Here is a 230,686-nt window from a genome sequence, read left to right on the forward strand (position 1 = left end):
CTTTGCACAGTCAGCAACTTTGAATAGAACAAGCAATCCATTTTTGTTATACTGGATGCGTTATATTCCAAAAAATCCCACAAACCTCCCTGCGACTCATTACGCCCCCTCTTATTCAAAAGGTACAGGACGGTCAAGCGGATTGTTTTGCTCCATATGTAGTCAGAATAGCGTTGTAACAATGAATATTCTGTGAAGGGGAAATGAACAATGACAGGATTATTTCAACGCATCGACACGGTTTTTGTCCCAACTCGCAATATCGAACAAGCGCTGGAGTGGTATATGAATATTTTAGGCGGAACTCCCGGATGGAAAAGTGAAAAGGGAGAATACCAGTGCGTAAAGTTTCAGGATACATCCATTACGTTGTTTCTCACAAGTGAAGCGAAGTATTTTGAACCTAGACGTTCCGCCTTCAACTTTTACGTGTCGAACGCAGAGGAAGCTTACGAATATTTGCTCTCCCACGGAGTCAAAGTGGAGGAAGTCAAGGAGTATGGAGCCAAATATTTTGCCTTCTACGATCTCGATGGGAACTGTTTGGAAGTATGTGAGTATTAAAAGGGAGCTAAATCAAAAAACCCCTCTTGTCATAGAGGGGTTTTTTGATTGCCCTGACTCACTGATACGGACAGTCTTCGATGGGGCGTTACCTGCCCTGGGTTTGCTTCGTTCGGTAAAACTCGTTGAACAGCTTCATCAAAGCACGCTTTTCGATCCGGGAGACATACGACCGTGAAATGCCCAACTCACGTGCAATCTCCCGCTGCGTTTTTTCCTTGTCCTGATCCAATCCAAACCTGCCGATGATGACTTCTTTTTCGCGTTCGTCGAGGATATGAATGTGCTGGTAGATCTTGCTGGACTCCAGCTTGAGCTGCACCGCATCCACAACCTCGTCTGTCTCTGTGCCGAGGACGTCGATGAGGGTGATTTCATTCCCCTCTTTATCCGTTCCGATCGGGTCGTGCAAGGAAACGTCTTTTTTTGTTTTTTTCAGGCTTCGCAGATGCATGAGAATTTCATTTTCAATGCAACGCGCTGCATAGGTTGCCAGCTTTGTCCCCTTATCCACCTGATAACTCTCAATCGCCTTGATCAAGCCGATCGTACCGATGGAAATCAGGTCTTCGCTGTCTTCTCCCGTGTTTTCGAATTTTTTCACAATGTGGGCGACGAGCCGCAGGTTATGCTCAATCAGTTTGTTGCGAGCGTACGGATCGCCTTTTGCCATGAGGCGGAGGTACTTCTCTTCTTCCGTCTCAGGAAGCGGCTGGGGAAACGCGTTGTTTTTCACATACGCCACAAACAGTAACAGTTCCTTAAAGACAAGAGAAAGTGCCATCAGAATGCTGGACAAAGCTGCCACCTCCACGTCTGGATGCTTACTCCTATGCTTATGTGGGCGGTAGCCTACGTGTGCATGTACAGTGAACAAAATGCAGGGTGGAGTGGAATTTGCGGGACCATTCTGTTTCCGGAGTGAACAGGTTATTTGGGCATTTTTCCCTTTTGTTGTCCTACCCCCCTTCTGCTACGTTTGATGCGGAAGGAGGTGATGACAATGACCAAGCGTCTGTACTTCCTCGTAAGTCTTCAGGATGCTCTGCGGATCAGTGAGGAACTGTCGCAGCTCGGGATGACGCGTTACATCCTGCAGCCCCATGATTCACAGATTGCGTTTGTGTTTGAGTCGGTATCCGACATGACACAGACGGTCCTGAGACGTTTCTTCGGTACAGATGGCGTGTCACAACAGGAAGACTAACCCAAACGGCTGGTGTTCCCCGATGCAGGGGGCACCGGCTCCTATATCGATATACCCGAAAATGTTGAAAGGCGTGACAGTCTTCTTCGACGTGGTGCGAGTACCGTTTGCTGTTGTACAAATCGAATTGGATTCTATATAATGGAAGAGTTTACACTTTAGGAGGTTTTCTACTGTTATGAAACATCTTGAAACGGAAAGATTACACGTAAGGCCGATCCAACTAGAAGATGCCCCCGCCTTGTTCGGCTTCTGGTCTGATCCGAATGTTGCTCGCCACATGAACATCGATACGTTTACCGAACTGTCGCAAGCAGAAGAGATGATTTCCCTGCTGCAAAAGCTCAGCCAGGAACAACAGGCATGCCGTATGACGATTTGTCTGAAAGCGACTGGAGAGATCATCGGATCGTGCGGTTTCAACTATCTGGATTTTGAAAACGGAAGAGCGGAGATCGGCTACGACCTGGGCCATCCTTACTGGGGCAACGGCTACACCCCGGAAGCATTGAGCGCTTTGCTCACGTACGGCTTCCACGAATTGGGACTCGATCGCATCGAGGCCAAAGTAGTGCCGGAAAACATCAATTCTATACGCGTCTTGCACAAGCTGCGTTTTGTAGAGGAAGGAATGCTGCACGAATACGACCAAGACAAGGGCAAATCGATTGAACTGGCGATGTATACGCTCTCGCGAAGCAAGTGGGACTCGTAGCACAAAAATTCAAGACTGAACAAAAAAACTCGACATACAGTGGTATCGTCGAGTTTTTTCTTTGCCAGGAAATATGGAAAGGAGCATCTTGTATGAAAAACCCCCCGAACCATCCGGCAGACTCCAGAGATGTACCTGAGCCAATCAGGGGCGATGGAACCGGTTGGTGGGATCTAGGTCCGCGCAATATCACGCGCGACCGCGAGAATCCCGACTTGCTCGTCCCTCCTGCAACCGATGCCGGCACGCTGCCCAACCTCAGGTTTTCCTTCTCCGATACGTACATGCAGCTCAACCACGGCGGCTGGTCGCGCGAAGTCACGCAGCGCCAGCTTCCGATCGCCACAACGATGGCTGGCGTCAATATGGCGCTCGCTCCCGGCGGCGTTCGCGAGCTGCACTGGCATCAGCAAGCCGAATGGTCGATCATGCTGGTAGGGCGAGCCCGCATCACCGCAGTGGATCAAAACGGCAGAAACTTTATTGCCGATGTCGGCGTGGGCGACTTGTGGTACTTTCCCCCTGGCATTCCGCACTCGATCCAAGGCCTTGATGAAGGCTGCGAGTTTTTGCTCGTCTTCGATGACGGGAAATTCTCCGACTTAAACACGCTATCGATCTCGGACTGGTTTGCACATACGCCACGAGAGGTGCTTTCCGCCAACTTCGGGGTCCCCGAGAGCGCCTTTGCCTACATCCCGGATCATCAGCGCTACATTTTTCAAGCAGAGGTGCCTAGACCGCTGGAAGAGGATCGTGTAGCCGACCCTTACGGCGAGGTACCGCTTAGCTACACCCATCGTCTGCTCGCGCAAAAGCCGCAGCGAACGCCGGGCGGCACGGTGCGGATCGCTGATTCGCGCAATTTTCCCATCGCCAAAAATATCGCGGCCGCACTGGTGGAAATCAAGCCGGGGGCGATGCGAGAGTTGCATTGGCACCCGAACAACGACGAATGGCAATACTACCTTACAGGCAAGGGACGGATGACTGTCTTCGCCGGAAACGGCATTGCCCGAACCTTTGACTACAGTGCAGGCGACGTCGGCTATGTTCCGTTCGCGTTTGGACATTACATTCAAAATACAGGCGACAAAAGCCTCTGGTTCCTCGAAATGTTTAAAAGCGATCGCTTTGAGGACGTCTCGCTCAACCAGTGGATGGCGCTCACCCCAGAAGATCTGGTCGCCGAAAACCTCGATGTGGGAGCGGAATTGATCGACGCACTGCGCAAGGAAAAATGGCCGGTCGTCAAATATCCCGGATTTTAATTCTCCGCTTCAAGGTTCACCCAACGCAAGTCCTCTGCGGATACTTGCAAATGAACGGCGCGAAAACAATCGCGCAGCTCCGCTACATTTTGCGGGCCAATGACGGCGCAAGTGGGAAACGGCTGGTTGAGCACGTAAGCCAGCGCAACGTGATTCGCTGTATACGAACCGCCGACCCGCTCTGCGACCGCCTTGGCCCGACGGTAGCGCTCCCAGTTCGCCTCACTGTAATAGACGCGTACCATGTCGGGATTGGTTCTGACCACGGGTGAGTAGCGCCCGGTAAAAAAGCCGCTCGCCTGGGAAGCCCAGGAGAAAAGTGGCATCTGCGTGTGTCTGTGCCAGCGCTCGTACTCCGAATCGATATAGACGGTTCCCGGCCAGCGCGGTTCATTTGCTTTTGCCAAACTGAACGATGGGCTGTTTATCGCCAAGCGATGGTATCCTTTTTGGTCGGCGTACCGGTTGGCGGCGTCGATCCTCTCGTACGACCAGTTGGAGACGCCGGCCCTGATGATGCGCCCTGCTTCGATATGGGCTTGCAGCATGTCCATCAAATCGGCGACTGGCATGTCGGGATTGTCACGATGCAGCACGTACAGATCGATAGTCTCCACCTGCAGTCTTTCCATGCTCTCCAGCATGTCCTGCGTGATCGCCTCCGGGTTCACCCGGTTGACGGAAGGATCGTGGGTGCCGTCCTCACGCACAAGGTGATGACCGCCCTTGTCCATGATGACGATGTTGTCCCGGTTGTTACGCGCCTGCATCCACTTCCCGATGATGCGCTCGCTGCAGCCCTGGTTGTACAGATGGGCGGTATCCAGCGTATTGCCCCCCAGCTCGACAAACACATCCAGCATCTCGAAAGCTGCTGCCTCGTCACGAGACAGTCCCGATGTCCCCAAAACCAGTTTCGAGCATGAACGGTGCAAACCGTCTATCGTGATCTGCTTCACTTCCATTCCCTCCTTTTTTTCGTCCCCTGCCGATGCGGGAAAAAAAGAACCCCCCATCAAAATGAGAGGGGATAAGCTCGATTGGCTATCTGATTATTTATCCAGCGTGATTGTTATCTGCCGGCTTTTTGAAAATTTGTTGCTTCAGCTTTTTGAAGACCGACGTTTGCGACAGGATGGTCAACAGAATGACGATGGTCAGAATCAAGCTGATCGGGTGGGCAAACAAACTGCCCAAAAAGCCGAGGATGCTTCCTTCTTCCGATATAATTGCCCGGCGCAGGTTGCTGTCCATCTGCGGTCCGAGAATAATCCCCAGCACCATCGGCCCCGTCGGAAACTTGTACAATTTCATTAAATAACCAATGACCCCAAACGCAATCATCCAGTAGACGTCCACGACGCTGTTATTGATTCCGTACGCACCGATGACCGTAAAGAAAATGATGATCGGCATCAGGATGTGTTTGGGAATCAGGATGACCTTGGCGAAGAAGGAAACCGCGGATACGCCCCAAATGACGATAAACAGCAGGGAAGCGGCAGCCGCTCCGAGGATGATCCAGAAAATATCAGGCGATTCCAGCATCAGCATCGGACCCGGCTTGAGGCCGTGAATCGTCATCGCACCGATCAGTACGGCGGTGACGGCATCTCCGGGAATTCCCAGGGTGAGCATCGGGATCATTGCGCCGCCATTGGTCGACATGATCGCAACTTCTGGCGCGACGAGTCCTTCATAGGCGCCTTTACCGAACGGACGGGTCGGATTTTTCACTGTCTTTTTGGCATGGTCATACGCGATCAAAGAGGAGATTTCTCCTCCTGCACCCGGCAGAATTCCTACTACAACACCGATAATCGCGGTACGAATCGTCAGCGGCAAAAATTTGATCAGGTAGATCAGCGGAGGAAGCAATTTTCCGATCACAACATTCACTTTGGTTTTGCCCAGATTGTGCAATTGGATCAGCACTTCGGACAGGCCGAACAAACCGAGCATGCAGGCGATGTAGTTAATCCCGCTCTTCAACTCCAGGTTGCCAAACGTGAATCGCTCAACGCCTGTCAGCGCATCCATGCCGACCATTCCCAGCGTCACGCCGACACCGGCTACGAAAATCGCTTTTGGCATAGACCCCTCGCTCAATCCTCCGACGAGCAACAAGCCTAAAAACATGATCAGGAAATAGTCGCGGGCGGCGAAGCCCAGGGCCAGCTCGCCCAAATACGGAGCCGCCAGACCGAGAAACACAAGCCCGATCACTCCCCCGATCGCTGCGTAAATCGTCGAGATGCCGATCGCGATCCCCGCTTCCCCTCTTTTGGTCAGGGGGTAGCCGTCAAAGGTAGCAGCCAGCGATGAGGCAGAGCCGGGAATATTGACCAGAATCGCGGAGCGCGCTCCACCGTAAACACCGCCGAAATAGACGGCAATCATCGTGACGATCGCGGCAACCGTATCCCAGGTGTACGTCAAGGATACGAGCAAGGTAACCGCCATCGTCACGGACAAGCCGGGCAAAAGTCCCTTCAGTACGCCAAACAGGGTACCGAGGGCGATCAGGATGAACAGTTCAATATCCAAAAAAGGCACAAGAATCTGATCTAGCATCTTATCCTCTCCTTACGAAGGAAACACAACATGGAAGACGTGGACGAAGATATAGTAGAACCCTACTGATAAAATCGCGGAAATGATAAAACTTCTGATAATCCTTTGCCTGTTGAGCAAAAGCATGGCTCCAAAGAGAAACACAAAGGACAGAAACATAAAGTTGAAGTAATTCATCAGCACAGCGAAGAGGATGACAATGCCTGTAAACACGAGCAGGCGAATGTTGACCTGCTTTTGCGTAATATCCTCTTTTTCGTACAAATCTTCCATCTCTTCATCTGTTTCCTCAGCCTGCTTGTGCTTCTTGATCGCCGCTTCTGTTGCGGGAGAGGAAGACTCGCTCCCTCTCTTCGCAATCAAAATCGCGCAGATCAACATGATTACTCCCACCAGGGCCGGGAAAAAAGAAGCGGATGAAGGGTCAAACACACTCTGCTCGTCAATGTTGTAGGCCATTACGATAATGGCAACGCTTACCAGTATGAGGAGTGAGGAAATCAATCTACCCGCTACCATGTCATCACCCTAGTTCTTTTTTTCAATATTCAAATCTGCCGGGCTTACTTTTGCCGCTCCGGCATCTTGCAGCAGCCATGCGGTCGTCGATTGCCAATCTTTCCAGTATTGCACTGCTTCCTCACCGGAAAGTCCAACCGAAACAGCTCCGGAATGTTTCAAGAAGTCCTGAAAGTCAGGGTCTTGCTGGGCCAGTGCGAACTTCTCGACCAAGTATTGCTTGATTTCGTCAGGCGTGTCATTTTTCACCCAGATGCCGTAGAACGGTCCCCACGGGAGGAATTTTTCCATTTCCGGCAGCAGTTCTGTAACAGCCGGAACGTCTTGCAGGTCTTCGATGCGCTCGTCATTGATGACGCTGAGGACGCGTACTTTACCCGCTCTCGCATTTTCGATAGCAGCAGGGAGAGCCAAAACCGAAGCATCCAGATGTCCGCCGAGCAAAGCCGTCAGGGCAGGACCATCACCGTCAAACGGAACCATGTTGTACTCGGTCTTCGTCACGGTACCCAGCATCGTCGTCACCGTAAACGGCAGTCCACCAGGTCCGGTCGATCCCATTTTCACCTTGCCGGGGTTGGCCTCAGCGTCTTTCAGCAAATCTTCCAATGTTTGATAGGGGGAATCTCCAGGGACGACCACTGTAGCGATTCCTCTGGCCAGAATGTTGACCGGGTAAAAATCCTGGAATCCGAGGTCGGAAATGCCCAACACTCCGTAAAGGGCCGGGTTTTCTGCGGCGAACAGCAGCGTGTAGCCGTCCGCTTTCTTGTCGTTGACGTACTGGACGGCGATGGCACCGGTCGCACCTGGTTTATTCGTCAGAACGAGAGACTGATCCAGGTGTTTTTCAGCCAACGGGCCGATTTTGCGGGACATCGTGTCCAATCCTCCGCCTGCTCCCCACTGGATGACACCGGTAATGGTACTGGTCGGATAATTGGCTCCTTGCGCTCCTCCTTGGGCATTTCCCGATGAGCCGCTCTGCGAGCCGCACCCGGCCAACAACAGCATGCTGAAAGCGATTACAGAAACGAGTGACTGTCGAAGCATGATCATTTCCCCCTGCTCTCTATTTTTTATAAATTTTAAAATTTTTAATGAAATGAATTATATACGAAAGTTCTCATTCTTTCACTTCTAATATCTTTTTTATCGATAGAGTTTCATTGACTAGCAGAAACGGCAGCCCGCAGTCCGAGCAAATAGCTGTCTACGCCAAAGCCGCAAATTTGCCCTTTGGCGATTTCCGCGAAGACCGATTGGTGTCGGAACGACTCCCTGGCGTGGATGTTGGACATGTGTACTTCGATAATCGGAACGGTGAGGATCGCGAGTGCATCGCGCAGCCCGTAGCTGTAATGGGTCCAGGCCCCGGCGTTGATGATCACGCCATCAACGCCGTCCAAAAATGCCTGGTGGATGCGCTCGCACATCTCGCCCTCATGGTTGGTCTGGAAGCACTCGACTTCTACCCCCAGCTCGCTCGCCAATGCGTGCAGGCGCTCGTTGATCTGCTCCAGGGTAACGGTGCCGTATTGCTGTGGGTCGCGTTTTCCGAACATATTGTGGTTAATACCGTGCAGCATCAAAAACTTTTTCATCGCTACCAACTCCTAGGCCAAATTCTTTTCTCTCGTTTTGCGTTGTACACCTGTCTGGTTATCGACGTATGTTGCAAAATACTCCTTCGCCGATTGCAGGCAGCGGCGGGCGTGCTCGGCAAAACCGAGTTCCCGGGAGCGCTCGGTGTGCGGCAGTTCAATCGAGCAGGGGATCGACGGCATGCGATTGACGATTGCGGCAATATCGATCCCGCCTTCGCCGACATACAGGCGCGCCTCGCGCAAGATCCGCGTCATTTCCTCGCGGGAATCCGGAATTTTCCCCGGAGCGTCGCAGAGATGCAGGAAGCGGAACCACTCGCGCGGGACTGCATCCAGATCCTCTACCTTGTCGCCTGAGCGGTGGAAATGGTGAATGTCGATCATCAGACCGGCATTGTCGCGCTGGACAGCGTTCAACACGTCGAGCACGCCGGCGAGTGTGGAGACGCTTGCGATCGGTACGAATTCCAGCTCTACGGTGAGCCCGAGCGGTTTCGCCAAATCGCACAATTCGGCGAAGCGCTCGATGGCGAAGGAACGATCGTCCGTCCAGATGCTGCTCAACACATGGCGTCCGCCCAGCTCGGCTGCTGCCTCCATCGCCGGAAGGTATTGCTTCGGATCGACACCGTCGTAAATTCTCGCCAGCTCGATGTCGAGCAGCCCGAGCCCCGTATCGGACAGCGCCTTTTTCGTCTTTTTCATCAGCTCGGGATTGTCTGACAGCGAGTAGTTCGGTTCGCCAGGAAGCCCCATGTAAATTGGACGCAAGCTGACGAAATCATATCCGGCGCGCGCTGCGATCTCAATCATCTCATCCGGCGGGCAGCCCAACACGGTCAGATAGGCGAGCGAAAATTGTCTGGTCACTCGTTGTTCCCTCCATTCATGTGGTCAAGCGTTCAGATATCGGTTACGCCTCCAGCGCCGGGTCGTAAAACTCACCGAACAGCTCTTCATCAGATGGTTTGTCTTCGGGAATCGGACGGGAGACCCAGGTGGTGTTCATGTAATGTTTCAGGTGCACGTTCTCCGATACGATATTTCCGCCCCACGTTCCGCAGCCCAAACTGGACGTCATCGGCATTCCGTTGTTGAATGCGCCCGCGTTTGCCTTGGATTGCGGCTGGCGAACCATGATCCGGCTGACCGGTGCAGCCAGGGCCAGACGATGGATGTGATCGTCGTCGAAGGAGTAGATGCCGCAGGAGTGGCCTTTTCCGCCGACTTCGTAAATGGCGCGCATCATGTCCAGGGCATTTTCAAATTCTCCCTCGTATTTGTACACTGCCAGCAGCGTGGTCAGCTTCTCGCCGGAGAATGGATGCTCTTTGCCGATGCCATCGCCTTTGACGATGATAAACTTGCGGTCTTCGGGAATGGAGAACCCGGCAATCTCCGCCAGCTTTTGCGGCGCGAGGGCTACGGTCGTAGGCAGGCGGCGTCCATTCTCATCCCACATTACTGCGCGCAGTTTCGCTTTTTCTTCTTCGTTGGCCAGGTAGCCGCCAACCTTTTGCAGCTGGTCCAGCATCTCGTCGTAAATTTTGTCGCTGATGATCAGATTGCCGTCCGCCGAGCAGCCAGAGCCGAAGTCGGAAGTTTTGCTGAGCATCGTGTTGCGAGCTGCGTCCGCAGTGTCTGCCGTCTCATCGATAATCATCGTGGCGTTGCCCGCGCCAACACCATAAGCTGGCGTTCCCGAGCTGTACGCGCTCTTCACCATGTCCTTGCCGCCGGTAGCGAGAGCCAGGTCCGCTCTCTCCATCAACGCCTTGGTCATCGGAATGTTGACATTGGTCAGGCACTGCAAAATGTCTGCCGGCGCGCCTTCCCGCTCCAGCGCCTCGCGCATCAGGCGGACGGTTTCAAAGGAAGTCTTCTTCGAGCGCGGATGCGGCGAGAAGATGACGACATCGCGCGCCTTGATCGCGTAGATCGCTGTGCCTGCCGGCGTCAGGTCCGGGTTGGTGGTCGGAACGATCGAAGCGATGATACCCGCCGGTTTGGCGTATTTGACGATCCCTTTTTCCGGAATTTCCTCGATGATACCCACGCTCTTCTGGCGCAGTGCATCCCGCAGGACACCGCGAATCTTGAAGCGTTTGTTCATGCGGCTGACCGGATCGCCCAGTCCGCTCTCTTCGATCCCCATGTTGACCAGACGGGCAAACGTCTTTTTATTGGCTACAGCCCACGCTACTGCCTGGCACAAGCGATCGACCCGCTCCTGGTCGTACGTTTCGATAATCGCCAGCGCTTTTCTCGCCCGCTCAAAAGCGAGATCAAGCTCTTGTTTTTGCTCCTCTGTCAATTCAGTGGCTCTCACTTTAACCTCTCCCATGTGTGCAAACCTCCCTGGCTTCTGCCTCTATTTATGCGTCTACCGCTACGTGATGGACATGTTTGTCCGGAGAATAAATGTCCATGATGTTCCAGTGACCCGCGGTAGGAGTCGGAATATTCTGCATTTGGACGTCGATAACAAACGGTTTGTTGGCTTTGATTGCCGTCTCCAGCACTTCTTTGAACGCTGCTGCCGACTCGATCTTCACGCCGTCGATGCCATAGGCGCGGGCGATTGCTGCGTAATCGGGCGAGTATGGCTGTCCGTCGCGTTTGAACAGCGTGCCCAGGGTCGTGCCAAAATGCGCTTTCTGCAATCCGGCAATCGTCCCGAACGCGTAGTTGTTCATAATCACCCAGATGACCGGGATGTTTTCCTCTGCTGCTGTCGCCAGCACTGCCGGATTTTGCCCGAAGCCTCCGTCTCCGACGAGGGACAGCACGACGCGGTTTGGCTGTGCCAGCTTGGCACCGAGTGCAGCCGGAGCGCCGAAACCCATCGTCGCCAATCCTCCCGGCGTCAGCACACTACCCGGCTCATAGATCGGGAACTGCTGGCCTACACCGTTTTTGTTCCAGCCCACATCCGTCGTGATGATCGCATCGCGCGGCAGGACTTCCCGCACCTCTTGCAAGATCCGCTGCGGAGTCATCGGGAAGGCGTCAGACTGGATGTGCTCCTGGTTCAGCTTTTGGAATTCAGCGCGGTTGGCGGCAATCTGCTGTTTTTGCTCTTCGTTTTGTCTGCCCTCGGGCAACAGTACCTTCGCCACGCGGTTGAGCACCTTCAAAGCCTGCTTCAAATCAGCGACCGCCCCGATTTCCACCGGATAGTTTCTGCCGATTTCACTCGGATCGATGTCGATGTGAATGAGCTTCGTCTTCGGAATGTCAAAGGTGTACTGCTTTTCCCACGAGCTGGCATCGGCCTCGGCAAAACGAGTCCCGAGCGCCAGGATCAAATCGGCATTGCGGGTTGTGTCATTGATAAATTTCGTACCCCAAAATCCGGTCATGCCCAGCGTGAACGGATGATCGTCCGGCAGTGCCCCTTTGCCCATCAGGCTGTGGGCGACCGGAATGCTCAGATGGTCGACCAGCTCCCGCAGTTCATCCGCAGCATCCGCGATCAGAATTCCTCCTCCGACGTACAGGACCGGCTGCTTGGCTGCGATCAACTTTTCCACGATCCGCACAGCGGTATCCTGGTCCAGCGATGGCTTGTGCAATTGTTTCGTATGGTGCTTGACGCTGGCAAACAGCTCTACATCGATCTCCATCGAGAAAATGTCCATCGGCACGGAGACGAGTACCGGACCCGGGCGCCCCGTTTCCGCCAACTGAAATGCCTTTTCCAAAATTTGCGGGAAGAGATCCGGGCGATCGACCCGCCATGCGCGTTTCACAAACGGACGGTAGATCTCGTACTGCGAGGCATCTGCGTGCAGGTTGACTTCCTGATGCGGATGCTTCCCGTAGTAGTGGCTCGGCACGTCGCCGGCGATGACGACCATCGGGATCGAGTCGAGCGCTGCATTCGCTACCCCTGTCGCTGCATTCGTAAGTCCCGGACCGAGATGGCTGAGTACGACGGCAGTCTGCTTTTTCGCTCGCGCATACCCGTCGGCGATATGGGCTGCAATCTGCTCGTGACGCGTATTGACGAATTTGATGCTGCTGTTCTCCAGTGCGGTCAGGACCGCGATGTTGGTATGTCCGCACAGACCAAAGAGGTGCTCGACTCCCCGGTCCTCCAGATACTTGACCAACTGGTGAGAGATCAGTTCTTTTTTCATAAGCAAGGCTACCTCCTAAAATCAAGAATGATTTTTCCATAATCGCCAGAAAAAGCGCTTTCATATGCCTGTTTGAATGAGGAGAGCGGCATGATCTTGGAGATGACGGGCTCGACGGCAAAATGCTCGTTGCGCAAATATTCAATCGTTTTCAAAAAGTCGTCGGGAAACGAATAAATGATCGATCCGTAGAGGGTAAGCTCGCTGCGTACCACATGCGCTACCGGAAACGTCGCTTCCTGGGTAATCCCGACCAGCACCATCGATCCTCCCGGTGTGACCAGTTGTATCCCGCTTTCGATCGACGATTTGGTACCGGCAGCTTCGATGACCACATCGAATGTCTCTCCTTGCAGCTCTTCAGGCAATACGGTGCGAACCTTGTGCCCCATTTGCCGGACCACTTCCAGCTTTGCCGGGTTGATGTCCACGGCCGTCACATCAGCGCCGAGGAAGCTCGCCAGCAGGACTGCCAGCTTGCCTTCGTTGCCGCAGCCGATGATCGCGACCGAAGTGCCTTTGCCCAGCTTTACTTTCTGGAAGGCGTGTACGATGACGGCGAGCGGTTCGATCAGGACCGCTTTTTCATCCGGCAAATCGTCCGGAATCGGCAGTACGAACCGGGACGAAACGACGATCTCTTCGGAAAAGCCTCCGTCCGTATTGATGCCCATCGATTTCTTGTGCAGGCAGATGTTCGTTTTGCCCATCCGGCACTTTACACACGTTCCGCAAAACGAATTGGGCAAGACGACGACTCGCGTGCCAGGCGGATACAAGGCTTCTGTTCCCGCCTCGACGATCACCCCCACGACTTCATGTCCCGGCCGAACCGGATAGGTCGCGTACTGGACAGCTCCTTTGAAAACGCTCAGGTCTGTGCCGCATATCCCGCCGTAAACCAGTTCAATTTTGACCTCGTCGCCGCAAGGGCTGGGCAGGGATGCGCATTCGCGCAATTCGATCTCAAACGGTTTTTTCAATAAAAGTTCCAACACTTGCTCCACTCACCACCTGGTTTCTCTGTATCTGGTGTTATCCGCTCCCTGGTATGAAGCCTCTCTTACTCTCTATCCGCAGGATCGAGATGGCGCAGTGCCGGACCGGAGTAGCGAACCAAGTCATCCCGGTTCGGGCATGGACCTTTGATCAATACCTGGTTTTGCAATTCTTCAAATGCGTGGGCGACGATTCCCATCCCCCGGGACAGGGCGAAAACTCCTTTCGCTGCTTCGGCTGGAATCGCCAGCTCGCACTGGATCGCAGCCGCAACTCCATCGATGTTCATCGTCAGCTTGCGTTTTTTCCGTTCGGCCAACTGGCTTCGGAATTCTTCCGCCATCCGCAGGTACGTGCCGGAAATTTCGCCTTCTTCGACGAGCGCTTCGGCGAGAGCGTACAGCCTTTTGATCCGGGGATCGTCATCGTGAAGCTGGTGACCGATACCGGCGAGTTTTTCGCCGCTTTGCTGCAACAGGTCGAGCTGCTGTGCCACCACTTCGGATAGCGACTTGTTCGGATCGGCTGCAAGCAGGGTATTTGTCTGATAGAACAGCTTCATCGCCTTCTCTGCCGCACCGCCGTGAATGTCGCCCAGGACATTGATCCCTGTTGCGACGCATGAATTAAAGGAAATCCCGCAGGTAGCCGCCATTCTCGCTGCAGCAATCGACGGAGCTCGCGGACCGTGATCCGCACCTGCTACTAAAACGCTTTCAAGCAATCGCGCTTTTTTGTCGCTCAATACCTCTCCGCACAAGAGCAGGTACAACATCTGGCTGTAGGACAGCGTCCCGATCAGCTCTTCGATGGGATAGCCGCGAATGATAATTTCATTTTTTTGAATGCCGCTAATTTGCGTATCCCACCAGACTGCTCCGTTGGAATAGGCGTCCAGAGCACTTCTGCCCATCGTGTTCCCCACCTCTCTTCACTTCTTTGTACTTCTTGCTCACAGTATAGCGGGGTTTTATGTATTAATAAAATGAATAAAACTCATGGTTTCCATGAGTTTTAAGAATTCCTAATTATGTGCTTTTTCTGCCTAGTTCGATAAATCGCTTGAAATTGCTGACGGCGGGCGACATGTAGCGATCGGATCGCCACACCATTTGAATCTGTCTTCGGCAGCGCGGCTTTGACACTGAAAGAAGCGAGATTTTTTCCAGATCAAGTCCGGGAATATAAGGGATCAGCGCCACCCCGAAATTCGCTCCTACGAAGCCTGCAATCGTTGCGTCTCCCACCCCTTCAAACGAAACATTCGGCGTAAATCCCGCTTCCTGGCAGAGGTTTACGATCACTTCCCGAATCCCGCTCTCCTGTTTGTAGAGGACAAACGGCTCGTCGGCGATCTCGCGCAGCTCCACTTCCTTGCGTTCGGCCAGGCGATGCTTTTTGGGCACGATCAGAAACAGCTCTTCGTCGATTGCCGGCACCATCTCGATATACTTTTGCCTCATCTGCTCGTTCGGGGTACAAAAGCCAAGGTCGATCTCGCCCACTTCCAGCAGATTCATAATTTTGCGGGTGGAGTCTTGTGTCAGTTGAAACTGGATACCGGGGTACTGCTCGCGAAATTCACCGATCAAATCGGGCACAAAGCTGGAGCCGAGCGTATGGATGAAGGCGAGCGAGATGCTGCCGTGATACGGATCGTCCAGGTCGCTGATCTCCTGCTTGGCCATGGTGATTTCCTGAAGGGCCCGGTTCACATGCGGCAGGAGAATCTCGCCGTACCGGTTCAGCTTCACCCCGCGTACTTTGCGGTCGAACAAGGGCACCCCCAGTTCTTCCTCGAGCTTGGCAATCGAGCGGCTGAGCGCCGATTGGGTAAGTGCCAGCTCATCTGCTGCCTTCGTAAAGTTTTGATGCTTGGCTAATGCCTGAAAATACTCAAGCTGCTGCCACTCCATGATGATCCCCCCAACCATTGCTTTTGCGAATAAGGCGAATTGTGGACCTCTTAGCCTACAGTCTACCATCGTCTGCTAGGAGCTGAACAGGCAGTTGCAGCGAACAAAGACAGAACGTGAATCTCCAGCACTCCAATAGGAATTGACACACGCTGCTTGCGCACATCATAATAGACCCAGGAACGCATGTAGCGACTGCCGACATGACAATGTGGATAGAAAGAGAGTTTGCCAATGACAGATCATACGGATATTCCGATTCGCGAAAAAAATATCGCCTTTATCGGCTTTATGGGCGCAGGCAAAACGACGATCGGACAGCTTGTGGCCAAGAAGCTGTATCGCGACTTCATCGATATTGACCAGGAAATTGAAAGACAGCACAATATGCCGGTACCCCAGATTTTTCAGGAAATGGGCGAACCCGCTTTTCGAAAAATGGAGCGGGAGCTGATCGTCTCGCTTTGTACCAACACCCGTCTGAAAATCATTTCGCTAGGCGGCGGCGCGTACTTGCAGGAAGAGGTACGCAAGGTGTGCCTGTCCCACTGCATCGTGTTTTTCCTCGACTTGTCGTGGGAGTCGTGGAAGGAGCGGATTCCGCTCATCATCGACAGCCGTCCTGTCCTGCAAAACAAATCGCTCGCTGAAATCGAAGAGCTGTTTATGAGCCGCAAAAGCGCGTACTCGATCAATCACTCGCAAGTTTCCACGAGCCAATCGGACCCGGATACGGTAGCCGAACAGATCGTCGAATCGATCAAGCTGGCCTGGGAGCTGTATTGACCAAATTCCCGGCAAACAAGAAAAAAGACTCCCTTACCCTGGCGAATCGTGGTGCGTTCCACCTTTCGCAAGGGACATGAGGGAGTCTTTTTTGTCAGCAGCACACGCTCAGCCCGCATCGGGAGAGCATGATTCGCGCACGACCAGCTCCGGCTGCAAAATAATGCGCTTGGGCGGCTCATCCAGCCCCTTGATCCGCTGGTGCAAAAGATCGGCGGCATGCGCTCCGACCAGTTGTGGCGTCGCTGCAATCGTGGTCAGGCTCGGATTGTAAATTGCCGCTTCTTTGATGTTGTCAAAGCCGACGATGGCAAGGTCCTTGCCGGGTACCAGCCCTGCTTCCTTCAACCCGTGCATCACGCCGAACGAAACGACGTCATTGTAGCAAAAAGCCGCTGTCGGCGGATTCGGGCTGGTAAGGATTTTGCGCAGCGCCTCTACCCCTCCCTGCGTCGTAGCCGGCCCCTCGACCCACAGCGACGTGTCGAAGGCAATCCCCGCTTCCTGGTGGGCAAGCTGATACCCGCGGTTCCGGTCCTTCCAGGCGGTCGAGTCGGCAGGTCCGCCGAGAAAGGCAATGCGCGTATGACCCAGCCCAATCAGATGCTCCACTGCCATCTTCCCGCCTGACACGTTGTCGATTCCGACGTAATCGCAATGCGCCCCCGGTATATCCTTCGCCACCAGGACGACGGGAATGTCCCATTTGCGAAGCCCTTCGATCACTTTCGGCGTGCTTTTGGACACCGGACTGAGGATGACTCCGCCCACCCTGTACTCCAGCATCGTCGACAGCAAGGCATCCTGCTTGTCCATCAGATCAAACGTCGTGCCGAGAATGACCGAATAGCCGTCCTTGTCCAGTGATTGATGCACACCTACGAGCAATTCGGAGAAAAACGGGTTATCCAGCTCGGTAATCAGCAGCCCTACGGTCGAGGAGTGCTGCGAACGCAAATTGGCCGCTACCCGATCATACACATAGCCCAGCTCCCGCATCGACTCCAGCACCTTCTTGCGCGTCGCCTCGGAAATACTGGTGCTGCCGCGCACGATCAGCGAAGCTGTAGCCCGAGACACGCCAGCGTGCTCGGCTACTTGCTGAAGCGTGACGCGACGCGGTTTTTGTCGTTTCACGATTGGATTCACCTGCTTGCCATTTAATGTAAGTATGCGTATCCACTGTTATTCTACCATTCCTATTGGCGCGCGGATAGGAATGGTTTTGCTGTTTGCTATACCGTAAATTGCCCGACCAGTCGTTTCAGTCGCTGGGAGACTTGGGTCATTGTGGAGATGGAATCGACCATTTGCTCCATGACTACATTTGCGTCTTGTGCCACTTCACGCGACTGCTTCGCGCTCTCGGAAGCTGTCGTCGCCACATGCATGACCGTATCGACGGACTGGAGAATTTCCTCTGCTCCTGCCGACATCTGCACAGTAGCTGCCGATACTTCGTGAACCTGCGAGGTGACCTTGTCGATGGCGACATGGATGTGCTGGAACGCTTCACGCGCCTCTTCTGCTGCTTGCAGGCCGACCTGCACATTTTTCGTTTCCGCCAGCATGAACGAAGAGACTCTGGTCGTCTCCTGCTGCAGCTGCTGGATCATCTTGGTGATCTGTTCGGCTGCCGATCTCGTCTCGTCGGACAGCTTGCGGATTTCCTCTGCCACGACAGCAAAGCCGCGACCGTGCTCAGACGCCCTGGCCGCTTCAATCCCCGCGTTGAGCGAGAGCAGGTTCGTCTGTGCGGCAATGTCGCTGATCACCTTGATGACGCTTCCAATCGTCTGGGCGCTCTGATTCAGATGGAGGATCAGTTCCGATGCTTTCAGCACGTTGTTGGACACGCCTTCAATGCTGGTCATCGATTGTTCTACGATTTCTTTTCCTTTTTCCGCGGTTTCGCGTGAAAGGTTGGCAGTAGCCGTCGCTTCCTGGGCGCTCGCAGAAATTTGCTGAATGCCGGATACCATCTGTGTCAGGCTGGCCGACGCAGCGGAAATACTCTCCACCTGCGATTCCGAACCGACAGCGATCTGTTGCACGCTGGAAGCAATGTTGCTGCTTGCCACACTCGTCTGTTCGGCTTGCCGGAACAGCATGCTCGCCGTCTCCGCTACCGTCTGCGCGTCGTGCAACACTTCCTTCATAATTCCCTGTATCGTCTCCAGCATCCGATTGCATGCCGTCGCCAACTGCCCTACTTCGTCACGCGAATTGATCTCCAGGCGCTGGGTCAAATCTCCCCCGGCGTTGGCAATGTCGTTGAGCCGCTTTTGCACCTCCTGGATCGGCAGCGCGATCATTTTTCTCAGGAAGAAACCAAACATCAGGGAGAGGAGAATTCCTACTGCGATCAGCACAATCGTAAAGAGCTGCGACTGGTCGAAGCGGACAGATGCGTTGTGATACAGCTCCTTCGACTGCCCGTCCTGCAGTTCTACGAGTGCAGCAATTCTCTCCTCAATCGCTGTTTTTTGCGAGGCAGCGCTGCCGTTCAGCTTGAACATCAGTCCCTGCTCATCGCCGTTTTTCACCAGAGCCAGCGCTTCGTTCATACTTGACTGATACGCTTGCAGCAAAGTGTCAAGCGCATCGACGAGACTGCGCTCCTCAGGTGTTAGCGATGTTTGCCCGTATGCGTTCAGACTGTCTTGTGCGTTCTGCAAATTGCCGAGGACGCTCTCTTCCAGCTTCGCGTAATCTTGCCGAAGTGTCGCGGCGTTGACGAGCAGCACAGCGTTCTCCGAGATCGCCTTGTTGACCTGCATCAGTTGGATAACTGGCAAGAACCGCTGCTGGTACATCGCTTCCAGGTCTTTGTTCACCCCTACCAGTGTCTGGTTTCCCAAAAAGCCAATCAAGGCCATGACCAAACAAATGACGGTAAAAATAAGGACAAGTTTTTTCGAGATCGTGATGTGGGAAAACCATTTCATGGATATCACCTCTTTTTTTAAAGTAGTTTCAAAATTCTACCTCTTTCGATGATTGTACACGAAAAACCTATCCAGCAGGATAGGAATTTTCGCGATTTTCCATGAATTTTGTTTTCACGTCAACCACTCGAGCGGCACCAAAACGATCGATGGGAACAAAATCAGAAGAATCAGGATGATCAGCTCGACCAGCAAAAACGGCCAAATCCCCTTCAAAATATCTTCCATCCCGATTTTGCCCACCCCGCAGGCGACATTGAGTACGGTTCCGACCGGTGGAGTCAGCAGCCCGATGCACGTATTCAGTACGAACAATACCCCAAAGTAAACCGGATCAATCCCGGCCATTTTAATAATCGGCATCAATACCGGCGTAAGAATCAAAATCGTCGGTGTCGAATCCATCGCCATCCCCACGAGCAGGATCATGGCGTTAATGGCCAAAAGCAGCAACAGCGGGTTATCGATGAGCGGAGCGAGCAGCGTCCCCATCGCTGCCGGAACATTCGCCACGGTAATCAGCCAGGCCGTTACCATCGCCGCCGCGACGAGAAACATGACGACACTCGTCGTCTTGGCCGCTGCGACCAGGACGTGGTACAGGTCTTTCCACTTCAACTCGCGGTAGATCACCAGTCCGACAAACAACGCGTAGAAAGCGGCCACGACTGCAGCTTCTGTCGGGGTAAAAATTCCTCCGCGCAGCCCGGCCACAATAATGACTGGCAGCATCAGCGCCCAGATTGCCTGGCGCCCTGCCTGAAAGACCTCTTTCCACGATTTGCGCGGATACACCTCGACATCACTGTTTCGCATGACCAGCCACCAGGTGATCATCAGGCCAACCCCGATCATCAGCCCGGGCACGATCCCCGCCATAAACAGCTTCGTGATCGATACGCCGCTCGACACGCCAAAAATGATAAACGGAATGCTGGGCGGAATCAGCGGTGCGATAATGCCGCCCGATGCGATCAGCCCGGTAGAGCGGTTGCGGTCGTACCCTGCCTTGATCATCATCGGGATCAGGATCGCCCCCAATGCCGCCGTATCGGCTACAGCAGAGCCGGACAGCCCTGCAAACAGGACGCTGGCGACGATCGCGACATACCCCAGCCCTCCGCGAATATGCCCGAAGATCGACATTGCAAAACGGATGATGCGAGAGGAAATACCGCCTGCATTCATCAGCTCCCCCGCCAGGATAAAAAACGGTACCGCCATCATCGGGAAGCTGTTTGCTCCGTTAACGAGATTTTGTGCGATGATCTGGCTGTCAAAAATACCGAGATAGAGCATCAAAGCCACGCCGCTCACCAGCAGGGCCAACGCAATCGGGACTCCCAGCGCCATCACACCGACCAACGAACCGACAAAAACAGCTAATGACATGTATCCTTACCCCCAGCAGCAGACTGTTTTTGATGCGCCGCCGATGCATCCTGCCCGGCAGGTGGCGATTCTTCCTGTGATTTCTCCACCCCTGTAATCGGTGCCGTCTCGTTTCGAAAGAGCACGCGGTACAGATTGACGAGGATGATGAAGCCCATCGCGATACTCGTGACCATGCCGATCCCGTACACGTATGACATGGGCATCCCTGTCGCCGGAGCAAGGGCACTGGTGCTGACCAGAGTTGTCCGCCAGCTTCCGTCGAAGACAAGCCAGAGCACGTACAAGACGAGCAGATTGCTGATGATGTAGACCACTCTTCTGAGCGGAAGAGACAGTTTTTTTACAAACATGTCCACACCCAGGTGCTGGTTGTCCTTCAATGCCCCGATAGCCCCGAGGAATGTCAGCCATACGAACAGGAAGCGAGACATTTCCTCTGACCAGGTGATCCCGGAGTCAAACGCGTAGCGCAGCAACACATTTCCAAATACCAAAATGGCCATGCCCGCCAGGCATACCGCCATCAAGACGTCAGTTGCCTTGGACAACAGTGTAAAAACCCTTCCCATCGTTGCTCCCTCCTTGCGAAGAAAAAAGGGAGGAGTCAAACTGAATCCTCCCTGCGTTCCACTCACGTCCGCATTACTTGTTTGCTTCTATCAACTGATTGACCAGATCTTCTCCCAACTGGGCGGCGTATTTCTGATAGACCGGCTGCACTTTTTCGACGAAGCGCTGTTTTTCCTCGGCGCTGAATTCCGTCACGACCATGCCATTGTTTCGCAAGTATTCCAGTGCTTCAGCGGTCTCTTCCTGGTTGAGCTGGCGCTGGTAGTCCTTCGCCTCTTCCGCCGCCTTTGTCACCATCGCCTGTTCCTCGGCAGTCAGCGAATCCCAGAACTTCTTGCTGATCAGAAACGGACTGGCGTTGTAGATGTGGCCTGTTTTCGCATAGTATTTTTGCACTTCGTAAAACTTCGACGAAGTGACGTTGCCGGCCGGATTTTCCTGACCGTCTACCACGCCTTGCTCCAATGCGGTAAACAGCTCGGTAAAGGCCATTGGCGTCGGAATCGCGCCGAGCTCTTTCCACAGGTCGAGATGCAGCTCATTTTCCAGCGTCCGTACTTTCAGGCCTTGAATATCTTCAACGGTCTTTACTTCCCGTTTGTTGTTGGTCAAATCGCGGAAGCCGTTTTCCCAGTAGTTGATACCGATGACGCCCACTTCCGGGAGATCCCCCAGCAGCTCCTGGCCGATCGGACCGTCCAAAATTTCGTACGCAGTCTGTTCATCCTTGAACAGGAAGGGCAGGTCGAGAACGCTGAAACGCTGGGCATCGACAGCGATCGGACCGCTCGACATGGTTGAGCCCTGAATCGTGCCTACCTTCAGCGCGTCAAACACTGCACGATCGCCGCCAAGCTGTCCGTCGGGATAGACTTCCACCTTGATTGCCCCGCCAGACTCCTGTTCGAGAATTTCCCCGAACTTGACCAGCCCTTTCGTCAGTGAGCGGTCCGGGGCTGTCGCTACAGCCAGCTTCATCACCTTGGGCTCACTGTTCCCCCCCTGTGTCCCGGCTTCCCCTGAGCTGACTGTCCCAGGCGACTGCGAGGAACATCCGGCAACTGCGAGCATACCAGCCAAAATCGCGTACATGACAACCTTTTTCATACATTTCCCACCTCATCTTCTTTTTCTTTTGTCTCTCTGTTTTCTTCCCCTCGGCTTGCGTCCAGACATGGTTCCAGGCAACTCCCCTTTCCGTGACGACCCTTGGATTTCTTTTCAAGTAAGATGACACCCTCGCGCATCGATACATGTCGCTACGACACATACGTCAAAAGCGTCATCGGTGCTGGTGAACCGCTTTGAAATCGAGCACAATTTTTCCATAATCTCCTGATAAAGCGTTTTCAATCGCTTGTTCATAGGAGGTCAACGGGGTAATCATGGAGACAATCGCATCAGCGCGAAATGACGGGTTGCGCAAATAGGCAATCGCTTGCTCGTAATCGGAAGGAAAGTTGTAAATGATCGTTCCGTACAGCGACAATTCATTTCGCACCATGTGGGCTACCGGCAAAATCGCTTCCTTGGCCAGACCGATGACGACCATTTCACCGCCCGGACGGACCAGTTCGATGCCTTGCTCCACGGAACTCTTCGTACCGCCTGCTTCTACGACGACGTCGAACGTCTCTCCTTCGATCTCCGCTGGCAGAACCGCGCGGACGTTGGCGCCCATCTTTTTGACCAGCTCCAGTTTTTTCGGGTTGATGTCGGTCGCAGTCACGTCTGCTCCTAGATGATCGGCCAAAGCCGCGGCAAGCATCCCTTCGTTTCCGCAGCCCACGATGCAGACCGATGTCTGCTCGTTGATCGCAACTTTTTTAAATGCATGGACGACTACCGCAAACGGTTCGATCAGTACCGCTTTTTCATTTGGCAGGTCATCCGGTATCGCCAGAACGTAGCGCGATGAAATGAGAAATTCCTGTGAAAACCCGCCATCGACATTGACCCCGAGCGATTTTTTGTCCACGCACAGATTCGTGTCGCCGTTACGGCAGTAGCTACATTCACCGCAATACGTATTCGGCATCACGACGACCCGCGTCCCGACCGGAAACAAAGCCTCGCTGCCTGCTTCGATGACGGTTCCGACCAGCTCGTGTCCCGGGCGCAACGGGTATTTGGCGTGCAGAAGTTTGCCTTGGTACACACCGAGATCAGAGCCGCATATCCCGCCGTAAATGACCCTCACTTTCACTTCATCGCCCACAGGCGACCCGGTCGCTTGCACTTCTCGCAAATCCATTTGATACGGTTTCGTTAAAAATAGCTCCAACACCTAATCCCACCACCATGTTGTCTTTTGATTAGATCGATCTAATAAAAGGGGTTATTTCCTTACGTTCAATCTTTTTTTTCGAGCTGGCAATCGTTTTTGCGCACTCCAAAGATTGACAATGTTTAGAACGATCTAATAAAATGATGAAATTATTCACTCTATTTTTTCTTTTCAGAGTAGAATTACTAGATCGATCTAATGGCATTATAGTAATTCCCTGAAAGCGTTGTCAACGAAATTTTCCGAAAACTGCCTACAATTTTTTTCAACTGGAAAGGAAGTCATCTATGCGTGTCCTACTCTATACTGTCGTCATCTTCTTGTACATGGTGTCGCAATTCGTACCGAACCTGTATCTCAGTTATGCAATCGGCGTATGCGCCGTCGTCGCAGTAGCGGTATCCGCCAAATACGCCAGCGGCTTGCACCGGATTTCCGGGTTTGTCTTTCTCACTCTCGGGATCGCACTGTTTCTTGCGAACGGCCTTCCCTGGCACACGTTTTTTCTGCATTTTCAGTCCATGCTCGGGCTGCTCTCGCTGTTTCTTGTACTGCCCTTTATCCATTCACTCGTCCGCATCGGCCGTTACGACCAGTCCCTCAGTCAGTTGCTGCAGGATCGAGTGACGCGTTTGCAGAGTCTGTACAAGCGCAGCTTTCTCGTCTGCCACTTTCTCGGCGTGTTTTTGAATATCGCGACGCTGCCTCTGCTTACGAAGTCGTTGCAGCCGTCGCTACAGATGCTGTCCAAACCGGAGGCGGACAAGTTCCTCGGCAAAAATTTGCTTCGCGCCTATGCGCTGTGCCTGATGTGGAGCCCGATGGAAGTGCTGGTGAGCGCGAGCATCGACATTACCGGTGCAGCCTACATTCTGATTGCGCCGGTCGTGATCATAGTGGTGGTGCTTTCCGTGCTCCTCGACTTCGCGATCTCCCGCTTTCACTACCAGGCGATCCCGGTCACGATGGACATGCCGGGCGAAATCAACATTCGGCACGTCTACAAAAAAGTGGCGCGGATGCTCGGAATGCTGGCTTTGTTCGTCGTGCTCGTCAGTCTCGTGCAATATACGCTGGACAGCGGTTTCCTGTTTTCTGTCGTCCTGCTGCTCGTTCCTTTTTCTCTGGTCTGGGCCGTCTCTCTGGGAAAGACGAAGAGCTACCTGACTGTCGCCATTCCGCAATGGATCGAGCGGAGCAAAGGATTGGCCAATTACTTTTTCATGTTTTTGTCCGCAGGGATGTTTGTGGAGATTCTCTCGCTAAGCGGACTGCTGTCGTTTCTCGAACCCGTCTTTTTGACGGCCTCGGAGACACCGCTCGTCCTCTATCTGTTGATTGGCTTCTATTTTCTCAGTACATCACTCGTCGGCTTTCATCCGATGGTGTCGCTTACGTTCATGGCTGAGTTTTTGCTGCCTGTTCTGCCTCATGTAGCTGCGCTGCCGCTCGCTGTTGTACTCATCGTCTGCGGGCTGGCCTCGGTCATGTACAGTCCGTTCAATCTGTCTGTCTCGATTTTGGCCAATGAGCTGCGGATCAACCCGTATCGGATCGCCGGATGGAATGTCGGCTATGCGGTTCTGTGCATGCTCATCGGCATCGGTGCTGCCTGCACGCTCGATTTGCTTTTTTGGTAAGCCAAGCAAAAAACTCCTTCCCGGCTGATCCCGCTTTTCCGGAAAGGAGTTTTTCTATCGTCCATCTCATGGAAGTTACTTTTCGCTCGCCACCGCTTGCCCCTTCGCTTGTGCTTTCCTGTCCGCTACGAAGACGCCTGTGAATGCTAATCTAATAATTGACCACCTAGTGGTACATTGCTCATAAAAAAGTTGACCACCTGAGCACCTCTTTCCTGTATCTTGAAGTTGTCGGACCACAAGATATAGGAGGAAAGGAAATGCTTCAGATGGCTAATTACGAGTTTATCAGGAAACAACACATTCTGCTAGGAAAGTCGATTCGCCAAATTTCTCGAGAGACCGGCTATTCCCGTCAAGTGATACGAAAGGCTTTGAAATCCTCTGAGATTCCTGTGTATCAGCTTTCAAAACCGAAGCCAAAGCCAGTCATTGATTCTGTCAAGCCCATCATCTTGGAGTGGCTGCATCAAGATGAACAAGCTCCCCCGAAGCAGCGTCATACTGCCAAACGCATTTACCAGAGACTCGTTGACGAACATGGATTCACCGGCGGTTAATCTACTGTACGACGCTACGTCAGAGAGTTGCGGGTTTCTCCCCCTAAAGCATTTGTCCCTCTCGATTTCCCGCCAGGGCGCTTTGCTCAATTTGACTGGGGTGAGGTTACGGTTCATTTACAAGGGAAACAAGTAAAGGTTCAAGTCTTTTGTATGCGTTGCACATACAGCAGAAAGATTTTTATCAAAACATTTGCTCATCAGAAGCAAGAGGCTCTTCTCCAAGGTCATGTAGATGCTTTTGAATTTTTCGGTGCTGTTCCCCAAGTCATCACATACGACAACCTGACAACAGCCGTTAAGAAGGTATTGGAGGGTAAAAATCGCGAGGAACAAGAGCGATTTACTCAGCTACGTGCCCACTACCTGTTTGAAAGCTATTTCTGTGATCCCGGAAAAGGGCATCAAAAAGGCCAGGTGGAAAACCTCGTACAGTTTGCTCAGAGGCAATTTTTTACCCCTGTACCCAGTGTTTCTTCTCTGGAGGAGCTCAATCAAATCCTCCTCGAAAAATGTATCTCTTACGAGAATACAACCGTTCCAAGGTCTTCACTAACGGTTGGAGAAGCATTTGCTCAAGAGTTGCCTATCATGCTTCCATTGCCTCCACGGCCATTGGATTGTTTCCGTGTTGTACCCGTGAAAAGCAATACGCTATCCATGATCCACATTGAGAAAAATGCCTATTCCGTCCCCGTTTCCTATGCATCGACCCAGCTTACTTGCCGAGTGTTTGCTGAAAAAGTTGAGGTGTATCACGGAAAAAGCCTGATTGCGACGCATGAGCGGTGTTTGGAAAAGGGAAAGGAGATTTTGCAATACGATCATTATCTGGATTTACTTCTTATTCGTCCAGGAGCAGTTCTTTATGCTAGACCATTGCATCAGGCAGGATTACCCGCCATTTACCAAAAGTTCTTGGACAAGTGCCGCAACCGACCAGGAGGGATGAAGGAGTTCGTTCGACTCTTGCTTTTGCACCGTGAATTCGATACTTCTCTTGTCGAAGAAGCACTGGAGGAGGCCTGCCAAAAAGGGATGTTCCAATATGATGCCGTAAGGCAATTATTGTTTCAGCGAACATTGCCGGAACACCGTCTACCCCAACTCTCGTTGGTGGAGGATAGCTCTGTTCCACGTATTCAGGTAAAGGCCCCAGATCTTAGCCAGTACAATCGTTTGTTACAGAAAAGGAGTGTGGTTCATTGAGTACGAGTTTCTTGCTTGAAACCTATGCGAAACGCCTTCGCTTACCTGCGATTAAACGTGTCTATAAGGAAATTGCCCATGATGCTGCTGAACGGCAAATTCCCTACGAGGAGTTCCTCTTAGCCCTACTAGAGCAAGAAGTTCAGCAAAGGGATGCTAACCAAATCGCCAGTCGCATCAAGCATGCCAAATTCCCTTCTATGAAAACGATCGATCAATTTGAATTCTCAGCCATTCCGTCTCTCAACAAGCCCAAATTGCTTCAACTGGCTCGCTGTGAGTACATCGAAAAGACAGAGAACATCATGTTTATCGGAAACTCTGGCACTGGCAAAACTCATCTCTCCATTGCACTCGGGAAGGAAGCTTGCCATCATGGCTATTCCGTCCAGTTTTGGACTGCCGCTAAAATATGCAATGAGCTTATGGAAGCTCAGTCCCAAAAGCGAATTCTCCAGCTAGAGAGGCAATGGTTGAAAACAGATTTGATTATTTTGGATGAAGTCGGGTTTGTCCCTCTCAGTCGGACCGGGGCGGAGTTATTATTCCAATTTTGTGCGGCCCGCTATGAGAAAGGAAGCATGATCATTACCAGTAATCTGGAATTTACGGAATGGACACAGATTTTCAAAGATGAGCAAATGACGTCAGCCCTGGTTGATCGGCTTACCCATCGTGCCCACATCTTTGCAATGAATGGGGACAGTTATCGCTTTAAACAGAGCATTCAAAGATCGTGATCATGAAAAAGTTACCCACCCGACGGGTGGATTGATTTTTGCCATGGTGGTCAATTTTTTGATGAGCACTGTGGTCAACATTTTGGTTGACATTCACAGACGCCGCTTAGCACCAGGACCATCCCGGCTATTGACATAAGATTTACTTCAACTTAAACGTTTTTGCAATTTGTAATGCAATCTTTTCGTCATGAAAATGTGCTGTATTAAAGTACATATCATAGGCTTTTCCATTCTTCGGATCAACAAAGTAGTAATGGTACTGTTCTTCCTGGGTTTCTTTTTCGGAAGCGGCAGGTGAAGTAAGGGTTAGTTTTGTACTATACGTTTCCATTTCAAAACCTTCTAATTTCGTTAACCCAGTGTCCTCGGCGTGATTCGGTATTAATTGCGAAATCGGTTCGGATGGGTAGTAAGAAAGAACATCTACCCCCCCTATTCGTACATCCTTTTGTTTAAATGACAAGGTTTTTTCGTTGGTTTTCTCTACCTTCCAGTCATCTGGGACACTGATTGAATATGCAGATGTTTCAATAGTCATTGGTTTAAATTCAATACCCGATACGTCGGCTTCAACACTATTCTCTGGTTGTTCAGATGGCTTTGTTTGAACAACAGTAGGCTCTTCTTTTGTATCATAAGTTTCAAAACTCCCACTTGAGCATGCGCACCTGTGACTACCGCAATTAACGCGAGAGATATAACCATTGATTTTTTCATATGAAACTCCCTTTAGTCTAGTACTATCAATAGGCAAATGCTTCTATTTCTTTTTCGGATTTATCTGAGTTGTCATAGTAATAATGGCAAATTTCCAAGAAGTCGTAATACATAATGACGAAACTAATTTTTTACTTAACATGATTATTCCCCACTTTCCTACATTTCCCTTTTTTGGACAACAAAATATTACATCATTTTACATTCATTCCCAACATTACCATTATGACGATTTTTTGAACTAGTTGAGTTTAAATCTTGAAATTAAAAACCTCTCAGTTTTTAAACTAAGAGGTTCAATTGACTGCTACCTAATATTGATTTTCTAATTGGACAATCTCAGGATTCCATTCTCTTCCACAACCACTATTGGACCTCATCCTGCTTAATTGTTTTTCCGTGGCTCCATCTTAAAAAAATTATCCAAAATGGGGAGTTATCCATTTCTAAGTAATTCCGCTCTGCCCGTTTTCCCCTTTTGCACGGTACCCAATGTTTTCCAGGAGATGGTTGTATGAGTCCACTTGCCTGATGTCGTGAATAGCGACCAGAATGTCGATAATCGGTTTCGCACATAGGAGGGGAGGAGCCCCGTGCTGCCATGAACAGCCACCACTTCATCGCCCATGATTTAACGCAGTATATGTACCTCTTCCCAGTATTTGTCCCCACGACTCATCATGGGAAACAACTTCTATCTTTCTCATCCCGACACTCCCTAGCCATCCGTTTACTTGTCAACTACCGCAGCTTTGTTCGCTTTTCTGCCCGCTACGAAGACGCCGCACAATACCAGCATCATGCCGGCAAGCAGATTCCAGGTGATGGCCTCATCCAACAGCGTATACCCCCAAATAATTGCCGTTACCGGCAGCAAGTACGTAACCAGAGTCGCGAATTCAGGCGATCCTTTTTGCACCAGGTAGTAAAACAAAATATAGGCCACACCGGAGCCAAATACACCCAGACCGACAAGCGCGCCCAGATTGTGCCACGCTGCTACTTGCGCCCAGTCCGCATCAGCCCACAGCAGCGAAGCGATCCCGGTTGCAAGCGTAGTCGTCAGCAAGGTTCCGAACGTCGTCTGGTACAAGGTCAAACCGGACAGCCGTCTGGACAACTGCGTACCGATCCCGTAACAGAGCGTCGCAGTCAGCATACAGAACAAGCCTACAAGATCGACGGAGACAAAAGATTCTGGATTCACATCGACGAGCACGAGTATGCCGACAAAGGCGATGGCGATGCCGAGCCATTGTACGAAGTTGGAAGCCGCCTTGAAAAAGAGGATGCCTACCACCATCGTCCACAAAGGCGTCGTCGCATTCAGCACCGAAGCCATGCTGCTGGTCAGCTTCGTCTCGCTGAGCCCGATGAGCGTCCACGGTACCGCCGTGTTGACCAGTCCGACGACGATCATCAGCGGCCAGGGGATGCTCTTCCAACCAAACTTCTGACGCGTCACCAGCATGATCAGCACGATCGTTGCCAGGCCAAATCCGGAGCGAAGAAACGAGATCGGCAGCGGTTCAAAATCAGGCAGCAAAATCTTAATGAAAAAAAACGACCCACCCCACATCAGGCTGAGCAACAACAAGGCAAGAAACAGTGGACGCTGCACGAAAATCCCTTCCTTCTTCGTTTGTACGGCTTGTATGGAACTGCATCTGTGGAACACAGATCCCGGGCCAGCCTTGTCACAGGAGAGCGAGTGGTTACCGGACTCATACCAACACAGGCAGTCGTTTTATCATACGAACATATGGATCACCGCTGACCAGCAAAGTGCCGTCCGGTTTGTACCCCATCGCTACGTAGAGCTTGCGGGCCTTGGCATTCTCCTCGGCCACCAGCAGGGCGGCCCGGCTGTATCCCCGCTTCTCTCCTGCCTGCTCAAATGCACGCAACAGGCTGGTGCCGATTCCCTGTCCTCGGCAATCATACCGTACGGCAAGCGAGTCGAGGTAAAATTCATCGTCACGCGCTTCCTTTACGATCACAGGCACCTGGCCCGTTCTGCGAACCCACTGTTCCACAAACGGCTGATCCAGCTTCTCTGTCTGGCTGCCGTGATAAAACAGGGCAAATCCGACAGCTATTTCTTGTTTTACTGCGACAACAGCATTTTCGAAGCTAAGCCGGTTTCCTTTTTTTGCAAAGGCTTCGCTAATGAGAGAAATGGCTTCATCTGCTTCTGCTGCTCCTGTAAGGCTATATGCAATGCCGCTTCCGATCGCGTCAAAGATGAGCGGAGCAACATGGACGGCATCGGTTGCTGCAGCTTGGCGAATCATCGGTTACGTCCTCCTTGCTGTACATACAATAGTTGTATTGTGCCACAGGTTTCTGTTATTTTCCATCATTCCAGCGTATTCAGGGTCTTCTGATTTTTACATGATAGCATACTTTTTTCGACCAAGCAGAATTTTCATTCCCTGTCGCCTACTTCCCAGCTTTTCAGTAGAGCAGCAGCATTTCCTCTTCTGCATGGCAAGGGGCAAACGGAATTCCGTCCGGGTCAAGGGCTCCCCACACACAAAAAAGCGCACATCTCCCTGTGCAGAGTGTGCGCTTATGGATTGGTAAAAAGGAGTACTCCTGTTATCCGATCATTTTATCGATAGTCAAGAGACGGTTGTAGCGCAAGTCGAGGAACTCGTCTCTTCGACGTACGAGCGGGCGCATCGGTTCGTCCTGGTTGATCAGGATGACTTCGACCTCTTCACCGGAGTTCAAGCGTGCCTTGGCACCGACGTACATCAGGGCGATGTAGCGGACGAACCTCGACACGACCTCCACGTTCAACGCCCCCTCGCACGCCTCTTTCCACAAATACTGGGCTGCTTCAAACGGCGATGTCCTGTCCTTGTACACCCGGTCAGAGCAAATCGCGTCAAACATATCAGCGATGCTCAGCACCTGGCACTCAATCGGAATCTCGTCCCCTTTTCGTCCCTCCGGATAGCCCGTTCCGTCCAGCCGTTCATGGTGCAGCAAGGCACAAAGGGCGAGCTCTTCCGTAGCCCCTTCCATCGCTTGCACCAATTCATAGCCATAGCGCGTATGCATCCGCATGATCTCGAATTCCTCTTCGGTCAGTTTCGCTGGCTTGAGCAAAATTTCCCTGGGCACCTTCGTTTTGCCGATGTCATGCAAAAATCCGGCCATGCCCATAAACTGGATGCGTTCTTCGCTCCAGTTCATCAGGCTGGCAATCAGGGAGGAGAGGATTCCGACATTGATCGAGTGACGATAGGTGTAGCTGTCTGCTCCCTCCAGCATGTACAGCGAGCGGAACAACCCTTTTTGCTTCATGGCTTGTCCGGATATGTCGGAAAAAATGGCGGAAAATTCATCTACAGACGGCGGCGTTTGCTCGAGAGTGCCGACGAGGTCAAAGATCGCCCGGGTCCTGTCCAATGCTTCGACGTAGGCTGCCACCGACTCGCGATCGTACGCCGCTTCCATCAGTTGCTTGGAGATAGGTTCCGCGATCTGTTCGTCAGTGACCTCATCCTCAATTTCTACTTCCCAGATCCCCAGACCGGTCAATGTATGTACATGGCTATCCATCAGTTCTGTCCCTTTTGTGAGAAGGAGGATCCCCTGCTGCGTGTACAAATCTACTGCCAGGGTACGCCCGACCAACTTACTGTTTACAGGTGCAAACGACATAGATTATCAACCTTTCAGCTCAATCCAAATTTTTAAGCCGCAACTTTATTCAGAAAAAAAAGATTATACAGTTAAATTATAAAAATGATTTTGTTAAGTTACAATCTATTCTTTGACATTTTTAAACATTTCTCTACACCAGGGACCAACTCCGACCGTGAAACATAAGATATGGAGCGAAATCTGTTGCGTTTTGCAAGGAGGGAAATCTCCACATGACGGCCTTGTACATCGTGCCAAAAGCCTGGAAGCAGATTGAGCAGGCAGTACGAAAAAATCCCTCACTGGAAACGGGTGGGGTACTGATGGGCTATTCCATCGGCGAAGAGCAATGGGTAGTCGCCTATGCGAGCGGACCGGGACCGCAGGCGATCCAGCATCCGACCTCGATCATGTTTGACGACGAACATCTGCGAAAACTCGTGCAAAGAATGAGCCGCACCCGGAGCTGGAAATACATCGGGGACTGGCACAGCCACACGATGCGTCGCCTCACACCCAGCAAAGGAGACAAGCGGACCATCTGGGAAAAAGCGTCGCAATCGATGTACATGTCTCCCTCTCCCTTGATGCTGATCGTCGGACTTGGCAAGCAGAGCCAACTGCGAGCCCGCGGGTTTATCCTCGGGGAGACGCTGCGCGAAGTGACTAATTTGGCTCTGTACGAACCGCAAACACTGCGACCAGGCAGCTCCATCCGTCTGTAGCCTTGCTTGCGCCAAGCAGTTTCTCTCGCTTGAAAAAAGCAGCCACGCCTGTATGCGGCAATGGCTGCTTTCCACATTAATTGATCATCTGGGCGTGCTTGAGCAGTTTCTCCAAGAGTGTCACCACTTCAGAACGGGTCATATGATCTTTCGGTTTCAACTGATTCTCTTCTTTACCAGCAAGAATTCCAGTATCAATCATCAACGCCACAGCTTCTTGCGCCCAGGCTGAAACCTCGGCCGCGTCGTTGTAGGCCACCAGCACAGACTGGATCTCGGCTTCACGAATCGAAGCCTCCGGACGGATCAGTCTGTATGCCCGAGCGATCATGGCAATTCCCTCTTCCCGCGTAATCAATTGACTGCCGCGGAACGTGGAATCATTATACCCGTTGACGATGCGATATTGACTGGCAATCGAGATCGGAGAATAATCCCACGAAGACGGAACTGTATCCTGGAAAGGATTGTCTGGCGGGTTCGGAGACATCAATCCCAAGCCATACGCGACAATAGTGGCAAACTGCGAACGGTCTATCGGTTGGTTGGGGGACCACGTGTTGTCGCCTGTTCCTGCCAAATTCAGTCGGGAAGCAATGTTGTGGACCATCGACTCCGACCAGTGATTATGGACATCCCCAAACTGCTTCGGATTCCAGATCACGGAATACGTACCGTGACCACGCAAATCGTGAATTTCGGCAAAGTAACGGTTTCCGATTTGGGTTATCACCGTAGGAACATGGAAGACCGTTCCATCGGGATTTACAAGAACACCGGTCGTAATGCGGTTCGGGTCGATGCCATCGGGCAAAGCGATGTACTTCGGCGCATAGCCATTCAGCTTATCGGGTCTTACGGAAATACCCTCATTGGTAAAGGTCATGTCGAGCAATACCGGATGTACCAGCAACTCGTATCCATTCCAGCTCGCCTGTTGATACGCCAGATTTGCCACATCGTAACGTGCCAAAGCAATATCAATGCGGACTTCGATCTCAGCAAGCTCTGCTGGAACCAAGCTCGCGGAAATTTGCTCCAAATCTACCTGGCTGCTTGGAACCGGGTAAATAGCCAGCAAATTGCTAATATCCAGCGTAGATTCGGTCTCAGCCAATTGTTTCACATCTTCCGCTGTCATGCCTGCCACGTTCAGGTCACCTTTGCTGGAAATATGAATCTTGAGTTGCTGACCATCTTCCTGAGACAGAATATCAGACAGCTTGTCCCTGTTTACCTCAGCGTGGGTAATGGTTCTTCCCCCCTCTGTCTCTTCTTTGCCCGTAGCAAAGGAAGCATTGCGATCGTTTGCCCCCGTCTCGACTTTCAAATCGTTGGGCTTGATAGGAGAAGGATTGGACCACATATCCTGTCCATTGTCATCATCGTCGTCGTCATCACGAGACGAAGGCTTGTCCAATCCTCTGTATGCTTTTCTCAACGCGGAAAGGGCATCGTCTACGTCTTCTTGAGTGGCATTTCGGTCTTTCAACACCGCCTGGGCTTTTTCCAGAGCATCCTCCAGTTTTCTCCAGCTCGCCCGCGTGTACTCGGATTCGTCCAGATCCTTGTCGAGAATGTCTGCTATTTCTTCCTCCAGCTTGGATTGGTCTACTTCCTTATCGGAGCCGATTTTGTCCAAGCCTTTATAAGCCTTTTCCAAAGCTGCTAGTGCAGTGTCTACTTCGCTCTGCGTTGCCTCTGGATCGTTCAGCACTTCTTCTGCTTTTTTCAACGCTTCTTGCAAGTTCTTCCAGCTCTGTGGAGTATAGTCGGACGACTCCAGGTTTTCCTCCTCGATGTCCGTTACCTTGGCTTGCAAGGCGGTTTTGTCCACTGGCGCTGGTTCCGTCGGTCCTGTCGTTACCGGTGTCAATCGGGCACGTGCGTTTTGCAAGTCAGAAAGTGCGGCGTTCACCTCGGCTTGTGTCGCTGCCGGGTCATCTAGCACCTGATTCGCCGTATTCAACGCCGTTTGCAGTGCTTGCCAGCTCTCTGCCGTGTAGTCTGCCGATTGCAGGTTCTCGTCGTTGGTTTCCGTCACCTTCGCCCGCAATGCAGTTTTGTCCACGGCTGGCGGCGTCGTTACACGGGTCAGCTCGTCACGCGCCTTTTCCAGGGCGGTCAGTGCTTGATCGACCTGCGCTTGTGTCGCTGCCGGGTCATCCAATACCTGATTCGCCGTGTTCAACGCCGTTTGCAGCGCTTGCCAGCTCTCTGCCGTGTAATCTGCCGGTTGCAGGTTCTCGCTCTGAATATCATGTAGTTTCGTTTGCAGTGCTGTTTTGTCGACAATAACGAGTGCCTTTGTTTTTGTAGCCGTTTGATTGTCTTTTGTAGCTGTCACTTCAATCGTATACGATCCTTTTGCCAGATCAACGTATGGAATAAACTCCCAGCTTCCATCTGGTTGAACAGCAACAGGGTCACCTGTCCCCGGTATCGGATTACCCGTTGCATCTTTAATGACGATCGAGACAGTTGATCCCGGAATGGCTGTTCCTTTGATCGGTGGTTTGCTCGTATTCACGATTTCACTGACCGGCTCGGTTACGTTCAGGGCATTAGAAAATTCATCTGCTGCAATCTGGTCAAACAGATCGACAGGAACGGCATTAGTCCCTCTCAAATTTCCGTTACCGTCGTAGGTTACCTTTACTTCTTTCCCCGTTACTTCGGTTCCGGTTGGCAATGTGAGGATGAGTTTTTTCCCGTCATTAGCGTCTTTCTCAAATGTTACATCACCAGTTGGTACCGCAGTGCCGTCGAGTGTGATCGCAAAGCCCGTTTTATCGGTAAATGCGATCTCTTTATAAAGGTCAGAATGATGCGATTGCCATCGGTGATGGATTGCTCCAGCAAAGCACCTTGCACGATTGGAGTCGGAGCCGCAAAGGTGAAGTAGCTTCCGTTTGCAAACACATCGCTATTCAACGTAACTTTGCCATTATTCAATTCATAAAAAGCAAGATTCGAATCAAATTGGTTGCTGTCGCTCACTACCAGATAACGAGGCCATTGCGCTGCCCCGTCCGCTTTTTCTACCTGGAGCGTGACGGTAGTATCGTCCCAATTTGTTTTCTCGACCTTGTAGATACGTTCCATTCGTTTCAAGCTGTCATCAGTCGGATGCGAAATCGCTGTGTTGTACGCAACACTGTTATTATCGTCACCGAACAAAAAGAAGGAAAAATCATTGGCGATGTCGTTGCGGTTGTCCTCATTGGACGCAGCAATTGCACTGCCGAGAGCAACCGTTACCAGCGAGCCGTGCTCCTCGGATCGAGATTGCTTTTGTTCCAAGGCGCTGACGCTATCCTTCCCGATCCCTGTGATGCGATTCCCGTATCCGGTATTGGCTGAGCTGTTCCACATCGTCCTTCCATTGCTGGCTACGTAATCTACCGATGTTCCGTCCCCGGCCCGCAGTGTCATCCCGTATTTCAGCGCCAGGTAGCTGTTTACGCGAGCCCGCTCATCGTCATTGAGCGTTCTGTTGTACAAGATGACTTCTGAAATCGAGCCGTTGAAACGTGCGAAATGGCCCGCTCCGATATAGTAGGTGGATAGACCGTTAAAAGACCACTGGGTTGTATTGTTGGGATCTCGGTGCAACTGATGTCCGTCAAGAGAAATTGCCCATTCCTCCGAAGAGCTTCTGATGTTTAACAGACGACTTTTTTTCAAGTCATACTCATTCGGATCAATCGTAACGTCCCGATTCGTTGTAGAAAAGAATGATGTCTGAATCTTTTTACCGGTGCCATCGCCATATTTCGCTGCCTGGTAATAGCTACCGAATTCCCACGGAAAGCCGGTATAATTGTCACTGATTTGGACAGAAAAAATTTCCCTCGCCGTATCTCCTTGACCAAAACGCGGTGTCGAAAAATAACCGATGTTGCTGGCGATCGATACCCCAGGATTAAAATTGATGATGGAAGGCTGATACGGTTGATAGTTACTGTCAGTGGAGTCCCATACCCGATTTTCTTGTGCCAAATCTTGCAGCTTCGGTACTTTGCCATTGGCGTCCTTTACCGCACTGCCATACACATCCACCCAAGTAGACAAGCCTTTGGTTACCCCACCCGGAGCCAGCGGTGGAGCGACGAAAGTAAAGAAGCTTCCAGTCGCAAACGCTCCGCTATCCAGCGTAACCTTGCCGTTGTTCATCGGGTAGAACTCGACAGAGGAACTGAATTGCTCGTCACGGGCGACAACCAAATATTGTGGCCATTTATCTGTCTCATCAGGCTTCTCGACTTGCAAGGTGACAACCGTATCTTGCCAATTCGTCTTCTCGACCTTGAAGATACGCTCCATCCGTTTCAAGTCGCCGTATGTAGGATGTTCGACTCGTTCGGTATACTTCGTGCTACCAGCATTGTCACCAAACGTAAAGAATGATAGATCTGGCTCAATCGTACCGCCATTCGCCATATTCGAGACTGCTACATTCGTTCCCAGCGCTATGGTTACAATAGAATCCGGATCTGCGGATCTCGATTGTTTCTGCTGCAAACCGCTGGCATCGTCACGTCCGATACCGGTAATCCGATTGCTGTAGCCAGAATTGCTGAACGCTTTCCACATCGTTGTGGAACCGTCACTGGCGACGTAATCGGTTGGATTACCGTTTTCGTCCATCAATGTAATCCCGTATTTCAACGAAAGGTAGCTTTGAATCCTGGTCCACTCGTCATCGCGAAGCTGTCTGTTTTCATCGAATACGATCAATTCGGCTATTGAACCGTTAAGCCAGAACTGATTGTTATTAATGGCACCCAATCGCAATTCATCCTTGATGTTCGTAATACTGCTCTGTCCACTCCTGCTGCCTGCATCGCCTCCTTTCAGGCCCCTTGTTCTGTAACGGGTGTTTTGACAAGTGGAAGAGCATGTAACGAGACTGTTACACGCGGTCTTCTGTTTGCTGTTGGTCAGTTGTTCGCCAGCTCCATTCCATGGCTGTTCACGAATCTATGTACGATCGTTGGCTCACTCGTTTTGTATTATTTTGCAAATTATAGGTCAAATAACAGTTTACGTTTCTCACCTATACAAACCCTATACATACCTAGTCAAAAACCCCCTCCCGGCAAACGGAAGGGGGCGTGTATGATTCCCTGCGAGTCTTACCCTGTCAGTGCAGCCAGTTCTGCCACGGCACTCTCAAACACTTCAATCGCCTTGTTCGTGACCCAGGAAGGCTGGTTTTCTACAACTACGCATATGGCGTAACGCGGGTCCTCATACGGCGCATAGCCGGCGAACCAAAGGTGATTCCCCGGGTCCTGGGCTGTTCCTTTCTGCGCTGTCCCGCTTTTTCCGGCGACTTCCCACACACTTCCGTCCAGCGTCTTTCCCGTCCCTTCAGTCACTACCTTGCGCATCATCTTGCGCAGCTTGTTCGCTGTCACATAATCGATGCCAGTCTGATCGAGCGTCTGTGTGGAAAAGCGGTGAAACGGCTGCCCGTTGCGATACGAAATCTGTTCGACAAGCCGTACCTGACTGGGCTGTCCGTTGCGTAAAATCGTCACAATCAGGTTGGCCGCCTGCAATGGTGTGACGCGCACGTCGCGCTGTCCGATCGCCGTCTGGATCAAAATGCCTTCATCGCGGCGGGATGCTTCCTTGGCAAAAATCGCTCCCTGTTCCTCACCGTCGATCTGTCGAAATTCCTTGCGGTGAAACAGATCGGGAGTCAGATGGCCGACGCGCGTGGACAGTCCCAGGCGCTGCGCATACGCTTCCAGCGTTTCTCCCCCTATGCGTTTGGCTATTTCCGCGAAGGCGATATTGCACGAGTGGGCAAATGCCTCCTCCATCGTCACGCTGCCATGCCCGTCCTTCTTCCAGCAGGAAAAATGGTATTTGCCGTACTCTCCGGTGCAGGTAAAACGATCCGTGGGCAAGACAAGTCCTTCTCCCAGCGCCGCTGCAGCCACCACAATTTTGAACACGGAACCCGGGGGAAGCTGCTTGACCGCCCGATTTTGCCAGCTTCCCGCGTGAATGTCCACTTTCGTCTGGTCGTACTCCGGTCGGCTGACCATCGCCCGGATGTCGCCGCTTTTTGCATCCAGCACGACGATCGAGCCTTCTTTCATCCCGGCCTGTTCGGCTACCTGTTCCATTTTCCGCTGAATCTGCGCATCCAGCGTCGTCCGCAGCGAGAGCGGATAGTAGCCGTTTTCCTGTTTCGTATGGCGGATGTCGAGCCCGCGCAGCGGCCGTCCCTGCCCGTCGACGTAATAGGAGAGCACAGAAGGCTCGACACCTTGCAGAAAACGATCAAAGCTGCGCTCCAGACCGGAGGCGCCGATCGTGCTTTCGCTGTTCATTTTGCCGCTCGCATATTCCTCCGGGTAGAGCGATTCGACGAGCGCCGGATTTTGGTGGATGTAGCCGATCACGTGCTTGGCCACCTCGTCGTTGCGGTAGCGCTCTGTCACCGGCAGGGCGACAATTCCCGGAATCGCCAACTGATTGACCTGCTGCATCTGTTCTTCTGTAAGCACCACCAGTTTGTTGCGCTCGTCCCGCAGCAGGATCGGACCTTTTGCGTTTGTCATCGCCTCGTTCAGTTGCGCCGGCGTCTTGCCGACGATGCTTCCCAGTTTGGCGAGGCCGTCCGTCCCCTCCAGACTGCCTTTTGCCAACGGAAATAAAATCAGCGCAGGATGCTCGATACCGGTAAAGGAGTAGCCGTTGCGATCCAGGATATCGCCGCGTCCGCTGTGCAGCGTAATGCTTTGCTGCCGCTGCTTGACCGCGCCTTTGACCAGATCGATCCCGCGGCGGGAAAAGCGATGAGGAGCACCGAGCTGAATCCACCACAAGCGAACCAACAGACCCAGCCAGAGCAAAGACATGAAGAGCAGGACGAGAAATTGGCGTCGTTTGATGCGCCGTTCGATTTGCATACGTCAATCCCTCCCTGGCTTTTCCACCAGTATTGCCGGATTTGCATGCATAAAAACGATCAACTGCGCAAAAAAACACGCCTTATGCAAGGCGTGTCGGTTCACGATCTGTAGAGAGCGATTGTATTTTGCGCTTTTCCATCAGGATGTTGCCGATCTTCGTCGATAGCAGATCGAGCGCTACCCGGTTGTAGCCGCCTTCGGGAATGATCACATCCGCATACCGCTTCGTCGGCTCGATAAATTGCAGATGCATCGGACGCACCACGTGCAAATACTGGTTGACGACAGAGTCGAGCGAACGACCGCGCTCCTCGATGTCGCGGACGATCCGCCGCAAAATCCGCACGTCGGCATCGGTGTCGACAAACACCTTGATGTCCATCAGATTGCGGATTCGCTCGTCTTCTAGGATCAGCAATCCTTCCATTATGATGACGTCGGTCGGCTTTACGTGCACCGTCTCCGGGCGACGATTGTGCACCTTGAAATCGTAGATCGGCTTCTCAATCGCCCGGCCTTCAATCAACTCCTGCAAATGAAACAGCAGCAGGTCATTGTCAAAGGCAAACGGATGGTCGTAGTTGGTGAGAGCCCGCTCCTCTACGCTGAGATGACTCTGATCCTTATAATAGGAATCCTGCTCAATCATCGTTACACTGTCATGCTGAAATTGGCGGAATAGCTCTCTGGCGACCGTCGATTTGCCTGAACCGCTGCCTCCTGCTACTCCGATCACGACGGGGTTCCCCATCTGGCATATTTCCCCTTCCATGTTGTACTCGTACTATGTGTACTATCCTTGTTTGATACTGATAGCCAAGCCGTCTCCGACCGGCAAAAACGACGTCTCCAGATCAGCGCGCTCCTGCAGCTCCTGATTGTAGACGCGCAGCTTGTCCACGAGCGGCCGCAGCCGTTTTCCCGCTTCGTCCGGCGCGGCGACAAGACCGCGGAACAGCACGTTGTCGCTGATCACGAGTCCCCCCGGACGAACCAGCGGCAAATACAGGTCGAGAAACGTCCGATACTGTCCTTTGGCGGCGTCGATAAACAGACAGTCGAACTGCCCCTGTTCATCCGGCAGCCCTGTCGTGGCATCCCGCAACAGCACGTCCACTCGATCGGCACAGCCTGCCTCCCGGAGGTTTTCCCGGGCTCTCGCCAGCCGCTGCTCGTCGATGTCCATCGTCACGATCCTGGCCTGGGGAGCCGCTTCCGCCATCCAGATCGTCGAATACCCGATAGCCGTGCCGATCTCCAGAATGGACGTCGGTCTGTGCAGCATCAAAAGCGTGCGAATCACCTGTGCGGAGGCCAATTGCACGATAGGAATACCCTCTTCTTCCGCCTCCTGCTCCAGACGCTGCAGCAGAGCCGAGCGCGGCGGAACGAGATCGGCGATATACGCGTCAATCAGAGGATTGGTAATCATGCATTATCCTCCTCCATTTTGCCTGCTCTTCGCGTCATTGGCGTTGTGCTCCTGCAATGTCCGCGAGAAATAATGTTCCTGTGTCCCGTCTTTTTTGGTCACGTAGAAAAAGTAGTCGTGTACTTCCGGGTTGATCACGGCTGCCAGCGATTCCCGGCCGGGATTGGCGATCGGGCCCGGAGGCAGTCCGGGGTTGGCATACGTATTGTACGGACTGTCGACTTTCAGATCGTCGTAGGTAAGCCGCTCTTTTTGTTTGCCCAGCAAGAACTGCACCGTGGCGTCCGCCTGCAGCGGCCAGTTTTCGCGGATGCGGTTGTAGTAGACTCCGGCGACCTTGGCCCGCTCTTTGTCTACCGCCACCTCGCGCTCCACGATGGAAGCGAGCGTCACCGCCTGATCCATCGTCAGGTTGTGCTGCTTGAGCTGCTCGTTCCACTCCTCTTGCCATTCCTTTTGGAACTGGGCCAGCATTCTTTCGATGATTTCCCGCTCGCTGGCTCCCTCTTTCACCTCGTACGTCTCCGGGAAAAGGTAGCCTTCCAGCCTGTTACTGCGCTGCTCATCCTGCGGAATCTCGGCGACAAACGGGAACTCCGGGAAGCTGCCGTGATTGACCTCGTGCAAGAACGCGTCCTTGTCGACGATTCCTTCGCTGGCGAGATGCTCCGCGATCTGCTCCACGTTCCAGCCTTCCGGGATCGTAAAGCGCGTCGCACGTACGACGACATTCCCTTCCACCATGTTTTGGATGATCTCGTCATGGCTCATCCCCGGCGTGAATGCGTACTCCCCGGCCTTTAGTTGAGGGGCTACCCCTTTATAGCGTACATAGTAGCTGAACAATTCTCCATTTCGTACCAGTCCGGCCTCTTCCAGCAGTTGGCCGATCTGCCGCACGGAGGTACCTGTTGGAATGAGGACGTTTTTGCTTTCTCCCTGTGCCTCTACAGGCTGCAACTGGTCGTATATGTAGTAGCCTGTCCCCCCTGCAGCGAGCACCACGAGCAAGACAAAAAGCAACAACAAGCGAAGCAGACGGCCTCCCCTTCTGCGCCGCTCCCTTGTCTCCATGAAATTGCGTCTTTCGGGTTTCCCTATCAAGGCAAAAATCCTCCTAGCTTCTCCACAATCTATCTTTCGTAATCACTTCATTATACAAGAGGCTTTTCGTACTGTCACCGTACGGACATGATGACGAAAAAAGGAATAATGAACCGGTCGCACAGAGTCAACCCCAGGAGTCAGACTGCCATTTTTCCCCCTGGGGTTACCATTCCCTATATTTGCTTTTTCAACTGCTGTTTTCTCTGCCAGATTCGATGCAGGCGCAAAATCACTGCGAGAAAGATCGCGTAAATGCCGATCGCCAAGAGGATGTTGCGCGGCTCGGTCATCAGGTTGTCCCCTACCACCGCGAACAAAAGCATCGCCGGGATCTTCCCCAGGGCCGAAGCGATCGCATACGTAGCGAACGAAACGCGGTGCAGCGCAGCGTACATGTTGACGATAATGGAAGGCACGATTGGGACAAGCCGGACGAATGCGATCGCGACGAACGCATTTCGCTCAAACATCGCGCCCAGTCTGCCAATTCGCTCATAGCGCGCAAGCACCCGCATCCCCCATTCCTGATAGCCGTAGCGGACGACCAAAAACATCAGGATGGAAGCGGCAGTAGAGCCGATCCAGGTGATCAGCCCTCCGACAATCGGACCGTAGGCTGCTCCGATCACCCCTCCGACAATCGGATAAGGGATGACGGGAAAAAAAGCCATTACCGTCGCCATGACCGTAATCAGGACGAGGTTGTCCGACTCCTGAAACCATTCCAGAATCGTTTCGCCGTACAGGTAGATGACAAGAGCAATACCGGCGTAAAACACAGCCAACCCTATTTTTTTACCCATTCGTTCTCTCCCGGTCCGTAATACTCCTATCTTACCATATAAGCGAAGACTGATTTACGAGAAAATGTAGCAATTTTGCCGAACGTGCAGATGCCCAGAAAAGAGGGCTATCCGCAGTCTTTCGACGTGTGGGATAGCCCCTCATTCATCAGATTTCGTCTTTCTCCAGATCAGTAATCAGCGTCTCAAAGGTAGCTTCGACCTGCTCCCACTCGTCGTCGTCTTCGATCGGGATCAGCATGTCCGTGCCGTCGTAACGCAGGAAGTGAACCTCGTACTCTTCTTCCTCTTCCTGGTCTACCGGTACCAGCACCAGATAGCTGCGGTCTTCGATGTCAAAAATGTACATGATGCGGAAGTCGCGCGGTTCGTCTGTCCCTTCTTCTGTCAGGGCGATGACGTCGCCTACCTCAAACTCTTCGTTCATTTCTTCACTCATCGTAGTCACCTCGATTTTGCGTCCAAGTATCCCTGCAGGATCAATGTGGCCGCCATTTTGTCAATTACGGTTTTGCGCTTTTTACGGCTTACATCTGCCGAGATCAGCATTTTCTCGGCAGCCATCGTCGTCAGTCTTTCATCCCACATGTGAACAGGCAAAGAGGTACGCTCCTGCAAGAACGTGGCAAAAGCCTGGCACAGCTCCGCGCGCGGACCAATCGTCCCGTTCATGTTTTTGGGCAGTCCGACGACGATCTCGGCCACCTGATACTGGGCGATCCATTCGTTCAATCGAGCCAAATCCTTTTCCTTGGACTCCCGCCGGATCGTCTCCAGACCTTGAGCCGTCCAGCCCATCTCATCACTCACGGCGACGCCAATCGTCTTGTCGCCGACATCCAATCCCAAAATTCTCGCCATCTTTTAGGCTTCCTTGTCGCGTGACAAGTATACTGTCACCAACTCTTCTATGATTTTGTCCCGTTCCAGTTTGCCAATCAGGCTGCGTGCGTTGTTGTGCCGTGGAATGAACGCCGGATCGCCAGAAAGCAAGTACCCTACGATCTGGGTGGTTGGGTTGTATCCTTTCTCCTGCAGAGCCTTGTACACCTCTTGCAGCGTCTCTCGTACATCTGCTGCACTGGCTTCTTGCGGCACTGTGAACTTCATCGTATTATCCAACGAACTCACAATCAACACCTCGATTTCCTACAGACTTCTCTATAGCAAAAGTCCTTCTCTTCCACACTATTCGACTTCAGACAACCCTACTCCTTGCAGTACCGCAAAATTCTTTCGAAAATGGCACTATTTGACTGCAACCTGGCTTTTGACCAGATCGGCTACTGCGTCGAGCGCATCCTGCAGCTTGGACGGATCTTTCCCGCCAGCCTGTGCCATATCAGGTCTTCCGCCTCCTCCACCGCCGCAGCGAGTGGCCACTTCCTTGATGATTTTTCCGGCGTGGATGCCTTTGTCCATTAGGTCTTTCGTCACGCCAGCGACCAGGTTGACCTTGTCACCCTCGGCTGCACCGAGCACAATCACGGCAGAACCGAGCTTGTTTTTCAACTCGTCTACCATGCCGCGAAGGTTGTCCATGTCGGCAGCGGAGACGCGCGCAGCCAGCACCTGAATGCCATCTACCTGCTTCATCTGGTCGACGAGAGCCGCTGCTTCGATGTTGCCCAGCTTGGCGCGCAGCGATTCGTTTTCACGCTGGACCTCTTTCAGTTGCTGCTGCAGGCCTTCGACGCGTGCAGGCACTTCCGCCAGTACCGGAGCTTTCAGCCCGTTGGCGACTTCTTTCAGCAAGGCAAACTGCTGGTTGAGGAACTGGTACGCACCGCGACCTGTGACAGCCTCGATCCGGCGTGTACCTGCCCCGATGCCGCTTTCGCTGACGATCTTGAACAGGCCGATCTCCGCCGTATTGACCACGTGGCAGCCGCCGCACAGCTCCAGGCTGTAATCGCCTACCTGCACGACGCGGACGACGTCTCCGTACTTTTCGCCAAACAGCGCCATCGCGCCCATCTCTTTGGCTTCGGCCAGTGACTTGTTGAAAATGTCGACAGCCAGATTCGCCCATACTTTTTCGTTGACGATCGCTTCGATCCGCTCCAGCTCTTCTGGTGAAATCGAGCTGATGTGCGTAAAGTCAAAACGCAGCCGCTCGGGTGCAACCAGCGAACCTGCCTGGTTGACGTGAGAGCCCAGCACGTCTTTTAGCGCCTGGTGCAGCAGGTGCGTCGCCGTATGGTTTTTCGTAATCGCCAGTCGCGCATCGCGGTTGACTTCGGCGCGAATCTCGTCTCCTTTGCGCAGCGTCCCTGCTTCCACGACAACCGTATGCACATTTTGCCCTTTTGGACCTTTTTGCACATCGGTTACGCGCGCCTTCACCAGATCAGAGGTCAAGTACCCCTCGTCGTTGATCTGACCTCCGCTCTCAGCGTAGAACGGCGTGCGATCGAGGATCACCTGCACAGTTTGTCCCTCTTCTGCCGCCTCTGTCAGCTCGTTGTTCCAAATGATCGCTTCCACTTTTCCGCTTGCTACCAATTCAGTATAACCAACAAATTGGCTTGTAACCGTCAAATCGGAGAGCGGACCTCCCTGGGTCTGCATGCTGTCTACGTCCTGACGGGCTGCACGGGCACGCTCGCGCTGTTCTTCCATCGCTTGTTCAAATCCCTCGCGATCGATGCTCAGCCCTTGCTCGGCGGCAAAATCCTCGGTCAGGTCAACCGGGAAACCGTACGTGTCGTACATCTTAAATACGTCTTTGCCGCTGATTTGTTTCTCTCCATTTGCTTTTGCCGTTTTGACCATCTCTGCCAAAATCGCCAGGCCGTCGTTTAACGTCTCGTGGAAACGCTCCTCTTCGGCGCGAATGACCTTCTCGATGAAGCTGCGTTTCTCCACCACTTCCGGATAAAACTCGCCCATCATCTCGCCCACGGTCTCGGTCAGGCTGTACAGGAACGGCTTCTCTACGCCCAGCTTTTTGCCCATTCGCACTGCGCGACGCAGCAGGCGGCGAATCACGTAGCCGCGGCCTTCGTTGGACGGCAGCGCACCGTCGCCAATCGCAAACACGACTGTGCGGGCATGGTCGGCGATCACTTTCAGTGCGACATCCGTCTCGGCGTCTGCCTTGTACTTCACGCCGGAGATAGCACATGTTCTTTCAATCAGCGGGAACAGCAAGTCTGTTTCGAAGTTGTTGTCCACTTCTTGCAGTACCGAAGCCATGCGCTCCAGACCCATTCCGGTATCGATGTTTTTCTTTGGCAGCGGCGTGTACGTGCCGTCCGGGTTGTGGTTGAACTGGGAGAATACGAGGTTCCACACTTCCAGGTAGCGCTCGTTTTCCCCGCCTGGATACAGCTCGGGATCGTTCGGGTCGTTGCCGAAGCTCTCGCCGCGATCGTAGAAAATCTCGGTATTCGGGCCGCTCGGACCTTCGCCGATGTCCCAGAAGTTGCCTTCCAGACGAATGATTCGCTCTTCCGGAACGCCAATCTTTTTATGCCAGATTTCAAACGCTTCCTCATCTTCGGGATGGATCGTTACGGAGAGACGCTCCGGATCGAAGCCGATCCATTTCGGGCTGGTCAAAAACTCCCATGCCCAGGTAATCGCTTCTTCCTTGAAGTAATCGCCAATGGAGAAGTTCCCCAGCATTTCAAAGAAAGTATGGTGGCGGGCCGTACGTCCGACGTTTTCAATATCGTTGGTACGGATCGACTTTTGCGAGTTGGTGATGCGCGGGTTGTCCGGGATGATGCGGCCGTCAAAATACTTTTTCAGCGTGGCTACGCCGCTGTTGATCCACAACAGCGATGGGTCGTCCACCGGTACGAGCGAAGCGCTCGGTTCAATCCGATGCCCTTTTTCCACAAAAAAATCGAGAAACATCTTGCGAATCTGATTTCCTGTCAGCTTTTTCATGCATATCTCCTCCTGAAAAAAATAAAAAAGCCCTCATCCCCTCAGGGACGAGAACTGTTTTCTCGCGGTACCACCCTGCTTACAGACCTGCTCCACAAAAAGGAGCGCTCGCTGTCGCTTTACTGGCATGTAACGGTGCCAAACCGCCGATTTTTGCCCGGTCTCGGGAGTAGCCTTCTGCCGCACTTCTTCTGGCCGCCCTCTCAACCGTGGAGCGCCCTCTCTGTAAAAAGGTCTGCGACGTACTCGTTCCCTCATTGATCGACTTGCTGTTTTATGACCGTATTATAAATTTTTTCCGCGTGCACTGTCAACTTTCATGGAGGATCAAAGCGATGCGGCTGATCACGACTTTGCAGATCGCCAAAATCGGTACCGCGACAATCATTCCGACGATGCCGCCGATCGCCTCTCCGGCCAGCAGTGCCATGATAATCAGGATCGGGTGCAGGTGAAGCGATCGGCCGACAATGTTGGGGGAAAGGATGTTTCCCTCCACGATCTGAATGATCAGGTTGAGCACAATCACCATCACCAGCATTTTCGTCGACAAGGTCAAGGCGACGACGACAGCAGGAGCCGCTCCGATCAACGGCCCGATGTACGGAATGATATTGGTCAGACAGACAAAAGCAGCGAGCACAAACGGATACGGCATGTCGATCAGCCAGTACCCCAAATAGGCAAACAATCCGACGATGAGAGCGACGGTCATTTGCCCGTGTATGTAATTTCCCAGCGATTCATTCACGTCCCGCATTACGGCCAGGACTTGCTTGCGGTACACAGCGGGAACGAGCATCATTCCGGTGCGATGCAGCCCTTTCATATCTTTGAGCAGGTAAAACGCGATGAACGGGACGACGGCGTAGGCGAGCAGCTTGCCGAGTGTATTGCGGGCGTTGTTGACCAGCTCCGTGACGGAGTGAGACATGCGCTCCTGCGACTGGATAATCACACGGTCGACACCAAGCGAAATGCTCTCCGGCAAAAAATACTTGTGCGCCTCCCATTCGCTCATCCACTTGTAGTACCACTCCTGCAAGCGCGGGAGGTCATCCGCCAGCTCCGTCCATTGCGCGGTGAAAATCGGGATCGCGTTGATCACAGCAATCGTCATCAGCAGGACGAACGAGGCGTAGATGAGCAGTACCGCCATCATCCGCGGCACGCGCCTGCGTTCGAGAATCTGCACGATTGGATGGAGGATATAGGCGATCACCAGCCCGACTAGCACGGGTACGAACACTTCTCCCAGCAGGTGGAGCAGTTGGGAAACCACCGGACGAAGCAGCCAGAGCAAATTGCCGATGACAAGCAGCACGATCAGCCAGATCGCCATCGCGAACAGTCGGCTGCGTCGAAGTTCATCCACCTCGCCACCCCCCTCCCTCGTTGGCCTGTTACTCCCTTAGCCTTTCACACAGCCGGGAAAAACATGTACCAGCAACGTCGCGCTGCGCTATTGCTTTTTAAGTCCCTGCATGTGTCAGTGATGCGCTGCTTGGGCACGGCTGCGCACCCGGATGATGATCTCGGGAATCAGCAGGAGCAGCGCGAGCGAGCTGTACACGCCAATGGTATAGCTCGTCACATACGTGAAGCCGAACCCCTGATGAAACAGTGCGGCGATCAGGTGAATCACCATGTTCGTAAAACAAAAGGCGTAGCTGCGGATCATCCAGTTCTGGTGCTGGACAATCCGCCCCTTTTTGATGGAGAGGATCGCCATAATCGTCATAAACGGCCAGATCATATTGATCGCATTAAAGACCATGCTGCTCGCCTTTCCGCCGGTGGCGTATGGCGCCATATACCCGGAAGTCAGTACGACCACCAGAACGGAGACGATATATACGTATCCGTTTGCGCGGTGCAGTGCGCGGCTTTTTTGCAGGACACGCCCGGACAGATTGAGCAGCCCCGCCAGCAGCGCGACGCAGGCAAAGCCGACGTGTATGTACATGACATTCAGCCAGGTCGAAAGGTTCAGTTCGCGCTTCAGACCGGTTTTATGGCGCAAAAATGCTTCCGCCTCCGGATCGATGATATAGTTGAATACCAAGGCGTACAGGACAAATCCGATGCTCACAAAAGCCAGAAATCCGTATGCGCTATATCGTTTTGCCATGTGCTCTACCACCCCGCAGTTTCGATTTGCCAGTCCGCTATCGGGCATTAAAACCCTGCTTCCGGCACTACAGGGATGATAGCAGGCGAATCTCTCAAACGATGCAAACAAACTGTCACAAAACAATAAACAAACGATCACAGAACGCGCAGCGTCCCGTGAACGCTCGGAAAACATGGTACACTAAGAGGCAAAGGTGGGATTGCCGATGCATGCAAGACATACGATTCTCGTTGTAGACGACGATCCGAGCATCGTCGAACTGTTGCGGGACTTTCTGGAGAATGAGCAGTTTCACGTAATCACCGCCTGTGACGCAGCGCAGGCGTGGTCAGTCTTCCAGCAAACGCCCGTTCACTGTATCGTCCTCGATGTGATGATGCCGGGACAAAACGGGTTTGAGCTATGCCGCTCCATCCGGGCAAAAAGCAATGTGCCGATCCTCTTCCTGAGCGCCCGCAGCGAGGATGTGGACAAGATACGCGGGCTGACTTTGGGCGGCGACGATTACATCGTCAAAACCGCCTCTCCGGGAGAGATTGTCGCCCGAGTAAAAGCCGTCCTGCGGCGTACGACAAACCAGCAGCAGGCGGGAGGCATCATCCTCGATTACGGGCGTATTCAGATCAACTTGTCCACGCGGGACGTGATCGTCGATGGCAAGCAGGTCTTGCTCACACCGAAAGAATTCGAGCTGCTGTGCTTGTTTGCGGAACATCCGAAGCACGTGTTTTCCTATGAACAACTGTTGGACAAATTCTGGGAGGGCGTTGGCGACAAGCATACGATCCGCGTCCATCTCAGCCGTCTGCGGGAAAAAATCGAATCCGATCCGAATCAGCCTCAGCACCTCGTCAACGTCTGGGGAATCGGCTATCGCTTCGAGGGAGGATGACTTGAGAACAATGCGCATCCGCACGTTTACCGTCCTGTGCCTGCTCTTTATCCTTCTTTTGCCGTGGCTATTTTTTGTCACCGCCCACTATCTGGAGACCGACACGGTTCGCTTTGCAACGAATCGGACGTACGACGCGGATGTCCAGCGGCAAATGAACGAGGTGATGCACCTGCTTGAAGCCAATACGGACAAATGGACGGACCCTGCTTGGCAAAAGGAATTGCATTTGCTTGTCCGGCAGGCGCGGATGGAGGTCGTGCTGCTCTCTGCCAGCGGAGCCGAACTGTACCGCTCCCACGCGAAGCACGATCGTGCCCTGTCGGCAGTCGAACGGTACTCAATCATAGCGGACGGACACTTGCTCGGCAAGGTAGTCATGTACCTGCCAAGGTCGAATACGCTGCAAATGATTGCGGCGTCTGCAGGGCTCGTCCTCGCTTTTCTGATCGTCGGTGCGGCAATGCGCAGACTGCTGTTGCAGCCGCTTGAGAAAATGAGCGCGGCAGCCAGACAAATTGCCCACGGGGATTGGGATGTGCAGCTCCCCTCTTCGGGCATAACGGAAATTGCAGAAGTGGGCGACGGATTTGACGTGATGGTCAAGGGACTTGAGACTTCCCGGCGCAAACAGGCGGAGCTCGAAGAAGAGCGCCGTTTCGTGATCGCCGCTGTCGCACACGATTTGCGTACACCGCTGTTCGCCTTGCGCGGCTATTTGGACGGTCTGGAACAAGGCATAGCCCAATCGCCGGATAAAATGCGCAAATACGTGGCGGTTTGCAAGGAAAAGTCGGCGCAATTGGACCGGCTGGTTGAGGACCTGTTTACATTTGCAAAGATGGATTACGTAGAAGCAAAACCGCATTACAACACAGTCGATCTCGCCCACGTCCTGGAGCAGGCGCTAGACAGCCTGCGTCCGCAAGCAGCGCAAAAACAGATCGCGCTCTCGTCTCACTTGGCCGAAGGTTGCCTCATTCGCGGCGACAGGCATTTGTTGGTTCGGGCGATCGACAACCTTCTGGACAACGCCGTCCGTTTCACCCCGGTCGGTGGTGAAATTGCCGTTCACTGTACAACCGAGGACCAGTACGTACAGTTTGCGATACGGGACACGGGACCGGGCTTTTCGTCCGAAGAGCTGCAGCGCGTGTTCGAACCGCTCTACCGTGCCGAGGAATCGCGAAACCGCTCTACGGGAGGCAGCGGGTTGGGCTTGACCATTTCCCAAAGAATCGTACGCCTGCACGGAGGCAATCTGACTGCCAGCAATCACCCCTCAGGCGGAGCGCTGCTGACCGGCTTTATTCCGGCCAGTCGAGAAAAATGCTGATTTTCCTGGCGTTTCGCAACAGTCAAAATCACTATTGACAGAAAAGCAAGCCTCGAAGTAGTATAGTGATACAAGAACATATCTCCAAAGGGGAGTAGCTTTTTAGCAACATAGTCGTCATTACGGGAGAAATCCCCGGCTGTGTTGGCAACATGTTCTTCTCATGTTGTAAGCAAGACCTTTGCCTGACAGGTAAAGGTCTTTTCTGTGTTTATCAAACGACGACCTTTGCCTGTCCAGGGAAAGGTCGTTTTCTTTTTCCCTCTTTACACAAACTATGGGAGGTTGAAGAAAACGGCCCGATGGTTCTTCAATATCCGCGAGACAAAAAGGAGGAAAAAAGAAACATGGATCTTCTGATGACACCTGAGTTTTGGTCCGCACTTCTAGCCATTATTGTCATCGACTTGGTTTTGGCGGGGGACAATGCGATTGTCATCGGGATGGCAGCGCGCAACCTTCCGAAGCACCAGCAAAAAAAGGCAATTATTTGGGGAACAGCCGGAGCGATTATCATTCGTGCATTGGCTACACTCGCTGTCGTCTGGCTGCTGCAAATCCCGGGCTTGCTCGGTATTGGCGGTCTGATCCTGATCTGGATCTCGATCAAGCTCTTGACCTCCGATTCCGGCCATGACAACATCAAGGCCAGCGGTTCGCTCGCATCGGCGATCTGGACCATCGTCGTTGCCGATACCGTCATGGGTCTGGACAACGTGATCGCAGTCGCAGGTGCTGCACACGGTCATTTTGTACTGGTCGTTATCGGTCTGTTGATCAGTATTCCGATCATGGTTTGGGGAAGCACCCTGATTCTGAAATTCATGGAGCGCTACCCGATCGTCATTACTATCGGGGCTGCGATCCTGGCGTACACCGCCGGTAAGATGGTCACCCAGGAACCACTGCTCGCTTCTGTCTTTGGCGTTTACCCGTGGATCAAATGGGTATTCATCGTCGCAGTCGTCGTCGGCGTCATCTTGATCGGCCGCTTCAAAAACCAAAAGCAAAAAGAAAAACAGCCAGCCGAACAATCCTAATACGCAAGAAAATGCCCAGGGTGGAGTCCACACCTTGGGCATTTTCTTGTAAACGGCATATAAGATGGAGGTCCGCTACTGCACGATCTGCACTTTAACGCACGGCTGCACGAATCATCTTGCGGCTTGCTTTTGCCATGCGCATCACGTCTTTCATGGAAATCGGCATCCGGTTCAGATTGAACGAAAAGCCGCGCTTCTTGCGGCGCGGGGCCATCAGGTAGCCGATGACCGCGAGCACTCCGCTCGTAACGAGGACGCGAAACAGGCTTCGGGTTAACAAACCAGCCACCTCCGATGATTTTTGCGTTTGCCTACATGTTGAGCTGGGCGGGCTGAGCGCTTTGTTCCTCGATAAACAGGTCGTTGAGCGAGTGAAGGGAACCATCTTCCTCAACCTGGTACACCGAGGCAATCTGTTCGTTATTCACGCTCATCTCGATAAAACAATTCCAGCAATAGTACTGATTGGTTCCAATTTTTCCGATATCTTTCGAGCTACAGTTCGGGCAAATGACACGCATCACTTAAAATCCTCCCTCATTCACGCTAGGGTACGAACCGTATCCGGCACGATCAGGTTTTCTTCTCCGACAATGACAGATGCAGGCACGTTCATTCGCTTGCGTCCTTCCGTAACGTCAGCAAGCCAACCATTGGAAAGCTCGTACCCGACTAGTTTCTCCCAGTCAGCAGAAAAGTAAACATCTTCCACCACGCCCAGGATTTCTCCAGAAGCGGTTATTACCGCCTTGCCTTTTAATTTTGACTTTCCCGTGACAATGCCGACTGGTTCGGTACCGGCGAGATGTTGGAAGGATGTGATCGCGTCTTTACCCGATACGGTCAGGCATGCATCGCCTACCGCATGAATCCGTTCGGAAGGAATGTACGTGCCAGGATGAAACCACCCCGGTTCGCTCAGCAATACTCCGCGTACATGCCAAGTGGAGTCGCATAGAATGTCGTGGACAGTGCCAAGCGTCTCCCCTGTCTCAAGACACATGACTGGCAAACCGACTACATCCAATGCCTTGCGCATGTGGGATTTCCCCCTTCCGCTTCCTTAGTATCGGGCGAAAGGAGCAGCCCCATTCGGCGCAAATGGTTCCAACTACGATTGCTGCTTCAGCCGCTCTTCCAGGAAGCTGTAGCGCACTCCTTCTTCATCTGTCAGCACGGCTGTGCGAAACGCTTCCGGTTCACCGCACATGATCAGAAACGACTTGCTTCGGGTAATTCCGGTGTAGACGAGTTTTCGCCGCAGCATCCGGTAGTAGCTTTTGACAAACGGCATGATCACGATGGGAAATTCGCTCCCTTGGGATTTGTGCACAGAACAGCAGTAGGCAAGCGTCAGTTGATGATACATGGAACGCTTGTACACCACTTCCCGGCCTTCAAAGGACACAACCATCATCTCTTCATTTTCAGCATTTTCATTCGGGAAAAAGATCGCGACAATTTCCCCCATGTCACCATTGAACACCTGCTCTTCTGCATTGTTCACCAGTTGCAACACCTTGTCCCCTGTACGAAATGACGTCTCTGCGAACGTCACTTCCCGTTTCCCCGGTGTTTTCGGATTAAACAACTCCTGCAATTCTTCATTCAAACGGTTGACACCGGCAATTCCTTTGTACATGGGAGCCAGCACTTGTATATCTTTTGCTGTATACCCTTTCTTTACGGCTCCTGCGCAAATTTGTTTCACCGCTTCCGGGACATCTTGTGGCAAACTTGTGAAAAATCGCCGATCCGGGGTCGTATGCAGCAAATCCTCCGGGATATTGCCCTTGCGTACATCGTGGGCGAGGCGGATGATCGTCGATTCCTCGGCTTGCCGGTATATTTCGTTCAGCTCGACCAGCGGCAGCAGGCCGGAGTGGATCATGTCCTGCAATACGTTGCCTGGTCCCACAGAGGGTAGCTGGTCCGGGTCGCCTACCATGATGATCTGCATGTCGTCGGGCACAGCGCGAAACAACTGATTGGCCAGCCAGATGTCCACCATCGACATCTCGTCGACGATCAGCAGACGGCCGCGGATGGGATGCTCAGAGTCGTGGTCAAAACTCTCCCCTTTGTAGCCGAGCAGCCGATGGATCGTCATCGCCGGCAAACCTGTCGTCTCCGTCATTCGTTTGGCAGCCCGTCCGGTCGGCGCTGTGAGCAGGATCGGAAACGGATTGTCCTCGCCGTACTTTTTCAAGTCGAGCGACAGACCGTGCAACTGCGCGAAGACGCGGCAAATTCCCCGAATCACCGTCGTCTTTCCCGTTCCCGGGCCGCCCGTCAAGAGCATCAGGCCGGATGTGATCGCTTTTTCAATCGCATCCCGCTGCGTCTGGGCATAGGTAATCCCGAGCTCGTCCTCCACTTCCCCGACCGCGCGGTAAAACTCCGAGCTGGGGAATGTCGGCAGCTCGTCGCGCTTGGCAAAATGCAACAGCCGATTGGCCAGGCCCAGTTCGGCAAAAAATAAGGACGGCAGGTAGACGCGCTCGTCTTCCCACACCACTTTACTGGCAACGAACATCGCTTCCACAGCCAGCCTGATCTCTTCTGCGGAAAACACGTGGCCGCCGCACTCGTCCAAGAGACGCTTCGTCTTTTCGCACAGCTCGTCCGCCGGCAGGTAGACGTGGCCCTCGGCGTAGGAGGCCTCTTTGAGCAAAAACAGTGCCGCTGCCTTCACTCGCTCCTCCGAAGAGGCGGCAATTCCCGTAGCGCGGGCAATATCATCCGCACGTTTGAAGCCGATGCCCTGGATGTCTTCAATCAGGCGGTACGGCTCCTCGGTCAGCACCGTCATCGTCTCCAGCTTGTAGGTTTGGAAAATCTGCAATGCCATATGCACGCCAATCCCGAAGTCGTACATGAAGACCATCGCGCTCTCCAGGGTGCGATGCTCCATCACGGAGTCGTAGATCAGCTTCGCACGCGCCTCGGAGATACCGGGGATTTCGGCCAGCCGCTCCGGTTGTCCGGCGATGATCGCCAGGGCGTCTACTCCGAGATGTTCGACGATGCGCTTTGCCATTTTCTTGCCGATTCCCTGGAACAGTCCGCTCGCCAGGTACCGTTCCACACCGGAGATCGTTTTCGGCGTCTCCCGTTCATAGCGATGGGCTGCGTACTGCTGCCCGAAGCGAGGATGTGTCTTCCACTCCCCGTAAAATGTATACAATTCATCTGGATGAGGGCGTGGAAAATTGCCCACCACGACGATTTCCGATTCCTTGGTGTTTTCCGTTGTCTCTTCTATTTTAAGACGGATAACGCCGTACCACGTTTCTTCATTATAGAAAATTTCCTGCACAAGAAATCCGCGTACATATGTCTCGGCAAACAAGGAGATCGCCTGCTGCTCCTCCATGTGACCGCCTCCTTACACGCTCATTGAGGTTCCTTTGCAGGAAAAAAATCCACTTTGCGACAAAGTGGATTTCCTCATGGTTTACATTCGATTGTAAATCGTTTTCCCGCTTCTGACAAGCCGACTACCGCTTGAGACGCTGGACTATTTTCGCGATTTTCTCTGCTGCTTCTGTCGCCTCTTCGACCGTATTCGTGATGCCGAAGCTGAAGCGAATCGCCGAGCTCGTCCGTTCCTCGGGCAGCTTCATTGCTTTGAGCACATGCGAGATTTCCAGGGAGCCGGACGTACAGGCCGATCCGCTGGAAGCCGCGATCTGCGCCAGATCAAGGTTCATCAGCATCGTCTCCGTGTCGATTCCGAGGAAGCTGACGTTCAAAATATGCGGCATGACCATGTCTGGATGACCGTTTACCGCAAACGAAAGCCCGTCCCGTCGCCATGTGGACAAGAGCGCATCCTTGATCTGCCGATACTTCTCGGCTCGCTCCTCGCGCTCGCTGACCGCGATTTTGACCGCTTCGGCAAAGCCGACGATCCCGGCGAGGTTTTCCGTACCCGCGCGGCGTTTTCGCTCCTGGTTGCCGCCGTGCAAAAGCGGTGTAAATGCGATGTTTCGTCCCAGATACAGGGCGCCGACGCCTTTGGGGCCGTTGATTTTGTGCGCGGAGACCGAGAGCAGGTCTACCGGCAGTTCACTGATCCGCAGTGGCAGCACACCGAACGCCTGCACCGCATCCGTATGGAAGAGGATGCCCCGCTCCTGCAGAAAGCGCCCGATCTCTACGACTGGCTGGATCGTCCCGACTTCGTTGTTTCCGTACATGATCGAGACGAGGATCGTATCCGTTCGTATCGCCTCCGCCAAGTCTGCAAGGCTGACCATTCCCGTCTCGTCCACAGGCAGGTAGGTCACCTCAAAGCCCATCTGCTGCAGATGCTCACAGGCGTGCAGGACGGCGTGATGCTCGACTTGCGACGTGATGACATGGCGCCCTTTTTCTTGCGCTGCCATCGCCGCACCGATGATCGCCATATTGTCGGCCTCGGTACCGCCGCTCGTAAAAATGAGCGACTTCGGCTCGACCTCAAGCAGCCCGGCAATCTCCTCCCGTGCCTTTTCTACAGCCTGACGCGCTTTTCGCCCGAACGCGTGGACGCTGGACGGATTTCCGAACACCTGGGTAAAATACGGCACCATCGCCTCTACGACGCGAGGATGGACCGGCGTGGTAGCAGCGTGGTCGTAGTACGTAATATGAGACAATGCAGTCACCTTCTGCTTTGAAATTAGATGTAGAACATGTAATTGTCTGTACGGCCGTCATCCTGATACGTAATCAGATCGTGCAGCGATGTCGTATCGAGAACAGACGAAATGCTGTCGCGAATGCGCAGCCACAGGTAGCGCTTTGCTGCGTCTTCCTCCTCGGCAAATTCCACCGGGCTGATCGGTCCCTCCAGGACGCGGATGACGTCTCCGGCCGAGATTTCGTCGGGCTGCTTGGCCAACACGTAGCCCCCGTATGCCCCGCGAATGCTTTTTACCAGACCGGCATTGCGCAGTGGAGCGATCAGCTGCTCCAGGTAATGCTCGGACAAGTCATGCCGCTGCGCAATGCTGCGAAGCGAAGTAGGTCCTTCGCCAAAACGGTGAGCCAACTCCATCATAATCGTAAGTCCGTATCTTCCTTTGGTTGAGATCTTCACGTGCAACAACTCTCCTTCTCTATCGTTCTCCATGAAGCTTTCGCCCCTACACATGACTTGTCTATACAGGGATACACTAAATCGAGGGGGTGAGAGCAAGATGTCCATTAACAAAAGCGGGGACAGAGGCCGCAAGAACCGACTGGCTGAACCGTGGAACGAATACCCTGCAGGAACGATCGCTCACAAGGCGCGAACCGGAGCAAGCGAACAGAGCAAGCAGCCGAATGAAAACGGTGATCTGCCCAACAAACCAGGCGGAGATGTCCGTACTTGACGATTCACTCCCCCCATCGCGCGGGGGAGTTTTTTCATGGCTTGTCTTTCCAACGGGCAAATGCTTCAATTCAAGAAAAGTATATAGGAATTGCCTAGATATATCAAAGAGAATCCCGCCGCTTGTTACCCCAAAGGCGAATTTTCGCATTTTCAGGGAAGATATCGGGATAATTCTAACATACATTCAGCGGGGGTGAAAATTGCAAAAAAGGTTTTTTGCCCAATTGCCGTGAGTAATTGTACAATACAAGGGAAACCGGAAAGCCAGAAAATCACGAAAACAAGGTGGAGCTATGGACTTATTCGATTTTACCCCTGAGGAGCCAAAGAAGCATCAGCCACTGGCCGAACGGATGCGCCCGAGGAACCTCGATGAATTTTTTGGGCAAAAACATCTGCTCGGCGAGGGCAAGGTACTGCGCCGCGCGATTGAGACAGACAGGCTGACTTCCATGATCCTGCAAGGTCCTCCATCCAGCGGAAAAACCAGTCTGGCCACGATCATCAGCCAGATGACGAATGCCCATTTTGTCCGTCTGAATGCCGTCTCTCTCGGCATGGCCGACTTGCGCAATGCGGTGGAGACAGCAAGAGAAGACTACAAGCTGTACCAGAAACGGACGATTTTGTTTATCGACGAAATTCACGCCTTGAAAAGCAATGTGCAAATGTCGCTGTTGCCCGCAGTTGAAGACGGTACGATCACACTGATCGGCGCCACGACGGAAAGTGTGATGCACGACATCATTCCGCCCCTCGTGTCCCGGTGCCGAGTCTATACGTTGACTCCGTTATCCGATGAGGAAGTCAAGGAAATCATTGCGACTGCCTTGACCGACCCGCAACGAGGACTCGGTGAAGAGGATCTCAGCATCGATGAAGACGCCATGCGCTATCTGGTCGATGTCAGCAACGGCGATATTCGCAATGCGTTAAGCGCCCTGGAAACAGCGTACTACTCCTTGTGGGATACGAAGACGATCACCCTGGAAAAGGTCAAGGAAGCGTACCAGCTGCGCCTGAACAATACGTCGACAACTGATTTTTACAACCTGACTTCCGCCTTGATCAAATCGATGCGCGGCGGTCAGACGGATGCAGCGATCTATTGGCTGGCCCGGCTTTTGTACGTCGGCGTAGACCCGCTCTACATCGCCAGACGCATCGTCGTCCACGCTGTCGAGGACGTCGGCATGGCGAACCCGCATGCCTTGCAAGTAGCGGTAGCAGCGAAGGAAGCGGTCCAGTTTATCGGGATGCCGGAAGCACGGCTTCCCTTGGCGGAGGCGGTCATCTACATCTGCGAGTCTCCGAAGTCAAACAGCGCCTACAAGGCGATCAACAAGGCAATGGATCTGGTCCGCAACACCAAGGCGTACGATGTCCCGGCAGACATCCGGGACGGCTCCAAGTCGTACGTAAACCCGATCGACCATCCGAACAGCCGGATCGCGTATTTGCCGCCGGAAGTAAACGGATCGAGCTTCTACAAGCCGCAAAACTCCGGCGTCGAGGCAAAAATTTACGCGCGGTATTTCGGCGAGAAGGGAACGCAGTGACACTGTGCCTGCTCCCCTCCCCTTCTCGGCCGCGCTCCGCGAATATGATGAGAACCTCTTCCCATGTCTGCCTGGCGGGAAGAGGTTCTTCGTTTGTCGGGTTGTGCTGTTTACCCTTTTGCCGGCTGCCAGTCGATCAAGTCGCGCACCACGACGCTGGCAAGAATCAGACCGGCAACCGACGGTACGAACGCGTTGCTCGCCGGGGGCTGCCGCACTTTGCTGATCGGGGAGTTGGGATCGCTGACGATCTGGCTGCGTACATCGGTGCGGATTTCGACCGGAGTCTCGCGGGAGTAGACCACTTTTACTCCTTTGTGGATACCCCGCTTGCGCAGTTCGCGGCGAATCACCTTGGCGATCGGGTCGTAGCTCGTCTGGGAAATATCCGCTACCTCAAAACGGGTCGGGTCCATTTTGTTGGCGGCTCCCATGCTGGAGATGATCGGGATATTGCGCCGCTTTGCCTCTTCGATAATGTGCAGCTTGGCGGTCATAATGTCCATCGCGTCCACGATGTAATCCAGCTCATGGGCAAACAGCTCGTCGGCCGTCTCCGCGCTGTAAAACATGTTCAGCGTAACAACCTCGCACTCCGGATTGATCGTGGCAACCCGCTCTTTCATCAGTTCGGCTTTCTTTTGGCCGATCGTATTCAGCGTAGCGTGAATTTGCCGGTTGCAGTTGGTGATGTCAACGACGTCCTTGTCCACCAGCACCAGCTTGCCTACCCCGGTACGCGCCAAAGCCTCGACAGTAAAGGAACCGACACCGCCGATACCGAGGACGGCGACGCGGCTGTTTTTCATTTTTTCCAAACCTTCAGGACCGAAGGCCAATTCACAACGGGAAAATTGATGAAGCATTGTTTTCACCTTTCGCAAACAAATTTATTCTCAATCGGAAAAGTAGGATTCACATCAAAAAAGGAGCCCCATCATGCCGTGTACTCCTCCGTTTTGAACCTGCTCCTCGCAGGTGGGTGTTTTGCCAAGCCGCGTCAGACGTCCACTCGACGGAGGCATGTCTTTGCAGCCTTGGACAGCAAACTCCCCGATCAAATCTTGTGGCTCAAAACGATAAGATTTCACGCACATTGCAGGGCTTAGTACAAGTATTACCAATGTATCAAAGGGTCATGCCGGATTGCAAGCCGCTTACGCCTGGACCTATTCTTCTTCCTTGGCGATGGTGGCGATGTTCAGCTCGGCAAGCTGTTTTGGCGCGACCACATCCGGTGCGTTTACCATCAGGTCGCTCGCGCTCGCCGTTTTCGGGAAGGCGATGACCTCACGCAGGTTGGTGCGGCCAGCCAGCAGCATGATCAGACGGTCGAGTCCGAGAGCGATCCCGCCGTGTGGAGGTGTTCCGTACTCGAATGCATCCATCAGGAAGCCGAATTGCTCGCGCGCCTCTTCCGGCGTAAAGCCGAGTGCCTGGAACATTTTCTCCTGGACATCGCGCTTGTAAATCCGCATCGAACCGCCGCCCAGCTCGTAGCCGTTGAGCACCATGTCGTAGGCTTGCGCACGGATTTTCCCCGGATCGGTATCGAACAGGTGCAGGTCCTCGTCTTTCGGACGGGTGAACGGATGGTGCAGCGCAACGTAGCGCTTTTGGTCCTCGTCCCACTCGACCAGCGGGAAGTCAACTACCCAGAGGAAGGCGAACTTGCTGTGATCGATCAGGCCGAGCTCGGCACCCAGCTTGCTGCGCAGTGCGCCCAGGGCGTCTGCGACCACTTTCGGCTTGTCCGCAACGAACAGGAGCAGGTCCCCTTCTTCGGCGTTCAAACGCTTCTTCAGCTCGGCGATCTCTTCTTCCTTGAAGAATTTGACGATTGGCCCTTTCAGCTCTCCGTCCTTGATGCCGATCCAGGCAAGACCTTTAGCCCCGTAGCGGGAAGCGAATTTCGCCAGGTCGTCCGCCTCTTTGCGGGAGTAGTGACCGCAGCCTTTGGCGTTGATCGCTTTTACCTGTCCACCGCTCGACGCTACGCTGGCGAACACTTTGAAGTCGCTGCCCGCAACGACATCAGATACATCGACCAGCTCCATGCCAAAGCGGATGTCCGGCTTGTCGGAGCCATAGCGTCCCATCGCTTCCGCATAGGTGAGGCGAGGGAACGGAGTCGGCACGTCGACGCCGATCGTTTGCTTGAAGACATGTGCGACCATTTTTTCCATCATTGGCAAAATCTCTTCCATGGACAGGAAGGATGTCTCGATGTCGACCTGGGTGAATTCCGGCTGACGGTCAGCGCGCAGGTCTTCGTCGCGGAAGCAGCGGACGATCTGGTAGTAGCGCTCCAGACCGGATACCATCAGCAACTGCTTGAACAGCTGCGGCGATTGCGGCAGCGCATAAAATTCGCCCGGATGAACGCGGGACGGCACCAGGTAGTCGCGGGCACCTTCCGGCGTACTTTTGGTCAGCATCGGCGTCTCCACTTCCACGAAGCCGTTTTCGTCGAGGAAGTCGCGGAACGCTTTTGCCGCCTTGCTGCGCAGGATCAGCGAACGCTGCATCTCCGGACGGCGCAGGTCGAGGTAGCGGTACTTCAGGCGAACCTGCTCATCCACATCGATCTCGTCTTCGATGGCAAACGGCGGTGTTTTCGCTTCGTTGACGATCTGAATGTCCGCGATGTGGACTTCGATTTCGCCAGTCGGGATTTTCGGGTTGACGGCTTCCGGGGCGCGTTTGACCACAGTGCCCTTGACTGCCAGCACATACTCGCTGCGAACCTTGTCCGCGATCTCCCATGCCGCCTTGTCAAATTCCGGGTTGAAGACGATTTGCACGATTCCGGTACGGTCGCGGAAATCGATAAAGATGACGCCTCCCAGGTCGCGGCGCTTTTGCACCCATCCGTTCAGGACTACTTCTTGCCCTACGTGTTCATTCGTTACTTCTCCGCAATGTACGGAACGATATTGCCATGCCATGATGGTTCCCTCCACTTGGTTAGCCTTATCCTCGTTTGGCGACGAGCGCTGCCACGAGTTCGGATTGTTTTACTTCTTCCTGTTCACCTGTCGCCATTTCTTTTACGACGACGGTTCCATTCGCCAGTTCGGCTTCGCCGATGATCGCCGTGAAGCGCGCCTCCAGCCTGTCTGCCTGCTTCAACTGCGCCTTCATTTTCCGGTCGAGGTAGTCGATCTCGGCGGATACCCCGGCCTGGCGAAGCTGATCGGCCAGGACGAACGCTGTCCGCTTCGCCTCTGGCGTCTGCACGACGAGGTAGCAGTCGATGCCTGTCTCGGTCGGCAGTTGAATCCCTTTCTTTTCCAAGGCGAGCAGCAACCGCTCGATACTGAGCGCAAAGCCGATCCCCGGCATGTCGTCGCCGCCCAGCTCCGCGACCAGTCCGTTGTAGCGGCCGCCGCCACAAAGCGTCTCGACGGCCCCGATCTCCGCCATCTTGATCTCAAACGCGGTCTGGGTGTAGTAGTCAAGCCCGCGAACGAGGCGCGGATTGACGTAATACGGAATCTCCAGCGCGTCGAGGTAGCCTTTCACAGCCTCGAAGTGTGCCGCCGTCTCCTCGCTCAAGTAATCGAGGATCGAAGGAGCGTCCTTCGTCAGCGTCCGGCATTTTTCATTTTTGCAGTCGAGTACGCGCAGCGGATTGCGGTCGATGCGGGACTGGCAATCCTCGCACAGCTCCGAGCGCACCGCGTTCAGGTGAGCGAGCAATACTTCCCGGTGTCTTGCCCGGTCTTCCAGCGTGCCCACGCTGTTCAATTCCACGCTCAACCCGGTAAGTCCCAGCTCCTGGTACAAACGGATCGCCAGGCCGATGACTTCCGCGTCGATTGCCGGGTCACTGCTGCCGATCGCCTCTACGCCAAACTGGACGAACTGGCGGTAGCGGCCCGCCTGCGGACGCTCGTGGCGAAACATCGGCCCCAGGTAATACAGCTTGGTCGGCTGGTTGGGCGAGCCGTACATTTTGTTTTCCACATAGGAGCGGACGGCTCCGGCTGTCCCCTCCGGGCGAAGCGTCAGCGCATCGGTGCTGCGCGGATTGGCTACGCTGTACATCTCTTTTTCCACGATGTCTGTCGTCTCCCCGACACCGCGCTGGAACAGCTCTGTGCTCTCAAACAGCGGCGTGCGGATTTCCTGGTAGTTGAAGCGTCGGCACAGGTCGCGAGCCTTGGACTCCACGTACTGCCACAGCTCCACCGTACCAGGCAAAATATCCTGTGTACCGCGGGGAATCTGAATTTTTTTCATGGTATAAAACCTCCATTATTCTCCCCATCATGCCTGGGGAAGCAAATGAGTAAAAGAAAAAGCCTCTCGCCTCCTGACCTGCGCAATTGCCGCATGTCAGGGACGAAAGACTTGGTTATCTTCCGTGGTGCCACCCTGCTTGAATGGATGCGTACCGATCCATTCCGCTCATTTCTGCCAGTAACGCTGGCACGCGCCTGTCAGCTACTAGGGTTCGCCGAAGCTGCCCGGTTCACTGCGGTCCTCGGGGGCGTCTTTCGCCAGGTCGTCATACAAAAGCGCTCTCAGCCACGGCGCCTTCTCTCTTGGGTATCGGTTCCCGGTTACTTTTTCCCGTCATCAGATCACGTTCGTATATCAAAAAGCTTACTGTGAATCATAGCAAAACTAGCCGCATGCAGTCAACAGGCGCTGTCGAAAAACTTTTTTGATCAACGAAATGCCGTCCCATCCCGTCATGTACCGGCAGGAGTGGCTCCGGAGTAAATCTGGTCGAGGTCGCGAATCTTGTTTTCCACGAGCGTCCGATACGTCTCGTTGTACGTCTTCGGGTCTTTTGGATTGGGCCAGCGCGTGAGCTTGCCGCTCCCCGGCGCCATCAGCTTGGAGACCGCTCCGCAGCCCATGCCAAGAATCGTCTGCACTTCTTCCATGATCATAATGTTGTAAATGCTCTCCTGGCCTGGCTTGGAGTAGCCGACGTTTTCCAGATTGCCGAGGATGTTTTTTTGCCGGTACAAATAGTAGGGATGGTAGCCGTGTTCCGCCGTCCATTGCGAGGCGGTCTGCATCATCCGGTTGATCTCCTCGCGGCTGGCTACGCGGTAGCGCTCCTTGTTTTGCGTCATCTCCGAAGCGCGCTTGAACGACAATGTATGGACTGTCAAAGAGGCAGGTTTCAGCTTTTCCACTTCGCGCAGGCTGTGCTCCAATTCCGCCAGACCTTCGTTGGGCAGCCCGATAATCAAGTCCATGTTGATATTGGTCAAGCCCATCTCCATCGCCAGGTGGTACTTCTCGATCGTTTCCTCGACTGTGTGGTGCCGCCCGATCGCCTGCAGCGTCTCCTGTGTAAACGACTGCGGGTTAATGCTGATCCGGTCCACTTCCCACCGCTTCATTACATCCAGCTTTTCCCGGGTAATCGTGTCCGGCCTGCCCGCCTCTACCGTAAGCTCGCGAACCTTGTCCATATGCGGAAACGAGCGGTGCATCGTCTGAAACAGTTGCTCCATGTCGTCCGCAGTAATGCTAGTCGGTGTGCCGCCGCCAAAGTAAATCGAGGTAATCCGCTGGTCGCGCTGGCGCAGCCATTCACCCAGCCGCTCCATCTCGTAGTGCAGCCCCTCCAGGAAAGGATTTACGGAAGAAGTATGGCTGCGAATGGCATATGCAGGAAACGTACAGTAGGCACACTTCGTCGGACAAAAGGGGATGCCAATGTAAATAGAAAGCTCGCGGTCCGCCTGATAGAAATCGGGAACTACTTGCAACTGCCGGTCCACAATCTCCTGCAAGAGCTTGAGCTTGTATGGGCGCAGGATCACATCTGCCTGCAGACGGCGATGTGCTTCCTCCCTGTCCATTCCAGACGAAAGGAGCTGATGCAGCAATTTGGTCGGGCGAATCCCGGTCAAGATACCCCATCCCTGCTCAATTCCCGTATATTCTTCAAGGACCAGCAGCAGCGCGTAGCTGATCGCCTGCTTGGCCGTTTTGCGCATCGCTTTTTCCTCGCGGCTGACGTAGGAGCGCGTGACGTGATGCGCCAATCGCTTGTGTCCGTCGAACAGCACGCCAGAGGCTTCGACTCCGTTGTCGCGGGTGCTCAGTCTAAGGGATAGTTTGACTCCCGGCTCGTCGCTCCAGGCGCTGACAAACTTCAGCTCGGGGTCTTCGTAAAACAAGGCGAGAATCAAGGAAATTTCCCGCTCGAATGTGTGTCCTTCACACGTAATCTGGATCATTTGGGTTCACCTGCTTTTCATCTGCCTCCCATCATAGCCGACCCAAAAAGTCCGGTCAACCGTGGGATTGGCGAACCCAAACTGGGAGTTTTCGGCTACGGCTGTCGGCTTCGCGGCGATGCCTGCACATCCCGGACGACGATTGAAAAATCGCCGGACAGCTCTGCATCCTGGCGTTGCGCCTCCTTTTCCAGGAAATCGCGAAAATCGGCTGGCACCAGACTGTTGCTTGCTCGTTGCGAAAAGGTCTGCTTGTTTGACTGTCGCATTTTGTTTCCTCCTGGCTGCTCATGGCCTCGTTTTTTTCAGTCTGGCCATCTGCGGGAGAAAATAAACAGATTTGAGGAAGAAGTTTGTCAAATCATGCAGGAAAATGCAGGGGGAAAAGCGAATGAATCTACTTTACCAAAATTTACACACCAACCTACAAATGATTCGGAAAGGATGTCTATTGTGTTTCTTCGCCGTACAATCCTGAAGACGCTCCTGACTGTCGTATGCGCCGTTACCATCCCTGTCTCCGCTGCTTGGGCCGCCGGTTCTGTTCAGGTAACAGTGGACAACCTCAATGTCCGTACTGGTCCCAGCCTTCAAGACACGGTTATCACCACCTTGCCGAAGCAAACCGTCCTTCCCGTCGTCAACACGCAGAATGACTGGGTGCAGGTAACATTGCCGGACGGGCGTAGCGGCTGGGTCGCCAACTGGCTCGTCACCTCCGTGAACACACCTGCTGCCACGACCTCTGCTTCTCTGGTAGAGAGCACCACAAGCAATCTGAATGTGCGCACGGGTCCAGGACAAAACCATGACGCCATCTCCCAGATTCACCCCGGAACGCGCTACACTGTCTTGCAAAAGCAAGGAGACTGGTACCAGATCCAGTTGTCCGCCCAAACGAAAGGCTGGGTCGCCGGATGGTACGTCAAGGAACATACAGCGGCTGCCAATCAACCTGCCAATCCGCCCGCTGCTTCGGTCGTCACGCCTCCGCCGGCCACGACTCCTCCACCGGCAAAAGATCCGGTGACACCACCAGTGCAACAGCCGGGAACAGCTCAAGGTTCCAGCTTGACACTGGAATCAGCTCCTTATATTTACCCTGTGCCGGATGCGAGCACACCGGCGATCGGGCAGCTTCATCCGGGCCAGACGATCACAGTCTTGGCCAGACATGGCAGTTGGGTCCAGTTTCCATACAACGGGATTAACGCCTGGATTCCTGCCGAAGAGCCGAACGCGAACCCGCCTGCGGGTATTCCGGGAGAAGCACAGCCTGGACAAGCACAGCCTGCGCAGCCGGCTGCAAACGCACCGCTGACTGCAACCGTAGATACAGACGGACTCAACCTGCGCAGTGAAGGAAATACATCGAGCGCCGTTCTCGGAACACTCGCCCTTGGCACAGTGCTGACTGTGCAGGAGCGCCAAGGCGACTGGTACAAGGTACAGACGCCGGACGGCAAGGTTGGCTGGGTCGCCGGATGGCTGGTGAAGGTCAACTATCCTACTCCTGCCGGACCGCACGTGATCATTATCGCTCCCGACACCAACATTCGAACAGGTCCGGGCACGGAGCACGAGATCGCCAAACGTGTACAGACGGGAGAAAAATATGAGATCGTCAGTACAGAAGGCGAATGGTTCCAGATTCGCTTCCTCGACGGCACGACCGGATATGTCGCCGGATGGCTCGTCTCAACCGTCGGTGTACCTGCCGTCATCAAGAGCAATGCACTGGCAGGCAAAGTGATCGTCCTCGACCCGGGTCACGGAGGAAATGACAACGGCGCGACCGGCTCCAGCTTTGCCACCCTGGAAAAAACGATCAACCTGCAAGTGGCGCTGATGCTGCGCAACCAACTGGAGTCCGCCGGTGCGAAGGTCATTATGACGCGTGCGGACGACAGCAGACTGACGCTGCAGCAGCGTGTCGACATCGCCGTTCAGAACAAGGCCGATATTTTTGTCAGCATCCATCACAATACGCATCCGAACTCCGAGACAAACGGAACGATCGTCTTCTACTACAGCAATGGCAACTCCAGCAAGCTGGCGTCGCTGGTGCAAAACGAGATCGTCAAGACGGCCAACTACAAGGATCTCAATGCCCGCTTCGGCAACTACTTCGTCCTGCGGGAAAATCCGATTCCATCCATCCTGGTGGAAATTGGCTTCCTCTCCAACTACAACGAGGAAATCCGCTTGCGCTCCGAAAAACAGCAGCAGCTCGCCGCTGAAGGCATTTACAAAGGAATCGTGCAGTATTTCTCCACCCAAAACGGCCAGGGCGGATAAAGGACAAAAGTAAACAGCCTCCCCATCAGGAGGCTGTTTTTTCGTTATGCTTGCGATTCGACTATCAGCGTGACGGGTCCGTCGTTTACCAACCGGACGTCCATCATCGCTCCAAACCGTCCTGTCTCCACCTGCAAACCCTTTTCCCGCAGCTTTGCATTGAACAGCTCGTACAGCGGTTCTGCCTGCTCCGGACGCGCCGCCGCCATGAAATTGGGGCGTCTGCCCTTTCGACAGTCGCCGTACAGCGTAAACTGCGAGACAGACAAAATCTGTCCGCCCGTCTCCAGCACCGAGTGGTTCATCTTCCCTTCCCCGTCTTCAAAAATGCGCAGATGGGCAATTTTGTCTGAGACAAACTCGACGTCCTTTTCGCCATCCTCATGCGTAATCCCTACCAAGAGCAGCAAGCCGTGGCCGATCTCCCCGACGACCTCTCCCGCTACGGTCACACTCGCTTCGCTTACCCGTTGTACGACCACTCTCACTGTATCCATTTCCTTTCCGTTTGCAGATTTTCGCAAAAAGCACCTGATCGCAGTAAGATCAGGTGCTTAATATCCGGCGAACCGAGTAAATATCTTTAATGCGCTTGATGCGCTCTACCACCTTGAGCAAATGATCCAGATTGCTGATCGAGATTGTCATATGGATCGTGGCGACGCGGTTTTTGTCCGCTTTGCCACTCACCGCGGAAATGTTTGTCTTCGTTTCTGCGACCACTTGCAGAACGTCGTTCAACAGACCGCTCCGGTCATTCCCGGTAATTTCAATATCGACATTGTAATTGTGCTTGTGGTCCGCATCCCACTCTACGTCGATCAGACGCTCCGCGTACTCCTCGGTAGATATGTTGGGACAGTCGGCGCGATGCACGGAAACTCCCCGACCTCTGGTGATAAATCCGATAATCTGGTCTCCCGGTACGGGATTGCAACATCGGGATATGCGCACCAGCAGATTGTCTACCCCGCGCACCTTGACCCCGGACTCGCTCTTGCTCGCATGCGGTGTCGGGGGCGCTTTGTACTCGGTAATCGCCGGAGCTTGTTCTTCGCGCTCCCGCTTGATTTTGTCCACCAGTCTGGTCACGATCTGCGATGCCGTAATGCCACCGTACCCGACTGCGGCGAACATGTCTTCGGCACCCTGGAAGTTGAAGCGCGCAGCAGCCTCCTTCAGGTTGGCTTCGGTCATCGCTTCCTTGACGTCAAAGCCGCGAGCCTTGACTTCGCTTTCGACCATTTGCTGCCCTTTGGCGACGTTTTCTTCGCGCTTCTCCTTCTTGAACCACTGCTTGATCTTGTTGCGCGCGTGAGCCGATTTGGCGATTTTGAGCCAATCCTGGCTCGGTCCGTAGGAATGCTTGGAAGTCAATATTTCCACGATGTCGCCCGTCTTCATCGCGTAGTCGAGGGGCACGATCTTGCCGTTTACCTTGGCACCGATCGTCCTGTTTCCGACTGCGGAGTGAATCCGGTAGGAGAAGTCGAGCGGCACCGAGCCCTTCGGCAGCTCCACGACATCCCCTTTTGGCGTAAAGACGAAGACCGTATCGGAAAAGAGGTCTTGCTTCAGGCTCTCCATAAACTCCTGAGCGCTCGGAGCCTCTGCTGACCCGCCTTCGATCATCTCGCGCAGATTCCCCAGCTTTTCCGCGAAGGAACCCTGGACGACGTTCTTCCCTTCTTTGTACGCCCAGTGAGCGGCAATCCCGATCTCCGCTGTCTGGTGCATCTCCCAGGTGCGAATCTGTACTTCCAGCGGCTCCCCCTTCGGTCCGATCACAGTGGTGTGCAGCGATTGATACATGTTCGTCTTGGGCATCGCGATATAGTCCTTGAAGCGTCCCGGCATCGGCTTCCACAAGGTGTGGACAATCCCGAGGACGGCATAGCAGTCGCGGATGTCATTAACGATGATCCGCAGCGCGAGCAGGTCGTAAATCTCGTTGAACTGCTTGTTCTGCTTCGTCATCTTTTTGTAGATGCTGTAAATATGCTTGGGACGGCCGGAAATCTCCGCCTCGATCTTCAATTCGCCGAGCTTTTCCCGGATGGTGGCAGACGCTTCGTTGAGGTAGGCTTCCCGCTCTACCCGCTTTTTCTGCATCAGGTTGACAATCCGGTAATACTGCTGCGGATTGAGATAGCGCAGGGCGGTGTCCTCCAGCTCCCATTTGACCGAGGCGATCCCGAGTCGATGAGCCAGCGGGGCAAAAATCTCCAGCGTCTCGTCGGAAATCTCACGCTGCTTCTCCTCCGACATGTGGCGCAGGGTGCGCATGTTGTGCAGCCTGTCTGCCAGCTTGATCATAATGACGCGGATGTCCTGTGCCATGGCGATCAGCATTTTGCGGTGATTTTCCGCCAACTGCTCTTCCTTGGACTTGTATTTGATTTTCTCCAGCTTGGTCACGCCGTCTACGAGCAAAGCCACATCCGGGCCAAACTGCTCACGCAGATCGTCCAGTGTGACAGGCGTGTCTTCGACTACATCGTGCAAAAAACCAGCCGCTATCGTTACCGCATCCATATGCAGATTGGCGAGAATTCCTGCCACAGCGATCGGATGCATAATATAGGGAACGCCGGATTTGCGTATTTGACCCTCGTGAGCTTTCTTTGCCAGCTCGTAGGCGCGCGTAATCATGTCCAGATCGGATTGCGATAAATAGGTGCCCGCCTTTTTTACTACTTCATCTATACCCGTAATCATAGGTCCCTTCCCTTATCCTCTCATAAAACGATTGAAGTTTTGCCAAAGAAACCTTAGTCGTGCGTAAGGGTGGAAAAAGATAATCATCTCTATTTCATCCTATTATCTTGTAAGTCGTTCGGGTTGTAAAGGTGAATTCATGTGCAAGTTGTGAGCAGACTGTGGAAAAACAGAAAAAACGGGCCAAGGCCCGCTTTCTGTGCTGAGTTAGTATTGGACGAGAGATTTTATTGGAAAGTCTCCCATCTTTTTGCGTCCGTCCAAATAGCTGAGTTCGATCAGGAAAGCAGCGCCTACTACTTTACCACCCAATTGTTCGACCAGTTTGATCGTAGACTCGATCGTTCCCCCGGTAGCCAGCAGGTCGTCGGCAATCAGGACGCGCTGGCCTGGGGTAATCGCGTCGACATGGACAGCCAAGGCGTCTTTTCCGTACTCCAGATCGTATTCAGCCTTGATCGACTCATACGGCAGTTTGCCAGACTTGCGGATCGGCACAAAGCCTATGTTCATCTCATAGGCAAGCGGCGCACCCACGACGAAGCCGCGCGCTTCCGGACCGGCGATCACCTCTGCCTGTACTTCCCGGGCAAAGACAGCGAGTTCTTCGATTGCTGCCCGGTATACCTTGCCCTCTTTCAGCAAGGTTGTAATGTCCTTGAAGCGGATGCCCGGTTGCGGGTAATCGGGAATTACTCGAATGTACGGTTTGAAATCCATTTGTTCATTCCTCCTAGGTGACGGGTTGCGCCACTTGATGAAATACCTGTATCAGTCCATCCGAAGAAGAAAGGAGCAGCTCTGTCGCCAATTCGGCTTCTTCCTTCCAGGCTGTGTAAAGCGATGAATGTTCCAACGGCTTTTTGGACGGCGAATGGTGCAAGCGGTAGTGATCCGGCTCATCGATCACGAATTCCAGCTCCGTGAAGACGGCGAGCATCCCGTCGAGGACGGCTCGATTCCACTTCAGCTTTCTCGCCAGCGCATCCAGATGCTGCTTTTGTACCTGTGTGACCTGGATAAAAAATTGGTATAACTGCTTAAATTGCTCACGCCCCGGACAGGCGATGCGCTCCATGCCCAGATCCGGTTCTCCGAACAGGCAGTAGATTCGTTCTGCCTGCTGCAACAGCGGATACATGCGCTGCAAATCGTCTCGCCGCTTGGGCAAATCAAACAGGATGACATTGCGGCACGAGGATGCCTGCTCTCCCGATTCTACCCCAGCCGGTCCAATCTGATACAGTCTGCTGCGCAATCCGTCCGTCGTCTCGGCAGCAAGCAAGGCATAGCTTTCCGGGGTAAAGAGCAGGGTCAGGACATCCATCTCCTGCGCGAGCGATTTCCACTTGTCCACCTTGTCCCGGCAGCCCCGCCAGTCAAACAACTGCTGATGCTGAATGGACAAGTCGCGGATGATCAGTTGCGGCTTGCGGCTGCCATTCCATTCATTGACCGACAGCTCGCCCAGCACGTGATACTTTGCCTTTGGGGTAACGTGGCGGGTGATGTGCGCCCATTGAAAGCCGATCGCATCCACGGTGGCGCCTTCGTGGGCGAGCGAACATTTGAGATGGTTCTCCTCGCGTCCGATGACTCGCATCCCGGTCGCCTCCACCTCGCGCAGCATGACCAGCGGAGTCGGATTGCCCATCCCGTACGGTGCCAGCTGCTCCATCTGCTCGACAGCGTCCATCGTAACCTCGCTCAGCTCCATGGCAACATCGACTTTGGTCAGCGGAATAAAATCATCAGGGCCAAGCCACTCTGCCGCCAGCTCGTTCAGCCGTTTCCTGAGAGCATCCAGATTGTCCACCGGCAGGGTCATGCCGGCAGCCATCGTATGTCCCCCGTAATGCGGAAGCAGCTCCTTGCACGCCGTCAGCGCCTCGTACATGTCAAAGCCGGCGATGCTGCGCGCCGAGCCCTTTGCCGTTCCTTTTGCCGGATCGATGCCGAGTACGATCGTCGGGCGGTAAAACATCTCGACCAAACGGGATGCGACGATGCCTACGACGCCTACATTCCAGCCCTCTTTGGCGAGGACCAGCACCTGGTTCGTCTCAAGCGGGTATTGGTTCTGCACCATTTCGACCGCTTCCTGGGTAATCTGCTGGACCAGCTCCTGCCGTTCCTTGTTCAGATCGTCCAGCGTCTGGGCCAACTCGTCAGCCTCGTTTGAATCATCTGTCGTCAGCAGCTTCACTGCCGCTTCAGCCGTCTCCAGCCGTCCGACTGCATTCAGACGCGGCCCGAGAGCGAAACCGACATGGCCGGCAGTCAGTTGGCTGTCAGCCAGACCGCAAACCCGGATGAGCGATTGCAGTCCCGTGTTTTGTGTCTGGTTGAGGCGTGCCAGCCCTATTTTTGCCAAAATGCGGTTCTCGTCTACGAGCGGCACCAGATCCGCAATCGTACCCAGTGATGCGAGGTCGGCCAAGTGTAACGGCGCCTCTCCCAACAAGGCGTGCCCCAGCTTAAAGGCAACGCCGACACCCGCGAGCATATCGAATGGATAGGTGCAGCCAGGTTTTTTCGGATTGATTACGGCGTATGCGTCCGGAATGACCGCAGGAGGCTCATGGTGGTCGGTGACGATGACATCCAGACCAAGCTCGTTGGCGTAAGCGACTTGTTCCACCGCACTGATCCCGGTGTCGACCGTGACCACAAGTTTGTAGCCGCTTTGATGCAAATGGGCCAACGCCTCTTTATGTAAACCGTACCCTTCCGTAAAGCGGTTGGGAATGTAGTAGTCGAACACAGCACCCAGTTGGCGCAACAGGTGAACCATCAATGATGTGGAGCTCACCCCGTCTGCGTCGTAATCTCCGTATATACAAATCGGTTCCTTGCGTTCAATCGCCTGCCGGATGCGGTGCACACTTTTCTCCATCCCGTCCAAGAGAAACGGATCGTAAAACTGTTCGGGGCCGGGCTGAAGAAAATTGTGCGCCTTTTCTGGCGTATCGATTCCGCGGATCACGAGCAGCTTGGAGACGAGGGGCGTCAGCCCGGTCTTCGCGGCGATTTCTGCTGCCCGTTGTTCGTCGCAGGCTGCGAGTTGCCAGCGTGTCTTTGCATTCAGCATGGTCGTTCCTCCAATCCCCAATCATTATAGAGGATGAAATGCAACACTGACAATAGCGCGTGCGATCGCATCGGCGATATTGCCGCAAAAGCGTGCGAAAACCGCGGGAATCCCCGCGGTTCGCAACAACTATTCTTCTTTTGGAGCAGGAGCAAAACGCTTTTTGTTCAGCTCTCTCTTTTTCAGTACAAGCCAAATCTGCGCTGCGATAAAAATAGACGAGTAGCCACCGCTCACCAGACCGAAGATCAGGGCCAGGGAGAAGTTGCGAATGCCTTCGCTTCCGAAAATGACAATCGCGACAGCAGTTACCAGCACAGTCAGCATCGTAAAGATGGAACGGCGCATCGTTTGCCACAAGCTGAGGTTTACGAGATGCTCCAGATCCTCCATCGTTTTCGACTTCATCGTGCGCATGTTTTCCCGGATCCGGTCAAAGATGACGATCGTATCATTCAGCGAATAGCCAACAATCGTCAAAATCGCCGCGATGAACGTCAGATCGACTTCCAGACGGAATACGGAAAACAGCGCGACAGGGATAAACACGTCATGCAACAGGGCAATCGCACACGCAATCCCGACCATCAGTTGGAAGCGGAACGCTACGTAGATGGCAATCCCGCCAGCGGCGACGAGAATCGCGATCCCCGCCTTGCGCGCCAGCTCCTGGGCAATAATCGGGTCAACCGTGGATTCCTGTCGGGTCACCTGGTCCCCGTACTTTTCAATCAGCGCTTGCTGGATTTCATTCAGTTTTTCCGGAGAGATCGTCTGGTCAAAGCGCGTAAACGCCTGGTGCGTACCGTACGGCGTAACCGCTGTGAAATGCGTGTCCGGCAGTTTTTCCTGAATGACCGACTCTACGTCAGCCGGAGAAAATTCTTTGCCGATATACAGGTCGAGACGCGTACCTGCCTTGAAGTCTACGCCCAGATTCAAGCCCATGATAAACATGGACAGCAAGCCCAGAACGAGAATGACGGTCGATGCAATGAAAAACTTGTTGCGATTTTTGGCGATGTTAAATCTCTGTGCGTATTCATTTGCTCTAGAGCTCACTGATTTCACTCTCCTTTACCCCGTACCAAAACGGCTTCTTGAACAGGTTGGTGCGAATCAGCAAGCCAAGCAGGAAACGCGACAGGAACACGTTCGTACCGATACTGACAATCGTCGTCAGCACGGAAATGATGGCGAAACCTTGAATCGAGCTTGTCCCGAAATAAAACAGCACGGCTGCCGCGATCAACGCTGTAATCTGGGCATCGAGAATCGTAACAAGCGATCGCTTCTCACCCGCACGGAAAGCAGAGAGGATCGTCTTTCCTGAACGCAATTCCTCCTGGATGCGTTCATAGGTGATAATGTTGGCGTCAACTGCCATCCCGACCCCCAAAATAAATCCGGCGATCCCCGGCAAGGTCAGCGTGGCATCCATCCAGTCCAAAAATACCAGACTCACATATACGAAAATAGCCAGCGTGATATTCGCTACCAAACCAGGCAAGCGGTATACGAACAGCATGAACAGGAAAATCAGCGCGCCGCCCACATAGCCTGCGTACAGCGTGTTTTGCAACGACATCGAGCCAAGGGTAGCCCCGACGGATGTCACTTGCTTTTCTACCAGTCTGGCCGGCATTGCACCAGAGTTCAACAGGTCAGCCAATTCCTTCGCCGTTTCCTGCGTATAATCACCGGTAATCGTCGCTTTTCCGTTCGTGATGACCGCTTGAACCGTAGGATTGGTTTGCATTGTTTCGTCTAAGTATATCCCCATTGGCTTGCCCAGATTGTTACGGGTCACTTCTTCCACCAGTTTCGGATTGGAGAACTCCACCGTCACCAGCGGACGCTGCAAATCGTCGTAGCCTACCCCGGCACCACCTGGAGCCAGATCGCTACCGCTCATCAGGATGTTGCCCTCTACATCGCGAAACGTAAGTACAGCGGGTTTTCCTATCAATTCCCGCAGTTTGGTCTGATCCGCGTCCTGGGAGGCGATCCGCACCCGAATCCGGTCGGGAACTTCAATATTGACCTCCGGCTCTGACACGCCGCCGATATTCACCCGACGTTCCACCATCTCGGCAGTGGCGGTCAGCAGTTTCGTATCTACCTGCTGCCCTTCCTGGATCGGCTCGACGACGTACAAAATCTCGAAGCCGCCCTTCAAATCTAATCCAAGTGTAATCTTGTTCGCGACCTGCCCGGTTGTCGTAGCCATCAGCCCTACAAAAATGCCCACCACAATCAGGAACAGGACAAGTCTGCTCCATTTCACCATGTAGTTAATTCCCCTCTTTCCTAATCGGTCACGCGTTGACCGCGAAAACCAATATGCCCATTATAGCGAAGTGTGAAAAAAAGTGTCAATTCATGGAGGAAAGACGAACCATGGTAACCATCCCCTTGTCTATCTGCATCCATCTCTATACGGGACAGGGAGCAAAAAGTTTCATCAAGAATTTTTGTACATTTGCAGCATCAAGTAGTTCATGTATTTGTTGGGCTTCAACGAGAGGACGTCGTTGACCATCTGGTGCAGCGGAGGCTTTTCCTTGTACGCCTGACAGACACATTCCCAGATGTCTTCGGCCGTTACGTTGTCATAACCGAGCAGGGCGAATTCCTCTGCCTTGCTTTGGCACAGCGCGGCAATTTCCTCAAACCATTGCTGTTTGCTTGTCTGATCCACCTTCGTTACCCCCTCAAAGTAGTCATGCCGGCATAAGCACGTCCATATGGTGTAATAAGCACACTATTCATTATAAAGGAGCCTTCCATGAGACAGTCATTCTTTTACGGAACGGTCATCCTCATCCTCGCGGGCGGCGTGACCAAATTGTTCGGATTTGCCCACCGCATCGTGCTCTCACGCATCATCGGAGCGGAAGGCATGGGCTTGTATCAGATGGTTGTACCGCTTTTGTATTTTTTGATAACAGTAACCACGTTTGGCTTGCCCGTTGCGATTGCCAAACAGGTGGCAGAGACGGAGGCCTCCAAAGATTCCCGGCAGTCGCGCCGTTTTCTTTTGATCGCCTTGTCAGTTGCCTGCGGCATCAGTCTCGTTGTATGTAGTTCCCTGTATCTGTTTTCGGACTGGCTGGCCGGGCTGCTGTTTGCGGACCAGCGCGCCCATGTGGTGATGCTCGCCGCCATTCCCGTCATCCCGATCGCCAGCATCTCGCTCGTGCTGCGCGGATACTTTCAGGGCAAGCAAAACATGATTCCGACCGCTGTCTCCCAGCTTGTGGAGCAGGTAGCGCGGATGACTGTCGTCGTCATTATGACAGTGACGTTTTTGCCGGCAGGAATCGAATACGCCACGGCTGGAGCAGTCGGAAGCATCATTTTTGGCGAATTGGCTGGATTGTTTTACGTCCTCTGGCAGTACCGCCGAGGCGGCCGTACTACTGCCAGCCGCTTGCTGTCGAGCAAGATCAGCCAAAGCATCAAAGCAAGCGCTGCACATATCCGCCAGTTGTTCAAGGTCGCAGTGCCTGTCACCATGAGCCGGATGATTGGCTCCATCGCCTACGTACTGGAGCCGATGATCGTTCCTTTTGCCCTGGTGCTCGCCGGCTTTGCCACGTCTGAGGCGACGGGCTTGTACGGGCAGTTTGCGGGCATGGCGGTTCCGCTGCTGTTGTTTCCCTCGTTTCTAACCAATTCCTTGTCAGTCTCGCTCGTTCCTGCTGTCGCCGAGGCTGCCTATCAAAAAAATGCTCCGCTCGTGCATCGCCGCATTTACCAAGCCATGCGGATTACACTGGTGATCGGAGCACCTTGCACAGTTCTGCTGACGATTTTTGCCGAGCCCTTTTGCGCACTCCTGTACGGAGAACAACACCACACCGTCGGCATTTTGCTGCGCGAGCTCGCTCCCTTCTCGTTCTTCCTGTTTTTTCAGGCACCACTCGCCGCTGCTCTGCAAGGTCTTGATCTCGCACAGGTCGTTTTGCGCAACACGTTAGTAGGCGCTGTCGTCAAAACAGCAGCCATGTTTCTGTTTACGTCCCGACCGGAATTCGGCATACACGGCACAGTCATTGCGATGAACATCGGGATTACCCTGGTCACCTTGCTGCACTTTGCCAGCCTGATCAAACATATCGGCTTTTCCATCAACATCTGGGAGTTCGCCAAAATTGGCGCAGCCATGCTCTCCATGGGCTACGCCGGCTGGTACATCGCCACCTACTGGCTGGACAGCTACAGCATGGTCGGCATGCTTGTCATCAGCTCGGGAGCGAGTTCGGCACTGTACATGATCCTGCTCGTCGCCTTCCGCATACTGGGCAAGCAGGATGTCAAGCGAATCCCCTGGGTAGGCGAGCAGCTTGCTGTCTTCTTCCCGCGCCGCTGAAGACTACTTCTGCGGCCTGTTGTCTTTTTTGTCCAAATACATGATTCCGCGGTCGTCGATGCTGCAAAAGGAGACATCCTTGATTTCCTTGATCCCGTACTTGCGAATTTCGCGTTTGAGCCACAGCTCATTCTGTCCGATTTTGCGCAACGCCTCATCGCGCACCTTGCCGTCGAGAATGAGCGGAATGGGCAGTCCCTTGTACGTCACCGCAGAAATTGGCGGCTCCGGTTTGATATTCATGTCTCCCCTCGTGACCGGCTCCTTGTCCTTCTTCAAGAACACGCTCATCTTCCCCGTCGGCTCGAGAATCGCAAATTCTACATCGGAGACGTTTTTTACGTTTTTCTGGCGCAAATGGACGAGCAGGTCGTCCAGGCTCAGGCGATTGCGCTTCAACGCGTGTTCCCGGATCTCCCCGTTTTCGATGACGAGATCGGCAGACCCGTCGACCAGGTCGCGGATTTTTTTGCTTTTCAACGAAATGTATGCCATGCCGACTTCCAACAAACCGATGAGAAACATCGGGATGTAAAACTGGATCGCCGGTTTTCCTACTTCCTCGATGGACAGGACGGCCATTTCTGCGAGCATGATCGAGATGACGACATCAAAAACAGAGAGTTTTCCCAACTCCCGCTTGCCCATCAATCGCAAAAGCACGAGAAGAAAGAAGTAAGACAAAAGGGTGCGCAGCAAAATCGAAGTAAGGTCTTCCATGTCATCGTCCCTCGCCTTTCATTCTTGCTTCTAGTCTTGTGCGAGAACAAGGCGAGTATAAGCGGCAATTACAGCCACTTGCGCTTGCGGAAGATGTGCAGCATCGAAAAGGTCATGCCCAGCATGATCCCGAGAGCGATCACCAGCATGTACGGTTCCGCCTCTTCACCGAGCCAACTGAATGTGTTCATCCCGAAAAGTCCGGTTATGAACGTAAGCGGCAAAATGATCGTCGAAATGATCGTAAGTACGCGCATCGTCTCGGTCGTCTTGGCCATGATAATCGTGTAGTACGTGTCCAGTGCGCCGTTTACGAGGTCGCGGAACGTCTCCGTAGAGTCGGAAATTCGCTCCAGGTGGTCGGTCAAATCGATGTAGAAAGGCACGTTTTCCTCGGAAATATCAAACGAATACCGGCCGTTGACATTGGCGAAAATTCGCTTTTGCGGCAAAATCACGCGACGGATCAAAATAATGGTCCGTTTCAACGCCAGGAACTCCTCGGTAATCTCTTCCGTCTGATGCTCGTAGATTTCGTCCTCCAACTCGTCAATCCGCACGCTGATCCGGTCGATGATCGGGAAGTACTCATCGGTGATGCCGTCAACAATCGCGTAGAGCAAGTAATCCGGTCCGCGATTCAAATACGAATTGTTGCGGTGACATACGGAAGCGATCCGGCCGATGGTGTTCATCGGGGACTTGTGGATCGTCACGATGTAGTTGGGGCCGAGAAACACGTTCAGTTCCACAGTCGTGATCTCATTGTCGCTTTCCTCGTTGTAACGCAAGGCGTGAAAGACGAAGAAGTAGTAGTCGTCGTACTTGTCGACTTTGGCCCGCGGGCTTACGTGCAGGCAGTCCTCGATCGCCAGGGGGTGGAAATCAAAAATTTCCGCGATAAAGGGAAGCTCTTGGTTTCCCACGTCATACAGGTCAATCCAGAGCAGGTCTTCCGGCGATTTGAGCCACTCATCCTTCTTGGCCAGATCGACATCGTGAAACACCTTTTGCTCCGAGTGATTGTAAAAGTAGGTTTTGATCAATGTTTCCTCACTCCCCTCCAATTCCTCATTCATCATACGAAAATTCCTGCCGATGTTCAACGCGAAGATGAATACGATGACCAAGCCTCTCATATAGATGGTACAAACTTGACCAGTGAGGGGGTTATCTTGTGCGGAGTGCTTCTTCCTCTGTGCTGACAGGTCTTTTGTACACGCTTGGCCTCGTCTTGACAGGAGCGCTGCTTGCATCTTTGCTGCTTCACTTTACCAGCATGCGGGAAAGTTCCCTTCCCTACTTCACGTACATCATCAACATCATTGGCCTGCTTGCAGGCGGTTTTATTACCGGACGGCGATCCGGTGAACGCGGTTGGTACTATGGCGGGATGACGGGACTCGCTTACTTCCTGTTCATCCTTCTGGTCGGATTCCTCGGCTTTGATGCACCATTGCGCTGGGATACGTTGCTGTTCTTGCTGGCTGCCTTCGTGATCGCGGGAATCGGCGGCATTTTGGGCGTCAACTCATCCCATTCCGGCCACAAGCCACGGGGAATCAAACCGCGTCGCTAAAAACAAAGGCTTCGCCGATTCGCTTGGCAGAAGCCTTTGTTTTTTGGGCACAAAAAAAGCAGACGGAACCATCCATCTGCTTTTTGCTTTATTTTCCTTCTTCTTCACTCTTGCTTGGCGCTGGTTCGTTGCCGTTGGAAGCAGTAACGCTGTTGATCGCACCGCGGTCAAAGGTGACGTGGACGTTGTGAGCGATGCGCAAGGTAACTGTATCATCGGTCAGCTCCTGAATCGTTCCGTGAAGCCCGCCAATGGTCACGATTTTATCTCCCTTTTTCAACGCAGCCAGCATGGCATTCCGTTGCTTTGCCTTCTTTTGTTGCGGACGAATCAGCAAGAAGTAGAAAATCGCAAACATGATGATAATCGGTAAAAATTGACCAAAACCTTCCATATGTATCCCCCTCGGTTAAAATGATCTATCTTCACCCAATCCATATTGAGCGAAAAACTGGTCGCGGAAATCTTGCAAGCGATCTTCTGCGATAGCCTGTCGCACCTGTTTCATCAGATTGAGCAAGAAGTGCAGGTTGTGGTACGTGGTCAGGCGGATGCCAAACGTCTCTTCCGCCTTCACCAGATGGCGGATATAGGCGCGCGTGTAGTTTTTGCAGGTGTAGCAGTCGCAGTTGGGATCGAGCGGCGTAAAGTCGCGGGCGTATTTTGCATTGCGGATCACCAGTCGTCCCTGGCTGGTCATGCATGTGCCATTGCGGGCAATGCGCGTCGGGAGTACACAGTCGAACATGTCAATCCCGCGAATCGCTCCGTCCAGCAGCGCATCGGGAGAACCGACACCCATCAGGTAACGGGGCTTGTCTGCCGGCAAAAGCGGAACGGTATTCTCCAGCACTTCGTACATCAGGGAGAATGGTTCGCCTACGCTCAATCCCCCGATCGCGTATCCGGGGAAATCCATGGAGACGAGGTCGCGGGCACTGATGGCACGCAAGTCGTGGTACATGCCACCCTGAACGATCCCGAACAGAGCCTGCTCGTCCGGTCGCGCATGCGCTTTCAAACACCGCTCTGCCCAGCGCGTGGTTCGCTCCATCGATTGCTTCACGTAATCGTACTCCGCAGGATACGGGGCACATTCATCGAACGCCATAAAAATATCGGCACCCAGGGCGTTTTGAATCTGTGTCGCCTCTTCTGGACCGATAAAAAGCTGTTCTCCGTTCAAATGCGAGCGGAAGGAAACCCCTTCCTCCGTTATTTTCCGCAAATTGCTCAAGCTGAACACCTGAAAACCGCCAGAATCGGTCAAGATCGCACGGTCCCAGTTCATAAACCCATGCAGTCCGCCAGCTTCGCGTACGATGTCGTGTCCCGGACGCAAAAACAGGTGGTACGTATTGCTGAGGATGATCCCCGCATCCATTGCCTTCAGTTCCTCGGGGCTCATCGTCTTTACGGTTGCCTGCGTGCCGACCGGCATGAAAACAGGTGTGTCGATCGTCCCATGTGGCGTATGCAGTTTGCCAAGGCGTGCACCCGTTTGTTTGCAAGTTTTGATTAATTCGTAGCGGACAGCCAAGTATTTTGCACTCCTCAAGCTATGTATGTAAGTCTTATCTATTATAAGAAAATCTCACAGTGAAGTAAACCCATTGGCACATCAAAGCATAAGTATTTTCTAATATATGAAACACAGCCGAATCCTTTTACAAAATCAACATGGCATCACCGAAGCTGAAAAACCGGTACTCTTCCTCTACCGCGCTTTTGTATGCGCGCATGATTGCATCCCGTCCCGCCAAGGCGCTGACCAGCATCATCAAGGTCGATTTGGGGAGGTGAAAGTTGGTGAGCAGCCCGTCGATAATCGAGAATGTGTAGCCCGGGTAAATGAAAATGTCCGTCCACCCGTTTGTCGCAACCAGTTTGCCGCCATGGGCGCTGCCGACTGTTTCCAGCGTCCGGCATGAGGTCGTTCCGACGGCGAGTACCCTACGTCCCTCTGCCTTGGCGCGATTGACCAGTTCAGCCGTTCGCTCGGGGATCTCGTAATACTCGGCATGCATGACATGCTCCTCTACCGTGTCTGCAGAGACAGGGCGAAACGTCCCCAAGCCCACGTGAAGCGTAATGTAGGCGAGATGCACGCCTTTTTCCTCTATCTGCTTCAGATAGGACTCGGTAAAATGCAGCCCGGCAGTCGGTGCTGCTGCGGAGCCAGTCTCCCGCGCATAGACCGTCTGGTAGCGCTCCTTGTCCTCCAGTTGTGCATGAATGTACGGAGGGAGCGGCATCGAACCCAGCCGATCGAGAATTTCGTAAAAAATGCCGTCGTAGGAGAACCGGACGATCCTGCCTCCCATCTCGGTCGCGTCCTCGCAGATGCAGCGCAGCATGCCGCCGCCAAACACGAGCTCTGTTCCCGGTTTTACCCGTTTTCCGGGCTTCATCAGTGTCTCCCAGCGATCGTCGCCAAGCGACTTGAGCAAAAGCACCTCGATCTTTGCACCGGTTTCCGCTTTTTCCCCGATCAACCTGGCCGGCATCACCCGGCTGTCATTGAGCACAAGCACATCGCCCGGCATGAGGTGATTGATCAGATCGGTAAAGCGCTGATGGGAAAAGTTACCCGTCTGCTTGTCTAAGACAAGCAGACGGGAAGAAGTCCGTTCTTGCAGCGGATGCTGTGCGATCAAATGTTCAGGAAGCTCAAAATCAAATTGTTGCACGTCCACGTTTTGTTGCTCCTTTGTTTCCAGTTGGCGTGACCGTAAACCTATCTCTCGATTTGCACGCCCTGATAGTAGTGTTGCAGAATCTGCTTGTAGTCATACCCACTTTCTGCCATCGCTCTGGCGCCGAATTGAGAGACGCCCAGACCGTGACCGTATCCGGTTCCCCGGAACACGAACGAGTTGCCCACCTTTGCGACTTCAAATTTCGTGCTGGGCAGCGTCGCTCCATTGCGCAAAAAGACGGAGCGATGCGCATCCGGCGAAGAGACGGTGATCGTCTCTCCGTTTGCCTGCATCTCCATTACCCGGCCTGATGGACCGCGTTTGGTCACGGTCAGCGTCTGGACCGTGCCGGCGATCCGCGGCGCATTGTAGCGATCCTGGTTCGCATTGATCATGGCCGTAATTTCCTCTGCGGTATACGGACCTCTCGACCAGGAGTAGGCGTTGTCCTCCGCGACTTCAGCTAGGATCGTCACATTCGTGCCCGCTGACAGCGTCGTCAGTACCTGGTGGAAAAAGGTTCCCGGCCCTGTCCGCACATTGCTGTTGTCCGTCACGATCGTAGCTTGCCGCTGTCCATTGCTGGCAGAACCGTTCTGCGTGACCAGGTCGCTGCGCACATAGCCCGATCTTCCATCGGCCAGCGCGACCTGGTACCACAGAAGCGCGGTCGCCTGCGGTCCGTCATCCTGACTCACTACGGGGCGAAGATAAGGAACCGGGTTGCCCCAGACTTCGGTACCATCTGCTGTCATGCCGCCCGCGTTGGAATAGTACAGCGATTCGACCAGCTTTCCTTCGTACGTAATCACTTCCCCTGCTGTCTGATCGACAGCGAGGCGAACGTCGTCCGATTCTCTTCCGTACCCGAAATACACCTGTTCGACTGCCGTGTCGGACAAGTCGGCAATTCCGTACTTGTCGTTGAAGCTGACCGCCCGTGTGCGAGACAGCACGGCTTGCGTCTTCAACGCTTCCAGCGGCCAGCCTGTTGCCATTTCGGAACCTACCACACCGTACAGATACTCCTCCAGCGGCAGTTCGTTTACGAGCGTCAAAAAGCCGTTGTAGGAAGAAAGCTCCATCTTGCCTCGATAGATGCGCCCCTCGCGTTCGGCGACACCGATCAGACCGCCTTCTTGTGCGCTCGGCTCGACGATGAGCTTCGCTTGCGGAGAGAAGGCGTACTTCACGATCGTCTCACCCGGCGCTCCGTTTACGTCTTGCTTCAGGACGACATACGCATCGCCGTCAGGCTCGGAAAAGGAATGGCGCGGATATTGCGAAGACAAACGCTGTTTCAACGCCGCCACACTCTCCCGACTCGGCTCGTCTCCCAGCCACAGCGCGTACTCGAGCTTGTCTCGCTCCAGGACGGCAACCGGATACGCGGAGACGTCGGCGCCTGCGAACGCTTCAGCCTCGCTTGCTGCTGCCTGTAGCGAAGCGAATCTGCCGGCCTCCAGCCTGTACGGACCTTTTACTACCGGCGCCCGGCCTGTTGCCGTCGCCAGCGTATTTGCTTGATTGGCTGCCGCGTCGTAGCTGTTGTAGCTGCCGCTTACAACCTGGTACACGGTCTGGCCACCCAGCTTTGTTACCTGGATGGTATTTTCGTATTTTTTCTGCGCCAGCTCCTGTGCCACCTGCTGGGCGAGATTCCAATCCGGCGTCTGCGCCACGACCAAATGGTACTCGTCCACGCGAAAACGCGCTGTCGCCTCTTGAGAGTCAGGCAAGTCCTGGTGTGTATTTCCTGCCTGCAATGTCACGTCCATCCCTTGTTCCGATGTGAGTGTAACGGAAGGCACTACACCACGATACCCCACTCCCGCATCGACAAACAAAGCCACCCGAATATCCTTGCTGCTCGCCTGGGCAGGCGTATGTCCACCGAAAAACGCTGTTGTAAGCAGGGCCCCGGAAAGGACTTTGACTATCCATTTTTTCATGTTCCCCTTCGTCCTTTCTGCAACCTTGGATTCGTCGAATTTTGGCATTTCGTCATTTCGTAATCGTTGTTTTTCGACAAAAACTCGGTATTTCCTGCCATTTCGCTTTGGAAATTTGGCTAAAAAGACCAATGTAGCCCCCTTGCCGCATGAAAGTTTCCATCACATGAGACAAAGGGGCTATACCCACGGTTGAGACTATTTGAACAGCCGGAACAAATACATGGCAAGCGACAGTACGATACTGATCACGATGCAGGTCACGATGGGGAAGTAAAAACGCATGTTTTCCTTCTCCACGACAATGTCTCCGGGCAGGCGGCCCAGCGGCAGGAACCTGCCGCCCAATTGCCACAGCAGACCCGCGAGGATCAGGACCGCTCCTCCAATAATCAAAAGTTTGGCTACTGGATTCATGTTTTCATCTCCCGACCAAAGTGTTGATACGCGCTCGGTGTCAGCACGCGTCCGCGCGGTGTGCGCTGCATAAAACCGATCTGCATCAGGTACGGCTCGCACACGTCTTCAATCGTCTGTGATTCTTCGCCAATCGTGGCGGCAATCGTATCGAGCCCGACCGGACCGCCATCAAAGCGCTCCATGATCGCCAGCAACAGCTTGTGGTCGATCTGGTCGAGCCCGCAAGCGTCCACCTGGAGTCTCTCCAGCGCTTCTTTGGCAATATCCCCCGTAATGACTCCTTCGCCAGTCACCTGGGCAAAATCGCGGACCCGCTTGAGCAAGCGGTTGGCGACACGCGGGGTTCCCCGGGAGCGCTTGGCGATCTCCTCGGAGCCGTCCTCGCGAATCTCCACCTGCAAAATGTCGGCCGCCCGCGACACGATAAAGGTCAACTCCGGCACGGTGTAGAACTCCAGCCGGTTGACGACCCCGAAGCGGTCACGCAGCGGCGCAGACAGCATCCCGGCACGCGTCGTCGCCCCAACAAGGGTAAACGGCGGCAAATCGAGCCGGACACTTCGCGCACTCGGGCCTTTGCCGATGATGATGTCGAGCGCGAAATCTTCCATGGCCGGATAGAGCACTTCCTCGACACTGCGGTTTAGCCTATGTATCTCGTCGATAAACAGGACGTCGCCTTCCTGCAGATTGGTGAGAATCGCCGCCAGATCACCCGGCCGCTCGATCGCCGGTCCCGAAGTCGTCCGGATGTTGACGCCCATTTCGTTGGCGATGATCTGCGACAAGGTTGTTTTGCCCAATCCAGGCGGTCCGTACAACAGCACATGATCGAGCGACTCTTTGCGCATCTTTGCCGCTTCGATAAAGATTTTCAAATTCTCCTTGACCTGCTGCTGGCCGATGTACTCCTGCAGGTAGCGGGGACGCAGGCTCAGTTCTGCCGCATCCTCTTCCCAGTTCATCTGCGTCGTAATAATCCGCTGATCCAACGTATGTTACCCCCTCACAAGCAGAGCGAGTCCTTGCTTGATGAGCGTCTCTACGCTCTCGCCGCTCTTCGCCTTTTCGGACAGCGCGCCCCTGATCCGTTGCAGTTCACTGTCGGAGTAGCCGAGTGAAGTCAACGCTTCGAGCGCTTCGTTTAAGGCAGACGTGCTCTGTTGGCCTGCAGCGAGTTCTCCGTCCGCTACCGCCAAAATGGCTGACGGGGTATACCCGACCAGTTTGTCTTTTAAGTCGAGAATCATCCGCTGTGCCGTCTTTTTTCCGATCCCCGGAAATTTCGTCAAGTAGTTGACGTTTTCTTGCTGCACCGCCATCACAATTTGCTCGGGCTCGGCTCCCGCCAGGATTGCCAGCGCGCCCTTTGGCCCGATGCCATTTACGTCGAGCAGCTTGCGGAAGAGATCGCGCTCGTCGCGGCTGGCGAAGCCGTAGAGCAAGATCGCATCCTCGCGTACGTGCTGGTGTGTATGCAGTCGCACTTTATTCCCTTCGAAGCGGACAAACTGGTAGGGATTCGGGCAAAACAGGCGATAGCCAAGTCCTCCTGTCTCCACCACCACGTATTCCGAATCGAGGTAGCACAATGTTCCTTCTACAAAGTCAATCATCGGGGAGCCCCTTCCGAAATGGAAATATAAGCGCGGAATTGCGCGTGTGTAATCGCGATCGCCAGCGCGTCAGCCACGTCGTCGGGCTTCGGTCTGTCCTTGAGCCGCAACAGCATCCGGGTCATCTCCTGGATCTGCTTTTTCTCCGCGCCGCCGTAGCCTGTGACCGCTTGCTTGACCTGCATCGGCGTGTATTCGTAGACCGGCACCCCGGCCAGCTCGGAAGTGAGCAGAATCACACCGCGGGCCTGGCCGACCGTGAACGCTGTCGTCACGTTTTTGCTAAAAAACAGCTTTTCTACCGCCATCTCGTCAGGGCGGTATGTTTCCAGCAAACTTTGCATCGCTTCAAAAATTTGCTTGAGTCGCAGCGGTACCGGCAATCCGGCCTCCGTCTGAATGCTGCCGTACTGTACGGGACGAAGCTGACTCCCTTGTTTATCGACAACCCCGAAACCGACGATGGCGATCCCGGGGTCGATTCCCATAATGCGCATAGTCCACTCTCCACCGTACAAGATTCTTCCTCTACTGTAACACAAAGCGGCGAAAAAGCGAACGTGCATTTCCATCCTCCATGCGAAAAAACCCGCTTCTGGTACGAAGCGGGCTCATACGGCGTCACCTAGTGTTTGTTCATGCCTAGCTGATCCGACACATCATGCTGCATGTGGGCGTAATCATCCACCTGCTGCTGCATGTTCTCCTCGATCAAATTGATTCGACGATAGTCCAGCTTGTTGTGTCCCTGGTTCAGTTCTACGTACAAACGCTGGTGAAACATCGGGTCCCTGTAGCTTCCTCTCGACATTCGAAAGATACCTCCCCATGATTGCCGTATGCAAACAGTATGGCACATCGGAGCTGCCTCTACCGTGCCAAAAACTGCTGCTCATCCGCCACCAGCCCCGTGCCCATACTAGAAAAGTGAGGTGTATCGGGATGCCCGTACGAATCGTTCGCATTGTTGTGATGTTGCTTATACACGTACTAATCGCATCCTTGCCGTTCTTCGAAGCGCAGGCGCTGCAATTCGGAAAGCAGCAGGCGATGACCGTTTCTGTCTTTGTCTCCGCAAGCTCGACGTATGCCACCAGCAAAACATTCGACATCTCCCCTGAGCTGATCCGTCATTGGAAACAGGCCCGTTTCGCTGCGGCAACGGTCGATCCAAGCTGGATTCGCGCAATGGTCAGCGTAATGGGAAAAACGTATGCCTACGACCACGACCGACGGCTTTTTACAACAGACGGCCAACAGCTTCTGCTCCCGAAGCAAGCCAGATCCCACCTCGAAAGCTGTGTCCAAACAGTCGAACAGCTTCACTACGGCAGCTTGACTCCCTGGAGCGAAGTCAAACATTCGTTTCGGCGGATGGATTACGCCACGGTAGTCGACCTGGAGACAGGCCAGCGCTTTCGTGTGCAGCGCAGAGCCGGGAGCAGGCACGCCGATGTGCAGCCTTTGACGAAGCAGGACACGAACATTATGAAAGAAATCTATCAGGGCAAGTGGAGCTGGAGACGAAGGGCGATTCGCGTAGAGCTGGACGGCTATTCGTTCGCTGCTTCGATGCACGGCATGCCGCACGGGGCAGGGGCAATCAAAGGAAACGCATTCCCCGGTCATTTTTGCATTCATTTTTTTGGCAGCTCCACACATCGCCGTCTCGACCCTGACCCCAGCCACAGCATGATGATCCAAAAAGCCGCCGGACTCTTGCCGCAAGCATTGACAGCGGCTGCGCCAAAGGAAATCGTCGAGTATTTTCTTACTTCGCTCAACGAACACGATACCCATACGCTGGAGATGTTGACATCGGGTGAAGCCTTGTCGGAAACGATCCGGTCGATCGAAACCGTCAGGCGACCGCTGCAGGTCAGGCTTTTGGAGCCATCAGGCGAGCTGTTGGTCGAAGCGGATGTCCAGTTCGAATATTTCACCCGGCACGGAAAAAACAAGGCGGATACGTGGACGTTTGTCTTGCAGCGCTTTTCCCCCTGGGAACGCTGGCGGATTGTCCGGATTGACACCTAAGGCAAGCAATACGGGGCCAAAGCAGGAAGGCAACCTTCGTTCCCGCTTTAGCCCCGCAGCTTTTCCCAATGGTACAGCTTACTCTTCTTCGCTCAGCTGGTATTCCCCGTATGTAGACAAGACACTGTGATACTCCGCCAGGTCGTGGATGCGAATCCCCCGTTTCAAATTCTCCACTTCCTCTTTGGACAGGCTGGCTTCCATTTTTTCCGTATTGATCCGGTAAAAAGTCTGGATCACTTCCTGCTCTTGCGGCAATCCGTGAAACAAGGTCAGGATGCCGTCCTCGGACAGTCCAAAATGCCCGTTTTCCTTGCATTCCGGGGAGAGGTCGTGTTCGCGCTTGAGCAAAATCAGCTTGGACAAATCACCCGAGACGATTTCCCATCCCTTGTACGCCGCCATCGTGTCAGCGAGCAGATGGACTGGCACTGGCTTGTGCTCCTCGTCCCTGACTCCGCACAAATAGCTACGGGTCAGCACGAGCGTGAACGATTTGCCGATCCCTTGGTCGCTATTGCTGGAGGCCAGCTTGCTGACAGGCAGCGGCTGCACCATGAGCGCGATGCCGATTGCCAGTCCGGCTACGAAAGCGGCTCCCCAGTAACCGTATCCTTTCCATTTTTCTCTCATGTACGATGAACCCCTTTATACTAGGCTTTTTTCACTATTTTCGCCATTTTAGAAGAATCACATACCCGAGAAACTCTCAAGATTCCCATATTTACGACAAATGGACAAGGAAAATCTACCAATCCCCACACCCCGGTGGTAAACTGGAGGAGAATGACATTATCGTTTTTTTGGGGGTATTGTAAACATGAAAAAACCGAGTAAAAAAATGCTGGCAACTTTCCTGCTCAGCACGTCGCTGGTTGTCAGCGCCCTGTCTTTCCCTCTCACTCCTGTTAGCGCAGCAGATGGCTCCACGCTGAAACTGCGTCTGCTGCAAACGACGGATCTGCACACGAACATCGTCAACTACGACTACTACCAGGACAAAGAGACTGACGAGTTTGGTCTGGTAAAAACGGCTACCTTGATCAAGCAGGCCCGCGAAGAAGTCGCCAACAGCGTCCTGATCGACAACGGCGACTTGATCCAAGGAAATCCGCTGGGTGACTACGTGGCAAAAATCGATCCGCTCGAAGAAGGCGAAACCCACCCTGTTTACAAAGCAATGAATCTGTTGGACTACGATGCCGGAAATATCGGAAACCACGAGTTCAACTTCGGGCTGGAGCATCTGGAAAAAAGCCTCGCTGGCGCTAATTTCCCATACGTGAACGCCAACGTATACATCGATGACCAGGACGACAATCCCGACAATGACGTGAACATGTTCGATCCATATCTCATCCTCGATCGCACCTTTACCGACGAGAATGGCAACCAGGTAGAGCTGAAAGTCGGCGTCATCGGTTTTGTCCCCCCACGCATCATGCAATGGGACAAAGCTCACCTGGAAGGCAAAGTAATCGCCAAAGACATCGTCGAGAGCGCGAAAAAATACGTTCCGGAAATGAAAGAAAAAGGCGCGGACATCATTATCGCCGTTCCTCACTCCGGCATCGGTTCGACTGATCCGGAGGCCGACACGGAAAACGCCACGTACCAATTGAGCAAGGTTGAAGGCATCGACGCCATCCTCTTTGGCCACTCCCACGGCGTATTCCCGGGCCCTGGCTACGAAAACATCGAAGGCGTAGACAGCGAAAAAGGAACGATCAATGGCGTACCTGCCGTCATGCCTGGATTCTGGGGCAATCACCTCGGCGTGATCGACCTGACGCTGAAACAGGAGAACGGCAAATGGGTAGTCGCTGATTCTGTTGTAGAAAATCGTCCAATCTTCGATGCAGCTAGCAAAGTCGCGCTGGTCGACCCGGACCAGGCATTGGTCGAAGCGGTGAAAGAAGACCACGATCATACAGTTGAGTGGGTTCGTTCCGCTGTCGGTACCACCACTGCTCCGATCCACAGCTACTTTGCACTGGTACAAGACGATCCGTCCATCCAGATCGTGACCAATGCACAAAAATGGTACATCGAAAAAATGATCCAAGGTACCGAGTACGAAGGCATTCCTGTCCTTTCTGCCGGCGCTCCTTTCAAAGCGGGCGGCCGCAACGGAGCAAGCTACTACACCAACATTCCTGCTGGCACACTGGCAATCAAAAACGTCTCCGACCTGTACGTCTATCCGAATACGGTACAAGCAGTTCAGCTGACTGGCGCAGAAGTAAAAGAGTGGCTGGAGCGCGCGGCAGGACAGTTCAACCAGGTAGACGTGACGAAGAAGGAAGAACAGCCGATCATCAACGATGCGTTCCCTTCCTACAACTACGATGTCATTGACGGCGTGACGTACGAAATTGACCTGACACAACCATCCAAATACTCGACATCCGGCGAACTGGTCAATCCAGAGGCTAACCGGATCAAAAACCTGGCGTTCAACGGCGAGCCGATCAACCTGGAAGACAAATTCATCGTCGTCACCAACAACTACCGAGCTTCCGGCGGCGGCAGCTTCCCAGGTCTGGACGGTTCCAAAACAATCATCGAATCTCCGGACGAAAATCGCCAGGTGATCATCAACTACATCCTGAGCGAAGAAACGATCAACCCGTCTGCTGACCAAAACTGGACATTCGCACCGATCGAAGCAGATGTAAACCTGACGTTCACCAGCTCCGCAGATGCAAAGGCGTACCTGGATCAAATGCCGCACCTGAAACTCATCTCCGAGTCTGAAGACGGCTTTGCCAAATACTCCATCGACCTGTCCAAATCCGCTTCCGAGTAATCGTAAAAAAGAAGCTGACGTCCCGTGCTGTCAGCTTCTTTTTCTTTACCCTACAAAGTAGTAGTGGCCCCACTGCGAATATTGAAAGATTTTTTCGGCCGCTTGGAGAAATTCACTCCGTTTTGGATACAGCCTCGCTTCCATTTGCACGAGCTGATGGACTCCGCGCAAGTGATAGCCTGGTCTGTTTCCATAAAGGCCGGTAATTTCGCGCAGGACATTGTCGGGATAACGCAGCATCTGGTGGATCGTCCATACTTGCGTGTCGTTCAGCGGATTGACCTTGTTGTACGCTTCGATCGCTTCAACGAACGACTCCAGGCGGTATTCCTGCATCAACAGCATCCGCGACATCAACTGAACCACATCAAACAACTGCAAGTCATGGCCGACGGTATCGAGGTCGATCAAGTAGCAATTGCCGCGGGCGGTGAGTAAAAAGTTGTGGCTGGCGACATCGCGGTGGGCGAGCGTCCCTCTTTCCATCGCCGTGTACATTTCCGCAGTCAGCGGAAGTTTGTAGGCCTGCTGCAAAAGGTGCTGCCCATCGCGAATGATCAACCCCTCCATCTGCTGGATGAGTGATTCGAGCCGGTTTTGGGGTCCATTGCGTTCGATCGCCCAGGTGATTCGTTCGAACTGCTCCAGCCTGCTCTCCCATTTGTCCAGCAGTGCCGGAATTCCCTCGTACGCATACGTATACGGCACCGGGAAGCCCTGGGCTGCGAGGTGAAAATGGGCCAGTGTCTCCGCCGATTTTTTGACATCATACAAGACGCCATTGTCTGCTTCTTTTCCGTCAATCATCTTCATAATCGTGTAGTAGCGGTCTTCAAAAGGAAATACTTTGGCACCCTCCGCATCAGACACATACTGGACCGTATGGAGGAAGCCCTTTTGTCGCAAGGCTTGGGAAAGCTCTGTCACCCATTTCGCTTTTTCCACGTTTTTGTAGCCCTTGAGAATCCAGTAGCCCCGGTCTGTTTTGAGCAGGAATACATTCCGCTTCGGTTTCACCGCGTAAATATGGCAGCGAAACGCCTTTTCCAAAGAAGGTATGAGAGTTTTGTTCATACCCCACCTGTTTAGTACGCAGAGGATTCATCATGCCCTGCTCCCCAATCCGGCATCAAGCCCTGGCTCGGCTCTGATGCTGGGGCTGGGTTGGTCGCGTCGGGCGAGTAGTTCACGTGGGAAAAACGTCTCCTCTTGGACCTTCTGCCTCGGCGGCTCGGGCGTCCGATGCTGGAATCACATGAAGAAGACGACGACTCCACGCATTCCTCCTCGATTCTTTCAGGCCTTGCTGGATACGGCGGAACGGGTGGATGCGAATTATAGTAATACGGCATCACTGGCATCGGAACCCCTCCCCTGCCGCATGGCGGGCATGGTGCAGGGATGTACGACGGCATCATCGGCGGCATCGGAGCGATTGGCGGCATCGGATGTACAGGTCTGTGGTACGGCTGGAAGTGCGTATACGGCATTACCTGCGGTCCAGGTGGCAGATTGCCCGGAAGCGGGAACGGACGGTTCGGACCCGTCTGCTGCGGGCTTACTTGCGGGAACGGACGGTTCGGACCCGTCTGCTGCGGGCTTACTTGCGGGAACGGACGGTTCGGACCTGTTTGCTGCGGGCTTACTTGCGGGAACGGCTGGTTCGGACCCGTCTGCTGCGGGCTTACTTGCGGGAACGGCTGGTTCGGACCTGTTTGCTGCGGGCTTACTTGCGGGAACGGCTGGTTCGGACCTGTTTGCTGCGGGCTTACCCATGGGAACGGCTGGTTCGGACCTGTTTGCTGCGGACTTACCCATGGAAACGGCTCATTCGGACCCGTCTGCTGCGGACTTACCCGTGGAAACGGCTCATTCGGACCTGTTTGCTGCGGGCTTACTTGCGTGTGCGGCAGATTTGGCTGTGACTGGTACGGGCTTATTTCATTGGGCGGCATGGTCGGTTTCAGTGGTCGACGCCTCGGTACCGTCTGCGACTGATACGGACTCACCTGATTCGGCTGCACCTGTTTGGGTGGCATCGGCGGCTGATACTGATACGGTCTTACCTGCGGTTGGGGCGGCTGTGTGGGTGGCAGATTCGGCACTCGGGGGATATTGGGCTGCGCCTGGTAGGGCGACACGTACGGCGGTTGTACATTTGGACGAACGGGACCTGGTGCGAACGGACGGGGCGGCTGCATAATCGCCGGCGGTGTATAGAAAAAGGGAGCTACCGTCGGCTCAACTGGACGCAGAGGTTGTTTGGCTGGTTCCCTGAACCGATCTGGCGAGATCTCCTCTACTTTGACTCTTTCTTCCTCTGCCGCCTCGATCTCCACCCGATCCTCTTTTTCTGGCTCTACAGGCGCCAGCTCTTCGCTCTCCACCTCTACCCTGCTTTCTTCCTGTTCGGGTTCCTGCTCGGGTTCCAGCGGGCGGCGTTCAATCTCACTCGGAACCTCCGGCTCTTCTACCCGTGGAATCGGCCTTTCCTTTTCTTTGGGCACCTCGCTCGACTGCTGCAAAGAACGCTGCTGGCCTCTTTGTTGCGGACGAACGGGGACCCCTTTTGCCGGAATCTTGATCCTGGCCCCGGGATAAATCGTGTCGGGAGTTTTGATTTGGCTGTTCAAACGTAGCAATTCCTTGAAATCGACGCCATATTTCTTGGCGATCTTCCACATGGTGTCGCCTTTTTGTACGACATGAATTCTCACTGTTTCTCCTCCCTTGCGAAAACTCCCTACCATGGTATGCACCCATGGGCGTTTTGCTCCTGTTGTTCTGCCAACAATTGGAGAGGAGGGAAACGGGACGAAAAAACAGGAAAAAACCAGCAATCAGAGGCTGGTTTTTTCAATATAAAACGGATATGTCCCGAGCTGTCTGACCTGGCAGCCGATTGCTTCAATCTCGGCAAAAGCGCCTGGCAAAAGGACGTCATCCATTTTTTGTTCAATGTCGATGACAAAATAGTAGCTGCCCAGCCCTTTTTTCGTCGGGCGGGACTCAATTCGCGACAGGTTGATCTTGCGCCAGGCAAACGCCGCCAGCACCTGATAGAGCGCTCCCGGAAAATCTTCCGGCAACGTAACCAAAATCGTCGTCTTCTCCCGTTTCGACGCTGGCATTTCCAGAGGCTCATGGCCTACGAGCACAAAGCGCGTGTAGTTGTTGGAAAAGTCCTGAATGCGCTCCTTGGCGAATTCGAGCGGGTAAATCTCTACATTGAGACGCGTCCCGATCGCTGCCCACGGCTCATCCGGATGCTCGCTGACGGTCTGCGCCGCCAGTGCCGTGCTGTTCGTGTACTCGATCGCTGCTTGCGGCAGATGCTCCCGCAAAAAATTGTGGCTTTGTGCAATGGCCTGCGGGTGGGACAATACGCGCGTAATCGCTGACAAGGGCAACGGCTGCTCCCGTTTTGCCACCAGCAGATTTTGCGTGATGGGCAGAGCCAGCTCCGCCAAAATCGGCAAATCCACTTCATGGATGAGCCAGTCCAGCGTCATGTTGACAGTGCCTTCGATCGAGTTCTCCATCGGTACGACACCGTAATGCACGTCTCCCCTGGCCACCGCGTTCAAGATGTCGATAATCGTCGGGTACGGCATGAGCTCGATTTCTCTTCCGTCCATCAGCGTCCGCGCTGCCTCTTCTGTAAATGTCCCCCGGGGTCCAAGGTAAGCAAGTTTCTTCTCCATGGCGGTTCTCCTATTTTGCTCTCTATTTCTGGATTTCGATTTGTACGCCATGGACGTCCGGTTGTAGTGCCATCGTGCGGTACGAAATGCCGTGCCCGGTCATCACTTTGTCGACAAAGCCCTCCACCTGCTTGCGTCCTTCTTCGGAGGCGACAAAGCAAAGGATCGTCGGGCCCGCTCCACTCAGAGCGGCTCCCACGGCTCCGTGCTGCATCGCTTCGTCGAGAATTTCCCGAAGACCAGGTACAAGCTCCGCACGGTATGGCTGATGCAGCCGATCGCCCATCGCCTTACCCAGCAAATCCAGCCTGCCTTGTGCCAATGCTGCCACGAGCAAGCTGCTATGTCCAACATTATATATGACATCTTGCTTGCTGTACACGTGCGGCAAAACATTTCGCGCCTTTTCTGTCGAGAGGGCAAACTCCGGGATGACGACGAGAGCTTGCAAATCTTTCGGAGGTTCCAGCCGGATGTAGGGAACGGACTCTCCTTGTTTTTCTGGTGCCATCGCCACGACAATGCCGCCGAACAAAGAGGCGCCGACATTGTCCGGATGTCCTTCGTATTCTGTCGCCATGTCAAACAGTTGCTGGCGCGCAAACGGCTCGCCGGCGAGTTGGTTTGCCGCAACCAAAGCTCCGACAATGGCAGCTGCGCTGCTGCCGAGGCCCCGCGTCAACGGAGCCTCGCTGGAGGCGCGGATAAACAGCTCCGGTACAGGAAGGGAAGCCCTGCGAAACAAATCTGCCGCGATCTGATAGATCAGGTTGCTCTTGTCCGCAGGAACCCCCTGCAATTCCTGTCCTTCCAATACGATGACAGTCTCTTCGCTGCGTCTCATCTCCACAACCGAATACAACCGCAGTGCCATGCCGAGCGCGTCGAATCCCGGTCCGAGATTGGCGGTACTGGCCGGAACGATCACACGTACGAGCGGCTCACTCATGGCGACACTTCTTCTCCTGTATTGCGTACCAGCTCCATAACTGCCTCACGCGTTGCCGGAACGGAGCGCGGCTCTTCTCCGATCAGCTTCAATGCGATGTTGGGATCTTTCAAACCGTTTCCAGTCAGGACGCAAGCCACTTTTGCTCCCTCCGGCAGTTTGCCAGCCTCTTTCAGCTTGATTACGCCGGCAAGGGAAGCGGCAGAAGCCGGCTCACAAAACACGCCTTCGCTTTTCGCCAGCAGTTGATAGGCGCGCAAAATTTCATCGTCCGTGACGCTGTCGACCAGCCCGTATGATTCGCTGATCGCGTTCAGCGCCCCGTCTTTGCTCGCCGGATTTCCGATGCGGATCGCTGTCGCTACCGTCTCCGGGTTTGGCACGGGCTTGCCGTGGACGAGCGGTGCGGCACCTGCTGCCTGGAAGCCGAACATGCGCGGCAGACGACCTGCCTTGCCCGCTGCGTGAAACTCCTTGAAGCCTTTCCAGTAGGCAGTGATATTGCCTGCATTTCCGACCGGGATCGCGAGGATGTCGGGAGCGTCGCCGAGTGCGTCGACAATTTCAAATGCTGCTGTTTTTTGCCCTTCGATCCGGTACGGATTGACCGAGTTGACCAGCGTAATCGGCTCTTTCGCGGTAATTTCCCGCACGATGTTGAGCGCTTCGTCGAAGTTGCCGTCGATTGCGATCACTTCTGCACCGTAGGCGATCGCCTGCGCCAGCTTGCCAAGCGCGATGTTGCCGCTCGGGATCAGCACGATGCAGCGCAGTCCGCAGCGTGCCGCGTATGCAGCAGCGGCGGCGGATGTATTGCCCGTCGAGGCGCACATGATCGTCGTGCTGCCCTCTTCTACCGCTTTGGCTACTGCCATCACCATGCCGCGGTCTTTAAACGAACCGGTAGGGTTGAGCCCTTCGTACTTGACGTACAGTTCCACGCCCAACTGCTTGGACAGATTGGCGGCATGAATCAGCGGGGTACTGCCTTCATGCAGGCTGACGAGCGGGGTTTTCTCTGTCACCGGGAGATATTCGCGGTAACGGGCAAGGATGCCGGTTTGTCGATCTGAACTCATAGTCTGTCTCCACCTTCCACACGGTAACAACTTTTTACTTCCGAGATGATGTCCATTTGCTCCAGATACGCGATCACATCGTCCATATCGCGTTTTGAAGAGGAATGCGTCACCATGATCAGTTCTGCCTGTTCCCCGTTATTGTACGGCTGTTGGATCACCTGTTCCAGCGAAATGTTCTTGTCGGCCAACAGGTGCGTGATTTGCGCCAGCACGCCGCGCTTGTCTGCGACGACGATGCGCAGGAAGTACTTGGACAGCTTCTGGCTGTCGTCCTTGAGGATCTTTTCCTTGTACGGCGCTACTGTTCCGCGGCCATTGACGCCGAGCTTCATGTTTTTCACCACGGTCACGAGGTCGGAGACGACAGCGGTAGCCGTCGGCATTTCCCCTGCACCAGGCCCGTAGAACATCGTCTCGCCGACCGCTTCCCCGTAGACGTAGACTGCATTGAAGACGCCGTTTACTGACGCGAGCGGGTGCGACTTGGGAATCATCGTCGGCTGTACGCTGACCTCGATCGCTTCGCCGTCGCGGCGGGCCAGGCCCATCAGCTTGACATCGTAGCCGAGCTGCTTGCCGTAGGCGATGTCTTCTTTGGAGACGGAACTGATGCCTTTGACATCCACATCCTCGAGCTTGAGCGGGGAGTGGAAGCCAAGCGTCGCCAGGATTGCCATTTTGCGGGCAGCGTCAAAGCCTTCGACGTCAGATGTCGGATCGGCTTCTGCGTATCCGAGCTCCTGCGCTTCTTTCAGCACCTCGGCGTAATCGGCACCCTCCTGGCTCATTTTGCTCAAAATGTAGTTGGTCGTTCCGTTAACGATCCCCATCATCTTGGTGATGCGGTCCGACGAGAAGCCCTCTACCAATGCGCGCAAAATCGGGATGCCCCCGGCCACGCTCGCTTCGTAAAAGACGTCACAGCCGTTCTCCTGGGCTTTGTTGAGAATCTCGGCGCCGTGCAGGGCCATCAGGTCTTTGTTGGCGGTGACGACGTGCTTGCCTGCCTCGAGTGCGCGCAGGATGTATTCTTTGGCGGGGGAAATGCCGCCGATCACTTCGACGATGACATCAATATCCGGATCATCCAACAATTCTGACGGATCTGTCGTCAAGCTGGACGACATTGAAGACAGTGCGCGTCCCTTCTCCGCATTTTGCACGAGAATTTTTTTCACTTCGATGCCAAGTCCTGTCTGCTTTTGCAAGTCTTCCTGGTGAGCCTGGATGATGCGCACAACCCCTGTTCCTACCGTACCGAACCCCATCAAACCTACTTTTACAACCTGCTTTTCCATCTCTCCATACCCTCCTATTGAATCTATCCTCTACCTACAATCATCGCCTTGCGTACACCTGGCACCAGTTGCAGTCCATCCACAAATTCCGTAGTGGATACGCGCAGATGTGCCATATCAACCGACATCGAAACAGTAGCAATCCCTTGCAGCGGAATCGTCTGGTTAATCGACAGCACGTTGCCGCCTTGATCGGCCACGTACGTAAGCACCTTGGACAAATAACCGGAGACGTGTTCCAGCGAAAAGGTAATCGTCATAATCTTTTCGCTCATCATCGCATTGAAGGGAAAAATGCCATCCTTGTACTTGTAATACGCACTCCGGCTCAGACCGACGCGCTCGACTGCATCATTGACGGTCTCCACTTCCCCGGACTCGAGCAGTTTTTTGGCTTCGATCGTCTTCGCGATAGACTCTGGTAAAATGTCAGATCGAATCAGGTAAAATTTTTCTTCCCGTTTCATCTGTTATGTCCTCCTGAGAAAAACAGATGTTTCTTCATAGAGGACATTATAACGGATCGCTCCCCCCCTGGCAATCCTTGCACGGTATTTTTTTCGTGGAATTTTACTCAGTTCATTCCTGCTTACATGTGTACACCATGCTTCGTACACACTAGTAGCGAGCATCGCGACAGGAGGTGAGCAAGCATGGCAGGTCGTGGAAAAGCGGACAAATCAGAGCGCCGCAACAACCATCCAGCCGCCAAACCGTCGTCGCTGGACCAGTTTGGCGAAGCCCGCAACGAAGGCAGGATGTCCCAGTCTCCGCACATTGTCGAAAACCCCAGCGGAAACGGCTGAGCCCAGACACCTGCGCTGGCATCCGAATAGCGCAGATCGGCGGCAAAGATCGTCACATGTTGGAGTGCATACAAGAACCCGGGCAACACACACCCGGGTTTTCCACGTTCATTTGTGAAATTAGTATACCAGCGAAAAAAGGCCGTTAATATGGGCAAGATAACGAATATTGCTCGCTTCTTTCATCAAGGTCGCCGGTGTGCCCTTGAGCTTGATCTGGCTGCTGCCGATGGTCCCGATCGCATCTTTGCGTCCCAGGCTGCCGAGCGTACCGGAGAACACAGGGCTGAAGGCATCCATTTTGTATCCTTTGAAGTACGCGTGCAGATTGTAGCCGACAGTCTCTCCCATCTGCCAAGCCAATTGCGCGGTCGGCGGATACGGGCGTCCTTCTGGTCCCATTACGACGGCACTGTCGCCGGCGAGGAAGACGTCAGGATGCGACGTGGACTGGAGGAATTCCGTTACAGTCGCACGTCCGCGGTTGACTTCCAGACCGCTGTTGGCGACGACGGCATTTCCTTGCACGCCGCCCGTCCAGACCATCGTTTTGGTTTCGATGCTCGTTCCATCCTTGAGCAGCACCGTCGACTCTTTCATCTCTGTCACGGGCACTCCAGTCAGGAACTGGACGCCGCGAGCTTCGAGGCTCGTTTTCGCCCGCTCGACGAGGTCAGGGGCAAATCCGCCGAGAATGGACGGACCTGCCTCTACGCAGTACAGACCAACTTCGGCAAAATCGACGCCGTACTTTTTGCAAAGTTCCGGCAGCATGTCGGCAAATTCGCCCACCAGCTCGATTCCGGTCAAGCCGCCTCCGCCGATGACAAAGGTTGCGTCCGCTTTGTTTCGGCTTTCGCTGTAAGCGGCAATCCGTTCTTCCACATGGGCGCGAATCCGGTTTGCGTCGTGGACCGACTTCAACGTAAAGCTGTATTCCTGCAATCCAGGGATGCCAAAAAAGGCTGTCTCGCTGCCCAGCGCTACGACCAGTGCATCGTATTTCAGTTGTTCGCCGCTGGCCAGGGTGACGCGTTTGGAATCGAGACCGATCGTCTCCACCGTGTCGATGACCAGGTTAATGCCTTTGCCGCGCAGCAGCTTTTCCAGCGGCAGTGCGACATTTCTTTCATCCAGATTGCCTGCGGCCAAACGGTGCAGTTCCGTAATAATCTGGTGCGTCGGAAAACGGTTTACCACGGTAATTTCCGCTTCTTCCACCGTCATGTGCTTGCGTGCGGTCAATGCGCTGAGCAATCCGCCATAGCCGCCACCCAAAATAATGATTTGCTTCGCCATCGCTCCATCCTCCGTCCGTCTCTTCGTTCGTTATCGATGATCTACTTCAGTCGCTGGCGCTCGGCCATTACCTCTAAAAAGGCTTGTGTGAAGCGCAATGTTTTTTGCACCTGCGGATCTTTCAGCATTTTCAACATGGCAAACAAGCCTACCGTAGACGTCTCGTCCTGTGAGCGCTCATTCGCTTCAATCGCGGCCTGGGCGATGCCTTTTGCCTTGTCCTGGAGCGGCTTGACGAACTCTTCCATGCCGCCTTTCAGATCGGACATCAGTACAGGATCGTTGGCGACCGTCTGCACCAGATCGTACGCCTTGGTCAGCACGGTGGTCATTTCCGCCAGCTTCGGCAAGTTTTCCACGAGAACATTCAAAGACTGCTGCACTTCCGGCTTCATCAGTTGATCCAGCACGTCTTGCTGCACCGGTGCTTGCGTTGCTGTCGCTGCCGCTTCATTTGCAGCTTGTTGCGTGTTTGGTTGTGACATGGGATACGTCCTCCTTTGCGTGGGATAGAGGCCTTGGTTTCTCGATGCCTGCTCTAGCAGCATAAGCCGACTCTCCCTGGGAGAACCGATGCGCTTAATTTGTGCCTTTTTTCACAAAGTCCGATAAAAAAAGAAACAGGATCGATGAAGAACTCTACCTCTATACTATATACCTTGCCCCGGTGAAATTTCAAAGAAAAAAAACCGTCCCTGTTCAGACGGTTTCTAGCAAAACATTGTAATAGTCCTGGACAAGCTGGTAGTGCTTGTCGCTAATGTCCGTAAACTGCAATTCCATAACGGCCTGCGAGCCTTCAAAGCTCTTCTCTACGACCTGGGCCATTCCAACCACTTCCTGGTTGTTCGACGGAATGACAAAGGACAAGTGGATAAAGTCTTTCTTGGCGATATACCCTTCCGTGCCAATCACCAAGCGGGTAGGCGATAACTTCAGCAACACGCCTTCCCCTTTTTCTTCGATCGGCCGCGCTCCCATTACTTTGTAGGGAATCCGAATCTCCGTGTCCGGGACAAGCAAATCGTTGACCGGCGATGCAGAGACAGACTCCTGCTTGATCGAAGTCGGGATCAATCCAAGCAGGCGGACTGGCCACATCGTCTGTTCCTGGATCACTAAACATTCCACAATCACTGTGCTTTTTTCTATTTTCCACCGTATGCGCACAGTAGAGCCAAGAACTTCCTGCTTTATTTTATCCTTTACCTCACAGGAGACGACGATATAACCAGCTTTTGCATGTTCCACCAGGATCGGAACCGATTGCTTCACCTGCGAAGATAGCATCATCTGCAGGGAAGCGCCACGCTGCAATTGCTTTTCGGCAAGAAACGGTTGTAGTGATGCAGCTTCTGTCATTGTTTTTGTCACTCCACAAAATCAAACTCAAGTTTTCCGATACGCACCGTATCGCCATCCTTCGCCCCGTGCTGGCGCAATGCATCGTCCACGCCCATGCTGCGCATCATTTTGGCAAAGCGCTGGGCAGCATCGTAACTGTTCAAATTGGTCATGCGTACGAGCTTCTCGATTTTTTCGCCACTGACGACGAATACTTCATTCTCACGCGTAACCTGGAACGCGTCCGGTTCTTTTTCCGCGCGGAAGACGACTCTTTCCTCCACCTCGGCGACTTCTTCCACAGCGAGCCGCTCCGGAATAGTCGCGAGCAGATCACCGATGGCATACATCAATTCCTGCACGCCTTTTTTGGTCGCCGCAGAAATCTCGTAAATCTGTACATCGGGCAGCTTCTCGCGGAAACGTCGCAAATTTTCCTGTGCTTCCGGCATGTCCATCTTGTTGGCGACGACGATCTGCGGACGTTCCTCCAGCTTCAGGTTGTAGAGTACAAGTTCCCGGTTGATTTGCATGTAATCCTCATATGGATCGCGCCCGTCTACGGCAGCCATGTCAATCACGTGGACGATCAGCCGCGTCCGCTCGACATGGCGCAAAAACTGGTGGCCCAGTCCGACTCCTTCATGCGCGCCCTCGATCAGTCCGGGCAGATCAGCCATGACAAAGCTCTGCTCTCCCAGATCGACGACGCCCAGGTTGGGAGCCAGAGTGGTGAAGTGATACTCGGCAATTTTCGGTTTGGCTGCCGTCACGCTGGAAAGCAACGTCGACTTGCCGACGCTGGGATAGCCGACCAGCCCTACATCTGCGATCAGCTTCAGTTCCATCGTGATGTAGCGCTCCTGTCCCGGCTCCCCGTTTTCCGAGATGTGAGGGGCAGGATTGGACGGATTGGCAAATCGCATGTTCCCTCTGCCGCCGCGTCCTCCCTTGGCGATCACTGCGCGCTGCCCATGCTCCACCAGATCGGCGATTACTTCCTTCGTGTCGTCGTCGATCACGGTCGTACCCGGTGGCACACGCACGACCAAATCCTCTGCTCCCGCTCCGTGCTGGGCCTTATTGCGTCCATGCTCGCCGCGCTGTGCCTTGAAATGGCGCTGGTAGCGAAAATCGACGAGCGTTCGCAGCCCTTCATCGACGACAAACACGACGTCGCCGCCTCGGCCTCCGTCACCCCCGGCGGGTCCGCCCAGCGGCACGTATTTCTCACGGCGAAAAGAAACGGCCCCGTTCCCTCCGTCGCCGCCCTTTACGTAAATTTTTACCTGATCGACAAACATGGTGTCACCTCTTTCATTCCGCGAATGGAATTACCAGTTCCAGTACCCATTCTTCCTCTGTATGTATCCATTCAGTGACCTCCACCGCGCTGCATTTCCCTTTTTGCACGATCTCCTCCAGCTTTTCCATGCCGTCCGCCGAGATCTTTCCGGCCAGGTCAAAGCGGAAATGAACACCGTTTTCCCCCGCCGACAAGCTGACCTGCATGCTCGCTTGTTCATACCCGTCCTGGGAAACGTGCTCGTTAGCTGTGCACAAAATCTCCGCAATCAATTGAAACAGGACTTGCTCGTCCAACGCAATGCGGGACAGGTCCACATGTTCACAAACCTCTACTTCTAACAGCATTTCCTTGTTCAGCGCATTAAATGTCAAAAAAAAGACGGACAACAGCGAGTTGTTGAGCCGAGCAATCATGCTTTCCTGCATGGCCATTTCGGCAATCCGCCTCAGGTGCGCCTCTGACTGTTCCGTACGGTTCAAGTGCAGGTAGCCGAGTAGAATCTGAACATGGTTTAGCCAGTCATGTCGCTGCCTGTTGAGCACTTGCAGCAATTCTTCTGTCTGGTGTGTAATCAGTTTCCACTCACCGCCCATTCGATCCACCCATGTCACTAGAATTTCCCTTCATGCGCCCATTGTACCACAAAAAGGGGCTGGTATAAAAAGAAAACCCAGCGACAAGGCTGGGTAATTTCTTTCGCACATATGTTACGCTTGAGAAGCAACCGGCTCGATCACAACTTGCTTGCGATCACGGCCCAGACGCTTGAAGCGGACAACACCGTCTGCTGTCGCAAACAGCGTATCGTCGCCACCCTTCATCACGTTGAGGCCTGGGTAAATCTTCGTACCGCGTTGACGAACGAGGATATTACCTGCTTTCACGAATTGACCATCTCCGCGTTTTACGCCAAGGCGCTTGGAAATGGAATCGCGTCCGTTCTTCGTGGAACCTACCCCTTTTTTGGAAGCGAAGAACTGCAGGTCTACAGGAAAACGAAAGTTCATGTCAGACACCTCCTTGCCATTTTGTATCGTGAATGGAAACAAAACGTCCGTTTGTTTCAGCAACCATAAACAAAGAGACTACCATGCTTTCAGCCAAAAGCTGCTGCTTCTCGCTGGCATTTCTGTCAGCAAGAGGACGGAGCTTCCAGTTGAAAAAACCGCCTTCTTTTTCGGCAAACCGAACATCTGGATTGGTACCGAGCAACAGATCGACGGAATTGATCAAGCCGAGACTGATGGCGGAAACCGCGGCACAGACGACATCGGAGCCGTGCTTTCCGGCATTGGCATGTCCCGAAATGGTAATTTCTTCGATCTCGGTTTGCTCGTTACGCTTTACGATGATCGTGATCATCTGCACTACCCGACATTACGCGTTGATTTTTTCAATCACGACTTTAGTGAACGGTTGGCGATGACCTTGTTTGCGACGGTAGTTTTTCTTGGCTTTGTATTTGTACACGATAATTTTTTGCCCTTTACCGTGTTTTTCTACTTTGCCAGTTACGGTAGCGCCAGCCACTGTAGGAGCGCCTGCCGTTACTTTGCCGTCTTTGCTCACGAGCAGAACCTTGTCAAACGTAACAGCTTCTCCTTCGTTGCCAGCCAGCTTTTCGATGAAGAGAACGGAACCCTCTTCAACTTTGTACTGTTTACCACCGGTTTCAATAATAGCGTACACTGTGTGCACCTCCTATACTCAGACTCGCCTGCACAGGTGCGCCGCAAAACGACGTCTTGCCGACCTGGTTCGAGCGGTTACAGTATGTGCAAGACATATCTGTATAACAAACAATAGATTACCATAAAGGCCTGTATCAGTCAAGACTTCTGTGACTGGCGAATGGCTGACAATCGCTCTGCCTCTTCCCTGCGCCCGGCGTACACAATGCGGTACTCCTCTGCCGAAAGACTCGGGTTGTGCACAGCGTGGAGCGCAATCGGGAACGGTCCGGGGGTGCTGCCCAGCCCGCCGGAAAACTGCCGATGCATGTGCGTCGGCAGCTCGACCACAGCGGCCTCAGCATCCTGGGTCCGAGCCATGCCCTCCAGCTCGTCGCACAGCATGCGAACCAGATACTCGACAGACCTGATGCGCCCGCTTCCCCTGCACATCTCGCAGGGGCGGGAAATTCGCTCTGCCAGGCTGGGGCGGACCCTCTTGCGCGTCATTTCGACCAGGCCGAGTGCAGTCATGCCCAGCACTGTCGACGGGACGGGGTCACGGGCGAGCTCCCGCTTGAACATCGTCAGCAGCCGCTCCTTGTTTTCAGCCTGTTTCATATCGATAAAATCGATCAGGATGATGCCGCCAATATCGCGCAAGCGCAACTGTGCTGCAATCACCGTCGCTGCTTCCAGATTGGTCGCGGCGACGGCCTGCTCGCGCTGCTGTCCTCCCTTGCCGGTAAATGCACCCGTATTGACGTCGATGACGGTCATCGCTTCGGTTCGATCGATGACGATAGATCCGCCGCCAGGCAGCGGTACTTGACGCTGCAATGCCTGATGGAGCTGGACATCGACTCCCAGCCAGGCGCGCAAGCTCTCTCTCCCCTGATAACGGCGCAGAAGCTCTAGCTGCCCGGGCTCCAACCGAGCGATCACCGCTTTCAGTTGCTGATAGATGGCCGCATCCTCCACCAGCACCTCCTCCACATCGTGCGCCAGGAAATCCAGCAGGGAGCGCTCGATCCACTCTGCTTCCCGGCTAATCCGCCCGAGCCTGCCGCTTGCCGATGCCGTCTGTGCGATCTGCTGCCAGCATTGGCGCAAATAGGACAGCTCGTCCGCCACCCGCTCCACCGATGCTTCCGCCGCCTCCGTGCGCACGATCAGCCCCTCCTCTGCCGACATTAGAGAGGCAAGCTCCTCCTGCATGCGCGCACGTATTGCGGCATCGCGGATTTTTCGCGAAAGCGAGAGCCCTCCACCGTGCGGCAAATAGACCAGATACCGCCCCTGGATGCTGATTTGCGCGGTAACTTTCGGCGCTTTATGGTCCGTCGCTTCCTTGTCGATCTGGACGAGCAGTTTTTGTCCCTCGTGGACGCGCTCGCGAATCGACTGCTTCTCCTGGCTGGCATGTGCGGGCAGCGGTGCGTCATCCACGTACATGTACGCGTTTTGTCCCTGCCCGAGATCGAGAAAGGCAGACTGGATCGCAGGCAGCACATCCGTCACCCGCGCCTGGTAAATCTCCCCTGCCCTTGCCTCTGTCTCTTCCTGTCCGCTGCGCCATTCCAACAGATGCCCCCGCTCGAGCAGTCCGATCCACAAGTCTTCGCCGCTGCCGCCAATCGCAATCTGCCTCATCTTCCATCACTCCCTGTCGTATCCCGTACACGCCTCTCCAGGCACATGCCCGGATGTACAGGTGTAATCTATCACAGCGAGCGACACATTTCCAGCGCCACCGGCTTTGCTGCGTGCAGGATGTGGACTGCTCTGTGTGAATGCGGACCAAAACGCCGGAGGCCCTGTCAGCCCTGTGCAAAAAAACCGGGGCTGCCCTGTGCGGACACCCCCGGCCTGATGCTATTCGATGACGCTGGCAATGAAACTCTCCAGCGGCGCAGTATCCGTAATCTTCTTGTTGCACTCCAAACCGTCCATGCAAAGGTAATTGCCAACCGCTTTATAGTAATCGGGCGAAGAATTCGCCGGCTTCTTCTTGGAGATCGCCGTAAACATCACGAGTTCCTCGAAGCGATTGCAAACAAAGCAGTGGCCTTTTTTCGTGACTGACGAAAACTTGCCTTCGACACCGACAAATTGGTCGTTGCGCGGGTAGACGATAAACAACTTGCCGGTTGCAACATCGATCCAGCTCAAGTAGCTGATTTGCCGGAAGTCGATCTGGGTCAGATCCGGAACCTTCAGCTTTTTGTTCTTTGGAAACAGCTTCTGGATCTGCTTCTCCGTAATTTTCGGAAACTCCAGCCGATATGCTGCCAGCTCCTTCATGTACTGCTGGATCTCTTCAGTCGTTTCCAGAGCGGCGATCTTCCCCAACATTTGCTTGTATTCGTCTGAAATGTCCGGAAACATCTGGACAATATTTGCTTGCGCTCCGAGCCTGACTGATTCCAGTACCTTTTTGTCAGCAACTGTTCGCAGCGCATTTTGCAGCGTGTTCGCTTCTCTTTTGATCGCGTTGTATTGATGATTGTAGATAAATGGTTTGCACATGTGTGGTTCAGCCCCTTATTTATGATTCATAAAAACAAGGTGCAAAGCCACGTGTTAGAAGCGGTCGCTGCTTAATCGGGCGATGATTCGTCTTCGTTACCGCCCATGCAAAGTATCGCCTCTAAAACAGGCTTTGCATGGGACTGTGCCAATCTGGCAATCGCGAATTGCCACCTGTACCACCCCTCTCGTACAATCAATAAATCAGATTATACGGAAATCTGGCGAACTGTCAAATCGCCCGTGCGAAGAACTAGACGAGCTGCCCCACTTCGGTGTCGTGCATTTGCTCAAATAACAGCGCGTGCAAGAGCTTCTCCTCAGGCAACAGCCCCGTCCCCTGGACGTAGACAAGATGCGAGGCACCTCGGCGCAGCTTGCGCGAGACCTGGATCACCGTCTCTTCGGGTTGGACGGATATGGCTTGTACTTCGCCCTCCTCCGGCTGACGCACGTATTTCTCCATCAGAAACCGGAAAAATTGGTAGGGAAAGCGCACGAAGCCTTGTATGTTGACTACGAGCAAATACATGGCGATGAGCAGCAAACTGATCTGGGCTTCGAAAATCGAGATGCCCAGCATCGTCCCTGCCATCACGGTGCTTGCCCCCATGGACAGGAGGACAGCCCTGCGGTACGGCATGCACTTGCACAGTATGGCCTGTACGATCCTGCCCCCGTCCAGCGGCCAGATCGGCAGCAGATTAAATCCGGCGATGATGGCGTTGCTGACGAGAAAAAACCTCGCCCATTCCTCTGTCCAAATTCCTGTCGACCAGCACAGAAAGGAGAGTCCCATCATCACCACGTTTACAAAAGGGCCGGCGAGCGAGACGACGATTTCATCCAATGGGTCTGTCGCGTATGCCTCCTCCATCGTCGCCACACCGCCAAACGGCAGAAGCTGTACCTCTGAAACTGTCCATCCGAGTTCTTTGGCGATAGCCACATGTCCCATCTCATGGATCAGGACAAGTACAAACAGCGTCAGCACTTCCAGGAAATGGCCTGTCAGTACGGCAAGTCCGATCACAACCCAAAACAGGATGTGAATCCGAAAGCGAAAGCCAAACCATTTCCCCTTATTCAAAATCAATCACATCCAATGGATTGACAAACTGCTCTTGTTCCCGCACACCGAGATACAGATGACGGGACGTCTCGTTGGCTGCCTTTGCCGTTCCAATCGTATGACCTGCTTGCAGCACTTCGTCCTTGGTCACATTGATACCGTCCAGATTGCCAAACCAGATTTCCCGTCCCTTGGTAAGGCGAACTACTACGGTCATGCCGTACCCCGGTTTTTCCCCGACAAAGGTGACCCATCCCGTCTCGCCGATCGTGACCTGTTCCGCACGTCCCATCGCCAGCACAACCTTGCCGTTTGATGGTTCGTACATCTTCACGACCTTCCAGCTTGCGGGCAGCTTCCAGTTGTTCTCCTCGCCCTTCGTATTGACCGGGACTGCTGTCCCAGGGGCGGAAGGCAGCAGCGTCGGCAGGGAACCAAAGCGGGCTTCATACCAATCGGCGACACCGGAAAAATTAAAATCGCGCGTCATCACCTCGCGCGCCGAATGCTTCCAGCCAGCAGGAATCAACGAGGTTTGAAAGACGACGTAGGCGATTCCGATCAAAAGGATGGAGGCGAGCACTTGCAACCCCCATTTTTCATGGGAAGGGGAAGGCGTGCCGGGCTGATTCTCGCGCCCGGGGAGAGAAAACAGTTCTTCGTCGGTGTGGATCGGGTCCTTCCAGTCATCCACAAAAGGAGCATAGCTGTCGCGCGATTGCTGCAGGCGAATCCGTTCCATGCGCTCCCTGCGTCTCTCTTTTACGCGCTCCACTTCACGAAACATCGTCAATCCCCTCCGTAGACAAGCATTTCTACATCCTATGACCTTTCGCCCGGCAATATGACCGGGGGAGCAGCGCCAAAGGCCAGCGGAGAGCATAGGGAAGTGAACGCAAAAAAGACAGCCTCCCGAAAGAGACTGTCTTTGGATTTGCCGGAGATTTTTACAGTTTGATTACGTTTGCAGCTTGTGGTCCACGGCTTCCTTGAACGATTTCGAACTCAACTTTTTGGCCTTCGTCCAGAGATTTGAAACCTTCTGATTGGATCGCGCTGTAGTGTACGAATACGTCGTCTCCACCCTCAACTTGGATGAAACCGTATCCTTTTTCTGCGTTAAACCATTTTACGATACCTTGTTGCATGAAACAAAACCTCCCTAAACATTGCGCCTCACAAGGCGAAAAAGTGTTGCGTTAACCGTTTTTTACAACAGAAGCCGTTTGCGGTAAGGAAAAAGCCGTACAGTGCTGAGATTTGACAATGGTGACGTCTCTCAACAGTACGACTCCATAACCAATCCATCAAATCACTACAACTAGTAAAAATGGTTAACTTAGGATGAGTGTATCATATCGGTTTGCGTTTGTCACGCATTTAGTCAAAGCGCAGCTTGTCCTTGCGCATCCCGATATTGAGCACGACACCGATCAGCAAAAAGTTGGTGACAAGCGAACTTCCTCCGTAGCTGATGAAGGGAAGCGGTATCCCGGTAATGGGCATCAACTGGATCGTCATTCCGATATTTTCAAAAACCTGGAACGTCAGCATGCCCACGACACCTGCTACGACGTAGGAGCCAAATGGGTCTTTGGCCTCCATCGCGATCTTGATCATGCGGTAAATGAGGAAAAAGAACAGAATCATCATCAGGCCCGCGCCCACAAATCCGAGCTTTTCGGCGATGACCGTAAAGATGAAGTCGCTCTCCCCGACCGGTACCCAGCCGAAGCTGGCTTGCGACGGCGTGTCGATCCCTTTCCCGAAAAGCTGTCCGGAGCCAATCGCGATCAGCGACTGCTTCAACTGAAAACCTCTGCCCATCGCTTCCAGGTCAGGGTTGAGCCAAAAGACAATCCGGTCCCACTGGTATGGTTTGATGATCTTGAAGAACACATCCTGTTTGAAGTGGTACAAAACAGCCAAGCTACCGATCAGGCTGGCGCCCATACTGCCGAGGTACACGACGTGAAGCAGCCGGATGCCCCCTACGATCAGCATCGTAGCCAGGATTCCCGTGTACACAAGCGCTGTCCCCAGGTCAGGCTGAATCAGGATCAGCAGCAACGGTACAGCGATCAACAAGCATACCGGGAGCAGCTTGTAAAAGTAGTAAAACCGGTCCGGGTCATCCGCCCTCTTTGCCATGTACCGGGCGACCGTCAAAATCGTAAACAGCTTCATCGGCTCGGACGGCTGGAATAATACCGGACCCAAATTGTACCAGCTATGCGCGTTGTTGATCGGTGCGGTCTGCAATACGCCGATCAGCAGGATCAGACCAAATACATACATAATATAGGCCGTGTTGTAAAACAGCCGATAGTCAAACAGCAGGGTCATGCCAAGCACCACGAAGCCGATGATGTACCAGAGCACCTGCTGCTGTGCCTTGTCCACACCGGCAGCCGACCCGGCGATACCGATGTAGCTGTATACACCGAGCCCAGCCAAAATCAGAAGCACGGACCAGTCAAGGGTCTTGAGGTATCGTTTTTCCAGGTCCATAGTTCTCCTCCTCGGAAATCCGCTTCCGCCGCCTGCCCGGAAGACGGCCCGCATCCAGTCTAGGAAGCAGGAAAGAACAGGAGAGTTCCTGTTCTTTCCCTACTTCGTGTCATCCTCTATTTTAAACCAAAAAACTTTCGCATTTTCGCCAATACGCCCGCTTTTTCCTCCATCGGCAAGAGCGGGACGGCTTCTCCCAAAAGGCGCCGTGCGATATTTCGATACGCCAGTGAAGCACGGGACTCGTGATTCATTACGGCAGGCTCACCCTGGTTCGCAGAGCGAATCACATGTTCATCATCGGGTACTACGCCCAGCAAGTCAATGGCTAGCAGATCCAGAATATCCTCGACATCCAGCATATCCCCGTTTTTCACCATATGGGGGCGTACGCGGTTGATGACCAGCTTTGGCATGCCGACCTTTTCCCGCTCCAACAGACCAATGATCCGGTCGGCGTCGCGTACGGCAGCCTTCTCCGGGGTCGTGACGACGAGCGCCTGGTCTGCTCCTGCCACGGCATTGCGGAAGCCTTGCTCGATTCCCGCCGGGCAGTCGATGATGACAAAGTCGTATTCCTGCTTCAACTGCGTGACAATCTCGTACATCTGTTCAGGCGTTACCGCAGATTTGTCCTTGGTCTGTGCGGCTGGCAACAGTGCCAGGTTTTCAAAGCGCTTGTCTTTGATCAGCGCCTGCTGCAAGCGGCAGCTTCCCTCGGCCACATCCACCAGATCGTAAATAATCCGGTTCTCCAGCCCCATGACCACATCCAGATTGCGCAGGCCGATATCCGTATCTACCATGCACACTTTCTGTTCAAGCAATGCCAACGCTGTGCCCAAATTGGCGGAGGTGGTCGTCTTGCCCACGCCGCCTTTTCCTGAAGTTACGACTAATCCGATCCCCACGTCCGTTCCTCCTCTTTCCTCAACCCTCATGCTTCTTTCTCACCCAGTTCGGGACGTATCCGCGACAGGTAGTTCATTTTTGCCACGAGCATTGTCTCATTTTCCAAATAGGCAAATTCTGTTCCCTCGGCGTTTTTCGCCCATTCCTCACCAGGCTTGCTCACGATATGTGCAATCCGCAGTTGAGTCGGATTCATTACGGCTGCAGCGATAATCACTTCCGTATTTCCTGAAATGCCTGCGTGTGCGTATCCGCGCAGATGGCCCAGTACGTAAATATTCCCGGTGCAGCGAATCGTACCTCCCGGATTCACGTCTCCCAGGAGCATGATGTCGCCGTCGCACTCCAGCACCTGACCGGAGCGGACCGTGCGCACCTGCACGGAAAAATGAGACTTTAGGCGCTCTGCGAATGCTTCCTCTCTGGTGATCACATCGGACTCGATCGTATGGATCACCAGATTCCCTTTTTGCCGGATGATTTGGGTCAGCGCTTCCTGCTGCTCAGGGGTACAGTATCGTTTACCTAGTTTTACAGATACCCGAATCAAAGGCCCCGACAAGATTTGTTGGTGGCTAAACTCTATTTTTTCACGCAAATCGGTCAGCAGATCGTCGAAGGAACAGGTATCATCCATGAAGAAGACAAGCCCGTCTTTCGTCCCTTTGATTGTGACCTTGCTTTTCACAGTCGTCACCTGTTTCACCTCGACCGATACCATTCGCCATAAATCAAGTATTTTCCTGCTCGGCGTGAAAAATTTGCCGAACAGGACTGTTTCGCAGGACTTTGTTGCCGCTTACCGAGTCTCTGTCGCTGGTGGAACACTGGTCAGTACACCAGGGTTCAGCTCGTGGTACGCTTCCAGCAGACGGCGGGCGATCGGCCCCGTCGCGGTGTTACTGGAAGTACCGTCGCGCAAGCTGTTTGGAGCGACGACGACGAACACCAACTGCGGGTTCTCGTAAGGCGCGTAGCCTACGAGCATGGCGTTTTCCGCTTTGCTGCCCGTTTGCGCAGTACCGGTTTTGGCCGCAACCTTGAACGGCAGGTTGGCGAAGTCGCGCGATGCCGTACCTCCCGGTTGGGTCACGCGGTACATCCCCTCTTGAATGACTTTGATATGCTTCGGATCGATGGTAACGCGGTTGAGCACCTGCGGCTCGATCACGGTCAGCGTCTGTCCCGGCTCCTGCGGATTCGTCGTGCCGCGACGAATTTCCTTCACCAGGTGAGGACGGACCCGGTAGCCGCCATTGGCAATCGTCGAGACGTATTGCCCGATCTGGATCGGGGTGAACAAGTCGTATTGGCCGATCATCGCATCGGCGAGGTTCCCGTAATACAGATACGGGTTTTCCCAGCCGCTGCTTTCCCCCGGAAGGTCAATTCCTGTCTTGACTCCCAGACCGAACTGGGCATTGTAGTAGTCCAGGACGGAAAACTGCTTCTGCCAGCCGCCCGGTTTTCGGGCGAGGCGAATCGCCATCTCGTACATGTACGTGTTATTGGAGACCTGCAGCGACCGGCGCGCGTCGACGGTACCGTGGCCGCCCGCTCTCCAGTTGCGCTTGTAGGAGGACCCGACGTACAGCCCGCCGCTGTCGTAGATCGTCTCGTTGGGTGTCGTCAACCCTTCTTGCAGCGCGATCATCACAGATAGCGGCTTGTAGGTAGAGGCCGGCGGATAGGCAGAGTAAATGAAGCGGTTCGACTCATTGGGCAAAATGAGTGTCGAGTAATTTTCGTTAAACTTCTCGCGATTGTAGTACAGGTTGAGGTCGTAGTCCGGGTAGCTGGCCATAGCCAGAATTTCTCCGGTGTTGGGATTCATCACCAGCACATGGGCGTCTCTGAATTCCGGAGGTGTGGACGGCAGTTTTTTGTACGTCTCCACCTCTTCTCTGAGGATCGCCTCGACCCGGCTCTGGAAGCGCCAGTCCATGGACAACACGAGGTCGTTGCCGGGCTGTGCTGACTGTTTCATGCGCCGCTCCACGGTCTCGGAGTTTTTGTTGACCTGGACTTCCATCACGCCGTCTTTTCCCCGCAAATAGCGCTCGTAGTAGCTCTCCAGACCGGTGACGCCGACGCGGTCGATAGCGTTGTAGCCCTGGGCGAGGTACTCGGTCAGGTTTTCCGGACGGATGGAGTTGATGTAGCCGAGAAAATGCGTACCGAAAGCGCCGTCGTCATCTCTGATAATTTGCCGGACGGGCTCGAGCTCCACGCTGATGCCGGGAAGCTCTGTTCGTCTTTCCTCGATCTGAAACATCTCTTCCGGAGAAATGTTCTCCTTCACACGTCGCGGCATGTAGCTGGGCAGGTGAGGCGATCTCATCTCCTGCAGCAAGGACAGCTTGTGCCACAGTTGAAGACGCAGCTCATCGGTAAGCGGCAAGGAAATATCCATATCGAGCAGCGAAGCATAGCGCAACAGGTCCATATCCGATTTGCCGGTCAATTCGGAGATTGCCGGGAAACGACGAAGCTGTGCCTTGACTTCCTTGACCAGGTCGGCCCGGTCTTCCTCATCCAGCTTCAGTTCCAGCTCGATTCCTGATTGCAGCGCCTGTTTGTACAGTTCCCACGAGGAGACATCGGCAAATTGGGCCGCATCAGAATCGACTGCCAGCTTGTTGATCACTTCTGCCCGCTGCTCTTCCTGGAACGGGGAGCGAACAGTCAGACCAGCGTCGTAAGCCGTTTTTACCAACTGTGTGTCGGTCATCCCGTCAATTTCCTGCTGATCGGGCAGCACTTGCAGCTTTGCCGTAATCCGGGCGATCAGCTCTTTTGTCTCTTCCGAATTGAATGCTACGGGCAGCGTGGAATTGAGCTCAATCGTCTTTTTCAGCAATTCCTTGTCTGTACCGATCCTTTTGTTGTCGGGAGTGAGGATTTGCGCAAGCCGTTCTGCCACTTTTTCCTCGTCGATGTCCTGCCCCTGCTCTTCTGCGTACTGCACGGAGTAGACGGGCGTGTTGGAGACGAGTACGACGCCGTTTTTGTCGAGAATCCTGCCTCTTGGCGCAGAGATCGGCAGCTCTTTGATGCTGAATTTCTCCAGTTCGTGCTTGTACTGCTCCCCCTCTACCAGCTGTACAAAGGCGAGACGCAAAATAATAGCGGCAAAAAAGAGAAAGACGATCACAAACAAAATATTGAGTCGAAGCGGTATGTGCGATTTTCGCTCTTCCTTTTCCTCCATCGGGTTTCCCTCCTTCCCTGGTTTTGGCCTCCTCCGCTATTCCATTGAGGGCACTTCTCTTTTTGCTTCAATCTTCCTGCACATATTGCGAAATGGCACGTAGGCGACAATCGCGACCACAGCATTCAAACCGACGGTCGGCAGGATTTGCTGAATCACGATCCAGCGCACGTCCTCCGGTGCCGCGGTGAAGAGCCGAAACAGGCTGTACAGCAGCCATTCATGGCCAAACAGAACGAGCAGGCTGGTGACAAAAATCATCCCGAAACCGCGCTGGAACAACAGCACGATCAAACCGGAAAAGTAAGCTGCCATCGCCATCGTCACCATGTAGATGCCAATGACGTCCCCAAACAGGACGTCCTGCAAAAAACCGAACACGAGTCCGTAATACAGACCTTCACGCCTGCCGAGCAGCATCGCGATCAACACGATGGCCACAAGTGCAAAGCGGGGTACTGCCAGCCAGGACAGACCCCATGTTGTTGGTGAAATCACTTGGACGACTGTCCCTTCGAGGGTGAACAGAAACAAAACAGCAGCCGTCAGCCAGACTCGGGTCATTGCTGTCCACCCCCGTCGCCAGCAGGAGCTTCATTGCCCGTAGCCGGGGTAGACGGCGCGTTTGGCACTGTGTTTCCATTCGGCTGGTTTCCGCCTTGTCCTTGCGGGATCAGTTCGCCATCCGGAGAGATCGTATACATCCGCTCGACGACCATGACCTCATTGAGCTGGGTAAAATCTGCGCTCGGTTGAATGTAGGCTGTCTGGGTCAGACCATAGTCGTCCGGCTCTACCCGCACGATGTAGCCGATCGGCAAATTCCGCGGAATGACGCCGCCCAGACCGGAGGTGATCACCTGTTGATTCACTTCGATTTTCTTTTCCCAGGGAATTTTGCGCATGACCAGCAAACGCTCCTGCGGGTCGTATTCCTCGATCACACCGTTGACGTTGTCATAGGTGGCCACGCCGTTTACTTCGGTCTGGGTTTGCACGACAGCAGAAATGTGGTTGAGGCGTTCGTAACTGGTCAACAGCTCGACGCTCGCCGAAAAATTGGCAACGCTCTGCACACGGCCGATCATGCCCTTGTCTGTAATGACCGCCATGTCTTTTTTGATTCCGTGCGTGATGCCCTTGTCAATGATGATCACGTTGTTCCAAGTATCCGGGCTTCGCGCTACCACCTCTGCAAAGCGCAGCTGGTAGTTTTTCAAATTCTCTGTAGCTTGCAACGCCTGACGCAGACGCTCGTTTTCCACCCGCAAATCATGCAGCTCCGCGGTCAACCGGGCGTACTGATCGAGACTGGACTTCAACGCCCTGTTCTCTTCATAGACGATGTAGGCCTCTTCGATATCCTGAAAAAAGCCGGAAACAGCTTGGGCAGGGCGATAAAAGAAGCCCTGCACCCAGCTGAACGTATCCTTGAAGAACATCTCCGGCCAGGTCAGCCGATCCCGGTCACGCGCGGTGTAGCCCACGACAGAGATTAGCAGGACCAAGCCAACAAGTATAATGATAAGCCGCTTGTTCCCGAAAAACGACATGCCCAGACCTCCGTTTATTTACCCCGTTTTTGCCGGGAAGAGGTAATGCCGTGCTTCGAGCGGAACAGGTGTATGTTTTCCAAAGCACGTCCTGTACCGATAGCGACGCAGTCAAGCGCATTTTCTGCTACATGCACGGGCATTCCCGTTTCCGTACTCAACAGACGGTCCATGTTTCGCAACAGCGCTCCGCCACCTGTCAGGACGATTCCCCGATCCATAATGTCAGCCGCCAGCTCCGGCGGGCTTTTTTCCAGTGTCACCTTCACTGCCTCGACAATCGCCAAGACGGTTTCTGCCAGTGCTTCAGCAATTTCCGTGCTGCTCACTGTCAAGGTTTTGGGAAGCCCGGTCACCAGATCGCGGCCGCGAATTTCCACAGTTTCTACCTCTTCCGGTGCGATAGCCGAGCCGATCTCCATTTTGAGCGTCTCTGCAGTCCGTTCCCCGATCATCAGATTGTATTTGCGTTTGATGTACTGGATGATCGCTTCGTCCATCTCATCACCGGCGACGCGGATCGAACGCGAGGTGACGATCCCGCCCAATGAGATGATCGCTACTTCTGTCGTCCCACCGCCGATGTCGACAACCATGCTGCCCGTCGGCTCCCAGACCGGAAGATCCGCTCCGATTGCCGCCGCGAACGGCTCCTCGATCGTAAATGCCTCTTTGGCGCCAGCCTGCTTGGTCGCATCCTCGACGGCGCGCTTTTCTACCGCCGTAATCCCGGATGGCACGCAGACCATGACGTTGGGGCGACGCGTAAACAAGCCCTGGTTTTTTTGCGCCTGGTTGATAAAGTAGCGCATCATCGTCGCGGTTGTGTCAAAGTCGGCAATCACACCGTCTTTCATCGGACGAACGGCAACAATATTTCCCGGTGTACGGCCAATCATGCTTTTCGCAGCATTCCCGACTGCCTCAATCGAGTTGTTGTTCGTGCGAATCGCTACGACAGAGGGCTCGCGCACGACAATGCCCTTTCCTTTCACATAGACAAGTGTATTGGCAGTGCCCAGGTCGATGCCCAGGTCACGAGTAAATCCACCAAACATAAAAAAACTCCTCTCGGTATTTTCCAGTAATAGTCAATGATGTCCTACATATACCCTTGCTCTTTCAAACTGATGTATTTGCCATCCCCGATGATCACGTGATCCAAAAGCGTGATCCCGACCAGTTCGCCGGCATCTCGAAGCATGTGCGTCACGGCGATATCTTCGCGGCTTGGTGTCGGATCGCCGCTCGGATGGTTATGTAAGCAAATGACAGATGCACTGCTTCTGCGAATTGCTTCTTTGAAAACTTCGCGAGGATGAACAATCGAGGAGTCCAGACTTCCCACAAAAATCGTCTGCTTGCCAATCACATGGTTTTTCGTATTGAGAAACAGACAAACAAAATGCTCCTGTGTCAGATGGGACAACTCAGGAATCATAAAATCAGCCACATCGCGGGGCAGACGGATCACAGCCGGATTTTTGCGCGAAGCAAGCCGCAAACGGCGCCCCAACTCAAAAGCAGCGTGCAACTCGATCGCCTTGACCTGGCCGATCCCCTTTATATCTGTCAACTCGGAATGGGCAGCCTGCGCCACTCCATGCAAATCTCCAAATGTAGCAAGCAAACGCTGCGCAAGCTGATACGCCGTCTCTTGTTCCCTGCCTGTACGCAAAAGGATGGCGAGCAGCTCAGCGTCAGACAGATGGGCAGCTCCCTCACGCAACAGTCTTTCTCGAGGACGATCATAGTAAGGGACGTTTTTCGGCACGATTTTGTTACTGGTATTTGCTGACATATTTTCCCCTCCAGCCAAAATTCCATTGCAATGCGGAACGGCTGGGCAGGAGAAGAGTTTTCATGGGGCGATAGCCGTTGCCTGCGGGGTGATCCCACGCACCAGAAACCTACAACTACAATACCTTTATGCCAAAACGCGCCAGCATGCTGGCAGTCAGGCCGAGCGGCAGCCCGACGACGGTGAAATAATCGCCTGTGATGCCCTCTACAAGGGTTGCTCCGATTCCCTGGATGGCATAGGAGCCTGCCTTGTCCATCGGCTCTCCTGTGGCCACATACGACTTGATCTCGGTATCAGACAACCGGCGGATGCGCACGTCAGTCCGGCTGTGAGCCACTTCCTTTTGCCCTGTCTGCGCGTCCACGAGCGCCACTCCGCTGTAGACCGTATGCTCGCGCCCTTGCAGCGCGGACAGCATGCGGCAGGCATCGGCTTCATCCAGCGGCTTGCCCAGCACCTGTCCGTCGAGGACGACGATCGTATCCGAACCAAGCACAATCCCCTCGCTCGACCGGGAGGCGATCGCCTGAGCCTTGCGCAGCGCCAATTCTTCGACGATCTGCGCAGGCGCAAGACCTGCTTTTGTCGTTTCGTCTACATCGCTGCTCTGAATGGAAAAGCTCAGCCCCAGCGTCCCCAGCAATTCCTTGCGCCTGGGGGATGAAGAAGCGAGTATCAGTTTTTTGTGGGTGCTTGTCGTCATATGTCCCTACCTACTTCATTCGTCGATGTATCCAAAGCGATGAGGCATGTTTTGCATGTACCTTTAGCATGTAGTTTTGCCTGAAGAGGCAAATTGTACTTGGCAAATTTCGAAATCTGCCGCAGATCGCAAACATGCGTTTGCTTTCGCTTTGAAGCGTATTTCTATCTCTCCCATTTGCGTTCAGCTCCCTTTCCAATGAAGGGACTCTCTTTAACCATCAATAAGTGTAGCAAATGGGAGAAGGGGATACAATCCCTAGTTGCTATTGCTAGTAACTGTATAAAAAGAAAAGGCCTCCTGCAAGAAAACCTGAGGAAGCCTTGTGGCACGTACGAAGCACGCTGGTTGATCTACGCATGTTTCCCCAGCTGCTGGACCCATTTTGCATACTGTTCCAAATAGCCGAGCACTCCTGCCTGAACCTGCCATGCGTACGATTCGGCGCTCTGCCTGTTGCCGGCTGACGATTCCGCCATTTTTTCCCTGGCGGCTACGGCCTGGTTGATGCCGTTGACCATCCCTTGTACATATGTCTCCCAGGCAGCAGGCACCTGCATCAACCTGCTTTCCTCCAAAAACTGGCGATGCAGTTCCTTGATTTCGCTGGCCTGCTCCGGCGTGAAAGCTGCCTGGTTGGCGCTGACGACCATTCCGGATTGGCTGGAGAGGAGGTTTGCCAACTGCAAGCCGGTCGAGAAAAACTGCGCGAGATCAGGCTCCTCTGTCGCACCCTCCGCTTTTCCGACCGTGACCTGGCCGTGGTAGGAAGGAAACTGAAACTCTTTGACGTAGACATCGATTCCCTTGTTCTTGATGTTGCTGGCAAAGCCGAGGACAGCGTCGCGGTTTGGCGCTGCCGCCGCAAACATGTACTGGCGTTCCCCGTCGCTGTACAAAAGATGCGGCAAACCAAGCTGAGTGAGCGGCTCGGTCGCGGCCTGGGCGGAGGCGTCCGGTTGGAAGACACCCGCCTGGGCGACGAACATTGTAACCGCGTCGAGCTGCAAAGGTACTGCAACGGGATTGGCTCCTGCGGCAAGCGACTGCGTCGATCCATCCTCTGTCTGTGGAGCAGAATCCCCTCCCTGCTTCTCCCCGCTCAGTGAAGCGGTAGGCGCAGTCAACGTCTCAACCGTGCTGTTGAGCACGGAACGGTACGACGAAGTAAACTGCTCCTCGGAAAAGACGCTCAGAACCATGAAGCCGAATACAAGCCCGATCGCAATCGCCCCGACAGTGCTCAGCAACGTGCGGACGACAGGTCCCCTGGGAAACGAGCGAACATAGTCGGAAAAGGCAGCAACACCCTGATGTGATTTGCTCAGCTCCTCGCGCTCCTCATTCTGCCCTTCGAATTCGAGCGGATGCTGCTGCGGTGCGGGGGCGGCTGGCGGCATTTGTTCCTGCTGATTGCGCAATTGCTGCATGCGGTCCCATGCATCCTCGCGCTTCGGCATATTTTCGATCTCCGCCAGGGTCGGACCCTGAATGCGGACGCGTGGTTTCCCCGTGGAATTCTCCTGTGCTGGCTGTTCCAGCTGCTGTTTTTCCGGTTGCTTTTCCGCCTGATCAAAAAAACGTCCGTTCATTTTTAGTGTCACATTATTGCGCTTTTCTCCGTTCACGACTTTGCCCTCCCTGTTACAGGCTATTTGTACAGCATACGCCAGCCGTGGACAGGTTATGACTGGGGGAATGATCCGTCCAGTCCGGCGAGCAGCCAGAATAACAGCAAACCTGCCGTCAGAAAAGGCGCAAAAGGAAGCGCGACACCCGGTCTAGCCCGTTTTTGCACGAGCAGCCAAATCGCGCCGAGCAAGGCGCAAAGCGACGCCAGCATGATGACTGCGGCAAACGGACGCAGCCCGAGGGCAAAGCAGAGCAAAGCCAGAAGTTTGACATCGCCCATCCCGATCGCTGCGGGCCAGAGCAGGGAGGCCAGCCCAAGCGCCAGCAGCACAAGCAAGGCGACCGCCAAGAAAGTCAGCAGGTACCAACTGCCTCCCGCGAGCAAATGGAGCAGCGATATGGCGAAAAAACCGAGCAAAATGGCACGATTCGGGATGCGTCTGTCACGCAGGTCCGTCCACGTGCAATACAGGCAGCAGCTGAGAATGACGAGCTGGATGAGCACGCGCCTTTCCCCCTCCTTGTACAAAAGTCGGGTCTATCGTATCGCTCGTCCGTCGTACAAAAAAAGCCGCCTGACCCATTCGGGCAGACAGCGTATCATTGCCAGTATGCGATTACGAAGAAGGGTTCCAGGTCAGCAGCACACCCGCCTGAACCAGACCTCCACCGAAGCCGTACAAGAGAAGCGTGTCCCCTGCCTTCACCTTCCCTTCGCGCACTCCTTGCTCCCATGCCAGCGGGATCGTCGCTGCCGAGGTGTTTCCGAAGTGAACCATGCTGTACAGCGTCTGTTCCAGCGGAAACCCGCTTTTCTCGCAAATCGACTCGATCATGCGCAGATTGGCGCTGTGCGGGATAAACCAGTCGACTTGCTCCAGCGAGCAGTCCGCGCGGCGCAGTACCTCCTGCATTCCCTGGGGAACGGTGGTCACTGCCCATTTGTACACTTCCCGACCATTTTGCACGATGCAGCCATTTCCAGCAAGTGCCTGGCCGTTCATCTGACCGGACAAACCGGAGCGGTACAAGTGAATACCTCCGTCTCCCTTTGCCGTCGTGTAGGCGGCGTGAAAGCTCGGATGCTCGGCGTCTCTTTCCACCAGCACTGCTCCTGCCCCGTCGCCGAACAGGATGCACGTGCTGCGGTCAGTGTAATCGGTCACTTTGGACAATGTCTCCGCTCCGACGACCAGCACTTTTTCATGCAAGCCGGAGCTGATCAAGCCGTTTGCCACGTGCAGGGCATAGACAAAGCCTGCACAGGTGGCTCCCAGATCGAGTGCTCCTGCCTGGGTGATGCCAAAATGGGACTGGATCTGGCTTGCGACGCTGGGGAACGGGTAGTCCGGCGTCGACGTTGCGACGAGCACCATGTCTACATCGTCGAGCTTTTTGTCGTAGACTCTCGCCAGGTTTTCCACCGCCGCGATAGCGAGATGGCTGGTAAACTGATCGGCAGCCGCAATCCGTCTTTCTTTGATTCCGGTCCGCTGTACGATCCATTCATCTGACGTGTCGACCATCTTTTCCAGGTCGGCGTTGTCCAGTATGTTTTGCGGCACATAGGTGCCGATTGCAGTAACACGTGCTGCTGATGTTGGCTTTGTTGAAAATGCCGTCATCGATTCTCACCTCACTGTCGGTTTCTTTTATTATAGCACTAGATATTAGTACCTGGTACTAAAATATTTATCAAAAATCCCCTCCCGTGTTCGGATTTGCTTCATCCGCTTCCGGGAGGGGGGAACCTGTTGCTATTTCACCAATTTTTCCGCCAGCCAGTAGGCCGATTTCCAGATGTCGCCGGCCCCCATCGTCAAGACGAGGTCACCCGGCTGCATTTCTTGGTAGAGCCGCTCCTGCACTTCTTCCTTGGTGGGAATATACTGTGCTTTCGGATGGCTGTTGCTGCGGATTTTTTGCACCAGCACTTCAGAGGAAACGCCCTCAATCCGCGCCTCGCCTGCCGGAGAGTAGATGTCCGTAATAATCACTTCATCGGCCTCGGCAAATGCCCGGCTGAACTCATCCATCAGGAAATACGTCCGGGTGTAGCGCTGCGGCTGGAAGACCGCGATCACTCTGCGACCGGATGCGCGTGCGCCTTTGAGCGTCGCCATGATCTCCGTCGGGTGATGGGCGTAGTCGTCAACGACGAGAATGTCGCGTCCCTCGCCGATAATCTGAAAACGTCGCTTCGCTCCCCGAAACGTCGTCAACGCCTGGGCAATGCTTGCAAAAGACAGTCCGGTGTCGAGACATACAATAATCGCGGCGAGCGCGTTGGCGACATTGTGCTTGCCGGGGACGTTCAGCGACAGCTCTCCCAACAGTTGATCGCGATAGTAGATCAAACTGTGCGATTTCCGGTCGCCGCACTCGATGGAGAGTGCCTTGTAGTCCGCCTGCTGCACATAAGGCTCGTGGATGGCGTACGTCACCACGTTTTCCTTGACGGTCGCCATCACTTCCCGCACATGGGTGTCGTCGATGCACACGATCGCCTTTCCGCCCGGCTTCAAATGGCTGAGGAACTGAACGTACGCCTGCTTCAGATTGTTGAAGTCCCCTCCAAAATGCTCCAAATGGTCCGGCTCTATACTTGTCACGATCTCGTAAACGGGTCTGTATTCCAAAAAGGAACCGTCGCTTTCATCCGCCTCCGCGACAACGTAGTCGCTGGTTCCCGCCTTGGCATTGGTCCCCGCGTTCATCAGTTCACCGCCGATGATAAACGTAGGATCGACACCGCATTCTTCCAGCACATGTGCAATCATCGAAGTCGTCGTTGTTTTGCCATGGGCACCGGCTACGGCTACGCCTGTACGCTCGTTCAAAATGCGGGCGAGCATCTGGGAACGGTGCAAAACAGGGAGTCCTTTTGCCTGTGCTGCCACGACCTCCGGGTTGTCTTTGGGAATACTGGTGGAGAATACAATCATGTCTGCGCCCTCGATGTGAGCCGCAGAGTGGCCTATGTGTACGATCGCTCCTCGTGCTTCCAGCTTTTTCGCCAATTCGTTGAGAGCGACATCGGAGCCGGTGACCTTGTAGCCAAGATCGAGCAATACTCGAGCAATCGCACTCATACCATATCCGCCGATGCCCACAAAGTGGACGTGTTGGGCCTGATCCACCCTATTCACCTGCCTCTTCTACTGTAGTGGGAAAGAATGCGCGAACTTGGGCGATGAAGTAGAGCGAACCGCAGACAACCAAGCAGTCATCTGCCTTCGCTTGTTGGTTCGTTTTCATCCATTCTCGAAGAAATGCGCGCCAGTCGGCAACGGAACGAACCCTGTCCTCGTCCCAACCGGCTGCGCGAAACGCTTCGTACAAGGTCGTCGCATCCGCCGCTCGGGGAAATGCAAAGGTAGCCATATTCAGGGACTGGACATGACGTGAAAGCGGCAGCAGTTTTTCCGCCATTTCTTTCAACGGCTTGTCGGACAGACCGGAAAACAGTATGTGAAGTCTGCCTTCTTTCGGCAACACATTGTCCAGACTGCTGACAAGCGCTTCCATCCCTTCCTGGTTATGTGCCCCGTCCAGAATCACGAGCGGCCACGGGGACACTACTTCCAGACGACCCGGCCAGCGCGTTTGTTGCAAGCCTCGGGAAATTTCTTCTTCCTCCAGCAAATAGGAATAGTAGTTGCGCAGCAGGTCAATCGTCATCAATGCGACGGCTGCATTCTCGGTCTGATGCTTGCCGTTCATCGTCAGTCGGTAGCTGCTGGGGTGTCGGCGATGGATACTGCGGTACTCCATTACCTGTTCGCCCAGCCGCTCCTCTACCTGCCGGACGTCAAACTGATCGCCGAGCTGATAGAGAGTACTGCGCGTCTGTGCCGCACGTTCCGCAAACAGCGCAAGCAGTTCGGGCCTTTTCTCCCCCGTCACTACAGGAACGCCTGGCTTGATAATCCCTGCCTTCTCGCGGGCGATATCCTCCAGGCTCTCTCCCAGTACCTGGGTATGGTCCATGCCGATATTCGTGATGACCGAGATGAGCGGCAGGACGACATTCGTAGAATCAAGCCGTCCCCCAAGCCCTGTTTCCCAGACCACTACAGCAGGTCGAGCCACCTTGGCGTAATAGAGAATGGCGATCAAGGTCACCACCTCAAACTCTGTGGGCGAACCGTAGTCTGTCTCCTGCTCGCATCTGTCCACCAGCGGCTTTATGTCGTTGATCAAGGCAAGCAGGTCAGTTTCCGGGATCATCTGGCCGTTGTAGCGAATCCGCTCGCGGAAATCGACCAGATAAGGCGATGTAAAGGTCCCCACGCTGTATCCCGCTTCAATCAGCATCTGGGTCAAAAACGCGCAGGTGGAACCTTTCCCGTTTGTCCCGGCGACATGGATAAACGGAATTCGCCGTTCGGGGTGATCCAGCTCTTCCAGAATCCAGTTCATGCGCTCCAGTCCTGGTTTTTGTCCAAACCTGAGCAAGCTGTGAATCCAGTCAAGTCCTTGGTTGTATTCTACAAATTCTCCTCCACTCATACCGCAATGCTCCATTCTCAAAATATGCAATGATACTGAAAATCATGCGCCCTTCAGCTCAGCCAGTCGTGCGATTACTTTGTCCCGTTTGTCCATGTAATCCGCCATCTTGGCTTTTTCTTCTTCCACTACCTTTTCCGGCGCCTTCGCCATAAAGCCAGGGTTGTTCAGCTTTTTCTCGATGCGCTCTACTTCCTTGTGCAAGGTAGCCAGCTCTTTTTCCAGCCGCGCCAGCTCTTGCTCCACATCGATCAGTCCGGCGAGCGGCAAGTACAGCTCGGCTCCGGTGATGACTGCCGACATCGCCTTGTCTGGTCTGGGCAGCTCGAGGCTGATCTCCAAGCGCTCCGGATTGCAGAAACGCGCGATGTACTCTTCTCCGCGAACCAAACGATCGCGTGCTGTGGCATCGCCCGGCTTGATCAACAGCTCGATTTTTTTGGACATCGGCACATTGACTTCCGCGCGGATGTTGCGGACGCTGCGGATGACTTCCATCAACAGGCTCATCTCTTCCTCGGCTTCGGTGAACTTCCACTCTTCCTTGACTGTCGGCCAGGCAGCTACCGTGATGCTCTCGCCCTCGTGCGGAATCGCTTGCCAGATCTCCTCGGTGATGTACGGCATGAACGGATGCAGCAGGCGCAGCGTCTGATCCAGTACCGTCACGAGGACCGACTGGGTCGTCTTTTTCGCTGCTTCGTCGCTGCCGTACAGCGGCAACTTGGCCATTTCGATGTACCAGTCGCAAAGGTCATCCCAGATGAAGTTGTACAGGATACGCCCTACTTCGCCGTACTCAAACGCCTCAGACAGACGCGTGACATCCGCGATCGTCGCCTGCAAGCGGGAGAGAATCCACTTGTCTGGCGTGGACAGCTCACCGGAAAGGTCGATGTCCTCGTAACGGAACCCGACCAGGTTCATCAAGGCAAAGCGGGAAGCGTTCCAGATTTTGTTGGCAAAGTTGCGGTTGGCCTCTACCTTTTCCCAGTAGAAGCGCAGGTCGTTCCCCGGCGAGTTGCCCGTCGCCAGTGTAAAACGCAGCGCGTCGGCGCCGTATTTCTCGATGACTTCCATCGGGTCTACCCCGTTGCCCAGCGACTTGGACATCTTGCGTCCCTGGGAATCGCGGATGATCCCGTGGATCAATACGTTTTCAAACGGACTTTTACCCGTAAACTCCAAGCCGTTAAACATCATGCGCGCGACCCAGAAGAAAATGATGTCGTATCCGGTAACGAGCACATTCGTCGGATAGAAATACTTGACGTCTTCCGTCTCTTCCGGCCAGCCCAGCGTCGCGAACGGCCAAAGTCCCGACGAGAACCACGTGTCGAGCACGTCGTTGTCCTGTTGCAGGTTGTGGCTGTGGCACGAAGAGCACTCGCTCACATCCGTACGGGATACGATCGTCTCGCCGCAATCCTGGCAATACCAGGCGGGAATCCGATGACCCCACCACAACTGGCGGGAAATGCACCAGTCGCGAATGTTTTCCAGCCAGCGCAAGTAGTTGTTTTTGAAGCGCTCAGGCACAAATTTGACGCTCTCTTCACTGGCGGCATTGGCCAAGGCCTGGTCGGCCAGCGGCTGCATGTTGACGAACCACTGTGTGGACAGGTACGGCTCGACGACAGCGTCGCTGCGCTCGCTGTGACCTACCTGGTGAATATGCTCCTCGATTTTGAACATGACGCCCTGCTCGCTCAAATCCTTGATAATCTGCTTGCGGCAGGCGAAACGGTCGAGTCCCTTGTACGGTCCCGCCTGGTCGTTCATCGTACCGGTCTCGTCCATGACGACGATTTGCGGCAGGTTGTGGCGCAAGCCCAGCTCGAAGTCATTGGGATCGTGCGCCGGAGTGATTTTTACCGCGCCGGAGCCAAACTCGGGGTCGACGTAATCGTCTGCAACGATCGGGATTTCCCGGTCCACGATCGGCACGATCACTGTCTTGCCGACGAGGTGCTTGTAGCGCTCATCCTCGGGATGTACCGCTACGGCCGTATCGCCCAGCATCGTCTCGGGACGGGTAGTCGCGACTTCGATGTAGCCGGTTCCGTCTTTGAGCGGATAGCGCATGTGGTGCAAAGCGCCTTTGACTTCCTTGTAGATGACCTCGATGTCGGAGAGAGCTGTGCGCGCTGCCGGGTCCCAGTTGATGATCCGGTTGGCGCGGTATATCAGTCCTTTTTCGTACAAGCGGACAAACACGTCGCGCACTGCCTGTGAAAAGCCTTCGTCCATCGTAAAGCGCTCACGCGAGTAGTCCAGCGCAAGGCCGAGCTTTTCCCACTGTTCACGGATGTGTCCGGCGTAGATGTGCTTCCACTCCCACACTTTTTCGATGAACTTCTCTCGGCCCAGATCGTAGCGGGTCACGCCTTCTTCCCGCAGCGTCGCCTCGACACGGGACTGTGTGGCGATCCCGGCGTGGTCCATCCCCGGCAAAAACAGGGTGCTGTAGCCTTGCATCCGCTTCGTCCGGGTGATGATGTCCTGCAAAGTCGTGTCCAGGGCGTGGCCCAGGTGCAGTTTTCCGGTTACGTTGGGAGGGGGAATCACGATGGTGAACGGCTTTTTGTTCGGATCGCGTTCTGCCTTGAAAAACCCCTTTTCCATCCAGTACGGATACCATTTGCTCTCTGCTGCTTTGGGATCGTAGTTTTTCGGCAGCAATTGGTCAATATCGGTCGTCGGTTGGCTCGACATAATTCTTCCTCCTTCAAGGTAGGTAAAAATAAAAAAACCCTTCATCCAAAGGACGAAAGGATCATTTCGCGGTACCACCTTTGTTAACACACGTCATGCCTTATCAAGACATCTGGCAACGTGTGTCCACTCTGGCGCGGTAACGGCCGCAAACCGCTTCCGGCTAATCACGAATGGTTCACCGGAACAACTCCCGGGCGACCTTCCGCCAGTCCACACAATGGAGAATCTCGCAGCAATTGATTCTCCTCTCTGCTAAGGCTTCCTGGCGTACTCTTCCCGTTCATCGTTGATTTTGATATGTAACTGACAGTCATACAGTATTATATACAACAATACCTTTTTGCGTCAAACCCGCCTTACTCCGCCTTTACCACGTTGATTCCCAATGCCTGCGTGAAGCCGAGAACCTCCAAAATGTCGAGAATCTCTTCGCGCACATTGACAATCTCCACTTGTTTTCCCTGCGCCAAGAGCTTCTTGGTCGTGAAAAACAAACCCCCGATCCCCGACGAATCAACAAAGGAAACATCCTGGAAATCTACCGTAACGGCATCATTACGCTCCCCGTATTGTTTCAAAAGCTCACCCGCGTGCTCGCCAACTGCCATGTCCAGTTCCCCGCGAAGAAGCAGCCGGGCCTGTCCATTCTTCTCTGTAGCGTGGTAATCCATATATTCAAACTCCTCTCGGTATCGTTTCATGCGCAGCAATACTTAGTTGTCCCTTTCCCTGAAATCTCCAAGGATAAACCTGCCATTAGCAGGAAAAGAACGATTCTATTGCACCGGAACGATACATTCCAATATCAGCTTGGTACCCGCCGGCGAACTTCCCAGATACAGGCGATCGCAATACTGAAGCATGACGTGGAAGCCTGCACCGAGCGACTGCTGCGTCGAATATCCCGGCAAGAGCGTGGCCCGTGGCAAATCCTCAAGCAGTATGCCCTGGCCGCTGTCGTGAATGACCGCCCTGCACATTTTCTGGTCGTCCGTGACATACAGCATGACAGAACCGCCGTTGCCATGCTTGATCGTGTTTGACGCTGCTTCGTTGACGGCCACCAGGTACTGGAACAGCCGCTTCTCCGCCATTTGCACCGGCGCCAATGCCGCACGCAGCGCCTTGCGCAGCCGGGCCAAATCCTCCGGGGCGCGCAGTTCCATCGTCAGCCGCACCTTGCCTTCGCGCAGCAGCACGTACAATTCCTCGTCGTTTAGCAGAAGCAGCTTGTTTTTCGTGACAAGACCGAACAGATCGCGGTACATCTCCCATTCGCGCCGCTTTCGCTTGCGCTCCTCGGCAATCACGGCTGTCACGTCGATCAGCGCGATGCCGCAAGTCTGGTCTGGCAATGGAGATACGAACAGGTCGTATATGTTTGCACCGTGTGCAGAAACCACTTGCTCGCGAATGCGAGCGCCAGAGATCTCCGCCTCCTGCAGCAGGCGCTCCATTTCCCGCTCGACGTCCGGACTGACGCGATTGGTTCCCAGCGGTCGGACTTTTTGCTGGTCATACAGATAGAGAAACACCGTGTCGATCTGGCGCAAAAGAGACAGCTTTTGCAGCTCCTTTTTGATCAGGCGGATCCGTTCATCATCGCGATTCTTCCAATCTGTCAAAAGATCGGAGAGATCGAGCTCGCTTTTCATCAGCCAGGTGTGAAACTCCTCCAGCAACAGCCTGTCCAGCACTTCTTCCCGTCGCAGTACCTTTTCGATGTCCATGACGTAGAAAGGATCATCTGCGAAGAGGCGCATCCCGCTGCCGATAATCCGGAAATCGTCGGACAGCTCGACTTCGAACCGCTCATTGAGCGGCACGCTCTTGCTGTACAGACCGATTGCCGTGCGGCTCACAGAGACAAGCTCCGCGTCGCAGCTTTCCTTGCTCTTCAGAAGGTTTACGCGTACACGGCGAGGCGGTATCACCTTTCGCGCATTATCGCCTGCGTCCAGCGCATCCAGACAAAGGTCACAAGCGGGATTGTTTGGACACTGTTCACATAGTATCACGGCCCTCCTCCTTTCCTGCATCACCGATCATGCGCGTCTTGCTGACCGCGGACATGCTTTTTCTTTTTTTCCACTTGCTGTCTGTCCATCGCAAACTGTAAACAGTTTGGCTTCAACAGCATCATATACCATGATGCGCATCGTTACAATTCATTGAGGTGTTTCGCTTCTATTTACCATCTGCAAACAGGGCATGGGGATGATGGCGCTCGCACTTGCCTAAGCTGATCCGCATATGCTGGAACGAGGTGATCTAGCAATGAACTTTCGCTGGAAGTTTCATCCCACGTTTTTGCGGATCAAATTTGCCTGCAAACAGATTTTATTTCCATTGATTGTGTTTCAGTTTATTCGCACGGTGATCTTCCCTACCTCGTTTGATGTCGTGCTGCTGGGGATCCTCGCCCTGCTCTACGTAGCCATTGTGCTCGACTGGCTGTAAGCACGGACAAAAAAAAAAATACGCCTCAGCGGTGAGACGTAATCGCTAAAATGCCTTCCGCAGCCAGCGTTGCAGCCGGATCAAGCGGTCCATGTTTTTTTCCAGACGCCTGACTGACTGCAGTTCCGTCCACGCTCGGCGATTGACGTAGTACGCATCGATATCGCGCATCACTTTTTCCGGATAAGTAAGAAAGGCAGCCAGCAATTCAATTTCGTCCGGACGAAGCGGAAAAATCGAGGCGTATTTGTGAAATAGTTGGGAAGCTCCCCCTGGATCGCCGGCCAGCTGAAAGTAGGTGCGGTAAAACAGCGTCAGGTCGCGAACCGGGGTGTCAAAAACAGCCCTGTCAAAATTAATCAGCCGCGCTGACCCGGTGTAATCAGGAACGATATGAGCCGGATGCGGGTATCCGTGGATCAGGGAGAGACGAAAATACGCATGAGTCTCGTGGCGCTCCTTCCAGTCAACGAGCAAATCGATGGCCTGTCTCGCCACCTCTGAGACAAATTCCTGGTTGGCCAAAAACACCTGGTCGAACGGGGAAGGATACTGCCTTGCTTTGGCTACCTCTACAGCCTTCTCCAGATTTTGCAGCCAGTACCGCCAGCGGTTCAGCAGTGTGTCAATCAACCGCTCTACCTGCCGCGGATCGTCATAGCGGTAATTTTGGGTCAGATGGTGCAGCTCGGCCAGCCTCTCCAGGGTGGGCGGAGCCCATGCCAGCGGCTGCTGTTGCAACTGCTCAGCGCCCGGATGCCATTGTGTCAAATAATACGTGTTCCGCTCGCTTTGAATAAACGGATCGTCGTATTTCGTATACACAAAGGGCACTGCCCCTCTCCAGCCGCGCTCCTGCAACTGCCGCAGCACCTCGCTGATCTGTTCCAGACGCTGCGCCGATGCAGCAGTGCGCTTGCAGACAAATGCGCCATAAGGAGTCGTCGCCTTGAATACATTGGGGTCCTTCAGGGTGTCAATCCTTTGCGCATACATGTCGTACTCCTCAAACAAGGAATAAATTTCCTCATAGCGGCTCACTTCACTCACCCCCTGACCCGTTCGGCGCGATCTGCAATATGGCGCAGCAACAGGTCGATCATCTGCTGGCTGTCCAAAGCCCGCTCAATCTCAGTCGTCGGTACCCGTTCGCCCTGCACGGCTTTCTCGACGAAGGCGGAAATGCTGCGCCAGATTTCACGAGGACGGGCCATCATCGCCAGCAGCAGTGTGTAATCCCCGTAGCTGAGCGGCTTTTCTTCCCCATATCCGTCGAGAAAGGAATCGATCTGCCCGAGCTCGCCATGGGTCAGATACAATTCTCGCAGGTAGCCGGCAACATCGCGCAGCTGGACAGACAACGCCGGTCGAAAAAAGCCGGTCAGATACAGTTTTTCATTCACCGTACCCCAGTTGTCGCGGGTCAAATACCTGTGGGAGACACTGATCGTATCGGGGTTGATGCCGGGATGGGAGAGCATCGTCGCCGATCTTTCCATTCGCTGCAGCAACGGTCCCATCAGCTCGCCCACCCACCTCCGGCGACCCGACTCGCGCCCGATGCCTTTCCAGTACGACTCCGCCATCGCCCGAGCGCGATTCCATTCCGCTTCAGCCTTCAGCCTTTCCTGTTGCAAATACTCCGCTCCCGAGAGCAATGAGCTTTCCTGCTGCACCGCATGCATCATTCCGATCACCCGCCCGCATTGAAAGGCCAGTTCCTCACCCGGACGGCAAGCCTCGATATGCCGCAGATGATCGGTCATCGTTACGCCCCGTTTGCCAACGATCACGAACGGTTTGGCATCCCGTGTGCGAATAAACCGCTCCAGGCCGCGAAATCCTTGACGCGCCAACCGTTCGCGCCAGGCAAACGACCAGCGCATCACATCGACGCGCGGCCAAATGCGGAGCTCCTTGGGACCCCGGTTGGTTTCCAGCAAAACGAAATCGTCCAGGGGCGTAGCCCGAATCACCCGCACCCGGTACTGTCGGCAAACTTCGCTCAGGTCAATCTTGTCCACAGGTCCCACTCCTCACTGTGGAATGTACAAGATTTGTCCGGCTACAAGCTGGTCGGATGAGCTCATGCGGTTTACTTCCAGCAGTTTGGACACAGGCAGGGAATAGCGTTGGGAAATTTGCTCCAGCGTCTCATCGCGTTGGATGATGCACAGCTTCAACTGGCTCGAGCGCTCTTCGCGGTTGCGCACGAATGAAGTGAGATTTTGCACCGCTTCCAGGGTCGGCGCACTCAGTGTCTCGAGCGCTCCTTTGCGCGACGAGCTGGAAGAGGACTGTTCATTGATTTCCTCTGCCTCCTGCCTGGCTCTGCTCGCCTGCGAAAAGATCGAGGTGATGCTGATGCCCCCGCCTTCTTCGCGCATCGGCTTGCCGGAGATCGCCACCCTGACCTCAGTTTGTTCTGCTTCCTCCTGTACCAGCTCTTGCACCTCTGCAGCAGCTTCCACCGCTTCCTCGCCATACTCCTCGGACGGACTGGCGCTGGTTTCCTGGCTAACATCCTGCTGCGGGCTGGCACTCGCCTCCACGCTTTCTACTGTTTGCGAATCGCTCGCTGGCGCATGCGCCGGAACAGATTCTTGCTGTGCCGATTCCGGCTGTTCGGCGGAATCCCTCACAGAAGCAGAAGTGTAGCCAACTGCTGGCGGCTCCATGTCATGGATCGCTACGACCGGTTCATCCGCAGCCGGTCCTGGATACTGTTCCTCTAGCCATGTGTCCTGTTGTGCGTGATCGGTTGTCTGCTCCTGATAAGCTGGATTCCTCGAACCCGCTTTCTGCGTTTCCTTGGGACCGACATCCCCGTAGGTTTGCCCGTACAGCGCACTTGCCGGAAGTGCAGGCTGGTCGAACAAATCTCCGGCCACCTGCTGAGCCTCCCCCGTTTGCGGATACTCGCTTGCCGTGGCATGTGTCACCCGTGGCTCAGGCTGGCTGTCATTCGACTCTTCAGCCGCTTCGCTGGCAATGTTCGCAGCCGTAAAGCCGAACGGTTGGGAATCCTCTTCGCGGACCAGCTCGTCTGTAGTGCTATCCGAAGTCTGTGCTTCCAGCGACGCCTCCTGACTGTCCCCTTCATCGCCGCTGTCAGCATCAAACGAAAATTCCCGCGATCCTGTTTCTTGCTCTTGTTCGTTCACGCTCACATCCCCGTACGTTTGTCCGTACGTCGCACTTGCAGGGAGGGCTGCCGGGTTCAGCCAGCCGGTAGATTGCCTCGCCTCTGCCGTCTCGTGTCGCTCCTGGATTTCCATCTCCTGTTCCAGCCTCGTCAGCTTCTGTTCGATCTCTTCCAGCGAAGACGGCTCTGCGCTCTCCTCCGCAGCTTCGGCGGCGACATGGGAAAACTCCCAGCTTTCATATGCCGTCTGCTCTTCAGCGAGCGGCACTTGCGCTGATTCCGCTGTTTGCTGTTGTTCGGACTCGGCCAGGTCGGCAAACTGGATGCCTCCCAGTTTCAACTCCGCCTCGATCAGCATTTGATGAGGGGATTCGAGCTTGTAGTCAAAGCTGTCGACGACTGCGTAGATGTCGCTCACATCGGCGATGCGCTCAACCGGGATGGTAATGTTGAGCGGAATCCGATGGCCGATCTGCTCCTCCCAGCCATGCGCTGCGTCCCGCTGAAACGGGGCAAATGACATCGCCTCAACCAGAGACTCCGTTCCACCGCTGTTTCCTTCCGCGGTATCCCTGATTGGTTCGTATTTCCCGTACAACTGCAGGCAGCCCGTAATGGAGATGTAGGACTGATTCTCCAACACTTCCACGTCGGGAACCAGCTCCAGCTCTTGCAGTTCGCCGATTCCCGCTTTATCGGATGAGAGGAAAATGGTCTCCTTGATCGTAAAGGTAAGTAGTCCATCCTGTAACGCCATGTATGCTCCTCCTTTCAGGTGCAGGACATTTCCCTATACGATATGAGCGGGACAAGCGTTTTAGCACCGGAAAAAGAAGAAAGGTCGCGACGTGATTTTCGGATAGCCAAAAAAGAGCTGTCAAGCTGGCGCACTGCCAACTCAACAGCTCTTTATGTCGATTGAAACCTATCAGGTAAGCAAAGCTACTTTTTCGGCTGACTCATGCACGGATGCTAGAAACGCAGAGGCGGCCTTTTTCCCCTGGTCGATGCAATCGGGGACTCCTACCCCGCGGTACGAGGCTCCTGCCAGCCAAATCCCCGGCAGCTCCCGCTGAACCGCTTTCTCTACGTCCAGTACCCACTGCTGGTGACCGACGACATAGGGAATGGCATTTTGCAGCCGCGTTACGCGAGCAAACTCCGGCTCCTGGTGAATAGCCATGATTTTGCGCAAATCGTGCAGCGCCCGCTCGACGATCTCTTCATCTGTCCATTGGAGAAACTCCTGTTCGGTAGCGCGACCGATGAAGCAGCGCAGCACCGCCTTGCCCGGCGGGACCATATGCGGCCATTTGCGATGCACCCACGTACATGCAGTAATAGTCGCTCCGGCGTTTCGCGGAACGATGAAGCCCGTCCCTTCCAGCCCCAGCTCGACTGCTTCCTCGGGAAAGCCCATGGCAATGGTGGCGACCATATGCGGCTTCGCCTGCGGCAGAGCAGGCAGCTCGACGTAGGGGCGCAACAGCGTTTCCGTAACGGAGTGAGGCGTTGTAAACAGGATGGCGTCCGTCTCCAGTACCCGTCCGTCCTTCATCACCAGCCGGTATCTGCCCGTTTCGCTGCGAGCGACTTCAGCCAGTCTGGTGCCCTTCCAGATCGATTCGGCGGGCAGACGCGCCTCCATTCCCTCGATCAGCGATTCCAAGCCGTTTTTCAGGCTGAGGAAAATGCCTTTGGGCTGTTCCTTGCTGCCCGTTTTCGGGCGAGAGTGCTTCATCGCCTGTATCAAGCTGCGATGCTGTTTCTCCCACTCCGCAAACTGAGGAAAGCTGGCGAGCAGACTCAGATTGTCCATATCGCCCGAATACACACCAGACAAAAGCGGCTGGATCAAGTTGTCCACGACCTCGTCGCCCAGCCGTCTGCGGAAAAACTGACCGACAGACCTGTCACCCTCTACTTTCGACGCCGGAAGGACGAGGTCGGCGGCTGCCCGCAGCTTGCCCGGCCACGATATCAGCTCAGTGGTCAAAAACGGCTTCAGCCTCGTGGGGACCCCGTACACAGCGCCCTGGGGAATCGGCATCAGCCGATCCCGATGCCAGATGTACGACTGGCCCGTGCTGTTGCGCACGAGCTGATCGCCAAGACGGAGGTCCTTCGCCAGTTGGGCCGCGCTCGGCTTGCGCTCCAGGAAGGAATCGGGACCAAGCTCGATGACGTAGCCGTCGTGTCGCCAGGTCCTGATTTTGCCTCCGAGACGCTCCTGTTCCTCGATCAGTTGAAACTGGACCGGCAACCCTTTCGCTTCCATCTCCCGGTGCAGGTAAAAGGCGGCACTCAAGCCCGTGATGCCGCCTCCTACGATGGTCAAATGACAGGTTTTTGTGTTCATCCGAATCAGACTCCTAGTTTGCCAGCTTTTTTCCGATTGCATCAGCCAAACAGGAGATAAACGCCGGTCTGGCATTTGGCATCGGTGGGCGGTAGTAGCCAACTCCAAGCTCTTCGGTCACAGCCTTGCATTCGATGTCGTTGTCGTAGAGAACTTCCAGATGCTCGGCGACGAAGCCGACAGGACAATAGACAAACGCGGTATACCCATCCTTTTCGTGAAGCTCTCTGGTCAAATCCTGAACGTCTGGACCGAGCCACGGCTCTGGCGTATTTCCGGCGCTCTGCCAGCCGACAGCATAATGAGGGATCGAGGCCCACTCAGCAAGCAGCTTGGCTGTTTCCTCCAACTGGTTCGGATACGGATCGCCGTGCTGGAGGATTTTTTCCGGCAGGCTGTGCGCGGAAAAAATGACGACAGGTTTTTTCGCGTGCTCCTCTGTCATCGAAGCAAACGTCTCGCGGATCGCATCCGTCCAGTACTGCAAAAACCCAGGCTCCAGGTACCAACTGTCGATGCTGTGAATCACCGGGCCGCCGATTTTTTCGGCATGCTCCTTCGCACGTCCATTGTACTCTTTCACGCTGTAGCTCGAGTAATGGGGAGCGAGCACCAGGCTGTACGCTTCGGTGATGCCATCCTGCTTCATTGTCTCCACAGTATCCTCGATGAACGGGGCGATATGCTTGAGTCCCAGGTACCCGACGAATTCGCGATCCGGGTAGCGCTTGTTCATTTCCGCTTCCAGAGCGCGCACCTGCTCATCCGTAATTTCGGCAAAATGATTCAGACCGTCCACCGCCTGGTAACGCGCGATCAGGTCGTCGAGCTGCACTTGCGGAGGCTTGCGTCCGTGGCGAATATGCGTATAGTACGGCTCAATCTCCTCAAATCGCCGCGGCGTTCCGTATGCCATCAGCAGCAATCCCGTTTTTTTCTTCGTCATTTTGGTCACCTCGCCTACTTATTTCCGTTGGTAGCTGTGAATCAAGCGGGTCAATTTTTGCAGGGTCTCGACCGATGCATCCGGGAAAACGCCATGGCCCAGATTGAAGATATAGCCTGGTGTTCGCGTACCTTCCTCGAGTATTTCAAGCGCTTTGGACTCCAGCTTTTCCCACGGAGCCAACAGCAGCGTCGGGTCCAGATTTCCTTGCAGCGCCTTGGTCACACCCAGCTGACGGGCAGCAGTAATCGACGTGCGCCAGTCCAAACCGACGACGTCTACTGGTAAGCGGTTCCATTCCAGCAACAGATGCCCTGCACCTACGCCGAAGTAAATGGTCGGAACGTCAGTCACCCGCAGTTCGGAAAAAATCCGCGTCATCACCGGTGCAATAAACGTCCGGTAGTCTTCGTCGTTCAATGCCCCTACCCAGGAGTCAAATACTTGCACAGCCTGGGCTCCGGCGCGGATTTGCGCTTTCAGGTAGGTGATCGTCATGTCGCCCAACTTGTCCATGAGCGCCTGCCACGCTTCCGGCTCGGTGTACATAAAGGCCTTCGTCTTGTGATAGTGCTTGGACGGGCCGCCTTCGATCAAATAGCTGGCCAGTGTAAACGGCGCGCCCGCAAACCCGATCAGCGGCACGGACAACTGCTGGCGCAAAATTTTGATCGACTCCAGCACGTACGGCACGTGCGTATCCGGGTCCAGATCCTGCAAGCGCTGCACATCGGCGAGCGATTCGATCGGGTTGGCAATCACCGGTCCAATGCCCGATTCGATATTTACATCGACCCCGATCGGCTTTAACGGCGTCATGATGTCAGCGAACAAAATCGCTGCATCCACGCCCAGCTGCTCAACAGGCAGGCGCGTCACTTCCGCACAAACTTCCGGTATATAATTCATTTCGAAAAAGCTGTACTTCGCCCGGATCGCCCGATATTCCGGCTGGTAGCGTCCAGCCTGACGCATGTACCACACTGGCACGTGTTCGGTCGCTTCCTTGCGACAAGCCTTTAAAAACGTGTCATTAAACGGTTTTGCGGCCATGAATAAACCTCACTTTTTATACGAATATCTTATCTAATCCTTATCATACCATTGCGAAATCGCCAAAGGCGCTCTCTTTTGTGTCAAAATCTTTTCGTTTCTTTTGTTTCCCAGTCCATTCCATTATTCTTGCCAATCCTTGCTTACTGAATCCAAATATCCCCGGTTACTGTCTCCACACTAAGGGCGGGCGCCGTATCCGTTTCCATGACCTGCGGCCAGTCGACGCGCACATCACCCGTATCGGAGAGCAGCCGCAGCCTGGCTGACGTCGGCTGGGCGATGACGGACAGCTCGACATCTCCGGTGTTGGTCGCGATCGAGACATCATGTACAAACTCCGGCATCCGACGGACCTCCACATCGCCGGTGCTGCTCTTCGCACGCAATGCCGCCCTCAGATTTTCCAGGATAATGTCACCCGTCTGCGTCGCCAGCTCTACCTCTTCGCCGGTAAACCCGCCGACGAGAATATCGCCGGTACTTGAGCGGATGTCTCCGCGCTTGGCGGAAAGGGCGCCGGTCTGTATATCTCCGGTCGACGTCTGGATGTGCACACTGTCGTATCCGGTCTCCGTAGCAGGCAGGAAAATTTCCAGCTGGAGATATCGATTGTCGGTCCACAGCATCTCCATCTCGCGCAGTTCCCTGACCTCGACGTGCAGCGTGCCATCCGGCGTCACTTCGCTGTTCAGCTGCAAATCGTCCTTGCGTGCCTGCACAACCCTTCCTGACAGGCGTATGCTCGTCTGATCGGACTGGCTGGGGGAAAGAATGACATCCGCCGTACTGGTCGATACCTGCAGCGCCTTTACGCTTTCCGCAATCGTGTGCTGCTCATTTACGGGGAGCAGGGAAACGGCAAACGGATCGCGCTGCACAAACAGCCAGAGCATGCCCCCCAGCCCGACGACAAACAGCAGCAAGCAAAATTGAAAGGAGCGCTTCAGCCCTTTGTTCATGTTATCTCCCCCTGATTAGCTGCAAGTTGAACTGCAGATAGCGCAAAAATTGCCGGTACAGCCAGATCGTGAATTTTACAAGCGCGATCGCGAACATTCCTCCTATTCCGAACGAGACCATGCTTGCGAACAGGAAGAACAGCTTCTGGTCTGAACTCTCCACGAACGGAGCCGGCACAAAGAAAATGCCGATCGGCGCAGCCAGCAGCACAAGCGCCACAGCATAAAGCGAAGCCAGTACGCCGAGGAGCGAGACAAACGGACCGAGTACAAAGACCAAGTTGACAATTCCCAGGCTAATCGTAGCCAGTATCGCTCTCCATATATTGCGGACAGAAGTATCCGACTGAGCTTGCTGAATCCGATACCCGGCCAAAATTTTTCGTGCGACCTCCTGCGGACTGCCTAGCGACGCGGCAATCTCTTCCTCGCTCTTGCCCTGCTGCGTCCCCCGTAAAAAAAGCTCTGTATGATCTGCAATAATGTCCAGTCGTTCCTTGTCCGGCAATTCGTCCAGCAGCCTGCCCAATTCGTCAGTGAACTCGCGCCTCGTCATGTGCGAAACCCTCCTTCCGAACCCAATCTTCCCGATTTTGAATCGATGCTCTTTTGCATCGTGTACGCCAAAAGAAGCAGACCGTCTAAAATCGTACCAGTTTATTCCTAGCTGTGACAAGGCGTATATGAAAAAAAGACAGGCAAATGATGACTCTTTGCCTGTCTTTTCCTGACTTTTTCTTATTTCACTTCGACAATCCGGCCCTCTACTTGCGGATTGACTACACCTCGTTCGATCAACGCCGCTTCTACGACGCTGTACATGGACAAGCCTGTGTTGAAGAACGGCTTTTTCAGCATTTCATAGCCGTCGCCACCAGCCGCCAGGAAGTCGATCGTAGCCAGCTTGTACGTTTTTTCGAGATCCAGATCGGCATCGCCCACTTTGACTTCGACGACGCGCTCGCCTGCCGGCTTGCTCGGATCGAAAGTAAAGCTCATACCGCTGATTTGCGGGAAGCGTCCAGCGCCGTTCTCCACGTCGCTTACGCCGTTTTCCAGAGCAGCTTTCAACTCTGCACCGGTCACTTCCACGATCGCCAATGTGTTGTTTTCAAATGGAAGCAACGAGTACAGGTCTTTCTTGGTAATGTCGCCTGCGGGGAGCTGAGCGCGAATACCGCCGCCATTTGCCAGCGCGACATCTGCTTCGTAGCCGGCAATGCTTTGCGTACGCTCCAGCATGATGTCGGCGATCAGGTTGCCGACGTTGGTTTCACGCGTACGCACGAGGGTGCGGTCGCCATCCAGCGCTACTTCGGATTTGGCGATGACCACATCCATAACGCTGTCGATATTTTTTTCGATCTCTTGCACCATTTTCTCGATTTCCGGATCAGCCTGTACGGTCTCGTCGAATTCCTTCAGTCCGCTGGTAAAGGCGACCAGTTCATCATCGAGGTAGTACAGGTCAGCGCGCCCCACAGATTTACCGTATTCCCAGTCCTGTACAATGTAAGTTCCATTTACCAGTTCCGGTTCGCGCAGCGCAGTGTGGGAGTGGCCGCCGACGATCAGGTCGATGCCCTCTACATTTTCGGCAATTTGCTTGTCCACGTCGTATCCGACATGAGAGAGAAGGATGACGTGATCAACTTCTTTTTTCAGTTCGGGAACGGTTTCTTTCAGCACCTCAATCGGGTTTTTGAAGGTAAGTCCTTTGACGTTGTCAGGGTGCGTCAAAACAGGAGTGTCTTCCGCCACGACACTGACGATACCGAATGTCTTTCCGCCGATCTCAGTCTTGAAGGTAGGCGCCAGCAAGTGCGTGCCGTCCTCTTTATACACGTTGGCGGCAAGCACTGGATACTCCAATGCGTCGCGCAGCTTCAGCAACTGCTCGGATCCGAAGTCAAACTCGTGGTTACCCGCTGCCATCACATCGAAATCCAAGGCGTTCAACACAGGGATGATAGATTCACCCTTGAATTGGTTGACAAAAATCGTTCCCTGGAAAGTATCCCCTGCATCCAACAACAGGAAGTTTTCACTTTCAGCACGCCACTCATTGAAAATTGTGGCCATTTTGGCGTAGCCAAACTCTTTTTGTCCCGCATCTTCTTTGATGTGTCCATGCACGTCGTTTGCATGCGCGATGGTAACCTGCGTCGTTACCGCATCACCGAGCGCCTGGAAGAATTCCCCGCGCGTCACTTGCGCCTTTTCCTCCAGATTCAGCTCGTAGCCCAGCTTGCTCGCAATGGCAGCCAGTGCAGCAGAGGAAACAGCCTGGGACGGATTGGCAGCGTCAGCGTCTGTAATGGCTCCTTGCGCTTTCGCCCAGTTGAGATAAGGAGCGGACCAGTGCGAACCGGCAGGAGCCGTCTCCAGTGTAGCCTCATTCAGTTTGGCAAAGACTACTGTGGCTTCAGCCAGCGTAATGGTGCGGTCCAGGGCGAGGTCGCCATTTTGTCCCGCGGAGATGATCGATTTTTTCGCCATCCAGTCTGCGTGTTGTACCGGGTGAAGCGGTGCGGCAAATGCAGATGTGGCCATCAACGACGCAAAGACAACCGAAGCAAGTGCCGTCATGGAAAAGCGGCGCACTTTTTTCATGCTTTGTTTCCCCTTTCTATGTATCTATTTATTAGAACACGTGACCATTATAGCAAAAAGGAGGTAACTTTTGTCTCATAGAATCTGCAATATTCGCCAAAGTGCGCACAGCGATTGCGCTATTCCCGGGAAAAACGCCCGATAAAACGGCTGATCGCCTGTGCCATAAGCTCCGTTGCTTCCAGCATCCCCATATGGCCTGTGCCCTCCAGCAATACCTGTTCGACGTGTTCGCCGTCTGCTCGAAATGTTTTCGCCGCCGGGATGATCTGATCGGCATCCCCTGCGATGAGCAAGATCGGCAAATGCGCCTCTTGCAGCACCTGCTCGCGGTTTTTGCGATCGCGCATGCCGCGCAAGGTCTGGACGGCTGCCTGCGGGTTCGTGGCGAGACCGATTCTCTTGGCCAACTCTACTTCTTCGGTCATTTTTGCGAGATTGTCGGGTGCAAACAGCTTGGGAACCAGCGCACGGATAAACGGTTCCATGCCGCCTGAGAGAATACTCTCTATGGATTTGTCCCGGTTGGCGCGCGCCTCTTCCCCGTCCGGCAGCGGCGTAGAGTGAATCAGGCCAAAGCTGGCCAGCCTGTCCGCATGCTGCTCGGCAAAAGCGAGTGTGACATAGCCGCCGAGCGAGTGACCGAACAAGTGAACAGCATGCAGTTCCAACGCCTCGAAAAACAGAAAAAGGTCCTCGGCGAGCACTTCCATCGTATGCGCTTCATCGTTGCCGCTACTGTCGCCATGTCCGCGCAGATCCGGAGCAATGATGCGAAATTGCGGCAGGAGTGAGCCAAGCCTGTCCCAATACGAGGAACTGCCGCAAAAACCGTGGAGCAGCACGATCGTCTGCTCTCCGCTGCCTACCTCCCTGTAGGCTGTCGTCGTTCCGTTTTTCAGATTGATCTGTCGCATGTTTTCTCTTCCTCCTTTCAGTCTGTTTTCATCTTGCCCGATCGCTTCCGCACGTAACCTCCTAGTCGGTCTGATCTAGTTCCGCCTGTGCGAGCGGGATGTATATCTCGTAGCTGTTTTCCTGTCGTGCCGCTTCGTGATGGGAGGGGATGTAGCGTGCGTCGTAGCGCTCCATCCGCAGCGTGTTCCAATCGACCTGGATACGCTGCTCCTCCAGCCATTGAAACAGCCTTGTATACGTGTGCTGTACCTCGGACATGGGGCCTGTGTGGGTAAACTGCGCGTACGTTCGCGCGGGAATCGTCAGTGCGACCATCTTTTCCGGAATCGTTTCGAACCGTTCTACTTCGACCGCAATGTACTCCGTATGCATCTTGTAGGTACGGTTTTCGTCGCTAATGTCGTAGCGAACATCGGCATCGACTACCAAGGGAATTTCTTTCTGGCGTGTGAGAAAATGCGCCCACTGCTTCGGCATCTCCTCCAGCAGCATCGGGAATGTCCCGGAAAAGCTGATTCCGATGAAATGCTTTTGCGGCACTCGTACAATATTGCCTTCCATCCTCGATCACCCTCCTGATTTTGCAGCTTGACTTTCCTGTACATTTCCTGAAAAACAGGAAAAAACCTCCTGGATTCAGGAGGTTTTTTCACGAATTTTGCTTTCTTACAGTTTTTGCATCGCCTTGTAGCTGGCTTCAATCGTCCGTTCAATATCTTCTTCGCTGTGTGCGATCGAGACGAACATCCCTTCAAACTGCGAAGGCGGCAGCATGATGCCGTCATCCAGCAGGTGGCTGAAGTAGGCGGAGAATTGCTCCAGATTGGCGGTTTTCGCCGTCTCGTAGTTGATGACCGGAGTATCGGTAAAGAACAGGCAAACCATCGAGCCAACCCGGTTTACAGTATGCGGAATCCCGAGCTTGCGGGCGTTCTCCGCCAATCCTTCGCCAAGACGTGCAGACAGCTTTTCCAAGCGCTCGTATGTGCCCGGCTTGCTCAACTCTTGCAGCGTCGTCAGCCCTGCCGCCATCGCAAGCGGGTTGCCGGAGAGCGTACCTGCCTGGTAGATCGGGCCTGCCGGTGCGATCTGCTGCATAATCTCGCGCTTGCCGCCGTATGCGCCAACAGGCAGCCCGCCGCCGATGACTTTCCCCATCGTCGTCAGGTCAGGCGTGATTCCGTACAGCTCCTGCGCACCGCCCAGCGCGACGCGGAAACCAGTCATTACTTCATCGAAAATGAGCAGTGTGCCGTATTGCTGCGTGATCTCGCGCAGCCCTTGCAAAAATCCGGGGAGCGGCGGCACGACGCCCATATTGCCGCCGATCGGCTCGACGATGACCGCTGCCAGGTCTTCTCCGTATTTTTCAAACGCCAGCTTGACGCTTTCCAGATCGTTGTACGGTACTGTGATCGTGTTGTGCGCCGTCCCTTCTGGAACTCCCGGGCTGTCAGGCAAACCCAGCGTGGCGACGCCTGATCCGGCTTTGATCAAAAGCGAATCGGCGTGACCGTGGTAGCAGCCTTCGAACTTCATAATCTTGTTGCGTTTGGTATAGCCGCGCGCCAGGCGCAGTGCGCTCATCGTCGCTTCCGTACCGGAGTTGACCATGCGCACGACTTCCACCGAAGGCACCAGTTCACAGACCAGCTTGGCCATCTCCGTCTCGCGCTCTGTAGGCGCACCGAAACTGGTGCCCAGTGCCGCGACTTCCGTGATCGCAGCCAGTACGCGAGGATGGGCGTGGCCGAGGATCAACGGGCCCCACGAACCGATGTAGTCAATGTAGCTGTTGCCATCGACATCGTAGACGCGACTGCCCTCGCCCCGCTCGATGTAGACCGGATTTCCTCCGACGCTTTTGAATGCTCGTACCGGACTATTCACACCGCCCGGGATGTACTGCTGCGCTTCTGCAAAAAACTGACTCGATTTGTCCCGTTTCATCGTTTTCTCAAGCCTCCAGCCATTTTGCCACGTCTTTGGCATGATAGGTAATGATCAGATCGGCGCCGGCGCGTTTGAATCCGACCAGCGTCTCCATGACGATGTTCTTTTCATCGATCCAGCCGTTGGCTGCAGCCGCCTTGACCATGGAGTACTCTCCGCTGACATTGTAGGCGACGATAGGCTGATGGAAGTTCTCGCGCAGGCGCAGCACCATGTCCATAAAGGCCATGCCGGGCTTGACGATCAGAAAATCTGCTCCTTCCTTGACGTCGGATGCCGCTTCGCGCATGCCGTCGCGCGCGTTTGCCGGGTCCATTTGATAGCCTTTGCGGTCACCCGATTGCGGCGTCGATTGGGCGGCTTCGCGGAACGGGCCGTAGAAGGAAGAAGCGTATTTGACTGCATAGGACATAATCGGAATGTGTTCGAAGCCGGCTTCGTCCAACCCTGCGCGAATCTCCTGGACAAACCCGTCCATCATATTGGAGGGAGCGATGATGTCCGCACCTGCTCTCGCTTGCGAAACTGCCGTGTCCACGAGCAGTTTCAGCGACTCGTCATTGACGACTTCGCCGTCTCGCAGGACGCCGCAATGACCGTGATCGGTGTACTCGCACAGGCAGGTGTCGGCGATGACGATCAGCTCCGGATGCGCCGCCTTGATTTGACGGATCGCCTGCTGGGTAATGGCGTTATCGTTGTAGGCTTCCGAACCGCAAGCGTCCTTGTGCTCCGGCACGCCAAACAGGATGACAGACTGGATGCCACAAGCAACGACTTCTTTCATCTCTTCCGCGAGCGTATCGAGCGAGAAGTGATATACGCCTGGCATAGATGGAATCTCGTTCTTTACATTGCTGCCTTCCACGACAAACAGCGGATAGATCAAATCCTCCATACGCACATGATGTTCCCGAACCAGGTTGCGCATTGTCGCACTGCTGCGCAAACGGCGGTGGCGGTCAAAGGTTTTTGCCATCTTTCATTCCTCCCCAATAATTGGTCAAAGCATCCAGCAAGCCGTCCGTCGTGTATTCGCTGGCAACCACATGAACAGGCAAGCCGAGTTTTTCTGCAGTCCTGGCCGTAACCGGACCGATGCAGGCAAAGGTCACGCATTCCTTCCAGCCTGCGTCAGCAACCGGCGTCAGCGCCTCGACGAAGTGAGCCACGGTAGACGAGCTGGTGAACAGAATCGCGTCGATTTCCCCGCGTCTCAGCCGCTCAGCAGCCAATGGCGCCTGTTCGGCGTCGATGACCGTGTGGTAGACATCGACTTCGGTCACCTCCAGCCCCCGCTCTCGCAGTTGTTCCGGAAGATGCTTGCGGGCGATGTCGGCGCGCGGCAAAAGCACGCGCTGTCCGGGGCGCAGATGGTCCTGCAAGCTGTCGAACAGCCCCTCTGCCACATAGTCAGACGGGATGACCTCGACCTCGAGACCGAGCGTCTGCAGCTCTGCCGCTGTCTTCGGGCCGACCGCTGCCAGGCGCCCTGTGAACGCTTCCCGACCAAACCCCAACTGACGAATACGCTCCCAAAAAAAGCGGACGCCATTCACACTGGTGAAAATCACCCAGTCAAAGTCAGGCAGAGCGCGGATCGCCCGGTCCAGGTGACGTGTATCCTGCACCGGCACCATTTTAATCAGCGGGAAGGCGAACGCCTCTCCCCCCAGCGCCTCGATCTTTTCGATCATCTCCCGAGCCTGGCTGCGGGAGCGTGTGACCATCAGGCGCTTGCCCGTCAACGGCCCGGATACCGATGCACCCGCTTGTGCCGAACTCATTTTCCATTCTCCTCGAGCACTTTTGCCAAAATCTCTCCCGCCCCCTGAGAGAGCACATCTTCTGCTACCTGCAATCCCACGGCGAGCGGATCGCTGCCAGTGGCGACGCTCTTGCACATCTGTGTGCCGTCTGGCGAGCCGACCAGGCCGGTCAGGGTAACGACTCCTGCATCGACCGTAGCATACGCGGCGATCGGCACCTGGCAGCCGCCCTGCAGCTTGTGCAGGAAGCTGCGTTCTGCCGTAACTGCGAGACGAGTCGGTTCATCGTCCAAAAGACGCAGCAGGGACAGCGTGCGTTCGTCATCCGCGCGACATTCGATCGCCAAAGCGCCTTGTCCGACGGCAGGCAGACTGATCTCTACAGGCAGATACTGGGAGATCGTTCCTTGCCAATCGACGCGTTCCAGTCCGGCCGCAGCCAGCACAATGGCGTCAAAATTGCCTTCCTCCAGCTTGCGAATCCGCGTGTCGATATTGCCGCGCACGGATTCGATCCGCAGGTCCGGACGATAGGCCAAAATCTGGGCGGCCCGCCGCAGGCTGCTCGTGCCCACCAACGCGCCCTCTGGCAGTTCATCCAGCTTCTTTCCGTCTTTGGACAGAAGCACATCGCGCGGGTCAACGCGCTTCGGGATGGCGCCAATTACCAGGCCTTCGGGCAATTCCGCCGGCATATCCTTCAGGCTGTGTACGGCAAAATCCGTCTCCTTGTCGAACAACGACTGTTCGATCTCCTTGACAAACAGCCCTTTCCCTCCCACTTTGGACAGGGTCACGTCGAGAATGCGGTCCCCTTTTGTCACGATCTCGTGCAGTTCGAAGTCCGCTTCCGGGGCCAGCTTTTTCAGTTGTGCCACGACCCAGTTCGTCTGTGTCAGGGCAAGCCGGCTTCGGCGCGTGCCCACTTTCCAAATGCTCATGTTGAAAGCCTCCTATTCAGCCGTTACCACCAGCTGTGAAATGTCGAAGAATTCGTCGAGAAAAAATTGATCAGCAAAAGCGCAAATGCCAGCAAATTCAGGATCGCCAGCTTGTTCATTTGCAGTGTGTCGCGATAGCGCTGATACAGCCAAAAGGAATACGTGGCCAGCACCAGCAGGGAAAGCACGACCTTGGCATCAAACAGAAACTTCTCCGGCGGCAAGACCATCCTCCCCCAGATTATCCCCAGCACGATGGAGAGAAGCAGCATCGGCACGCCAATCATGTTCATCCGGTACGCATACGACTCCAGCTGGCCCAGGCTGGGCAAGCGGCGCAACAGCGGCGTCCACTTTCGCCCTTTCAACATCCGGTGCAAAAACAGGTACACGGCGGAAAAAATCATCGAAAGGGAAAATGCCCCGTAGCTGAACATCGCCAGCGTCACATGGGTGAGCAGAAGCTCCGAAGTGAGGATATTGGAAACCTCCGGCATCGGCGTGACAGGCAGGAACATGGACATGACGAGAACGACAAAGCCGATGATGTTGGTAAAAAAGACCAACAGATCAATGCGAAAAAAATAGTGGATGGCCAGCGACAGGCTCACCAGCACCCAGGAATAAAAAAAGAGCGTCTCGAACAGTGTAACGACAGGAAAATAAGACTTCGTCACCATTTGCGAGACGAAAAAGACCGATTGCAAGGCCCAAACGACAGCAAGCAACCCGAAAGCCAGACGATTGGCTTTCCGGTTGCTTTGCAAGAAGTCGTTAAAATAGAAGAGAACACTCGCAGCGTAGAGAAAGATGGTCAAATCGTAGATCCATCTCACATCAGCCATGTACTCTCTCCTCTCTTTCACAATTTCTATCTACTTTGTACAGGCAGCAATGGCAAGGCTTATGATTTTTGCGAAGCCAGAACTCCTTCAGGAGAGGACGACTGTTTGGTATTCTTCTCTTTTGTCCAGGCCGCTTCCTGCTCATTGCGGGTGAGGATTTCCTCCAAGGCAAACATCTCTGTGAATATCTCCAGCACATCGTCGCCTTTTCTGCCCGCCGCCATCTCTTTCAGGCGGACGACCGGATCGTGCATGAGCTGGTTGACGATGCCTTTGGTCGTCTTGCGGATGATGTGCATCTCCCGCTCTGTCAGATTGGGCAGCTTGTTTTCGATCTTGCGCATCGCTTCTCCGTGAACACCCAGCGCCTTTTCGCGCAGTGCGGCAATCAGAGGAGCGACACCCAGCGTCTGATACCAACTGGTAAAGGCGACAATCTCCTCGGCGATCATGCCGTCCAGCCGTTCGGCTTCGCGCGAACGCTCAGCCACATTGCTGGCGACGATCCCTTCCAGGTCGTCGATGTCGTAGAGGTAGACGTTGTCCAGATCGTGCAGGTCAGGATTCAGGTCCCGCGGAACCGCGATGTCCACCATAAACAGCGGACGATGCCTGCGCTGCTTCATAATCGGTGCCAAATCTTGTTTGCCCAGTACGTAGCCGTTTGCCCCTGTGGAGCTGATGACGATGTCGGCAGCGAGCAGCGCCTGTGGCAACTGCTCCATCGTACAGGCGTCCCCTTTGAACTTTTGCGCCAGAAGCTGCGCTCTCTCCAGCGTGCGGTTGGCTACCAGCACACTATCTGCGCCGTTGGCGTGCAGGTGTTTGGCTGTCAGCTCGCTCATCTTGCCCGCTCCGACGATCAGGACCGTCTTGCCTGCAAAGGAGCCGAAAATCTTCTTGCCCAGCTCGACTGCCGCATAGCTGACGGAGACGGCGTTTTGCCCGATGGCAGTCTCGGTGTGGGCGCGCTTGGCAAACGTAATCGCCTGCTTGAACAGCGTGTTGAACACGGTACCTGTCGTCCGAAGCTGCTGTGCCTGCAGGAAAGCGTCGCGCACCTGTCCGAGAATCTGCGTCTCGCCCACTACCATCGAATCAAGCCCGGTCGCGACGCGAAGCAGATGGTCGATCGCCTGCTCGTTTTCTTTTATATAAAGGTGTTCCCGAAAAGACGCTTTGTCTACGCCGAACCATTCAGCCAAGAAGCGTAGGGTGTAATCCCGGCCTACATTCGCCTGGTCGCAAACGACGTATACTTCTGTACGGTTGCACGTGCCGATAATGACGCACTCTGCAATGCTCTTCGTCTGGGAGAGAAGATGAAGAGCACGCTCTGTCCCGTCATCGCTGAAGGTAAACTTTTCGCGAATTTCGACAGGCGCCGTTTTGTAGTTGAGTCCCAGCACAAGTATATCCATAACATCCTCCCAGAATCAGTAACCTGTTCGTTCAGGAATTCGTGTGTAAAATGTACTATCATTATAACATTATGTCCCAAATGGGATAGGAGTAATTGTGAAAAGTTTTTAAACGGCTGCACTTTGAAAAAGCCTCGGCCAGTCTGGTACTCTGTCAAAACTTTCTTGCGAATCCCGTATCAATGACGTATCATGCAGGCTATACGCATCTTGCTGTTACAACTTCAAATACCGGACAGGAGTAGAGATTCAATTGAAAAAACCATGGATGGCTGATATTGCCCTGCTATTCGTCGCCTTTATCTGGGGAACCACATTTTTGGTTGTGCAGCAGGCGATTTCCTCGCTGCCGCCCAACACGTTCAATGCGGTGCGGTTTACGATTGCGGCCTTGTTTTTATTCGTCTTCCAAATTACCATATACCGCGGACAAATCAGGCAATGGCGACGACCGCTTCTGATCGCGGGCGCGATTATCGGGTTTTGGCTCTGTCTTGGCTACGCCCTGCAAACAGTCGGCCTGCTCTATACGACGCCGTCCAAGGCCGGCTTCATCACCGGGCTGTCGGTCGTGCTCGTACCGCTCTTTTCCTTTTTGATCCTGCGGGACAGAGTAAAGCCGGCTGCAGTAGTCGGGGTGATTCTCGCCGCTATCGGGCTGTACCTGTTGACGCAAAACCAATCGTTTTCCTTTAATCTCGGCGATGTCCTCGTCTTCGGCTGCGCGATCTCCTTTGCCATGCAGATCGTCATTACCGGCAAGTATGCGCCGCGCTTTCCCGCCCTGCCCCTGGCCATCGTACAGTTGACGACAGTCGCGGCAATGAGCTGGCTGTACGCATTTTTCTTTGAGGATTACTGGCTCGCTTTTGATCCTCAGGTGTTGCTGATACCGGAAGTGGCGTTTGGATTGGTCATCACATCGATTTTCGCGACGGCACTGGCTTTTCTGATCCAGACAGCTCTGCAAAAACGTACCAGCTCGACACGCGTAGCGCTCATTTTCGCGCTGGAGCCCGTGTTTGCCGCGCTAACCTCGTACGTCTTCATCCACGAGGTGCTATCTGGCCGCCAGTTGTTTGGCTGCATGCTGATTTTGGTCGGCATGCTGCTGGCCGAACTGCCGATCAAAGAGTGGCTGGCCAAAACGCGCAAACAGCAAGAAGGACACAACAAGCATACGGCTTGATTCTGTCTCGATCACAAAAAAAACAACCGGGGATGCCCATAGTGGTCAAGACCCCAATTTGTAGACAGTAAGAAAAACCCGGCCGCTAGGCCGCAAGTTGACGCCTGTATTCTACAGGCGTTAGCTTTTTTAGGTTGATTTGAATCCGTTCCTCATTGTAGAAACGGATATATTCTTCAATTCGCCTTTGTGCCTCTTCTAAGCTTCGTATATCATAAGGATAGAGTGCTTCCACCTTGAGATGGGAAAAGAAGCTCTCCATAGAGGCATTGTCTAAACAATTGCCTCTACGGGACATGCTGATTTGGGCGCCAACCGTAGGCAGCATGTCATGGTACGCATGGGACGTGTACTGGAATCCCTGATCGCTGTGAACGATCAGTCCGGTCACGTCCTTTTGCATTTCAAAAGCTTTCTTAAACGTCTCGAGGACTAATGCATTGTCATTTCGTAAACTCATATGGTAAGCCACAATCTCATTGTTGTATAAATCTTTTATTGCGGAGAGGAACAATCGCTCATCTCCAATACGAAATTGAGTGATATCGGTGACCCACTTCTGATTTGGTTTATCTGCGGTAAAGTCACGTTGTAACAGATTATTGGCAACACGACCAGTCGCTTCAGCGACCTGATACGTACTACGATAGGTGCGCTTACGCCGAATGATGGCCTTGATCCCAAGCCCCTGCATGATTTTCAATACCTTTTTGTGATTCACTCGTTTGTTGTATTGCCGTAGCAGCTCTTCTTTTATCCTCCGATAACCGTAAATTCCTTTTCGCTGCGTATATATGGCTTGAATCTGCAGTTTGATCTCACGATCCCGGTTCATATGTTTCCGTCCCAAATAACGATAATATCCGCTTCTCGAGACCCCCAGAACCTTGCAAAGCTCTGTCACAGTGTACAGCGATGCAACTCTTTCAATAATGCGATACTTCCTACTTACACCTCCGGTTTCCAGATTTCCAAACACTTTTTTAGCATTTCATTCTCCCGTTCCAGTTTTTGAACGTACCGACTCTGGTCGATATACTCTTTGCGCCTCCCACGTTGATCGAGGAGTCCAAACTCCCCAAGCTGTCGATATTTTCGCATCCAGCTTTTTACTCGATCTTTATCTTGAATTTGGAAGTGTTCAGTAATTTGGCGATATGTCCATTTTTCTTGTACATGTAAACGAATCGCCTCTATCTTCATTTCTTCCGAATACGACTTAAACTTTTGTCCTTTGATTGCCATGAAAAATGCACCCCCTAAAGATACATCGGATTTCCCTAGGGGTTTTTCCAATGTCTACTTTAAGGGGTGCACTTCAATAGAGCCCCCGGTTGTTTTTTATTCGCTCGGACTGACCAGCGATTTGCTTTCCCACGCTCTGCTCTTCCAGCGGAAAAACATGACGATACCGCGTATCCACTCATCGGCGGCAATAGCCAGCCAGACGCCCGCCAACCCTAAGTCGAGGGTAAAGACGAGGAAATAGCCGAGCGGCAGACTGACCCCCACCATCGAGATCAGCCCCATGTAGACAGGAAACTTGGCATCGCCTGCCGCACGCAGCGAATTGATCAGGATGAGGTTGAAGGTGCGCCCGCTCTCCAGGAAGATGCTCAGCAAAATCACCTGGGAAGTCAACCGGATAATGTCCAGATCGTCAGTAAAGATGCCCACCAAAGACTCGCGGTACAAAATCACGAACAGCTCGACGATCAAGGTCAAAATCAATCCCCAGCGCAGGCTTTTCCAGACGCGGGAGTAGGCTTCGCTCTTGCGGTTTGCCCCTACCAGCCGCCCGGTCACAATCGCCGTTCCCATCCCGATCGCCAGGCTGAACAAGTAAATATACGTAGATATGTTCATGGCGTACTGCCGTGACGCCAGCTCTGCTGCCCCGAGAAATGTCACGTAAAACAAAAACACCGACTGACACGCCTGATAGGTGACCTGCTCGAACGCCGCGGGGACGCCGATCGCCAAAATCTTGCGGATGTACTCTTTCGTAAAGGAAAAGTAGTCCCGGAACTTGATTTTGACTGTCAACAACCGATACAGAAGCCAAAAGAAGACGAGCAGCGCAACAGCCCGGCTGAATACGGTGGAAATGGCCGCACCAGTCACGCCCAACTCAGGAAACCCGTAATGGCCAAAAATGAGCACGTAGTTGGCGAGTACGTGAACGATGTTCATGCCCATGGAGATCAGCATGGACTCCCGCGTATACCCGTGCGTGCGAATGACGCTCGCCAATGTATTGATCAGTGCCTGCAAAAAGATCGATCCGCCCACAATGGTGAGGTACGTAGAAGCGTAGGCATGGATGTCGCCTTGCAAGTTCATCGCATGCAGCAGCGGTCCGCTAAAGCAGAGAAACAGTATGCTGATCACGATGCCGACCAGCAGATTGAGCGTAATCGCGATCGCGGCAATCCGCGAAGACTCGGCCAGCTTCCCGGAGCCGATGTATTGGGCGACAACGATCGCCGCACCTGTGCCGATCACTTCCAAGATCAAAATGGCGATTGAGATAAACTGGTTCGCCGCGCCCACACCGGAGACGGCATGATCGGACACGGCACTGAGCATGAAAATATCGGTACTGCCCATCAGCATAAACAAAAATAATTCCAGAAAAATCGGCCAGGTCAACGGAAACAGCTTTAATTCCTTGGCTTTCTTCTTATCTGTCTGTTTCACAGATGCAATCGTACTCATGTTGACACCTTTCCTCCAAATATTGCTTGTATCGTCCCATGTACCGGAGCAAAGGCACAGGTAAGTGGTTCAATCATACGCCCAACTCGGACGTTTGGCTAGTTGAGAAAATGTAAACAAATGATGAAAAAATGAAAATGACCTGCCTCATGGAAAGGCAGGTCACAAACTTTATGATTGTACAGCCATGTGCTGATACGCAACAAGCTACGCTTCGTGCATCTCCTCTGTGTCTGCTTCAGCGCTCTTCTGCGCATCTTTTGCCTCGCGCAAGCGCCGCATGATTTCTCCCCACAGCTCATCTTTGCCCTGGCCGGTCTCGGAAGAAAAGACAATGATCGTGTCGTCACCGCGCAGCTGCAAATCCTGGCGAATCACCTTGATGTGCTGCGGCCATCGGCCACGGGCGATCTTGTCCCCTTTTGTTGCGACGACGACGGTTGGCAGACCGATTTGCTTGCACCAGTCGTACATCGCCACGTCATCCTTGCTGGGCGCGTGGCGGATGTCTACCAACTGGATGACAAACCGCAGCTCCTGACGGTTTTTCAGGTAGCCCTCGATCATCTTGCCCCATTGCTCCTTGATCGATTTGGCTACCTTGGCATAGCCGTAGCCGGGAAAGTCGACGAAGTAGAGCATCTGATTGACGCGAAAGTAGTTCAAGGTCTGGGTTTTCCCCGGTCTTGAGCTGGTCCGCGCCAGCCCTTTGCGGTTCATCATTTTGTTCAGAAGCGACGACTTGCCTACATTGGAACGGCCGACGAGTGCGATCTCCGGCAAGCCGTCTACGGGATACTGCTTGGGTCCGACAGCACTGATGACGAACTCTGCTGCGGTCACTTTCATGCCTGCTCACCACCCGGCTGTCGCGTCAGCGCGTATTTCAACACTTCATCCAGATGCTCGACCGGATAGAAGGTAAGTTCTTCGCGGACACTTTCCGGGATATCCTCAATGTCTTTTTCGTTGTCCTTCGGCAAAACGATCGTGGTCAGGCCTGCACGGTGGGCAGACATGCATTTTTCCTTCAAGCCGCCAATCGGCAGTACGCGGCCGCGCAGCGTAATTTCCCCGGTCATGCCGACTTCCTTGCGAACCGGAATCTGCGTCAGGGCCGACACGAGGGCAGTCGCCATGGTGATCCCTGCCGACGGTCCGTCTTTGGGGATGGCGCCCTCCGGTACGTGGATGTGAATGTCGTTTTTCTCGTGGAAGGCGGCGTCGATCTTCCACTCTTCCGCCCGTGAGCGAATGTAGCTGAATGCCGCCTGTGCGGACTCCTTCATCACATCGCCCAGTTGTCCCGTCAAGGTGAGCTTACCTTTGCCAGGCAAAATGCTGACCTCGACATTGAGCGTGTCTCCGCCGGACTGCGTCCAGGCCAGACCCGTCACCGAGCCGATCTGGTCGTTTTTCTCCGCCAATCCATAGCGGAAGCGCGGCTTGCCGAGCAGCTTCTCGAGCGTCTTCTCCGTTACGACGACACGCTTTTTCTCGCCGCTGACGATCAGCTTCGCCGCCTTGCGACAGATGTTGGCAGCTTCGCGGTTGAGGTTGCGCACGCCGGCTTCCCGCGTATACTGGCGCACGAGCTTCAGCATCGCATCCTCGTGCACCTGGAGCTTATCTTTGCCCAGCCCGTGATCTTCCATCTGTTTGGGCAAGAGATAGCCTTTCAGGATGTTCAGCTTCTCCAGCTCGGTATAGCCGGAGATCGAGATCACTTCCATCCGGTCGAGCAGCGGACGCGGAATCGTATGCAGGCTGTTGGCGGTCGTGATGAACATAACATTGGTCAAGTCGTAGGTCTCTTCTACGTAATGGTCACTGAACTTGTCGTTCTGGTTCGGGTCCAGCACCTCGAGCAAGGCAGATGCCGGGTCACCGCGAAAATCGGAAGCGAGCTTGTCGATTTCATCGAGCAAAAAGACCGGATTGATCGTGCCAGCCTGCTTCATTCCCTGGATGATCCGTCCTGGCAGCGCCCCTACATACGTACGGCGATGGCCGCGGATTTCCGCTTCGTCGCGCACACCGCCGAGCGAAATGCGGACAAACTCCCGTCCCAGCGCCCGCGCCACCGAACGGGCGAGCGAAGTTTTTCCTACGCCGGGAGGGCCGACCAGACAGAGAATCGGTCCGCGCATGGAATTGACCAGCTTTTGGACAGCCAGGTATTCCAGCACACGCTCCTTCGGCTTTTCCAGGCCGTAATGGTCTTCATCCAATACCTGTTCGGCATGATTGATGTCCAGGTTGTCTTCCGTCTGCTTGGTCCAAGGCAACGACAGCAAGGTGTCGATGTATGTGCGTATCACGGAGCCTTCCGCCGACGTTGTCGGCATTCTCTCCAGACGATCGAGCTCTTTTTCCAGCTTGGTCTTGATTCGCTCCGGTGCATCCGACTTCTCGATCTGTTCGCGAAGTTCGTCGACTTCACCCTGCCGCCCGTCCTTGTCGCCCAGTTCCTTTTGGATCGCTTTCATTTGTTCGCGCAGGTAGTATTCCTTTTGCGTGCGCTCCATCTGCTTTTTGACGCGGTTGCCGATTTTGCGCTCGAGCTCCAGCACTTCCCGCTCGTTGTTGAGAATCGTCAGGAGAATTTCCAGCCGGTCGCGAATGTTGACCGTCTCCAAAATTTCCTGCTTATCCTTCATTTTCAGCGGCAAATGGGACGCCATTACATCAGCCAGCCTGCCCGGCTCCTCGATGTCGGCGACGGAGCTGTAGGTCTCCGGCGAAATTTTCTTGGACAGCTTGATGTACTGCTCGAAGTGTGCCAAAACGGAACGCATCAATGCCTCGACTTCGTTCTCATCCGCCTTTTCATCTTCCAGGTATGTAATAGAGACAATAAAGTACTCATCTTTCTGGATATACTCTTCGATTTTTGCCCGCTGCAGCCCTTCCACCAGTACGCGGATTGTACCGTTGGGCAGCTTCAGCATTTGTTTTACCCGTGCGACGGTACCGATCCTGTAGATCTGCTCCGCGTCAGGCTCTTCTATCTGGACCTCTTCTTGCGTCGCCAGCAGGATTTTGTTGTCGTCCACCATGGCTTGCTCCAGTGCGCGAATCGACTTTTCGCGTCCAACATCAAGATGGAGTACCATCGTCGGATACACAAGCAATCCTCGCAACGGGAGAAGCGGTAGTTCTCGTTTCCCGAAAATGTCGCCCAAACTTATGCACCTCTCCTTGCTGATCCCTTTTACAGAATTCAGTTAACATGCAAAAACGGCTCCGACAGCCGTTTTTGATCGTCGAAAAACTCCTCGAAAAGCTGTGGGCTCCCTTCCTTGCATGTGGGCAGGGAGCCCCACGCAAACATGCTAGGTTGAAGCTTTTTTCCATTGTAGCGCAAACACAATCCGATGTCTAATCCGCAAGTACATACAACTCTCTACAGCGACACCGGAGAGGAAGCGAGCTGTTCTGCGGGAAGCTGCAAGGTGAATCCTGCTTCTTCCGATTCCGGTTGCTCCTGTTCCAGCAAAGCCAGATCGATCACTTGCGAAACGGTGGAGACAGGGATGATCTCGATGCCCTTCATGTCGGAAAAGATGCTCTGCCAGTTCTCCTCCGGGATCAGCACTCGCGAAGCCCCTGCGAGACGTGCTGCTTCGACCTTTGCCACGACCCCGCCGACCGGTTTTACCTTGCCGTGGATACTCACTTCACCGGTCATCGCCAGCAGGTTGTCGACCGGTCGTTGCATAATCGCCGAGGCAATGGCGGTCGCGATGGCAATGCCGGCGGAAGGTCCGTCAACAGGGACACCACCCGGGAAGTTGATGTGCAGATCGTAGTCATGGACAGTAAGCCCCATCCGTTTCAGGACGGTCATTACGTTTTCGATGGAGCCTTTGGCCATCGATTTGCGGCGAATCGTCCGGCTGCGGCTGCCCATCTCTTCTTCTTCGGCCATGCCGGTCATGGCGATCTTTCCTTCTCCTGCGATGGCAGCGGGTGTCGCTGTTACCTCGAGCTCCATCACGCTGCCCATGTTCGGACCGTAGACCGCCAGTCCATTGACCAGCCCGATCTGCGGTTTGTCGTGCACCTGCTTTTCCAGTCGCGGCGTCTTCTGGCTGCTGTGCATCACCCATTCCACGTCAGAGGCGACAATCTCCTGGCGTTCTTCTGTCAGCGCAATACCTGCGGCAATCTGCAAGGTATTGATCGCTTCCCGTCCGTTGGTGGCATAGCGCTCGATCACCGCGACCGCCGCATCGGCAATGCTCATCTCCATCTTCGGTACGGCAGTTCGGACGATGCTGCCGATCTCTTCGGCTTTCAGCGGGCGGAAAAAGATCTCCAGGCAGCGGGAGCGCAAAGCGGCAGGCAGTTCATCCGGCATTCTCGTAGTCGCGCCGACGAGGCGAAAGTCGGCTGGCAGGCCGTACTTGAAAACTTCGTGAATATGGGAAGGGATCTGGGTGTTTTCCTCGCTGTAGTAGGCGCTCTCCAGCATCACCTTGCGATCCTCCAACACTTTCAGCAGCTTGTTCATCTGAATCGGGTGCAGCTCGCCGATCTCGTCGAGGAACAAAATGCCGCCATGCGCTTTCGTTACCGCTCCGGGCTTGGGCTGCGGAACACCCGCCTGTCCGAGAGAGCCCGCCCCCTGATAGATCGGGTCGTGAACGGAGCCGATCAGCGGGTCTGCGATACCCCGCTCGTCAAAGCGTGCAATCGTCGCATCAATCTCGATAAACTTGGCGTCTGATTTGAACGGTGAAAGGCTGTTTTTCTTCGCTTCTTCCAGAACAACCCGGGCTGCCGCTGTCTTGCCGACTCCCGGCGGGCCGTAAATGATCACGTGCTGCGGATTGGGGCCGCACAAAGCTGCCCGCAAGGCCCTCAGACCGTCCTCCTGCCCGACAATCTCCTCCAGCTTGGCTGGCCGGGTCTTCTCCGAGAGCGGCTCTGTCAGGGCGATCATTCGCAGTCGGCGCAGTGAGTCGATATCCTTCTTCGTTTCTTTTTCCGTAGAGGTTTTGCTGTTGCGTTGGGCGCGCAACAGGTTCCAAAAATAGGTGCCGATGACAATCCCGACAACTACTTCAATCACGGCGATGACAAGCGTCGTGTAATCCATCTGCTGTCCCTCCCATGCGTACTGGCAGCTTGATTTTCCTTGCAATCCTCTCGAGCTATACCAAGTAGTATTGCCTCCCGCCAGAGGACGTAAACCAGCCTTCCTGATACTGCCACAAGGGGGACGTAGACATAAAAAAGGTGCCCCGCAGCACGTCATTTCGCTGCGGAACACCTTTTGAATTGATGCGACTATGCGGTTTCGCTGCGTGCGTTCTGCCCTTCTTTGGTAAGCAGGGCAGGCTTCACCTTGTCGCGAACGGTTTCTTCGTTGATGACGCATTTGCTGACGTCTTCACGGGACGGCAATTCGTACATCATGTCGAGCATGATCTGCTCGATGATGGCACGCAAGCCGCGCGCTCCCGTGTTGCGCTTGATCGCTTCCTTGGCGATCTGCAGCAGGGCGCCCTGATCGAATTCGAGCTCGACGCCGTCGAGGCTCAACAGTTTTTGGTACTGTTTCACCAGCGAGTTTTTCGGCTCGGTCAGGATGCGGATCAGTGTCTCTTCATCCAGCGGCTCCAGCGTAGCCAGCACCGGCAGACGACCGACGAATTCAGGGATCAGGCCGAAGCGCAGCAAGTCTTCCGGCAGGACGTACTTGAGGTACTCCCCTGCTTTCAGATCGCCTCTCACGCCTTCGTTCAGATCGCTGCTAAAGCCGATGACCTTTTTGCCGAGGCGGCGTTTGATGATCTGCTCGATACCGTCGAAAGCTCCTCCGCAAATAAACAGGATGTTGGAGGTGTCGATCTGGATGAACTCCTGATGCGGATGCTTGCGGCCACCTTGGGGCGGAACGCTGGCTACCGTACCTTCCAAAATCTTCAGCAGAGCCTGCTGTACACCTTCACCCGATACGTCGCGCGTGATCGACGGGTTTTCCGACTTGCGAGCCACTTTATCGATTTCATCGATGTAGATAATGCCTTTTTCGGCTTTTTCCACATCGTAATCGGCAGCCTGGATCAGCTTGAGCAGGATGTTCTCAACGTCCTCGCCGACGTACCCCGCTTCTGTCAGGGAAGTCGCATCGGCGATGGCAAACGGAACATTGAGAATGCGTGCCAACGTCTGGGCGAGCAAAGTTTTCCCGCTACCGGTCGGACCGATCAGCATGATGTTGGATTTTTGCAGCTCCACATCTTCGATTTTGGCACCGGAGTTGATGCGTTTGTAGTGATTGTATACTGCTACCGCCAACGATTTTTTCGCCATGTCCTGCCCGATCACATAATCGTCGAGGATTTTGCGAATCTCAATCGGTTTGGGGATTTCTTTCATGTCTACTTCTTCTTCGGTGCCCAGCTCTTCTTGTACGATCTCGTTGCACAGTTCAATGCACTCGTCACAAATGTAGACACCGGGACCAGCTACCAGCTTGCGCACCTGTTCCTGGGACTTGCCGCAGAAGGAGCACTTCAGTTGGCTTTTATCGTCGTTAAACTTAAACATGCGCGTCACCTCACAACGGGTCAGTTTTTGCGTTCGATAATGGCGTCAATCAATCCGTATGCCTTGGCGTCTTCAGCACTCATAAAGTTGTCGCGATCGGTGTCCGCTTCAATACGTTCGTATGGCTGACCTGTCCTCTCCGACAAGATTTCGTTCAATTGACGTTTTGTCTTCAAAATCCACTGCGAATGGATGCGAATGTCTTCCGCTTGCCCACGGACACCACCAAGCGGTTGATGGATCATCACTTCGCTGTTGGGCAAGGCGTACCGCTTGCCTTTTGCCCCAGCCGCCAACAGGACCGCACCCATGCTGGCAGCCATCCCGACACAAATCGTCGATACGTCCGGCTTGATGAACTGCATCGTATCATAGATCGCCAGACCGGCAGTAACCGAACCGCCCGGCGAGTTTATGTATAGCGAAATATCCTTGTCCGGATCTTCAGCCTGCAGGAACAAAAGCTGGGCCACAACGACGTTGGCGACCTCATCGTCAATCTCCGTACCCAAAAGAATAATCCGGTCTTTCAGCAGGCGGGAGTAAATGTCGTAGGAACGCTCGCCTCTGCTTGTTTGTTCAATCACCATTGGGATCAGCATATGTATTTTCCTCCTTTGCAAAAAAAAGGTTTTACCCGACAAGGATGGAAAACGATTGGTGAAAAACAAGGCACGAGTGTATCGTGCCTTGTATCCTTCATCCAGTGGGGCAAGCCTGAACACTGGTTACTTGTTTCGTTCCTCTTAGTCTATGCAGTTACTTTGTTTTGTGCAACCAGGAAATCGACGGTTTTGCGAGTTTGCACGTCGCGGTTCAGCGCAGCCAGACCGTCTTGAGCGGCGAAGATTTTACGCAGTTCGTCTGCCGGACGACCGTACATGCCAGCCAGCTTGTCCAGCTCTTCGTTTACGTCTTCCTCTGTTACCTCGATGTTTTCTGCTTTGCCGATTGCTTCCAGGGTCAGAGCAGTGCGAACGCGAGCAGTCGCATCTGTGCGCAGTTGGTCGCGCAACTGGCTCTCATCCATTCCGGAGAACTGGTAGTACAGCTCCAGCGTCATGCCTTGGAATTGCAGGCGTTGGGCGAACTCGTTCACCATTTGGTCCAGCTCGTGCTCAACCATGACTGCTGGCAGATCGATCTCTGCGTTTTCAGACGCCTTCAGCACCAGTTGCTCGCGAACGTACAGATCTTTGTCCTGCGCTGCCTTTTCTTCCAGTTTTTTCTTGGTGTCTGCTTTCAGTTCTTCCAACGTGTCGAATTCGCTCACGTCTTTGGCGAACTCGTCGTCGAGAGCCGGCAGGTTTTTACGTTTCAGGCCGTTCAGCTTCACTTTGAAGACAGCTTCTTTGCCCGCCAGGTTCGGAGAGTGGTACTCTTCCGGGAAGGTAACATTGATTTCTTTCTCTTCGCCGATGCTCATTCCTACCACTTGCTCTTCAAAGCCGGCGATAAAGGTGCCTGTACCGAGTTCCAGCGTGTAATCTTCCGCTTTTCCGCCTTCGAAAGCTACGCCATCCTGGAAGCCTTCAAAGTCGATAACAGCCATGTCGCCGTTCTCAGCAGTGCCTTCCTCAACTGTTACCAGTTCCGCATGACGCTCTTGCATGCGTTTCAGTTCTGCTTCTACATCTTCCTCGGTTACTGCAAACTCTTTTTCTTCGATGGTCAAGTTTTTGTAGTCACCCAGTTTCACTTCCGGCTTCACGGTAACGGTAGCCTTGAAGATCAGGTTTTTCCCCTGCTCCATTTGCTCGACGTCAACTTCCGGGCGGTCTACAGGCTCAATCCCTGTTTCACGCACAGCTTGTCCGTAAGCCTCTGGCAACAGGATGTCAAGTGCATCCTGATACAGAGATTCCACGCCAAAGCGAGCTTCAAAGATTTTGCGAGGTACTTTTCCTTTGCGGAATCCTGGAACTTGAACCTTTTTTACGACCTTTTTAAACGCTTGGTCCAGCGCTGCGTCCACTTGCGAAGCATCTACTTCAACAGTCAGGACTCCCTGGTTATTCTCTACCTTTTCCCAATTTGCTGCCACGTAAACTTCCCCTCCTAGATTCAATCAACAAGAACACCGCCAGCCGGGCCCGCAGGCACTCCGACTCGGGCGATAATATTCAAGCCATTATAACCACTACAGTATATCATAAATCAATTCATTTTCAAGAAGACTCCCATTTAACGCCGCAAGGAAAATTGTCCCCCCAAACGAGGCTCCGGATTGCCGGCCCGATCGTAGTAGGCAACCTGTACAAAAACCGCCTCCGGGGTAGCATCCGTCTGCTCCACAATCGCGTAGGTCGGCTTGTCAAAACCGCGCGGCATCTGCAAGCTGCCGGGGTTGAGAAACAGGATTCCGCGCTCCTCGGCACAAACCGGAGTGTGCGAGTGACCGAACAGGACGACGTTGACCCCTGTCTCTTCGGCGCGGTAATGCAGACGCAGCAGCGAGCTTTTCACCCCGTACAAATGCCCGTGGGTTTGCAGGATGCGCAAATCTTTCCAACTGCTTTGCCGTTCGTTGGGCACCGCTTTGGTCGTATCGCAGTTGCCGCGTACCAGCACCATGCCGGCAAACGGCTTGCGTTGGTGACTGACACAAAAATCGCCGCAGTGCAGGATTTTTTCCACATCAGGGTGGCGCGCCACCACACTCTCCACTTCCCGCACAAGTCCGTGGCTGTCACTGAGAACCAGGATCGCCATCCCTCTCACTCCCCCGTCCTTCGATCTGTTTTGCTGCCGCCTACTTCCCCTCGATGATGGCCAGCAGATTGCGCATCGCTTCCGCCCGGTGGCTGATCGCGTTTTTTTCCTCGGCTGCAAGCTCAGCCATCATCTTCTGTCTGGCCGGTACAAAAAACACCGGATCGTAGCCGAAGCCATTGCTGCCGCGCGGCTCGCGGGCAATGACTCCCTCACATGCTCCCGTCGCGATGATCGGCTCAGCCCCCGGCTCCACCAGCGCCAGCGTGCAGCGAAAACGGGCCGTTCGACGCGCATTCGCCACGCCGTCGAGCTCTTTTAGCAGCTTTCGCCAATTTTCCTCATCGGTAGCATGTTCACCTGCGTAGCGGGCGGAGTAGACACCGGGACGTCCATCGAGCGCATCTACCTCCAGACCGGAATCATCCCCGATCGCCGGCAGGTTCAAGTATGTAGAAATTGTCACCGCTTTTTTTACGGCGTTCGCTTCAAACGTGTCGCCGTCTTCCACGACCTCTGGCGCATCGGCAAATTCCGCGAGACTGACGCACTCCCATCCAACGTGCGCGAACAGGTTGTTGAACTCCCTGACCTTTCCCTGGTTGCGCGTCGCCAGTACGATCCGTTTTTTCTCAGCCATGGTTTTCACCCACCAGCGTCTGCGCTGGCGCAGCATCCCCATCCGCAAACGACAGTGGAATGTCGGAGAGCGCTTGCTTTTGGCTGGCGATCAACTGCCCGATCCCGCTCTTGGCCAAAGCCAGCATCTCCTGCAGCTGTTCTGGCGAGAATGGGGCGTCTTCACCGGTTCCCTGCAATTCGACAAACTTGCCTTTGCCCGTCATCACCACGTTCATGTCTACCGTGGCAGTCGAGTCTTCCTTGTAGTTCAAGTCCAAAACGGCGTTGTCGCCGACGATCCCGACCGAAGTAGCGGCGAGAAAATCGTGCAGGGGAAGCTCCTTCCACACACCGCTCTCCACCAGTTTATGCATCGCATCGACCATCGCTACAAAGGCTCCTGTCACCGAAGCCGTACGCGTACCTCCATCTGCCTGGATCACGTCGCAATCGAGCCAGATCGTACGCTCACCCATCGCCTCGAGGTTAACGACCGAACGCAGCGCGCGGCCGATCAGGCGCTGAATTTCCATCGTTCTGCCCGCTACCTTGCCTTTGGATGATTCACGTGCATTGCGTGTCGCTGTAGCTCGCGGCAGCATCGAATACTCGGCTGTGATCCAGCCTTTTCCTCCGTTGCGCATAAAAGGCGGAACTCGATCCTCCAACGTCGCCGTGCAGATCACCTTGGTGTCTCCGACCTCGATCAGGCACGAGCCTTCCGCGTGCTTGTTGTAATGGCGCGTAATCGTAATCGAACGCAATTCGTTGAACGCTCGGCCATCTACTCTCATGTCAAGTTCCCCCTACCTATTTTTACTCCGCTCATTATACCAGAGGCAGGAAACGCTCTGCCACTCATCTGCCGCGCATTCGCTATTTGCGACAATTGGCAATATTCCAAGCGGGAAACAAAAAACCACGCGTCCAACAAAATGGGCGTGGCTTGATGCAAGGTCTGCGAAAATTTAGAAGCTCAATGAATTGACCAGCAGTGGTCTGGCGACAGGTTTGGAAAAGTCTTGCGCTCCGCCGCTGATCGGTTTTCCTTCTACCAAGAGCTGCACCTGTTTGGCGCCAGTGCTCTCCGTGAGCGAAAGCACCAGGGACTCCAGTACGTCGGGACTCGCTTCCCGGCCCTCGTCGTATTTGAGAATATCATCGCTTAGGTTGACGGTAATCAGGTCGTTTTGCTGCTGAACATCGAGGACGCGGGTCGTTCGCAAAAGCGAGCTGAACAGTTGCGTGCCTTCCTTCGGCCCTTTGATCAGCTCTTCGACCGTAGCCTTGGCGACGTTGTCCGTCTCCGGAATGAGACGAGTCACCGGAACAAAATAGGTGCGGGCGTTGTCCAACTGGCTTTGGAAGTAGACCGTCACGGCAGTCGTTTTGCCAGGGACTGCTCCGTCAGCCAGTTCCAGATTCACGCCGAGCGTGCGGTCAAGCTCGTTGATGGGCGTCCGCGCGACCGGCATCTCGGTCAGCGGCGTTCCGTTGATCCAGATTTGCACAGTCTTGACGTTGTCAAATTCCGTCATCGCCCGGGTGATGGCGTCGAGAATTTTCTTTTCATCTTCCTGCTTATACGTTTTGAACTCTTTGGAGAAGTCGATCGTGGCGACTCCTTCCTTGATCACCAGCCCCTGCACTTTTGTCCCCTCGGGGAAAACGGCGGAAAAGCCGTTCGGCAGCATCGCTTCTACCGGGCCGCCCTTGACCATGTAGGTCAGCACCTGCTTGGCGGTGCCTTCCTCCTTGGGCAAGGTGAGCGAGACGGGAACGACGTAGCCATTGGCGTCCAGCAGGTACACGGTTCTTTCGTACGTGCCGGTCATCGCTTCCGGCTCCTCCACCTCGCCCGACTCCTCCCCAGGCACTGCCTGCGGTGTCTCGACCTCCACCTGTGACAGCGGCGGCGGATCAATGCTTACATCTTGTTCAGGGCCGAAGAGACCGCAGCCCGAAACGAGCATCGCACTTACTCCCAGCACGGCTGTATATTTGCCGATGCCTTGTATCTTCATATCATCCCAGCCTCCTCCAGACACTTTGTACTACCATGTATACGAGCAGGGCTTGGGTTTATGCGTGGAATGTCTGTACAAAGCATCGGGAGCCGCTATGACTTGAGCGACCTCTCCAGCGCGTGGTATTCTACGCGAACAGTGCGGCTCAGCCACTCTTCGGCAATTTCCCGAAACATCCCGGTGTCTCCTGTCGTGACAAACACATGGTCTGGCGGCGCTTGTTTCTCCTTGCGCTCGTCCGGACCGATGTATGCAGCCAGCTCGCGCGCCGTCTCTTCTGCCGAGCTGATCAGCGTCACACTGTCGCCGACTACCTCCTGGATCACCGGGGCAAGCAACGGATAATGGGTACAGCCGAGGATCAAGGTGTCCAACTCTTCGCGCAAGAGCGGTGTCAGCGTTTCACTCACCACCCGCCGCGCTTCCTCTGTGTGGGCCAGGTGCTTTTCAACCAATGGTACAAACGACGGACAAGCCAGGCCGGTGACGTGCAAATCCGGCTTGATTTGCAAAAGCGATCGCGTATACGCCTGGGAGCGGATCGTCGCTTCCGTGCCGATCACGCCGATTCTGCCGTTGCGGGTCGCGTTTACCGCCGCTCTTGCTCCCGGTTCGATGACGCCGATGACGGGAACAGGCAAGTCCTTTTTCGCCTCGTCCAGCACGACTGCAGTAGCCGTATTGCAAGCGATGACGAGTGCCTTCAACGGTGTACGGGTGACAAAGTCAATCATCTGGAAGCTGTAGGCGCGTATTTCTTCCGGCGTTTTGGAGCCATAGGGACAGCGGGCGTTGTCACCCATGTACAAAATCGGCTGACTGGGCAGTTGACGCATGATTTCCTTGACGACCGTCAGTCCTCCCACTCCCGAATCAATGACGGCAATACCTTTCTCTTTTTCCATATCGTGTTGTCTCCCCTGTTGTCGGAAATACATACAGCATACCACTACGGACAGTAGTTCTTCTACCATATGCGGCCGGATCTTTCCTTGCAATCCGCGATTGGCGCACCTTCACTAGGCGTATTTCATACCCTGTTGATGAGCTTTTTTATCCAGGGAGGGATCGAATGTGGAAGAGCAAATCAGGCATTTGATGGACTGGAGCCAATGGGGCAGACAGTGGGTGGAGCATTTGCGCACGAAAAAGCCGCTCCACCGGGAATTGGAACGCCACTTGCACAAATTTGACGAGACGTTTACTTCGATCGGAAGGCAGGCTGCCCGGCTGGACAAGGGCCGCGTGCAGGAAATGCTTCCGCTATTGGTCGCCCAAGCGCAAAAGGTTCAGGAACAGTTTCACAAGTTTTTGCGGCTGGTCGAACAGCATGAACAAGACACCCCCGAGCCCAAACCCGCCTCCTATCCGCCTGCAGGCGAGCCTGGCTTTCGGCGTGTGAGCGAACGCGTCCCGGTCGGTCGTCCGGTGCCCGCAGGCGGTCATTCGCTGCCGCCTCTTCCCTATGACTACAATGCGCTGGAGCCGCATATTGACGAAGAGACGATGCGGATTCACCATGCGACCTTGCACAAAAAGTACGTAGACGACCTGAACAAAGCCGAGCTGGAATTGGAAAAGGCGCGGTCTAACGGCAACTTTGAGCTGATTCGCCATTGGGAGCGGGAGCTTGCCTTCAACGGTGCGGGCCACTACCTGCACACGATTTTCTTTTCTGCCATGAGTCCCCAAGGAGGCGGCGAGCCGGGAGCAGAGCTGGCCGCGGCGATCAGCGCCTACTTTGGCTCCTTCCAGACCTTCAAACAGCAATTTTCGCAAGCTGCCGAAAAGGTAGAAGGTCCGGGCTGGGCGATCCTCGTCTGGTCGCCGCGCGCGCAGCGTCTGGAACTGCTGACAGCAGAGAAGCATCAAAACCTGTCCCAGTGGGATGTCGTCCCGCTGCTGCCGCTGGATGTATGGGAGCACTCCTATTTTCTCAAGTACAAATCCAAGCGGGCAGACTACATCAAAGCCTGGTGGAACGTCGTCAACTGGCCGTACGTGGAGGAGCGCTATCGCCAGGCCAGGCGCCTTCGCTGGCAGCCTTTTTAACGGAAAACGAGTCCCTCCCCCGTACAAACGCCCTCTGCTGCCAGCCGTTTGCGGCGAAGCGGAAGAGGGCTTTCTCATCTAGCCAAAGTACATCTTCGTCTCAATCACTGCCGCTGCTCCCGCAATCGCCAGGATCAAAATGAGCGGATACGAGAGCGGCACGTGAAAATACAGGGCGACCAACGCCGCAGTCGTCCAGATTCCCACGCACCAGTGGCAGCTCAGCAAAGAACCGATCCAGTACCGCAATCCCGTTCCTTTGATATGGACAGTGCGGACAAGCTGTCCGGTCGCATCCGGCTCATAGGTGACGGTCAAAAACGGGGCGCGCACAAACGATGCGATCTCGTCGAAAACGATCAGGTGCGTCAGCCTGAAGCTCGCCAATACAAGAATCGTCAGGTCCAGCCACGTCATGCCCAGCACGAGAGATACCCCCTTCCCCCGAAGTTACGACCTGTGCGGTCATACGCCACATTCGTTCCTTCTATACGTACTTTCATCCGGTCTATCCTATGAATGTCCCGCCGTACAGGTGAGTAGCGACCCGCAAGCGATCGCGGGGAATCCCCTCAGCATAGGCTGGCGCATAGGATGACAGGGAAGAAAGGAGTGAACGAATTGTCCAGCACTTCCCTGCCGTTGGTATCCATCATCATCCCGGCCAAAAACGAAGGGCCCAACGTCCGCTCTACCCTGGCCTCCCTGCTACAGAACAAAACCCGCTACCCGCTGGAGGTCATCGTAGTCGACGATGGCTCGACGGACAGCTGCTGCGCGTTTTTGCACGACCAAAGCGAGCCGCAGCCAGTCAGGCTGATCACGACCAAAGGCATCGGCGCTGCCCCGGCCCGCAACCTTGGAGCCGAGCAGGCGCAAGGCACGTACCTGGTGTTCTGCGATGCCCATTTGACGTTTGAGCCGTACTGGCTGGACCGGCTGCTCGAACTGATCGCCTCTGGCACGGCAGACGCAGTCGCTCCTGCCATCGGCTCGATGACCGAACCGCACAAGCGCGGCTACGGACAGACGCTTACGCAAAGCTGGGAAATCGAATGGAATCCGCGTCCGAAGCGCCCTGCTCCCGTCGCCATATTGCCCGGCGGCTGCTTTGCCATTTCCCGCTCGGCGTTTGACGATGTCGGCGGATTCGACCGCGGCTTTCGGGTATGGGGGTACGAGGATATTGAACTATCCGTAAAATTGTGGCTGTTCGGGTACCGTTGCTTCGTCCATCCCGACGTCAACATCCTCCACCTGTTTCGCAGCGTACATCCGTACACGGTGACCCACACTCATGTGTACTACAACATGCTGCGCATGGCGTACAGCCATTTCAAGGAAGAGCGCATCGCCTCCTGCAAAAAGCTGATTCTCTACGCAGATGCGGAGAAGGTGGAGGAAGAAGTCGTGAAAAACGGCGCACTCGACCAGCGGCACCGCTACCTGGCACGTCGAACCTACGATGACGACTGGCTGGTGCACACATTCCGCCTGCCGCTCTAGCAAGAAGCGGTCTGCAAGCAGGGTACAGTCGGAAAAACAGTCAATCTGTTCCCACTTTCCCAAGGATGGCATAAACCGTAGTATACCTCCGTAATGAAAGGATGAGATCGCATTGACTCCTGAACAATACCGTCCGTACAGCCGTCACCGTCAATCCAGACCTGTTCCGCCCAATCACGTGCCCCCCAGGGGACCGCAACCACAGCCTCCCACGCCCCAGTACGGACCGACACAAAATGTCCGCAACGTGCCTCCGAGAACGGGCGGCTGCTGCGGTCGCAGACGTTCACAGTAACATCGACCTGGTGCAATGCCCGTCCCAAACACGGGCACACCACGTCGGGGAGTACACAGCTTTTTTGTCTGATCCATGCAAGAAAGGAGCGGCCCGGAAATCCCGCTCCTTTCGTTTTTTCGCCTGCACCTACAACCGGTACAGCGCTTCTGATTGCTCCCAGCTGACGAATTCATCCTCCCAGACGACCTGGCATAGCTCCCCATTCTTCGCGTACACGATTCCCCGCGTACCATCCCGCCGATAGACGACCTGATCCCCGATCTGAAGCGTTCTTGCTTCTGCCTTTTTTCCCTGCCCTCGCTCAAGCGAGTCGGAAAATGATTCCATGCCCGCCCTTGGGGTACTCCCATTTGATGTTTTCATAGGGACAACCGATGCGGCAGCTTCCGCATTCGTGACACCCTTCATAGCCCACATGCATCCGCACCTCTTCCCACTTGTAGACTTCTGCCGGACAAAAAATTGTACACAGCTTGTCGGGGCATTTGGTCGCACAGATGTCTGCATCCATGACGTGAAGATGCGACTTCGTATCGGCCTTGAAACGGACCAGATACTGCTTCTCCTCGATGGATTGCCCCTTTGGCAAATCAGCCATCACTTCATCACCCTCCACGCGTTCATCAGATCACGGGCCATTTTCCACTTCTCCTTGGTGCCGCCGAGATCGCGCCAGATTTTTTTCTGTTTTTCCCATTTGGAGTTGCCGTCTACGGTAAACATCTGGCTGGCAGCGCGGTTCATCAGCGGAATGTACTGCTCGAAATACTGCGGGAATTTTTCAAAGTGATGGGTGGCATCCTTGTATTTTTTCAGGTCCTGGCCGACAAAGCTGTCCAGCAGATTGATGCGGTACGCATCCAGCATCTTTTCGGAGAAATCGCCTGCCTCGCGCGCTTGAAGAATCGTTTCCGCAGCCATCACGCCGGATGCCATCGCCATGTTGGAGCCTTCCCGATGGATCGCATTGACGAGTTGGGCCGCGTCGCCGACGACCAGCACTCCGTTGCCGACGACCTTGGGCATCGAACGGTACCCTCCCTCCGGAATGAGGTGAGCCAAATATTCCTGCTGCTCGCTCCCCTGGATATACGGGCGGATCATCGGGTGGTTTTTTACATAGTCGAGCAGTTCGTACGGCTTGATCTTTTGCCTGATCAGCCCGGAGAGCATCGTCCCAACCCCGATGTTGAGGCTGTCCTTGTTCGTGTAGAGCCATGCTGTGCCGAGGATGCCTTTGGTGGAATCGCCAAAAATCTCGATCGTACAGCCGTTGTCCCCTTCCAGGTTGAAACGGTCCTCGATGATTTTGCGATCCAGCTTGAGCACCTCCATGACTGCCAGCGCTACCTCGTCCGGGCGAAACTCCTTGTGGAAGCCGAGCGATTTCGCCAACAGCGAATTGACCCCGTCTGCCAGTACGACGACATCGGCGTACACGTCTCCGTCCGGGCGATCTGTGCGCACTCCGACTACCTTGCCGTCCTCGACGATACATTCCAGAGCGACCGTCTCGTTGAGCAACAGCGCCCCCTCCTGCACGGCCCGGTCGGCAAACCACTGGTCAAACTTGGCGCGCAGAACGGTGAAGTTGTTGTACGGCTCCTGCGCCCACTCCAGCCCCTTGTAGCTGAAGGAAAGCGCCGATTCTTTGTCGAGCATCATAAAGCGCTGCTCGACGATCGGCCGTTCTAGAGGAGCTTCCTTGTAAAATCCGGGAATGATGTCCTCCATCGTCTTGCGGTAGAGAACGCCGCCCATGACGTTTTTCGAACCCGGGTACTCGCCCCGCTCCATCAACAGTACGTTTGCGCCCGCCTTGGCCAGCGTGTAGGCACAGGCAGTCCCGGCCGGACCGGCTCCTACGACAATTACGTCAAATTTTTCAGCCATATTGAACCTCCTTGTCCGCCATCTGCCGGAACGCATCCATCAGCAGCGGAACAATCTCAAAGGCATCGCCGACTATGCCGTAGTGGCACGCCTGGAAGATAGCGGCGTCCGGGTCTTTGTTGATGGCGATAATCAATCCCGAATTCTGCATGCCGACAATGTGCTGGATCGCCCCCGATATCCCGATGGCAAAGTACACTTTCGGGGTCACCGTCACGCCGGTCTGCCCGACCTGGTGCTGATGATCGATCCACCCCGCCTCGACTGCGTCCCTGCTTGCTCCCACAGTCGCTCCAATCGATCGGGCGAAGCGGTGAACCAGCTCGAAGCCTTCCTTGCTGCCCAGTCCCTTGCCGCCGGCGACGATCACATCAGCCTCGTCCAGGCGCACCTTTTCTTTCGTTTCCCGGACGATTTCCAGCACTTTGGTGCGAATCTCCTCCTCCCGCAGCGCGATCGTCTCCTCGATCACAGTGCCGGTACGCTCAGGCTCGGGAGACAGCGCTTTCATAACTTTGGGACGTACGGTCGCCATCTGCGGCCGATGCTTTTTGCAGAGAATCGTCGCCATGATGTTGCCGCCAAATGCCGGTCGGCTCGCTTCCAGCAAACCCGTCTCGGCATTGACGTCCAGCATTGTCGTGTCGGCGGTAAGCCCGGTTTGCAGGTCTGTTGCGACCGCGCTCGCCAAATCTTTTCCTGTCGAGGTCGCGCCGTAGAGGAGAATTTCCGGTTTGTGCCGTTCGACCGAGGCGATCACCGCGCGCATGTACGACTCCGTCCGGTAATGGTGAAAAATCGGATCGTCGTAGAGGTACACTTCGTCTGCACCGTAGGCAAAAGCAGTCTGTGCCAGCTCGCGTACGCCGTCGCCGATCAACAGCCCCGCCAGCGGCACTCCGCGCTTGTCGGCCAACTGCCGCCCCGCGCCGAGCAGCTCCAGGGAAACAGCAGCGATCCCCTCCTGCTGTACCTCGAGGAACACCCAAATCCCGCGATAGTCTTCCAGATTCATGCCCGCTCCTCCTTTACCCGAAACAAGCTCTGCTTCTCCTGCAAAATCTCCATCAGCCGGGAAACCTGCTCTTCAGGAGACCCTTCCAGCCGTTCGCCCCCTTTTGGCTTTTCCGGAGGCCATACCTTGGCGACGATGGTCGGTGATCCTTTCAGGCCGAGAAGCGTCCGGTCAATGTCGCCCAGATCGTTGACAGACCAGACGACAGGCTGGTAGCGGGCGGCGCGCAGCATGTTGGGCAGCGGGGAGTACGGCACCTCATTGATCTCTTTTTCCACGGAAAACAGACAGGGCAGGGCCGTTTGAATCACCTCGTATCCGTCCTCCAGCTTCCGGTGTACAATGGCGTAGCCTTCTTCCTTGTTCACCTCTACCACTTTATTCACATTGGTGAGCGGCGGTACATCGAGGCGTCTGGCAATGCCCGGTCCCACCTGTCCGGTGTCGCCGTCAATCGTCATTTTGCCGCAGATGACCAGATCGACGGGGCGAATCTCGCTGATCTTTTCGATCGCCTTGGTGACGGCGTAGCTGGTCGCCAGCGTGTCCGCTCCGGCAAAGGCCCGGTCAGTCACCAGGTAACCTTCGTCTGCCCCGATTTCGATGCACTTGCGGATCGCTTTCACGGCTGGCGGCGGTCCCATCGTCACGACGGAAACGACGCCTCCGTAGCGATGCTTGAGACGGACTGCCTCCTCGACAGCGTGGGCATCGTACGGGTTGAGAATCGCGGGTGCGCTCGCGCGGTCCATGGTATTGGTCTTGGGGTTCATCTTGATGATTTTTGTGTCGGGCACCTGTTTGATACAGGCGACAATATGAAGCATGCAGCTTCCCTCCTTAAGACCCAAGTACGTGCTGGCATATTTCTATTACATGTATGGCAGGCAGCCCGCGCTTAGACCAACACATATGCGCGCACGCAAAAAACCAAGAGGCTGTCGCACCCAGCAGCTCTTGGTTTTGATCCTGTTGCTATTTTTTTGTACACGCCACCGATCATCCGGCATCTGCTTTGGCGAGCAGCGCTTCCAATGCCGCCAGCGCTTCACGGGCATCTGCTCCGTCCGCAGTCAACGTCACGCTATCCCCACTAGCGATGGCAAGCGACATGACGCCGATAATGCTTTTGCCGTTGACCCCTTTCCCGTCCTTTCGCAAGCTGATCTCGCTGGCGTAGGAAGCAGCGGTCTTGACGAAAAGCGAAGCAGGGCGGGCGTGCAGCCCTTGCTCCAATTGTACGACAACCTGTATTTCTTGCATTTCTGTCACTCCCGTCCGCAATTTGGCATGCAAAAAGCTAGATTTCCGGCAAGGCGGCAAGCAACTCTTCCACTTTGTCCAGGCGAGTCAGCCCCGTATCCATGTCCACGATCGAGGTGTAAACATGCGGAATTACTTGTCGGACACCCGCTTCCAGACATACCTCCACTATCGGACGTATCGATTCCTCGTCGATTCCGCCAGTCGGCTCAAAGACAGGAATACCGAAACGGACAGCAGCCTGGGCCATTTTTTTGATTTCTTCGATCCGCGACAGCCCGTTCACGGGATAAAATTTGACAGAGTGGACACCGATTTCCGCCAGCATCGCCGCCGCTGCCTCGCAGGAAATTTCCTCTGGCGCAGCCTGGCTGATCGGTCCAGTCGTAACCAGCACCTTCCCTTGCGTTCCACTGGGGGCGATGAGGGCGTTAACCACCGTATGGCTGCTGCCGACCGCATGTAAGGCTCCGAGCGTGTACCCGGCAGCAGGAAACACCTGATTCACGTGCGCCGGTTTGGTCAGTATAGCTACCTCGACTACCTTTTTCCATTGTTCAGCGTCGCCTGCTCCCAATCCGACCGAAACGGGAATACCCGCCTCCTGGTAGGATTCGATCACTGCTGCCGCCTCGGTGACGCTGGAAAATCCCTTTGCCGTCACGCCGATAAACACCCTGCCCTCTGCAAGACTTACGATTTGTTTTGCGTTTTCCACGTCTTTTGCCAAAACATTCAATGCGATACGCGGTTGTTTTGCCATTTGCCTCTCCCTCATTTCCTGCCGTTCCAAATCTCTTTTATTCGCGCGGCAATCACTTTTTCCTGATTCGCGTGGAGCGGTCTCGGGTCAAAAGCCAGCACGCCGACACTGGCATAATGGTTTCTTGTAAAAACGGCAGGATTCCCCTGCTCCAGCAGCCTGGCCAAGTCCGCTGCAGAGAAGCCAGCCTTCTGCTCGTCTACCTGCACCTGCGCCCTGAATATTTGTCTGCCCGCTTCGTCCTGTACGACAGAAGCATTCAGTCCCGGCAGCTTTCCCAGCTCGTTCGCCAGCCATTCCATCCGGCTGCGCTGTTCGCCTGCATCCGCCGTGTTCTGATCGTACCGTTCAAGCGCAGTCAGCAATCCGACGACGGCTTCTTTTCCCACCTTCATCGCCCGCCCGATGCCCTTGTACTGAGCCCGGCAAGCCGCTACGAGCGGGCCGCGCCCGGCAATAAAACCGGAAGTGGGACCGCCTATCGCTTTTCCCCCGCTGTAAATGACCAGATCGGCACCAGCCGCGACATAACGGCGCAAGTCTTCTTCGGCGGCTGCATCGACAATGACCGGAACTCCCCTCTCTCGTCCAAGCCGGATCAGTGTTTCCAGCGGCTGCATCCCTTTTTGGACGGCATGATGGGATTTAACGAAAAGCAACGCCGCTGTATCCTCGCCAATCGCTTCGCGCAGATGGGCCTCTTCCACGTAGTTTGCGTGCCCGACTTCCTCCGCCTCACCCCCGCCGAGTGCAATCATCTGTCGGATGGAAGCGCCAAAATGGACGGACTGTCCCTTTTGCAGCACAATTTTTCGTTTCCTTCCGACTGCCGCGGGCAATTGCTCAATCACGCGCAGGTCACAGCCAGCGATTGCAGCAGCTACACTGATGGCAATTCCGGCCGCCGCTCCGCTCGTCGGACAGCCATCCTCTGCTCCCGTCGCTTCCGCGATCCGTCGTCCGGCGAGCTTCATCAACTCGCTTATTTCTACATAGTCCATCGCCGCATCCGCCATCGCCTGTGCCACCGCGGGCTGGACGGCGCTAGCACCGAGCGCCGTCATCTTGCCGCTTGCGTTCACGATTGGTTTCAACCCAAGCCGCTCATATACGTTCATCTGATTCCTTCCTTTCCGTTTCCCTGTGGGCACGACTCATTGGGCAGGGATCGGGAAAATCGCGCCGAGAACCATCGCTCCGATGATCGCCCCGCCGGCGATCGGTTTGTTGTAATAGGTAGAAGATCGCCGCACCCGCCGTCGCTCCGAGCCCGACCGGAATCGAAGCCATGATCGCGGAAATCACGATGAGCGGACCCAGATATCGCCCTGCGGCATTCCCCGCTCCCATCATCACGTCGGCGCCAAACGTCGATTTCACCGAATTGATGGTATACTTGCGGATCAGGATGATTACTGAACCGATCGCCAGTCCCAATACTGCTCCGGTGAACAACGCCAACGGAAAGGAGAGGAGCGGAGCCGTGAATCCGGCGCCGAGCATCAGGGCAGGAACACCAATTCCAATTCCCGTTTGCAGCGAGCCGCCGATATCGAGAATTCCCACCAGCGGGCCTTCGAGGATTCGGGCAAACAGGAAGCTCGCACCGAAAGCAGCAGCGGCCCCATATCCTCCGCCTTTGATCCCTGCTTCGAGCATGGCTACGATGGCAATATCATTAAATGCTCCGACGTGATACACGTAGTACAGATGAGTCCCGGCAAAAATGCCTGAGGAAAGACACGCGACAAAGAGCGGAAACGCCCATTCCGAATACCAAAAACCTTTTGCCTGCAATTCTCCCATTACTTCGTCACCACCGATCCAAATGTTTCGTGAAGCTCGATCAGCCATTGCGGAATCTCTACGTACATACTCTTCAGCAGCGCCACATCAAAGCCGCGGAAGAAGCCGCTCAATACGAACAGAAGTATGACGGCGACAAGCATCGTCTTGGTGATCCGGTTCCAGCCGCTGTCATCGAGCCCTTTTCCGATCAGGATTCCCAGTACGATCCCGGGTACGGCGTTGCCCATGACCAGATGCGACAGACCGCCCAAAACTGTCCCCCAGATCCCGGTCCGTTTGCCCGCGTCCATCGCTGCCATCCAGAAGACAATCGGCATGATCGGGTTGATCAGCCAGTTCGCTGCCGGCACCAGCACTTTGGTGGCGACCAGTTGCATGGACTGCGGAATTGCCGTTGCCGTCGAATTGAGCAGCGTCACGACCACGACACCGACCAGCGCCCCGGCGAATGCCATCCGTTTTGGGTCGTGCAGCGTTTCTTCCACATTTTTGTTCCTCCACATCAGCAAAGCGGCAGCCCAGTTCGGGATCACCCGATGATCCACATCTTGTGTCAATGCCCCGGCACCCACGACAGAAGCAGCAACGTACGTGAGCGCGACGTCAAAACCACCCCATGCTTCCCCCTTTCCTTGTCAGAAATTGTCTGTCTTTGATTGAGCCCATTATATATAAGCGTGTTTTTTCGGTAAAGAACGATTCCTTTCCCCATGGATTCGGGCAATTTTTGAAATAATCTGTCTACAAACAAAGATTGCATTTATTTTCTGAATATTTTTATAATAGATCGTAATGTCAATTCATTCTGGAAGAGGAGTGGGTTCCATGCAAGAGAAGCTGTTTGCCAGACTGCAGGAGATTTTCCCCGATTTAGTCCAATTCAGGCGAGATTTGCATATGTATCCGGAGCTTTCTTTCCAGGAGGTAAACACCGCGAAAAAAATAGCTGACAAGCTAGCTTCGCTGGGGTTGGAGGTGCGCACTGGCGTGGGCGGCATGGGAGTCGTCGGCATACTGCGGGGAGGCAAGCCTGGAAAAACGGTTGCCCTGCGCGCTGACTTCGACGCCCTTCCGATTCAGGATGAAAAGGATGTGGCGTACAAGTCCCGCGTTCCCGGCGTGATGCATGCTTGCGGACACGATATCCATACGGCCGGCCTCTTGGGGGTAGCCCAGGTATTGAGCGAGTATAAAGAAGAGCTGCCAGGCACTGTCGTATTTCTCCACCAATTCGCAGAAGAGCAGATTCCCGGCGGCGCGCTCTCAATGGTGAAAGACGGCTGCCTCGATGGCGTCGATGTCGTCTACGGCGCACACGTCGCCGCTGATCTGCCCGTCGGCACAGTAGGAATCGGCCATGGCTTTGTTACCGCGGCCGCTGACAGCTTTGAGATTGTGCTGTACGGCAAAGGCGGCCACGGGGCGAAACCGCATACGTCGATCGATCCGATTGTGTTGGGCAGCCAAATCGTGATGAACCTGCAGCAGATCGCCAGCAGACAGGTCGATCCGATCAAGCAGGTAGTTGTCTCTGTCTGCTCCTTCGTCGGCGGCGACGCGTTCAATGTCATCCCGGACACAGTGCGTCTGAAGGGAACCGTGCGCACCTACGATGAGGAAGTGCGAAGCGCTGTCGAACAATCCATCTCGCGGATCGTGGAAGCCAATTGCCAGGCAGTGGGGGCGCGCGGCGAAGTCATCTACCAGCACGGCTATCCCGCCACCTGGAACGATGAAGAGGAGACACCCCAGGTGATCGCGTGCGCGAAAAATCTGTTCGGCGAAGAAAATGTCGTCCGCATGCCCCCGATGATGGGCGGCGAAGACTTTTCCTACTTTGCCAAGGAACGGCCCGCTACCTTCTTCATGGTCGGCGGACGCAATCCGGACATCCAGGCTGTCTATCCCCACCATCACCCCAAATTTGACGTGGATGAGCGGGCGATGATCCAAACGGGCCAGTTGTTTATCGGTGCCTTGCTCGCGTATCAGGCGCGTCAGCAACTCGTATCTACAACCTAAACGAAAAGGCAAGCCCACGCACCGCACGGCAATCATGGGCTTGCCTTTTTCATTCTTCAAAAGAAATTCATGCTCAAATATCGTTCCCCGGTATCCGGTGCGATACATACGACTCGCTTGCCTGGACCCAGTCGCTTCGCCACCTGGATAGCCGCAAATACGGACGCACCCGACGATGGCCCGACCAGGATGCCTTCCCAGGCAGCCAGCTTTCGCATCGTATCCAGGGCATCTTCATCAGCGATCTGCATGATCTCATCGTAAATATCGGTATTGAGAATCTTGGGGATAAAGCCGGGGCTTGTCCCGACCAGTTTATGCGGTCCCGGACTTCCTCCCGAGAGTACCGGGGAGCCTTTTGGCTCGACGACGGCGATGTACAGGTCGGGAAGCGTTTCCCGCAATGTCTCACCCGTGCCGGTAATCGTACCGCCCGTGCCGGCTGTCGCAACGAAAGCGTCCAGCTTTCCTTCCATCTGCTGCAATATTTCCTGTGCAGTCGTTATCCGGTGAATATCGGGGTTTGCCTTGTTTTCAAACTGCTGCGGAATAAAGCTGCCGGGAATTTCTTTTTGCAGCTCCTCGGCCTTGGCGATTGCTCCGGGCATCCGTAGATGCGCAGGTGTCAGCACGACTTCCGCTCCGTATGCTTTCAACAGATTGATCCGCTCTTTCGACATGTTGTCTGGCATCACGAGGATGGCCTTGTACCCTTTTGCTGCCGCATTCATCGCCAGCCCGATGCCCGTGTTGCCGCTCGTCGGCTCGATAATCGTATCGCCCGGCCGGATCAACCCTGCCTCCTCCGCTGTGCGAATCAGGTTGAAAGCTGCCCGATCCTTGACACTGCGTGAGGGATTGAACATTTCCAGTTTGACGAAAACCTCTGCCGCGCCCTCGGGAACGATCCGATTGAGCCGGACAACAGGCGTATTTCCGATCAACTCTGTTATATTTTCATAAACGCTCATTCCTGACCTCCTCGATGCATTGTCGCCTATCCATTACAATTCCGTCTTATACGATAAGAATAATACATTTTCGGCATGAGGAAAACTCCAATCAAAACCCAAACTTTTCTTTCACCTGATTGACAGCCGTAACCGCCTGCTGGTACAGTCTGTCCGCCTGCTGCCGCGAATCAGTCTGCGCACCCGCGCTCGCCTCGACTCGCTCTTTTGCCTTGGCGATGGCCTGCTCAGTCTGCTCGATTACCTGATGTAGCTCCTGCAACTGTTTGTCCGCATCGGGCAGATCGCCTTTGATCTCCTCCCAGGTAGTCAGCAGATCCGCCTTGTCGGCTTCCAGAATGGAAATCAAATTGTCGATGTTTTGCTTTTTCCGCTCGATCGATTCGGCCAGCGTGCCGATCCCGTCACGCAGCACCTTCATGCTGTCCACCGTCGCCGCCATCACTTCGTATTCTGTCCGGTGCATGCTCGATTGTCCCGCGTACATGTTCACCTCGTCGAGAATGCTTTGCATACTGGCCAAATTCTCCTGGTCCGTGCTTACCTCCATGGAAAAGTCCAGTCCGTCCAGGTATTCGATATTTTCCCGCAAATCGGCTTTCAGGCGAGCCAGCTTTTCCGTTTTTTGCGCCTTTTCCACGCGCTCCTTCTCGATTGCCTGCTCTTCCCGCTTGGCTGCCGCTTCCTGCTGGATCTGCGCTTCCCATGCCTGCTGCTTCTGCTGGAAGACATCCAGGTCGGCAGCCGCCAGCCTCGTCTCCTGCGGCAGTACGCCTGGCAAAGGGGCGGATGTTACCAGCTCGCTTCCCTCGACGCGGGCAGTCCACAGTTCCTCCATTTCGCCTAAATCCAGCAGCAGCTCTCCTTCTTCGCCCAGCGTGGCTGGATAGGAAGCAGTGGTGCTGTTCAGGACGGGGATTCCGCCTTTTGTTTCCCTGGCCAAAAGCGTTACTTCCACTTTCACTTCCTGCTCGGACGCCTGCTCCGTTTTCAGATAGACCAACGTCTCTTCTGTTTCATACAAATAACCCTCAGCCAGCTTCACGCCGCCCCATCCCGGGATCAGACCGACCGCGGCATAGGCAATTCCACCCACGATCAATATGGCGAAAAGAATGAGGGCAATGTTTCGTTTTGTCTGCATGCTTGTCCATCCCCCTGTGATGTCCCGTGTTCTTGCGTTTATGATAGCATGATTTTGCCAACTTTTTCCCCTGTCTGTCGAACCATGTCAGCGAAAAAGTCCCGAAAAAAAGCAAAAAGGCGGCTGACCTCCACCGCCTTTTTCCTATTCCAAGCGAATCCAGAAGCGCCGCACTACATTGCCGTCCTCCTCGACAAAGGGAGTGTCCGCAATGCCGCCGTTTTTGACGATCACTCTCGCGGAGGCGACATTGCTTTCATCACAGACGACCAGCACATCGGTCAGCCCCATCTCCCTCGTCTTTTCCAGCGCGAGCTTCAAAATTTGCGTGGCGTACCCTCTCCCTCTATCCCCAGGGCGGATGCCATACCCGATGTGGCCACCCGAATGAAACAGTCTTTCCGTCAGAGCGTGCCGGATGTTGACCGCACCTACGATCCTGCGGCCATCTGCTACGAGCCAATACGTCGAGTCGGGGACCCAGCCTTCCGGCAGATTCACGCCGTGTTCATTGTCATGCAGCCACTGCACCATCTCCGCAAAAGGCTTCGGCTCTTTGCTGATCACCCAGGGGATCATTGGCTCCCCGCTGTCTTTCCACTCCTGGTAAAACGAGAGGTATTCGTCCTCCAGTTCTACAGTCGGCCTTACCAGTTGCAACCCCGCTTCCATCGATACTCCCCCTATTGTCTGTTGGCGCAGCATGCTGCGTAAAAAACCAATTCGACCTGACAGGGGAAAACCCTTTGCTGCTCGCGGGAAAAGTCGTATGCGAAACTTTCTTCTTGTTCAGAACGTCCCATATACAACCTTTTACGATTCTGTCATTACGCCACCATTTACATGCAGGACCTGACCCGATACGTACCTGGAGTCGTCGGAGGCCAGGTAGACGTAGGTGGGCGCCAGTTCAAACGGCTGTCCCGCCCGCTTCATCGGCACCTCGGTCCCGAATGTCTTGACCTGTTCGGCAGTAAAGCTGGAGACGATCAAAGGCGTCCAGATCGGACCCGGTGCGACCCCATTGACTCGGATCCCTTTGTCGACCAGTTGCAGCGACAGCGAACGGGTAAACGATACAATTGCTCCCTTGGTCGAGGAGTAGTCGAGCAGCTCCTTGTGGCCTTCGTAGGCGGTCACGGATGTCGTGCAAATAATCGCGCTGCCGGACCGCATATGCGGCAATGCCGCCTTGGTCAGGAAAAAGAACGGGTACACATTGGTCTCGTACGTATCGAGCAATTGCTCTGTCGAAATGTCCAAAATGCTTGTTTGCGGAAACTGGACGGCCTGGTTCAGGATGAGGATGTCCACCTTCCCGAAAGTCTGCACCGTCTGCCGGACGATTTCACCAGAGAGCGCCTCATCGCGCAAATCCCCCGGGATCAACAGGCAGCGTCCCCCGTAACGGGCTACTGCTTGACTCGTTTCTTCCGCATCGGTGTGTTCGTCCAGATACGAAATCACCACATCTGCCCCTTCTTTGGCAAATGCAACAGCGACTGCGCGGCCGATACCGCTGTCCCCTCCGGTAATGATCGCTACCTTGTCCCGCAATTTTCCACTGCCGACATAGTCCGGATTGTCATAGATCGGACGCGGCGACATCATATACTCAAAGCCCGGCTGCCGCTCCTGCTGCTGCGGCGGAAATGTAATCGGCGTCTCTTCGCATTTGGTCTGAGAGCCGTAGTACGGATACGTCGGATACATGCTGGTCCTCCTTTGTTTCTGGTCGATCTCCTGCACTATATTCTGCTACCGCAGGAGGAGTGCCTATACCAGCAGCGTACGGCACCGTGTCGTATCATGGAGAAGGACGGTGCACGCAAAACCATGTAGGCCTTTCGTAATAACCAGACAATCCGCGTTCCATTTCGTATTGACCCACTTATAAGAAAAACTGATTGAAAGTTATGTATTGATTGGATTATTTAATGATACAGAGGGTTGTTTGTGGGGGAAATAGAGAAAATTGAGCGGGCTTGGCTCGCTTGTGGTGTACATTTTACGCGCTTTCCGTGAAAAAAGGCGCATCCATTTCTCTGTCAGCACATGTTATAATTTTCCATAAACAGTAGATTCGGCTCTGTACGGGAAGACGGCGATCCCCGGATGAAAGGGGGTGAGAACATGGCAGTATATGAGGCAATATCGCTCATGCTCTCGTTTGGGATGTTGATTATTGCCATGCTGTCTTTCCATAAAAAGAAGTAGATCACCCCGAGCCTGGGAACTCGGTGATCTACTTCCCGCAAATGCTGTAGCCGTCCCTGTAGAGAACGACTACTGTGGTGACCGCCAGTGCTGGACACTGGCGGTCATGTTAGTAGCTTAACCCGCGAACGCGGAAAATCAAAACCTCTTTCATTCTAACAAACAATTGGAAATATTTCACTAGTTGATTATTCAGGAATTCGCGATTTGGCCAGTTGCCATCATTTCTTCACAAAAAATCCAAAAGGAGTGCCTCTATGCTGGTGTACGGGAGAGGTTGTTCGGGTGCTTTCCTCGGGGCATGTTTGGCTTATTTGATGTATAACCATTTGCAGTTTGGCAATGCTTTTCGTTATTTTGCACTCGTATTGATGATGATTCCATTTATCCTGCTGGCCGGCTTTTTCGGGTTCGGCTTGTGGAAGCTGTTGCAGAGCAAACAAAAAGGGGTTTGGATTGGGTTGCTCAGCTTTCTGGCGCTGGGACATGTGTATTCCCTGGCCATTCACGGCTTTTTTTCGTTCAACTGGGGATTTCACCTCGCCATCCTGGCCGGTTCGCTCTGTTTTTTCCTCGCGCAACTGGTTGCCAATCGGGTCGTCTCCCAACTGATTGCCCTAAGCGGTCCGCTCGTAGCGCTTGTCATCGGCTTTGCATACAGATAGCGGCGGGGTCGGAGTAATTCTTCCCGCTGGTGCTGGCTGTTCGGGTATGCGTGGTGGAAGCTGCCACATAGCGGAAGGATCGAAGGACATTCATTTCCGCTTTTTCACGTCAACGGGGGATACTAGCGGCAGACGGTTGACAAGGAGGATGTGACTCTTGATTCGGCTGGGGTATGCCTGCATCAGCATGGCGACGAAAAACAATCCGAACAAAAAAACGACGCTTGGTCAATTGCAAAAACTGGACCGGGCCGGCCAACGGAAAAAATTGAGAAGCATTTTGCAGTCCAACTTTTTCAATCTGATGGAGGTACTGGAATACAACAGGCAGCACGACATTTTTCTGTACCGCCTTCCCTCCGAATTCGTCCCTTTTGCCACCCACCCGATCGCCCAAGACTGGGATTGGGAACGTGAATTTCGCTGGGATTTTGACAAGGCAGGTGATTATATACGCACGCACAAGATGCGGATCACCTCCCATCCGGGCCATTACAGCATTCTGAATACACCCCACCCGGAAGTTTTGGAGGCAACGATCAAGGACTTCGACTACCATGCCCGCGTATTGGACCAGTTGGGGCTGGATGCCGACTCTGTCATGGTAACCCACGTCGGAGGAGTGTACGGCGACAAACGCGCTTCCCTGGAGCGTTTTGCCGAAAACTACCGGAAGCTGCCCGCTGCGATCAAGAACAGGCTCGTCGTTGAAAACGACGACACTTCCTTTACTATGCGGGACGTGCTTGAGCTGTGCGAATCCATCCAGGCCCCGATGGTCCTGGATATCCACCATCACAACTGCATCAATGACGGTGAGGCTATAGAAGAATACTTGCCGCGAATTTTTCGTACGTGGGGCGACCGTACCCCCAAAATTCATTTTTCATCCCCGAAATCGGATCGCGACTTCCGCAGTCATGCCGACGATATTGACGTGGAAGATTTCCTGCGATTTGCCAGGCTGTTGACCGGCAATCGGATCGACATCATGCTGGAGTGCAAGAACAAGGATTTTGCTTTGCTAAAGCTGCGCAGCGAAGTGCTGGAGTCAGGAGAAACGATCTCCTTGGGGTGATCTACAGAAACGCTCTGCCTCACTACACCCAAATCGCTGGGTTTGTACTCATCTATTCAGTTCGGCAAGCACTATCCAAAGGTTGTGCTTGCTTTTTTGTCTTGTTGAATAAAAGACTTTCTGGCAAAAACAAAAAACCCTCCCTTCCGACCAAGGGAAGAAAAGGGAGGCTGGGTGGACCGGGCTCAAATCTCTAATTCACCAAGTCGAACCAGTTCGACTACTGCTTGAGATCGACCTTTGACCCCTAATTTTTGCATGACATTGCTGATGTGATTGCGTACAGTCTTTTCACTTATGAAGAGTTGTCCGGCAATCTCTTTGGTTGTCTTATCCTGGACCAAGAGTTCAAACACTTCTCTTTCTCGATTTGTTAACAGCGGCTTGGTTTGGTCGCTCCCCTTCAATCGTGCCACCCCTCCTTGTGGGCTCTACAGGAACAAGGTTGAGGGATTACAGAGTCACCTTATCCTATGTTGGGGGGTGGGTGGTGGTGCCGGAATTTCAAGCATTTTAGGCTTTTGCCTTACATCCTATTCCAAAAATAGGCATAGGGTTCCTCGTTACTTCGTGAACGCATCCTTTTTGTAGACGATTTGTCCATCTACCATGGTCAGCCATACCTGCGTCTGGAGGAATTCCTCTGCGGGTACAGCGAACAGATTGCGGTCCAGGACGACGAGATCGGCCAGCTTGCCAGGCTCCAGCGTTCCCAGTTCATGCTCGCGGAACGAACCGTAGGCAGGGCCAGCCGTGTAGGCGCGCAGCGTCTCGGCGAGCGTCAGGCTCTCTGAGGGATGCCAGGCGTCTTCGCTGCTGCTGTCGATCCGCGTCACGGCCCGATACACCTCCAGCATCGGCTGCAGGGAGGCGATCGGGAAGTCGCTCCCCAGGGCCAGCACCGCTCCTGTCCGGCTCAAGCTGTTCAAGGCAAACACGTAGCGATCCCGGCTGGCACCAATCCGTGCGGTGTAGACGCCGCGCTCGGACTGGGCGAGATGCTCCGGCTGCATTGAGGCGATGACGCCCAGCTTGGCGAAGCGGTGGAGATCGTCCGGGTGCAACACTTCGACGTGCTCGACGCAATGGCGGGCATCTCGCACCCCGTTTGCTTCCCTGGCGGCTGCAAAGGCGTCCAGGGCAAGCCGGATCGCACCGTCTCCGATCGCGTGAAAACGAATCTGGAACCCTTCCCGATCCGCCGCCACGACCCATTCTTTGATCGTTTCCGGGGGATAGGTGGTGCTGCCGCTCGTCGATGGATCATCGGCGTATGGCTCGAGCATATACGCGGTATAGCCTGTGATCACCCCGTCGATGAACTGCTTGAGACCCGTGAATTGCAAAAAAGGAGAACGATACTTCTCACGCAGCCCCCTCGCCCGTTCGAGATCGCCATTCAACTCCGGTTGCAAATGGATTCGCACCGTCAGTTCGCCACTCTCCTCACATTCGCGATACAGCTCGAAATTGACCAGCTTCCGGTTCATCTCCAGTCCGTACAGATCGTTGACAGAGGTCACGCCCAACTCCGCTGCGTGCCGCAAAAAATCCCGCAGCAGCTCCTTTTGCTCCTCGTCGGAAAAGTCGAAAGCAAGCTCGCCGCATGGAGAGATCGCCCCTTCGTACAAAATGCCTGTCGGCTCTCCTGCCTCATCCCGGGCTATCGAGCCAAAGGGCGGGTCTGGCGTGTCCCTGCCGATGCCTGCTGCCTCCAACGCCTTGCTGTTCGCCCACGCGTAATGCCCTTCGGCGTGGAACAAAAGCACTGGCCGGTCTGCGACTGCTGCATCGAGATCGTAACGGTTGGGCAGACGCTGATCCGTCCAGTACCCGGCATCCCAGGCAAAACCGATTACCCACGTGTCATCCGGCCGCTGTGCGGCGTGCTGCCTGACCTGCTCCACCGCCTCTTCGCGCGAACGGGCGGCGGCAAGCTGGACACTGCGCATCGCCACGCTGCCCATCATCAGGTGGAGGTGAAAATCGTGAAAGCCAGCCATCACCAGGCGCTCCCCGGCATCCATCTCCACCGTATCCTCTCCCCGCCAACGCGCGATCTCCTCTCTCGTCCCGACTGCCGCGATCCGGTTGCCACAGATTGCGATCGCTGCCGGATGCGGCTGATCCTGCAATCCGGTAAATACTGCCTTGCTGGTTATAATGATGTCTGCGTACTGTGCATGCATGTCCATCTACTCCTCCTGTTTTTCGCACGGACAGCCACGAGTGCCCGTTTCTTTTTTCCTACGACTCGATATGCAGCGAGGGCGGCGGTTGCCGGAACATTTTTGTCACATACAGCAAATAGGCGAAACCAACAGCAGTCCAGCAGCCGCCGAGGATCAGGGCGGCGGCACCGAGATTGAGCCAGAACAGCCCGGTGCAAAACGCACCGACTAACGGCAGAAGCAAATACACGATCACGTCCTTGCCAAAGCGCCGCTTGCTGCGGGCGTAAAAATGCGTGATGACAGCGAGGTTGACGCATGTAAAGGCCAGCAGAGCGCCAAAGTTGATCAGGGCGGTAGCCGTCAAAATGTCGAGGAAAGTAGCCATCATCGCGATCACAGCGATAACGACGAGATTCAAGACAGGCGTGCGGAAACGCGGCGAGAGATAGCCGAAGAAGCGTCTGGGCAGCACGCCTTCTCTGCCCATCGCATACAAAATCCGCGCGCCGCTCGCCCCGGAAGCGACGGCGGAGGCCAGTCCAGCGAGAACCACGACCGCCAGAAAAAAGGCTGCCATCAGATTGCCCCCGACCTGGAAGAACAGCTCCATCCCAGCCGATTCCGGGTCGCTGAAGCCTTGCAGGTTAGGCTGGACCAGTTGGGCGACATACGTAACGGCGACGAACAGGACTCCTCCAATCAACGGAATCAGCATGACTGCTTTGGGCATCGTTTTTTCCGGTTCCACCGTTTCTTCTGCCAGCGTGGTTACAGCGTCAAAGCCGAGAAAGCAAAAGCAGAGTAAGGGAAGGATTGCCAGGAGGGACGCAGGGGCGACCTGTGAATCGTAAAAAGGAAGCGAGGAGAACAATGTTCCTGCTCCCTGTCCGGTGAGCAGGTCCTGGACTCCCAGTGCGAGAAAGGCCACACAGATGAGCACTTGCAGCAAAACCAGCATCATGTTGACATTGGCGGCAATTTTAATTCCCAAAATATTGATCGTCGTAATTGCACAGACAAACAGGAAAATCCAAATCCAGAGCGGAACCGCGGGGAAAAAGGCAGACAGCATGATTGCCACCAAAAGAGAGCTGATCAGCGGACTAAAGACGTAATCCATCAGGATCGTCCAGCCGACGAGAAACCCGACATGCGGATTTATTCCCTTTTGCGCAAATGAATACGCACCTCCTGCATTCGGAAACGCCTTGACCAGATGGACGTAGCTTCCAGCCGTAATCAGCATGATGCACAGCGCGATCAGATAGCCTGTCGGAATCATCCCGTTCGTCTCCGAAACGGCGATCCCGTACGTGGCGAATACGGTAATCGGCGCCATGAAGGCCATGCCAAACAACAGCGTATGGCGCAGCGAAAGAGTCCGCTGCAAAGTTGGTCTGTGCGGCAATTCCAAGGTAACCAGTCCTCCTTCTATTCTCCTAACGAATATTCGTTAGGTACATAATAAGCAGACAAAAATATTCTGTCAAAACAAAATTTTCTGATATAATTTCGCAACAGGAAGCCTAGGCGCGCACTCCTCGCCAAAAATGCTCCCAAATATGACCGATGCGCATTTCCATCTGTACAGGCTCGTAGATGTTGATCTGCATCAACACCCCGTCCATCATGCAGTAGTAAGCGGCGAGAAACTGCTCAACGGGCACATCGCAGAACACTCCTTCGGCCACTCCGCGTTGAAACAACTCCGTCAGGACCGCCGACAGCCGCGATTCCGCATCGAAAAAATCGTCCATGATCGCCTCTTTGACAAAAGCCGGAGGAAGCGTCATCGTCTGTTTGATAAATCTCGTACGCGCCTCGTCTTCCAGGTAAAACTGGCAATTTCGCCGGAAGATCAGCTCCAGCTTTTTCGCTGCCGCCACATCCCCCGGCTCCTGTGCCAACTGTCTGACATGCTCCACGATTTGCTGGTTCACTTCCTGAAAAATCGTAACAAACAGCTCTTCCTTGCTCTTGAAGTGGGAAAACAGCGATGGCGCCTTGATCCCCACCTCCTTGGCGATCTGGCTTACGGTCGTAGCTGCAAAGCCGTGTTGGGCGAACAATTCGAGTGCCGCCGCCTTGATTTTTTCTTTCGTCATACGATCCCCCCATCTGTCTTTCTCCTTTACAGAAAAGGCGTCCTGCTGTACGTTTGCTCATACTTCTCCCGCAGCCCTTTGGCGAGCAGGGAGAAGGCTGATATCGCCAGTATATAGGCAAACAGCGGTGTCAAAAAGATCCAGATCGCACTGCTGTTGACAAATCCCCGCGACGCTCCCAGCAGGCCTGCCCACTCATAGGTGACGGGTGAATAGATGACCGGGTCAAACGTCATCACAGTCCCGCCGACGAACAGGTCAAACATGCCCAAAAGCCCCGTCAGCGTCATCGTCGCAACCATTTCCGTCGCGAAAATAACCGCCATCTGTTCCTTTAATTGCGGCAGGATGTGGCGAAAGATGATCTGCTCCCGACCTGCTCCAAGCGAGACAGCGGCGAGGACGTACTGCGTCACTTTGACCTGCTCCGTCTTCTGGCGGACCGACCCGGCGACGCTGGGAATTCCCAAAACAGCGACGACAGCGATAAACAATGTGACCAAGGTGGCAACCGACAGCTCGGAATTGATGTTGACGCCGAGCAGCAAAAAATAGACCGGAATAAAGATCGGAATGTAGCTCCAGGCGTTTTCGACAGCGAGCCACCAGCCCTGTGGCTTGTCCTGCATGCCGATGTACAGCCCGACCACCGTACCCAGCACGACACGCAGCAGCGCGATGGCAATGGTCACAAATACCGTGTACGGCGCCCCGTACAAAAGCAAGGTCAGCAGATCGTATCCCCACTTGTCCGTCCCGAGCCAATGCTCTGGCGACGGCGGCAGCGGCGGATAGGTTATGACCGTTTTGCCATTGATCTCTTCAGTCTTCACCGTCACCTGAAAATCCAGATCGTACGGAGCGACCCACGGGCCGACGATCCCCAAGATGACCAGCACCAGCACCGAGACACATCCGATCCACAAGGAAACATTTCCATTTCGCATGACATACCTCACCCTTGCTATTTATACACGACTGCCCGTTCGAACAGGTACAAGATCAGCCGGATCAGGGAATAGACGAGCAGCGAAAGCACGATGATGCAGAGCAGTCCCATCACTGACGGGGCAAACTGATAGCCAGCGGACTTGCTGAAAATAAAGCGGGTCACCCCGACTACATTGAGCAAATACTCGACGATGAACAGGTTGGTGACGGCAATCGCGATCGTCTTTTTCAAATCTGCGATCAACGTCGGCTTGATATTTTTATAGACGTGATGGATCAGGACATGCCACACACCCATTCCTTTGGCGAGAGCAGTCTTGATGTAATCCTCCCCGCCGATCTGGACGTACTTCATGCTGACGACCTTCCATAAAAAGATCGTCGGGCCGATCGCCAACAGCATGATCGGAAACCATTCGTTGGGAGCATCACTCGTCGGCGAAAGCGTAATGATGCGAATATTGGTCCACTTGTAAAAGCTGATCGCAGCCAGAACGGATAGCATGATTAGGATAAAATCCGGTACGACAGTAGTCAGAGCCAGCAGCTTTTGCAGCCTGCGGACCGGCCGGAATCGTTGCAGGAAAAGACCGAAGAGCAGACTGGCCGCGACCGCGATCAAGGTGCTGGCGAACAAAAGCTGAAACGTGTTTTGGGCAAAGGGGACGATGTCTTCCGCAATGCTCCTCTTCGTCTCTCCCACGTAGTAGTGGCCCAGCGAGCCTCCCGCCATTTCCTCGAGCAGGAACAGCGTCGGTGCGACGATGTTTTCCGGTGCGAACACGACCTCTTCCTTGACCGAATACAAGATCAGTGGTCCGCCGCAAATGACGATGACCAGCAAAAAGATTGCGATTCCCTGTTTTACATATGCCAAGCGTACAACCCTCCTCGCTGATTATCAGAATATACGATAGAAAAAAATAAATCCAGACAATAAAAAATATTTATTCATTGTTTATGATTCTTTATTTTTCGAATAAAAAAGACGACAGATCCACCTCTGCCGTCTCTTCTTCCTATTCGATCACTACCATTTGAATTTCAAAGCGTCCCATGTTCTGCAATTCGAGGTCAGCCGTTACAGCGGAGCCGCCTTTCCCTGCCAGTTCCTCACCATGCATAAAATGAGGAGGAGAGATGTCGATCACGATCCCCTCCTGGGATAAAAGTGTGCTGGCATTTCCAGAGATCATGTTTCCAAGCTCGGAAATGGCGCTCTTCCCGATCTCGTCCATTTCCTGAATCGGAAATCCGCCCATCATCGCGGAGACGATCTGCAATGCCAAGCCGGTTTCGATTCCGAAGTACACGTCTCCTTTGAAGTGTCCTGTCATGCCAATGTGAATCCAGGTATGTCCTTCCCGATACGTCCAGTCCCGTTCCGCCTTTTCTCCCCGGGAAATCTCGACCTGGCACACCTGTTGGATGACAGAAGAAGCAGATTCCACAAAATGATCGATGTACGTCATTTTCATCAAGCTATCTTCCTTTCCCGGGCAATGCTCGTCCTTATTTTCCTATAATAATGTCGATTTTGGGGTGAAATCAATAGATTTTGGAAAACCTTGCCGACCATTCAACTGCGTGCACGGTGTTCCCGGAAAAAATTCGGCTGTCTCCGGGTTATTCATGTTTGTAAATATATGATTGCAGGTCCGCAAATCAAGCACTTCCACGCCTACCTCGTGAGCGCTGAGCTGCCAGATGGGATGCGGCAATTGTGCAAAGGCAAAAACCGTATCCCCGAATGCGAGGCAAGCCTGAATGCATCGCTCGGGTGGATAATTTTCATCGGCTTCCAGCAAATGAATCGGCTCCAGTCCAAACTGCTGGACCAGGTGGAGTCGATCCAACAGTTGATCTCTCCGTTTTCCGCCTACCGTCCGTCGCGGCGACAGCAAAGGATACTCCCTCTTGACATATACCCAATTGATGCCATGGTAAAACATGAATTTTCCTCCTGAAAAAAGTTCCGCTGCACAAAAAATGCCCGGGACAGCAATTGTACTGCCCAGTCCCGGGATTTTCGCACATGCCCTTACTGTTTTTTTCCGACAACCGTCATCTCTGTTTTCGCTTCTCTGCCCAGGGTGTCGGTGGCGACTACGACCACTTTGTGCTTGCCTGCTTTTACCCCGTCCAGCACCAGCCGGAATTCCCCGCGGTCATTCACATCTGCCTGCAAGTTCCGCTCGTCGTACTGCATGTGGAGGCTGAATGTGCCGTATCCGAGCACTTTTCCGTCGATCGTCACAGCCTCCCCTTCTTTTGCTTCTACCTGCTTATGTGCCAGCGAGATCGTCGGTGCAGGAACAGTCCTCGCCTGGTAGGTCAGCCGCTGCTCTCCTTGGTGAAGAACGACGGAGCCGGCATTGGCGTCGACGTAGCCGTGGACGACGAGCGCCGTTTTGTTTCCGGCGCCATCCTTGCCTTCGATCAGGATGCGGTTCTCTCCGTGCACGAGCGCCAAAGGATGGGTGACATGCTTGTACACTGGGTTTTCCAACTGGTCTTCCTCAAAACTCGAGACAATTTGCCCGTTTACGCTGATCTTTCCTTTGTATGTCTGATCCCGGTAGACAAAGCGGACCGGCACGAGCACACGCTTGCTTTTGGCATCGAACAGTACGTCTTCCTTTCCGTCATTGGCAAACTGAAGCTGTGGCGGCGTCGTATCCACGATCACCCGCTGCGTAAATTGCCGCGTGTTTCCGTACATGTCCTGGGCGCTGTATTCGACGTAGTTCAGCCCCTCAGCCAGCTTCAAAATCGTCTGGAAGGAGCCGTCCGTCTCCACTTTGACAGGCGTTTTGTTCACCGTCAGCCTGACCCGGTCAAGCATGTCTTCGCCGCTGATTTTCCCGCTCACCGCCAGCTCCGGTCTACCTGTTATTTTCACAAAGCTGAACAGGTTTTCCGGAAACTCGACGGCAGGCGGCTTGCTGTCGCTTTTGCCATTGATATGGGCGACACTCAGATTGCCCGCGTAATCATACGCTACCAGGCTGATTTTTTTGTCGGGCTGGCTGACGACAGTGCTGGTCACCTGTGCCGAGTATGGGCCGCCCGTCTTCTTGCCGTCGACGTAGAGCAAGTATCCCTGGACATCCTTGTCCGGACTGCTCCACTGCAGGCGATTTCCCGAGAGCGAAGCCGTCACTGCAGGCGCTTTCGTATCAACCCGAATCGGCAGTGTGAGCGTCTGCCAGTTGGAGTTGCGCCCGTCGATCTTCGCCTTGATGACAAACTGGTACTTTCCATCAGGCACCTTGGTGTAAACGCCTTTTTCAGCAGAATACACAGTCCCGTCCCAGCTCCATTCCTCCCGCTCGGTGTAGTAATACGGGATGCCGAGCTTCGATTGATCGAACTTGCTCACCTTTTCGTCGCGGACGAGGGAGCGGATCGGCTTGCCTTTTTGATCCGTCACCTCGACCATCACCTGGCGGGCGTTGCGCAAAAAGGTGATCGAAGGAGCAGCCGTATCATAGTGCCCGTCTCCATTCGGCGAAAAGGCGATCTTGTCCGGCTCGATCAGCACCGTGCCATCCTCGTTGACGCCGTTTACCCCGAGGTAGTCACGGTACTTCCACTTGTCGTTTTGCTTGTCGTGGTACCAGGTCGTTTTCACGCCCGTGCGCTTCTCCTGGCTTTGTTCGTTCCACATCGGCTCGTCCATGATCCGTGGCTCGTTCCAGTCGCCGTAAAAGCCGTAGTACGGAACGCGCAGCTCGGGAAGCTGCTTGTCCTCGGGCGAAAACAGGATGAAGCCCTCCGCAAACTGGTTGTGCTCCGCACCTTGCGGGATCTGCAAGGTCACCTTTACTTCTTCGCGCTTGCCGGGAGCGACCGTGACCTGCTGCTTGGAGAACTGCAGCTTGGCGTCGGCAAACCGGGTCGCGGTCAAAAGGTTGATGCCGTCCTTTTTCAAGTCCGTCAAGACACCAAACTCATCTGATAGCCGGTAGGTGATCGGCTTTTTGCCAAATTTGTTCTCCACATACAGCGAAAACGTCGTACTCGGTCCGATTTCGCCCAGAGAGACGCCCGCCTTGCCCTTTGCATCGACGACGATCGCAGGGGTTTGGATCGCTTTGGCGACCTGGATCAGCCCTGCTCCCTGCACACGGGGCGTATAGGGGAGCCGCTCTCTCGCTTCCTCCTTGTTCGCAGACGCCGATGCCGCTTCGCGCGGATCGAGCACAGGCTGAGCCGTGTTCATCGCCGCCGCCTTCACCGTCTCCACCAGCGCCCTGCCCGCAAGCTGCCGCCCCTGCTTCTGGTACACCTGCTTCATCAGTGCCACAGCGCCCGCTACATGCGGTGTCGCCATCGACGTTCCGCTTTTTACCGCGTAGTCGCTGTCGTACACGGTAGACAAAATCCCTCCGCCCGGTGCAGCGATCTCCGGCTTGAACTGCAAATCAGGCGTCGGACCCCAGGAGGAAAAGGCGGAAATCGTGCCGCCGTTCGGATACGGCATCGGATTTTGCCCGTACTGTCCGTCAAAGGCGATCGTTATCTTTTGTCCCTTTTTCAAAGCCTGTGCCAGCTTTTCTCCCATTTCCTTGAGAATCGAGACCGCGGGAATCTGCTTGAGATGTTCCGCACTGATAATCAACGGTCCGGAATCGCTGTTGTAAATGACGGCACCGGCTGCCCCTGCCTCCTTGGCCAAGCGAAGTTTCTCGTCAAACGAGATGTCGCCGCGCTCCAGCAACACCACCTTGTCCTTGACGGAGACGTTGTAGTCCTCTTTTTTGCCTTTGCCCATGTAGACCAGCTCGTGCGGTTTTCCCAGTGCCGAGACAGGATTGACCGCCGAGCCTTTGCCCACGTACCCGTGCAGGTAGACGACCCGCTCCAGCTCCGGCATGCCCTTTACCGCGAAGCTGTAGCCAGCGAGCGTCGTCGCATTGACGGACGCCACCGAAAAGGCATCCGGGGACAATCCTGGCGAGCCGATCATCGCCACGTCAGGATTGCTCGCCTTGACCTTGTCGCTGCCAAAATAGGCGTCGTTCCCGGCCGCAGCGACGACGATCACGCCGTTGTCGACGGCGCGTTTGATCGCGTACTGTTCCGTATTCGTCTCATCCACATAGCCCGCCGACGAACCGAGGCTCAGGTTGATGACGTCTGCCTTTTTTTCGATCGAATCGTTGATCGCAAACAAGATCGATTCGCTGAGTCCCGGCACTTCGCCCTGGTAGTTGGAAAACACCTTCTGGCTCAGCAGTTGCGCTTCCGGCGCTACTCCTTTCAGCTTGCCGTTCGCGGCGATAATCCCGGCTACATGGGCGCCGTGCTGTGAATCGCCGACATCGACCGTCGTCTGGTTGCGATCCGCCCAGTTGTAACCGGAAATGACCTTTTCAGTGGACCCCGACTTTTGCTGCGCCAACCGTTTGTCCCGGGGTGGCGGCAAATCGGGATGCTTCGGATTGATCCCCGTATCAATTACGGAGATCAACATTCCTTCCCCTTTCACGCCTGCTTCCTGCCAGGCTTTGGTCGCTTCAATCATCTCCAGTGAGGATGCAGGAGCTTGTGCCACCTGCTCCCCCAAAATCCGCTCCTGAGTGTGCAACCACTCGTCTGCTGTCACCGTATGCGCGTGCTTCGTATCCGTTCCTGCCTGCTGCGTATGTAAGAATGCCGTCGATTGCTGAAGATCCGCAATCACCTGCTGTTGAAATGATGAAAGTCCCCCTCTCTCCACACTTGCGCCCACCGTCGTTGCCGGAAGCAAAACCAGCGTCATCCCAATGCTGAAAATCTGTTTTTTCATCGTTTGCCCCCTTTGGAAATGATTCCTTTCAATCAGTTTTCACTGGGAGGCAGGCTGGTATTCCCTCACATTAAAAATCGTTGGCTGTGAAGACGGCTTGGAACATGCAAAAAAGCGTACTGCCCTTTCGGACGGTACGCTTTTCTTTGCCGCAAATCGATTACGAGAAGAAGAACTTCTTCACGGCGTGTTTGGTTGTTTCTTTGTTCATGTGCGCGATCGAGGTCGTCAGCGGAATGCCTTTCGGGCAAGCCTGCACGCAGTTTTGCGAGTTTCCGCAATCGGCGATGCCGCCGTCTTCCATCAGCGCTTCCAGACGCTCGTGCTTGTTCATTTGACCGGTTGGGTGCTGGTTGAACAGACGAACCTGGGAAATTGCGAAAGGACCGATGAATTCGGATTTTGCGTTTACGTTCGGGCATGCTTCCAGGCATACGCCGCAGGTCATGCATTTGGACAGCTCATACGCCCACTGGCGCTCTACTTCCGGCATGCGCGGACCAGGTCCGAGATCATGGGTACCGTCAATCGGAATCCATGCTTTGACGCGTTTGAGCGCATCAAACATGCGGCTGCGGTCAACGGACAGGTCGCGTTGTACCGGGAAGGTGCTCATCGGCTCAAGGCGGATCGGCTGTTCCAGCTTGTCGATCAGCGCGGAGCACGCTTGGCGCGGTTTGCCGTTGATTACCATCGAGCAGGCACCGCACACTTCTTCCAGGCAGTTGGACTCCCAGTTTACCGGGGACGTCTTTTGGCCTTGAGCGTTCAGCGGATTGCGCTGGATTTCCATCAGCGCCCCGATTACGTTCATGTTGGGACGGTACGGAATTTTGAACTCTTCCTTGTACGGAGTGCTGTCAGGGCTGTCTTGACGGGTAATAATCAGATGAATCACTTTTTCTTCGGCCATGATCGTTTCCTCCTCTCTTATTTCTTCTTGTCAGACGTATAGTCACGCTTACGCGGTGGAATCAGGGAAACGTCGACTTCTTCGTAGTAGATTTCCGGCGCAGTCGTTTCTGGGTTGTACTTGGCCATCGTCGTTTTCAGGAACTTCTCGTCATCGCGCTCAGGGAATTCTGGCTTGTAGTGAGCGCCGCGGCTCTCGTCACGCATCAGGGCACCGATCGTAATCGCGCGTGCGAGAACGAGCATGTTCCACAGATGGCGGGTAAAGGAAGCACCGGAGTTGCTCCATTTGCTCGTGTCGTTGATGTTGATGTTTTTGTAGCGCTCCATCAGCTCCACGATCTTCTCGTCTGTTTTCTTCAGACGGTCGTTGAAGCGAACTACCGTTACGTTGTCCGTCATCCACTCGCCCAGTTCCTTGTGGAGCAGGTACGCGTTTTCCGTGCCATCCATTTTCAGGATGTTGTCGAATTTCTCTTGCTCCTGTTTGGCGAAGCCATCGAACAGCGTCGAGGACAGATCGTCTGCAGACTGGCTCAGACCGTTCATGTATTCGATCGCTTTCGGACCTGCTACCATACCGCCGTAGATCGCGGAGAGGAGCGAGTTCGCACCCAGACGGTTGGCGCCGTGCTGCGAATAATCGCACTCACCGGCAGCGAACAGGCCAGGGATGTTTGTCATTTGATTATAATCTACCCACATGCCACCCATCGAGTAGTGAACGGCAGGGAAAATCTTCATTGGAACCTTGCGCGGGTCGTCACCGACGAACTTCTCGTAAATCTCGATGATACCGCCCAGTTTTACGTCCAGCTCTTTCGGGTCCTTGTGGGACAAATCGAGGTAGACCATGTTCTCGCCGTTGATCCCCAGTTTCATGTCTACACAGACGCTGAAGATTTCGCGAGTCGCGATGTCGCGCGGTACCAGGTTTCCGTACGCTGGGTATTTTTCCTCCAGGAAGTACCACGGCTTACCGTCTTTGTACGTCCAGACGCGACCGCCTTCACCGCGAGCAGACTCAGACATCAGACGCAGCTTGTCGTCGCCTGGGATTGCTGTCGGGTGAATCTGAATCATCTCACCGTTAGCGTAGATGACGCCTTGCTGGTACGCCGCGGATGCTGCTGTACCGGTATTGATGATCGAGTTGGTCGATTTACCGAAGATGATGCCAGGTCCGCCAGTAGCAAGGATGACGGCGTCAGCACGGAAGGAGACGACTTCACTGTTCCGCAGGTTTTGTGCGGTAATCCCGCGACAGGTTCCTGCTTCGTCCAGAACTACACCGAGGAAGTCCCAGTATTCATATTTGGTTACGAGTCCTTCTGCTTCGTAGCGGCGAACTTGCTCATCCAGCGCGTACAGAAGCTGCTGACCAGTCGTCGCGCCTGCAAAAGCCGTACGGTGATGCTTGGTTCCCCCGAAACGGCGGAAGTCCAACAGACCCTCTGGCGTACGGTTGAACATGACGCCCATCCGGTCCAGCATGTAGATGATCCCTGGAGCCGCATCGGTCATCGCTTTTACTGGCGGCTGGTTAGCCAGGAAGTCACCACCGTATACTGTATCGTCAAAGTGCTCCCAGGTAGAGTCGCCTTCCCCTTTGGTATTTACTGCACCGTTGATACCGCCTTGGGCGCAAACGGAGTGGGAACGCTTTACCGGAACCAGAGAGAACAGTTGGACGGGAACGCCTTTTTCTGCTGCTTTGATGGTAGCCATCAAGCCGGCCAGACCACCACCGACAATGATCAGTTTACCTTTTGCCATGACTTTGTCCCCCTATCCCTATTAAATGAAAGCCGCCATCGCGCGCAACCCAATATACGTCACGATTACGAATACAGCCATTGTAAAGTATGTTGCAATCCGCTGCGAACGAGGTCCTACGGTAATGCCCCAGTGGACGAGGAACGACCAGATCCCGTTCGAGAAGTGGAACGTAGTGCTGATAATCCCGATCGCGTAGAATACGATCATTGCAGGATTGCTAAGTATGTCGGCCATCATGTCGAAATTCACTTCGGCTCCCAACGCCTTTTGAATCCGCGTTTCCCATACGTGCCATACGATAAAAATCAGCGTGATGATACCGGTCAACCGCTGCCACAAGAACAACTGGTTGCGGAAGTAGCTGTAGTTCCCTACATTATGCTTCGCTTGGAAGGCAATATAGAGACCGTACACCGCATGGAACAGAATCGGGATGTAAATGAAGATAAATTCGAGAGTGAGTACGAATGGAAGGCTTTCAATCAGACCGACAGTCGAGTTGAAAGCTTCCTCCCCTCGGGTTGCCTGGAAGTTCGCCGTCAAGTGGAACAGCAGGAACAGCCCGATTGGAATTACGCCTAGAAGTGAGTGGAGCCTGTGACTGAGAAAGCTATGGCCTTTCGCCATACAATGTCCCCCTTTCAACATATATAACGCTACTTTTACTCGTTCTTTCTCCCATATCCTTACCCATTGCCTTTTCGGTTAGACATGACGGTACAAGCCGCCACTCCTTGTCCCGAATCGACAAATTGTGTCGGAATATGAAAAAAAGAATGGCAAAACATTGACCACAACAATTGTACTCCTGACGCTAGGGAGCGTCAAGACAATGAATAGACTAAATCCATTGATAGATCAAACTTCCCTGATCCCTTCCTAGCAATCTACTGCAAAGTTGGCATGAAAGACTCTCCCTCCTCATAGTCTAGTAGCAGACAGGAGGGAAGTGAACATGAAGGAGAACGATCAGTTGGCGGCCTTGCTGCCAGCTCCGTCGCTAGCATACGCCGAGAGGATCAACATGCCCTACCTCGGGTACCATCTGTTGCGGGAAACTTTGACCAGCACCCTCTTGGGGGAAAGCGAAAGTCCCATTCTCTACTGGATCGGCAAAGACATGGGGAAAAAGATCCCGATCCGCTCGGCGAACGGAATCATTCTTCCGTTTGTCCGCCTTGGTCTGGGCAAGCTGGATTTGCTGGAAGAGTCATCCGGCCAGATTTGCTATAGCTTGTCCCACACCATTTACAAGTACATGACCAAAGAGCGCCTCTGCCGCACCCTCGGCTTCGAATCCGGCGTCATCGCCGGAAGCGTCGAGCGGTGGCAGGGCAGGCTGGTAGAAGCGCAGCTTGAAGTCGAGGAGCAGGAGAGCGTTCGCATCGTCGTCCGCTTTTAGGATCGGCGGCAAAAAATCCCCCTCTGCCGACGTGGAAGAGGGGGAAGGAGCTTACGACAGGCCGTGGACGACCGCCGTTTCCGCCACATCAAGACCAAATGCGGTGTGCAGACTGCGAACCGCCAGTTCGGTTGCCTCGGCGGGCACGACGCAAGATACTTTAATATCGGAAGTAGAGACCATTTTGATCGTGATTTTCTGATCGGCCAGCACGCGGAACATCTCTGCCGCCACGCCCGGATTGTTGACCATGCCAGCGCCAACGATCGATACTTTGGTCAGCCCTTCCTCGTAGTCGACCTGCTCGAAGCAAAGCAGCGACTTGTGCTGTTCCAGGGTGTCCAACGTCTTTTTCAAATCGCCTGAGGCGACGGTAAAGGAAATGTTCGTGACCGGTGCATCGTACGTGCTCTGGATGATAATATCGACGTTTACCTGGTTGTCGGCGAGCGTGTTGAACAGTTTGGACAACGTCCCGACCTGTGCCGGCATGCCCACGACTGTCACCTTCGCCACCTCGTCGTCATGTGCCACACCGCTTACGATTCTTCCCGTTTCCATTTCCGCTGCCTCCTCTACATTTGTGCCATCTTCGGTGGTAAAGCTGGAGCGCACCACCATCCGTACCTTGTATTTTTTCGCCGCTTCCACCGAGCGCGGGTGGAGCACACCTGCCCCGAGATTGGCCAGCTCGAGCATTTCATCATAAGAGATGCTGTCCAGTTTTCCGGCAGCGGGCACGACGCGCGGATCGGCTGTGTACACGCCCGCGACATCGGTGAAAATCTCGCATTTTTCCGCTTGCAGCCCTGCGGCCAGCACGACGGCAGAGGTATCGGAGCCACCTCGTCCCAGCGTGGTAATCTCTCCCTCGTCGCTGATTCCCTGGAAGCCCGCTACGATGACTACGCGGCCGCGAGCCAGCTCCTGCGAAATCCTCTCGGGATTTACGGCGGTAATCCGCGCCCTGCCGTGGATTGATTCGGTCACCACGCCCGCCTGCCAGCCGGTCAGCGAGATCGCGTCATATCCTTTCTGGTGCAGTGCCATCGCCAACAGCGCGATCGACACCTGTTCGCCGGTGGAGAGCAGCATATCCATTTCCCGCTCTGACGGGTATTGGGAAATTTGTTTGGCCATATCGACCAGAACGTCCGTAGATTTTCCCATGGCCGAGACGACGACGACCACGTCATGGCCTTCCTGTTTATACGCAACGATCCGATCCGCTACTCGCAAAATTCGCTCAATGGTCCCGACGGATGTACCGCCGTATTTCTGCACGATCAGTCCCATGGTTTCTCTCCTTTTTGATCTCTATCCGTGTTCTCTCTTTTTATCTGTTTATCCGTTTTTCTCTCGTAACTCCACCCAAAAAACAAAAAAGACACCAACAAGGAATCGCACCTGTCGCTGTCTACTGTTTCGACATACCGGTTCCTCCCTTCCCAATACACGCCGCAGTGGGGGATGACATAAGAAAATACACCGTCATCACACTCACACTGACAAACCGTGAGATAGCACTCCATCTGGCAACTGGTCATTGCCCAGATGACAGTCCTGCGCTTCTTCAACGCAAGCCCAGCAAGCAGGGAAGCGGGTCTCCCTACGAGCTTCGGCGAATTCCCCTTTCCCGTACCCTTCATAGATTCCCGATCTCAGGGTGGTACTCTTGGTCTTCGCGCCTCTACCTCACTCCTTTGGGGAAGTGAGGCCTTATATTCTGTTTGAAAAGGATTATAACACGCAGTGCCGGACGGTTCAATGAAAAATGCGCAAAATGGGGCTATGACTCCATCTTGCGCAAATGGGCAATAATCTCCCGGGCCAGCTTGTCGCCAATCCCGAGCTGCCGAAAATCTTCTACAGTCGCTTCCCGCATTTTTTTCAGCGAGCCAAAATGCGTGAACAGCAGCTTTCTGCGCTTCTCTCCGATACCGGGGATTTCATCCAGTTGGGAGGAGAGCATCGTCTTTGCCCGCGATTGCCGATGAAACGTGATGGCAAAGCGGTGGACTTCGTCCTGAATCCGCTGCAGCAGGTAATACTCGTAGCTGTCCCGTCTCATTTCCACCGGCTCCGGTGGATCGCCGAACAGCAACTGCGCGGTGCGGTGCCGTTCGTCCTTGGCCAGGCCGCAGACGGGGATGTACAGACCGAGTTCGTTTTCCAGCACATCTACCGCCGCGCTGATCTGTCCTTTTCCGCCGTCGATCACGATCAGATCGGGCATCTCTTGGTTCTCTTTCAGCAGGCGCGAATAGCGGCGGCGGATGACTTCCCGCATCGAGCCGTAATCATCCGGCCCTTCCACGCTTTTGATCTTGAACTTGCGGTATTCTTTCTTGTCGGGGCGGCCGTCGGTAAACACGACCATCGCCGACACCGGGTCGGTCCCCTGAATGTTGGAGTTGTCGAATGCTTCGATGCGATGCGGCGTGCCGATTCCAAGCGCATGGCCGAGGTTGTGGACGGCCTGGATCGTACGGGCGTCGTCCTTGGACATCAGGGCGAACTTCTCCTGCAGGGCAATCCGTGCGTTTTCCGAAGCCATCTGCACGAGCTCCCGCTTGGTGCCCCGTTTTGGCGTGTACACCTTGACGCCCAGCCATTCGGCCAACAGCTCGGGATCGCTTTCTTCCGCCAGCAGAATTTCCTTCGGCAGAGCGTTTAGCTTGTCGTAGTAAAACTGGCTGACAAAGGACATAAAATCTTCGGACTCCGTTCCGTAGTAGGGGAAGGAGGTCGTTTGCCGCTCGATCATTTTGCCTTTGCGCATGTAGAAAACCTGCACGCACATCCAGCCTTTTTCCACGGCAAAGCCGATGATGTCCCTGTCCATGGTATCGGCCATCGTTACCTTTTGCTTTTCCATGACCGCTTCGATGCTCTTGATCTGGTCGCGGTATTCCTTGGCCCGCTCGAACTCCATCGCTTCCGCAGCCTGCTGCATTTTCTCTGTCAGCTGCTGCTTCATCTCCTCGTGGCCGCCGTCGAGAAAACGGCTGATCTCTTCCACGAGCCGCTGGTTTTCCTCGGCCGCCACATCCTGCACACAGGGAGCGAGACACTGGCCCAGATGATAGTAGAGGCAGACCTGCTTCGGCATCGTCTTGCACTTGCGCAGCGGATACAGCCGATCAAGCAGCTTTTTGACCTCCTGGGCGGCACCGGCGTTCGGGTACGGTCCGAAATAGCGAGCCTTGTCTTTTAATACCTTGCGCGTAATCTCCAGACGCGGCTGCGCTTCGTTGGTGATCTTGATGTACGGATAGGTCTTGTCGTCCTTGAGCATGACGTTGTAGCGCGGGTTGTGCTGTTTGATCAGGTTGCATTCCAACACGAGCGCTTCGATCACGGTAGAAACGACGATATATTCAAAGTCGGCGATTTCGCTGACCAACAGTTGTGTCTTCCCGTCATGGCTGCCGGTAAAGTAGGAGCGGACGCGGTTTTTCAGCACTTTTGCCTTTCCCACGTAGATGATGTCGCCTGCGGCGTTTTTCATCAGGTAGCAGCCCGGCTTATCCGGCAGAACGGCCAGTTTGTCTTTCAAGGAGCTGTTCATTCGTCTGCTCCCTCCTTCAACAGTTCGTTCCATTGCAACATCGTATCAAATTTCCTACGTGATGAAAATGAGGGAAGAGAAGAAAAAAAAGCAGCATTTGCCACTTCCATGCAAATGCTGCCTGCTTGCAATTCGTTTTCGTACGTTTTACAGGTGTTTGCCCACTGTCGCCATCAGCGCTTCCTTCGGTTGGAAACCGATCACCTTGTCAACAGGCTGACCGTCTTTGAACACGATCAGGGTCGGGATCGACATGACGCCGAATTTGCCGGCCGAATCCGGATTGTCGTCTACGTTGACTTTGACGATTTTCAGCTGCGAGCCTACTTCGCTGTCAATTTGTTCCAGAACCGGTGCAATCATTTTGCATGGGCCGCACCACGGTGCCCAGAAGTCAACCAGTACAGTACCGCTTTGTACTTCCTGGGAAAATGTCTGATCTGTAGCGTTTACAATCGCCATGGAAAGTTACCTCCTTGAAATCCTCTCGGAAAAAAGTACCTGACGTCAATCAGTATATCATCGAAACTGCAAATTGACCACGTCAACAGACACTTTGCCTGCACCCGATCATAGTCTGCCCTTGACAGTCACGCTTTAATGATGAAAATGCGATTTTCGCCCAAACGCATTACTGTCTCGTCTGTTTCAAGCGGTTGATCTGGCGTTCGTGATCGGTTACCTTGCGATGCAAAAGGTCCAGATCGGCTGTGTGGAATCTGTCGTCACGCTCGATGCGATCAAAGCGCCTGTACACATCATCGCGAAAGGCGTACATTTCATCCTTGAACGCATACATCTCGTCACGAAACGCATACATTTCATCCTTGAACGCATACATCTCGTCACGAAACGCGTACATCTCGTCGCGAAACGCGTACATCTCCGTTTTGAACTCGCGCAGTTCCGCTTGCGTCTCCTTCACGATCCGGTTGTTTTCCGCCACCATGTGAATCAGTTGTTCCAGCAACTTTTCATTCATCAAGGCCCACCTCGCTTACCCAAAATCATACCATGTACGCCCATCCTACGGCAGGTGGCTGGGATAAAAAAAACGTCCCGACATGTCGGAACGCTTTTTTGACTATCCGCAGGCCCGTTAGACGAGCACTTTTTTCAATTCGGCTGTCAGCAGCGGTACGACTTCAAACAAGTCACCCACGATGCCGTAGTCAGCGATCTGGAAAATGGGCGCTTCCGGGTCCTTGTTGATCGCCACAATCACCTTGGAGCTGGACATGCCGGCCAGATGCTGGATCGCACCGGAAATGCCGCAGGCGATGTACAGATCAGGCGTGACCACTTTTCCGGTCTGGCCGATCTGCATGGAGTAGTCGCAATAGTCCGCGTCGCACGCCCCACGGGATGCGCCTACAGCAGCTCCGAGCACCTCTGCCAGCTCGTAGAGAGGCTTGAAGCCGTCCGCGCTCTTCACGCCGCGCCCGCCCGCGATCACTACCTTGGCCTCGGACAAGTCAACTTTTCCGCTCGTCTTGCGCACGACTTCTTTTACGATCGTACGCAGGGCCTTGATCTCCAGGTCAACCGGAACAACTGTCGCCGTCTTGCTGGCGTCTGCTTCACCCGGCTTGATGTTGTTCGGACGAATCGTGACAAACGTCTTGCCATCGACAAATTTACGCTGCTGGAACGCTTTTCCGGCATAGATCGGACGGGTGAACAGGGGACCTTCGTCGAGAGCGGTCACATCCGACACCAGCCCGAAGCCGAGACGCGCTGCCACACGCGGCGCCACATCGCGGCCGATGGAAGTATGGCCCATGACCACGGCATCCGGGTTGGCCAGCTCGATCAGTTGCACGACCGCCTGCGCATAGGCATCAGGCGTATACGCTGCGAGCGCTTCGTGATTGGCGGTGTACACCGTGGAAGCTCCGTGCTGTCCCAGTGCAGCGGCAAGCGCCTGTGCTTCCGCGCCGAAAACGCCCGCCACTACTTCTCCGCCTGCCGCGATCGTCTTCGCTGCGGCCAGGGCTTCCAGAGACACATTTCGCAGTTGTCCGTCCCGTACTTCTGCCAAAACAAGTACTTTTTTCATGGAAATCCTCTCCTTCTCTCCTAGATCACTTTCGCTTCGTTGCGCAGCAGTTGCACCAATTCTGACACTTGTGCCGTCAGATCACCGGACAAAATCCGTCCAGCCTGCTTGGTCGGCGGCAAAAATTGATCCACGATTTCGGTCTTCGCCTTCACATCGTCGGCAGACAGGCCCAAATCGTCAGCAGAGAGGCGCTCCAGCGGTTTTTTCTTTGCTTTCATAATCCCTGGCAGGGAAGGATAGCGAGGTTCGTTCAAGCCTTGCTGCGCCGTGATGAGGACAGGCAAGCTGGTCTCTACCACTTCCAGGTCGCCTTCGACGTCACGCTCAGCTCGTACAGTCGTACCATCTATCTCCAGTTTCACAACGGTCGATACGTGGTTGATACCCAATTCTTCGGCAAGGCGCGGTCCACCTTGTCCAGCACCGGAATCGACAGCCATCTGTCCGCCGATGATCAGGTCGTATCCTTCCTTGCGGGCTACAGCAGCCAATACTTTGGCCGTCGTGTACTCGTCGCCAAACAGCGATTCATCGTCGACCAGCACCGCTTTGTCCGCACCCATTGCCAATGCCGTGCGCAGTGCTGTCTCGGCACGATCCGGGCCGATGCTTACGACGGTTACTTCTCCGCCGTGCTCTTCCTTGAGCTTGATTGCCTCTTCGACGGCGTACTCGTCATATGGGTTGATGATGAACTCCACGCCTTCTTCGGAAATCGCACCGTTTTGGACTACAATTTTTTCTTCTGTGTCAAATGTCTGCTTTAACACGACCAGAATATTCATACTGCTCTCCCTCCATTTCAAGACGCTATCTTTTGTGAATCAGTGACGAATGTCCGCTCCATTATGCCACGTTCGGCGAAGCGATGCTATTATAAATCAGAGAATTTCGGCTTCCGCTTCTCCAAAAAGGCCGCGACGCCTTCCTTGACGTCCTGTGTCTGGAACGCCTGCCCGAACAACGCCGCTTCGCGGGCCAACCCCTCATCCAACGGGAGCGTAGCTGAACCGTGAACCGCTTCGAGAGCCAGCTTCATCGTGACAGCGCTTTTTTCGCTGATCGCGTAAGCCAGCTTCTTCGCTTCGTCCAGCAGTTGTTCAGCAGGGTACACCGCCTCTGCCAAGCCGATCCGGCATGCCTCTTCACCGCCGATCATTTCGGAGGTGAGGATCATTTGTGTGGCCCGACCTCTGCCGACCAGACGTGGCAAGCGCTGCGTCCCGCCGTACCCGGGAATCAGGCCGAGGTTTAGTTCAGGCAGGCCCAGCTTCGCTTCGGCAGCAGCCAAACGAATGTGGCAAGCCATCGCCAGCTCCAGCCCTCCGCCCAGGCACGCGCCGTTGATGGCGGCAATAATCGGTTTGGGGAATGTCTCCAGACGGTCAAACAGGCGTTGGCCTCTTTCAGCAGCAGCTTTGCCGTCCGCCCCATCCATGTGCGTAAACTCCTTGATGTCCGCTCCCGCGATAAAAAATCGCCCTTCACCGGTAATGATCACCACTTTGACGGCAGGATCGTTTTCCAGCGCCGTCAAGCTCTCTGAGAGTTCCTCCAGAACGTGCTTGCTCAAAGCGTTGGCGGGCGGGTTGGAAATCGTCACCACAGCGACGCGGTTCTCAACCTGCACACTCCAATGTGTCCCCATTTCGCTCCCTCCACTTCAATCATAAACAATAGAGAGCGATCGCAACCTGAACGACCGCTCAGTGTTCTGTTTTCATTGTACCAGATTCGCCCCCGGAATTGAAAGCACCTCTGGCTACTTTCCCTTCAAACCGTACAGGAAGAGGTTATGAATGGGATCTACATGAGAGACAAGGTCGTACTTGCACTGTTTCATAACCCACGATGTCGTCACTTCGTCCAGCGTCCCGAAGATCATTTTCCGCGTCATCCGCACATCCAAATCAGTGCGAAACACCCCTGTGGCGATCCCTTCCCCGATCACTTCGTCGATCAGGTTGAAGTACTGCTTCATCACATTGCCGATCCCGACGCTGATCTCCTGGTTGGACTGGCGCAGCTCGATTTGCGTCACCTTCGCCAGGTCTTGGTCCTGGGAAAGCTGACTCAAATGGGCATGGACGAGCACGTACAGCTTCTGCTCCGTGGACGTCTGTTCCATGATGCGCTGCCTGCACGTTTCGATAAAGTGACCCATCTTTTCGTTAAACAGCGAAATCAGGATATCATCCTTGTTTTCAAAATAGAGGTAGATGGTACCGTCCGCTACCTTCGCCTCCTTAGCTATTTTGGAAACCTGGGCGTTGTGATAGCCCTGCTGAGCGATAACGCGAACAGCCGCATCGATAATGGCCTGATACTTTTCCCCCGTTTTCTTTGCCATATGTACCTCCGTTGTTTTACTCACGCCGATGATATTGTGAATGACTATTCATTCATATTCAGTGTATAGTACCCTGCGCATGGCTGTCAATCGCCTGACGGCAAAAGAAAAGGACGCTCCGCAAGCGGTTTTGCCGCCCTTGGACATCCTGGCCTTCCACTTAGGGTCAGCTCGATTTCGGTTGCTCCAGGGAATCGCTTTTCTGCTTTTCTTCTTCCGCAAGCTGACGGCGCAGTACCTTGCCGACCATCGTCTTGGGCAGGTCGCTTTTGAATTCGTACAGGCGCGGGACTTTGTAAGCAGCCAGCTTCGCCCGACAGTGCTGATCGAGCTCCTCTTCGCTTGCCTGCATCCCTTGCTTGAGAACGACGTACGCCTTGACGGTCTCGCCACGGTACGGGTCAGGAACGCCAATCACTGCCGCTTCCTGGATCGCCGGATGTTCAAACAGCACCTCCTCCACTTCCCGTGGATAGATGTTGAAGCCGCCTGCGATAATCATGTCTTTTTTGCGGTCGACGATGTAAAAATAGCCCTGCTCATCCATGTAGGCCATGTCTCCGGTCAATAGCCAGCCGTCCTTGAGGACTGCGGCCGTCTCCTCGGGGCGATTCCAGTAGCCGCGCATCACCTGCGGGCCTTTTACCGCCAGTTCGCCGATTTCACCGGGGGGCAGCTCCTCACCTGTCGCGCTGTCGACGATCCGGCTGTCGGTGTCGGGCCAGGGAAGTCCGATGCTGCCGGCAATGCGCTTGCCCCAGATCGGGTTGGAGTGGGTCACAGGCGAGCTCTCGGTCAAGCCGTAGCCTTCGACCAGCTTGCCCCCGGTCAATTCCTCAAATCGGGTCTGCACTTCGACCGGCAGTGGAGCTGAGCCGCTGACACACGCTTCGATCGAGGAGAGGTCGTACTTTTGCAAATCGGGGTGGTTGATTAAGGCGATGTACATCGTCGGCGCACCCGGAAACAAGCTCGGCTTCATTTTGTCGATTTGCTCCAGCACTTGCGCCACGTCGAATTTGGGCACGAGGATGACCTCTGCCGCGATCGAGACGCCCAGATTCATCACCGCCGTCATCCCGTACACGTGGAACAGCGGGAGGACGCCGAGAATCCGCTCCTTGCCGATCTGCGACTTGTACAAGGTGGCACGGCACTGTACGGTGTTGGCGATCAGGTTGGCATGGGTCAGCATGACTCCTTTGGCGACACCTGTCGTACCTCCCGTGTATTGCAAAAGGGCGATGTCTTGCTCCGGGTCGACGTCAGTTTCCACCGGAGTGAGAGCGCTTTCTTTCAACACGGTAAGAAAAGGCTCAACATCGCTGCTGTATGTGACTTGCGGCGCAGAACCCTGCCTTTTTTGAACGAGTGGGTACAGCATTTTTTTGAAAAAGGGAAGATAATCACCGATGCTGGTGACAATGATGCGTTTGAGAGGAGTGGATGACTTTACTTCATTGACGCGTTTGAAGAGTAGATCAAGCGTGACGATGACTTCTGCACCGGAGTCGTTCAACTGGTGGATCAGTTCCCGCTCCGTGTAGAGCGGATTGGTCATAACCACGATGGCTCCGGCGAACAGAGCGCCGTAGTAGCAGATTACCGCCTGCGGGGTGTTGGGCAGCATGATCGCTACACGGTCTCCTTTTTTGACGCCGCGCTGTTGCAGCGCATCAGCGAACCGGTACGACAGGTGCAACAGTTCGCGGTAGGTAATGCGTTTGCCCATGAAGTAGATGGCGTAGTGATCGGGGTGCGTCGCTGCTGACTGTTCCAGAAAATGCGTCACTGGAACACGGGGGTATTCCAGTGACGGTGCAGTTTCAGGTGGGTAACTGGCAAACCAAGGCTTGGCATGTGACATGGCTCTTCCCTCCATCTCGTATTGGCCTTGCCTTCCCGTCGATCAGCATTCATAACCTCTTCCAGTTTCTATTGTAGTCGAAAAATATGGAATTTTCCAATATCAAAAATGGAAATTTACACCATGTCCAAACAAACAGGGAAGGTAGCGAATCTCTCGCCCCTTCCCGACGGGTTATGGTATTAGTGCCTGCTCAAGCTGTTTGCGAACGCGCTGCCGCTCGTCCTTGGTGACGAGGTGATACCAGCCAAGCACGCCGTTATGCCAAATACGCTCGTCTCTGCCACGCAGCGTGTCGGTCTGTACCTGGTTGGTGCCCGACGTGCCAAAGGAGAGCAGAAGCGAGGCAATTTCCCCTTCTGTGAGGTCAGTCTTCACGTGTTGGCCGACAATTTCGAGCAGCGGATAGAGGTTCGTCAGCGCCTTGGAGGAGGCCGCTTCGGTCGCCAGTGCGCGAATGATTTCCTGCTGTCTGGCGATGCGCTCATAGTCGCTGTCTTCCGCTCCGAGATCGCTCATCCGGTAACGGGCATAGTCGAGAGCCTGTTCGCCGGACAACTTCTGCACGCCAGGCGACAGATCGATGTACGTATCGTCAGTCGGATCGCTGTATTTCATTCGCTTCTGGACATCGACCGTCACGCCGCCCAATTGATCCACGATCTGCCGAAACCCTTCGAAGTCGACCGTCACGTAGCGGTCGATGCGGATGCCGAGAAACGACTCCAGCGACTGCTTGACCAGTTTCGGACCGCCAAACGCCATGGCGTGGTTTACTTTGTCGTAGCCTTTGCCCGGGATGTCGAGATAGCTGTCACGCGGGATGGATATCAAGTAGGCGGACTGCTTTCCCGGATTGACCGCAGCCAAGAGCATCGTGTCGGAGCGCGCTGCTTCCCCGTCCCTGCTGTCCACACCGAGAATGAGCAGTACAAACGGGTCTAGCGGCACCTTTCCCGCCAACACCTCGCGCTGCGGCTGGTCGGCCTTTGCCGTGCTGCCTGCACCGTCGGCAGTATCAACTGTCTGCCCGTCAATCGGGACATACCATTGCTGCGCCAGTTGCTTGTATTCGTAGACCGTATAGCCGATGACCACAAGACAGAAGATCACACCTGTGACGAGCAGGCGTAATGTGATTCGTTGAAATGACATGCCAAAACCTCCCCCCGTGCAAACAGACCCGAAAGGTGCAGCTTTCCAACCGGGACTTGCTCTCATTGTTAACAGGGGAGGCTTCGTTTAAACCTTTGCAGACCGCTCAAAATCGCGTTTTTCAGCTTCGCTGATAGCGCATCATCATCGTCACCCACTCGTCGCTTGTGCGCTCCTTAAGCAAATGAAAGCCAGCTTGCTGATAAGCCGCGAGCACCTGCTCACGGTTCCACTCGACAATTCCGGAGAGCATCACCAGTCCGCCATCTGCCAGCCGCTCTGCCACGACAGGGAGCATGGCGACGTCCTCATCCCCGCCGATGTTGAGCAGCACGACCTCCACCTGATCGGGAAGCTGTGAGCGGACCGCCGGATCGAGCGCATCGCCGATCACGATCTGCAAGCTGTCCGTTGTCACTTTGTTGTTGGCGGCGTTGACCTCGATTTGCCACTCGCTTTGCGGATTGATGTCCACGGCAAAGACCGGCCGGGCAGCGCCGTTGCGGACACAGAACAGCGAGAGAATCCCCGAGCCTGCCCCGATGTCGAGCACCCGCTTTCCTGCCAGCGGAAGCTGTTGCAGCAGCAACAGCAAATCCTGTGTCGTCCCGTGATAGCCCGTGCCGAACGCTGCTCCCGGATCAATCCAGAGGACATTCTGTGCCGCGGCCAGCTTTTCCGGCTCCGTCCACGTCGGAGCCACCCACCACTCGCCGACCTGGACTTCACGGAACTCTTCTTTCCAGGAATCGTTTTCTTCTGCGACCTCCTCCACGGACTCGAACGTGACAGCCCCGCCCCATTGCGCCAGGTAGCGTTCCAGCCTGTGCACGTGCTCCTCGTTTGTCTGCTCAAGCGGCTCGAACAGGTAGGCGATCGACGGCGCGCTATTGTTTTCGGTGTAGTCATACCCGTTACCGGTCGTCAGCACTTCGATCTGCGGCTCCACCCAGCCCAGTGTATACGGACTGTCCAATACCGCCGCGACAAATTCTTCTTCTCTGTCTGGTTCCACATGTACGATGTATTTCAGCCATCTCGGCTCCATCTGTTGTCTCTCCTCTCTTTTTTCCTGCTAGGATTCACCCATGATTGCCACAACTGGACATAGCAAGGAAGTGCCCTGCATGGTATGATACGAGAATGGACTATCTACCTCTAAGGGAGGATTCATATGTTTGACGAATTCTTTTATCGACGGCGGAAAAACAAGGGCCTGTACTACTTTATGATCGGCATGATGGTACTGGCCGTCGCCATGCTCGTCATGGGCGTGCTCTATTTGTTGTAGGCTTGCTTTACTTCCTATTGTTTACTCGATTATACTTGAGAATGTGTTTTTCCTGTACGTTTGATATAGAAAGAAGGTTCACTCCATGTCGCGAATTCTCATCTCCGGGTATTACGGCTTCAACAATGCCGGAGACGATGTGGTCCTGTACGGCATCATCAGCTCGCTGAAGCGGGAACAACCGAATATTTCCCTGGCTGTGCTCTCCAACCAGCCGGACCGGACTGCCGAGCTGTTCGGGATCGAGGCTTATGACCGCTGGAACCTGGGCACGATTTTCCGTGAACTGAAACGCAGCGACATGCTGGTGATGGGCGGCGGAACCTTGATGCAGGACGTGACCAGCCCGCGCAGTGTGCTCTACTATTTGGGCATCGTAATGATCGCCAAGCTGCTGGGCAAGCCTGTCGTCTTCTACGCGCAAGGATTTGGACCGATTCTCAAATCTCTTTCTCGCGCCATGATCAAGCAGGTGGTCAATCGGGTCGATGTGATTACCGTCCGCGATGAAGAGTCTGGCGAAGACTTCAAGGCGTGCGGCGTCAAACGCGCCCCGATTCACGTCACCGCCGATCCGGCATTGACGATTTTGCCGGAACAGGTCTCGGATGTCCGCGGCAAGGAACTGTTGCACGACTTGTTCGGCGAGCCGGACAAGCCCTTGGTCGCCATCTCCGTTCGGGACTGGAAGCAGGAGCAGCAGTTCAAGCAAAGCATTGCCAGAGCTGCCGACTGGTTTATCGAGCAGGGCTGGAACGTCCTGTTTCTGCCGATGCATTTTCCAAGCGACCTGGCACCTTCGCGGCACATAATCGAGCAGATGGAGCGAAAAGGCGCCAAGCTGCTGGATGTCCATGTCCCCTTCCATGATATCATGTCCGTGATCAAACAGTGCGACTACGTCGTCGGCATGCGCCTGCACTCGCTCATATTGGCGTGCATGCTGCGCATCCCGTTTACCGGGATTTCCTACGACCCGAAAATAGACCGGTTTGTCGAGCGTGCAGGTATGCCCAACGCCGGGCATATCACCCAACTGGACGCAGCTTCTTTCCTGTCGCTTTTGCAGGAGCGGCTGGCCGTACTCGACCAGGAACGGGAAGGCATCGCCAAACACGCCTTGCTTCTGGAACAGGAAGCGGCAAAAAGCAGCGAGTTGGTACTACAGGCACTGCGTCGAAAAGGCTGACCGCTGCTGCTACAAACCTCGGAAGAAAGGTTGGTTTCCATGTCCGTTTCGGCTCAACTGCTACTCCGGCTGAACCGCGTTTTTCCCCTGCCCGTCCATCCCTTCAACCTCGCCAACGACGGGCAGATGAGCTATACAGAATGGCAATTTCAAAAAGGGGATCAGACCATTCAGTTCTTCCTCCCCTTTCACTCGCAAGCAGAGATGTTTACCGGGAAAACGGTTCTCGACATCGGCTGCGGCGGTGGCGGCAAGACGTGCTACTACGCCACCTTCAAACCAAAGAGCATGATCGGCATTGACATCGTCCCGCATTACGCAGAAGAAGGGAATGCCTTCGCCAAGGAAAAAGGGCTGTCCGATGTCGTCTCCTTTATGACGCAGGACGCCGCCAACATGACGTTTGCGGACAACACCTTTGATACGATCATTATGAACGACGCCATGGAGCATGTCGGCGAGCCGGAAAAAACGCTGGAGGAATGTTTCCGCGTGCTCAAGCCGGGCGGCCATCTCTACATCAACTTTCCGCCCTATTACCATCCCTACGGCGCCCATCTCTCCGATGCGATCGGAATTCCGTGGGTACATGCTCTCTTCCCCGAACAGGCATTGATCCAGGCATACAAGCAGCTCGTACGTGACCTGCCAGACGGCGCTGACCGCATCTCGTTCCGCTTCAGCACTCAGCCGGATGGGCGCGAGACGATTTCCTACATCAACCAGATGACGATCAAACGCTTTCGGCGAATCCAGCAAGGGGTCAAGCATCCGGCTGTCTACGAACGGGAAGTTCCGCTGCGCAATCAGTTGAGCGCATTGGCCAAACTGCCCGGTCTGCGCGAATTTTTCGTCAAGATGGTCGTCTGTGTCTACCGAAAAGAACAGTAGGTTTGCTTGCAACAATAAAAAAGAAAGAGGATACCTGGGACGCTGCAAAAAGCTCCCGTGGTATCCTCTTTTGCTTTTCCCGGTATTTCTTTGCGCATTTTCACAGGTGTGCTGCGATCATATCGCTAGTGCTGCGTCTTTCGTGCCTACGCCTGGAGGTCGTACAGACCGGGACTGTGTTCATCAGGCAACTCCGGCAGGACGGGCACCGGGAAGCCTTCAGGCGGTGCGACAACCTGCAGCTCGCCACCATTTCGGCTCGGGGTCTGTCCGCTGAAAATTTCCGCGATGCGCGTCTGATCCAGCCGGAAATTAAACTGCGCATTGTGGAAGCCCATCTCCACGTACTTGCGGCACTCCGGATACTTGTTGATGTCGTAATTGGGCACAGGGAACAGCTTCCCCCAGTTGACCCCGAGCGTTTCCAGGGCTTTGGCAAACGCGTTCTGATGTGCATTATCCCGCACGATGAGAAAAGCCAGCGTCTCGCGGAATGTTTTGTTCGTGCTCATTTCGTAAATCCGCGATTTTTGCAGGACCCCCGTCGATTCCAGCACCAGGTTGTCCAACAGATTGGCAACGAGATTGCCGTGGTCGTAGACGTAGTTGCCCATCCACGGATTGCCGGCTGCGTCGACAGGCAGAGAGCTTTGGGCACCCATGATATAGTGATGCGGATTGGCATGCTTCACCGCCTGGTCGAGTGGCGCCTGATTTTCCCCTGCATTCCCGGGCATTCCGGCACCGCTTCCGGTCAGCAGTTGGTTGATCGTATGCTGGACGAGCTCAACATGGCTCAGCTCCTCCAAAAACACGCCGCGAATCAGGTCGCGGTACTGGATGGCCTGGCCGCGAAAGTTGTTGCTCTGGAAAAAGAACTGCATCATCGTGCGCATTTCCCCGAAGCGGCCGCCGAGTGTTTCCTGCATGACTTTGGCCGCTTGCGGGTCCGGCTCGTCCGGGACGATCAGGTTGATCAAGTCTTCTTTGTAGAAATACATCTCTTTTGCCTCCTGTGCAAACCAATTGATTGACTCGCCTTAGTTTGTTTCCAGGAATGGCAGGAAATGCATACATTTTTCCAACGGTCGAATTTCTTTGCTGTCCGCACCAGCCGAGTTTCTTACGAAGACTTGGAGGACGCCTGTTTTTTGCGGATCATGTTGCGAAACGCCAACAGCCTGCTCCCGCCCGGGAAATACTCCAGCTCCTTGTCCTCCACGAGCGGAATCAAGAGCAGCGAGCCCAAATAGACGACCATCCCGACGATTACACCGACTACCGTTTCAATCGCACCCGTCAGGCGCGGCTGCTCCCACGCAACGACATAGCCTGTCGCCTCGGTAGCTCCCCAAGCCAGGACGAGCATCAGATTGGCGATCAGCAGCGGGTGCAGCGTATCAAAGCGCCAATTGAGCTGCAGCGGAACCAGTCGCGTAATCGCCCGCATATTCAAAATGCAGACAAACGTCGTCGCGCACAGCCAGGAAAGGGACAGCCCGTCCATTCCGAGAAGCGAAGTAAACACAAGCGTTGTTGCGATCTTCACGATAACGCCGTACAGCAGATGGCGGGCCGGGATTTTTTCTTTGCCGACGCCCTGCAAAATGCCGTTGGTCGCCAGCAGCAGCGAAAGCGGTACGGCACTGACGCCAAGAATCGCCATCGCGCGCGTTCCTTCCATGTCGCCGTACAGAGCCAGATTCGCACCTTCGGCTACGGCCGTCAGACCGAGGCCAGCCGGCAAACCGATCAGCCAGGCAAAGCGAAGCGACAGCTTGGTCAAGGTCGCGACCCGCTCCTCGTCTCCGAGCCGTTTTGCCTCGGCAATCGCCGGTACGATCGAGAGCGCGATGGAAGAACCGAACAGGCTCGCCATCTGCAACAGCGGACCACCCCGACTGTAAATCCCAAACCAGGTATCCGCGGTCAGCCCATCCACGTCCCAGATTGTGCGGAAAATGTTGATGGCGAGAAATGAATCCGTCAGGCTGAAGATCGGAATGACCAAGGCGCTCAGGCAGATCGGCCAGGCGATGCGCCACATCAAGGCGAAGAAAGAACGGTCATACCACCAGTCCATCCGTCTCCAGGAAACATTGGAAAACACAGGGCTTTTGCGGTTGTGCAGCCACATCAGAAACATCAGAAAGCCAAGGCTTAAAAACGTGCTGATCATCGTCCCGAAGTTGACTCCGGTGATGACGGTATCCGTGTCTTCGCCGAGACTGACGAGGTACAGCGAGGCGATCAAAATAAAGGCGACCCGCAGTGTCTGCTCGACGATCTGCGACAAGCCTACGAACATCATTTTTTGATAGCCGTAAAAGAAACCGCGCAAGACGGCGATCAGCGGAACAAACAGCAGCGACAGGGATATCGCCCGGATCGGTTCGACCAGATGCAAGTTGCCCATCAGTCTGGCGATCAACGGGGAGCTGATGTAGAGGATCGCAAACAGCCCCAGGCCGATCGCTCCCATCATCACCATGCTGCGGGCGAGAATTTGCCCGATCGTCGCTTCCTTGCCCTCCGCAAGCGCCTCCGCAATCACTCTCGACAGAGCGACGGGAACACCCGCAGTCGCCAATACGAGAAACGTCAGGTACAGCGGATATACTTCCTGATACAAACCGAGTCCGCTATCCCCGACGATCTCTTGCAGCGGAATCCGGTAGAACATCCCGATTATTTTGGACAAAACCCCCGCTACCGCCAGTATCAGCGCCCCTGCGAGGAAATGACTTTTCTTTACCATGGGCTACTCCTTTTTTCATCCTGAATAGAAAGGCTCCATCAAACGAGCGTAACGCCCCTCCCTATCCTACTATCATTTGCCTGTTCCAGCAAACAGGTATAACGACGCAATCTGACAGGAATACTGGTGAAAACAGATTGCAACGACTTCTTAGAATCGTCTGGCGCAAACGAGGAGGATGGGACGTGCCCGTAACCGGTTTTTTGATCCGACATGTGCAATGGCCGCTGATGGAAAGATGGAAGAAAAACCGCACACGACAGTATATACGTGAACTGCGGCAGGGACAGAGCCTGCCGACCGAAGCACTGCAAGCAAGCCAGCGCGAAAAGCTGCGGACGTTGTTGGAACACGCCGTACACAACGTCCCGGCCTACGCTCCGTACGCCCAGGAGTGGCAGGAGAGCCATGACAATCCGGAAGCCTTTCTGCTGCGGCTGCCCATCCTGAGCAAATCGCGGTTTCGCCAAAACGCGGAACAATACATAGCGCAAAACGGCGACCGCTCCACCTTTATTCCCAACCGAACCGGCGGCTCGACAGGCGAGCCCGTCAGCTTTTATTTGGAACGGCCTGCTGTCGAGCAGTATGAAGCCGCCCGCTGGCTAGGCCTGTCCTGGCACGGCATCCAGATTGGCGACCCGTGCGTGATGATCTGGGGCTCTCCGCTGGAGCTGTCGCAGCATCAGCAAAAGCGGTATCGCTGGAAGGAACGCTGGCTGAAAAACCGGCTGATCATTCCCGCCTACGACCTGGACGAGCGCCGGCTGGATACGTATCTTCGGCTCATTCGGCGCTTTTCGCCCGTCTACCTGTACGGCTACACCTCGGCGCTGTATACTTTGGCCAGCATGATGCTGGAAAAAGGACTGACGCTCGATGTCCCGCTCAAAGCGGTCGTCTCGACAGCAGAGAGCCTGCACGAGCATCAGCGGGCTGTGATCGCACGCGCGTTCGCAGCTCCTGTCATCAACGAGTACGGAGCGCGCGACGGCGGGATTATCGCCTATCAGTGCCCCAGCGGGCGGATGCATGCCTTCAGTGAAAACTGCTATCTGGAGGTCGTCGATCCGATCAGCGGAATTCCTTTGCGCGCGGGCGAGACTGGACTGTTGCTGGTGACCGACCTGCACAACACGGTCATGCCCCGCTTGCGCTACCAGCTCGGCGACCTGATCGCCCTCTCCGCACAGACATGTGACTGCGGCATCGGCTATCCCCTGATCGAACATATTGACGGCAGGGAAGACGACATGTTCGTCTCGGAACACGGCACATTTGTGCACGGACATTACTTTAACCACATCATCCGCAACATGAGCAGCTTTCGCACCTTCCAAATCGTGCAGCACGAACGCCAGCGAGTCAGCCTGAAGCTGGTGAAGGAACCGAAAGTGTACCTGCCTGCGGAGGAAGCCCAACTTCTGGAGGGCATACGCGCCGCACTGGGCAACGTCGATGTCCAGGTCTCCTATGTGGAGCAAATTGCGCCCAGCGCATCTGGCAAATTCCGTTATGCGATCCGTGAGTTTCCGCTTACGACTGACCTTTTGCGCGAGTAAAGCGGCTGCGCAGCTTGTGCAGCAATTCGCCTGCAAGCGGCTCTCGCAGCAGGATGAGCGACAGACCGTACACAGCCGCGCCAAACCCGATCCCGACGACGAGATAAGCCCATAGCGGAAGTGACGAGAACCACGGATCGAGCAACAAAATCCCGGCGCCCATGACCGCACAGGCTGCCAAGGTTCTCGCTATCGTACGAAGAAAGCCCTTGTCTACGGGTATTCCCACAGCACGCCAGAGCAAGACAAAGAGCAGGATCGCCTGGCTGAAGGCAGAAACGGCGTTGGCGAGGGCGATCCCGCCATGTCCCATCAACGGGATCAGCAGCCAGTTGGTCAGCATGTAGATTCCGATCCCGACGACACCGATGGTCACCGGTGTCCGGGTGTTTTCCAGCGCGTAGAAAGCGCGTGTGAGCAAGTCGCGCGAAGCCAGCGCATACAGACCCAGTGCGTAAAATGGCAGGGCCCAGACTGTCAGGGCAACAGAGTGCTCGTCAAAAGCACCGCGTTCAAAAGCGAGCCGGATCACAGGCTCGGCGTAAAGGACAAGCCCTGCCGTAACGGGTACGAGCAAAATAAACAGATAGGCCAGTCCTTTTTGCAAAATGCCCTTCATCTCTGCCATTTCTCCCCGCTTCACGTGACTGGCCAGCAGCGGGAAAAGCGGCAAGGTAAAGGCACCGACAAAGATCGCCATCGGGATTTGGACGATCTGGTTGGCGTTCGCCAAGGCTGAAATCGCACCAGTGCCCGTCGATTCGGCAAAGCCGCGTTCGAGAAATGTAGTCGCCTGAGCTACGACAGCACCGATCATAATCGGCACGACTCGCTCGCCCATCCCCGCCAAGGCCTTGTCGTTTCGGTAGGCAAACGAAAGCTGATGCCGGTAGCCAAAACGGCGCAAGATCGGCAGCATGGTCAGCATCGCCGCCAAATAGCCGAGCGTCGTGGCGATAGCCAGTCCTGTCGGTCCGTACAGCGGCACGAGGATGTACATGCCGAGGATGACAACAGCTCCGTTGGCGACTGTGCCGAGCGTCGGCGTGAAAAAGTGCTGGTGCGCATTGCACACGCTCTGCCACAGTCCCGCCAGGCCGATGAAGACAGCAGACGGCCACATCCATCGCAGCATCTCTGCGGTCAGGTCGAGCTTGTCTCCCGTGAGTCCAAACAGCGCGGCGATCTGCGGGGCAAAAACGACTCCGAGTACGGCCACCGCCCCGAAGAAGCAAAGAATCATCGTCAGCATTTTATGGTAAAGCTCGCCAGTCCCTTGCCTGTTTTCCAGCAGTCCCCGCATCGTCGGGATCAGGACGGCATTGATCGCTCCCGGCACGACGAGGAACAAGGTCAGCGGTATGGTCGCAGCGATATTGAAGGCGTCTGCCTCCATTCCCGTACCGTACAAACTCGATACATAGACACTGCGGAAAAAACCTAGCAATCTTCCGATGAGCGTAAAGACGACGATCATGGAAGCGGTTTTGATCAGACTCATTTCGCAAATCTCCTATTCTGAAAGAAAACCTAAAACGGCGTAAACATACGAAAAGCACTTCGTTATCATATCTTATTTTTTCCCTTCCTACCAAGCACTTTCCCTCTTAACTTGCTACTCGGTTGTCAGATTCATTATAATGGGTAAGTTAATCCCGATACAGGAGGACGACAAATTCGATGAGAGAAACCGTGATAAAGTGGGGAAGCCAGTCTAATACCTGGCTCTACCTGTTACTAGCCTACCCGGTCATTGATTACGTGTTGCGAAACATTCTACCAATTCCCGTGATTTCTTCTTTTTGGGATGAGGGTTTGCTTATTGTGTTGCTGCTTTTCACCATGTTCGCCTTCCTTCAGGGAGACAGGCAGATGCCTGGCATCAAACATCTGCTGGCCGCTTTCTTTGTTCTCGGCGCGGCCCTGATGGTGTCTGACATGGCCAACTGGAAAGCGAGCGTGGAAGGATTCCGCGCTGTCTATCAGTATGTGCTGGCCTTTTTCATCGGCTTCTACTTGTTCAAGTCGACCGAACAACTGGAGCGTTTGCTGAAGGTCCTCGTGCTCGTCGGGTTTCTCGCCGGACTGGTCGGCGTCATGCAGGTAGTCATCGGGGTACAGACGCCGGGTGCCTGGGTACAGGAAGGCGAAGCGATCACGACACGCGCCTTTTCCTTCGTCACCAGTCCGAACGTGCTGGGCAGCTACATGGCCCTGATCGCTCCGCTCGCAGCAGGACTCGTCCTGAAAGCGACAAGCCGCAAGGAACAGCTTCTCTGGGTTGCCGTAACCGGGGTTACTCTGCTTGCACTCCTGCTTACCGCTTCGCGCGGAGCCTGGTTTGCACTCGCCTTTGCGCTGTTCGTCTGCTGCTACATATGGAGCAAAAAAATCGCAGCCATCCTGGTCGGCATCGGCGCGCTCGGCGTGGCGGGACTGTTCATGGTCCCGAACTCCGTACCCCTGATCGGATCAGTGAAAAACCGCATTTTCGGTCTGTTTACCCCCGAGTATTTCGCTTCCAGCATGCAGGCCGGGCGTCTGGAGCGCTGGGGCACAGCCTATGACAAGATGCGTATCGAACCGCTGTTTGGCGTAGGTCTCGGCCATCACGGCGGAGCTGTCGGTTCCCGTCACTTCGGTACGATCTACTCAGACAGCTACTTCTTCAAAAGTTTGGCGGAGTTCGGACTGATCGGGATTATTCTGCTGATTGCCGTTATCTTTGTGATGATGCGCTACAGCATCCGCGTAATCCGCGAGTCGAAGAACTCTCCTTCTTTCTTCCTGCTCTTGGGGCTATTCGGCGGGCTGTTCGCGGTCGCCATGCACAATTTTGTGGAAAACATTTTCGAGGTGCCGTTCATGGCTCTCTACTTCTGGCTGTTCTGCGGTTTATTCAGCGCATTGTACGTCGAACAGACTCTGACAAAAAAGGGGTGAGCTCATGCGCCGCAATCCTGTAGTTTCAACGATAAGCTGGGCGTTGTTCGCCATCGCTCTGTTACTGATCTACCATCTGCTCGTCAAACCAGCCTTTCTCGACCTGACCTGGATCGCCCTGTTGGTGTTCCTGCCGCTGCTCGCCTTCTGCTACTACGTCGTGCACCCGAGCGAACGGCGCCAGGTGATCGTCTTTACCATTGCCTTCTTGCTGCTGGATCGCTCCCTGACCCGCGTGGACGTGAAAACGACAGCCGCGCTGCTGATCGGCGGAGCCATCGCCGTGATCGTCATCGCCCTGCTCGCCAAGTGGTACGGGCGCTTGTCCTGGAAAGCAGTCGGAGCCCTGGTGATCGTTGCCCTTTTGGCAAATACAACCTTTCATCGCGATACATTGACGGCATTGAGCCATTTCACCGTGACTCACCAGACCGACCGGCTATACAACGGAGAGTGGGTCGACTATTTCCCGATTACCCTCTACGACGTAAATCAAGACGGAAAAATGGAAATTATCACCTACGGGAACGCAGAGGAGCTTCCTTTGCCGGAAACCGTGGAACGTCCGGAGACGGAGGAAGAGAAAAAGGCGTTTGCTGAAAAGCTGACGCATCTGCAGACAGAGCCGCTTTCCCTCTACGTGCTGAGCTGGCAGGACGGCGAGCTTGTCCGCTTGCCAAACGACGAGATTCCTGCCGATACGCTGCAGCGAATCAAAGAGCAAATGCCAACGGATTATCCCGGTTTCCCGTATTACACGATGAAGGATGACCAGTTGATCCCGAACGTGCAGCGCCAGCCGTACGCGGAAGGCATGCTGCAAATCGGGACTGCGCCGTACCGCGCCTTTATGCTGGACATGGCCAACATCGCCAACCTTCTGGAAGATAGTGAAGGCAGCATGGATGTTCGGCACGAATTGGGCAGCAAGTACAAGGATTTGCACATCAAGGACGGCATGCTGACCGGTTCGTACGACGGACAGCCGTTTAGCGGACCTACCGACGCGACCAAAATTCTCACGACGATGATGCTGCCGGACGGACGCGAAGGGCTGATGATCATGGGCCAGCATCTCGGCGTCATCGTCGTCGAGGCAGACGGCAGCATTCGCGAAGCGTACACGCTGACGCGCAATGAAGCTGAACTGGCGACCGCAGAGTTCATCCCGGCCGACATCGACAACGACCAGGTCGACGAGCTGCTGTTGGCGGGCAAGCCGTCCTATATCCTCAAGCCGACGCCGGAAGGTACGTGGGACATCATCTGGGCAAGCGCGGAAAACGATCCGAGCTTCCGCTTCTCCAACTTCGCCGCTGTAGGCGGCGGACAGCCGGAAATCATCGCCAAGGCAAAAAGCTGGGTAAGCACCACAGACAGCCGCTACCTGAGCGGATATGATTACACCCCGGAAGGCTTGAAGCAAAACTGGCGGATTTACCTGCCACTGATCAACGTCCAGGTGGGCGATGTCGATGGCGACCAGGAAAATGAAATTGTCGCGACGATTTACAACACGCATCGCATCCTGGTGTTCAAAAAGCACAATATCCCCGTCTTTCCGCTGACGATTGCGCTGTTTGTCGGGCTTTTGGGATATGCGGTCGTAAGGAGGGTACGTCATGCGTAAGCAAAACAAATGGGCTGCCTTGCTTGGTGCGCTTTGTGCCGCTGCTCTGCTCGGCGGATGCACGTACGAGTCAGGACCCAAGGAGTTTGGCTCCACCAACTTCAATACGACGCCGCAAGCACCGCCGGAAGGGCTGACGGAATCTCCGCGGGAATGGCTGGAAGTCGCTCTGGAAAAGGGACGGACCGACCCGGAGGCGCAAAAATACTGGTACAAGGGACATGTCAAAAACCAGATTTTGGCCCGCTCGGTAACGAGCATGTTCAACGGTGCCGTCATCAACGAAAAAGGCTACAACGTCGATGCGCGGATCGCCGCCCAGCCCTACCAGTACTACCGGATCGACAACAAGCACTTCATCCGGGCGAAAGACTACTGGGTGACAGCGCGTGACGAGCCGCTTGCCTTCGACGTGCTGGCTGGCTTTGAAGACTGGCTGCCGTTTATGGACCAGGCCGTTCAGATCGAAGATGACAAGGTGTACGGTACGGAGACGGCAACCTTCCAGTTGAGGATCACCGGAGCCGAATGGCTGGCAAAAAGCCAAAGCCCGCTGTTTGAGCCACTGCGCCAGCAGTTGGGAGAGCGGCCGGATCTGGAGTACATTTTGCGTGAGTCGACGATCAAGACCACGTTCTGGATCGGCAAGGAAGACCGCTTGATCCATCAGTACGAGACGTGGATTATCCTGCCTTTGCCTGCCGCCGGAACGCTCGATCAGCAAGTGCTGTTCCAGTTGTACAAATACGACGACCCGGGGATCGAGATCAAAGACCCGGCAGAAGTCGAAAGGTATTTGCTGTATTAAAAAACGAGAAGAACGAGAAAGACCGCCCTGCTTGCCAAAAAGCACGGACGGTCTTTTTTTGCGTACTGATCCGAAAAAACACAGCTTATCCGATGTATCCCATCACGCTTGCAAGCTCAACTGCCAGGATACGCCGTAGCGATCTTGCACCCAGGTAAATCGTGGAGAGAAGGGATACTCCCCGAGGGGCATGAGTGTGAAGCCTCCTTGCGACAGCTGTTCAAATGCCCGGTCTACTTCCTCCGCTGAATCGCAGATCACAAACAGCGAAAATGCCGGCGTAAACGTGAAGTTATGCTTGATGTGGCTGTCGATGCACATAATCATCTGGCCCTTTATCGAAAATACTGCCTGCATGACCGTCCCTTCTCTGTCAGGCTCGTCTGCTCCATAACGCGTGATGCTGACGATTTCCGAGCGGGGAAACAGCGATGTGTAAAACGTCATGGCCTCTTCTGCTACTCCTTCGAACATCAAAAACGGAAACACCTGATGATTTGATCCAGTCATTTCGTTCATCCTTTCCACTGCAGTCTTTTGGTTTACTGTTTGCAAGCAGGCATGACATCATCCAGTATCGGCAAAAAATTGCACGAACGATCGCACAACATTACCTGTCTTTGCAACATTCCTCCTTTTTCTGAAAGGGAGAGAGACAGATGAAAGTATCAAAAACGGTTCTGCTTGCAAGTCTGACGGGAGTGTTGATGTGCACTGCAGGGATGCTTGCTGGAAACGACGGCGCACTGGCGAAAAAGGCGTCGGAAGCAATCCGTGTGAACTACGCCAACATCAAGCTGTTTATCAATGGAAAAGAGATCAAGACGAGTGCAGAGCCGTTTACGTATAACGGCAATGTCTATGTTCCTGCCGCAACGATTGCAAACATGTTCGGCATCGGCCAAGAGTGGGATAACAGCACCCCTGCCGTCCGTTTCGAGGGCCTGGACCGGGTGACGAGCTCACCGCAGTACATGGGCATGCTGGCGCGCCAGAGCTATCCATATCCGCTGGATTACGTGTACTCGCTGCGCTGGGGTTCCAACGGCAATTTCGATTCGGTCATCAATGTCGTAAACGGCAAACAAATCCCGCTTCCGAAGATGGAGAGTACCGGCACTCTACGGGAAATTTCGAGGATCGTACACGCCGATATGTTCTATATGCTGGAAACCAATTCCCAAGGGACGTTTATCAACGGCTACAAGATCGACAAGGTGGAGAGCGAGATTGCGAAAGTGTTTTCGCGACAGATCGAGCCCGTTACCGGCACGCTTTCGTTCAACGAAGCGACGCGGGAATTTACCGAGAAAATCTACCAATCTGTCGACGGCAAGGCGAAGCTGGTCGGGGTAAAAGTGTATCAGATCGATTGGGACAACGTGATCACAAAGACAGAGGAATTGCTTGGGCAATAGCCTGCTGTGGGAGAACCCCCATAGCGAGACAAAAAACGTGGCGTCACGCGCAGCACCGGCTGCCTGTCGCCACGTTTTTGTATATCGGTTGGCCAAGTGAATCAGCCGATCAACTCGTCCATCAATTGCGCCAGCTGTCTCGCCTGCTCGCGCCGTTCGTAGCGCTTGACCCGCTCGGCAAAGTCTGTACCGCGCTCTGCGTCCTGCGTCTCCCCTTTTTCCTTCCACTCCCGGTACAGGTCCAGGTACGCCAGCTTGATCGCGTCCTTGTCTTCCGGATCAGCCACTTGCCCCAAACGGAACTGCTGGATGATCTCGGTCGCCTCCCCTGCCTTGTTGAGTGCGAGAATCGGCTTTCCAATGCCCATGTATTCGTACAGCTTGCCCGGGATGTAGGCACCTGCGTCCGCGGAGACGTCTCCGATCAACAAAAGCGCGTCCGCCCCTTTCATCAAGCCGAGCGCCTGCTGGTGCGGCAGGTTGCCCAATACACGAACCTGCTCGCCCAGTCCGAGCCGCTCCACACAGTCGCGGTTCTCCGAGTAGCCGGGATAATCGAAAACTCCGGCAAAGCTGAGCAGTACGTCGTCGGGATCGATCTGTCCTTCGTCGATCAGTTCGCGAATCGCTTGCAGCAGCAGGCGCGGGTTGCGCTTCTGGTACAAGATACCAGCGTAGACGGCGTGGAATTTCTCGGGGACGGCTTGGCTTGGCTGCAAATCGGCAAAATCGGCCTGGTCAAAGCCGTTGTAGATCAACTCCATCCGCTTGATGCGGTTGCCATGCTTTTTCCGGAAGTTCTCCGCAAACGTAGCCGTCACGGTCGTAATCGCATCCGCATCGGCCATCACCCTCGCCTCCATCCGCTCTTCCAACCGTTCTCTCCAGGCAATACCCGAGTTGTGCATGTTTTGCGTCCACGGATCGCGGAAGTCGGCCACCCATTTACAGCCTGCTTCATGCGCTAGCTGGCGAGCGACCAGATGGTTGGTAACAGGGCCGGAGGTCGAGAAAATGACGTCGATCTGTTCGCGCCGGATAATCTCCCGCCCCAGCCGGATCGCTCCCGGCAGCCAGAGAATCTGGTCATCCGGGATTAACAGATACGGCTTGATGCCTTTGAGAAACTGAAAAAGCTGTTGTTTCAATACGCTTTTCAAAGAAGCGCGAGGTGGTGTCGCCGCTTCTTTCACTGCCGAAGCCGTCGCAGGCTTTGTTTGCGCCTGGGCTGAAGCGCCTCGTCCGGGCAGCACAGGCAGTTCCTTTGCCCGATAGACAGAGACGTCCTTCGGCAATTGCGCGAGGAGAGACGGGTCCAGTGTCGCATGATACGTGGGGTCGACGGTCAGGACATGAACATTCCATCCAAACTCCCCCAAATATTTCGCCATTTTCAAAGGACGGGGCACGCCACCGCCGCCAATAGGCGGAAAAATATAACAAATGATCAACACGTTCTTTGCTTTCATCAAAATACCTTCCTCATCCAAAACATTGCTACGCTACGGCAAAAAGCCCGGCCCAGCGCCATTTGCGTACAACCTACACGATACCACAAGTGGCGTCTTATTGCGAATATACCAGCCATCTGCTATAGTGAAAATGGCTTTGTAACTACGATTCGGGTGAATAGTACATGAACAAATTACGAATCCTCCACGTGATTGGCGGAGGGGAATTTGGCGGCGCTGAACAGCATATTCTGCATCTCGTCACCACATTCCCGTCCGATGAAGTGGAGGTAGCAGTGGTCTGCTTTTACGACTCTCTTTTTGCTGACAAGCTCAGAGAGGCGGGAATTCACGTTATCACGCTGCATCAGTTTGGGCGGTTTGATTTGCGTCTCTTGCAGGCATTGCGGCAAACCTTTCTTTCGTTTCAGCCAGACGTTATCCATACGCACGGGATCAAGGCGAATTTCTTTTCCAGACTCGCTGCCTTGTCGCTGGGTGTGCCGCTTGTGACGACGGTGCACAGCTCGCTTCGCTATGACTACAGCGGTTCGCTCACCTACCTGATCGTCAGTATGATGGAAAAAAGCACGCGCCACCTGAACAGGCATTTTATCGCCATCAGCGGGGCATTGGCTGACATTATGCGCGAGCAGGGCGTACCTGCCGACAAAATCAGTGTTATTTACAACGGCACGGATCTCGCCCCCTATCGCCAGGTCCATCTGCGGGAAGCGGACAGAAGCAGACTGCGCAAGGAATGGGATATACCGGAGGAAGCCTTTTTGTTTGGGACGGTAGCCCGGTTTGTCCCGGTCAAAGGCTTGCCCATCCTGCTCGACGCGTACGCACAGCTTGCCGCTGAGCATGAGCATGCTCCCTATCTGGTTCTCGTCGGGGACGGGCCGGAACGAGCACTCCTGGAGGAAAAGGTGCAGGAATACGGTCTGCAAAGCCGGGTACGCTTTGCCGGATTTCGCCAGGACATTCCCGCCTGCTTGCATGCCTGTGACGCCTTTGTTCACTCTTCGCTGTACGAGGGGCTGGGTTATACGATCATCGAAGCGATGGCATCCGAAGTTCCCGTCGTGGCGAGCCACGTGGGCGGAGTGAAGGAATTTGTCTTCGAGGAACAGACGGGACTGGTCGTCCCCCCCGGCGACGCTTCCGCCTTGTGCAAGGCGATGGAACGCCTCTGGCAGTCTCCCGCCCTGCGTGATACGCTGGCAAAACAGGCTCTGGACAAAGTGGAAAGCTCCTTTACGATCGAACAGATGACGAGGCGCATTTTGGCCTTGTACAAAAAGATCCTCTCCTGAAAAAGCACGGCATGTACGCCACCAGGCACTTGTCGTGCTTTTTCATTGTTGTTGCCGTTGTTGCCGAATCGAAGCATAGGCTCTACAATAGGGAAGAAGCATGTGGAAGGCAACATCGTTTTTTTTTGCTTGCAAGTGACACAATTTTTTGAAAAGAGCAGTCGTGAAAGGTTGGGTAGGGCAATGAAACTTTTTCTCTCGGTAGACATGGAAGGCATTTCGGGAATCGTCGACACTACGTACATCAATCCTGATGCGGGAAACAACTACCAGCGTGGCCGCCAGTTTATGACGGACGACGCCAATGCAGTCATCGAAGCGGCTTTGGAGTGGGGTGCCAAAGAAATTTTCGTGGCGGACAGCCATAACACGATGAACAACATCCTGTGGGAAGCGTTGCACCCCAAAGCGCGGCTTTTGGCAGGTTCCCCCCGGGATCACTCGATGGTGCACGGACTGGATGACAGCTTTGATGCGGCACTGTTTATCGGCTACCACACCAGGCAAGGAGTGCCCGGCGTCCTCAGCCATACGATGTCGAACGTGATCCGCAATCTGTACATAAACGGACGCGTTGTCGGGGAGTTCGGCTTCAACGCGGTCTTTGCCGGCATGTACCAGGTTCCGGTCATCATGGTATCGGGCGACAATCTGATTGCCGAAGAAGCGCGTGATTTGATTCCCGGAATCAGCACGGCAGTGGTCAAAGAGGCTGTCTCCCGCACTGCCGCCATCTGTCTGTCCCGCGAGGAAGCGACAGCGGAGTTGAAACAAAAGACGAAAGCCGCTCTCTCCTCGCTCAACCAGATCGCGCCGCTGCGAATGGCGCAGCCGCTGGAGATGGCGATTGAGTTTTCCCACGCAGGCCAGGCGGAAATGGCAGCCATCGTCCCCGGTACGCGCTATGAACAGGAAACGAACACTGTCATCTACACTCCGGCTGATCAGCAGGACATGTACAAAACGATGCGCGCCATGCTCAATCTCGCCGGTACTGCGGAATTCTTTTAACGGTACGTACTGTCTGCGTACAGGATTCGCAGGCCTGCCGCGTTTGGCAGCAAAAAACCCTCTACAAATCATTGTAGAGGGTTTCCTGTTCCATCTATCAGATGCGCACCACTTTTACGGAGCCATCCAGCTCGCGTGGAATGCGGTTTTTCGTATCGACCAATACAGCAGAGGCGGCCATTTGCTTGACCAGAGCAGTCCAGTCCATCTCGGCGAACTCTTTTTGCACGGCGGTCAAGAACAGGGCGTCTGCTCCCCGTACGGCATCCTCGAGGCTGTCTGCCTTGTGTCCGTAGCTCGTAGGGACAGCCGGGTCGTACGAGACCACTTCTACGCCTTTTTCCAGCAGGCGTGCAATCAGATCATGCACCGGGCTCACCCGGTCATCGTTGGAGAAGTCCTTCATTGCCAGGCCGAGGACAGCTACCTTGCTGCCGCGCAAGTTCTTGCCTTGCTCCTGCAACGCCTGCTCCAGCATGCCGACCAGCACGTCTGGAACGCCATCGTTGATCTGGCGCGCCTGTTGCAACAGTTGCAAGCCTACGCCGAGCTCCTGTGCTTTTGGCTGCAGGTAGTAGAGGGCGTTTGGCAAACAAAAGCCGCCTACGCCTGGGCCCGGTGTCAAAAGATTTACCCGCGTGTGGGTGTTGGCCACCTTGATCAGTTCAAAGGTGTCGATGCCGAATGCCTCGGCAAAGCGGGCAAATTCCTGAACCATGGCGATATTGACGTCACGCTGGATGTTTTCGATCACCTTGGCTGTTTCGACGATGCGAATCGAAGAAATCGTCACATCCGTCTCGCTGATAAAGGAAAGCAGCTCCTCGCCTTTTTTGGCGCTCTCCTCATTCAGTCCGCCGAGCACGAGCGGCATCTTGATGAACTCTTCGAAAGCTCGTCCTTCCGCAATGCGCTCGGAGCAGTAGGTCAGGTAAAAGTCTTTCCCGGCGGCAAGTCCGCTTACTTCTTCGAGAATCGGCAAAATGACCTCTTCGGTCGTCCCCGGCACGACTGTGCTGCGGATCATCACCGTGTCGCCCTTTTTCAGTACGCTTCCGAGCGACTGGGCACAGCTTTTCAGCGGGCCTAAGTCAGGATCGCCATTGTGTACCGGCAAGCCTGCCGTGACGATGTACGCATTGACATGCGCTGCTGCCTCTTCATAGGAAGTTGTCGCGCGAAAACGCCCCGCATCCAGTTGCTCGCGCAAAATTTCCGGCAATGTTTTCCCCTGATAGGACTCCAAATGATGGGATCGTCCCGCGTTGATCTCTTCGACGACATGCGGTGCGATATCGATTCCGATGACGCTTGCTCCCTTCATCGCGTAGGTTAGCGCCAGCGGCAAACCGACAAATCCCAATCCTACTACAGCAACGCGTACAGGTTGAGTCATGTATATCTCCTCTTTCACATCTCTATTCGCTTTCCATTCCTGGCACGATCTGATTACATCAAATAATATACTCCTGCAACGACAAACAGCGCGCAGCAAACAATGAGGACCTTATACAAGGTTTCCAAGGAAAACTCCTCCTCGTCCATTGAAGTCTACCTTCACTCTCTGCCAAGGCTCTATTATACTCCCGTTTGTACAGCGCATCAACCAGGGGGACACGCCTCCCCTAGCGAATCAGGCTGGCCCCGATAATATAGGAGAAGCCGACGGAGATCGTCAGCGCGATAAAACCGATTGCCTTGTTGCCTTTGGCGATCTCTTCGTCGATCCGGTAGCCTGGAGTCATAAACTCGAAGATAAAGTAACTGACCAGCAGCAGGAAAAAACCGAATGTTCCCCAAAGCAGCACCTGCCCGATCGAATCATGCTGCTGGATCGAAAAGCGGAAGACATTGGCAATCCCGAAAATTTTTCCTCCGGTGGCCATGGCGACAGCGACATTTCCCCGTTGCAGCTCTGTCCAGACCTTGTATCGCGTCACCATCTCAAAAATCGTGAGGAACAAAACGATTGCCAATCCTGTCACG

At 54.5% G+C, this 230,686-nt stretch carries 215 protein-coding genes, 1 other RNA gene, 4 pseudogenes, 1 riboswitch and 2 other annotated features (1 of these 223 running past the window's edge); of the genes and pseudogenes, 40 read left to right on the forward strand and 180 right to left on the reverse strand.

Features of this window, described 5'->3' with window-relative positions:
* Window positions 1–210 precede the first annotated feature (210 nt).
* Window positions 211–564 (forward strand): VOC family protein, encoded by a 354-nt coding sequence (locus ACAF76_RS14170; protein WP_400164159.1) that lies wholly within the window; start codon window positions 211–213, stop codon window positions 562–564.
* Window positions 565–652: 88 nt separating this feature from the next.
* Here the strand turns inward: ACAF76_RS14170 and sigK are convergent, their stop codons facing one another.
* Window positions 653–1,363 (reverse strand): RNA polymerase sporulation sigma factor SigK, encoded by a 711-nt coding sequence (gene sigK, locus ACAF76_RS14175; protein ID WP_400164160.1) that lies wholly within the window; start codon window positions 1,361–1,363, stop codon window positions 653–655.
* A 204-nt stretch (window positions 1,364–1,567) separates the two neighbouring features.
* Here sigK and ACAF76_RS14180 point away from each other — a divergent pair, with 204 nt between their 5' ends.
* From ACAF76_RS14180 to ACAF76_RS14190, 3 genes are all read left to right on the forward strand, one after another.
* Window positions 1,568–1,771, forward strand: coding sequence for a hypothetical protein (locus ACAF76_RS14180; protein WP_400164161.1), 204 nt, complete (start codon window positions 1,568–1,570; stop codon window positions 1,769–1,771).
* A gap of 178 nt (window positions 1,772–1,949) precedes the next feature.
* Window positions 1,950–2,486 carry a GNAT family N-acetyltransferase gene (locus ACAF76_RS14185; RefSeq protein WP_400164162.1) on the forward strand — a complete coding sequence of 179 codons (537 nt, stop codon included), beginning with the start codon at window positions 1,950–1,952 and terminating at the stop codon, window positions 2,484–2,486.
* A 92-nt stretch (window positions 2,487–2,578) separates the two neighbouring features.
* Entirely contained in the window at window positions 2,579–3,757 is a 1,179-nt protein-coding gene (locus tag ACAF76_RS14190; protein ID WP_400164163.1) for an oxalate decarboxylase family bicupin, read from the forward strand.
* Here the strand turns inward: ACAF76_RS14190 and ACAF76_RS14195 are convergent.
* The 11 genes from ACAF76_RS14195 to ACAF76_RS14245 all read right to left on the reverse strand — a co-directional run bounded on the left by ACAF76_RS14195 (window position 3,754) and on the right by ACAF76_RS14245 (window position 15,514).
* A complete protein-coding gene (locus tag ACAF76_RS14195) occupies window positions 3,754–4,722 on the reverse strand; it encodes an aldo/keto reductase (RefSeq protein ID WP_400164164.1) in 969 nt (322 codons plus the stop codon). The genes ACAF76_RS14190 and ACAF76_RS14195 overlap by 4 nt on opposite strands.
* A 91-nt stretch (window positions 4,723–4,813) precedes the next feature.
* Window positions 4,814–6,331, reverse strand: a complete 1,518-nt coding sequence (locus ACAF76_RS14200) for a tripartite tricarboxylate transporter permease (protein WP_400164165.1) — start codon at window positions 6,329–6,331, stop codon at window positions 4,814–4,816.
* Window positions 6,332–6,343: 12 nt separating this feature from the next.
* Window positions 6,344–6,850, reverse strand: coding sequence for a tripartite tricarboxylate transporter TctB family protein (locus ACAF76_RS14205; RefSeq protein ID WP_400164166.1), 507 nt, complete (start codon window positions 6,848–6,850; stop codon window positions 6,344–6,346).
* A 9-nt stretch (window positions 6,851–6,859) separates the two neighbouring features.
* Complete coding sequence (locus tag ACAF76_RS14210) at window positions 6,860–7,903, reverse strand: Bug family tripartite tricarboxylate transporter substrate binding protein (RefSeq protein ID WP_400164167.1); 1,044 nt, start codon at window positions 7,901–7,903, stop codon at window positions 6,860–6,862.
* A gap of 113 nt (window positions 7,904–8,016) precedes the next feature.
* On the reverse strand, window positions 8,017–8,454 hold the full coding sequence (gene aroQ / locus ACAF76_RS14215) for a type II 3-dehydroquinate dehydratase (protein WP_400164168.1): 438 nt from the start codon (window positions 8,452–8,454) through the stop codon (window positions 8,017–8,019).
* Window positions 8,455–8,466: 12 nt separating this feature from the next.
* A complete protein-coding gene (locus ACAF76_RS14220; RefSeq protein ID WP_400164169.1) occupies window positions 8,467–9,327 on the reverse strand; it encodes a sugar phosphate isomerase/epimerase family protein in 861 nt (286 codons plus the stop codon).
* Window positions 9,328–9,370: 43 nt separating this feature from the next.
* The gene (locus ACAF76_RS14225) at window positions 9,371–10,801 is read right to left on the reverse strand and encodes an aldehyde dehydrogenase family protein (RefSeq protein WP_400164170.1); all 1,431 of its coding nucleotides are present in this window, start codon (window positions 10,799–10,801) and stop codon (window positions 9,371–9,373) included.
* Window positions 10,802–10,832: 31 nt separating this feature from the next.
* Window positions 10,833–12,599 carry a thiamine pyrophosphate-binding protein gene (locus tag ACAF76_RS14230; protein WP_400164171.1) on the reverse strand — a complete coding sequence of 589 codons (1,767 nt, stop codon included), beginning with the start codon at window positions 12,597–12,599 and terminating at the stop codon, window positions 10,833–10,835.
* An 8-nt stretch (window positions 12,600–12,607) separates the two neighbouring features.
* Complete coding sequence (locus ACAF76_RS14235; RefSeq protein WP_400164172.1) at window positions 12,608–13,597, reverse strand: zinc-binding dehydrogenase; 990 nt, start codon at window positions 13,595–13,597, stop codon at window positions 12,608–12,610.
* Window positions 13,598–13,662: 65 nt separating this feature from the next.
* On the reverse strand, window positions 13,663–14,511 hold the full coding sequence (locus tag ACAF76_RS14240) for a citryl-CoA lyase (protein WP_400164173.1): 849 nt from the start codon (window positions 14,509–14,511) through the stop codon (window positions 13,663–13,665).
* Between the two features lie 115 nt (window positions 14,512–14,626).
* Window positions 14,627–15,514 carry a LysR family transcriptional regulator gene (locus ACAF76_RS14245; RefSeq protein WP_400164174.1) on the reverse strand — a complete coding sequence of 296 codons (888 nt, stop codon included), beginning with the start codon at window positions 15,512–15,514 and terminating at the stop codon, window positions 14,627–14,629.
* A 234-nt stretch (window positions 15,515–15,748) separates the two neighbouring features.
* Between ACAF76_RS14245 and ACAF76_RS14250 the strand changes: the two genes are divergently transcribed.
* Window positions 15,749–16,300: a shikimate kinase gene (locus ACAF76_RS14250; protein WP_400164175.1), complete on the forward strand. Its 552-nt coding sequence runs from the start codon at window positions 15,749–15,751 to the stop codon at window positions 16,298–16,300.
* Between the two features lie 108 nt (window positions 16,301–16,408).
* Here the strand turns inward: ACAF76_RS14250 and ACAF76_RS14255 are convergent, their stop codons facing one another.
* The 6 genes from ACAF76_RS14255 to ACAF76_RS14280 all read right to left on the reverse strand — a co-directional run bounded on the left by ACAF76_RS14255 (window position 16,409) and on the right by ACAF76_RS14280 (window position 23,500).
* Entirely contained in the window at window positions 16,409–17,437 is a 1,029-nt protein-coding gene (locus ACAF76_RS14255) for a LacI family DNA-binding transcriptional regulator (protein WP_400164176.1), read from the reverse strand.
* 98 nt (window positions 17,438–17,535) lie between these two features.
* A complete protein-coding gene (locus ACAF76_RS14260) occupies window positions 17,536–19,248 on the reverse strand; it encodes a methyl-accepting chemotaxis protein (protein ID WP_400164177.1) in 1,713 nt (570 codons plus the stop codon).
* A 114-nt stretch (window positions 19,249–19,362) separates the two neighbouring features.
* Window positions 19,363–20,640 carry a TRAP transporter large permease gene (locus ACAF76_RS14265; protein WP_400164178.1) on the reverse strand — a complete coding sequence of 426 codons (1,278 nt, stop codon included), beginning with the start codon at window positions 20,638–20,640 and terminating at the stop codon, window positions 19,363–19,365.
* Window positions 20,631–21,212 (reverse strand): TRAP transporter small permease, encoded by a 582-nt coding sequence (locus ACAF76_RS14270; RefSeq protein ID WP_400164179.1) that lies wholly within the window; start codon window positions 21,210–21,212, stop codon window positions 20,631–20,633. Before ACAF76_RS14270 ends, ACAF76_RS14265 begins: the two co-directional genes overlap by 10 nt.
* Before the next feature lie 73 nt (window positions 21,213–21,285).
* Entirely contained in the window at window positions 21,286–22,320 is a 1,035-nt protein-coding gene (locus ACAF76_RS14275) for a TRAP transporter substrate-binding protein (RefSeq protein WP_400164180.1), read from the reverse strand.
* Between the two features lie 175 nt (window positions 22,321–22,495).
* Window positions 22,496–23,500, reverse strand: coding sequence for a zinc-binding dehydrogenase (locus ACAF76_RS14280; RefSeq protein WP_400164181.1), 1,005 nt, complete (start codon window positions 23,498–23,500; stop codon window positions 22,496–22,498).
* 287 nt (window positions 23,501–23,787) lie between these two features.
* On the opposite strand from ACAF76_RS14280, the gene ACAF76_RS14285 reads away from it, so the two are divergent.
* The 5 genes and pseudogenes from ACAF76_RS14285 (at window position 23,788) to istB (ending at window position 27,649) form a co-directional block, all read left to right on the forward strand.
* The gene (locus ACAF76_RS14285; RefSeq protein WP_400164182.1) at window positions 23,788–25,140 is read left to right on the forward strand and encodes a hypothetical protein; all 1,353 of its coding nucleotides are present in this window, start codon (window positions 23,788–23,790) and stop codon (window positions 25,138–25,140) included.
* A 260-nt stretch (window positions 25,141–25,400) separates the two neighbouring features.
* On the forward strand, window positions 25,401–25,700 hold the full coding sequence (locus ACAF76_RS14290; protein WP_421616806.1) for a hypothetical protein: 300 nt from the start codon (window positions 25,401–25,403) through the stop codon (window positions 25,698–25,700).
* Window positions 25,701–25,712: 12 nt separating this feature from the next.
* Window positions 25,713–26,297 (forward strand): annotated as a pseudogene (gene istA, locus ACAF76_RS14295) (IS21 family transposase); the annotation flags it as partial.
* A complete protein-coding gene (locus tag ACAF76_RS14300; RefSeq protein WP_311067782.1) occupies window positions 26,292–26,909 on the forward strand; it encodes a Mu transposase domain-containing protein in 618 nt (205 codons plus the stop codon). The pseudogene istA and the gene ACAF76_RS14300, both read left to right, overlap by 6 nt.
* A complete protein-coding gene (istB, locus tag ACAF76_RS14305; RefSeq protein ID WP_227278642.1) occupies window positions 26,906–27,649 on the forward strand; it encodes an IS21-like element helper ATPase IstB in 744 nt (247 codons plus the stop codon). The genes ACAF76_RS14300 and istB overlap by 4 nt, the downstream gene beginning before the upstream one ends.
* Window positions 27,650–27,791: 142 nt before the next feature.
* Here istB and ACAF76_RS14310 read toward each other — a convergent pair whose 3' ends face one another.
* From ACAF76_RS14310 to ACAF76_RS14330, 5 genes and pseudogenes are all read right to left on the reverse strand, one after another.
* Entirely contained in the window at window positions 27,792–28,406 is a 615-nt protein-coding gene (locus ACAF76_RS14310; RefSeq protein WP_421616807.1) for a hypothetical protein, read from the reverse strand.
* 409 nt (window positions 28,407–28,815) lie between these two features.
* Window positions 28,816–28,941: pseudogene (locus tag ACAF76_RS14315) on the reverse strand (GrpB family protein); the annotation flags it as partial.
* 158 nt (window positions 28,942–29,099) lie between these two features.
* A complete protein-coding gene (locus ACAF76_RS14320) occupies window positions 29,100–29,990 on the reverse strand; it encodes a DMT family transporter (RefSeq protein WP_421616808.1) in 891 nt (296 codons plus the stop codon).
* Between the two features lie 103 nt (window positions 29,991–30,093).
* Window positions 30,094–30,663: a GNAT family N-acetyltransferase gene (locus tag ACAF76_RS14325; protein ID WP_421616809.1), complete on the reverse strand. Its 570-nt coding sequence runs from the start codon at window positions 30,661–30,663 to the stop codon at window positions 30,094–30,096.
* Between the two features lie 307 nt (window positions 30,664–30,970).
* Window positions 30,971–31,942 (reverse strand): HD-GYP domain-containing protein, encoded by a 972-nt coding sequence (locus ACAF76_RS14330; RefSeq protein ID WP_421616810.1) that lies wholly within the window; start codon window positions 31,940–31,942, stop codon window positions 30,971–30,973.
* Window positions 31,943–32,259: 317 nt separating this feature from the next.
* On the opposite strand from ACAF76_RS14330, the gene ACAF76_RS14335 reads away from it, so the two are divergent.
* Entirely contained in the window at window positions 32,260–32,751 is a 492-nt protein-coding gene (locus ACAF76_RS14335) for a Mov34/MPN/PAD-1 family protein (protein ID WP_421616811.1), read from the forward strand.
* 76 nt (window positions 32,752–32,827) lie between these two features.
* On the opposite strand, the gene ACAF76_RS14340 is transcribed toward ACAF76_RS14335, so the two are convergent.
* From ACAF76_RS14340 to ACAF76_RS14400, 13 genes are all read right to left on the reverse strand, one after another.
* Window positions 32,828–35,380 carry an S-layer homology domain-containing protein gene (locus ACAF76_RS14340; RefSeq protein ID WP_421616812.1) on the reverse strand — a complete coding sequence of 851 codons (2,553 nt, stop codon included), beginning with the start codon at window positions 35,378–35,380 and terminating at the stop codon, window positions 32,828–32,830.
* Between the two features lie 107 nt (window positions 35,381–35,487).
* Window positions 35,488–37,542, reverse strand: coding sequence for a hypothetical protein (locus ACAF76_RS14345; RefSeq protein WP_421616813.1), 2,055 nt, complete (start codon window positions 37,540–37,542; stop codon window positions 35,488–35,490).
* 347 nt (window positions 37,543–37,889) lie between these two features.
* Window positions 37,890–39,683 carry a peptidoglycan D,D-transpeptidase FtsI family protein gene (locus ACAF76_RS14350; protein ID WP_421616814.1) on the reverse strand — a complete coding sequence of 598 codons (1,794 nt, stop codon included), beginning with the start codon at window positions 39,681–39,683 and terminating at the stop codon, window positions 37,890–37,892.
* 82 nt (window positions 39,684–39,765) lie between these two features.
* On the reverse strand, window positions 39,766–40,437 hold the full coding sequence (gene udk / locus ACAF76_RS14355; RefSeq protein ID WP_421616815.1) for a uridine kinase: 672 nt from the start codon (window positions 40,435–40,437) through the stop codon (window positions 39,766–39,768).
* A 42-nt stretch (window positions 40,438–40,479) separates the two neighbouring features.
* Window positions 40,480–41,118, reverse strand: a complete 639-nt coding sequence (locus ACAF76_RS14360; RefSeq protein WP_421616816.1) for an O-methyltransferase — start codon at window positions 41,116–41,118, stop codon at window positions 40,480–40,482.
* Window positions 41,119–41,121: 3 nt separating this feature from the next.
* A complete protein-coding gene (gene mltG / locus ACAF76_RS14365) occupies window positions 41,122–42,192 on the reverse strand; it encodes an endolytic transglycosylase MltG (RefSeq protein WP_421617917.1) in 1,071 nt (356 codons plus the stop codon).
* A gap of 206 nt (window positions 42,193–42,398) precedes the next feature.
* Window positions 42,399–43,028, reverse strand: coding sequence for a TVP38/TMEM64 family protein (locus ACAF76_RS14370; RefSeq protein WP_421616817.1), 630 nt, complete (start codon window positions 43,026–43,028; stop codon window positions 42,399–42,401).
* Window positions 43,029–43,176: 148 nt separating this feature from the next.
* On the reverse strand, window positions 43,177–43,467 hold the full coding sequence (locus ACAF76_RS14375; RefSeq protein ID WP_421616818.1) for a DUF1292 domain-containing protein: 291 nt from the start codon (window positions 43,465–43,467) through the stop codon (window positions 43,177–43,179).
* A 5-nt stretch (window positions 43,468–43,472) separates the two neighbouring features.
* Window positions 43,473–43,889, reverse strand: coding sequence for a Holliday junction resolvase RuvX (gene ruvX, locus ACAF76_RS14380; protein ID WP_421616819.1), 417 nt, complete (start codon window positions 43,887–43,889; stop codon window positions 43,473–43,475).
* Between the two features lie 3 nt (window positions 43,890–43,892).
* Window positions 43,893–44,159: an IreB family regulatory phosphoprotein gene (locus tag ACAF76_RS14385; RefSeq protein ID WP_421616820.1), complete on the reverse strand. Its 267-nt coding sequence runs from the start codon at window positions 44,157–44,159 to the stop codon at window positions 43,893–43,895.
* A gap of 117 nt (window positions 44,160–44,276) precedes the next feature.
* Window positions 44,277–46,925, reverse strand: a complete 2,649-nt coding sequence (gene alaS, locus ACAF76_RS14390; protein ID WP_421616821.1) for an alanine--tRNA ligase — start codon at window positions 46,923–46,925, stop codon at window positions 44,277–44,279.
* Between the two features lie 310 nt (window positions 46,926–47,235).
* Entirely contained in the window at window positions 47,236–48,300 is a 1,065-nt protein-coding gene (locus tag ACAF76_RS14395; protein WP_421616822.1) for an AI-2E family transporter, read from the reverse strand.
* Window positions 48,301–48,414: 114 nt separating this feature from the next.
* The gene (locus tag ACAF76_RS14400; RefSeq protein ID WP_421616823.1) at window positions 48,415–49,056 is read right to left on the reverse strand and encodes a DUF2306 domain-containing protein; all 642 of its coding nucleotides are present in this window, start codon (window positions 49,054–49,056) and stop codon (window positions 48,415–48,417) included.
* 208 nt (window positions 49,057–49,264) lie between these two features.
* Between ACAF76_RS14400 and ACAF76_RS14405 the strand changes: the two genes are divergently transcribed.
* From ACAF76_RS14405 to ACAF76_RS14415, 3 genes are all read left to right on the forward strand, one after another.
* Window positions 49,265–49,951, forward strand: a complete 687-nt coding sequence (locus tag ACAF76_RS14405) for a response regulator transcription factor (protein ID WP_421616824.1) — start codon at window positions 49,265–49,267, stop codon at window positions 49,949–49,951.
* A 1-nt stretch (window position 49,952) separates the two neighbouring features.
* The gene (locus ACAF76_RS14410; protein WP_421616825.1) at window positions 49,953–51,287 is read left to right on the forward strand and encodes a sensor histidine kinase; all 1,335 of its coding nucleotides are present in this window, start codon (window positions 49,953–49,955) and stop codon (window positions 51,285–51,287) included.
* Window positions 51,288–51,634: 347 nt separating this feature from the next.
* Window positions 51,635–52,327 carry a TerC family protein gene (locus tag ACAF76_RS14415; protein ID WP_421616826.1) on the forward strand — a complete coding sequence of 231 codons (693 nt, stop codon included), beginning with the start codon at window positions 51,635–51,637 and terminating at the stop codon, window positions 52,325–52,327.
* Window positions 52,328–52,421: 94 nt separating this feature from the next.
* Here ACAF76_RS14415 and ACAF76_RS14420 read toward each other — a convergent pair whose 3' ends face one another.
* From ACAF76_RS14420 to cymR, 6 genes are all read right to left on the reverse strand, one after another.
* The gene (locus ACAF76_RS14420) at window positions 52,422–52,610 is read right to left on the reverse strand and encodes a hypothetical protein (RefSeq protein ID WP_421616827.1); all 189 of its coding nucleotides are present in this window, start codon (window positions 52,608–52,610) and stop codon (window positions 52,422–52,424) included.
* A 31-nt stretch (window positions 52,611–52,641) separates the two neighbouring features.
* Window positions 52,642–52,851 (reverse strand): hypothetical protein, encoded by a 210-nt coding sequence (locus ACAF76_RS14425; RefSeq protein ID WP_421617918.1) that lies wholly within the window; start codon window positions 52,849–52,851, stop codon window positions 52,642–52,644.
* 20 nt (window positions 52,852–52,871) lie between these two features.
* Entirely contained in the window at window positions 52,872–53,369 is a 498-nt protein-coding gene (locus ACAF76_RS14430; protein ID WP_421616828.1) for a PRC-barrel domain-containing protein, read from the reverse strand.
* A gap of 72 nt (window positions 53,370–53,441) precedes the next feature.
* Entirely contained in the window at window positions 53,442–55,706 is a 2,265-nt protein-coding gene (locus ACAF76_RS14435) for an ATP-dependent RecD-like DNA helicase (protein WP_421616829.1), read from the reverse strand.
* Window positions 55,707–55,830: 124 nt separating this feature from the next.
* Window positions 55,831–56,907, reverse strand: a complete 1,077-nt coding sequence (locus ACAF76_RS14440; RefSeq protein ID WP_421617919.1) for a cysteine desulfurase family protein — start codon at window positions 56,905–56,907, stop codon at window positions 55,831–55,833.
* A gap of 89 nt (window positions 56,908–56,996) precedes the next feature.
* Window positions 56,997–57,416, reverse strand: coding sequence for a cysteine metabolism transcriptional regulator CymR (gene cymR, locus ACAF76_RS14445; RefSeq protein WP_421616830.1), 420 nt, complete (start codon window positions 57,414–57,416; stop codon window positions 56,997–56,999).
* 100 nt (window positions 57,417–57,516) lie between these two features.
* On the opposite strand from cymR, the gene ACAF76_RS14450 reads away from it, so the two are divergent.
* Complete coding sequence (locus tag ACAF76_RS14450) at window positions 57,517–57,693, forward strand: hypothetical protein (protein WP_421616831.1); 177 nt, start codon at window positions 57,517–57,519, stop codon at window positions 57,691–57,693.
* Between the two features lie 295 nt (window positions 57,694–57,988).
* On the forward strand, window positions 57,989–59,254 hold the full coding sequence (locus tag ACAF76_RS14455) for a replication-associated recombination protein A (protein WP_421616832.1): 1,266 nt from the start codon (window positions 57,989–57,991) through the stop codon (window positions 59,252–59,254).
* A gap of 110 nt (window positions 59,255–59,364) precedes the next feature.
* On the opposite strand, the gene ACAF76_RS14460 is transcribed toward ACAF76_RS14455, so the two are convergent.
* From ACAF76_RS14460 to ACAF76_RS14485, 6 genes are all read right to left on the reverse strand, one after another.
* On the reverse strand, window positions 59,365–60,120 hold the full coding sequence (locus tag ACAF76_RS14460; RefSeq protein ID WP_421616833.1) for a tRNA threonylcarbamoyladenosine dehydratase: 756 nt from the start codon (window positions 60,118–60,120) through the stop codon (window positions 59,365–59,367).
* Window positions 60,121–60,181: 61 nt separating this feature from the next.
* A non-coding RNA gene (gene ssrS, locus ACAF76_RS14465) (6S RNA) lies at window positions 60,182–60,362 on the reverse strand.
* Between the two features lie 61 nt (window positions 60,363–60,423).
* The gene (gene aspS, locus ACAF76_RS14470) at window positions 60,424–62,202 is read right to left on the reverse strand and encodes an aspartate--tRNA ligase (protein ID WP_421616834.1); all 1,779 of its coding nucleotides are present in this window, start codon (window positions 62,200–62,202) and stop codon (window positions 60,424–60,426) included.
* Window positions 62,203–62,227: 25 nt separating this feature from the next.
* The gene (gene hisS / locus ACAF76_RS14475; RefSeq protein ID WP_421616835.1) at window positions 62,228–63,499 is read right to left on the reverse strand and encodes a histidine--tRNA ligase; all 1,272 of its coding nucleotides are present in this window, start codon (window positions 63,497–63,499) and stop codon (window positions 62,228–62,230) included.
* A gap of 455 nt (window positions 63,500–63,954) precedes the next feature.
* Window positions 63,955–65,466, reverse strand: coding sequence for a coproporphyrinogen III oxidase (locus ACAF76_RS14480; RefSeq protein ID WP_421616836.1), 1,512 nt, complete (start codon window positions 65,464–65,466; stop codon window positions 63,955–63,957).
* A 95-nt stretch (window positions 65,467–65,561) separates the two neighbouring features.
* The gene (locus tag ACAF76_RS14485) at window positions 65,562–65,735 is read right to left on the reverse strand and encodes a hypothetical protein (RefSeq protein ID WP_421616837.1); all 174 of its coding nucleotides are present in this window, start codon (window positions 65,733–65,735) and stop codon (window positions 65,562–65,564) included.
* A 175-nt stretch (window positions 65,736–65,910) separates the two neighbouring features.
* Between ACAF76_RS14485 and ACAF76_RS14490 the strand changes: the two genes are divergently transcribed.
* Window positions 65,911–67,764, forward strand: a complete 1,854-nt coding sequence (locus ACAF76_RS14490; protein ID WP_421616838.1) for an SH3 domain-containing protein — start codon at window positions 65,911–65,913, stop codon at window positions 67,762–67,764.
* 44 nt (window positions 67,765–67,808) lie between these two features.
* Here the strand turns inward: ACAF76_RS14490 and dtd are convergent, their stop codons facing one another.
* From dtd to ACAF76_RS14525, 7 genes are all read right to left on the reverse strand, one after another.
* Window positions 67,809–68,252 carry a D-aminoacyl-tRNA deacylase gene (dtd, locus tag ACAF76_RS14495; RefSeq protein WP_421616839.1) on the reverse strand — a complete coding sequence of 148 codons (444 nt, stop codon included), beginning with the start codon at window positions 68,250–68,252 and terminating at the stop codon, window positions 67,809–67,811.
* Window positions 68,253–68,310: 58 nt separating this feature from the next.
* Window positions 68,311–70,482: a RelA/SpoT family protein gene (locus ACAF76_RS14500; RefSeq protein WP_421616840.1), complete on the reverse strand. Its 2,172-nt coding sequence runs from the start codon at window positions 70,480–70,482 to the stop codon at window positions 68,311–68,313.
* Between the two features lie 207 nt (window positions 70,483–70,689).
* Window positions 70,690–71,202: an adenine phosphoribosyltransferase gene (locus ACAF76_RS14505; protein ID WP_421616841.1), complete on the reverse strand. Its 513-nt coding sequence runs from the start codon at window positions 71,200–71,202 to the stop codon at window positions 70,690–70,692.
* 13 nt (window positions 71,203–71,215) lie between these two features.
* A complete protein-coding gene (gene recJ, locus ACAF76_RS14510) occupies window positions 71,216–73,573 on the reverse strand; it encodes a single-stranded-DNA-specific exonuclease RecJ (RefSeq protein WP_421616842.1) in 2,358 nt (785 codons plus the stop codon).
* 129 nt (window positions 73,574–73,702) lie between these two features.
* Window positions 73,703–74,635, reverse strand: coding sequence for a protein translocase subunit SecF (secF, locus tag ACAF76_RS14515; RefSeq protein WP_421616843.1), 933 nt, complete (start codon window positions 74,633–74,635; stop codon window positions 73,703–73,705).
* Window positions 74,625–75,863, reverse strand: a complete 1,239-nt coding sequence (gene secD, locus ACAF76_RS14520) for a protein translocase subunit SecD (RefSeq protein ID WP_421616844.1) — start codon at window positions 75,861–75,863, stop codon at window positions 74,625–74,627. Before secD ends, secF begins: the two co-directional genes overlap by 11 nt.
* A 174-nt stretch (window positions 75,864–76,037) precedes the next feature.
* Window positions 76,038–76,274: a post-transcriptional regulator gene (locus ACAF76_RS14525; RefSeq protein ID WP_421616845.1), complete on the reverse strand. Its 237-nt coding sequence runs from the start codon at window positions 76,272–76,274 to the stop codon at window positions 76,038–76,040.
* Between the two features lie 87 nt (window positions 76,275–76,361).
* On the opposite strand from ACAF76_RS14525, the gene spoVB reads away from it, so the two are divergent.
* Window positions 76,362–77,948, forward strand: a complete 1,587-nt coding sequence (gene spoVB / locus ACAF76_RS14530; RefSeq protein ID WP_421616846.1) for a stage V sporulation protein B — start codon at window positions 76,362–76,364, stop codon at window positions 77,946–77,948.
* Between the two features lie 3 nt (window positions 77,949–77,951).
* On the opposite strand, the gene ACAF76_RS14535 is transcribed toward spoVB, so the two are convergent.
* Window positions 77,952–78,668: a DUF421 domain-containing protein gene (locus tag ACAF76_RS14535; RefSeq protein ID WP_421616847.1), complete on the reverse strand. Its 717-nt coding sequence runs from the start codon at window positions 78,666–78,668 to the stop codon at window positions 77,952–77,954.
* A gap of 68 nt (window positions 78,669–78,736) precedes the next feature.
* Window positions 78,737–79,714, reverse strand: coding sequence for a magnesium/cobalt transporter CorA (gene corA, locus ACAF76_RS14540; RefSeq protein ID WP_421617920.1), 978 nt, complete (start codon window positions 79,712–79,714; stop codon window positions 78,737–78,739).
* A 131-nt stretch (window positions 79,715–79,845) separates the two neighbouring features.
* On the opposite strand from corA, the gene ACAF76_RS14545 reads away from it, so the two are divergent.
* Window positions 79,846–80,247 carry a TIGR04086 family membrane protein gene (locus ACAF76_RS14545; protein ID WP_421616848.1) on the forward strand — a complete coding sequence of 134 codons (402 nt, stop codon included), beginning with the start codon at window positions 79,846–79,848 and terminating at the stop codon, window positions 80,245–80,247.
* Between the two features lie 88 nt (window positions 80,248–80,335).
* On the opposite strand, the gene yajC is transcribed toward ACAF76_RS14545, so the two are convergent.
* The 9 genes from yajC to ACAF76_RS14590 form a co-directional block, all read right to left on the reverse strand.
* Entirely contained in the window at window positions 80,336–80,641 is a 306-nt protein-coding gene (gene yajC / locus ACAF76_RS14550; protein WP_421616849.1) for a preprotein translocase subunit YajC, read from the reverse strand.
* A 15-nt stretch (window positions 80,642–80,656) separates the two neighbouring features.
* On the reverse strand, window positions 80,657–81,787 hold the full coding sequence (gene tgt, locus ACAF76_RS14555; RefSeq protein ID WP_421616850.1) for a tRNA guanosine(34) transglycosylase Tgt: 1,131 nt from the start codon (window positions 81,785–81,787) through the stop codon (window positions 80,657–80,659).
* 127 nt (window positions 81,788–81,914) lie between these two features.
* Window positions 81,915–82,943, reverse strand: coding sequence for a tRNA preQ1(34) S-adenosylmethionine ribosyltransferase-isomerase QueA (queA, locus tag ACAF76_RS14560; RefSeq protein ID WP_421616851.1), 1,029 nt, complete (start codon window positions 82,941–82,943; stop codon window positions 81,915–81,917).
* Window positions 82,944–82,984: 41 nt separating this feature from the next.
* A complete protein-coding gene (locus ACAF76_RS14565) occupies window positions 82,985–84,898 on the reverse strand; it encodes a SpoIID/LytB domain-containing protein (RefSeq protein WP_421616852.1) in 1,914 nt (637 codons plus the stop codon).
* A 198-nt stretch (window positions 84,899–85,096) separates the two neighbouring features.
* The gene (locus tag ACAF76_RS14570) at window positions 85,097–85,315 is read right to left on the reverse strand and encodes a DUF2905 domain-containing protein (protein ID WP_421616853.1); all 219 of its coding nucleotides are present in this window, start codon (window positions 85,313–85,315) and stop codon (window positions 85,097–85,099) included.
* Window positions 85,312–86,310 carry a Holliday junction branch migration DNA helicase RuvB gene (gene ruvB, locus ACAF76_RS14575; RefSeq protein WP_421616854.1) on the reverse strand — a complete coding sequence of 333 codons (999 nt, stop codon included), beginning with the start codon at window positions 86,308–86,310 and terminating at the stop codon, window positions 85,312–85,314. The genes ACAF76_RS14570 and ruvB overlap by 4 nt, the downstream gene beginning before the upstream one ends.
* A 6-nt stretch (window positions 86,311–86,316) precedes the next feature.
* Window positions 86,317–86,934 carry a Holliday junction branch migration protein RuvA gene (gene ruvA / locus ACAF76_RS14580; RefSeq protein WP_421616855.1) on the reverse strand — a complete coding sequence of 206 codons (618 nt, stop codon included), beginning with the start codon at window positions 86,932–86,934 and terminating at the stop codon, window positions 86,317–86,319.
* A complete protein-coding gene (gene ruvC, locus ACAF76_RS14585) occupies window positions 86,931–87,431 on the reverse strand; it encodes a crossover junction endodeoxyribonuclease RuvC (RefSeq protein WP_421616856.1) in 501 nt (166 codons plus the stop codon). The genes ruvA and ruvC overlap by 4 nt, the downstream gene beginning before the upstream one ends.
* Before the next feature lie 128 nt (window positions 87,432–87,559).
* Window positions 87,560–87,754 (reverse strand): hypothetical protein, encoded by a 195-nt coding sequence (locus tag ACAF76_RS14590; RefSeq protein WP_421617921.1) that lies wholly within the window; start codon window positions 87,752–87,754, stop codon window positions 87,560–87,562.
* A 122-nt stretch (window positions 87,755–87,876) separates the two neighbouring features.
* Here ACAF76_RS14590 and ACAF76_RS14595 point away from each other — a divergent pair, with 122 nt between their 5' ends.
* On the forward strand, window positions 87,877–88,971 hold the full coding sequence (locus ACAF76_RS14595) for a hypothetical protein (RefSeq protein ID WP_421616857.1): 1,095 nt from the start codon (window positions 87,877–87,879) through the stop codon (window positions 88,969–88,971).
* Window positions 88,972–89,049: 78 nt separating this feature from the next.
* On the opposite strand, the gene ACAF76_RS14600 is transcribed toward ACAF76_RS14595, so the two are convergent.
* On the reverse strand, window positions 89,050–89,604 hold the full coding sequence (locus tag ACAF76_RS14600; protein ID WP_421616858.1) for a BofC C-terminal domain-containing protein: 555 nt from the start codon (window positions 89,602–89,604) through the stop codon (window positions 89,050–89,052).
* Window positions 89,605–89,791: 187 nt separating this feature from the next.
* On the opposite strand from ACAF76_RS14600, the gene ACAF76_RS14605 reads away from it, so the two are divergent.
* On the forward strand, window positions 89,792–91,780 hold the full coding sequence (locus tag ACAF76_RS14605; RefSeq protein ID WP_421616859.1) for a bifunctional 2',3'-cyclic-nucleotide 2'-phosphodiesterase/3'-nucleotidase: 1,989 nt from the start codon (window positions 89,792–89,794) through the stop codon (window positions 91,778–91,780).
* A gap of 45 nt (window positions 91,781–91,825) precedes the next feature.
* Here the strand turns inward: ACAF76_RS14605 and ACAF76_RS14610 are convergent, their stop codons facing one another.
* The 7 genes from ACAF76_RS14610 to ACAF76_RS14640 all read right to left on the reverse strand — a co-directional run bounded on the left by ACAF76_RS14610 (window position 91,826) and on the right by ACAF76_RS14640 (window position 99,280).
* The gene (locus ACAF76_RS14610; protein ID WP_421616860.1) at window positions 91,826–92,854 is read right to left on the reverse strand and encodes a phosphotransferase; all 1,029 of its coding nucleotides are present in this window, start codon (window positions 92,852–92,854) and stop codon (window positions 91,826–91,828) included.
* Window positions 92,855–92,865: 11 nt separating this feature from the next.
* Window positions 92,866–94,497, reverse strand: coding sequence for a SafA/ExsA family spore coat assembly protein (gene safA / locus ACAF76_RS14615; RefSeq protein ID WP_421616861.1), 1,632 nt, complete (start codon window positions 94,495–94,497; stop codon window positions 92,866–92,868).
* A gap of 123 nt (window positions 94,498–94,620) precedes the next feature.
* Window positions 94,621–95,484 carry a prephenate dehydratase gene (gene pheA, locus ACAF76_RS14620; RefSeq protein ID WP_421616862.1) on the reverse strand — a complete coding sequence of 288 codons (864 nt, stop codon included), beginning with the start codon at window positions 95,482–95,484 and terminating at the stop codon, window positions 94,621–94,623.
* Between the two features lie 22 nt (window positions 95,485–95,506).
* The gene (thrB, locus tag ACAF76_RS14625; RefSeq protein ID WP_421616863.1) at window positions 95,507–96,433 is read right to left on the reverse strand and encodes a homoserine kinase; all 927 of its coding nucleotides are present in this window, start codon (window positions 96,431–96,433) and stop codon (window positions 95,507–95,509) included.
* The gene (gene thrC / locus ACAF76_RS14630; RefSeq protein WP_421616864.1) at window positions 96,430–97,512 is read right to left on the reverse strand and encodes a threonine synthase; all 1,083 of its coding nucleotides are present in this window, start codon (window positions 97,510–97,512) and stop codon (window positions 96,430–96,432) included. The genes thrB and thrC overlap by 4 nt, the downstream gene beginning before the upstream one ends.
* Window positions 97,509–98,813: a homoserine dehydrogenase gene (locus ACAF76_RS14635; protein ID WP_421616865.1), complete on the reverse strand. Its 1,305-nt coding sequence runs from the start codon at window positions 98,811–98,813 to the stop codon at window positions 97,509–97,511. The genes thrC and ACAF76_RS14635 overlap by 4 nt, the downstream gene beginning before the upstream one ends.
* 23 nt (window positions 98,814–98,836) lie before the next feature.
* Window positions 98,837–99,280, reverse strand: coding sequence for an ACT domain-containing protein (locus ACAF76_RS14640; protein ID WP_421616866.1), 444 nt, complete (start codon window positions 99,278–99,280; stop codon window positions 98,837–98,839).
* Window positions 99,281–99,466: 186 nt separating this feature from the next.
* On the opposite strand from ACAF76_RS14640, the gene ACAF76_RS14645 reads away from it, so the two are divergent.
* Complete coding sequence (locus ACAF76_RS14645) at window positions 99,467–99,619, forward strand: hypothetical protein (protein WP_421616867.1); 153 nt, start codon at window positions 99,467–99,469, stop codon at window positions 99,617–99,619.
* A 120-nt stretch (window positions 99,620–99,739) separates the two neighbouring features.
* Here ACAF76_RS14645 and ACAF76_RS14650 read toward each other — a convergent pair whose 3' ends face one another.
* The 30 genes from ACAF76_RS14650 to ACAF76_RS14795 form a co-directional block, all read right to left on the reverse strand.
* Window positions 99,740–100,918, reverse strand: coding sequence for an NAD(P)/FAD-dependent oxidoreductase (locus tag ACAF76_RS14650; RefSeq protein ID WP_421616868.1), 1,179 nt, complete (start codon window positions 100,916–100,918; stop codon window positions 99,740–99,742).
* Window positions 100,919–100,959: 41 nt separating this feature from the next.
* Entirely contained in the window at window positions 100,960–101,403 is a 444-nt protein-coding gene (locus tag ACAF76_RS14655; protein ID WP_421616869.1) for a DUF1641 domain-containing protein, read from the reverse strand.
* Window positions 101,404–101,617: 214 nt separating this feature from the next.
* Window positions 101,618–102,280 carry a PilZ domain-containing protein gene (locus ACAF76_RS14660; protein ID WP_421616870.1) on the reverse strand — a complete coding sequence of 221 codons (663 nt, stop codon included), beginning with the start codon at window positions 102,278–102,280 and terminating at the stop codon, window positions 101,618–101,620.
* An 8-nt stretch (window positions 102,281–102,288) separates the two neighbouring features.
* On the reverse strand, window positions 102,289–103,566 hold the full coding sequence (gene obgE / locus ACAF76_RS14665) for a GTPase ObgE (protein WP_421616871.1): 1,278 nt from the start codon (window positions 103,564–103,566) through the stop codon (window positions 102,289–102,291).
* Window positions 103,567–103,579: 13 nt separating this feature from the next.
* On the reverse strand, window positions 103,580–104,164 hold the full coding sequence (locus ACAF76_RS14670; protein ID WP_421616872.1) for a Spo0B C-terminal domain-containing protein: 585 nt from the start codon (window positions 104,162–104,164) through the stop codon (window positions 103,580–103,582).
* 114 nt (window positions 104,165–104,278) lie between these two features.
* The gene (gene rpmA, locus ACAF76_RS14675) at window positions 104,279–104,578 is read right to left on the reverse strand and encodes a 50S ribosomal protein L27 (protein WP_421616873.1); all 300 of its coding nucleotides are present in this window, start codon (window positions 104,576–104,578) and stop codon (window positions 104,279–104,281) included.
* A gap of 1 nt (window position 104,579) precedes the next feature.
* Window positions 104,580–104,933, reverse strand: coding sequence for a ribosomal-processing cysteine protease Prp (locus ACAF76_RS14680; RefSeq protein WP_421616874.1), 354 nt, complete (start codon window positions 104,931–104,933; stop codon window positions 104,580–104,582).
* A 15-nt stretch (window positions 104,934–104,948) separates the two neighbouring features.
* Entirely contained in the window at window positions 104,949–105,260 is a 312-nt protein-coding gene (gene rplU, locus ACAF76_RS14685) for a 50S ribosomal protein L21 (protein WP_421616875.1), read from the reverse strand.
* A 10-nt stretch (window positions 105,261–105,270) separates the two neighbouring features.
* Window positions 105,271–105,349: a sequence feature (ribosomal protein L21 leader region), on the reverse strand.
* Between the two features lie 51 nt (window positions 105,350–105,400).
* On the reverse strand, window positions 105,401–106,894 hold the full coding sequence (locus ACAF76_RS14690) for an Rne/Rng family ribonuclease (RefSeq protein WP_421616876.1): 1,494 nt from the start codon (window positions 106,892–106,894) through the stop codon (window positions 105,401–105,403).
* Window positions 106,895–107,116: 222 nt separating this feature from the next.
* Window positions 107,117–107,770: a FusB/FusC family EF-G-binding protein gene (locus ACAF76_RS14695; protein ID WP_421616877.1), complete on the reverse strand. Its 654-nt coding sequence runs from the start codon at window positions 107,768–107,770 to the stop codon at window positions 107,117–107,119.
* Window positions 107,771–108,023: 253 nt separating this feature from the next.
* The gene (locus ACAF76_RS14700) at window positions 108,024–108,860 is read right to left on the reverse strand and encodes a M50 family metallopeptidase (RefSeq protein WP_421616878.1); all 837 of its coding nucleotides are present in this window, start codon (window positions 108,858–108,860) and stop codon (window positions 108,024–108,026) included.
* Window positions 108,853–109,629 (reverse strand): peptidoglycan DD-metalloendopeptidase family protein, encoded by a 777-nt coding sequence (locus tag ACAF76_RS14705; RefSeq protein ID WP_421616879.1) that lies wholly within the window; start codon window positions 109,627–109,629, stop codon window positions 108,853–108,855. The genes ACAF76_RS14700 and ACAF76_RS14705 overlap by 8 nt, the downstream gene beginning before the upstream one ends.
* Window positions 109,630–109,789: 160 nt before the next feature.
* Complete coding sequence (locus ACAF76_RS14710) at window positions 109,790–109,990, reverse strand: cold-shock protein (protein ID WP_421616880.1); 201 nt, start codon at window positions 109,988–109,990, stop codon at window positions 109,790–109,792.
* A 232-nt stretch (window positions 109,991–110,222) separates the two neighbouring features.
* Entirely contained in the window at window positions 110,223–111,353 is a 1,131-nt protein-coding gene (rodA, locus tag ACAF76_RS14715) for a rod shape-determining protein RodA (RefSeq protein ID WP_421616881.1), read from the reverse strand.
* Window positions 111,354–111,469: 116 nt separating this feature from the next.
* A complete protein-coding gene (minD, locus tag ACAF76_RS14720; protein WP_421616882.1) occupies window positions 111,470–112,264 on the reverse strand; it encodes a septum site-determining protein MinD in 795 nt (264 codons plus the stop codon).
* A 26-nt stretch (window positions 112,265–112,290) separates the two neighbouring features.
* On the reverse strand, window positions 112,291–112,986 hold the full coding sequence (gene minC / locus ACAF76_RS14725) for a septum site-determining protein MinC (protein WP_421616883.1): 696 nt from the start codon (window positions 112,984–112,986) through the stop codon (window positions 112,291–112,293).
* Window positions 112,987–113,064: 78 nt separating this feature from the next.
* Entirely contained in the window at window positions 113,065–115,476 is a 2,412-nt protein-coding gene (locus ACAF76_RS14730) for a peptidoglycan D,D-transpeptidase FtsI family protein (protein ID WP_421616884.1), read from the reverse strand.
* A 36-nt stretch (window positions 115,477–115,512) separates the two neighbouring features.
* Window positions 115,513–116,040: a rod shape-determining protein MreD gene (mreD, locus tag ACAF76_RS14735; protein WP_421616885.1), complete on the reverse strand. Its 528-nt coding sequence runs from the start codon at window positions 116,038–116,040 to the stop codon at window positions 115,513–115,515.
* Window positions 116,037–117,029 (reverse strand): rod shape-determining protein MreC, encoded by a 993-nt coding sequence (gene mreC / locus ACAF76_RS14740; RefSeq protein WP_421616886.1) that lies wholly within the window; start codon window positions 117,027–117,029, stop codon window positions 116,037–116,039. Before mreC ends, mreD begins: the two co-directional genes overlap by 4 nt.
* Window positions 117,030–117,043: 14 nt before the next feature.
* Window positions 117,044–118,087: a rod shape-determining protein gene (locus ACAF76_RS14745; protein ID WP_421616887.1), complete on the reverse strand. Its 1,044-nt coding sequence runs from the start codon at window positions 118,085–118,087 to the stop codon at window positions 117,044–117,046.
* A gap of 44 nt (window positions 118,088–118,131) precedes the next feature.
* Window positions 118,132–118,830: a RadC family protein gene (gene radC, locus ACAF76_RS14750; RefSeq protein WP_421616888.1), complete on the reverse strand. Its 699-nt coding sequence runs from the start codon at window positions 118,828–118,830 to the stop codon at window positions 118,132–118,134.
* A gap of 115 nt (window positions 118,831–118,945) precedes the next feature.
* Complete coding sequence (locus ACAF76_RS14755; RefSeq protein WP_421616889.1) at window positions 118,946–119,536, reverse strand: Maf family protein; 591 nt, start codon at window positions 119,534–119,536, stop codon at window positions 118,946–118,948.
* A 353-nt stretch (window positions 119,537–119,889) separates the two neighbouring features.
* On the reverse strand, window positions 119,890–121,164 hold the full coding sequence (locus tag ACAF76_RS14760; protein ID WP_421616890.1) for a hypothetical protein: 1,275 nt from the start codon (window positions 121,162–121,164) through the stop codon (window positions 119,890–119,892).
* A gap of 56 nt (window positions 121,165–121,220) precedes the next feature.
* The gene (locus ACAF76_RS14765) at window positions 121,221–121,673 is read right to left on the reverse strand and encodes a prepilin peptidase (protein ID WP_421616891.1); all 453 of its coding nucleotides are present in this window, start codon (window positions 121,671–121,673) and stop codon (window positions 121,221–121,223) included.
* A 112-nt stretch (window positions 121,674–121,785) separates the two neighbouring features.
* Complete coding sequence (locus ACAF76_RS14770; protein WP_421616892.1) at window positions 121,786–122,793, reverse strand: ketoacyl-ACP synthase III; 1,008 nt, start codon at window positions 122,791–122,793, stop codon at window positions 121,786–121,788.
* Window positions 122,794–122,925: 132 nt separating this feature from the next.
* A complete protein-coding gene (gene murC / locus ACAF76_RS14775) occupies window positions 122,926–124,308 on the reverse strand; it encodes a UDP-N-acetylmuramate--L-alanine ligase (protein ID WP_421616893.1) in 1,383 nt (460 codons plus the stop codon).
* 1 nt (window position 124,309) lies between these two features.
* Complete coding sequence (locus tag ACAF76_RS14780) at window positions 124,310–125,680, reverse strand: bifunctional folylpolyglutamate synthase/dihydrofolate synthase (protein ID WP_421616894.1); 1,371 nt, start codon at window positions 125,678–125,680, stop codon at window positions 124,310–124,312.
* A 42-nt stretch (window positions 125,681–125,722) separates the two neighbouring features.
* Entirely contained in the window at window positions 125,723–128,395 is a 2,673-nt protein-coding gene (locus ACAF76_RS14785; protein ID WP_421616895.1) for a valine--tRNA ligase, read from the reverse strand.
* A gap of 45 nt (window positions 128,396–128,440) precedes the next feature.
* Window positions 128,441–128,691, reverse strand: a binding site (T-box leader).
* A gap of 63 nt (window positions 128,692–128,754) precedes the next feature.
* A complete protein-coding gene (locus tag ACAF76_RS14790; RefSeq protein WP_421616896.1) occupies window positions 128,755–129,069 on the reverse strand; it encodes an STAS domain-containing protein in 315 nt (104 codons plus the stop codon).
* Between the two features lie 105 nt (window positions 129,070–129,174).
* Entirely contained in the window at window positions 129,175–130,416 is a 1,242-nt protein-coding gene (locus ACAF76_RS14795) for an ATP-binding protein (RefSeq protein ID WP_421616897.1), read from the reverse strand.
* Window positions 130,417–130,675: 259 nt separating this feature from the next.
* On the opposite strand from ACAF76_RS14795, the gene ACAF76_RS14800 reads away from it, so the two are divergent.
* On the forward strand, window positions 130,676–130,858 hold the full coding sequence (locus ACAF76_RS14800) for a hypothetical protein (protein WP_421616898.1): 183 nt from the start codon (window positions 130,676–130,678) through the stop codon (window positions 130,856–130,858).
* 45 nt (window positions 130,859–130,903) lie between these two features.
* On the opposite strand, the gene ACAF76_RS14805 is transcribed toward ACAF76_RS14800, so the two are convergent.
* From ACAF76_RS14805 to hemA, 17 genes are all read right to left on the reverse strand, one after another.
* On the reverse strand, window positions 130,904–131,899 hold the full coding sequence (locus ACAF76_RS14805; protein ID WP_421616899.1) for a hypothetical protein: 996 nt from the start codon (window positions 131,897–131,899) through the stop codon (window positions 130,904–130,906).
* Between the two features lie 5 nt (window positions 131,900–131,904).
* A complete protein-coding gene (locus ACAF76_RS14810) occupies window positions 131,905–132,882 on the reverse strand; it encodes a phosphotransferase (protein WP_421616900.1) in 978 nt (325 codons plus the stop codon).
* A gap of 12 nt (window positions 132,883–132,894) precedes the next feature.
* The gene (locus tag ACAF76_RS14815; RefSeq protein WP_421616901.1) at window positions 132,895–134,760 is read right to left on the reverse strand and encodes a LysM peptidoglycan-binding domain-containing protein; all 1,866 of its coding nucleotides are present in this window, start codon (window positions 134,758–134,760) and stop codon (window positions 132,895–132,897) included.
* A 171-nt stretch (window positions 134,761–134,931) separates the two neighbouring features.
* Entirely contained in the window at window positions 134,932–136,362 is a 1,431-nt protein-coding gene (gene hemY, locus ACAF76_RS14820; RefSeq protein WP_421616902.1) for a protoporphyrinogen oxidase, read from the reverse strand.
* 13 nt (window positions 136,363–136,375) lie between these two features.
* Window positions 136,376–137,308 (reverse strand): ferrochelatase, encoded by a 933-nt coding sequence (gene hemH / locus ACAF76_RS14825; protein ID WP_421616903.1) that lies wholly within the window; start codon window positions 137,306–137,308, stop codon window positions 136,376–136,378.
* Window positions 137,309–137,326: 18 nt separating this feature from the next.
* Complete coding sequence (gene hemE, locus ACAF76_RS14830) at window positions 137,327–138,361, reverse strand: uroporphyrinogen decarboxylase (protein ID WP_421616904.1); 1,035 nt, start codon at window positions 138,359–138,361, stop codon at window positions 137,327–137,329.
* 143 nt (window positions 138,362–138,504) lie between these two features.
* Complete coding sequence (locus ACAF76_RS14835; RefSeq protein WP_421616905.1) at window positions 138,505–139,323, reverse strand: DUF4097 family beta strand repeat-containing protein; 819 nt, start codon at window positions 139,321–139,323, stop codon at window positions 138,505–138,507.
* Window position 139,324: 1 nt separating this feature from the next.
* Window positions 139,325–139,879: an HAAS signaling domain-containing protein gene (locus tag ACAF76_RS14840; protein ID WP_421616906.1), complete on the reverse strand. Its 555-nt coding sequence runs from the start codon at window positions 139,877–139,879 to the stop codon at window positions 139,325–139,327.
* A 182-nt stretch (window positions 139,880–140,061) separates the two neighbouring features.
* Window positions 140,062–141,936: a bifunctional metallophosphatase/5'-nucleotidase gene (locus tag ACAF76_RS14845; RefSeq protein ID WP_421616907.1), complete on the reverse strand. Its 1,875-nt coding sequence runs from the start codon at window positions 141,934–141,936 to the stop codon at window positions 140,062–140,064.
* Between the two features lie 119 nt (window positions 141,937–142,055).
* Window positions 142,056–142,853 carry an alpha/beta fold hydrolase gene (locus ACAF76_RS14850; RefSeq protein WP_421616908.1) on the reverse strand — a complete coding sequence of 266 codons (798 nt, stop codon included), beginning with the start codon at window positions 142,851–142,853 and terminating at the stop codon, window positions 142,056–142,058.
* 61 nt (window positions 142,854–142,914) lie between these two features.
* On the reverse strand, window positions 142,915–143,415 hold the full coding sequence (locus ACAF76_RS14855) for a GyrI-like domain-containing protein (protein WP_421616909.1): 501 nt from the start codon (window positions 143,413–143,415) through the stop codon (window positions 142,915–142,917).
* A 105-nt stretch (window positions 143,416–143,520) separates the two neighbouring features.
* Window positions 143,521–144,804, reverse strand: a complete 1,284-nt coding sequence (hemL, locus tag ACAF76_RS14860) for a glutamate-1-semialdehyde 2,1-aminomutase (protein ID WP_421616910.1) — start codon at window positions 144,802–144,804, stop codon at window positions 143,521–143,523.
* 7 nt (window positions 144,805–144,811) lie between these two features.
* Entirely contained in the window at window positions 144,812–145,786 is a 975-nt protein-coding gene (gene hemB / locus ACAF76_RS14865) for a porphobilinogen synthase (RefSeq protein ID WP_421616911.1), read from the reverse strand.
* Entirely contained in the window at window positions 145,770–146,594 is an 825-nt protein-coding gene (locus tag ACAF76_RS14870; protein ID WP_421616912.1) for a uroporphyrinogen-III synthase, read from the reverse strand. Before ACAF76_RS14870 ends, hemB begins: the two co-directional genes overlap by 17 nt.
* Window positions 146,591–147,517 (reverse strand): hydroxymethylbilane synthase, encoded by a 927-nt coding sequence (gene hemC / locus ACAF76_RS14875; RefSeq protein ID WP_421616913.1) that lies wholly within the window; start codon window positions 147,515–147,517, stop codon window positions 146,591–146,593. Before hemC ends, ACAF76_RS14870 begins: the two co-directional genes overlap by 4 nt.
* Before the next feature lie 23 nt (window positions 147,518–147,540).
* Window positions 147,541–148,362 carry a cytochrome C assembly family protein gene (locus ACAF76_RS14880; RefSeq protein WP_421616914.1) on the reverse strand — a complete coding sequence of 274 codons (822 nt, stop codon included), beginning with the start codon at window positions 148,360–148,362 and terminating at the stop codon, window positions 147,541–147,543.
* Window positions 148,363–148,421: 59 nt separating this feature from the next.
* A complete protein-coding gene (hemA, locus tag ACAF76_RS14885; protein ID WP_421616915.1) occupies window positions 148,422–149,783 on the reverse strand; it encodes a glutamyl-tRNA reductase in 1,362 nt (453 codons plus the stop codon).
* A 253-nt stretch (window positions 149,784–150,036) separates the two neighbouring features.
* Here hemA and ACAF76_RS14890 point away from each other — a divergent pair, with 253 nt between their 5' ends.
* Entirely contained in the window at window positions 150,037–150,972 is a 936-nt protein-coding gene (locus ACAF76_RS14890) for a DMT family transporter (RefSeq protein ID WP_421616916.1), read from the forward strand.
* Between the two features lie 85 nt (window positions 150,973–151,057).
* Here the strand turns inward: ACAF76_RS14890 and ACAF76_RS14895 are convergent, their stop codons facing one another.
* The 14 genes from ACAF76_RS14895 to racE all read right to left on the reverse strand — a co-directional run bounded on the left by ACAF76_RS14895 (window position 151,058) and on the right by racE (window position 166,516).
* A complete protein-coding gene (locus ACAF76_RS14895) occupies window positions 151,058–151,951 on the reverse strand; it encodes an IS3 family transposase (RefSeq protein WP_421616917.1) in 894 nt (297 codons plus the stop codon).
* Window positions 151,921–152,217, reverse strand: coding sequence for a helix-turn-helix domain-containing protein (locus ACAF76_RS14900; protein ID WP_400162144.1), 297 nt, complete (start codon window positions 152,215–152,217; stop codon window positions 151,921–151,923). The genes ACAF76_RS14895 and ACAF76_RS14900 overlap by 31 nt, the downstream gene beginning before the upstream one ends.
* Before the next feature lie 96 nt (window positions 152,218–152,313).
* Entirely contained in the window at window positions 152,314–153,690 is a 1,377-nt protein-coding gene (locus ACAF76_RS14905) for an MATE family efflux transporter (RefSeq protein ID WP_400164192.1), read from the reverse strand.
* Between the two features lie 207 nt (window positions 153,691–153,897).
* The gene (gene yihA, locus ACAF76_RS14910; RefSeq protein ID WP_400164193.1) at window positions 153,898–154,539 is read right to left on the reverse strand and encodes a ribosome biogenesis GTP-binding protein YihA/YsxC; all 642 of its coding nucleotides are present in this window, start codon (window positions 154,537–154,539) and stop codon (window positions 153,898–153,900) included.
* Entirely contained in the window at window positions 154,536–156,875 is a 2,340-nt protein-coding gene (lon, locus tag ACAF76_RS14915) for an endopeptidase La (protein WP_400164194.1), read from the reverse strand. The genes yihA and lon overlap by 4 nt, the downstream gene beginning before the upstream one ends.
* 221 nt (window positions 156,876–157,096) lie before the next feature.
* A complete protein-coding gene (gene lonB / locus ACAF76_RS14920) occupies window positions 157,097–158,794 on the reverse strand; it encodes an ATP-dependent protease LonB (protein WP_400164195.1) in 1,698 nt (565 codons plus the stop codon).
* 191 nt (window positions 158,795–158,985) lie between these two features.
* Window positions 158,986–160,251: an ATP-dependent protease ATP-binding subunit ClpX gene (clpX, locus tag ACAF76_RS14925; protein ID WP_400164196.1), complete on the reverse strand. Its 1,266-nt coding sequence runs from the start codon at window positions 160,249–160,251 to the stop codon at window positions 158,986–158,988.
* Window positions 160,252–160,271: 20 nt separating this feature from the next.
* Entirely contained in the window at window positions 160,272–160,853 is a 582-nt protein-coding gene (gene clpP, locus ACAF76_RS14930) for an ATP-dependent Clp endopeptidase proteolytic subunit ClpP (protein ID WP_400164197.1), read from the reverse strand.
* 149 nt (window positions 160,854–161,002) lie between these two features.
* Window positions 161,003–162,295, reverse strand: a complete 1,293-nt coding sequence (tig, locus tag ACAF76_RS14935; protein WP_400164198.1) for a trigger factor — start codon at window positions 162,293–162,295, stop codon at window positions 161,003–161,005.
* Window positions 162,296–162,435: 140 nt separating this feature from the next.
* Entirely contained in the window at window positions 162,436–162,963 is a 528-nt protein-coding gene (locus tag ACAF76_RS14940; protein ID WP_400164199.1) for a metallophosphoesterase, read from the reverse strand.
* Between the two features lie 40 nt (window positions 162,964–163,003).
* A complete protein-coding gene (locus ACAF76_RS14945; RefSeq protein WP_400164200.1) occupies window positions 163,004–163,603 on the reverse strand; it encodes an XTP/dITP diphosphatase in 600 nt (199 codons plus the stop codon).
* Complete coding sequence (gene rph / locus ACAF76_RS14950; RefSeq protein ID WP_400164201.1) at window positions 163,596–164,378, reverse strand: ribonuclease PH; 783 nt, start codon at window positions 164,376–164,378, stop codon at window positions 163,596–163,598. Before rph ends, ACAF76_RS14945 begins: the two co-directional genes overlap by 8 nt.
* A 174-nt stretch (window positions 164,379–164,552) precedes the next feature.
* Window positions 164,553–165,608 carry a GerMN domain-containing protein gene (locus tag ACAF76_RS14955; RefSeq protein WP_400164202.1) on the reverse strand — a complete coding sequence of 352 codons (1,056 nt, stop codon included), beginning with the start codon at window positions 165,606–165,608 and terminating at the stop codon, window positions 164,553–164,555.
* 95 nt (window positions 165,609–165,703) lie between these two features.
* On the reverse strand, window positions 165,704–166,516 hold the full coding sequence (gene racE, locus ACAF76_RS14960) for a glutamate racemase (protein ID WP_400164203.1): 813 nt from the start codon (window positions 166,514–166,516) through the stop codon (window positions 165,704–165,706).
* A 169-nt stretch (window positions 166,517–166,685) separates the two neighbouring features.
* Between racE and ACAF76_RS14965 the strand changes: the two genes are divergently transcribed.
* Window positions 166,686–167,663, forward strand: a complete 978-nt coding sequence (locus ACAF76_RS14965) for a superoxide dismutase (RefSeq protein ID WP_400164204.1) — start codon at window positions 166,686–166,688, stop codon at window positions 167,661–167,663.
* 78 nt (window positions 167,664–167,741) lie between these two features.
* Here ACAF76_RS14965 and ACAF76_RS14970 read toward each other — a convergent pair whose 3' ends face one another.
* Window positions 167,742–168,089 carry a DUF1360 domain-containing protein gene (locus ACAF76_RS14970; RefSeq protein WP_400164205.1) on the reverse strand — a complete coding sequence of 116 codons (348 nt, stop codon included), beginning with the start codon at window positions 168,087–168,089 and terminating at the stop codon, window positions 167,742–167,744.
* Window positions 168,090–168,284: 195 nt separating this feature from the next.
* Here ACAF76_RS14970 and ACAF76_RS14975 point away from each other — a divergent pair, with 195 nt between their 5' ends.
* The gene (locus tag ACAF76_RS14975; RefSeq protein ID WP_400164206.1) at window positions 168,285–169,169 is read left to right on the forward strand and encodes a glycosyltransferase family 2 protein; all 885 of its coding nucleotides are present in this window, start codon (window positions 168,285–168,287) and stop codon (window positions 169,167–169,169) included.
* 424 nt (window positions 169,170–169,593) lie between these two features.
* Here the strand turns inward: ACAF76_RS14975 and ACAF76_RS14980 are convergent, their stop codons facing one another.
* The 10 genes and pseudogenes from ACAF76_RS14980 to ACAF76_RS15025 form a co-directional block, all read right to left on the reverse strand.
* Complete coding sequence (locus ACAF76_RS14980) at window positions 169,594–169,794, reverse strand: hypothetical protein (RefSeq protein WP_400164207.1); 201 nt, start codon at window positions 169,792–169,794, stop codon at window positions 169,594–169,596.
* Window positions 169,769–170,065: a ferredoxin family protein gene (locus tag ACAF76_RS14985; protein WP_400164342.1), complete on the reverse strand. Its 297-nt coding sequence runs from the start codon at window positions 170,063–170,065 to the stop codon at window positions 169,769–169,771. The genes ACAF76_RS14980 and ACAF76_RS14985 overlap by 26 nt, the downstream gene beginning before the upstream one ends.
* The gene (locus tag ACAF76_RS14990; protein ID WP_400164208.1) at window positions 170,065–171,360 is read right to left on the reverse strand and encodes an FAD-dependent oxidoreductase; all 1,296 of its coding nucleotides are present in this window, start codon (window positions 171,358–171,360) and stop codon (window positions 170,065–170,067) included. Before ACAF76_RS14990 ends, ACAF76_RS14985 begins: the two co-directional genes overlap by 1 nt.
* Complete coding sequence (locus ACAF76_RS14995) at window positions 171,353–172,375, reverse strand: electron transfer flavoprotein subunit alpha/FixB family protein (RefSeq protein WP_400164209.1); 1,023 nt, start codon at window positions 172,373–172,375, stop codon at window positions 171,353–171,355. Before ACAF76_RS14995 ends, ACAF76_RS14990 begins: the two co-directional genes overlap by 8 nt.
* Window positions 172,372–173,202 (reverse strand): electron transfer flavoprotein subunit beta/FixA family protein, encoded by an 831-nt coding sequence (locus ACAF76_RS15000; RefSeq protein ID WP_400164210.1) that lies wholly within the window; start codon window positions 173,200–173,202, stop codon window positions 172,372–172,374. The genes ACAF76_RS14995 and ACAF76_RS15000 overlap by 4 nt, the downstream gene beginning before the upstream one ends.
* 172 nt (window positions 173,203–173,374) lie before the next feature.
* On the reverse strand, window positions 173,375–173,638 hold the full coding sequence (locus ACAF76_RS15005) for an HPr family phosphocarrier protein (RefSeq protein WP_400164211.1): 264 nt from the start codon (window positions 173,636–173,638) through the stop codon (window positions 173,375–173,377).
* 37 nt (window positions 173,639–173,675) lie between these two features.
* Complete coding sequence (locus ACAF76_RS15010) at window positions 173,676–174,401, reverse strand: KDGP aldolase (protein ID WP_400164212.1); 726 nt, start codon at window positions 174,399–174,401, stop codon at window positions 173,676–173,678.
* A gap of 11 nt (window positions 174,402–174,412) precedes the next feature.
* Entirely contained in the window at window positions 174,413–175,519 is a 1,107-nt protein-coding gene (locus tag ACAF76_RS15015) for a DgaE family pyridoxal phosphate-dependent ammonia lyase (RefSeq protein WP_400164213.1), read from the reverse strand.
* 36 nt (window positions 175,520–175,555) lie between these two features.
* Window positions 175,556–176,207, reverse strand: a pseudogene (locus tag ACAF76_RS15020) (DUF4310 family protein).
* A pseudogene (locus ACAF76_RS15025) lies at window positions 176,207–176,791 on the reverse strand (DUF4311 domain-containing protein); the annotation flags it as partial. The pseudogenes ACAF76_RS15020 and ACAF76_RS15025, both read right to left, overlap by 1 nt.
* A gap of 244 nt (window positions 176,792–177,035) precedes the next feature.
* Between ACAF76_RS15025 and ACAF76_RS15030 the strand changes: the two are divergent.
* Entirely contained in the window at window positions 177,036–178,232 is a 1,197-nt protein-coding gene (locus tag ACAF76_RS15030; RefSeq protein WP_400164214.1) for a M20 family metallopeptidase, read from the forward strand.
* 56 nt (window positions 178,233–178,288) lie between these two features.
* On the opposite strand, the gene cysK is transcribed toward ACAF76_RS15030, so the two are convergent.
* From cysK to ACAF76_RS15050, 4 genes are all read right to left on the reverse strand, one after another.
* A complete protein-coding gene (gene cysK, locus ACAF76_RS15035; RefSeq protein WP_400164215.1) occupies window positions 178,289–179,203 on the reverse strand; it encodes a cysteine synthase A in 915 nt (304 codons plus the stop codon).
* A gap of 91 nt (window positions 179,204–179,294) precedes the next feature.
* Window positions 179,295–180,347, reverse strand: coding sequence for a hypothetical protein (locus ACAF76_RS15040; RefSeq protein WP_400164216.1), 1,053 nt, complete (start codon window positions 180,345–180,347; stop codon window positions 179,295–179,297).
* A 144-nt stretch (window positions 180,348–180,491) separates the two neighbouring features.
* Window positions 180,492–181,019: a GNAT family N-acetyltransferase gene (locus tag ACAF76_RS15045; RefSeq protein WP_400164217.1), complete on the reverse strand. Its 528-nt coding sequence runs from the start codon at window positions 181,017–181,019 to the stop codon at window positions 180,492–180,494.
* A gap of 141 nt (window positions 181,020–181,160) precedes the next feature.
* Window positions 181,161–182,060 (reverse strand): SDR family oxidoreductase, encoded by a 900-nt coding sequence (locus ACAF76_RS15050; protein ID WP_400164218.1) that lies wholly within the window; start codon window positions 182,058–182,060, stop codon window positions 181,161–181,163.
* A 420-nt stretch (window positions 182,061–182,480) separates the two neighbouring features.
* Between ACAF76_RS15050 and ACAF76_RS15055 the strand changes: the two genes are divergently transcribed.
* From ACAF76_RS15055 to uvsE, 3 genes are all read left to right on the forward strand, one after another.
* Window positions 182,481–182,564: a putative holin-like toxin gene (locus ACAF76_RS15055; protein WP_400164343.1), complete on the forward strand. Its 84-nt coding sequence runs from the start codon at window positions 182,481–182,483 to the stop codon at window positions 182,562–182,564.
* Between the two features lie 257 nt (window positions 182,565–182,821).
* On the forward strand, window positions 182,822–183,229 hold the full coding sequence (locus ACAF76_RS15060) for a hypothetical protein (protein WP_400164219.1): 408 nt from the start codon (window positions 182,822–182,824) through the stop codon (window positions 183,227–183,229).
* Window positions 183,230–183,386: 157 nt separating this feature from the next.
* Window positions 183,387–184,307: a UV DNA damage repair endonuclease UvsE gene (gene uvsE, locus ACAF76_RS15065; protein ID WP_400164220.1), complete on the forward strand. Its 921-nt coding sequence runs from the start codon at window positions 183,387–183,389 to the stop codon at window positions 184,305–184,307.
* A 185-nt stretch (window positions 184,308–184,492) separates the two neighbouring features.
* Here the strand turns inward: uvsE and ACAF76_RS15070 are convergent, their stop codons facing one another.
* From ACAF76_RS15070 to ACAF76_RS15125, 12 genes are all read right to left on the reverse strand, one after another.
* Complete coding sequence (locus ACAF76_RS15070; RefSeq protein ID WP_003387736.1) at window positions 184,493–184,714, reverse strand: helix-turn-helix domain-containing protein; 222 nt, start codon at window positions 184,712–184,714, stop codon at window positions 184,493–184,495.
* A 156-nt stretch (window positions 184,715–184,870) separates the two neighbouring features.
* Window positions 184,871–186,502: an amidohydrolase gene (locus ACAF76_RS15075; protein ID WP_400164221.1), complete on the reverse strand. Its 1,632-nt coding sequence runs from the start codon at window positions 186,500–186,502 to the stop codon at window positions 184,871–184,873.
* 52 nt (window positions 186,503–186,554) lie between these two features.
* Complete coding sequence (locus ACAF76_RS15080) at window positions 186,555–187,895, reverse strand: APC family permease (RefSeq protein WP_400164222.1); 1,341 nt, start codon at window positions 187,893–187,895, stop codon at window positions 186,555–186,557.
* A 112-nt stretch (window positions 187,896–188,007) separates the two neighbouring features.
* Window positions 188,008–188,586 carry a TetR/AcrR family transcriptional regulator gene (locus ACAF76_RS15085; RefSeq protein ID WP_400164223.1) on the reverse strand — a complete coding sequence of 193 codons (579 nt, stop codon included), beginning with the start codon at window positions 188,584–188,586 and terminating at the stop codon, window positions 188,008–188,010.
* 26 nt (window positions 188,587–188,612) lie between these two features.
* The gene (locus tag ACAF76_RS15090) at window positions 188,613–189,533 is read right to left on the reverse strand and encodes an ABC transporter permease (protein ID WP_400164224.1); all 921 of its coding nucleotides are present in this window, start codon (window positions 189,531–189,533) and stop codon (window positions 188,613–188,615) included.
* A 17-nt stretch (window positions 189,534–189,550) separates the two neighbouring features.
* A complete protein-coding gene (locus tag ACAF76_RS15095) occupies window positions 189,551–190,414 on the reverse strand; it encodes an ABC transporter permease subunit (RefSeq protein ID WP_400164225.1) in 864 nt (287 codons plus the stop codon).
* 142 nt (window positions 190,415–190,556) lie between these two features.
* The gene (locus ACAF76_RS15100; protein ID WP_400164226.1) at window positions 190,557–191,015 is read right to left on the reverse strand and encodes a chemotaxis protein CheX; all 459 of its coding nucleotides are present in this window, start codon (window positions 191,013–191,015) and stop codon (window positions 190,557–190,559) included.
* Window positions 191,016–191,057: 42 nt separating this feature from the next.
* Window positions 191,058–191,489 (reverse strand): hypothetical protein, encoded by a 432-nt coding sequence (locus ACAF76_RS15105; RefSeq protein ID WP_400164227.1) that lies wholly within the window; start codon window positions 191,487–191,489, stop codon window positions 191,058–191,060.
* 89 nt (window positions 191,490–191,578) lie between these two features.
* The gene (locus ACAF76_RS15110; protein WP_400164228.1) at window positions 191,579–195,331 is read right to left on the reverse strand and encodes a S8 family serine peptidase; all 3,753 of its coding nucleotides are present in this window, start codon (window positions 195,329–195,331) and stop codon (window positions 191,579–191,581) included.
* Between the two features lie 160 nt (window positions 195,332–195,491).
* On the reverse strand, window positions 195,492–196,244 hold the full coding sequence (gene sdhB, locus ACAF76_RS15115; RefSeq protein WP_400164229.1) for a succinate dehydrogenase iron-sulfur subunit: 753 nt from the start codon (window positions 196,242–196,244) through the stop codon (window positions 195,492–195,494).
* 17 nt (window positions 196,245–196,261) lie between these two features.
* Entirely contained in the window at window positions 196,262–198,019 is a 1,758-nt protein-coding gene (sdhA, locus tag ACAF76_RS15120) for a succinate dehydrogenase flavoprotein subunit (RefSeq protein WP_400164230.1), read from the reverse strand.
* A gap of 21 nt (window positions 198,020–198,040) precedes the next feature.
* Window positions 198,041–198,649, reverse strand: a complete 609-nt coding sequence (locus ACAF76_RS15125; protein WP_400164231.1) for a succinate dehydrogenase cytochrome b558 subunit — start codon at window positions 198,647–198,649, stop codon at window positions 198,041–198,043.
* A gap of 328 nt (window positions 198,650–198,977) precedes the next feature.
* On the opposite strand from ACAF76_RS15125, the gene ACAF76_RS15130 reads away from it, so the two are divergent.
* Window positions 198,978–199,424 carry a DUF2507 domain-containing protein gene (locus ACAF76_RS15130; protein WP_400164232.1) on the forward strand — a complete coding sequence of 149 codons (447 nt, stop codon included), beginning with the start codon at window positions 198,978–198,980 and terminating at the stop codon, window positions 199,422–199,424.
* 51 nt (window positions 199,425–199,475) lie between these two features.
* On the opposite strand, the gene ACAF76_RS15135 is transcribed toward ACAF76_RS15130, so the two are convergent.
* The 11 genes from ACAF76_RS15135 to ACAF76_RS15185 all read right to left on the reverse strand — a co-directional run bounded on the left by ACAF76_RS15135 (window position 199,476) and on the right by ACAF76_RS15185 (window position 211,477).
* Window positions 199,476–200,720 carry an aspartate kinase gene (locus ACAF76_RS15135; RefSeq protein WP_400164233.1) on the reverse strand — a complete coding sequence of 415 codons (1,245 nt, stop codon included), beginning with the start codon at window positions 200,718–200,720 and terminating at the stop codon, window positions 199,476–199,478.
* 217 nt (window positions 200,721–200,937) lie between these two features.
* Window positions 200,938–201,125: riboswitch (Lysine riboswitch) on the reverse strand.
* 88 nt (window positions 201,126–201,213) lie between these two features.
* Window positions 201,214–202,995, reverse strand: a complete 1,782-nt coding sequence (uvrC, locus tag ACAF76_RS15140) for an excinuclease ABC subunit UvrC (protein ID WP_400164234.1) — start codon at window positions 202,993–202,995, stop codon at window positions 201,214–201,216.
* 147 nt (window positions 202,996–203,142) lie between these two features.
* Window positions 203,143–203,457, reverse strand: a complete 315-nt coding sequence (trxA, locus tag ACAF76_RS15145) for a thioredoxin (protein ID WP_400164235.1) — start codon at window positions 203,455–203,457, stop codon at window positions 203,143–203,145.
* Between the two features lie 169 nt (window positions 203,458–203,626).
* Window positions 203,627–203,977, reverse strand: coding sequence for a hypothetical protein (locus tag ACAF76_RS15150; RefSeq protein WP_400164236.1), 351 nt, complete (start codon window positions 203,975–203,977; stop codon window positions 203,627–203,629).
* 117 nt (window positions 203,978–204,094) lie between these two features.
* Entirely contained in the window at window positions 204,095–205,054 is a 960-nt protein-coding gene (locus ACAF76_RS15155) for an electron transfer flavoprotein subunit alpha/FixB family protein (protein ID WP_400164237.1), read from the reverse strand.
* A gap of 20 nt (window positions 205,055–205,074) precedes the next feature.
* Window positions 205,075–205,842 carry an electron transfer flavoprotein subunit beta/FixA family protein gene (locus tag ACAF76_RS15160; protein WP_400164238.1) on the reverse strand — a complete coding sequence of 256 codons (768 nt, stop codon included), beginning with the start codon at window positions 205,840–205,842 and terminating at the stop codon, window positions 205,075–205,077.
* Window positions 205,843–205,931: 89 nt separating this feature from the next.
* Window positions 205,932–206,705, reverse strand: coding sequence for an enoyl-CoA hydratase (locus ACAF76_RS15165; protein WP_400164239.1), 774 nt, complete (start codon window positions 206,703–206,705; stop codon window positions 205,932–205,934).
* 114 nt (window positions 206,706–206,819) lie between these two features.
* Window positions 206,820–207,407 carry a TetR/AcrR family transcriptional regulator gene (locus tag ACAF76_RS15170; RefSeq protein ID WP_400164240.1) on the reverse strand — a complete coding sequence of 196 codons (588 nt, stop codon included), beginning with the start codon at window positions 207,405–207,407 and terminating at the stop codon, window positions 206,820–206,822.
* Between the two features lie 166 nt (window positions 207,408–207,573).
* Complete coding sequence (locus tag ACAF76_RS15175) at window positions 207,574–209,274, reverse strand: long-chain fatty acid--CoA ligase (protein WP_400164241.1); 1,701 nt, start codon at window positions 209,272–209,274, stop codon at window positions 207,574–207,576.
* A gap of 174 nt (window positions 209,275–209,448) precedes the next feature.
* Window positions 209,449–210,429 carry an LCP family protein gene (locus ACAF76_RS15180; protein ID WP_400164242.1) on the reverse strand — a complete coding sequence of 327 codons (981 nt, stop codon included), beginning with the start codon at window positions 210,427–210,429 and terminating at the stop codon, window positions 209,449–209,451.
* 121 nt (window positions 210,430–210,550) lie between these two features.
* A complete protein-coding gene (locus tag ACAF76_RS15185) occupies window positions 210,551–211,477 on the reverse strand; it encodes a 50S ribosomal protein L11 methyltransferase (protein WP_400164243.1) in 927 nt (308 codons plus the stop codon).
* Between the two features lie 328 nt (window positions 211,478–211,805).
* On the opposite strand from ACAF76_RS15185, the gene csaB reads away from it, so the two are divergent.
* Entirely contained in the window at window positions 211,806–212,909 is a 1,104-nt protein-coding gene (gene csaB, locus ACAF76_RS15190) for a polysaccharide pyruvyl transferase CsaB (protein WP_400164244.1), read from the forward strand.
* A 39-nt stretch (window positions 212,910–212,948) separates the two neighbouring features.
* Entirely contained in the window at window positions 212,949–213,800 is an 852-nt protein-coding gene (locus tag ACAF76_RS15195) for a class I SAM-dependent methyltransferase (RefSeq protein WP_400164245.1), read from the forward strand.
* Between the two features lie 146 nt (window positions 213,801–213,946).
* On the opposite strand, the gene ACAF76_RS15200 is transcribed toward ACAF76_RS15195, so the two are convergent.
* On the reverse strand, window positions 213,947–214,801 hold the full coding sequence (locus ACAF76_RS15200) for a manganese catalase family protein (RefSeq protein ID WP_400164246.1): 855 nt from the start codon (window positions 214,799–214,801) through the stop codon (window positions 213,947–213,949).
* Between the two features lie 122 nt (window positions 214,802–214,923).
* Window positions 214,924–216,558, reverse strand: coding sequence for an oligosaccharide flippase family protein (locus ACAF76_RS15205; RefSeq protein WP_400164247.1), 1,635 nt, complete (start codon window positions 216,556–216,558; stop codon window positions 214,924–214,926).
* 185 nt (window positions 216,559–216,743) lie between these two features.
* On the opposite strand from ACAF76_RS15205, the gene ACAF76_RS15210 reads away from it, so the two are divergent.
* Complete coding sequence (locus ACAF76_RS15210) at window positions 216,744–218,120, forward strand: phenylacetate--CoA ligase family protein (protein ID WP_400164248.1); 1,377 nt, start codon at window positions 216,744–216,746, stop codon at window positions 218,118–218,120.
* Here ACAF76_RS15210 and murJ read toward each other — a convergent pair.
* The gene (murJ, locus tag ACAF76_RS15215; protein WP_400164249.1) at window positions 218,095–219,621 is read right to left on the reverse strand and encodes a murein biosynthesis integral membrane protein MurJ; all 1,527 of its coding nucleotides are present in this window, start codon (window positions 219,619–219,621) and stop codon (window positions 218,095–218,097) included. The genes ACAF76_RS15210 and murJ overlap by 26 nt on opposite strands.
* 371 nt (window positions 219,622–219,992) lie before the next feature.
* On the opposite strand from murJ, the gene ACAF76_RS15220 reads away from it, so the two are divergent.
* Genes ACAF76_RS15220 through ACAF76_RS15230 form a run of 3 tightly spaced genes read left to right on the forward strand, consistent with a single transcriptional unit; the run spans window position 219,993 to window position 223,501 of the window.
* On the forward strand, window positions 219,993–221,063 hold the full coding sequence (locus tag ACAF76_RS15220; protein ID WP_400164250.1) for an O-antigen ligase family protein: 1,071 nt from the start codon (window positions 219,993–219,995) through the stop codon (window positions 221,061–221,063).
* 4 nt (window positions 221,064–221,067) lie between these two features.
* Window positions 221,068–222,693, forward strand: coding sequence for a hypothetical protein (locus ACAF76_RS15225; protein ID WP_400164251.1), 1,626 nt, complete (start codon window positions 221,068–221,070; stop codon window positions 222,691–222,693).
* A complete protein-coding gene (locus ACAF76_RS15230; RefSeq protein ID WP_400164252.1) occupies window positions 222,686–223,501 on the forward strand; it encodes a hypothetical protein in 816 nt (271 codons plus the stop codon). The genes ACAF76_RS15225 and ACAF76_RS15230 overlap by 8 nt, the downstream gene beginning before the upstream one ends.
* Before the next feature lie 102 nt (window positions 223,502–223,603).
* Here the strand turns inward: ACAF76_RS15230 and ACAF76_RS15235 are convergent, their stop codons facing one another.
* Complete coding sequence (locus tag ACAF76_RS15235; RefSeq protein WP_400164253.1) at window positions 223,604–224,011, reverse strand: VOC family protein; 408 nt, start codon at window positions 224,009–224,011, stop codon at window positions 223,604–223,606.
* Between the two features lie 149 nt (window positions 224,012–224,160).
* Between ACAF76_RS15235 and ACAF76_RS15240 the strand changes: the two genes are divergently transcribed.
* A complete protein-coding gene (locus tag ACAF76_RS15240; RefSeq protein ID WP_400164254.1) occupies window positions 224,161–224,919 on the forward strand; it encodes a stalk domain-containing protein in 759 nt (252 codons plus the stop codon).
* A 101-nt stretch (window positions 224,920–225,020) separates the two neighbouring features.
* Here ACAF76_RS15240 and ACAF76_RS15245 read toward each other — a convergent pair whose 3' ends face one another.
* Window positions 225,021–226,388, reverse strand: coding sequence for a glycosyltransferase family 4 protein (locus ACAF76_RS15245; RefSeq protein WP_400164255.1), 1,368 nt, complete (start codon window positions 226,386–226,388; stop codon window positions 225,021–225,023).
* A 167-nt stretch (window positions 226,389–226,555) separates the two neighbouring features.
* On the opposite strand from ACAF76_RS15245, the gene ACAF76_RS15250 reads away from it, so the two are divergent.
* Entirely contained in the window at window positions 226,556–227,689 is a 1,134-nt protein-coding gene (locus tag ACAF76_RS15250; RefSeq protein ID WP_400164256.1) for a glycosyltransferase, read from the forward strand.
* Between the two features lie 183 nt (window positions 227,690–227,872).
* Window positions 227,873–228,700 carry a M55 family metallopeptidase gene (locus ACAF76_RS15255; RefSeq protein ID WP_400164257.1) on the forward strand — a complete coding sequence of 276 codons (828 nt, stop codon included), beginning with the start codon at window positions 227,873–227,875 and terminating at the stop codon, window positions 228,698–228,700.
* 97 nt (window positions 228,701–228,797) lie between these two features.
* Here ACAF76_RS15255 and ACAF76_RS15260 read toward each other — a convergent pair whose 3' ends face one another.
* Together ACAF76_RS15260 and ACAF76_RS15265 are read right to left on the reverse strand one after the other, a co-directional pair.
* Window positions 228,798–230,096 carry a nucleotide sugar dehydrogenase gene (locus ACAF76_RS15260; RefSeq protein WP_400164258.1) on the reverse strand — a complete coding sequence of 433 codons (1,299 nt, stop codon included), beginning with the start codon at window positions 230,094–230,096 and terminating at the stop codon, window positions 228,798–228,800.
* Window positions 230,097–230,325: 229 nt separating this feature from the next.
* Window positions 230,326–230,686 carry the 3' portion of a DUF350 domain-containing protein gene (locus ACAF76_RS15265; protein WP_400164259.1) on the reverse strand. 50 nt of this gene lie beyond the right edge of the window, so 361 of the gene's 411 nt are visible here — the last part of the coding sequence; its start codon lies off the right edge, out of view; the stop codon is at window positions 230,326–230,328.

This window comes from Brevibacillus sp. TJ4 (assembly GCF_044627595.2).
In the GTDB taxonomy this organism is placed as follows: Bacteria; Bacillota; Bacilli; order Brevibacillales; family Brevibacillaceae; genus Brevibacillus.

Bases quoted from the DNA above. Each gene is read 5' to 3' on its own strand.
- ACAF76_RS14265 (WP_400164178.1), bottom strand. From the start codon at position 20,640: ATGTCATTAGCTGTTTTTGTCGGTTCGTTGGTCGGTGTGATGGCGCTG.
- ACAF76_RS14755 (WP_421616889.1), bottom strand. From the start codon at position 119,536: ATGACGACAAGCACCCACAAAAAACTGATACTCGCTTCTTCATCCCCC.
- ACAF76_RS15205 (WP_400164247.1), bottom strand. From the start codon at position 216,558: ATGGTAAAGAAAAGTCATTTCCTCGCAGGGGCGCTGATACTGGCGGTA.
- ACAF76_RS15175 (WP_400164241.1), bottom strand. From the start codon at position 209,274: ATGTCACATGCCAAGCCTTGGTTTGCCAGTTACCCACCTGAAACTGCA.
- ACAF76_RS14450 (WP_421616831.1), top strand. From the start codon at position 57,517: ATGTCCATTAACAAAAGCGGGGACAGAGGCCGCAAGAACCGACTGGCT.
- ACAF76_RS14285 (WP_400164182.1), top strand. From the start codon at position 23,788: ATGCGTGTCCTACTCTATACTGTCGTCATCTTCTTGTACATGGTGTCG.
- uvrC (WP_400164234.1), bottom strand. From the start codon at position 202,995: ATGAACAGCTCCTTGAAAGACAAACTGGCCGTTCTGCCGGATAAGCCG.
- radC (WP_421616888.1), bottom strand. From the start codon at position 118,830: ATGTCAGCAAATACCAGTAACAAAATCGTGCCGAAAAACGTCCCTTAC.
- hemY (WP_421616902.1), bottom strand. From the start codon at position 136,362: ATGAACACAAAAACCTGTCATTTGACCATCGTAGGAGGCGGCATCACG.
- ACAF76_RS14485 (WP_421616837.1), bottom strand. From the start codon at position 65,735: ATGCGACAGTCAAACAAGCAGACCTTTTCGCAACGAGCAAGCAACAGT.
- ACAF76_RS14690 (WP_421616876.1), bottom strand. From the start codon at position 106,894: ATGAGGCAGATTGCGATTGGCGGCAGCGGCGAAGACTTGTGGATCGGA.
- ACAF76_RS15005 (WP_400164211.1), bottom strand. From the start codon at position 173,638: ATGCAAGAAATACAGGTTGTCGTACAATTGGAGCAAGGGCTGCACGCC.
- hemB (WP_421616911.1), bottom strand. From the start codon at position 145,786: ATGGCAAAAACCTTTGACCGCCACCGCCGTTTGCGCAGCAGTGCGACA.
- yajC (WP_421616849.1), bottom strand. From the start codon at position 80,641: ATGGAAGGTTTTGGTCAATTTTTACCGATTATCATCATGTTTGCGATT.
- ACAF76_RS14370 (WP_421616817.1), bottom strand. From the start codon at position 43,028: ATGGGTAAAAAAATAGGGTTGGCTGTGTTTTACGCCGGTATTGCTCTT.
- ACAF76_RS15130 (WP_400164232.1), top strand. From the start codon at position 198,978: ATGAAGGAGAACGATCAGTTGGCGGCCTTGCTGCCAGCTCCGTCGCTA.
- ACAF76_RS14730 (WP_421616884.1), bottom strand. From the start codon at position 115,476: ATGGAGGAAAAGGAAGAGCGAAAATCGCACATACCGCTTCGACTCAAT.
- ACAF76_RS14415 (WP_421616826.1), top strand. From the start codon at position 51,635: ATGGATCTTCTGATGACACCTGAGTTTTGGTCCGCACTTCTAGCCATT.
- ACAF76_RS15195 (WP_400164245.1), top strand. From the start codon at position 212,949: ATGTCCGTTTCGGCTCAACTGCTACTCCGGCTGAACCGCGTTTTTCCC.
- ACAF76_RS14565 (WP_421616852.1), bottom strand. From the start codon at position 84,898: ATGAAAAAATGGATAGTCAAAGTCCTTTCCGGGGCCCTGCTTACAACA.
- ACAF76_RS15230 (WP_400164252.1), top strand. From the start codon at position 222,686: ATGCGTAAGCAAAACAAATGGGCTGCCTTGCTTGGTGCGCTTTGTGCC.
- ACAF76_RS15165 (WP_400164239.1), bottom strand. From the start codon at position 206,705: ATGGGGACACATTGGAGTGTGCAGGTTGAGAACCGCGTCGCTGTGGTG.
- ACAF76_RS14275 (WP_400164180.1), bottom strand. From the start codon at position 22,320: ATGAAAAAGGTTGTCATGTACGCGATTTTGGCTGGTATGCTCGCAGTT.
- hemA (WP_421616915.1), bottom strand. From the start codon at position 149,783: ATGGATATACTTGTGCTGGGACTCAACTACAAAACGGCGCCTGTCGAA.
- racE (WP_400164203.1), bottom strand. From the start codon at position 166,516: ATGGAAAAAGAGAAAGGTATTGCCGTCATTGATTCGGGAGTGGGAGGA.
- ACAF76_RS15010 (WP_400164212.1), bottom strand. From the start codon at position 174,401: ATGGCAAAACAACCGCGTATCGCATTGAATGTTTTGGCAAAAGACGTG.
- ACAF76_RS14870 (WP_421616912.1), bottom strand. From the start codon at position 146,594: ATGAGTTCGGCACAAGCGGGTGCATCGGTATCCGGGCCGTTGACGGGC.
- mltG (WP_421617917.1), bottom strand. From the start codon at position 42,192: ATGGAGACAAGGGAGCGGCGCAGAAGGGGAGGCCGTCTGCTTCGCTTG.
- ACAF76_RS15135 (WP_400164233.1), bottom strand. From the start codon at position 200,720: ATGGGACTGATCGTGCAGAAATACGGCGGTACATCCGTCGGGACCATT.
- ACAF76_RS15260 (WP_400164258.1), bottom strand. From the start codon at position 230,096: ATGACTCAACCTGTACGCGTTGCTGTAGTAGGATTGGGATTTGTCGGT.
- ACAF76_RS14610 (WP_421616860.1), bottom strand. From the start codon at position 92,854: ATGAACAAAACTCTCATACCTTCTTTGGAAAAGGCGTTTCGCTGCCAT.
- spoVB (WP_421616846.1), top strand. From the start codon at position 76,362: ATGAGACAGTCATTCTTTTACGGAACGGTCATCCTCATCCTCGCGGGC.
- sdhB (WP_400164229.1), bottom strand. From the start codon at position 196,244: ATGGCCGAAGAAAAAGTGATTCATCTGATTATTACCCGTCAAGACAGC.
- mreC (WP_421616886.1), bottom strand. From the start codon at position 117,029: ATGTCGTTTTTCGGGAACAAGCGGCTTATCATTATACTTGTTGGCTTG.
- ACAF76_RS14225 (WP_400164170.1), bottom strand. From the start codon at position 10,801: ATGGGAGAGGTTAAAGTGAGAGCCACTGAATTGACAGAGGAGCAAAAA.
- ACAF76_RS14330 (WP_421616810.1), bottom strand. From the start codon at position 31,942: ATGGATAGCCATGTACATACATTGACCGGTCTGGGGATCTGGGAAGTA.
- lonB (WP_400164195.1), bottom strand. From the start codon at position 158,794: ATGGATTACACGACGCTTGTCATCGCCGTGATTGAAGTAGTTGTCGGG.
- pheA (WP_421616862.1), bottom strand. From the start codon at position 95,484: ATGGAGAAGAAACTTGCTTACCTTGGACCCCGGGGGACATTTACAGAA.
- ACAF76_RS14980 (WP_400164207.1), bottom strand. From the start codon at position 169,794: ATGGAATCATTTTCCGACTCGCTTGAGCGAGGGCAGGGAAAAAAGGCA.
- ACAF76_RS15225 (WP_400164251.1), top strand. From the start codon at position 221,068: ATGCGCCGCAATCCTGTAGTTTCAACGATAAGCTGGGCGTTGTTCGCC.
- ACAF76_RS15240 (WP_400164254.1), top strand. From the start codon at position 224,161: ATGAAAGTATCAAAAACGGTTCTGCTTGCAAGTCTGACGGGAGTGTTG.
- ACAF76_RS15110 (WP_400164228.1), bottom strand. From the start codon at position 195,331: ATGAAAAAACAGATTTTCAGCATTGGGATGACGCTGGTTTTGCTTCCG.
- ACAF76_RS14190 (WP_400164163.1), top strand. From the start codon at position 2,579: ATGAAAAACCCCCCGAACCATCCGGCAGACTCCAGAGATGTACCTGAG.
- sdhA (WP_400164230.1), bottom strand. From the start codon at position 198,019: ATGGCAAAAGGTAAACTGATCATTGTCGGTGGTGGTCTGGCCGGCTTG.
- ACAF76_RS15125 (WP_400164231.1), bottom strand. From the start codon at position 198,649: ATGGCGAAAGGCCATAGCTTTCTCAGTCACAGGCTCCACTCACTTCTA.
- ACAF76_RS14845 (WP_421616907.1), bottom strand. From the start codon at position 141,936: ATGAAAAAAGTGCGCCGCTTTTCCATGACGGCACTTGCTTCGGTTGTC.
- murJ (WP_400164249.1), bottom strand. From the start codon at position 219,621: ATGAGTCTGATCAAAACCGCTTCCATGATCGTCGTCTTTACGCTCATC.
- ACAF76_RS14460 (WP_421616833.1), bottom strand. From the start codon at position 60,120: ATGCTTCATCAATTTTCCCGTTGTGAATTGGCCTTCGGTCCTGAAGGT.
- ACAF76_RS14535 (WP_421616847.1), bottom strand. From the start codon at position 78,668: ATGGAAGACCTTACTTCGATTTTGCTGCGCACCCTTTTGTCTTACTTC.
- ACAF76_RS14440 (WP_421617919.1), bottom strand. From the start codon at position 56,907: ATGGTGCCGTATTTTACCCAGGTGTTCGGAAATCCGTCCAGCGTCCAC.
- ACAF76_RS14185 (WP_400164162.1), top strand. From the start codon at position 1,950: ATGAAACATCTTGAAACGGAAAGATTACACGTAAGGCCGATCCAACTA.
- ACAF76_RS14455 (WP_421616832.1), top strand. From the start codon at position 57,989: ATGGACTTATTCGATTTTACCCCTGAGGAGCCAAAGAAGCATCAGCCA.
- obgE (WP_421616871.1), bottom strand. From the start codon at position 103,566: ATGTTTGTCGATCAGGTAAAAATTTACGTAAAGGGCGGCGACGGAGGG.
- ACAF76_RS14840 (WP_421616906.1), bottom strand. From the start codon at position 139,879: ATGACGAGGCGCGAGTTCACTGACGAATTGGGCAGGCTGCTGGACGAA.
- ACAF76_RS14905 (WP_400164192.1), bottom strand. From the start codon at position 153,690: ATGAGTACGATTGCATCTGTGAAACAGACAGATAAGAAGAAAGCCAAG.
- ACAF76_RS14945 (WP_400164200.1), bottom strand. From the start codon at position 163,603: ATGGCTGAGAAAAAACGGATCGTACTGGCGACGCGCAACCAGGGAAAG.
- ACAF76_RS14800 (WP_421616898.1), top strand. From the start codon at position 130,676: ATGAACTTTCGCTGGAAGTTTCATCCCACGTTTTTGCGGATCAAATTT.
- clpX (WP_400164196.1), bottom strand. From the start codon at position 160,251: ATGTTTAAGTTTAACGACGATAAAAGCCAACTGAAGTGCTCCTTCTGC.
- alaS (WP_421616821.1), bottom strand. From the start codon at position 46,925: ATGAAAAAGCTGACAGGAAATCAGATTCGCAAGATGTTTCTCGATTTT.
- clpP (WP_400164197.1), bottom strand. From the start codon at position 160,853: ATGCTGATCCCAATGGTGATTGAACAAACAAGCAGAGGCGAGCGTTCC.
- secD (WP_421616844.1), bottom strand. From the start codon at position 75,863: ATGGTGAAATGGAGCAGACTTGTCCTGTTCCTGATTGTGGTGGGCATT.
- ruvX (WP_421616819.1), bottom strand. From the start codon at position 43,889: ATGGCGAGAATTTTGGGATTGGATGTCGGCGACAAGACGATTGGCGTC.
- cysK (WP_400164215.1), bottom strand. From the start codon at position 179,203: ATGAGCGTTTATGAAAATATAACAGAGTTGATCGGAAATACGCCTGTT.
- ACAF76_RS14435 (WP_421616829.1), bottom strand. From the start codon at position 55,706: ATGGAGGAGCAGCAGGCGATCTCCTTGTTTGCCGAGACATATGTACGC.
- ACAF76_RS14200 (WP_400164165.1), bottom strand. From the start codon at position 6,331: ATGCTAGATCAGATTCTTGTGCCTTTTTTGGATATTGAACTGTTCATC.
- ACAF76_RS14785 (WP_421616895.1), bottom strand. From the start codon at position 128,395: ATGTCGAGCCAACCGACGACCGATATTGACCAATTGCTGCCGAAAAAC.
- ACAF76_RS15160 (WP_400164238.1), bottom strand. From the start codon at position 205,842: ATGAATATTCTGGTCGTGTTAAAGCAGACATTTGACACAGAAGAAAAA.
- ACAF76_RS15015 (WP_400164213.1), bottom strand. From the start codon at position 175,519: ATGAACGTATATGAGCGGCTTGGGTTGAAACCAATCGTGAACGCAAGC.
- ACAF76_RS14770 (WP_421616892.1), bottom strand. From the start codon at position 122,793: ATGACGGCATTTTCAACAAAGCCAACATCAGCAGCACGTGTTACTGCA.
- rpmA (WP_421616873.1), bottom strand. From the start codon at position 104,578: ATGAACTTTCGTTTTCCTGTAGACCTGCAGTTCTTCGCTTCCAAAAAA.
- thrC (WP_421616864.1), bottom strand. From the start codon at position 97,512: ATGAGTTCAGATCGACAAACCGGCATCCTTGCCCGTTACCGCGAATAT.
- ACAF76_RS14985 (WP_400164342.1), bottom strand. From the start codon at position 170,065: ATGGCTGATTTGCCAAAGGGGCAATCCATCGAGGAGAAGCAGTATCTG.
- ACAF76_RS14405 (WP_421616824.1), top strand. From the start codon at position 49,265: ATGCATGCAAGACATACGATTCTCGTTGTAGACGACGATCCGAGCATC.
- ACAF76_RS15085 (WP_400164223.1), bottom strand. From the start codon at position 188,586: ATGACGAAAGAAAAAATCAAGGCGGCGGCACTCGAATTGTTCGCCCAA.
- ACAF76_RS14815 (WP_421616901.1), bottom strand. From the start codon at position 134,760: ATGGCGTTACAGGATGGACTACTTACCTTTACGATCAAGGAGACCATT.
- yihA (WP_400164193.1), bottom strand. From the start codon at position 154,539: ATGAAAGTGACCGCAGCAGAGTTCGTCATCAGTGCTGTCGGACCCAAG.
- hemL (WP_421616910.1), bottom strand. From the start codon at position 144,804: ATGAAACGGGACAAATCGAGTCAGTTTTTTGCAGAAGCGCAGCAGTAC.
- ACAF76_RS14880 (WP_421616914.1), bottom strand. From the start codon at position 148,362: ATGGCTGATGTGAGATGGATCTACGATTTGACCATCTTTCTCTACGCT.
- ACAF76_RS15000 (WP_400164210.1), bottom strand. From the start codon at position 173,202: ATGCTTCATATTGTCGCCTGTATCAAACAGGTGCCCGACACAAAAATC.
- ruvA (WP_421616855.1), bottom strand. From the start codon at position 86,934: ATGATTGACTTTGTAGAAGGAACATTGTGCTACCTCGATTCGGAATAC.
- trxA (WP_400164235.1), bottom strand. From the start codon at position 203,457: ATGGCGATTGTAAACGCTACAGATCAGACATTTTCCCAGGAAGTACAA.
- ACAF76_RS15170 (WP_400164240.1), bottom strand. From the start codon at position 207,407: ATGGCAAAGAAAACGGGGGAAAAGTATCAGGCCATTATCGATGCGGCT.
- ACAF76_RS14260 (WP_400164177.1), bottom strand. From the start codon at position 19,248: ATGAAATGGTTTTCCCACATCACGATCTCGAAAAAACTTGTCCTTATT.
- ACAF76_RS14900 (WP_400162144.1), bottom strand. From the start codon at position 152,217: ATGGCAATCAAAGGACAAAAGTTTAAGTCGTATTCGGAAGAAATGAAG.
- minC (WP_421616883.1), bottom strand. From the start codon at position 112,986: ATGGTATCGGTCGAGGTGAAACAGGTGACGACTGTGAAAAGCAAGGTC.
- ACAF76_RS14230 (WP_400164171.1), bottom strand. From the start codon at position 12,599: ATGAAAAAAGAACTGATCTCTCACCAGTTGGTCAAGTATCTGGAGGAC.
- ACAF76_RS14500 (WP_421616840.1), bottom strand. From the start codon at position 70,482: ATGATTACGGGTATAGATGAAGTAGTAAAAAAGGCGGGCACCTATTTA.
- ACAF76_RS14995 (WP_400164209.1), bottom strand. From the start codon at position 172,375: ATGAATCTGGAAGACTATCGCGGGATTTGGGTGTTCCTCGAGGTACAG.
- ACAF76_RS14250 (WP_400164175.1), top strand. From the start codon at position 15,749: ATGACAGATCATACGGATATTCCGATTCGCGAAAAAAATATCGCCTTT.
- rph (WP_400164201.1), bottom strand. From the start codon at position 164,378: ATGAGAGTAGATGGCCGAGCGTTCAACGAATTGCGTTCGATTACGATT.
- ACAF76_RS15245 (WP_400164255.1), bottom strand. From the start codon at position 226,388: ATGAAAGCAAAGAACGTGTTGATCATTTGTTATATTTTTCCGCCTATT.
- ACAF76_RS14375 (WP_421616818.1), bottom strand. From the start codon at position 43,467: ATGAGTGAAGAAATGAACGAAGAGTTTGAGGTAGGCGACGTCATCGCC.
- ACAF76_RS14695 (WP_421616877.1), bottom strand. From the start codon at position 107,770: ATGTGCAAACCATTTATCTACAATCATCAATACAACGCGATCAAAAGA.
- ACAF76_RS14360 (WP_421616816.1), bottom strand. From the start codon at position 41,118: ATGATTACCAATCCTCTGATTGACGCGTATATCGCCGATCTCGTTCCG.
- ACAF76_RS14400 (WP_421616823.1), bottom strand. From the start codon at position 49,056: ATGGCAAAACGATATAGCGCATACGGATTTCTGGCTTTTGTGAGCATC.
- ACAF76_RS15060 (WP_400164219.1), top strand. From the start codon at position 182,822: ATGCTGGTGTACGGGAGAGGTTGTTCGGGTGCTTTCCTCGGGGCATGT.
- ACAF76_RS14170 (WP_400164159.1), top strand. From the start codon at position 211: ATGACAGGATTATTTCAACGCATCGACACGGTTTTTGTCCCAACTCGC.
- ACAF76_RS15040 (WP_400164216.1), bottom strand. From the start codon at position 180,347: ATGCAGACAAAACGAAACATTGCCCTCATTCTTTTCGCCATATTGATC.
- ACAF76_RS14990 (WP_400164208.1), bottom strand. From the start codon at position 171,360: ATGGCTGAAAAATTTGACGTAATTGTCGTAGGAGCCGGTCCGGCCGGG.
- ACAF76_RS15180 (WP_400164242.1), bottom strand. From the start codon at position 210,429: ATGTCATTTCAACGAATCACATTACGCCTGCTCGTCACAGGTGTGATC.
- ACAF76_RS14955 (WP_400164202.1), bottom strand. From the start codon at position 165,608: ATGAAGATACAAGGCATCGGCAAATATACAGCCGTGCTGGGAGTAAGT.
- hisS (WP_421616835.1), bottom strand. From the start codon at position 63,499: ATGAAAAAAATTCAGATTCCCCGCGGTACACAGGATATTTTGCCTGGT.
- ACAF76_RS14425 (WP_421617918.1), bottom strand. From the start codon at position 52,851: ATGCGTGTCATTTGCCCGAACTGTAGCTCGAAAGATATCGGAAAAATT.
- ACAF76_RS14850 (WP_421616908.1), bottom strand. From the start codon at position 142,853: ATGCGACAGATCAATCTGAAAAACGGAACGACGACAGCCTACAGGGAG.
- ACAF76_RS14245 (WP_400164174.1), bottom strand. From the start codon at position 15,514: ATGGAGTGGCAGCAGCTTGAGTATTTTCAGGCATTAGCCAAGCATCAA.
- ACAF76_RS14640 (WP_421616866.1), bottom strand. From the start codon at position 99,280: ATGAAACGGGAAGAAAAATTTTACCTGATTCGATCTGACATTTTACCA.
- ACAF76_RS15200 (WP_400164246.1), bottom strand. From the start codon at position 214,801: ATGTATTTCTACAAAGAAGACTTGATCAACCTGATCGTCCCGGACGAG.
- ACAF76_RS14680 (WP_421616874.1), bottom strand. From the start codon at position 104,933: ATGATCACGATCATCGTAAAGCGTAACGAGCAAACCGAGATCGAAGAA.
- ACAF76_RS14290 (WP_421616806.1), top strand. From the start codon at position 25,401: ATGCTTCAGATGGCTAATTACGAGTTTATCAGGAAACAACACATTCTG.
- udk (WP_421616815.1), bottom strand. From the start codon at position 40,437: ATGGGGAACCCCGTCGTGATCGGAGTAGCAGGAGGCAGCGGTTCAGGC.
- ACAF76_RS14240 (WP_400164173.1), bottom strand. From the start codon at position 14,511: ATGGGCAGAAGTGCTCTGGACGCCTATTCCAACGGAGCAGTCTGGTGG.
- csaB (WP_400164244.1), top strand. From the start codon at position 211,806: ATGTCGCGAATTCTCATCTCCGGGTATTACGGCTTCAACAATGCCGGA.
- ACAF76_RS14745 (WP_421616887.1), bottom strand. From the start codon at position 118,087: ATGTTTGGTGGATTTACTCGTGACCTGGGCATCGACCTGGGCACTGCC.
- ACAF76_RS14780 (WP_421616894.1), bottom strand. From the start codon at position 125,680: ATGAGTGGAGGAGAATTTGTAGAATACAACCAAGGACTTGACTGGATT.
- ACAF76_RS14645 (WP_421616867.1), top strand. From the start codon at position 99,467: ATGGCAGGTCGTGGAAAAGCGGACAAATCAGAGCGCCGCAACAACCAT.
- ACAF76_RS14660 (WP_421616870.1), bottom strand. From the start codon at position 102,280: ATGACAGAAGCTGCATCACTACAACCGTTTCTTGCCGAAAAGCAATTG.
- thrB (WP_421616863.1), bottom strand. From the start codon at position 96,433: ATGAGTGAGCCGCTCGTACGTGTGATCGTTCCGGCCAGTACCGCCAAT.
- ACAF76_RS14300 (WP_311067782.1), top strand. From the start codon at position 26,292: ATGCTTCCATTGCCTCCACGGCCATTGGATTGTTTCCGTGTTGTACCC.
- ACAF76_RS15185 (WP_400164243.1), bottom strand. From the start codon at position 211,477: ATGGAGCCGAGATGGCTGAAATACATCGTACATGTGGAACCAGACAGA.
- ACAF76_RS14855 (WP_421616909.1), bottom strand. From the start codon at position 143,415: ATGGAAGGCAATATTGTACGAGTGCCGCAAAAGCATTTCATCGGAATC.
- ACAF76_RS14670 (WP_421616872.1), bottom strand. From the start codon at position 104,164: ATGGGCGGTGAGTGGAAACTGATTACACACCAGACAGAAGAATTGCTG.
- ACAF76_RS15100 (WP_400164226.1), bottom strand. From the start codon at position 191,015: ATGAAAATGACGTACATCGATCATTTTGTGGAATCTGCTTCTTCTGTC.
- ACAF76_RS15155 (WP_400164237.1), bottom strand. From the start codon at position 205,054: ATGAAAAAAGTACTTGTTTTGGCAGAAGTACGGGACGGACAACTGCGA.
- ACAF76_RS14350 (WP_421616814.1), bottom strand. From the start codon at position 39,683: ATGCAAATCGAACGGCGCATCAAACGACGCCAATTTCTCGTCCTGCTC.
- ACAF76_RS14180 (WP_400164161.1), top strand. From the start codon at position 1,568: ATGACCAAGCGTCTGTACTTCCTCGTAAGTCTTCAGGATGCTCTGCGG.
- ACAF76_RS14835 (WP_421616905.1), bottom strand. From the start codon at position 139,323: ATGAACAAAGGGCTGAAGCGCTCCTTTCAATTTTGCTTGCTGCTGTTT.
- ACAF76_RS14210 (WP_400164167.1), bottom strand. From the start codon at position 7,903: ATGCTTCGACAGTCACTCGTTTCTGTAATCGCTTTCAGCATGCTGTTG.
- hemE (WP_421616904.1), bottom strand. From the start codon at position 138,361: ATGGCCGCAAAACCGTTTAATGACACGTTTTTAAAGGCTTGTCGCAAG.
- ACAF76_RS15220 (WP_400164250.1), top strand. From the start codon at position 219,993: ATGCCTGGCATCAAACATCTGCTGGCCGCTTTCTTTGTTCTCGGCGCG.
- rodA (WP_421616881.1), bottom strand. From the start codon at position 111,353: ATGGACCTGGAAAAACGATACCTCAAGACCCTTGACTGGTCCGTGCTT.
- ACAF76_RS14595 (WP_421616857.1), top strand. From the start codon at position 87,877: ATGCCCGTACGAATCGTTCGCATTGTTGTGATGTTGCTTATACACGTA.
- ACAF76_RS14490 (WP_421616838.1), top strand. From the start codon at position 65,911: ATGTCTATTGTGTTTCTTCGCCGTACAATCCTGAAGACGCTCCTGACT.
- ACAF76_RS14940 (WP_400164199.1), bottom strand. From the start codon at position 162,963: ATGGCGATCCTGGTTCTCAGTGACAGCCACGGACTTGTGCGGGAAGTG.
- hemH (WP_421616903.1), bottom strand. From the start codon at position 137,308: ATGACGAAGAAAAAAACGGGATTGCTGCTGATGGCATACGGAACGCCG.
- ACAF76_RS15090 (WP_400164224.1), bottom strand. From the start codon at position 189,533: ATGCGAAATGGAAATGTTTCCTTGTGGATCGGATGTGTCTCGGTGCTG.
- ACAF76_RS14790 (WP_421616896.1), bottom strand. From the start codon at position 129,069: ATGGATTACCACGCTACAGAGAAGAATGGACAGGCCCGGCTGCTTCTT.
- ACAF76_RS14195 (WP_400164164.1), bottom strand. From the start codon at position 4,722: ATGGAAGTGAAGCAGATCACGATAGACGGTTTGCACCGTTCATGCTCG.
- ACAF76_RS14655 (WP_421616869.1), bottom strand. From the start codon at position 101,403: ATGTCACAACCAAACACGCAACAAGCTGCAAATGAAGCGGCAGCGACA.
- ACAF76_RS14710 (WP_421616880.1), bottom strand. From the start codon at position 109,990: ATGCAACAAGGTATCGTAAAATGGTTTAACGCAGAAAAAGGATACGGT.
- ACAF76_RS14505 (WP_421616841.1), bottom strand. From the start codon at position 71,202: ATGGATTTCAAACCGTACATTCGAGTAATTCCCGATTACCCGCAACCG.
- ACAF76_RS14650 (WP_421616868.1), bottom strand. From the start codon at position 100,918: ATGGCGAAGCAAATCATTATTTTGGGTGGCGGCTATGGCGGATTGCTC.
- hemC (WP_421616913.1), bottom strand. From the start codon at position 147,517: ATGAGCATTTGGAAAGTGGGCACGCGCCGAAGCCGGCTTGCCCTGACA.
- ACAF76_RS14635 (WP_421616865.1), bottom strand. From the start codon at position 98,813: ATGGAAAAGCAGGTTGTAAAAGTAGGTTTGATGGGGTTCGGTACGGTA.
- ACAF76_RS15250 (WP_400164256.1), top strand. From the start codon at position 226,556: ATGAACAAATTACGAATCCTCCACGTGATTGGCGGAGGGGAATTTGGC.
- ACAF76_RS15055 (WP_400164343.1), top strand. From the start codon at position 182,481: ATGGCAGTATATGAGGCAATATCGCTCATGCTCTCGTTTGGGATGTTG.
- ACAF76_RS14480 (WP_421616836.1), bottom strand. From the start codon at position 65,466: ATGATCCAGATTACGTGTGAAGGACACACATTCGAGCGGGAAATTTCC.
- ACAF76_RS15235 (WP_400164253.1), bottom strand. From the start codon at position 224,011: ATGACTGGATCAAATCATCAGGTGTTTCCGTTTTTGATGTTCGAAGGA.
- ACAF76_RS15030 (WP_400164214.1), top strand. From the start codon at position 177,036: ATGCAAGAGAAGCTGTTTGCCAGACTGCAGGAGATTTTCCCCGATTTA.
- ACAF76_RS14325 (WP_421616809.1), bottom strand. From the start codon at position 30,663: ATGATTCGCCAAGCTGCAGCAACCGATGCCGTCCATGTTGCTCCGCTC.
- ACAF76_RS14270 (WP_400164179.1), bottom strand. From the start codon at position 21,212: ATGGGAAGGGTTTTTACACTGTTGTCCAAGGCAACTGACGTCTTGATG.
- ACAF76_RS15255 (WP_400164257.1), top strand. From the start codon at position 227,873: ATGAAACTTTTTCTCTCGGTAGACATGGAAGGCATTTCGGGAATCGTC.
- recJ (WP_421616842.1), bottom strand. From the start codon at position 73,573: ATGCTGAATGCAAAGACACGCTGGCAACTCGCAGCCTGCGACGAACAA.
- ACAF76_RS15150 (WP_400164236.1), bottom strand. From the start codon at position 203,977: ATGAATGAAAAGTTGCTGGAACAACTGATTCACATGGTGGCGGAAAAC.
- ACAF76_RS15105 (WP_400164227.1), bottom strand. From the start codon at position 191,489: ATGTTTTACCATGGCATCAATTGGGTATATGTCAAGAGGGAGTATCCT.
- ACAF76_RS15045 (WP_400164217.1), bottom strand. From the start codon at position 181,019: ATGGAAGCGGGGTTGCAACTGGTAAGGCCGACTGTAGAACTGGAGGAC.
- ACAF76_RS14205 (WP_400164166.1), bottom strand. From the start codon at position 6,850: ATGGTAGCGGGTAGATTGATTTCCTCACTCCTCATACTGGTAAGCGTT.
- ACAF76_RS14705 (WP_421616879.1), bottom strand. From the start codon at position 109,629: ATGTTTCGTGAAGTGGAGCGCGTAAAAGAGAGACGCAGGGAGCGCATG.
- ACAF76_RS15050 (WP_400164218.1), bottom strand. From the start codon at position 182,060: ATGTATCCGACGTATCCGTACTACGGCTCTCAGACCAAATGCGAAGAG.
- aroQ (WP_400164168.1), bottom strand. From the start codon at position 8,454: ATGAAAAAGTTTTTGATGCTGCACGGTATTAACCACAATATGTTCGGA.
- ACAF76_RS14335 (WP_421616811.1), top strand. From the start codon at position 32,260: ATGACGGCCTTGTACATCGTGCCAAAAGCCTGGAAGCAGATTGAGCAG.
- ACAF76_RS14600 (WP_421616858.1), bottom strand. From the start codon at position 89,604: ATGAGAGAAAAATGGAAAGGATACGGTTACTGGGGAGCCGCTTTCGTA.
- ACAF76_RS14570 (WP_421616853.1), bottom strand. From the start codon at position 85,315: ATGAATCCAGTAGCCAAACTTTTGATTATTGGAGGAGCGGTCCTGATC.
- ACAF76_RS15075 (WP_400164221.1), bottom strand. From the start codon at position 186,502: ATGGACATGCATGCACAGTACGCAGACATCATTATAACCAGCAAGGCA.
- aspS (WP_421616834.1), bottom strand. From the start codon at position 62,202: ATGGCATGGCAATATCGTTCCGTACATTGCGGAGAAGTAACGAATGAA.
- ruvC (WP_421616856.1), bottom strand. From the start codon at position 87,431: ATGCGCATTATGGGAATCGACCCCGGGATCGCCATCGTCGGTTTCGGG.
- ACAF76_RS14605 (WP_421616859.1), top strand. From the start codon at position 89,792: ATGAAAAAACCGAGTAAAAAAATGCTGGCAACTTTCCTGCTCAGCACG.
- ACAF76_RS14430 (WP_421616828.1), bottom strand. From the start codon at position 53,369: ATGCGCAAGGCATTGGATGTAGTCGGTTTGCCAGTCATGTGTCTTGAG.
- mreD (WP_421616885.1), bottom strand. From the start codon at position 116,040: ATGACCCGAGTCTGGCTGACGGCTGCTGTTTTGTTTCTGTTCACCCTC.